Origin of the sequence: Pseudomonas purpurea, from assembly GCF_039908635.1 — a bacterium.
GTDB lineage: Bacteria > Pseudomonadota > Gammaproteobacteria > Pseudomonadales > Pseudomonadaceae > Aquipseudomonas > Aquipseudomonas purpurea.
The window spans coordinates 1378966-1608353 of record NZ_CP150918.1 but is presented as its reverse complement, the minus strand read 5'-3'; the positions used below and the strand labels follow the sequence as shown (position 1 = coordinate 1608353).

At 59.6% G+C, this 229388-nt stretch carries 208 protein-coding genes, 4 tRNA genes and 18 pseudogenes (2 of these 230 only partly in view); 99 read left to right on the top strand and 131 right to left on the bottom strand.

Annotated features, from left to right (window positions below; translation table 11 throughout):
• From AABM54_RS07250 to AABM54_RS07240, 3 genes and pseudogenes are all read left to right on the top strand, one after another.
• On the top strand, positions 1-1133 hold the 3' portion of the coding sequence (locus AABM54_RS07250) for a toxin-antitoxin system YwqK family antitoxin (protein ID WP_347904596.1). Its footprint begins 196 nt before the window's first position; 1133 of the gene's 1329 nt are visible here — the last part of the coding sequence; its start codon lies off the left edge, out of view; its stop codon occupies positions 1131-1133.
• A gap of 277 nt (positions 1134-1410) precedes the next feature.
• A pseudogene (locus AABM54_RS07245) lies at positions 1411-2157 on the top strand (TonB-dependent receptor plug domain-containing protein); the annotation flags it as partial.
• Between the two features lie 577 nt (positions 2158-2734).
• On the top strand, positions 2735-4342 hold the full coding sequence (locus tag AABM54_RS07240) for a TonB-dependent receptor (RefSeq protein ID WP_347904595.1): 1608 nt from the start codon (positions 2735-2737) through the stop codon (positions 4340-4342).
• A 141-nt stretch (positions 4343-4483) separates the two neighbouring features.
• Here AABM54_RS07240 and AABM54_RS07235 read toward each other — a convergent pair whose 3' ends face one another.
• The 6 genes and pseudogenes from AABM54_RS07235 to dapA all read right to left on the bottom strand — a co-directional run bounded on the left by AABM54_RS07235 (position 4484) and on the right by dapA (position 9283).
• Entirely contained in the window at positions 4484-5455 is a 972-nt protein-coding gene (locus tag AABM54_RS07235) for a type VI immunity family protein (protein WP_347904594.1), read from the bottom strand.
• Positions 5456-5592: 137 nt separating this feature from the next.
• A tRNA-Ser gene (locus AABM54_RS07230) sits at positions 5593-5682 on the bottom strand.
• A gap of 83 nt (positions 5683-5765) precedes the next feature.
• Positions 5766-6480, bottom strand: a pseudogene (gene purC / locus AABM54_RS07225) (phosphoribosylaminoimidazolesuccinocarboxamide synthase).
• Between the two features lie 28 nt (positions 6481-6508).
• Positions 6509-7267, bottom strand: a complete 759-nt coding sequence (locus AABM54_RS07220) for an MBL fold metallo-hydrolase (protein ID WP_347904593.1) — start codon at positions 7265-7267, stop codon at positions 6509-6511.
• A gap of 4 nt (positions 7268-7271) precedes the next feature.
• Positions 7272-8387 carry an outer membrane protein assembly factor BamC gene (gene bamC / locus AABM54_RS07215; RefSeq protein ID WP_347904592.1) on the bottom strand — a complete coding sequence of 372 codons (1116 nt, stop codon included), beginning with the start codon at positions 8385-8387 and terminating at the stop codon, positions 7272-7274.
• A 17-nt stretch (positions 8388-8404) separates the two neighbouring features.
• Positions 8405-9283 (bottom strand): 4-hydroxy-tetrahydrodipicolinate synthase, encoded by an 879-nt coding sequence (gene dapA, locus AABM54_RS07210; RefSeq protein WP_347904591.1) that lies wholly within the window; start codon positions 9281-9283, stop codon positions 8405-8407.
• A 326-nt stretch (positions 9284-9609) separates the two neighbouring features.
• On the opposite strand from dapA, the gene AABM54_RS07205 reads away from it, so the two are divergent.
• On the top strand, positions 9610-10170 hold the full coding sequence (locus AABM54_RS07205) for a glycine cleavage system protein R (protein ID WP_095080353.1): 561 nt from the start codon (positions 9610-9612) through the stop codon (positions 10168-10170).
• Between the two features lie 10 nt (positions 10171-10180).
• Positions 10181-10654, top strand: a complete 474-nt coding sequence (locus AABM54_RS07200) for a peroxiredoxin (protein WP_347904590.1) — start codon at positions 10181-10183, stop codon at positions 10652-10654.
• 128 nt (positions 10655-10782) lie between these two features.
• Here the strand turns inward: AABM54_RS07200 and AABM54_RS07195 are convergent, their stop codons facing one another.
• Positions 10783-11853 (bottom strand): AI-2E family transporter, encoded by a 1071-nt coding sequence (locus AABM54_RS07195; protein ID WP_347904589.1) that lies wholly within the window; start codon positions 11851-11853, stop codon positions 10783-10785.
• A 31-nt stretch (positions 11854-11884) separates the two neighbouring features.
• Positions 11885-12124: a sulfurtransferase TusA family protein gene (locus tag AABM54_RS07190; RefSeq protein ID WP_347904588.1), complete on the bottom strand. Its 240-nt coding sequence runs from the start codon at positions 12122-12124 to the stop codon at positions 11885-11887.
• 97 nt (positions 12125-12221) lie between these two features.
• On the opposite strand from AABM54_RS07190, the gene AABM54_RS07185 reads away from it, so the two are divergent.
• Positions 12222-13655, top strand: a complete 1434-nt coding sequence (locus AABM54_RS07185) for a M48 family metalloprotease (protein ID WP_347904587.1) — start codon at positions 12222-12224, stop codon at positions 13653-13655.
• Between the two features lie 63 nt (positions 13656-13718).
• Here the strand turns inward: AABM54_RS07185 and AABM54_RS07180 are convergent, their stop codons facing one another.
• The 4 genes from AABM54_RS07180 to rpoE all read right to left on the bottom strand — a co-directional run bounded on the left by AABM54_RS07180 (position 13719) and on the right by rpoE (position 17564).
• Positions 13719-15146: a DegQ family serine endoprotease gene (locus AABM54_RS07180; protein ID WP_347904586.1), complete on the bottom strand. Its 1428-nt coding sequence runs from the start codon at positions 15144-15146 to the stop codon at positions 13719-13721.
• Positions 15147-15395: 249 nt separating this feature from the next.
• On the bottom strand, positions 15396-16355 hold the full coding sequence (locus tag AABM54_RS07175) for a MucB/RseB C-terminal domain-containing protein (RefSeq protein ID WP_347904585.1): 960 nt from the start codon (positions 16353-16355) through the stop codon (positions 15396-15398).
• An 8-nt stretch (positions 16356-16363) separates the two neighbouring features.
• Positions 16364-16951, bottom strand: a complete 588-nt coding sequence (locus tag AABM54_RS07170; RefSeq protein ID WP_347904584.1) for an RseA family anti-sigma factor — start codon at positions 16949-16951, stop codon at positions 16364-16366.
• 31 nt (positions 16952-16982) lie between these two features.
• A complete protein-coding gene (rpoE, locus tag AABM54_RS07165) occupies positions 16983-17564 on the bottom strand; it encodes an RNA polymerase sigma factor RpoE (protein ID WP_347904583.1) in 582 nt (193 codons plus the stop codon).
• A 570-nt stretch (positions 17565-18134) separates the two neighbouring features.
• On the opposite strand from rpoE, the gene nadB reads away from it, so the two are divergent.
• Positions 18135-19751 carry an L-aspartate oxidase gene (nadB, locus tag AABM54_RS07160; protein ID WP_347904582.1) on the top strand — a complete coding sequence of 539 codons (1617 nt, stop codon included), beginning with the start codon at positions 18135-18137 and terminating at the stop codon, positions 19749-19751.
• Here nadB and AABM54_RS07155 read toward each other — a convergent pair.
• Together AABM54_RS07155 and AABM54_RS07150 are read right to left on the bottom strand one after the other, a co-directional pair.
• On the bottom strand, positions 19720-20172 hold the full coding sequence (locus AABM54_RS07155; protein WP_347904581.1) for a protein YgfX: 453 nt from the start codon (positions 20170-20172) through the stop codon (positions 19720-19722). The two genes, nadB and AABM54_RS07155, sit on opposite strands and share 32 nt — an antisense overlap.
• Positions 20156-20410: a succinate dehydrogenase assembly factor 2 gene (locus AABM54_RS07150; RefSeq protein WP_347904580.1), complete on the bottom strand. Its 255-nt coding sequence runs from the start codon at positions 20408-20410 to the stop codon at positions 20156-20158. The genes AABM54_RS07155 and AABM54_RS07150 overlap by 17 nt, the downstream gene beginning before the upstream one ends.
• A gap of 149 nt (positions 20411-20559) precedes the next feature.
• Here AABM54_RS07150 and AABM54_RS07145 point away from each other — a divergent pair, with 149 nt between their 5' ends.
• Together AABM54_RS07145 and AABM54_RS07140 are read left to right on the top strand one after the other, a co-directional pair.
• Positions 20560-21501 carry a folate-binding protein YgfZ gene (locus tag AABM54_RS07145; protein WP_347904579.1) on the top strand — a complete coding sequence of 314 codons (942 nt, stop codon included), beginning with the start codon at positions 20560-20562 and terminating at the stop codon, positions 21499-21501.
• A 35-nt stretch (positions 21502-21536) separates the two neighbouring features.
• Entirely contained in the window at positions 21537-22358 is an 822-nt protein-coding gene (locus tag AABM54_RS07140; protein ID WP_347904578.1) for an HDOD domain-containing protein, read from the top strand.
• A 156-nt stretch (positions 22359-22514) separates the two neighbouring features.
• Here AABM54_RS07140 and AABM54_RS07135 read toward each other — a convergent pair whose 3' ends face one another.
• Entirely contained in the window at positions 22515-23903 is a 1389-nt protein-coding gene (locus AABM54_RS07135; RefSeq protein WP_347904577.1) for a sensor histidine kinase N-terminal domain-containing protein, read from the bottom strand.
• Positions 23896-24567 (bottom strand): response regulator, encoded by a 672-nt coding sequence (locus AABM54_RS07130; RefSeq protein WP_347904576.1) that lies wholly within the window; start codon positions 24565-24567, stop codon positions 23896-23898. The genes AABM54_RS07135 and AABM54_RS07130 overlap by 8 nt, the downstream gene beginning before the upstream one ends.
• Positions 24568-24801: 234 nt before the next feature.
• Here AABM54_RS07130 and AABM54_RS07125 point away from each other — a divergent pair, with 234 nt between their 5' ends.
• From AABM54_RS07125 to AABM54_RS07105, 5 genes are read left to right on the top strand one after another with little or no spacing between them, the layout of a single operon-like run.
• On the top strand, positions 24802-26094 hold the full coding sequence (locus AABM54_RS07125) for an OprD family porin (protein ID WP_347904575.1): 1293 nt from the start codon (positions 24802-24804) through the stop codon (positions 26092-26094).
• A gap of 55 nt (positions 26095-26149) precedes the next feature.
• A complete protein-coding gene (locus tag AABM54_RS07120) occupies positions 26150-27127 on the top strand; it encodes a tripartite tricarboxylate transporter substrate binding protein (RefSeq protein ID WP_347904574.1) in 978 nt (325 codons plus the stop codon).
• A gap of 58 nt (positions 27128-27185) precedes the next feature.
• Positions 27186-27644: a tripartite tricarboxylate transporter TctB family protein gene (locus tag AABM54_RS07115; protein ID WP_347904573.1), complete on the top strand. Its 459-nt coding sequence runs from the start codon at positions 27186-27188 to the stop codon at positions 27642-27644.
• 1 nt (position 27645) lies between these two features.
• On the top strand, positions 27646-29160 hold the full coding sequence (locus tag AABM54_RS07110) for a tripartite tricarboxylate transporter permease (RefSeq protein WP_347904572.1): 1515 nt from the start codon (positions 27646-27648) through the stop codon (positions 29158-29160).
• On the top strand, positions 29153-30190 hold the full coding sequence (locus tag AABM54_RS07105) for an AbrB family transcriptional regulator (protein WP_347904571.1): 1038 nt from the start codon (positions 29153-29155) through the stop codon (positions 30188-30190). The genes AABM54_RS07110 and AABM54_RS07105 overlap by 8 nt, the downstream gene beginning before the upstream one ends.
• A gap of 113 nt (positions 30191-30303) precedes the next feature.
• Here AABM54_RS07105 and ung read toward each other — a convergent pair whose 3' ends face one another.
• Positions 30304-30996, bottom strand: coding sequence for a uracil-DNA glycosylase (ung, locus tag AABM54_RS07100; RefSeq protein ID WP_347904570.1), 693 nt, complete (start codon positions 30994-30996; stop codon positions 30304-30306).
• A 131-nt stretch (positions 30997-31127) separates the two neighbouring features.
• Between ung and AABM54_RS07095 the strand changes: the two genes are divergently transcribed.
• Positions 31128-32240 carry an enoyl-CoA hydratase/isomerase family protein gene (locus AABM54_RS07095; RefSeq protein ID WP_347904569.1) on the top strand — a complete coding sequence of 371 codons (1113 nt, stop codon included), beginning with the start codon at positions 31128-31130 and terminating at the stop codon, positions 32238-32240.
• 53 nt (positions 32241-32293) lie between these two features.
• Here the strand turns inward: AABM54_RS07095 and AABM54_RS07090 are convergent, their stop codons facing one another.
• Positions 32294-32725: a hypothetical protein gene (locus AABM54_RS07090; RefSeq protein WP_347904568.1), complete on the bottom strand. Its 432-nt coding sequence runs from the start codon at positions 32723-32725 to the stop codon at positions 32294-32296.
• A gap of 251 nt (positions 32726-32976) precedes the next feature.
• Positions 32977-33288, bottom strand: coding sequence for a hypothetical protein (locus AABM54_RS07085; protein WP_347904567.1), 312 nt, complete (start codon positions 33286-33288; stop codon positions 32977-32979).
• A 187-nt stretch (positions 33289-33475) separates the two neighbouring features.
• On the opposite strand from AABM54_RS07085, the gene AABM54_RS07080 reads away from it, so the two are divergent.
• The 7 genes and pseudogenes from AABM54_RS07080 to AABM54_RS07050 form a co-directional block, all read left to right on the top strand.
• Positions 33476-34963: a diguanylate cyclase gene (locus AABM54_RS07080; RefSeq protein WP_347904566.1), complete on the top strand. Its 1488-nt coding sequence runs from the start codon at positions 33476-33478 to the stop codon at positions 34961-34963.
• Positions 34956-35174 (top strand): cysteine-rich CWC family protein, encoded by a 219-nt coding sequence (locus AABM54_RS07075; protein WP_347904565.1) that lies wholly within the window; start codon positions 34956-34958, stop codon positions 35172-35174. Before AABM54_RS07080 ends, AABM54_RS07075 begins: the two co-directional genes overlap by 8 nt.
• Before the next feature lie 33 nt (positions 35175-35207).
• Positions 35208-35900 carry a pseudouridine synthase gene (locus tag AABM54_RS07070; RefSeq protein ID WP_347904564.1) on the top strand — a complete coding sequence of 231 codons (693 nt, stop codon included), beginning with the start codon at positions 35208-35210 and terminating at the stop codon, positions 35898-35900.
• 309 nt (positions 35901-36209) lie between these two features.
• Positions 36210-37094 (top strand): alpha/beta hydrolase, encoded by an 885-nt coding sequence (locus AABM54_RS07065; protein WP_347904563.1) that lies wholly within the window; start codon positions 36210-36212, stop codon positions 37092-37094.
• A gap of 198 nt (positions 37095-37292) precedes the next feature.
• Positions 37293-37366 (top strand) — tRNA-Gly (locus AABM54_RS07060).
• Positions 37367-37720: 354 nt separating this feature from the next.
• Complete coding sequence (locus AABM54_RS07055) at positions 37721-38929, top strand: acyltransferase (RefSeq protein WP_347904562.1); 1209 nt, start codon at positions 37721-37723, stop codon at positions 38927-38929.
• 211 nt (positions 38930-39140) lie between these two features.
• A pseudogene (locus tag AABM54_RS07050) lies at positions 39141-39269 on the top strand (type II toxin-antitoxin system HicB family antitoxin); the annotation flags it as partial.
• 23 nt (positions 39270-39292) lie between these two features.
• Here the strand turns inward: AABM54_RS07050 and tam are convergent.
• Positions 39293-40063, bottom strand: a complete 771-nt coding sequence (gene tam, locus AABM54_RS07045) for a trans-aconitate 2-methyltransferase (protein ID WP_347904561.1) — start codon at positions 40061-40063, stop codon at positions 39293-39295.
• 539 nt (positions 40064-40602) lie between these two features.
• Between tam and AABM54_RS07040 the strand changes: the two genes are divergently transcribed.
• Together AABM54_RS07040 and AABM54_RS07035 are read left to right on the top strand one after the other, a co-directional pair.
• A complete protein-coding gene (locus tag AABM54_RS07040; RefSeq protein WP_347904560.1) occupies positions 40603-41106 on the top strand; it encodes an inclusion body family protein in 504 nt (167 codons plus the stop codon).
• 122 nt (positions 41107-41228) lie between these two features.
• Positions 41229-41768: an AidA/PixA family protein gene (locus tag AABM54_RS07035; RefSeq protein ID WP_347904559.1), complete on the top strand. Its 540-nt coding sequence runs from the start codon at positions 41229-41231 to the stop codon at positions 41766-41768.
• Positions 41769-42117: 349 nt separating this feature from the next.
• Here the strand turns inward: AABM54_RS07035 and AABM54_RS07030 are convergent, their stop codons facing one another.
• The 7 genes from AABM54_RS07030 to AABM54_RS07000 form a co-directional block, all read right to left on the bottom strand.
• Complete coding sequence (locus tag AABM54_RS07030) at positions 42118-43203, bottom strand: type I restriction endonuclease (protein ID WP_347904558.1); 1086 nt, start codon at positions 43201-43203, stop codon at positions 42118-42120.
• A 408-nt stretch (positions 43204-43611) separates the two neighbouring features.
• Positions 43612-44115, bottom strand: a complete 504-nt coding sequence (locus AABM54_RS07025) for a DUF4142 domain-containing protein (RefSeq protein ID WP_347904557.1) — start codon at positions 44113-44115, stop codon at positions 43612-43614.
• Between the two features lie 113 nt (positions 44116-44228).
• A complete protein-coding gene (locus tag AABM54_RS07020; protein WP_347904556.1) occupies positions 44229-44867 on the bottom strand; it encodes a LysE family translocator in 639 nt (212 codons plus the stop codon).
• A gap of 76 nt (positions 44868-44943) precedes the next feature.
• Entirely contained in the window at positions 44944-45678 is a 735-nt protein-coding gene (locus tag AABM54_RS07015; protein WP_347904555.1) for a hypothetical protein, read from the bottom strand.
• A 42-nt stretch (positions 45679-45720) separates the two neighbouring features.
• A complete protein-coding gene (locus tag AABM54_RS07010; RefSeq protein ID WP_347904554.1) occupies positions 45721-46446 on the bottom strand; it encodes a hypothetical protein in 726 nt (241 codons plus the stop codon).
• A 38-nt stretch (positions 46447-46484) separates the two neighbouring features.
• Positions 46485-47219: a hypothetical protein gene (locus AABM54_RS07005; RefSeq protein ID WP_347904553.1), complete on the bottom strand. Its 735-nt coding sequence runs from the start codon at positions 47217-47219 to the stop codon at positions 46485-46487.
• Positions 47220-47257: 38 nt separating this feature from the next.
• Positions 47258-48169: a LysR family transcriptional regulator gene (locus AABM54_RS07000; RefSeq protein WP_347904552.1), complete on the bottom strand. Its 912-nt coding sequence runs from the start codon at positions 48167-48169 to the stop codon at positions 47258-47260.
• A gap of 77 nt (positions 48170-48246) precedes the next feature.
• Between AABM54_RS07000 and AABM54_RS06995 the strand changes: the two genes are divergently transcribed.
• The 3 genes and pseudogenes from AABM54_RS06995 (at position 48247) to AABM54_RS06985 (ending at position 50701) form a co-directional block, all read left to right on the top strand.
• Entirely contained in the window at positions 48247-48747 is a 501-nt protein-coding gene (locus AABM54_RS06995; protein WP_347904551.1) for a DMT family transporter, read from the top strand.
• A gap of 290 nt (positions 48748-49037) precedes the next feature.
• Positions 49038-49517: pseudogene (locus AABM54_RS06990) on the top strand (aminotransferase class I/II-fold pyridoxal phosphate-dependent enzyme); the annotation flags it as partial.
• A gap of 17 nt (positions 49518-49534) precedes the next feature.
• Positions 49535-50701, top strand: coding sequence for an MFS transporter (locus AABM54_RS06985; protein ID WP_347904550.1), 1167 nt, complete (start codon positions 49535-49537; stop codon positions 50699-50701).
• Here the strand turns inward: AABM54_RS06985 and yiaY are convergent.
• Positions 50698-51846 (bottom strand): L-threonine dehydrogenase, encoded by a 1149-nt coding sequence (gene yiaY / locus AABM54_RS06980; RefSeq protein WP_347904549.1) that lies wholly within the window; start codon positions 51844-51846, stop codon positions 50698-50700. The genes AABM54_RS06985 and yiaY overlap by 4 nt on opposite strands.
• Positions 51847-52001: 155 nt before the next feature.
• Here yiaY and AABM54_RS06975 point away from each other — a divergent pair, with 155 nt between their 5' ends.
• The gene (locus AABM54_RS06975) at positions 52002-53021 is read left to right on the top strand and encodes a DUF4917 family protein (RefSeq protein ID WP_347904548.1); all 1020 of its coding nucleotides are present in this window, start codon (positions 52002-52004) and stop codon (positions 53019-53021) included.
• Positions 53022-53195: 174 nt separating this feature from the next.
• Here the strand turns inward: AABM54_RS06975 and AABM54_RS06970 are convergent, their stop codons facing one another.
• Positions 53196-53738 carry an XRE family transcriptional regulator gene (locus tag AABM54_RS06970; RefSeq protein ID WP_347904547.1) on the bottom strand — a complete coding sequence of 181 codons (543 nt, stop codon included), beginning with the start codon at positions 53736-53738 and terminating at the stop codon, positions 53196-53198.
• Between the two features lie 159 nt (positions 53739-53897).
• Here AABM54_RS06970 and AABM54_RS06965 point away from each other — a divergent pair, with 159 nt between their 5' ends.
• Positions 53898-54680: an aldolase gene (locus tag AABM54_RS06965; RefSeq protein WP_347904546.1), complete on the top strand. Its 783-nt coding sequence runs from the start codon at positions 53898-53900 to the stop codon at positions 54678-54680.
• Between the two features lie 30 nt (positions 54681-54710).
• Positions 54711-55598 (top strand): dihydrodipicolinate synthase family protein, encoded by an 888-nt coding sequence (locus AABM54_RS06960; RefSeq protein WP_347904545.1) that lies wholly within the window; start codon positions 54711-54713, stop codon positions 55596-55598.
• A 147-nt stretch (positions 55599-55745) separates the two neighbouring features.
• Here AABM54_RS06960 and AABM54_RS06955 read toward each other — a convergent pair whose 3' ends face one another.
• The gene (locus AABM54_RS06955) at positions 55746-56090 is read right to left on the bottom strand and encodes a YegP family protein (RefSeq protein WP_347904544.1); all 345 of its coding nucleotides are present in this window, start codon (positions 56088-56090) and stop codon (positions 55746-55748) included.
• Positions 56091-56260: 170 nt separating this feature from the next.
• On the opposite strand from AABM54_RS06955, the gene AABM54_RS06950 reads away from it, so the two are divergent.
• From AABM54_RS06950 to AABM54_RS06940, 3 genes and pseudogenes are all read left to right on the top strand, one after another.
• Complete coding sequence (locus tag AABM54_RS06950; protein ID WP_347904543.1) at positions 56261-56800, top strand: RNA polymerase sigma factor; 540 nt, start codon at positions 56261-56263, stop codon at positions 56798-56800.
• Positions 56797-57768 (top strand): FecR domain-containing protein, encoded by a 972-nt coding sequence (locus tag AABM54_RS06945; RefSeq protein ID WP_347904542.1) that lies wholly within the window; start codon positions 56797-56799, stop codon positions 57766-57768. The genes AABM54_RS06950 and AABM54_RS06945 overlap by 4 nt, the downstream gene beginning before the upstream one ends.
• A 118-nt stretch (positions 57769-57886) precedes the next feature.
• Positions 57887-60449 (top strand): annotated as a pseudogene (locus tag AABM54_RS06940) (TonB-dependent hemoglobin/transferrin/lactoferrin family receptor).
• Positions 60450-60520: 71 nt separating this feature from the next.
• Here the strand turns inward: AABM54_RS06940 and AABM54_RS06935 are convergent.
• A complete protein-coding gene (locus tag AABM54_RS06935; protein ID WP_347904541.1) occupies positions 60521-60826 on the bottom strand; it encodes a ribbon-helix-helix domain-containing protein in 306 nt (101 codons plus the stop codon).
• Between the two features lie 14 nt (positions 60827-60840).
• Positions 60841-61422, bottom strand: coding sequence for a DJ-1/PfpI family protein (locus AABM54_RS06930; RefSeq protein WP_347904540.1), 582 nt, complete (start codon positions 61420-61422; stop codon positions 60841-60843).
• Positions 61423-61799: 377 nt separating this feature from the next.
• Here AABM54_RS06930 and AABM54_RS06925 point away from each other — a divergent pair, with 377 nt between their 5' ends.
• On the top strand, positions 61800-62690 hold the full coding sequence (locus AABM54_RS06925; protein WP_347904539.1) for a DMT family transporter: 891 nt from the start codon (positions 61800-61802) through the stop codon (positions 62688-62690).
• 98 nt (positions 62691-62788) lie between these two features.
• Here AABM54_RS06925 and AABM54_RS06920 read toward each other — a convergent pair whose 3' ends face one another.
• Both AABM54_RS06920 and AABM54_RS06915 read right to left on the bottom strand, forming a co-directional pair.
• A complete protein-coding gene (locus AABM54_RS06920; protein WP_347904538.1) occupies positions 62789-64003 on the bottom strand; it encodes an SAM-dependent methyltransferase in 1215 nt (404 codons plus the stop codon).
• Positions 64004-64264: 261 nt separating this feature from the next.
• Positions 64265-64882: a hypothetical protein gene (locus AABM54_RS06915; protein WP_347904537.1), complete on the bottom strand. Its 618-nt coding sequence runs from the start codon at positions 64880-64882 to the stop codon at positions 64265-64267.
• A gap of 273 nt (positions 64883-65155) precedes the next feature.
• Between AABM54_RS06915 and bglX the strand changes: the two genes are divergently transcribed.
• Entirely contained in the window at positions 65156-67447 is a 2292-nt protein-coding gene (bglX, locus tag AABM54_RS06910; protein ID WP_347904536.1) for a beta-glucosidase BglX, read from the top strand.
• Positions 67448-67588: 141 nt separating this feature from the next.
• Here bglX and AABM54_RS06905 read toward each other — a convergent pair whose 3' ends face one another.
• The 5 genes from AABM54_RS06905 to AABM54_RS06885 form a co-directional block, all read right to left on the bottom strand.
• On the bottom strand, positions 67589-68746 hold the full coding sequence (locus AABM54_RS06905; protein WP_347904535.1) for a phosphatidylserine/phosphatidylglycerophosphate/cardiolipin synthase family protein: 1158 nt from the start codon (positions 68744-68746) through the stop codon (positions 67589-67591).
• Between the two features lies 1 nt (position 68747).
• The gene (locus AABM54_RS06900) at positions 68748-69338 is read right to left on the bottom strand and encodes a YceI family protein (RefSeq protein WP_347904534.1); all 591 of its coding nucleotides are present in this window, start codon (positions 69336-69338) and stop codon (positions 68748-68750) included.
• Positions 69339-69418: 80 nt separating this feature from the next.
• Positions 69419-69733, bottom strand: a complete 315-nt coding sequence (locus AABM54_RS06895) for an amidase (protein ID WP_347904533.1) — start codon at positions 69731-69733, stop codon at positions 69419-69421.
• The gene (locus tag AABM54_RS06890; protein ID WP_347904532.1) at positions 69730-70824 is read right to left on the bottom strand and encodes a serine hydrolase; all 1095 of its coding nucleotides are present in this window, start codon (positions 70822-70824) and stop codon (positions 69730-69732) included. The genes AABM54_RS06895 and AABM54_RS06890 overlap by 4 nt, the downstream gene beginning before the upstream one ends.
• 86 nt (positions 70825-70910) lie before the next feature.
• Positions 70911-71798 (bottom strand): acyl-CoA dehydrogenase, encoded by an 888-nt coding sequence (locus AABM54_RS06885; protein WP_347904531.1) that lies wholly within the window; start codon positions 71796-71798, stop codon positions 70911-70913.
• 140 nt (positions 71799-71938) lie between these two features.
• On the opposite strand from AABM54_RS06885, the pseudogene olsB reads away from it, so the two are divergent.
• Both olsB and AABM54_RS06875 read left to right on the top strand, forming a co-directional pair.
• Positions 71939-72695: pseudogene (gene olsB, locus AABM54_RS06880) on the top strand (L-ornithine N(alpha)-acyltransferase).
• Positions 72695-73486: a lysophospholipid acyltransferase family protein gene (locus tag AABM54_RS06875; protein WP_347904530.1), complete on the top strand. Its 792-nt coding sequence runs from the start codon at positions 72695-72697 to the stop codon at positions 73484-73486. The pseudogene olsB and the gene AABM54_RS06875 overlap by 1 nt, the downstream one beginning before the upstream one ends.
• Before the next feature lie 120 nt (positions 73487-73606).
• Here the strand turns inward: AABM54_RS06875 and AABM54_RS06870 are convergent, their stop codons facing one another.
• Positions 73607-74191, bottom strand: coding sequence for an ACP phosphodiesterase (locus tag AABM54_RS06870; protein WP_347904529.1), 585 nt, complete (start codon positions 74189-74191; stop codon positions 73607-73609).
• 154 nt (positions 74192-74345) lie between these two features.
• On the opposite strand from AABM54_RS06870, the gene AABM54_RS06865 reads away from it, so the two are divergent.
• From AABM54_RS06865 to AABM54_RS06845, 5 genes are all read left to right on the top strand, one after another.
• A complete protein-coding gene (locus tag AABM54_RS06865; RefSeq protein ID WP_347904528.1) occupies positions 74346-74651 on the top strand; it encodes a helix-turn-helix transcriptional regulator in 306 nt (101 codons plus the stop codon).
• 23 nt (positions 74652-74674) lie between these two features.
• Positions 74675-75841: an MFS transporter gene (locus AABM54_RS06860; RefSeq protein WP_347904527.1), complete on the top strand. Its 1167-nt coding sequence runs from the start codon at positions 74675-74677 to the stop codon at positions 75839-75841.
• 22 nt (positions 75842-75863) lie between these two features.
• A complete protein-coding gene (locus AABM54_RS06855; RefSeq protein WP_347904526.1) occupies positions 75864-76913 on the top strand; it encodes an alkene reductase in 1050 nt (349 codons plus the stop codon).
• A gap of 286 nt (positions 76914-77199) precedes the next feature.
• On the top strand, positions 77200-77832 hold the full coding sequence (locus AABM54_RS06850; protein ID WP_347904525.1) for a hypothetical protein: 633 nt from the start codon (positions 77200-77202) through the stop codon (positions 77830-77832).
• Between the two features lie 99 nt (positions 77833-77931).
• The gene (locus tag AABM54_RS06845) at positions 77932-78579 is read left to right on the top strand and encodes a hypothetical protein (protein WP_347904524.1); all 648 of its coding nucleotides are present in this window, start codon (positions 77932-77934) and stop codon (positions 78577-78579) included.
• Positions 78580-78777: 198 nt separating this feature from the next.
• Here the strand turns inward: AABM54_RS06845 and emhR are convergent.
• A pseudogene (emhR, locus tag AABM54_RS06840) lies at positions 78778-79417 on the bottom strand (efflux system transcriptional repressor EmhR).
• Positions 79418-79683: 266 nt separating this feature from the next.
• Here emhR and emhA point away from each other — a divergent pair.
• The 3 genes and pseudogenes from emhA to adeC all read left to right on the top strand — a co-directional run bounded on the left by emhA (position 79684) and on the right by adeC (position 85463).
• A complete protein-coding gene (gene emhA / locus AABM54_RS06835) occupies positions 79684-80841 on the top strand; it encodes an efflux RND transporter periplasmic adaptor subunit EmhA (protein ID WP_347904523.1) in 1158 nt (385 codons plus the stop codon).
• Between the two features lie 2 nt (positions 80842-80843).
• Positions 80844-84008, top strand: a complete 3165-nt coding sequence (gene emhB / locus AABM54_RS06830) for an efflux RND transporter permease subunit EmhB (RefSeq protein ID WP_347904522.1) — start codon at positions 80844-80846, stop codon at positions 84006-84008.
• Positions 84005-85463: pseudogene (adeC, locus tag AABM54_RS06825) on the top strand (AdeC/AdeK/OprM family multidrug efflux complex outer membrane factor). The gene emhB and the pseudogene adeC overlap by 4 nt, the downstream one beginning before the upstream one ends.
• A 69-nt stretch (positions 85464-85532) precedes the next feature.
• On the opposite strand, the gene AABM54_RS06820 reads toward adeC, so the two are convergent.
• The 4 genes from AABM54_RS06820 to AABM54_RS06805 form a co-directional block, all read right to left on the bottom strand.
• Entirely contained in the window at positions 85533-87500 is a 1968-nt protein-coding gene (locus AABM54_RS06820; protein ID WP_347904521.1) for a DUF692 family multinuclear iron-containing protein, read from the bottom strand.
• A 15-nt stretch (positions 87501-87515) separates the two neighbouring features.
• Positions 87516-88676: an HEXXH motif-containing putative peptide modification protein gene (locus AABM54_RS06815; RefSeq protein ID WP_347904520.1), complete on the bottom strand. Its 1161-nt coding sequence runs from the start codon at positions 88674-88676 to the stop codon at positions 87516-87518.
• A 15-nt stretch (positions 88677-88691) separates the two neighbouring features.
• Positions 88692-89168, bottom strand: a complete 477-nt coding sequence (locus AABM54_RS06810; RefSeq protein ID WP_347904519.1) for a GNAT family N-acetyltransferase — start codon at positions 89166-89168, stop codon at positions 88692-88694.
• Positions 89169-89281: 113 nt separating this feature from the next.
• Positions 89282-89554: an Os1348 family RiPP precursor gene (locus AABM54_RS06805; RefSeq protein WP_347904518.1), complete on the bottom strand. Its 273-nt coding sequence runs from the start codon at positions 89552-89554 to the stop codon at positions 89282-89284.
• A 667-nt stretch (positions 89555-90221) separates the two neighbouring features.
• Here AABM54_RS06805 and AABM54_RS06800 point away from each other — a divergent pair.
• Positions 90222-91122, top strand: a pseudogene (locus tag AABM54_RS06800) (polysaccharide deacetylase family protein).
• A 36-nt stretch (positions 91123-91158) separates the two neighbouring features.
• Here the strand turns inward: AABM54_RS06800 and AABM54_RS06795 are convergent.
• Both AABM54_RS06795 and AABM54_RS06790 read right to left on the bottom strand, forming a co-directional pair.
• Positions 91159-92506 (bottom strand): annotated as a pseudogene (locus tag AABM54_RS06795) (MFS transporter).
• Positions 92507-92816: 310 nt separating this feature from the next.
• Positions 92817-92933 (bottom strand): annotated as a pseudogene (locus tag AABM54_RS06790) (IclR family transcriptional regulator); the annotation flags it as partial.
• A 698-nt stretch (positions 92934-93631) separates the two neighbouring features.
• Here AABM54_RS06790 and AABM54_RS06785 point away from each other — a divergent pair.
• The gene (locus AABM54_RS06785; protein WP_347904517.1) at positions 93632-93832 is read left to right on the top strand and encodes a hypothetical protein; all 201 of its coding nucleotides are present in this window, start codon (positions 93632-93634) and stop codon (positions 93830-93832) included.
• A 375-nt stretch (positions 93833-94207) separates the two neighbouring features.
• Positions 94208-95683: an inorganic phosphate transporter gene (locus tag AABM54_RS06780; protein WP_347904516.1), complete on the top strand. Its 1476-nt coding sequence runs from the start codon at positions 94208-94210 to the stop codon at positions 95681-95683.
• 327 nt (positions 95684-96010) lie between these two features.
• Here AABM54_RS06780 and ccoM read toward each other — a convergent pair whose 3' ends face one another.
• The 3 genes from ccoM to AABM54_RS06765 form a co-directional block, all read right to left on the bottom strand.
• Positions 96011-96127: a cytochrome c oxidase subunit CcoM gene (gene ccoM, locus AABM54_RS06775; RefSeq protein WP_015634423.1), complete on the bottom strand. Its 117-nt coding sequence runs from the start codon at positions 96125-96127 to the stop codon at positions 96011-96013.
• A gap of 144 nt (positions 96128-96271) precedes the next feature.
• A complete protein-coding gene (locus AABM54_RS06770; protein WP_347906313.1) occupies positions 96272-96490 on the bottom strand; it encodes a hypothetical protein in 219 nt (72 codons plus the stop codon).
• A gap of 110 nt (positions 96491-96600) precedes the next feature.
• Positions 96601-96942, bottom strand: coding sequence for an aspartate-semialdehyde dehydrogenase (locus AABM54_RS06765; RefSeq protein WP_347904515.1), 342 nt, complete (start codon positions 96940-96942; stop codon positions 96601-96603).
• A 218-nt stretch (positions 96943-97160) separates the two neighbouring features.
• Here AABM54_RS06765 and rapA point away from each other — a divergent pair.
• Positions 97161-100009, top strand: a pseudogene (gene rapA, locus AABM54_RS06760) (RNA polymerase-associated protein RapA).
• Positions 100010-100182: 173 nt separating this feature from the next.
• Here rapA and AABM54_RS06755 read toward each other — a convergent pair.
• Positions 100183-101532 (bottom strand): MFS transporter, encoded by a 1350-nt coding sequence (locus tag AABM54_RS06755; protein ID WP_347904514.1) that lies wholly within the window; start codon positions 101530-101532, stop codon positions 100183-100185.
• Positions 101533-101817: 285 nt separating this feature from the next.
• Between AABM54_RS06755 and AABM54_RS06750 the strand changes: the two genes are divergently transcribed.
• Complete coding sequence (locus AABM54_RS06750) at positions 101818-104103, top strand: bifunctional diguanylate cyclase/phosphodiesterase (protein WP_347904513.1); 2286 nt, start codon at positions 101818-101820, stop codon at positions 104101-104103.
• 14 nt (positions 104104-104117) lie between these two features.
• Here AABM54_RS06750 and AABM54_RS06745 read toward each other — a convergent pair.
• Positions 104118-104291: pseudogene (locus AABM54_RS06745) on the bottom strand (NAD(P)-binding domain-containing protein); the annotation flags it as partial.
• A gap of 192 nt (positions 104292-104483) precedes the next feature.
• Here AABM54_RS06745 and AABM54_RS06740 point away from each other — a divergent pair.
• On the top strand, positions 104484-106664 hold the full coding sequence (locus tag AABM54_RS06740) for a hypothetical protein (RefSeq protein WP_347904512.1): 2181 nt from the start codon (positions 104484-104486) through the stop codon (positions 106662-106664).
• A gap of 317 nt (positions 106665-106981) precedes the next feature.
• On the opposite strand, the gene AABM54_RS06735 is transcribed toward AABM54_RS06740, so the two are convergent.
• On the bottom strand, positions 106982-107287 hold the full coding sequence (locus AABM54_RS06735; RefSeq protein WP_347904511.1) for a DUF2288 domain-containing protein: 306 nt from the start codon (positions 107285-107287) through the stop codon (positions 106982-106984).
• A 336-nt stretch (positions 107288-107623) separates the two neighbouring features.
• On the opposite strand from AABM54_RS06735, the gene AABM54_RS06730 reads away from it, so the two are divergent.
• The 9 genes from AABM54_RS06730 to AABM54_RS06690 all read left to right on the top strand — a co-directional run bounded on the left by AABM54_RS06730 (position 107624) and on the right by AABM54_RS06690 (position 115385).
• Positions 107624-108751 carry a branched-chain amino acid ABC transporter substrate-binding protein gene (locus AABM54_RS06730; protein ID WP_347904510.1) on the top strand — a complete coding sequence of 376 codons (1128 nt, stop codon included), beginning with the start codon at positions 107624-107626 and terminating at the stop codon, positions 108749-108751.
• Positions 108752-108981: 230 nt separating this feature from the next.
• Positions 108982-109905 (top strand): high-affinity branched-chain amino acid ABC transporter permease LivH, encoded by a 924-nt coding sequence (gene livH, locus AABM54_RS06725; protein ID WP_347904509.1) that lies wholly within the window; start codon positions 108982-108984, stop codon positions 109903-109905.
• The gene (locus tag AABM54_RS06720) at positions 109902-111158 is read left to right on the top strand and encodes a high-affinity branched-chain amino acid ABC transporter permease LivM (RefSeq protein ID WP_347904508.1); all 1257 of its coding nucleotides are present in this window, start codon (positions 109902-109904) and stop codon (positions 111156-111158) included. Before livH ends, AABM54_RS06720 begins: the two co-directional genes overlap by 4 nt.
• A complete protein-coding gene (gene livG, locus AABM54_RS06715) occupies positions 111155-111922 on the top strand; it encodes a high-affinity branched-chain amino acid ABC transporter ATP-binding protein LivG (protein ID WP_347904507.1) in 768 nt (255 codons plus the stop codon). Before AABM54_RS06720 ends, livG begins: the two co-directional genes overlap by 4 nt.
• Positions 111923-112624 carry an ABC transporter ATP-binding protein gene (locus AABM54_RS06710; RefSeq protein WP_347904506.1) on the top strand — a complete coding sequence of 234 codons (702 nt, stop codon included), beginning with the start codon at positions 111923-111925 and terminating at the stop codon, positions 112622-112624.
• Positions 112625-112890: 266 nt separating this feature from the next.
• Entirely contained in the window at positions 112891-113193 is a 303-nt protein-coding gene (locus tag AABM54_RS06705; RefSeq protein ID WP_347904505.1) for a DUF2282 domain-containing protein, read from the top strand.
• Positions 113194-113218: 25 nt separating this feature from the next.
• Complete coding sequence (locus AABM54_RS06700; RefSeq protein WP_347906146.1) at positions 113219-114109, top strand: DUF692 domain-containing protein; 891 nt, start codon at positions 113219-113221, stop codon at positions 114107-114109.
• Positions 114106-114879 (top strand): DNA-binding domain-containing protein, encoded by a 774-nt coding sequence (locus AABM54_RS06695; RefSeq protein WP_347904504.1) that lies wholly within the window; start codon positions 114106-114108, stop codon positions 114877-114879. Before AABM54_RS06700 ends, AABM54_RS06695 begins: the two co-directional genes overlap by 4 nt.
• The gene (locus AABM54_RS06690; RefSeq protein WP_347904503.1) at positions 114876-115385 is read left to right on the top strand and encodes a DoxX family protein; all 510 of its coding nucleotides are present in this window, start codon (positions 114876-114878) and stop codon (positions 115383-115385) included. The genes AABM54_RS06695 and AABM54_RS06690 overlap by 4 nt, the downstream gene beginning before the upstream one ends.
• 3 nt (positions 115386-115388) lie before the next feature.
• On the opposite strand, the gene AABM54_RS06685 is transcribed toward AABM54_RS06690, so the two are convergent.
• Complete coding sequence (locus AABM54_RS06685) at positions 115389-116297, bottom strand: LysR family transcriptional regulator (protein WP_347904502.1); 909 nt, start codon at positions 116295-116297, stop codon at positions 115389-115391.
• A 104-nt stretch (positions 116298-116401) separates the two neighbouring features.
• On the opposite strand from AABM54_RS06685, the gene AABM54_RS06680 reads away from it, so the two are divergent.
• Positions 116402-117001, top strand: coding sequence for a short chain dehydrogenase (locus AABM54_RS06680; protein WP_347904501.1), 600 nt, complete (start codon positions 116402-116404; stop codon positions 116999-117001).
• Positions 117002-117028: 27 nt separating this feature from the next.
• On the opposite strand, the gene AABM54_RS06675 is transcribed toward AABM54_RS06680, so the two are convergent.
• Positions 117029-117343: a hypothetical protein gene (locus AABM54_RS06675; RefSeq protein ID WP_347904500.1), complete on the bottom strand. Its 315-nt coding sequence runs from the start codon at positions 117341-117343 to the stop codon at positions 117029-117031.
• 199 nt (positions 117344-117542) lie between these two features.
• On the opposite strand from AABM54_RS06675, the gene AABM54_RS06670 reads away from it, so the two are divergent.
• Positions 117543-118199, top strand: coding sequence for a hypothetical protein (locus tag AABM54_RS06670; RefSeq protein WP_347906145.1), 657 nt, complete (start codon positions 117543-117545; stop codon positions 118197-118199).
• A 111-nt stretch (positions 118200-118310) separates the two neighbouring features.
• Positions 118311-119924, top strand: a complete 1614-nt coding sequence (locus AABM54_RS06665) for an NAD(P)/FAD-dependent oxidoreductase (RefSeq protein WP_347904499.1) — start codon at positions 118311-118313, stop codon at positions 119922-119924.
• 89 nt (positions 119925-120013) lie between these two features.
• Here AABM54_RS06665 and AABM54_RS06660 read toward each other — a convergent pair whose 3' ends face one another.
• Entirely contained in the window at positions 120014-121108 is a 1095-nt protein-coding gene (locus tag AABM54_RS06660; protein ID WP_347904498.1) for a PLP-dependent cysteine synthase family protein, read from the bottom strand.
• A gap of 320 nt (positions 121109-121428) precedes the next feature.
• On the opposite strand from AABM54_RS06660, the gene nhaA reads away from it, so the two are divergent.
• From nhaA to AABM54_RS06645, 3 genes are all read left to right on the top strand, one after another.
• Complete coding sequence (gene nhaA / locus AABM54_RS06655) at positions 121429-122616, top strand: Na+/H+ antiporter NhaA (protein ID WP_347904497.1); 1188 nt, start codon at positions 121429-121431, stop codon at positions 122614-122616.
• Between the two features lie 120 nt (positions 122617-122736).
• A complete protein-coding gene (locus AABM54_RS06650; protein WP_347904496.1) occupies positions 122737-123936 on the top strand; it encodes an S-type pyocin domain-containing protein in 1200 nt (399 codons plus the stop codon).
• 17 nt (positions 123937-123953) lie between these two features.
• Positions 123954-124205, top strand: coding sequence for a pyocin S6 family toxin immunity protein (locus AABM54_RS06645; protein WP_347904495.1), 252 nt, complete (start codon positions 123954-123956; stop codon positions 124203-124205).
• 159 nt (positions 124206-124364) lie between these two features.
• On the opposite strand, the gene AABM54_RS06640 is transcribed toward AABM54_RS06645, so the two are convergent.
• A complete protein-coding gene (locus AABM54_RS06640) occupies positions 124365-124829 on the bottom strand; it encodes a glycine zipper 2TM domain-containing protein (protein WP_347904494.1) in 465 nt (154 codons plus the stop codon).
• A gap of 164 nt (positions 124830-124993) precedes the next feature.
• Between AABM54_RS06640 and AABM54_RS06635 the strand changes: the two genes are divergently transcribed.
• A complete protein-coding gene (locus tag AABM54_RS06635; protein WP_347904493.1) occupies positions 124994-125230 on the top strand; it encodes a hypothetical protein in 237 nt (78 codons plus the stop codon).
• Positions 125231-125235: 5 nt separating this feature from the next.
• On the opposite strand, the gene pdxH is transcribed toward AABM54_RS06635, so the two are convergent.
• The 5 genes from pdxH to dinG form a co-directional block, all read right to left on the bottom strand.
• Positions 125236-125883, bottom strand: a complete 648-nt coding sequence (pdxH, locus tag AABM54_RS06630) for a pyridoxamine 5'-phosphate oxidase (protein ID WP_347904492.1) — start codon at positions 125881-125883, stop codon at positions 125236-125238.
• 40 nt (positions 125884-125923) lie between these two features.
• Positions 125924-127171: an OmpA family protein gene (locus AABM54_RS06625; RefSeq protein ID WP_347904491.1), complete on the bottom strand. Its 1248-nt coding sequence runs from the start codon at positions 127169-127171 to the stop codon at positions 125924-125926.
• Positions 127172-127311: 140 nt separating this feature from the next.
• Entirely contained in the window at positions 127312-128457 is a 1146-nt protein-coding gene (locus AABM54_RS06620; protein ID WP_347904490.1) for a serine hydrolase domain-containing protein, read from the bottom strand.
• Between the two features lie 185 nt (positions 128458-128642).
• Entirely contained in the window at positions 128643-131048 is a 2406-nt protein-coding gene (locus AABM54_RS06615; RefSeq protein ID WP_347904489.1) for a beta-agarase, read from the bottom strand.
• 82 nt (positions 131049-131130) lie between these two features.
• On the bottom strand, positions 131131-133275 hold the full coding sequence (gene dinG / locus AABM54_RS06610) for an ATP-dependent DNA helicase DinG (protein WP_347904488.1): 2145 nt from the start codon (positions 133273-133275) through the stop codon (positions 131131-131133).
• 99 nt (positions 133276-133374) lie between these two features.
• Here dinG and AABM54_RS06605 point away from each other — a divergent pair, with 99 nt between their 5' ends.
• Positions 133375-133839 (top strand): CopD family protein, encoded by a 465-nt coding sequence (locus tag AABM54_RS06605; protein WP_347904487.1) that lies wholly within the window; start codon positions 133375-133377, stop codon positions 133837-133839.
• A gap of 47 nt (positions 133840-133886) precedes the next feature.
• Here the strand turns inward: AABM54_RS06605 and AABM54_RS06600 are convergent, their stop codons facing one another.
• The 4 genes from AABM54_RS06600 to AABM54_RS06585 all read right to left on the bottom strand — a co-directional run bounded on the left by AABM54_RS06600 (position 133887) and on the right by AABM54_RS06585 (position 136570).
• Entirely contained in the window at positions 133887-134645 is a 759-nt protein-coding gene (locus AABM54_RS06600; protein WP_347904486.1) for a collagen-like protein, read from the bottom strand.
• Complete coding sequence (locus AABM54_RS06595) at positions 134638-134916, bottom strand: DUF1145 domain-containing protein (RefSeq protein ID WP_347904485.1); 279 nt, start codon at positions 134914-134916, stop codon at positions 134638-134640. Before AABM54_RS06595 ends, AABM54_RS06600 begins: the two co-directional genes overlap by 8 nt.
• Before the next feature lie 140 nt (positions 134917-135056).
• Positions 135057-135782, bottom strand: coding sequence for an OmpA family protein (locus AABM54_RS06590; protein WP_347904484.1), 726 nt, complete (start codon positions 135780-135782; stop codon positions 135057-135059).
• A gap of 92 nt (positions 135783-135874) precedes the next feature.
• On the bottom strand, positions 135875-136570 hold the full coding sequence (locus AABM54_RS06585; protein WP_347904483.1) for an OmpA family protein: 696 nt from the start codon (positions 136568-136570) through the stop codon (positions 135875-135877).
• Positions 136571-136760: 190 nt separating this feature from the next.
• On the opposite strand from AABM54_RS06585, the gene AABM54_RS06580 reads away from it, so the two are divergent.
• Genes AABM54_RS06580 through AABM54_RS06565 form a run of 4 tightly spaced genes read left to right on the top strand, consistent with a single transcriptional unit; the run spans position 136761 to position 138487 of the window.
• A complete protein-coding gene (locus AABM54_RS06580) occupies positions 136761-137258 on the top strand; it encodes a DUF6231 family protein (RefSeq protein WP_347904482.1) in 498 nt (165 codons plus the stop codon).
• A gap of 4 nt (positions 137259-137262) precedes the next feature.
• On the top strand, positions 137263-137739 hold the full coding sequence (locus AABM54_RS06575) for a YchJ family protein (RefSeq protein WP_347904481.1): 477 nt from the start codon (positions 137263-137265) through the stop codon (positions 137737-137739).
• A gap of 47 nt (positions 137740-137786) precedes the next feature.
• Positions 137787-138272 (top strand): LEA type 2 family protein, encoded by a 486-nt coding sequence (locus AABM54_RS06570; RefSeq protein WP_347904480.1) that lies wholly within the window; start codon positions 137787-137789, stop codon positions 138270-138272.
• A 5-nt stretch (positions 138273-138277) separates the two neighbouring features.
• Entirely contained in the window at positions 138278-138487 is a 210-nt protein-coding gene (locus AABM54_RS06565) for an SEC-C metal-binding domain-containing protein (RefSeq protein ID WP_064676164.1), read from the top strand.
• 203 nt (positions 138488-138690) lie between these two features.
• Here AABM54_RS06565 and AABM54_RS06560 read toward each other — a convergent pair whose 3' ends face one another.
• Positions 138691-139248 (bottom strand): cysteine hydrolase family protein, encoded by a 558-nt coding sequence (locus AABM54_RS06560; protein WP_347904479.1) that lies wholly within the window; start codon positions 139246-139248, stop codon positions 138691-138693.
• 268 nt (positions 139249-139516) lie between these two features.
• Here AABM54_RS06560 and AABM54_RS06555 point away from each other — a divergent pair.
• The 6 genes and pseudogenes from AABM54_RS06555 to AABM54_RS06530 all read left to right on the top strand — a co-directional run bounded on the left by AABM54_RS06555 (position 139517) and on the right by AABM54_RS06530 (position 146492).
• Positions 139517-141968: pseudogene (locus tag AABM54_RS06555) on the top strand (penicillin acylase family protein).
• A 324-nt stretch (positions 141969-142292) separates the two neighbouring features.
• Positions 142293-143075: a transporter substrate-binding domain-containing protein gene (locus AABM54_RS06550; RefSeq protein WP_347904478.1), complete on the top strand. Its 783-nt coding sequence runs from the start codon at positions 142293-142295 to the stop codon at positions 143073-143075.
• A gap of 58 nt (positions 143076-143133) precedes the next feature.
• Positions 143134-143862, top strand: coding sequence for an ABC transporter permease (locus tag AABM54_RS06545; RefSeq protein ID WP_347904477.1), 729 nt, complete (start codon positions 143134-143136; stop codon positions 143860-143862).
• A complete protein-coding gene (locus AABM54_RS06540; RefSeq protein ID WP_347904476.1) occupies positions 143859-144569 on the top strand; it encodes an ABC transporter permease in 711 nt (236 codons plus the stop codon). Before AABM54_RS06545 ends, AABM54_RS06540 begins: the two co-directional genes overlap by 4 nt.
• 26 nt (positions 144570-144595) lie before the next feature.
• Positions 144596-145714, top strand: coding sequence for a succinylglutamate desuccinylase/aspartoacylase family protein (locus AABM54_RS06535; protein ID WP_347904475.1), 1119 nt, complete (start codon positions 144596-144598; stop codon positions 145712-145714).
• Positions 145715-145727: 13 nt separating this feature from the next.
• Positions 145728-146492, top strand: a complete 765-nt coding sequence (locus AABM54_RS06530; protein ID WP_347904474.1) for an ATP-binding cassette domain-containing protein — start codon at positions 145728-145730, stop codon at positions 146490-146492.
• 26 nt (positions 146493-146518) lie between these two features.
• On the opposite strand, the gene AABM54_RS06525 is transcribed toward AABM54_RS06530, so the two are convergent.
• The gene (locus tag AABM54_RS06525; RefSeq protein WP_347904473.1) at positions 146519-146728 is read right to left on the bottom strand and encodes a hypothetical protein; all 210 of its coding nucleotides are present in this window, start codon (positions 146726-146728) and stop codon (positions 146519-146521) included.
• Positions 146729-146835: 107 nt separating this feature from the next.
• On the bottom strand, positions 146836-147402 hold the full coding sequence (gene dcd / locus AABM54_RS06520) for a dCTP deaminase (RefSeq protein ID WP_347904472.1): 567 nt from the start codon (positions 147400-147402) through the stop codon (positions 146836-146838).
• A gap of 353 nt (positions 147403-147755) precedes the next feature.
• Here dcd and AABM54_RS06515 point away from each other — a divergent pair, with 353 nt between their 5' ends.
• Positions 147756-147965: a cold-shock protein gene (locus AABM54_RS06515; protein WP_002554837.1), complete on the top strand. Its 210-nt coding sequence runs from the start codon at positions 147756-147758 to the stop codon at positions 147963-147965.
• A 140-nt stretch (positions 147966-148105) separates the two neighbouring features.
• Here the strand turns inward: AABM54_RS06515 and AABM54_RS06510 are convergent, their stop codons facing one another.
• Positions 148106-149113: a DUF481 domain-containing protein gene (locus AABM54_RS06510; RefSeq protein ID WP_347906144.1), complete on the bottom strand. Its 1008-nt coding sequence runs from the start codon at positions 149111-149113 to the stop codon at positions 148106-148108.
• Positions 149114-149280: 167 nt separating this feature from the next.
• Here AABM54_RS06510 and AABM54_RS06505 point away from each other — a divergent pair, with 167 nt between their 5' ends.
• The 4 genes from AABM54_RS06505 to AABM54_RS06490 all read left to right on the top strand — a co-directional run bounded on the left by AABM54_RS06505 (position 149281) and on the right by AABM54_RS06490 (position 154050).
• Positions 149281-149631 carry an MGMT family protein gene (locus tag AABM54_RS06505; RefSeq protein WP_347906143.1) on the top strand — a complete coding sequence of 117 codons (351 nt, stop codon included), beginning with the start codon at positions 149281-149283 and terminating at the stop codon, positions 149629-149631.
• A gap of 43 nt (positions 149632-149674) precedes the next feature.
• Positions 149675-151231: an AmpG family muropeptide MFS transporter gene (locus AABM54_RS06500; protein WP_347904471.1), complete on the top strand. Its 1557-nt coding sequence runs from the start codon at positions 149675-149677 to the stop codon at positions 151229-151231.
• Positions 151232-151363: 132 nt separating this feature from the next.
• Positions 151364-153079 carry a proline--tRNA ligase gene (locus tag AABM54_RS06495; RefSeq protein ID WP_347904470.1) on the top strand — a complete coding sequence of 572 codons (1716 nt, stop codon included), beginning with the start codon at positions 151364-151366 and terminating at the stop codon, positions 153077-153079.
• Positions 153080-153096: 17 nt separating this feature from the next.
• The gene (locus AABM54_RS06490) at positions 153097-154050 is read left to right on the top strand and encodes a hypothetical protein (RefSeq protein WP_347904469.1); all 954 of its coding nucleotides are present in this window, start codon (positions 153097-153099) and stop codon (positions 154048-154050) included.
• Positions 154051-154112: 62 nt separating this feature from the next.
• On the opposite strand, the gene dinB is transcribed toward AABM54_RS06490, so the two are convergent.
• Positions 154113-155174, bottom strand: coding sequence for a DNA polymerase IV (gene dinB / locus AABM54_RS06485; protein WP_347904468.1), 1062 nt, complete (start codon positions 155172-155174; stop codon positions 154113-154115).
• Between the two features lie 299 nt (positions 155175-155473).
• On the opposite strand from dinB, the gene AABM54_RS06480 reads away from it, so the two are divergent.
• The 5 genes and pseudogenes from AABM54_RS06480 to AABM54_RS06460 all read left to right on the top strand — a co-directional run bounded on the left by AABM54_RS06480 (position 155474) and on the right by AABM54_RS06460 (position 161369).
• Positions 155474-155550: transfer RNA gene (locus AABM54_RS06480), tRNA-Met, on the top strand.
• A 213-nt stretch (positions 155551-155763) separates the two neighbouring features.
• Positions 155764-155840 (top strand) — tRNA-Met (locus tag AABM54_RS06475).
• A gap of 277 nt (positions 155841-156117) precedes the next feature.
• Positions 156118-158761, top strand: a pseudogene (gene mprF / locus AABM54_RS06470) (bifunctional lysylphosphatidylglycerol flippase/synthetase MprF).
• Positions 158761-160056, top strand: a complete 1296-nt coding sequence (locus tag AABM54_RS06465; protein WP_347904467.1) for an AcvB/VirJ family lysyl-phosphatidylglycerol hydrolase — start codon at positions 158761-158763, stop codon at positions 160054-160056. Before mprF ends, AABM54_RS06465 begins: the two are co-directional and overlap by 1 nt.
• Positions 160057-161042: 986 nt before the next feature.
• Entirely contained in the window at positions 161043-161369 is a 327-nt protein-coding gene (locus AABM54_RS06460; protein WP_347904466.1) for a DUF3077 domain-containing protein, read from the top strand.
• A gap of 59 nt (positions 161370-161428) precedes the next feature.
• On the opposite strand, the gene AABM54_RS06455 is transcribed toward AABM54_RS06460, so the two are convergent.
• Entirely contained in the window at positions 161429-163333 is a 1905-nt protein-coding gene (locus tag AABM54_RS06455) for a potassium transporter Kup (protein WP_347904465.1), read from the bottom strand.
• A 382-nt stretch (positions 163334-163715) separates the two neighbouring features.
• On the opposite strand from AABM54_RS06455, the pseudogene rimO reads away from it, so the two are divergent.
• The 5 genes and pseudogenes from rimO to tsaA all read left to right on the top strand — a co-directional run bounded on the left by rimO (position 163716) and on the right by tsaA (position 167824).
• Positions 163716-165054: pseudogene (rimO, locus tag AABM54_RS06450) on the top strand (30S ribosomal protein S12 methylthiotransferase RimO).
• Positions 165055-165170: 116 nt separating this feature from the next.
• Positions 165171-165644 (top strand): GNAT family N-acetyltransferase, encoded by a 474-nt coding sequence (locus AABM54_RS06445; RefSeq protein WP_347904464.1) that lies wholly within the window; start codon positions 165171-165173, stop codon positions 165642-165644.
• An 82-nt stretch (positions 165645-165726) separates the two neighbouring features.
• A complete protein-coding gene (locus AABM54_RS06440) occupies positions 165727-166437 on the top strand; it encodes an rRNA pseudouridine synthase (protein ID WP_347904463.1) in 711 nt (236 codons plus the stop codon).
• Positions 166438-166504: 67 nt separating this feature from the next.
• Positions 166505-166972, top strand: a complete 468-nt coding sequence (locus tag AABM54_RS06435) for a DUF1456 family protein (RefSeq protein WP_347904462.1) — start codon at positions 166505-166507, stop codon at positions 166970-166972.
• Between the two features lie 153 nt (positions 166973-167125).
• Positions 167126-167824, top strand: a complete 699-nt coding sequence (gene tsaA, locus AABM54_RS06430) for a tRNA (N6-threonylcarbamoyladenosine(37)-N6)-methyltransferase TrmO (protein WP_347906142.1) — start codon at positions 167126-167128, stop codon at positions 167822-167824.
• A 162-nt stretch (positions 167825-167986) separates the two neighbouring features.
• Here the strand turns inward: tsaA and fpr are convergent, their stop codons facing one another.
• Positions 167987-168766: a ferredoxin-NADP reductase gene (gene fpr, locus AABM54_RS06425; RefSeq protein WP_003172178.1), complete on the bottom strand. Its 780-nt coding sequence runs from the start codon at positions 168764-168766 to the stop codon at positions 167987-167989.
• Positions 168767-168901: 135 nt separating this feature from the next.
• Here fpr and AABM54_RS06420 point away from each other — a divergent pair, with 135 nt between their 5' ends.
• On the top strand, positions 168902-169828 hold the full coding sequence (locus AABM54_RS06420; protein WP_347904461.1) for a LysR family transcriptional regulator: 927 nt from the start codon (positions 168902-168904) through the stop codon (positions 169826-169828).
• Positions 169829-169832: 4 nt separating this feature from the next.
• Here the strand turns inward: AABM54_RS06420 and AABM54_RS06415 are convergent, their stop codons facing one another.
• The 3 genes from AABM54_RS06415 to AABM54_RS06405 all read right to left on the bottom strand — a co-directional run bounded on the left by AABM54_RS06415 (position 169833) and on the right by AABM54_RS06405 (position 171902).
• The gene (locus tag AABM54_RS06415; protein WP_347904460.1) at positions 169833-170195 is read right to left on the bottom strand and encodes a diacylglycerol kinase; all 363 of its coding nucleotides are present in this window, start codon (positions 170193-170195) and stop codon (positions 169833-169835) included.
• 75 nt (positions 170196-170270) lie between these two features.
• Entirely contained in the window at positions 170271-170921 is a 651-nt protein-coding gene (gene erdR, locus AABM54_RS06410) for a response regulator transcription factor ErdR (protein WP_347904459.1), read from the bottom strand.
• 222 nt (positions 170922-171143) lie between these two features.
• Positions 171144-171902 (bottom strand): tRNA-uridine aminocarboxypropyltransferase, encoded by a 759-nt coding sequence (locus AABM54_RS06405; RefSeq protein ID WP_347904458.1) that lies wholly within the window; start codon positions 171900-171902, stop codon positions 171144-171146.
• A gap of 189 nt (positions 171903-172091) precedes the next feature.
• Between AABM54_RS06405 and AABM54_RS06400 the strand changes: the two genes are divergently transcribed.
• Entirely contained in the window at positions 172092-172517 is a 426-nt protein-coding gene (locus tag AABM54_RS06400; RefSeq protein ID WP_347904457.1) for a PA3611 family quorum-sensing-regulated virulence factor, read from the top strand.
• Here the strand turns inward: AABM54_RS06400 and AABM54_RS06395 are convergent, their stop codons facing one another.
• On the bottom strand, positions 172518-172712 hold the full coding sequence (locus tag AABM54_RS06395) for a hypothetical protein (RefSeq protein ID WP_347904456.1): 195 nt from the start codon (positions 172710-172712) through the stop codon (positions 172518-172520). It abuts the gene before it with no gap.
• Between the two features lie 503 nt (positions 172713-173215).
• Here AABM54_RS06395 and AABM54_RS06390 point away from each other — a divergent pair.
• The gene (locus AABM54_RS06390) at positions 173216-174334 is read left to right on the top strand and encodes a TIGR00730 family Rossman fold protein (protein ID WP_347904455.1); all 1119 of its coding nucleotides are present in this window, start codon (positions 173216-173218) and stop codon (positions 174332-174334) included.
• 40 nt (positions 174335-174374) lie between these two features.
• Here AABM54_RS06390 and recX read toward each other — a convergent pair whose 3' ends face one another.
• The 24 genes and pseudogenes from recX to AABM54_RS06270 all read right to left on the bottom strand — a co-directional run bounded on the left by recX (position 174375) and on the right by AABM54_RS06270 (position 192700).
• On the bottom strand, positions 174375-174842 hold the full coding sequence (gene recX / locus AABM54_RS06385) for a recombination regulator RecX (protein ID WP_347904454.1): 468 nt from the start codon (positions 174840-174842) through the stop codon (positions 174375-174377).
• 8 nt (positions 174843-174850) lie between these two features.
• A complete protein-coding gene (gene recA / locus AABM54_RS06380; RefSeq protein ID WP_347904453.1) occupies positions 174851-175903 on the bottom strand; it encodes a recombinase RecA in 1053 nt (350 codons plus the stop codon).
• A gap of 83 nt (positions 175904-175986) precedes the next feature.
• Positions 175987-176487 (bottom strand): nicotinamide-nucleotide amidohydrolase family protein, encoded by a 501-nt coding sequence (locus tag AABM54_RS06375; RefSeq protein WP_347904452.1) that lies wholly within the window; start codon positions 176485-176487, stop codon positions 175987-175989.
• A gap of 81 nt (positions 176488-176568) precedes the next feature.
• Positions 176569-177105 (bottom strand): lysis system i-spanin subunit Rz, encoded by a 537-nt coding sequence (locus AABM54_RS06370; RefSeq protein WP_347904451.1) that lies wholly within the window; start codon positions 177103-177105, stop codon positions 176569-176571.
• Positions 177087-177650 (bottom strand): glycoside hydrolase family 19 protein, encoded by a 564-nt coding sequence (locus tag AABM54_RS06365; protein ID WP_347904450.1) that lies wholly within the window; start codon positions 177648-177650, stop codon positions 177087-177089. The genes AABM54_RS06370 and AABM54_RS06365 overlap by 19 nt, the downstream gene beginning before the upstream one ends.
• A gap of 85 nt (positions 177651-177735) precedes the next feature.
• Positions 177736-177993 carry a tail fiber assembly protein gene (locus AABM54_RS06360; RefSeq protein ID WP_347904449.1) on the bottom strand — a complete coding sequence of 86 codons (258 nt, stop codon included), beginning with the start codon at positions 177991-177993 and terminating at the stop codon, positions 177736-177738.
• 102 nt (positions 177994-178095) lie between these two features.
• Positions 178096-178599, bottom strand: a complete 504-nt coding sequence (locus tag AABM54_RS06355; protein ID WP_347904448.1) for a tail fiber assembly protein — start codon at positions 178597-178599, stop codon at positions 178096-178098.
• A gap of 1478 nt (positions 178600-180077) precedes the next feature.
• Positions 180078-180443: a hypothetical protein gene (locus tag AABM54_RS06350; protein WP_347904447.1), complete on the bottom strand. Its 366-nt coding sequence runs from the start codon at positions 180441-180443 to the stop codon at positions 180078-180080.
• Positions 180444-180554: 111 nt separating this feature from the next.
• Positions 180555-180704 (bottom strand): annotated as a pseudogene (locus AABM54_RS06345) (phage tail protein); the annotation flags it as partial.
• An 11-nt stretch (positions 180705-180715) separates the two neighbouring features.
• Positions 180716-181315 (bottom strand): putative phage tail protein, encoded by a 600-nt coding sequence (locus AABM54_RS06340; RefSeq protein ID WP_347904446.1) that lies wholly within the window; start codon positions 181313-181315, stop codon positions 180716-180718.
• A complete protein-coding gene (locus AABM54_RS06335; RefSeq protein ID WP_347904445.1) occupies positions 181303-182343 on the bottom strand; it encodes a baseplate J/gp47 family protein in 1041 nt (346 codons plus the stop codon). The genes AABM54_RS06340 and AABM54_RS06335 overlap by 13 nt, the downstream gene beginning before the upstream one ends.
• Positions 182333-182731 carry a phage GP46 family protein gene (locus AABM54_RS06330; RefSeq protein WP_347904444.1) on the bottom strand — a complete coding sequence of 133 codons (399 nt, stop codon included), beginning with the start codon at positions 182729-182731 and terminating at the stop codon, positions 182333-182335. Before AABM54_RS06330 ends, AABM54_RS06335 begins: the two co-directional genes overlap by 11 nt.
• Positions 182731-183240 carry a phage baseplate assembly protein V gene (locus AABM54_RS06325; RefSeq protein ID WP_347904443.1) on the bottom strand — a complete coding sequence of 170 codons (510 nt, stop codon included), beginning with the start codon at positions 183238-183240 and terminating at the stop codon, positions 182731-182733. The genes AABM54_RS06330 and AABM54_RS06325 overlap by 1 nt, the downstream gene beginning before the upstream one ends.
• Positions 183241-183366: 126 nt before the next feature.
• Positions 183367-184410 carry a phage baseplate assembly protein gene (locus tag AABM54_RS06320; protein WP_347904442.1) on the bottom strand — a complete coding sequence of 348 codons (1044 nt, stop codon included), beginning with the start codon at positions 184408-184410 and terminating at the stop codon, positions 183367-183369.
• 3 nt (positions 184411-184413) lie between these two features.
• A complete protein-coding gene (locus tag AABM54_RS06315; protein WP_347904441.1) occupies positions 184414-185652 on the bottom strand; it encodes a DNA circularization N-terminal domain-containing protein in 1239 nt (412 codons plus the stop codon).
• Entirely contained in the window at positions 185639-187279 is a 1641-nt protein-coding gene (locus AABM54_RS06310) for a phage tail protein (RefSeq protein ID WP_347904440.1), read from the bottom strand. The genes AABM54_RS06315 and AABM54_RS06310 overlap by 14 nt, the downstream gene beginning before the upstream one ends.
• Before the next feature lie 130 nt (positions 187280-187409).
• Positions 187410-187706, bottom strand: coding sequence for a phage tail assembly protein (locus AABM54_RS06305; protein ID WP_347904439.1), 297 nt, complete (start codon positions 187704-187706; stop codon positions 187410-187412).
• Positions 187703-188050 (bottom strand): phage tail tube protein, encoded by a 348-nt coding sequence (locus AABM54_RS06300; protein WP_347904438.1) that lies wholly within the window; start codon positions 188048-188050, stop codon positions 187703-187705. Before AABM54_RS06300 ends, AABM54_RS06305 begins: the two co-directional genes overlap by 4 nt.
• Positions 188051-188126: 76 nt before the next feature.
• Positions 188127-189623, bottom strand: a complete 1497-nt coding sequence (locus tag AABM54_RS06295; protein ID WP_347904437.1) for a phage tail sheath subtilisin-like domain-containing protein — start codon at positions 189621-189623, stop codon at positions 188127-188129.
• On the bottom strand, positions 189623-189805 hold the full coding sequence (locus AABM54_RS06290) for a DUF2635 domain-containing protein (RefSeq protein WP_347904436.1): 183 nt from the start codon (positions 189803-189805) through the stop codon (positions 189623-189625). The genes AABM54_RS06295 and AABM54_RS06290 overlap by 1 nt, the downstream gene beginning before the upstream one ends.
• Positions 189802-190386 carry a hypothetical protein gene (locus tag AABM54_RS06285; RefSeq protein WP_347904435.1) on the bottom strand — a complete coding sequence of 195 codons (585 nt, stop codon included), beginning with the start codon at positions 190384-190386 and terminating at the stop codon, positions 189802-189804. The genes AABM54_RS06290 and AABM54_RS06285 overlap by 4 nt, the downstream gene beginning before the upstream one ends.
• Positions 190387-190523: 137 nt before the next feature.
• On the bottom strand, positions 190524-190871 hold the full coding sequence (locus AABM54_RS06280; protein WP_347904434.1) for a phage holin family protein: 348 nt from the start codon (positions 190869-190871) through the stop codon (positions 190524-190526).
• Positions 190872-191031: 160 nt separating this feature from the next.
• Positions 191032-191439: a phage tail protein gene (locus AABM54_RS06275; protein ID WP_347904433.1), complete on the bottom strand. Its 408-nt coding sequence runs from the start codon at positions 191437-191439 to the stop codon at positions 191032-191034.
• Between the two features lie 526 nt (positions 191440-191965).
• Entirely contained in the window at positions 191966-192700 is a 735-nt protein-coding gene (locus tag AABM54_RS06270; protein ID WP_347906141.1) for a S24 family peptidase, read from the bottom strand.
• Positions 192701-192907: 207 nt separating this feature from the next.
• Between AABM54_RS06270 and mutS the strand changes: the two genes are divergently transcribed.
• Together mutS and fdxA are read left to right on the top strand one after the other, a co-directional pair.
• Entirely contained in the window at positions 192908-195475 is a 2568-nt protein-coding gene (gene mutS / locus AABM54_RS06265) for a DNA mismatch repair protein MutS (RefSeq protein WP_347906140.1), read from the top strand.
• Positions 195476-195617: 142 nt separating this feature from the next.
• Positions 195618-195941, top strand: a complete 324-nt coding sequence (gene fdxA / locus AABM54_RS06260) for a ferredoxin FdxA (protein ID WP_166592664.1) — start codon at positions 195618-195620, stop codon at positions 195939-195941.
• 510 nt (positions 195942-196451) lie between these two features.
• Here the strand turns inward: fdxA and rpoS are convergent.
• The 8 genes from rpoS to AABM54_RS06220 form a co-directional block, all read right to left on the bottom strand.
• A complete protein-coding gene (rpoS, locus tag AABM54_RS06255; protein ID WP_347904432.1) occupies positions 196452-197459 on the bottom strand; it encodes an RNA polymerase sigma factor RpoS in 1008 nt (335 codons plus the stop codon).
• Between the two features lie 106 nt (positions 197460-197565).
• On the bottom strand, positions 197566-198411 hold the full coding sequence (locus AABM54_RS06250) for a peptidoglycan DD-metalloendopeptidase family protein (RefSeq protein ID WP_347904431.1): 846 nt from the start codon (positions 198409-198411) through the stop codon (positions 197566-197568).
• Positions 198412-198622: 211 nt separating this feature from the next.
• Positions 198623-199258: a protein-L-isoaspartate(D-aspartate) O-methyltransferase gene (locus AABM54_RS06245; RefSeq protein WP_347906139.1), complete on the bottom strand. Its 636-nt coding sequence runs from the start codon at positions 199256-199258 to the stop codon at positions 198623-198625.
• A gap of 41 nt (positions 199259-199299) precedes the next feature.
• Positions 199300-200049: a 5'/3'-nucleotidase SurE gene (gene surE / locus AABM54_RS06240; protein WP_347904430.1), complete on the bottom strand. Its 750-nt coding sequence runs from the start codon at positions 200047-200049 to the stop codon at positions 199300-199302.
• Complete coding sequence (gene truD / locus AABM54_RS06235; protein ID WP_347904429.1) at positions 200037-201095, bottom strand: tRNA pseudouridine(13) synthase TruD; 1059 nt, start codon at positions 201093-201095, stop codon at positions 200037-200039. Before truD ends, surE begins: the two co-directional genes overlap by 13 nt.
• Positions 201092-201565 carry a 2-C-methyl-D-erythritol 2,4-cyclodiphosphate synthase gene (gene ispF, locus AABM54_RS06230; protein WP_347904428.1) on the bottom strand — a complete coding sequence of 158 codons (474 nt, stop codon included), beginning with the start codon at positions 201563-201565 and terminating at the stop codon, positions 201092-201094. Before ispF ends, truD begins: the two co-directional genes overlap by 4 nt.
• 52 nt (positions 201566-201617) lie before the next feature.
• Positions 201618-202463, bottom strand: a complete 846-nt coding sequence (gene fghA, locus AABM54_RS06225) for an S-formylglutathione hydrolase (RefSeq protein ID WP_347904427.1) — start codon at positions 202461-202463, stop codon at positions 201618-201620.
• Between the two features lie 90 nt (positions 202464-202553).
• Positions 202554-203666, bottom strand: coding sequence for an S-(hydroxymethyl)glutathione dehydrogenase/class III alcohol dehydrogenase (locus AABM54_RS06220; RefSeq protein ID WP_347904426.1), 1113 nt, complete (start codon positions 203664-203666; stop codon positions 202554-202556).
• A gap of 108 nt (positions 203667-203774) precedes the next feature.
• Here AABM54_RS06220 and AABM54_RS06215 point away from each other — a divergent pair, with 108 nt between their 5' ends.
• A complete protein-coding gene (locus tag AABM54_RS06215; RefSeq protein WP_347904425.1) occupies positions 203775-204671 on the top strand; it encodes a LysR substrate-binding domain-containing protein in 897 nt (298 codons plus the stop codon).
• Positions 204672-204837: 166 nt separating this feature from the next.
• On the opposite strand, the gene ispD is transcribed toward AABM54_RS06215, so the two are convergent.
• The 22 genes and pseudogenes from ispD to tsf all read right to left on the bottom strand — a co-directional run.
• Positions 204838-205545, bottom strand: a complete 708-nt coding sequence (gene ispD / locus AABM54_RS06210) for a 2-C-methyl-D-erythritol 4-phosphate cytidylyltransferase (protein ID WP_347904424.1) — start codon at positions 205543-205545, stop codon at positions 204838-204840.
• On the bottom strand, positions 205542-205820 hold the full coding sequence (ftsB, locus tag AABM54_RS06205; protein ID WP_347904423.1) for a cell division protein FtsB: 279 nt from the start codon (positions 205818-205820) through the stop codon (positions 205542-205544). The genes ispD and ftsB overlap by 4 nt, the downstream gene beginning before the upstream one ends.
• Positions 205821-205989: 169 nt before the next feature.
• Positions 205990-207280 (bottom strand): annotated as a pseudogene (eno, locus tag AABM54_RS06200) (phosphopyruvate hydratase).
• 163 nt (positions 207281-207443) lie between these two features.
• A complete protein-coding gene (kdsA, locus tag AABM54_RS06195; RefSeq protein ID WP_123428480.1) occupies positions 207444-208289 on the bottom strand; it encodes a 3-deoxy-8-phosphooctulonate synthase in 846 nt (281 codons plus the stop codon).
• A gap of 5 nt (positions 208290-208294) precedes the next feature.
• Complete coding sequence (locus AABM54_RS06190) at positions 208295-209926, bottom strand: CTP synthase (protein ID WP_347904422.1); 1632 nt, start codon at positions 209924-209926, stop codon at positions 208295-208297.
• A gap of 274 nt (positions 209927-210200) precedes the next feature.
• Entirely contained in the window at positions 210201-211529 is a 1329-nt protein-coding gene (gene tilS / locus AABM54_RS06185; protein ID WP_347904421.1) for a tRNA lysidine(34) synthetase TilS, read from the bottom strand.
• Positions 211530-211662: 133 nt separating this feature from the next.
• Positions 211663-212610 (bottom strand): acetyl-CoA carboxylase carboxyltransferase subunit alpha, encoded by a 948-nt coding sequence (locus AABM54_RS06180; RefSeq protein WP_347904420.1) that lies wholly within the window; start codon positions 212608-212610, stop codon positions 211663-211665.
• 155 nt (positions 212611-212765) lie between these two features.
• The gene (dnaE, locus tag AABM54_RS06175; RefSeq protein WP_347904419.1) at positions 212766-216287 is read right to left on the bottom strand and encodes a DNA polymerase III subunit alpha; all 3522 of its coding nucleotides are present in this window, start codon (positions 216285-216287) and stop codon (positions 212766-212768) included.
• 115 nt (positions 216288-216402) lie between these two features.
• Positions 216403-217029, bottom strand: a complete 627-nt coding sequence (gene rnhB / locus AABM54_RS06170) for a ribonuclease HII (RefSeq protein WP_347906138.1) — start codon at positions 217027-217029, stop codon at positions 216403-216405.
• A gap of 11 nt (positions 217030-217040) precedes the next feature.
• Entirely contained in the window at positions 217041-218171 is a 1131-nt protein-coding gene (lpxB, locus tag AABM54_RS06165; protein ID WP_347904418.1) for a lipid-A-disaccharide synthase, read from the bottom strand.
• Positions 218172-218173: 2 nt separating this feature from the next.
• Complete coding sequence (lpxA, locus tag AABM54_RS06160; RefSeq protein ID WP_347904417.1) at positions 218174-218950, bottom strand: acyl-ACP--UDP-N-acetylglucosamine O-acyltransferase; 777 nt, start codon at positions 218948-218950, stop codon at positions 218174-218176.
• A complete protein-coding gene (fabZ, locus tag AABM54_RS06155; RefSeq protein WP_008028982.1) occupies positions 218947-219387 on the bottom strand; it encodes a 3-hydroxyacyl-ACP dehydratase FabZ in 441 nt (146 codons plus the stop codon). The genes lpxA and fabZ overlap by 4 nt, the downstream gene beginning before the upstream one ends.
• 108 nt (positions 219388-219495) lie before the next feature.
• A complete protein-coding gene (lpxD, locus tag AABM54_RS06150; RefSeq protein WP_347904416.1) occupies positions 219496-220551 on the bottom strand; it encodes a UDP-3-O-(3-hydroxymyristoyl)glucosamine N-acyltransferase in 1056 nt (351 codons plus the stop codon).
• Positions 220552-220554: 3 nt separating this feature from the next.
• Positions 220555-221058 (bottom strand): OmpH family outer membrane protein, encoded by a 504-nt coding sequence (locus AABM54_RS06145; protein ID WP_019692093.1) that lies wholly within the window; start codon positions 221056-221058, stop codon positions 220555-220557.
• 45 nt (positions 221059-221103) lie between these two features.
• Entirely contained in the window at positions 221104-223476 is a 2373-nt protein-coding gene (gene bamA, locus AABM54_RS06140; protein WP_347904415.1) for an outer membrane protein assembly factor BamA, read from the bottom strand.
• Positions 223477-223550: 74 nt separating this feature from the next.
• Positions 223551-224903, bottom strand: a complete 1353-nt coding sequence (gene rseP / locus AABM54_RS06135) for a sigma E protease regulator RseP (RefSeq protein ID WP_347904414.1) — start codon at positions 224901-224903, stop codon at positions 223551-223553.
• 54 nt (positions 224904-224957) lie between these two features.
• A complete protein-coding gene (ispC, locus tag AABM54_RS06130; RefSeq protein ID WP_347904413.1) occupies positions 224958-226148 on the bottom strand; it encodes a 1-deoxy-D-xylulose-5-phosphate reductoisomerase in 1191 nt (396 codons plus the stop codon).
• Entirely contained in the window at positions 226145-226951 is an 807-nt protein-coding gene (locus AABM54_RS06125) for a phosphatidate cytidylyltransferase (RefSeq protein WP_347904412.1), read from the bottom strand. Before AABM54_RS06125 ends, ispC begins: the two co-directional genes overlap by 4 nt.
• Complete coding sequence (uppS, locus tag AABM54_RS06120) at positions 226951-227706, bottom strand: polyprenyl diphosphate synthase (RefSeq protein WP_347904411.1); 756 nt, start codon at positions 227704-227706, stop codon at positions 226951-226953. The genes AABM54_RS06125 and uppS overlap by 1 nt, the downstream gene beginning before the upstream one ends.
• A gap of 13 nt (positions 227707-227719) precedes the next feature.
• Positions 227720-228277: a ribosome recycling factor gene (gene frr / locus AABM54_RS06115; protein WP_028622555.1), complete on the bottom strand. Its 558-nt coding sequence runs from the start codon at positions 228275-228277 to the stop codon at positions 227720-227722.
• Positions 228274-229017, bottom strand: a complete 744-nt coding sequence (pyrH, locus tag AABM54_RS06110) for a UMP kinase (RefSeq protein WP_003172271.1) — start codon at positions 229015-229017, stop codon at positions 228274-228276. The genes frr and pyrH overlap by 4 nt, the downstream gene beginning before the upstream one ends.
• A gap of 210 nt (positions 229018-229227) precedes the next feature.
• On the bottom strand, positions 229228-229388 hold the 3' end of the coding sequence (gene tsf, locus AABM54_RS06105) for a translation elongation factor Ts (protein ID WP_347904410.1). It continues 703 nt past the right edge of the window; only the last 161 of its 864 coding nucleotides appear in the window; the start codon falls outside the window, past its right edge; it ends in the stop codon at positions 229228-229230.

Here is a 229388-nt window from a genome sequence, read left to right as displayed (position 1 = left end):
ATCAGGCCTACCTGACGCCAGAGGCCATCGAAGTCCCGGTTGAAGCGTTCTCGGAAGCACCGCAGAAACTCCGGCAAACCATCGACGAGCGAAGAACCTTCGTGTTGACGCTGTCGGACTGCAACGGCCACCCACCCGTGATCACCCACGTGGAACTGTGCACCCCGCAAGCGTGCCCTGAGTTCCTCGCCCAACCGGTGGACGGAAAACTCTACCTGAGCGAAAACTACCTGCCGGTCGACGCCGACGAGGGCGAAAACGTACTGAATGTACCGATGCCCTACGACAAGGCCCACAAGGCCTGGAAGGTCAAGATCTACAACCTGCGCAGCGGTAAATTGCGCCTGGAAGGCTACGTCGACAACGAAGACTATGCCAAAGGCAAACTGGTCTATCCGTACAAAGTCCTGCGCAACAACGGCAAGGTCGGCTACAGCAGCGAACTCGACGCCGATGGCCTGACCGATGGCAAAAGCATCGACTACCACGAGAACGGCAAGGTCCAGAAAACCCTGGTCTACCGCAAAGGCAAGATGGTCGACGGCGAATACGCTTCCTACGACGAAAACGGCAAAGTCACCGAACGCGTCAGCTACCGCAATGGCGTGATGGACGGGCCTTACCGTATGTACTATCCGAGCGGAAAACTGCAGCACAGCAGCACGTTCGTTGCAGGCAAAGCCGAGGGCGCATCGACCTCCTGGTTTGAGAACGGTGCGGTACAGACCGAACGCCATAACGTGAACAGCAGCCCTGACGGTTGGGTAGTCACCTACTACGCCAATGGAAAAGTAGAAGCGAAAACCTTGTTCGAAAAAGAGACTCAGCGCAGCGACTTGCTCTGGAACGAACAAGGCGTACAAGTCAGTCAGTCGCAGTGGGACGAACAACACCGCGAGCAAGGCGAGTTCAAGCTGTGGCACGACAACGGCCAGCTCAAGGACCTCCGGGTCTACAAGGACGGCAAGCTTCAGGGCGCCGCGCGTTCCTGGTTTGAAAACGGCCAGATGCAATCTTCAACCGACTACGTCGACGGCCGCGAACAGGGCTGGATGCGCTTCTGGAAGGAAGATGGCAGCCTGAGCAGCGAATGCCAGTATCAGGCCGGTATCCAGCAAGGAAAATGCACGTAAGACCCGGCTGATTCACCCCCGGGAAACGACGCCACACGTCGTTTCCCGGGTGCACGTCCCCCGCCCTAGAGCGCGCTCATCTCCCGGTTTTAGACATCCCTGCGTCACGTGACCCTGTCAGCGCACCCTCCCCAGGCGCGTCAAGTGTGGTCCATGTGCTTGTAAGTACTCAGAAAACCTTTCCTCTTTTTTTGAAAAGCCTTTGTCGGTTTCTTCGTTTCATTCGGGCTAGCTCTTGAAACCAATTGATAAGCATTCGTAAAAGGAGTATTTCAGGATGCCGAAGACGCCGTCACCCTGCCCATCCACCCTATGCCTGGCGCTGCGTAACAGTCTGCTTTGTGGCGCGCTGGTGTCGCTTCCGTGGGCGTTACCGGGCGTGGCGCACGCCGCACCCGGTATTCAGGTGGTTCGTCAGTACGACATCCCCTCTGGCACGCTGGACCAAGCGCTCAACCAGTTCGCCAACGTTGCCGGGCTGTTGCTGGCCGTGGACGCCCGACTCACTGCCAGTAAGCCGTCGCCGGGTTTGCAGGGCCAGTATTCGCCAGCCAAGGCCTTGCGCCAGTTGTTGATGGGCAGCGGTCTGGTTGCCCATATCGACGACGAGGGCCAGGTGCACATCGAAAAACAACCTCAGAACCCCGGCACTCTGGAACTCAATGCCACCAACGTCGTCGGCGAAGCAGAGTCCGATGCGCTCAAAGACTTCAACGCCCCGCGATCCACCGTGAGCCGAAACCTCGAACAGCTGGAGCGTTTTCGTGGACGCTCCAACGCGGACATGCTGGCCGGTATTGCCGGTGTACACACGTCCGACGGGCGCAATGGCGGCGGTATGGAGGTCAACATCCGGGGTATCCAGGGCCAGGGCCGGGTGCCGATCAAAGTCGACGGCAGCCAACAATCGCTGGATGTCTATCGCGGTTACGCGGGCACCGCGCAGCGCGCCTATGTTGACCCGGACCTGATCAGCAGTGTCACGGTAAACAAGGGACCGAGCCTGGGCGCGGCGGCGGCCGGGGCCATCGGCGGCTCGGTAGAGATGCAGACGCTGACGGTCCAGGACATCCTCAAACCCGGTGAAACCAGCGGTTTTCGCGTACGCGGGTCGCTGTCCGACAACAGCACCAGCGATATCCCGGACCAGTATCAGGTCCACCCGCGCACTGACCGCAATGACCTGCTCAATCCTCACGATTGGTCGCGCAGCCTGGCCTACGCCCACAAGGGCGAGCGTTTCGACGTGGTGGCCGCTTACGCCGAGCGCAGCAGCAACAACTACTTTGCCGGAGATCATGGCCGCGAGCGCTACGACACCTCGGCCATCAGCGGCGGCGGCCTGGTGGATGCCAATACCGTGGCGCGCAACTATTACGAAGGCGAGGAAGTGCTGAACTCCGGCACCCATAACACCTCATACCTGCTCAAAGGTACGCTTTACCGCGACAACGGCCTGGAGCTAGGGCTGGGTTATCGCTACCTGGATTCAAGTTTCGGCGAAATCATGCCTTCGCAGATCGGCCGCACCGGGCCGAGCGTCACCTGGCCCCTGGGTGATTTCAAGAAAGACATCGACCGCTACGACCAGGGCCTGGTGGATGGAGGCCAGCCCCGAGTACTACCAGCGTTGCTCAGCCGTGCCCGCAGCAGTGCCGGATGGCAACAACATGTGGGATGCGTCCGGTTGCTTCGTACGCGAAATTCTCGATCCGGTGGAGGACTACACCAACGCCAACCGGATGATTCAGTTCAAACCCGGCAATATCAAACTGCATACCCTCACCAGCGACTTCAAATGGCGCCCCGAAGACGACACGCTGGCACGCTATGTCGACCTGAACGGCCACCTGTGGGCCACTTTCGCCCGCAGCATCATGTACAACAACACCGGTTTCCATGCGCCTCAACGCGGCCAGGGCTACCAGGACGAGCAAAGCGAAAAGTACCGCTCCGCGCTCAAGTCGGACCTGAGTAACCTCAAGGTCGGAGCCGACCTGACCAACATCAACCGCTTCGACACCCGTGGCGGCGATTTCACCCTGACCTATGGCACGTCCTACCTGTACGAAACCATCGATCCGACCCGTGCGCCCTATCAGGACGATCGGCAAAACAATCGTGTGGAGCGCGACGCCAACCGTCACGAGTACAGCCTGAGCACCTCGCTGGACTACCAGCCCATCCAGGACCTGACGTTCACCCTCGGCGGGCGCTACAGCGGCTACCGCATTCGCGACCGCAATCGACAAGCCATCATCGAATCACGCCCGGATTCATTGCCGGCTTATCCCTGGACACCCTGGACCCGCGAGTTCACAGGTTTTGCACCGAACACCGAACTGTCCGGCCACGGCTTCGCACCGGCCTACAGCGTCAGCTACACCTTCAGCGAACACCTGATGAGCTACGCGTCCTACACCCAGGGTTTGCGCATGCCGTCACTGTTCGAAACCACCATGGGCAACTGGACCGCCATCCCCAACAACGACTTGCGGCCTGAACGAATGAAAACCTTCGAAGTGGGGACCGCGCTCAAGGGCAACAACTTGCTGTTCAGCAATGACCAGGGTGCAATCAAACTGGCGTACTTTCGCAACACCATCGACAACATGATCACGCGCAATTATCGCTACAACAAAAATGCGCCCGCCGGTTTTGGTGGTGAGTTGAACATCCGCAACGTCGACAGCTTCACCACCCAGGGCTTTGAACTGACCAGCAGCTACGACAGCCAGTGGGTGTTCGCCGACGTGTCTTATGTTTACAACACCAAGGCTGAAACCTGCGACAGCGCCTTCGCCCAGGCTCTGCGCGATGGCGGCAAGGCACAAACTCCCGATTGCACGCCTGGCGGCTTCCAGGGTTCCTACACCAACACCCAGAACCCGCCGCGCTATACCGTCAACATGGTGCTGGGCGCCAAGGCGTTCGAGCAAAAACTGGCCACCGGCATACGCATGCTCTACAACAGCGGCCCGATGTACGTGCTGGACAAATCCTGGCAGGTCGGCGCAACCACCCCGCAGCAGCATTATCTGTCCACGCGGATCTACGACTACTTCGCCGACTACCAGATCAACGATGAACTGAAGGTCAGCTTCAATATTTACAACCTGACCGACCAGTACTACCTGGACCCGATGTCGCAAAGCATGATGCCGGCACCGGGCAGGACATCGAGCCTCTCGGCCTCGCTGAAGTTCTGAAGCACCGCCGTTTGCCGATCGGCAGGCGCAGTGCTTGCCCCACGAAAAAGCCCCCGTCATCACACCTGATCACGGGGGCTTGTCGTTAGTGCCTGTCGCGTTGTTCACCAGCGCCCCGGAGCACGCCGGACGGGCCTTGCATCAACAGGGTGCCTCGGTCTCGGCACCCTCTTCGTCAAAGCGTGCGTACCAGCGCCGGGAACTGTCTTTTCCGAAACTCGCCCCATAAGGCGAATGGCCGTGAAGTTGAACAGGACTCGAACTGCGTAGCGGTTTCACTCCCTTGCTGACCGTCACGTAGGCGGCGGGAAGTCCATCAGCAAGTGCCCCGAGTTGCGGGTAGTCACCTGCACGGATAATCAGCCCCTTGTCGTACCTGACCACGTCGATATCACTCCGGGAGCCCTGCAATTGGCGCACGGCGGTTTCACCGCCCAGACGCTCGACGAAGGTATCCGAGAGGATGGTGTACCAGTTTGCACCTTTGATCTGGTCAACCAAATGCATGGAGAGCCTGTGCGGCATGGAGTCGACCTCCAGCCCTGAAAACTGTTGAGCCAGCTCACACTCGATATGCGTGTAGGGATCGAAATAAAACGGCAGGATTGTCGACAGCCCACCATAGCCATGGTCCGCGCAGACCTGATTGCACAGGTAAACCAGCCAGTCACGATAACGAGCCATACCCTCTGCTGCCTCGAGAAACGTCCAGGGCAACACAAGCTTGATAAACGAACGCGTCGAGTCACCGTGCAGCTCTTGTGAGCTCAGGACGGCAAGACCGTAGGTCTCGGCCTCCTTGTCGTCAATTGCACTGGAGATCTGCCACTCATACTGATTATGGGGGCCGGTCTTCAGGATCTTGTCACGGCTCTTCTTGAAACTGTCGGGCGTCAGCTTGCTGTGTCTTTCCCCCCATTGTGCCTTGAGCTCTGAGCCGAACTCGCTGTAGAAGCGATCAAAGCACTCCATGACTTTTTGCTTGATTTGGGTCGTGTACCCTTCTTTGAAGTACAGGGTCGCAATCAAACCCAACTTCACTACCGGGGTCCCGTCCGGCAATTCAAAGGCCAGATCCGGGGCACGCTCTACGAGTTGTTCCAATCCCTTCATAACGACTCTTCCTTAACGCGCGATCCCACCAACACCGCCCGAAATACTGAGAGAAAGCGACACGCAAAGCCTTCTTCACATTTCCCGCCCATGCAAAAAGCCCCGAGGCGGTTAAGCGCTCGGGGCTTTTCTATGTATGGCGGAGAGATAGGGATTCGAACCCTAGGTACTGTCGCCAGTACAACGGATTTCGAATCCGTCCCATTCGGCCACTCTGGCATCTCTCCAACGGCGCGCATCATAACAGCACATTCACAGGAAGCAAACCCTCAAGTGAAATTTTTTCCGTGCTATCAGATGCTTGCGTCGATTACAGCGGTACGCCGAGGCGGTTGGCGACTTCTTCGTAGGCTTCGATGACGTCACCGAGGCCCTGACGGAAGCGGTCCTTGTCCATTTTCTTGCCGGTAGCCTTGTCCCACAGACGGCAGCCGTCCGGGCTGAATTCGTCGCCCAGGACGATGGTGCCATCGTGGAACACGCCGAATTCAAGCTTGAAGTCGACCAGCAGCAGGGCCGGCGTCGTCGAACAGCTTGCTCAACACTTCGTTGACCTTGAGCGACAGTTCTTTCATGCGAACCAGTTGCTCAGCGGTGCCCCAACCGAATGCCACGACGTGGGATTCGTTGATGAACGGGTCGCCCTTGGCGTCGTCCTTGAGGAACAGTTCGAAGGTGTAAGGGTTGAGTTTCATGCCTTCTTCAACGCCCAGGCGCTTGACCAGGCTGCCGGCGGCGTAGTTACGCACGACGCACTCGACCGGGATCATGTCGAGCTTCTTCACCAGGCACTCGTTGTCGCCCAGCAGCTTGTCGAATTGAGTCGGCACGCCGGCTGCTTCGAGTTTCTGCATGATGAAGGCGTTGAACTTGTTGTTCACCATGCCTTTGCGGTCGAGCTGCTCGATGCGCTTGCCGTCGAACGCCGAGGTGTCGTTGCGAAACAGCAGGATCAAGCGGTCAGCGTCATCGGTCTTGTAAACCGACTTGGCTTTGCCGCGGTAGAGTTCTTCACGTTTTTCCATGATGGGCTCCGCTTGCTAAGTAGATGGGCTAGGCGATATCTCGCCAGTCGAGCCCTGAATCTTGATCGGCCAGTTGCAGCCAGTCCGGGTCGCACCCGAGGGTGTCGACAAAACATTGCCGGGCCAGCTGCGGCAGGTTGTTCTTGCTGCTCAGGTGGGCCAGTACCAGGTGTTGCAGGTCTTGCCAGCCCAACTCGGCCACCAGGCTTGCGGCCTGATGGTTGTTCAAATGTCCCAGTTCACCGCCCACCCGCTGTTTGAGAAAGGATGGGTAGTGGCCTCTGGCGAGCCTGTCACGGCAATGGTTGGCCTCGATCATCAACGCATCGAGGTTGCGATACCCCTCCAGCACCGTGGCGCAATACGAGCCCAGGTCCGTCAGCAGGCCGAAGCGCCGCCGACCATCGCTGAAGACGTACTGCGTCGGTTCCTGCGCATCATGGGCCACCGCGATGACGCTGATGCTCAGGCTGCCGATCTGCAATTGCTCACCGCCAGCCAGAAGGCCTGCCGGCTCAACCGGTTTGCGCATCCCGCGCAGGGTGCCGCGACTCAGGTAGACAGGAAGATTGTAGCGCCGAGACAGCAAACCCACGCCATGCACGTGGTCGGCATGCTCGTGGGTCACCAGTATCGCGCTCAGTTGCGTCGGGCTGACACCCAGGCGCAACAGGCGTTTTTCGGTTTCACGCAGGGAGAAACCACAATCAACCAGTACAACCGTGTCGTCGCTGGCTATCAGCGTGCCGTTCCCTTGGCTACCGCTGCCGAGAACGGCAAAACGCATCGAATCAGCCCAGGTTGTCCTGAATCACGCCCAACACTTTGCGGGCCACATCGGCCGGTGCAACGGTGTTGATGTTTTTCTCGACGGTGACCTGGACGTTTTCACCCACCTTGCTCAGGCGAACCTGATAACGCTCGGCACGGGCTTCAACTTCTTCCTTCGCAGGCTTGCTGCCGAACAACTTGCCCAGGAAACCCGGCTCGTCGTTTTTCTTCTCGGCTTTTTCCGCGAGGTTGATGTAGTACAGGCCCAGGCTGCGGTTGATGTCTTCAACGCGCCACTCACCCTGCTCCAGCGCACGGCCGACACTCGACCACGCACGGTCCAGGTCGGAACCGACGTTGAGCACCGGGTTGCCGCTGCCGTCTTCGCTCAGGCTGACGCGGTTCGGGGTGTCGAAATCACGGGAGGCCAGCATGGAGACAGAACCGCCCTTCTCCGAAGTACGGCTCATGCTCGCGAGCATGTCATCGACCAGTGCAGCGTCCAGGCCAGTGTTGACCGAACGGTTGGTGAAGGCGACGTCGGCAGTGCTGCCGGCAGGACGCTCGGCGCTGACCACGTAGACTTCACTGGTATTGCGCTGCACGCCTGGCTCGATGCGCACCCGTACGCGGGTCTCGCTATCGGACGCCACGCCAGCAGAAGTCAGACGCTTGGCGACTGCCGCCGACAACTCGTCAGGACGCTGCCAGGACGTTGTGAACTCGCCGGTTTGCGGGCGCTGTTCATCCAGACGGAAACCGTTGTCCTGGAAGAACTGCACGGCCACGGGCCAGACTTCGGCCGGAGGGTGCTGCGCCATGACCCAGCGCGAGTCGCCGCTCTTTTGCAGGCTGTAGTCACTGGCATCGGCCAGCGCCGACAGTGGCTGCGGACGCGGCACTTCGTATTCACCCTTGACGGTGTCGTCTGCCACGTTACGCGGGATCGGCAACAACGGGTCCAGACGCTTGGAGGTGCTGACGTCCGGCGGCAGTTGCATCGGTGCAGTCTGTTGCGCTTCCAGGTAATCGCTACCACGGTCACGGAAATAACCTTCCGGGCCCCAGACCCATCCGCAGCCACTGGTGCTGGAGATAATCAAGGCAAGTGCGGAAAGTCCGGCCATTCGCTTCATGCGTTGTACTTCCTCAATTAAACCAATACGCCGGACTGGCGCAGGGCCTGTCGCAGCGGTTCGTGACAGGCTTCGCTGAGCCAGGTGAGCGGCAGACGGATACCGTCCGGCATCAAGCCCATTTCATGCAGGGCCCATTTCACGGGGATAGGGTTGGATTCGATAAACAGGGTTTTATTGAGCGGCATCAGCTTTTCGTGGATCGCCCGGGCAGTCACGGCGTCGCCCTTCAGGGCTGCGGTGCACAGATCGCTCATCTCACGCGGCGCCACGTTGGCGGTCACCGAAATGTTGCCTTTACCGCCCAGCAGGATCAGCTCGACAGCGGTGGCGTCGTCACCGGAAATCACCAGGAAGTCCTTGCTGACACCGTCCAGGATCGCCTTGGCGCGCGAAAGATCGCCCGTGGCTTCCTTGATGCCGATGATGTTTTTCACGGTCGACAGGCGGATCACCGTCTCGGCCTGCATGTCACAGGCTGTGCGGCCAGGCACGTTGTAAAGGATCTGCGGGATGTCGACGGCTTCGGCGATGGTCTTGAAGTGCTGGTACAGGCCTTCTTGCGTCGGCTTGTTGTAATACGGGGTCACCAGCAGGCACGCATCGGCGCCAGCGGTTTTCGCATTGGTGGTCAGCTCGATGGCTTCGCGCGTCGAATTGGCGCCCGTGCCGGCGATCACCGGGATGCGCCCTGCGACCTGCTTGACCACGCGACGAATCACCTCGATGTGTTCGTTCACGTCCAGGGTGGCCGATTCACCTGTGGTGCCGACGGCCACGATAGCGTGGGTGCCGTTTTGCAGGTGAAAGTCCACGAGTTTGCTCAGGCTGTCCCAGTCGAGACGCCCCTGAGCATCCATGGGTGTGACCAGTGCCACCATACTGCCCGCAATCATGCAACCGCTCCTGCCGGAAAAAGAGAGCGGTAATGGTACTGGCGCCAAGATGCTTGTACAAGCGAAGTACTGCGTGCGCGCCATTCCCCTGAGCGCTGGTTTTCGCTACCCTTCAGACTTTGATCGGTAACTGACCAGCTATCAGGCCGGGTTCAAGCCTTCATTTTCGGCATCATAAGCCCCGATCCCGCATTGCCAGCCGCGTTCTCGCTACACTGCAGAGCGCTACAACTGTCTGGCTCGGGTTTTCTGAATGCGTCTGCGCAGGCTCGCCCCCAGCAAAAAGCCGGTACAGTACCGACCGCTCATCGCTTTAGGAATGCTGCATGTCCACCCCCACAGTTCGCGAACAATTCCTTGTCATCAGTGCCCTCGGCGCCAACCCCATGGAGCTGACTAACGTCCTGTGCCGCGCCAGCCACGAAAATCGCTGCGCCGTCGTGACTTCCCGCCTGACTCGCCATGGCGAGTGCAGCGCGTTGATCCTGGAGATCTCCGGCAGCTGGGACGCCCTCGCCCGCCTGGAGGCCGGCTTGCCAAGCCTGGCCAAGAAGCACGCCTTCACCGTCAACGTGGTGCGCAGCGCGGCGCTGGAAAACCGCCCGCAAGCCCTGCCGTACGTGGCTTATGTCAGCTCGGCCTACCGCTCCGACATCGTTAACGAACTCTGCCAGTTCTTTATCGATCACAACGTCGAACTGGAAAACCTGACCTGTGACACCTATCAGGCCCCGCAGACCGGCGGCACCATGCTCAACGCCACGTTCACCGTGACCCTGCCGGCCGGCGTGCAAATCAGCTGGCTGCGCGATCAGTTCCTGGACTTCGCCGACGCGCTGAACCTGGATGCGCTGATCGAACCGTGGCGCCCACAGAACCCAATGTAAGGAAGCTCCCATGGCCGTTGCTATCGACCAACCCGTCGCCGACTTCGAAGCGCCTGCCACCAGCGGGCAGACTGTCAGCCTGGCAGCCCTGAAAGGCCGGCAAGTGGTGATTTACTTCTATCCGAAGGACAGCACGCCGGGTTGCACCACAGAAGGCCAGGGCTTTCGCGATCAGTACGCGCAGTTCCAGGCGGCCAATACCGACGTGTTCGGCGTGTCCCGCGACAGCCTGAAGTCCCACGAGAACTTCAAGTGCAAACAAGCGTTCCCGTTCGAGCTGATCAGCGACAAGGACGAGGCCATCTGCCAATTGTTCGATGTCATCAAGCTGAAAAAGCTCTATGGCAAGGAATACCTGGGCGTGGATCGCAGCACTTTCCTGATCGACAAGGACGGCGTGCTGCGTCAGGAATGGCGCGGCGTGAAGGTGCCCGGCCATGTGGATGCGGTTCTGGCGGCAGCTCAGGCACTGAACAAAGCCTGATGTTATTGCGGCGTTTTCATTGACGCCTTCGCGAGCAAGCCCGCTCCCACAGGCATTTTCGCTGAACCTGTGGGGCGGGCTTACTCGCGAATGGGTCCTGCCCCCCGCCGATTATTCTGGATCTACCCCTACAGCAGCGGCGCGACAATCGGCTCCTTGCGCGGCCAGGCATCCAGCACGGCCTTGAACAGGGTCGCCAACGGTATTGCGAAGAACACCCCCCAAAAGCCCCACAGCCCGCCGAACAGTAGCACCGCGCAGATGATCGCCACTGGATGCAGGTTCACCGCTTCGGAGAACAGCAGCGGCACCAGTACGTTGCCATCCAGGGTCTGAATGATCCCGTACACCGCCATCAAATAGATGAACTGATCGCTCCAGCCCCACTGGAACAACGCAATCAGCAGCACCGGCACGGTCACCACCACCGCCCCGACATAGGGCACCACCACCGACACGCCGACCAGCAGCGCCAGCAATGCCGCATAGTTGAGCCCCAGTGCGACGAAAGCGATATAGGTCACGCCGCCGCAAATGAACATCTCCATGACCTTGCCGCGAATGTAATTGGCGATCTGCCGATTCATCTCCTGGGCGACCCGTGTAATCAGCGCGCGCTCACGGGGCAAGTAGCCACGCACCCACTGACCGATCATCACCCGGTCCTTGAGAAAGAAAAACACCAGGATCGGCACCAACACCAGATAGATCATGATGTTCACCACCAGCGGCAGGCTGGAGAGTGAAAAGGTCAGCGCCCACTGTCCGAATTTGCCGATTTCGCCGCGCGCGACTTCAATCGCCTGCAACACCTGCTCATCAGACACCAGATGCGGATAACGCTCCGGCAACAGCAACAACAGCGATTGCCACTTGCCGAGCATCCCCGGCAGCTCGTTGAACAACGTAATCAATTGATGCCAGAGCAACGGCACAACCACCACGATGAACACCAGCAACAGGCCCATGAACAGCGCGAACACCAGCCCGACCGCCACGCCGCCGGGCACGCGCAAACGCTCCAGCGTCACGACCAGACCTTGCATCAGGTAAGCCAGCACCATCCCCGCCAGCACGGGCGCAAGCATGCCGCCCAGGGTGAGCACTGCCGTGAAGGCCAGAATCAACAGCACCGCCAGCACCACCGCCTCTTCATCGGAGAAGTAACGCTGGATCCAGTCGCGCAACACTTTAAACATCAATGTTCCTTAAAAAAAGAGCTCCCACGGCTCAGGCCTTTTTCAGCCAGTAGCGATAAACACCGGCGTCATCTTCTTCGCGAAGCAGCGTATGACCGGCCAAACGGGCAAAGGTGCGGAAATCGCGCTGGGAACCGGCGTCAGTGGCGGTCACTTTGAGCACCGCACCGCTGGCCAGGCGATTGAGTTCCAGCTTGGCCTTGAGCAGTGGCAGCGGGCAATTCAAACCGCTGGCGTCCAGTTCGGCGTCATGCTCTACAGCGTCGGTCATTGCTTCACTCCGTTCAGGTGATTGAGACACCTAGAATATCTGGTCGCAAGGCAAGTGTCCGGCTACAGTAAGGTCTTTGTCTTCTAAGGCTTTGTGCATGACTTTTCTGCGCCCTACCCTGCTGACGCTCGCTTGCCTGCTCGCCTCACCAGGCTTCGCCGACGACTTGCCGTCACTCGGTGATGCCAGTTCAGCCATCGTCTCGCCACAGCAGGAATACCAATTGGGCCGCGCCTGGCTCGCGATGCTGCGCAGCCAGGTGTCACAACTCAACGATCCCCAGCTCAAGGATTACGTCGAATCCAGCGTCTATAAACTGGTGGAGACCAGCCAGGTCACCGACCGGCGCCTGGAATTCATCCTGATCAACAGCCCGCAACTCAACGCCTTCGCCGCCCCTGGCGGGATTGTCGGGGTCAACGGCGGCTTGTTTCTGAACGCCCAGACAGAAGGCGAATACGCCTCGGTACTGGCTCACGAACTGGCTCACCTGTCGCAACGCCACTTCGCCCGGGGCGTTGAAGCCCAGCAGCGCATGCAGGTGCCGATGATGGCTGCCCTGCTGGCCGGTATCGTCATCGCCGCGGCCGGTGCCGGGGACGCGGGCATCGCAACCATTGCCGGTACGCAGGCGGCCGCCATCCAGGAACAACGGCGCTTCTCACGGCAGAACGAGCAGGAAGCCGACCGTATCGGCATCCTCAACCTGGAAAAGGCCGGTTACGACCCGCGCTCGATGCCCACCATGTTTGAACGGTTGATGCGCCAGTATCGCTTCGACGCCAAGCCACCGGAATTCCTGTTGACTCACCCGGTTACCGAATCCCGGATTGCCGACACCCGCAACCGCGCCGAACAGGCGAAACCGGGCGGCATAGAGGACAGCATGCGCTATCAGTTGATCCGCGCGCGGGTTCAACTGATCTACGAAGAAACCCCAGGCCTGGGCGCCAAGCGCTTTCGCGCCCAACTCGATGAAAACCCGAAAAACGATGTGGCGCGTTATGGCCTGGCGATTGCCCAGATCAAGGGCGGCCAATTGAATGAGGCACGTGAGAACCTCAAGCAACTGCTGGCCAAGTCTCCCAACGAAATCATCTACAACCTGGCGCAGGTCGACCTGGACATCACCAACAATCGCCTGCCCGATGCGCAGTCTCGCGTTGACCGGATGCTCACGCAGTACCCAGGCAACTATCCGCTGAATCAGGTCCGTGTTGATTTGCTGCTCAAGCAGAACCGTCCGGCTGACGCCGAGAAAGCGCTTGAAGCGCTGCTCAAGACGCGCCCTGACGATCCGGACGTCTGGTACATGGTGGCAGAAACCCGCGGCCTGTCCGGCAACATCATCGGCCTGCACCAGGCTCGCGCCGAATACTTCGCACTGGTCGGCGACTACCGTCAGGCCATCCAGCAACTGGACTTCGCCAAACGCCGTGCGGGCAGCAACTTCCCGCTGTCGTCACGCATCGACGCCCGACAAAGAGAGCTCATGGAACAAGAGCGCATGGTCAAGGACATGATGGGCTGAGGTTTTTTCCCGCCAAAAAAAACGCCTCTTTCGAGGCGTTTTTCTATTCAGCGTATTACCGGTTTACTCAGCCAGCTTGAACGTGATGAAACTCGCACGCCCCTGACGCAGAACCCGCATCGAGACGGAACGGTTCTTCGGCAGCGCCTTGGCGATGTCCATGAACTCCTTGGTCGAGTCGATGGCCTGATTGTTCAGGTGAGTGATGACGTCACCCGGACGCAGGCCGATCAGGGCAGCAGGACCGTCCTGAACTTCCTTGATGACCACGCCACCTTTGAGGTCGAAGGTTTTCTTCTGCTCATCGGTCAACTCGACCACTGCCACGCCCAAGCGATTACTGCTGCGCTCAACACCGGATTTTGGCAGCGCATCCAGCTCTTTGCCTTCTTCCGGGATAGCGCCGACCGTCAACTCGACATGCTTGCGCTTACCGTCACGAATCACTTCAAGATCTGCCTTGGCACCCGACTTCAGCGCGCCAACCAGGTGCGGCAAATCGGCAGACATGACAATCGGCTGACCGTTCATGCTCAGAATCACGTCACCCACCAGCAAGCCACCCTTGGCTGCCGGGCCGCCATCCTGGATCTGTGCAACCAGCGCACCGGCCGGTTTTTCCAGACCGAAGGACTCGGCGAGATCCTTGTTCACTTCCTGGATCACCACACCCAGCCAGCCACGACTGACCTTGCCACCGCTTTTGAGCTGATTGGAGACGTCCATGGCAACGTCGATTGGAATGGCGAACGACACGCCCATAAAGCCGCCGGAACGGGTGTAGATCTGCGAGTTGATCCCGACCACTTCACCGGCCAGGTTGAACAGCGGACCACCCGAGTTACCCGGATTGATCGGCACGTCGGTCTGGATGAACGGCACATAGTTGTCGTTCGGCAGGCTACGACCAACGGCGCTGACGATCCCCTGGGTCACGGTATGGTCAAAGCCAAATGGCGAACCGATTGCCACCACCCACTGCCCGGCTTTCAGATCCTGGGATTTGCCCAGCTTGAGCACCGGCAGATCCTTGCCCTCGACCTTGAGCAACGCCACATCGGAGCGCGGATCAGTACCGATCAACTTGGCTTTCAACTCACTGCGATCGGCAAGACGCACGATGATTTCATCGGCATCGGCGATCACATGGTTGTTGGTCAGGATGTAACCATCTGGCGAGATGATGAAACCCGAGCCCAGCGACTGTGCTTCACGCTGACGATCGCCGCGCGGCGGACGCCCTTGTGGCGGCATCCCGCGCTCGAAAAACTCGCGCAACATCGGAGGCAGGCCTTCCAGGTCCGGCATCTGATCGGAGACCTTGCGGTCCGGAAGTTTCTGCGTGGTACTGATGTTCACCACGGCAGGCGAGGCCTGCTCGACCAATTGCGTAAAGTCAGGCAAATCGGCCGCCTGGGCTGCGACCGTCTGACCGAGCACTAGCACGGCGGCAATGATGGATAAATAGGACTTCAAACGTGGTATCGACATACGGCTCCCGTTACGACGAGCATGGTTAAGCGATAGGAAACAACAAATACCGGACAACGATCCACGGTACTTTTGTTCCGGGAACAACAAAACAAGGCCAGAGCCGTGAGGCTCTGACCTATAGAAAAATTAAAGGAATTCTGCAAACTGAAATGCTCACCAAACATTTCGGCGTCTCAATTGTGCGATGGACATTGCTGACCCCCTTACACAACTAACCTGCCGATGGATGAGCATCACCGCGTCGACTCACTGCTTGGCCGTCGTGTTGCCGGAACGCATGGACAGCGCAATTCGCTCAGCGGTGCCAATCGGAATCTCGCCCACCACCGTGACCATCATCTCGCCTTCAGGGGTCGTCAGACGACGGGAAACCGCAACCGTCGGGCCCAACTGAGTACGGGTGTCGGTCACCGTCGCGCCATTGAGAGGCTCGAGGAACACCGAAAAACGCGCCAGACCGTCGTCATACATCAGGCTGCTGACCTGCGTTTTGGTTTCGGGATCCTTGTGCGCGGAACTGCTGGCCAACTCGAAGCCGGGCGGCAACCAGTCCGAATGCCAGACCTGAGCCGTTTTCACCGCAGCTGCCTTGTCTGCGTCCAGCGCAACCACCTTACAGTCAGGGCTGGCCTGAAGATCGGCATCCGAAGGAACGTCGGCAGTATCAAACTGAGTAAACTGGAAACGCTCCAGCAACTGGCCTTTTTCGTTGAGCAGCAATGACTTCAATGGCAAACCGGTCTGGCTATCCAGATGCAGCTCAAAGCCATAACGGTGTTGATCACGTGGCGTTAACGACACAATAACGGCCGGACGCCCGGCCACACGCGACTTGCCAATGACGGCAAGCTCATACCAATTCTTGAGCTTTTGTGGATCAAGCGCACGAGCAGAGGAGTTTGGCGTATCACCCAACCCCGCAACCAGGGTGCCGCTGACGCATTGAGTATGCCCATCAATGCGTACGACTTCCTGAGCCGACCCGTCAAGCTGGAGCAAACGCTCACGGACCTTGCCATCCTGGACACGATGCCAGATGTTGTGGGTAGAGAAACTACCGTTGCGCTCGTAGACGAAAGTGCCTTGAAAGCTTTGCTGTTGCTCAGCCTGCCCTAGACGGTTCAACCAGTCCTGGGCTTCATCGGCGTAGGCTGGAACAGCAAACCAGCCACCGAGCAGAAGCGAAAGTAGAGGTATGGCGCGCATGATCCTCCTTAACGGTTTTCCAGACTGGCTGCACGAGCGTAAGGCAACGCGCTTTCAGTGCCTTTGAGCGCAGCTTGTTGAGCATGTTGGCGCAAGTAGCTTGGCAGACGCTGATCGTGCCAACCTGGCTGACCTTGCAGTACGCCATTGGCCATTGGGCCTGTGGCTTGCGAACTCTCATTGTAGCCGGCCAAAACCGCAGGGCCTTTAACTTGTGGAACGGCCAGGCCAGGCTGGGTGGATTGCTGTGCCAGTTCGACACCGGCAATCTCGTCCTGGTTGTACAGACGCACACCGGCCAACACCGCAACAGTCACCGAAGCAGCCACCGCCAGACGACCCAGGCTGCGCCATGGACCGCGGGAAACTTTTGCCGGCACGGCTTCGTCAGCCAGCGCAGCCGAAACGGCCGCAGCGATGTCCAGACGAGGCAGCAACAAATCCTTGTGCATAACAGCCCGTGCGACTTGGTAACGGGCCCAGGTCTCGCGAGTTTCTACATCGTCGAAGGCATTCAATACCCGACGCAATTCCAGTTCGTCCGCTTCGTTATCCATCACTGCGGACAGCGATTCCTGCAGGGCTTCACGACTCATGGCGGTTCCTCTCTTGGCTGTCGCCGCTGTCTCAGCTTTCCTGCAACAACGGCTGCAGGGCTTTATCGATGGCTTCCCGAGCGCGGAAAATCCGGGAGCGCACGGTACCCACCGGACACTGCATGACGCTCGCAATGTCCTCGTAACTCAGACCATCGAATTCACGTAAAGTTAACGCCGTACGCAAATCTTCTGGCAGTTGCTGAATGGTTCGATGGACGGTGCCTTCGATCTCATCCCGCAGCAATGCTCGCTCCGGCGATTCAAGATCCTTGAGGCCATGATCGCCATCATAGAACTCTGCATCTTCGGTACTGACATCGCTATCCGGCGGCCGACGGCCGCGTGAAACCAGATAGTTTTTCGCCGTGTTGATGGCGATGCGGTATAGCCACGTATAAAACGCACTGTCTCCGCGAAAATTACCAAGTGCACGGTAAGCCTTGATAAAGGCTTCCTGTGCAACATCCTGGGCTTCATGGGTGTCGTGCACGAAACGCACGATCAACCCGAGAATTTTGTGCTGGTATTTCAGCACGAGCAGATCAAATGCACGCTTGTCGCCGCGCTGAACACGCTCGACCAGCTGCTGATCCTCTTCCTGGGTTAGCATGAACACTCCTCGATAAGCGCGGAGGAGGCTTGCATAACCAATCGATCAAGCTTGCAAACATAGACTCGGGCTTTTCGCAAAAGTTCTCCCCCCTCCAGGCAAGTTTCCTGCGGCTCTGATTTGGCACGCACGAAAAACGCAGCGCGGGCGTGGCCGGCTGCGCGAATAATCTTGTCGTCGAACCCACCCGCAAAGACCGAATCACAAGCCTTGCATAAAGACCGACGCGTCCCCTTCTATCAGGCAACCTTCTATTGAACGTGGGCGCTTGGCAAAAGTTCCCAATCTTTATAGTCGGGCAAGAGCGACAATGTGCAACCGTGAAGAGAAAAAGCGTGTTTCATCCGCGATACGGGTGCCTTGTCGGCGATTTAACCGGTAAATCGCCCGGCACGACCCTAAAGCCCGGTCGTCACTTTTACGTCACAGTCATTTCACATCGCCATGAAGGCCCGGCTATTGTGCCGATCCACCCCTCTATATACTAGTGCGCTGTGTGGCTGCCTTGACTCGCCAATCCAGGTGTCTTGCGCCAACCCCGACCCGGGTCGCTTTGAGCGGAATCCTGAAATGAGCCAACAGTTTCAACACGATGTTCTGGTGATTGGCAGCGGTGCTGCCGGCTTGAGTCTTGCGCTGACCCTACCCGGTCACCTGCGCATTGCTGTCCTGAGCAAAGGCGACCTCGCCAACGGTTCGACATTCTGGGCCCAGGGCGGTGTCGCAGCCGTACTGGATGACACCGACACCGTTGAGTCTCACGTCGACGATACGCTCAATGCCGGTGGCGGCCTGTGCCACGAAGATGCCGTGCGCTTTACCGTCGAGCACAGCAAAGAAGCCATTCAATGGCTGATCGACCAGGGCGTGCCGTTCACCCGCGATGAACAGTCCGGCACCGAAGACGGTGGTTTCGAGTTTCACCTGACCCGCGAGGGCGGTCATAGCCATCGACGCATCATCCACGCCGCGGACGCGACTGGCGCAGCGATTTTCAAGACACTGCTCGCCCAGGCCCGCCAACGCTCGAACATCGAGCTGCTGGAACAACGCGTCGCTGTCGATCTGATCACCGAAAAACGCCTGGGCCTGGACGGCGATCGTTGCCTCGGCGCCTATGTGCTCAATCGCGGCACGGGCGAAGTCGACACCTATGGCGCACGCTTCGTGATTCTAGCCTCCGGCGGCGCGGCAAAAGTCTATCTGTACACCAGCAACCCAGATAGCGCCTGCGGCGATGGCATCGCCATGGCCTGGCGATCCGGTTGCCGGGTGGCGAACCTGGAGTTCAACCAGTTCCACCCCACGTGCCTGTACCACCCGCTGGCCAAGAGTTTCTTGATCACCGAAGCCCTGCGTGGCGAAGGGGCACACTTGAAACTGCCCAATGGCGAACGCTTCATGCAGCGCTTCGATCCACGCGCCGAACTGGCGCCACGGGACATCGTGGCGCGGGCCATCGACCATGAAATGAAACGCCTGGGCATCGACTGTGTGTACCTGGACATCAGCCACAAGCCCGAGTCCTTCATCAAGACGCACTTCCCGACGGTGTACGAGCGCTGCCTGGAATTTTCCATCGACATCACCAAACAACCCATTCCGGTAGTGCCCGCCGCGCACTACACCTGCGGCGGCGTGATGGTCGACCAACAGGGCCGCACCGACGTTCCGGGCCTGTATGCCATTGGCGAAACCAGTTTCACCGGCCTGCACGGCGCCAACCGCATGGCCAGCAACTCGCTGCTGGAGTGTTTCGTCTACGCCCGTTCGGCGGCGGCAGACATTCTGGAGCAACTGCCCCAGATCGCCATCCCCATCGCCCTGCCCGCCTGGGACGCCAGCCAGGTTACCGACTCTGACGAGGACGTGATCATTGCGCACAACTGGGACGAGCTTCGGCGATTCATGTGGGACTACGTGGGCATCGTGCGCACCAACAAGCGCCTGCAACGGGCACAGCATCGCGTTCGCCTGTTGCTGGACGAAATCGACGAGTTCTACAGCAACTATAAAGTCAGCCGGGATTTGATCGAATTGCGCAACCTGGCTCAGGTCGCCGAGCTGATGATCCGCTCGGCAATGGAGCGCAAGGAAAGCCGCGGCCTGCATTACACCCTCGATTACCCGAACATGCTGCCAGAGGCGCTGGACACTATTCTGGTGCCGCCCACCTATGACGACTGAACGTGAGGCGAACCCGCAGGCGTCGGTGCACATCCGCCGCCTGCGCATCACGCGGGACGCAGAGGGCCCGCACTCGCCGCTCACCGTGCAGACGAAAACGCAACACGACGACCAACGGTAGCGCTAGGCTGTCGGGGCGCAGTTGCACCGGCTGCCAGCCTGACTGTCGATTCCATAGCTGCCAGCCATCGGCGTCGCGTCGCAGACCACTGAACGACGCAGGATGGGTCAGCAGAATTTGTCGCGGCAGAACCCAAAAGCCATGGAGCAGGCAGAGCGCCGCGCCGAACAGGCTTGCCCAGAAGGGAATATCAAGAAGGTAAAGCGAACCCAGCGCGAACAGCTGAGCGAGGAGATACGCCGCCAGCAGTTGCCGTGAGGCCTGCCAGCGGCATTCAAACGCGTTACTTGGGCTGAACACGGTCCAGAATCATGCGAACCATGCGCTGCAGCTCAGGGTCTTGCGATTCGGCACGCTCCATGAACCAGCCGAACATGTCCTGATCTTCGCATTCAAGCAGCTTGACGTAGCAAGCGCGGTCAACCTCGTTGAGGTGCGGATAGACCTCTTTCACAAATGGCACCAGCAACACGTCAAGCTCAAGCATGCCGCGGCGGCTGTGCCAGTAGAGGCGGTTCAGTTCAACATCTTCGACCATGGAGCGCTCCTCAAATAGAGCGCAAGTATACAGTCCCCGTCCGTGTCGGCCAGTCGGCTTTGGTCGGGCACCACCCATCCTTTGTGAACTACCCATTTCAAGGGCGCACCCTTATGATGTCCTCCAGACTATTTACCCTGCGATGACCCATGGCTGATTCCGCTTTTTTCTGCACCCTGTCCCACGAAGGCGTTCTCGCCGTCCGCGGCGCTGACGCCAGCAAGTTCCTTCAGGGGCAATTGACCTGCAACCTCAATTACCTGAGCGACACCCAGGCCAGCCTCGGCGCCCGCTGCACGCAGAAGGGCCGCATGCAGTCGAGCTTTCGCATCCTGCTTGAAGGGGACGGCGTTCTGTTGGCGATGGCCAGCGAACTGTTGGAGCCGCAACTGGCGGACCTGAAAAAATACGCGGTGTTCTCCAAGTCCAAGCTGACCGATGAAAGCGCTGCATGGGTGCGTTTCGGCCTGTCGGAGGCTGACGCTGCCCTGTCAGCCCTTGGCCTCGACCTGCCTCAAGACACCGATTCGGTTGCACGCAACAGCGCTTTGATCGCCATTCGCGTATCGCCCGGTCGCACCGAGCTGTGGGTGCCAGCCGATCAGGCATCAACCGTGAAAGACGTACTGGCGGCGCAGTTGAACGCAGCCGAGCTGAATCAATGGCTGTTGGGCCAGGTTCGCGCCGGTATCGGCCAGGTCATGCCGGGCACCCGTGAGCTGTTTATTCCGCAAATGCTCAACCTGCAAGCCGTGGGCGGCGTGAGTTTCAAGAAAGGTTGCTACACCGGTCAGGAAATCGTCGCGCGCATGCAATACCTGGGCAAGCTCAAGCGCCGGCTGTATCGCCTGCAACTGGACACCAGCGAGTTACCCGAACCCGGCACACTGCTGTTTTCGCCGACACACGGCAGTTCGATTGGCGAAGTCGTGATCGCCGCTCGCGCCGAACAACACATTGAACTGCTTGCCGTGCTGCAAGCCGAAGCCGCAGAGAGTGGCGATGTACACCTCGGCGAACTCGAAGGCCCTGGCCTGCAACTGCTCGATCTGCCTTATCAACTGGATCGCGATCGCGAGATCCAGCGTTAATTGCAGTACTTTCTTGCAACACCTAGAGAACAGAAATGAGCGAGCTGTCGGATAAGGTCCAACAGGATTTGGTTGAGGCCATCGATAACGATGACCTGGTTCTGCCAACATTACCGGAAGTGGCCCTGCAAATTCGCCGGGCCGCCGAAGACCCTGAAATCAGTGTCGCTACCCTGAGCAAAGTCATCGGCCGAGACACCGCGCTGTCGGCGCGGCTGATCAAAGTGGTCAACAGCCCGCTGCTGCGCGCCACCCAGGAAGTCACGGACCTGCACACGGCGATCACCCGGCTGGGCGTCAACTACAGCAGCAACCTGGCCATCGGCCTGGTCATGGAGCAGATTTTCCATGCCCGCTCCGAAGTGGTGGAACAGAAAATGCGCGATGTCTGGCGCAAAAGCCTGGAAATCGCCGGGATCAGCTACGCCCTGTGCCGCAGTCATACCCAACTCAAGCCGGATCAGGCCGCGCTGGGCGGACTGGTGCATCAGATTGGCGTGCTGCCGATCCTGACGTACGCCGAAGACCACTACGAGCTGTTGTCGGACCCCGTCAGCCTCAACCATGTGATCGAGCACATTCACCCGTTGCTGGGCGACAAACTGCTGAGCGTCTGGGAGTTTCCGGAAATGCTGGTGAAGCTGCCGGGGCAGTATCTGGACTTCAAACGTCAATCCGAGCGGGTCGATTATGTCGATCTGGTGCAAATCGCCACCCTGCACTGCTACAAGGACACCGACCATCCGCTGGCCCAGATCGATATCTCCAGCCTGCCGGCGTTCAAGCAGCTGAAGATTGACCCGAACAACCTGTCGTTGTGCGCCGACCTGGAAGACGCCCGGTCGATGTTTTACTGATTGTGAACACTACTGTGGCGAGGGCGCTTGCTCCCGCTCGGCTGCGCAGCAGTCGTAAATCCGGACAATGCGGTTTAACTGAAACACTGTGGCGCATGGTTTTGGAGCTGCTTCGCAGCCCAGCGGGAGCAAGCGCCCTCGCCACAGGTCCTATGTTCACTCTCCAGCGATAAAACTCACCCGCACCTTCAACCCAGCCTGCGCGCCATCGTGCAGGCTGATCTGCGCCAGATGGGCGCGGCAGATTTCACCCACAATCGCCAACCCCAGGCCTGAGCCGGCCACTTGCTGGTTTCGGCGATAAAAGCGCTCGAACACCCGGTCACGCTCCTCCAGCGGAATACCGGGACCGTCGTCTTCGACTTCCAGCACTGCCGGTGCGTTGACCCGCAGAATCACGTTCCCTCCCGAAGGCGTATGCGCCAACGCGTTGTCCACCAGATTGCTCAGCAACTCGTTCAGTAGCGTCGGCTCGCCGCGCAACCACACCGGTTCATCAGCCTCCAGCGCCAGCGCCACGCCACGCGCATGGGCCAACGGTGCCATGGCCATGCCCAGCTCGCGGGCCAACTGGCTGAGATCAAGCAACTGCGCGCCCCCTTCGGCAATCGCCCGCGCACCGTTTTCGACACGCGCCAGTGACAGCAACTGATTGGCCAGATGGGTCAGGCGATCGGTGCTCTGGGCCGAACTTTCCAGAGTCGTGCGCCAGGTTTGCGGTTCACTGGAGCGCAGCCCCAGCTCAAGTCGCGCCTTCAAGGCCGCCAGCGGCGTGCGCAGCTCATGCGCGGCATCGGCAATAAACTGCGCCTGACGCTCGAACTGCACACGCAAACGCTCGGTGAAGTGGTTCAGCGCCCGCACCAGTGGCCACAACTCGCGCTGCACTTCGACCAGCGGCAGCGCCCGCAGGTCATCCGACTGGCGCTCTTCCACTGCCGTGCGCAATCGCTCCAGCGGGCGCAGCGCCGCACTCACCGCAAACCACACCAGCAATAACGCACCGACGGCCAGCATGCCCAGTCGCAACAACGTATCGGCCATCAGACTGCGGGCCATGCTGACCCGCGCCTCATCGGTTTCGGCCACGCGGATTTCCGCCATGCCGTTCATGTTCGGCTCGATCACCGGTTTGAGCAGGCTGACCACCCGTACCGCCTGGCCTTGATAGGTGGCATTGTAAAAACGCGCCAGCGCCGGGTAATCGTCGGTGCGCGGCGTTCCCGGCGGTGGCCCGGGCAGGTTCTCGTAGCCGGAAATCAGCTTCTGGTGGATGTCGTTGACCTGATAGTAGATCCGCCCGGCACTGTCGTAAGCGAAGGTATCGAGGGCCACGTAAGGCACGTCGGCGCTGAGGCTGCCGTCGCGCTGGTACAGGCCGGCCGCAATGGTTCGCGCCGAGGCCAGCAAGGTCCGGTCATACGCGGTGTCCGCGGCTTCGCGACCGTTCCAGTAAGCGCTCAGACCGCTGGCGATCATCAGCACCACCAGCAACAGCGCGAGGTTCCACAGTAACCGCCAACGCAGGCTGCTGGGCTTATGCATCGCGGGTTTCCAGCAGGTAACCGAGCCCCCGGAACGTCACGATCGCCACCGCGTGGCCGTCGAGTTTCTTGCGCAAGCGGTGGACGTATATTTCGATGGCATCGGGGCTGGCCTCTTCATCCAGACCAAACACCTGGGAGGCCAATTGTTCCTTGCTCATCACCCGACCCGGCCGGGCGATCAAGGCTTCAAGCACCGCCTGCTCACGGGAAGTCAGGGTCAGCAGCTCATCGTCCAAGGTGAAGCGCCGGGTGTCCAGGTCATACACCAACACGCCGCAACGCTGCTGACGCTCACCGCCCAATACGCTGCGGCGCAGCAGTGCCTTGACCCGCGCTTCCAGTTCCGTCAGTTCAAAGGGCTTGGCCAGGTAATCGTCGGCACCGAGGTTGAGCCCATGCACCCGGTCCTTGACGTCACTGCGAGCAGTGAGCATCAACACCGGGAGATTTTTCCCACGGCTGCGCAAGCGCGCCAGCACCTCAAAACCATCCATGCGCGGCAGGCCGACGTCGAGGATCGCCACCGCGTACTCCTCGCTGCTCAAGGCCAGGTCGGCGGCCACGCCATCGTGCAGCACATCGACGGTCAAACCAGTGCTCTTGAGCGCCTGGGCGACACTTTCGGCCAGTGGCAGATGGTCTTCAACGAGAAGAACACGCATGGATCCTTACCTCATTTTTGGATGGTCGACGCCATTCTTTGGCGCGGAGTTTACAGCCGCTTTTGCCGCTGTGAAGCCCGAAAACCGTGAAAGTCCGCTGAAAGGTTCGCGAAAGGTTAGGCCGCTAGAGTCCAGCCACGGTCAGTTTCGACTGCCGTCACCATTGAAGAGTAGCGACCCGAAAAACGCCTCGAAGCGTTTTCGCCAATAAGAACAATAACGGAGTACTTCACGATGCTGTCCACACAGCTTCAGGCTTGCCCGCCTGCGCGTTTTTCCCGTCTCGGTTACACCGCCCTTGCCAGTGCCGCCGCCCTCGCCGGTTTTTCACCGGTCAGCCAGGCTGCCTTCTTCGAAGACAGTACGGCCACCCTCGAAACCCGCAACATGTATTTCAATCGCGACTTTCGCAGCGGCACCAGTGCCCAGCAATCCAAACGTGACGAATGGGCCCAGGGCTTCATGCTCAACGTTCAGTCCGGCTACACCGACGGCACCGTGGGGTTTGGCGTCGACGCGCTGGGCATGCTCGGGATCAAGCTCGACTCCAGCCCCGACCGTACCGGCACCGGCCTGTTGCCTACCCACGACAACGGTCGCGCAGCCGACGAGTACTCCAAGCTCGGCCTGACCGGCAAAGTAAAAATCTCCGCCACCGAACTTAAAATCGGCAGCCTGATTCCCGAACTGCCGATCCTCAAGCCCAACGACGGGCGCATCCTGCCGCAGACTTTCGAAGGTGGCCTGCTGACCTCCAGGGAAATCAAAAACCTGACCTTCACCGGCGGGCGCCTGGAAAAAGCCAAGGACCGCGACAGCACCGACTTCGAAGACATCGCCCTGAACAACAAGAACAGCCGTTTCGCCGGCACCGTGGCCGGCAAGCATTTCGACTTCGGCGGCGTCGACTACAAGTTCACCGACAAGATCACCGGCAGCTACCACTTCGCCCAACTCGCCGATGTCTACAACCAGCACTTCCTCGGCGTTGTCGCCTCGCAACCGTTCGGCCCGGGCACCTTCGCCACCGACCTGCGCCTGGCCATCAGCAATGACGAGGGCCAGGCCCGCGGTGGCAACATCGACAACACCTCCCTCAATGGTTTGGTGAGCTACGCCTTGAACGGGCATAAACTCAGCGCCGGTTACCAGCACATGTCGGGGGACAGTGCGTTCCCTTATGTCGACGGTGCCGACCCGTACCTGGTCAACTTCGTGCAGATCAACGACTTTGCCGGCGCCGAAGAACGCTCCTGGCAGGCCCGTTACGACTACGACTTCGCCAAACTGGGGATTCCCGGCCTGAGCTTCATGAGCCGCTACATCAGCGGCGACAATATCAAGCTGAAAAACGGCGACACGGGTAAAGAATGGGAACGCAACACCGAGATCAAGTACGTCGTGCAAAGTGGCGCACTCAAGGACGTTGCCGTGCGCCTGCGCAATGCCACCTACCGCTCCAACTACTCTGCCCGCGACGCTGATGAAGTGCGTTTGCTGGTGAGCTATAGCGTTGCCCTTTGGTAACGGATTCAACCCAACGACAGCTCCTACACAACAACAACTCCTGTGGAGACGAAAAATGGACTTATCACTGCGTAAAGTTGCTTTAGCCGCCAGTTGCCTGCTGTTCGCCAGCCAACTCCTTGCCGAACCCAAACGCCCGGAATGCATCGCCCCGGCCTCCCCTGGCGGTGGTTTCGACCTGACCTGCAAACTGGCGCAAAGCGCGCTGATCAACGAAAAACTGCTGACCAAACCGATGCGCGTCACGTACATGCCCGGTGGCGTTGGCGCCGTGGCCTACAACGCGGTGGTGGCCCAGCGCCCTGCCGACGCCGGCACGCTGGTGGCATGGTCCAGCGGCTCGTTGCTGAACCTGGCCCAGGGCAAGTTCGGGCGCTTCGATGAAAACGCCGTGCGCTGGCTGGCTGCGGTTGGAACAAGCTATGGCGCCATCGCGGTGAAAAGCGATTCGCCCTACAAGAACCTCGACGACCTGGTTCAGGCGCTGAAGAAAGATCCGAGCAAAGTGGTGATCGGCTCAGGTGGCACGGTCGGCAGCCAGGACTGGATGCAAACCGCGCTGATCGCCAAGGCTGCCGGGATCAACCCGCGTGACCTGCGTTATGTCGCCCTCGAAGGGGGCGGCGAAATCGCCACCGCGCTGCTCGGCGGCCACATCCAGGTCGGCAGCACTGACATTTCCGACTCCATGCCACACATCCAGAGCGGTGACATGCGTCTGTTGGCGGTGTTCGCCAACGAGCGCCTGGACGAGCCGGAAATGAAGGACATTCCAACCGCCAAAGAGCAAGGCTACGACATCGTCTGGCCGGTGGTGCGCGGTTTCTACCTCGGGCCAAAGGTCAGTGACGAAGACTACGCCTGGTGGAAAAACGCTTTCGACAAACTGCTGGCTTCCGAAGATTTCGCCAAGCTGCGCGATCAGCGTGAACTGTTCCCGTTCGCCATGACCGGGCCCGAGCTGGACACCTACGTGAAGAAGCAAGTCGCCGACTACAAGATGCTGGCCAAGGAATTTGGCCTGATTCAGTAATCGCCTCTGTCTCGCGGCCACGCCCTTGCGCATCAGGGGCGTGGCCCAGGAGTTTGTCATGCTCTTACAACGCATTTTTGCCTCCACGCTGTTGGTGGTCTGCATCGGCCTGGCAATGATGGCCTGGCCGTATCAAGCACCTTTTTCCTATGAGCCCGTCGGCCCAAGAGCCTTCCCGTTGTTGTTACTGGCCCTGATGGGCATCGCCCTGCTGTACATGGCGTTTCGCCCGACACCCATCGTCCACAGTGAAGATGAGCCGCCGCTGGATCGCGAGACCCTGACCAAGATCGGCATCTGCGTCGCTCTGCTGGTGGTATTCGCGGGTACTTTTGAACCCCTGGGTTTCATTGTCTCCAGCATCCTGATCGGCGTGCCAATGGCCCGCCTGTATGGCGGTCGCTGGCTGTCCAGCCTGGTGATCATCAGCTTGATGAGCCTTGGCCTGTACATGCTGTTCGACCGCGTGATGGACGTGCCACTGCCATTGGGCCTGCTCGACGTTCTGGAGAACTGATATGGATACCCTTAGCTATCTTGGCCAGGGCTTCGGTGTCGCACTGACGCCGTACAACTTGGTCACCGCATTGAGCGGCACCCTGATCGGCACCGTGGTCGGCCTGTTGCCAGGCCTTGGCCCGATCAACGGCGTGGCGCTGTTGATCCCTATCGCATTCGCCCTCGGCCTGCCACCGGAATCCGCACTGATCCTGCTGGCCGCGGTTTACCTGGGTTGCGAATATGGCGGCCGGATCAGCTCGATCCTGTTGAACATCCCCGGCGAAGCGTCCACCGTCATGACCACCCTCGACGGCTACCCGATGGCCCGCAAAGGCCTGGCCGGTGTGGCGTTGTCGCTGTCGGCCTGGAGCTCGTTCATCGGTGCGTTCATCGCTATTTGCGGCATGGTGTTGTTCGCCCCGCTGCTGGCGAAATGGGCAATTGCCTTCGGACCTGCCGAGTACTTCGTGCTGATGGTGTTTGCCATCGTCTGCCTGGGCGGCATGGCCGGTGACCGACCGCTGAAAACCTTCATCTCGGCGCTGATCGGTTTGTTTCTGGCCTGTGTCGGCATCGACGCCAACAGCGGTGTCTATCGCTTCACCGGCGACAACATCCACCTCACCGATGGCATTCAGTTCGTGGTGCTGGTACTGGGCCTGTTCTCCATCAGCGAAATCCTGTTGCTGCTGGAAAAGACCCACCATGGCCAGGAAGCCGTGAAAGCCACCGGGCGAATGATGTTCAACTTCAAGGAGGCGGCCTCGGTATTCGTGGTCAACCTTCGTTGCGGTGTACTGGGTTTCATCATGGGCGTATTGCCAGGCGCCGGCGCGACGCTGGCGAGTGCCGTGGCGTACATGACCGAAAAACGCATTGCCGGTGCCAACGGTACGTTTGGCCAAGGTGACAAGCGCGGTCTCGCGGCACCGGAAACCGCCATCGGTGCCGCAGCTTGCGGTGCAATGGTGCCGATGTTGACCCTCGGTGTACCGGGTTCGGGTACCACGGCGGTGATGATCGGTGCGCTATCGCTGTACAACATCACGCCGGGGCCACTGTTGTTCCAGCAGCAGCCCGACATCGTCTGGGGCCTGATTGCCTCGTTGTTCATCGCCAACTTCATGCTGGTGATCCTCAACATCCCGATGATCCGCATCTTCACCCGCATCCTCGCCGTGCCGAACTGGGCGCTGGTGCCGGTGATCGCGATCATTACCGCGATTGGCGTTTACGCGGTGCATGCCACCACCTTCGACCTGTTCCTGATGATCGGTATCGGTATCTTCGGTTACATCCTGCGCAAGCTGGATTTCCCGTTATCGCCAGTGCTGCTGGGCTTCATCCTCGGCGGTCTGATGGAGCAGAACCTGCGTCGTGCGTTGTCGATTTCCAACGGTGCGCTGGAGATCCTCTGGTCGAGCCCGATCACCTTCGGTTGCTGGATCCTGACCGCGATCATGCTGCTGGTGCCCCTGCTGCGCATCTGGCGCAAACGCTCCGTGGCACGACGCACCGTCACCGATGTCTGATCGGCCCTTCAACACCTGGTGGGGAACCCCGCTGGTCGGTCTGCTGGGCGGTTACCTCGCCAGCCAGATCGGCTGGCCGCTGCCGTGGATGGTCGGCTCGTTGCTGGCGATCATCCTGGTGCGCTGCCTGACTCCCTGGCAATTGGCGGAAATCCCCGGTGGGCGCAAGTGTGGCCAGTGGATCGTCGGCATCGGCATTGGCCTGCATTTCACCCCGGTGGTGATCGAGCAGGTCATGAGCCACTTCGGGTTGATCTTCTTCGGCGCGCTGGTCACCAGCCTGTCGGCGGTGGTCGGGGTCTGGCTGCTGCGGCGTACCGGTGAAGACCGCGCCACCGCGTTTTTCTCCAGCATGCCGGGCGGCTCCGGCGAAATGGTCAACCTCGGCGCCCGCAATGGCGCTATGCTCAGCCGCGTCGCGGCGGGGCAAAGCCTGCGTGTACTGGTGGTGGTGCTGTGCGTACCGGCCGCCTTCAAATACTTGCTCGGCGAAGGCACTCCGTTACTGCACCCGGTCAATGTCGATTGGCGTTGGCTGGCGGTGTTGTTCCCGGCGGGCGCCCTGCTCGCCTGGATCTGGCAACGCTTGCGCCAACCCAACCCCTGGTTGTTCGGACCATTGCTGGTGAGTGCGGCGGTGAGCATTGGCTGGGACTTGCACATCGGCTTGCCCGATGGCGGCAGTCAGATCGGCCAGTGGTTGATCGGCAGCGGTTTGGGTTGTCACTTCAATCGGCAGTTCTTTCGTCGCGCACCGTCGTTCATGGGCCGGACGCTGATCGGTACGGTGTTGACCATGTTCATCGCGACGCTAGCGGCGCTGGGCTTGAGTGCGCTGACCCACCTGGACCTGCGCTCATTGACGTTGGGCATGATGCCTGGCGGGATTGCGGAAATGAGTTTGACCGCTGAAACCTTGCAGTTGTCAGTGCCATTGGTGACAGCGATGCAGGTGATGCGGTTGTTGTTTGTGCTGTTTCTGGCGGAGCCGTTGTTCCGACATTGGAACCGGTTGCCGGATTCCGTCTGATAGACCGCGGTGCCTTCTTCGCGAGCAAGCTCGCTCCCACAGGGGATTTGTGACCACCGCAAATCCAATGTGGGAGCGAGCCTGCTCGCGAAAGGGCCAGTCAGGCTACCCCATCAAACCGGTGGCAAGCGCCACTCGATGGGTGTCTCGCCATTCTGCTCAAGGAATTTGTTGGTGCGGCTGAAATGCCCGCACCCAAGGAACCCGCGATACGCAGACAGCGGCGACGGATGCACCGAGGTCAGCACCAGGTGCTTGGTGGCGTCGATCAGTTTCTGCTTGCTCTGGGCATGGGCGCCCCACAGCAAAAACACCAAGTGGGGTTGATGTTCACTGACCAACTCGATGATCCGGTCAGTGAAGAACTGCCAGCCCTTGCCCGCGTGAGCGTTGGCATTCGCCCGTTCCACAGTCATGGTGGTGTTGAGCATCAGCACGCCCTGATCGGCCCAGCTTTGCAGGTAACCGTGATTCGGGATGTCGATGTTCAGGTCGCGCTTCAACTCTTTATAGATGTTCACCAGCGACGGTGGTGCCGGTACCCCCGGTTGCACCGAAAAGCACAAACCGTGGGCCTGGCCCGGGCCGTGATACGGGTCCTGGCCGAGGATCACCACTTTGACCTTGTCCAGCGGTGTGGAGTTGAGCGCGTTGAAGATCATCGGGCCCGGCGGATAGATCTCCTTGCCTGCGGCGTTTTCCTGCCGCAGAAACTCACGTAACTCTGCCATGTAAGGCTGGTCGAATTCGGCACGCAGTGCTTCCTTCCAGCTCGGTTCGAGTTTGATACGGTCGTCAGCAGTCATGGTTACACCCGAAAATTCAATGGGGCGAACCCTAGGAAAGCCCACCGCGCTTGTCAATTGATCTGACGCAGATCCGGCATTTTCCCACGCAGCGATCATACTGAACGCTCAAATTCCCGATCGAGGTCACGATGAATCTGCACTTCGAAGAACTCACCGGCACCGACGGCGCCCGCATCGGTATCGCCAGCCTGGATGCCGAAAAATCCCTGAACGCGCTGTCGCTGCCAATGATCAACGCCCTGAGCGATCAACTGGACGCCTGGGCCAAAGAACCCCAGATCGTCTGTGTGCTGCTGCGCGGCAACGGTGCCAAGGCGTTTTGTGCCGGCGGCGAAGTCCGCAGCCTGGTGGAAGCCTGTCGCGCTCATCCCGGCGAAGTGCCGCCCTTGGCCGCTCACTTCTTTGCGGCGGAGTATCGCCTGGACTTTCGCCTGCACACCTACCCCAAACCGCTGATCTGCTGGGGCCACGGTTATGTGCTCGGCGGCGGCATGGGGCTGCTGCAAGGCGCGAGCATTAGTATCGTCACCCCGAGCAGTCGCCTGGCCATGCCCGAGATCAGCATCGGCTTGTACCCGGATGTCGGCGCCAGTTGGTTCCTGTCGCGCCTGCCCGGCAAGCTTGGGGTATTCCTGGGTTTGACCGGGGCCCACATCAATGGCCGTGATGCGCTGGACCTGGACCTCGCCGACCGCTTCCTGCTCGATGAGCAACAGGAACAACTGATCGAAGGCCTGTTGCAACTGAACTGGCAGGAACAAACGGCGATGCAGCTCAACAGCCTGCTCAAGGCCTTGCAACAGGAAGCCGTCGGGCAGATGCCGGTCGCGCAGTGGTTGCCGCGACGCCAGCAGATCGATGAGTTGCTGGATGTCAGCGATGTGCGGTGCGCCTGGCGCGCCATCAGCCTGTTGCGCGAACACAGCGATCTGCTGCTGGCCCGCGCGGCGAAAACCCTGAGTGAAGGTTGCCCTTTGACCGCCCACCTGGTGTGGGAGCAAATCGTCCGCGCGCGGCATCTCTCACTGGCCGAAGTTTTTCAGATGGAATACACCCTGAGCCTGAACTGCTGCCGATACCCGGAGTTCAGCGAAGGCGTTCGGGCACGCTTGATCGACAAGGACCAGAAGCCGCACTGGCATTGGCCAGACATCAACACCGTGCCCGAAACGGTGGTCGAGGCGCACTTTCATAAAGCCTGGGAGGGGCGCCACCCACTGGCTGACTTGTCCGACTACTGAAATCACAGGCAAAAAAAAGCGGCGCTGAATGCGCCGCTTGTTCGTTCAATGGCCTAGCGGTTGCGCCCCCCTCTGTCACCGTGATCGCCATGGCCGTGGTCCCGGTCGCCACGATGGTCGCGACCGCCATCGTTACCGTGGTCGCGGTTACCGTTATGACCGCCGTAGTAATCACCACGACCGCCATACTGTTGCTGACCCCAGCCGCGATTCGGGTAGTAACGCGGCGACGGTTGATAGTACCGGGGCGCAGGCTGGTAGTAACGCGGCGCGGGTTGGTAATAGCGCGGCGCCGAGTAGTAACGCGCGGGCGGCGAATAGTAGCCGCGTGGGGAAGAATAATAGCCCCCCCCACCTGAGTAGTAAGCCGGTGCAGGGCTGGAATAGATCTCGGAACTGTAGTAGCTCGAACCTCCCTCGTAATAAGGTACGCACGCAGAAAGAGTCAAACCCAGGGACGCAGCAAGAAGAAGTCGGCGATACATGGCGGCCTCCTGGACCGCGAAAGAGCCACGCCCGCGACGCGGGCAGGCGGCAGTCAAAAAATGATCTGACTGACGAAACATCTGACATCAAATTCGGAATCTGGTGCGTTCAAGCAACACTTTGATACAACTACAGGCAACGCTTCTCGACTACGTCGATGACGGGCATGAAAAAGCGGCGCGGCTTCATCAGCCAGCGCCGCCGGATCAAGTACTCCAGGCGTGTCTCGCGTCCTCTTGTCTCCCGCCCTTCAATGGTGCCCGCGACGGTAGCCGCCGTAGTAATGCGGCCCATAAGCACCATAGTGATCAGGGGGGTGACCGTAATAGCGAGGTCCGTAGAAACCACCATAGTAGTAAGGGGTGTAGTAATAGTTACCGTAGTAATACGGTGCTGGCACCGTGTACACCTCCGAGCGGTAATAGCCCGGCTCGGCATAATAGGGAACACACGCGCCAAGGCTCAAACCAAGCGAAATACCGAGCACAATTCGACGGTACATGGCGGCCTCCTGAACCGCAGAAAGCACGCACCAGCGGCGCTGGTCGGCGGCAATCGGCAAGAACGCCGACTGTCATTAATTAAGACTGCCAAACCGGCACCAAGTGTCTGCCCGGTTGAAACTTCAGATCAGCGGCCCCCACCTGCAAGCCTCAGGCTTCCACAGCGCAGCGCCCTGAAAATGAACCCACGCCTTGCCCACGGTGCCACTAGAATGCTTGCATCGTGTCCCCGCCAACGGAATTGTTATGCCGCTACGCTCTGCGCTGTTTTCGCAACGCTCGTTGGTACTCACACTGGTCGCACTATTGAGCGCAGGTTTTCTCGCCACCTCCCTGCTCAGCTACTACGCGTCGCGCACTTCGATTCGCGACAACATCGTCAATACCGAACTGCCACTGACCTCGGACACCGTTTACTCCGAGATTCAGAAAGACCTGGTTCGGCCCATCCTGATTTCCTCGATGATGTCGCGCGACACCTTCCTGCGTGACTGGGTAGTGGCCGGCGAACGTGATCCCGAGCAGATCACCCGCTACCTCAACGAGGTCATGACTCATTACGGCGCCTACACGGCGTTCTTCGTCTCCAACAACAACCTGACGTACTACCAGGCCAAAGGCGTGCTGAAAACCATCAACGCCGACGAGCCACGCGACGCCTGGTACTTTCGCGTTCGCAACATGGCCACGCCCTACGAAATCAATGTCGACGTGGACATGGCCAACCACGACAGCCTGACCGTGTTCATCAACTACAAGGTCTACGACTACCAGAATAAATTCATCGGTGCGGCCGGCGTCGGGCTGACGGTCGATGCGGTGATAAAACTGATCGACACCTACCAGCAGCGCTACCAACGCAGCGTGTACTTCGTCGACACCCACGGCAAGATTGTCCTGACCGGCGCGGACGGTGGCCCGCAAGGCGCACGTAGCGGCCAGTCCCTCAGTGACCTGGAAAGCCTCAAAGACCTGCCGGCCTTGCTGCCCACCCCTCACAGCGGCAGCTTTGAGTATTCAACCCGGGGCCAGGGGCATTTCCTCAATGTGCGGTTCATTCCCGAACTGAACTGGTATTTGTTCGTCGACAAACGTGAAGACAGTGCGTTGGGCGAGATCCGCCAGTCGCTGTACCTCAACCTGCTGATCTGTCTGATCGTCACGCTGGTGGTGCTGACCTTGCTCAACCAGATCGTCAAACGCTTACAGCGCAAAATCGAAGCCCAGGCCACCCTCGACAGCCTCACGGGCCTGCCCAATCGCCGTGGTTTTGACCTGCTCGCCGCACAAGCCATGCAGGAAGCCCAGCGCGAGCCCAAGCCCCTGACGACGCTGCTGCTGGACCTCGATCACTTCAAGCGATTGAACGACACCCACGGCCATCTTGCCGGCGATGCCGTGCTGGCCGGTTTCGCCCGGGACCTGGAAAGCTGCCTGCGCCAGTCCGATATCGTTTGCCGCTGGGGTGGCGAGGAGTTCATCGTGCTGCTCAAGGACACCGATGGCGGCAATGGTTTGAAGATCGCCGAGAAAATCCGCCACCTGATCGAGCAACGGCGTTATACCTATGGCGAACGGATGTTGCAGATCACCGTCAGTATCGGCCTGACCACCCTGCAAACCGACGACACGCTGCACAACCTGCTGTCGCGCGCCGACCAGGCGATGTACCGTGCCAAGCAAAGCGGCCGTAACCGAACCTGCGTGGAATTGCCTCACTCCAGTTATGAATAAACCTGACCTCTGCCCAGCCTGCGGCGCCCGCAACGACTGCAGCCTGGCCAACCCGAAAACCGCCGCCCAGGCCTGCTGGTGCTATGGCGTCAGCATCGACCCCGCCGTGCTCAAGGCGCTGCCTGCCGAGTTGCGCGACCTGACCTGCCTGTGCCCTCGCTGCGCGCAAGTCGAGGCGCAGTTGCAAGCAGCCCATTCACCTATCCAGTAAGATGCGCGGCCCTTTTGTGATCTGCCGATAGCCATGCGCGTTGACCGTTTCCTCAGCAACCTGCCCCGTTTCAACCGTCAACAGGTCCGCCTGCTGCTGGTGGAACGCCGCATCAGGATCGACGGCCAAGCAGTCAGCGACCCGCGTGCCGAGGTACGCGAGTTCAGCTGCGTCGAGTTCGATGACGAAGTGCTGCAAGCCGGAAAACCGGCGCGCTACTTCATGCTGCACAAACCACCGGGCTGCGTCAGTGCGACCCGCGACCCTGAGCACCCGACCGTACTGGACCTGATCCACGAACCCGACACAACGGACCTGCACATCGCCGGCCGCCTGGACTTCAACACCACCGGGCTGATGCTGATCACCAATGACGGTGCCTGGTCGAGACGCCTGACCCAGCCGCAGACCAAGTTGCCCAAGGTCTACTACGTCGAGACCGAACAGGACATTGGCGAGCACTACATTCACACCTTCGCCCAAGGCCTGTACTTCGCCTTCGAAGACCTCACCACGCAACCTGCCGGATTGGAGCTACTCGGGCCAAAACAGGCACGGTTGAGCATCGTTGAAGGTCGCTATCACCAGGTCAAACGAATGTTCGGCCACTTCGATAACAAAGTCCTGCGCCTGCACCGCGAGCGGATGGGTCCACTGGCACTGGATGCAACGCTGGCGCCGGGCGAATACCGCGCGCTCACGGCAGCAGAAATCCAGCTGATCTGAGACCGCTACCGCTGGGCAGGCATGCGAAAAGATTTCGTAAACGGCACTTGCGGGATCGGGATCTGCCTGCTTGAATCAAGCCGTCGGCCGAAATGTGACCGATGAGTCACGATATACATCAAAGCAACTTTTTGTCGGCAGAGAGCCTTAAGACTCCACCTCCCCGACAAAATGCCCGCCTATAACAATACCCGTCGACCAGCCTTCACAGGATCGACATGGGCTACAAAATTCCAGGCGTATGCCTACCTGTCACAAAGCTCGTGCAATCTCATTGCGCGCCTACCCGCTTGCCAGGAGTCTTATGACATGAGGCCAGAAATCGCTGTGCTGGATATACAGGGGCAGTACCGGGTTTACACGGAGTTCTATCGCGCAGACGCCGCAGAGAAGACCATTATTCTGGTCAACGGCTCAATGGCCACCACCGCGTCGTTTGCGCAGACCGTGAAAAACCTGCACCCGCAGTTCAACGTAGTTCTGTACGACCAACCCTACGCGGGCAAGTCAAAAGCCCACAATCGCCATGAAAAAATGCTCACCAAGGAAGTCGAAGGGCAGATCCTGCTGGAGCTCATCGACCACTTCGCGGCGGAACACGTGCTGTCGTTCTCATGGGGCGGTGCAGCGGCACTGGTCGCCCTGTCACACCGGCCACGGCGGATCGAAAAAGCGGTCATCAGCTCGTTTTCACCAGTGATCAACGAACCGATGCGCGACTACCTGGAACGCGGGGTCGACTACCTGGGCAGCCTGGATCGCGACCGTGTCGGCCATCTGGTCAACAACACCATCGGCAAGCACCTGCCGTCTCTGTTCAAGCGCTTCAATTACCGTCACGTCAGCAGCCTGGCCGAGCATGAATACGGGCAGATGCACTTCCACATCAGCGAGGTCCTCAACAGTGACCGCCAGTGCTACCTGAAGGCGGCACGAAAGATTGATGTGCCCGTGCTGTTCATGAACGGTGAATGGGACGAATACACCGCAGCCTCCGACGCCAGGCTGTTCGCCAATCACGTGCAGCACAGCAGCTTCAGTACCTTGCAAGCCGCAGGGCACTTTCTCGACATGGAGCACAAAGCGGCCTGCCGAGACAGTCGTCATGCACTGATGGGCTTCCTGAAACCGGCACGACACGACAACCGACCGCGTCATCATCTCACTCAGGAACACCATGCTCTGGCCATTTGAAACAGCATCATCGCAAGCACGCCCCGCACGCACACTCTGTAACCGCGTGGCGTGCCTGCGATAGATCGCAGCACGGCCAGACCTGTCGAGCCCCCTCAAAACCCTGCCTCATACCCCGTAAAATCTTCGTAAATGCAGATCCGGCAAAGAAAAACTTCAAATCCCGGGCAACTTCTGGTACAAAGTCAGCCGCTCTGAGCGGGTGTCGTATAATGGCATTACTCCAGCTTCCCAAGCTGATAACGAGGGTTCGATTCCCTTCACCCGCTCCACATTATTTCAGTCTCACGTCATGCTGCCGTTGACGGAGATGCAAGACAAAAAACCGGTCCCCAGTGACCGGTTTTTTTATGGCCCGCTCTTTTGGGTCACGCCTGGACTCACGCGCCTGTCAGAACCTTCCTTGCAGTTCCCGCACTATTGCCGGGCGCGGAATCGCGCGGATATAGTGCGCAACGCCTGTCGCGCTCCGACGCACAGGCTGCCCGCTAGCAAACACTTGTCTACAACGCCCCTGGCGCTTGATGCAGGCGAGTGACCGCAGACAGCACCGGCTCGCGACAGGGAAGACGCTCGCTGCGACTTCGCGCCGCCCCTCACAACGAATAATAAATAAAGAGCGTTCGATGAGTAGCAAGAAGAACCTGGAAATCGAATACCTGCGAGGTGCCGCGATCGGCCTGACCATCCTCGCCCACATCACGTTTTTGCTGCCCTTCTACAAGGAGTTCTTCTCCAAGGTGTTTGACCTCTACACCATGGGCTCGGGGGTAGACCTGTTCTTTTGCATCTCCGGTTATGTGGTCAGCAAAAGTTACCTCGACTACTTCGACAAACATCGACAGCAAGGCACTTATGGCCTCGCCACGTTCACCTTCTGGCTACGCCGCGCCTATCGCCTGCTGCCCACCGCGTGGCTCTGGGTGCTGATCCCGCTGGGCTTTTCGATTTTCTACAACCAGTCCAATGCCTTTGAATCGTGGTTCTACAACCTGCGCAGCTTCACCGCTGTCGCAACGTTCAGCGGCAACCTGGCCAATCAGTACGGTCTGCTGCTGGGGCCTAACTCGGTGTATTGGAGCCTGGCCCTGGAAGAGCAGTTCTACTTCATCTTCCCGCTGTTTCTACTGCTGATTACCTCACCGCGCTGGCGCATCATCGCCCTGCTGCTGTTGATCGCTGCGCAGTTCGGCCTGGACCGCAACATGTTCGCCCCGGCACCGGCGGCCATGCTGTTCTCGTTCCGACTGGACGCGATGATGTGGGGCATCCTGCTCTGCCTGTTTACCCGCAGCAGCCTCTACCAACACATGGAACCGACGGTGCTGGGCAAAAGTTGGCTCAAGCGCCTGGGTGTGACGCTGTTTCTGCTGTACATGCTGGGCGCCATCTCGGCGCAGATGATTGCAACGCCGATTGCCTTTGGCCTGGTTGCGATTGTGGCGTTGATCCTGGTATGGCTGGCCAGCTACCAGAAAGGCTACATCTTCAGCCCTCCGGCGCTGGCGCCACTGCTCGGCTGGCTGGGTTCGCGCTCCTACGCGCTCTATGTGATTCACATGTTCGCCTATCACTTGAGCACGGAAATCTGGACCCGGGTCGCCACCGAACGGGGCCTCGCGCTGAGCCAGGGCTTCACCACCGAATTGCTGGTGACGGCAGCCGTGATCATGATCGTGTGCGCCGAGTTGAACTTCCGCTTCGTCGAAGAACCCTTACGCCGCCGCGGGGCCGAAATCGCCCGCCGCAAACTCGCCGCGCTGGAGCCTCAGGTCCCCGTGCAATCGGCCCCACCAGCAGGACAGATCCATGTGCCGGAAACGGCGAAGCCTTGACGTCTACGCATAATGAACAAACAGAAACCGGCCCTGATGGCTAATGCCGGTCAATTAACGTCACTTTTACGAGGAGTGTTTCAGGCTGTTTGCCAGGCTCAAGAACCACCCCTCACCCTCTCCCCAGAGGGGCGAGGGAACTGACGGTAAAGACCGGGTACATCCTTTACGTTTGAGGCCGGGGACATGGTTTACAGGTATCAATCATGGTCAGGAGGTACTGACCCTACCCGGTTATCTGCTGACGCGAATCGACGAATACGTCCTGCATCACCCGGAAGAGAAAAGCCGCTCCGGTTTTCTGGCCTCGGCGGCGTTGAAAGTACTGCAACAAGGCTGACCGTGTGTCGACGGCGCAACGCGTTAACGGGTCGCGACAATAAACAAGCGTGGAAACGGCAGCAGCACCGAGCCATCGGCCAGTACTGGAAAGTGCGGCTCAAGCGCCGCCAGGTACTGTTTGAGGTACTGCGCCTGTTCAGCCTCGTCGAGGGGCTCGAGAAACTGTCGCAAGCCGCTGCCCTTGAACCACTCGACCACCGCAGATGCACCACCTGCCAGCGGATGGTGGTACGTGGTGCGCCACACATCGACTCGCGAACTGCACGAACACAGCATCGAGTAGTACGTATTGGCGTCGTCCAGCGTCGTCCGTTGCCCGGCGACCCCCGCCAGTTTGCTAGCCCAGGGGCCATTGGCGGCGACCTCGCGCATCAACCGGTGGGCCGGTTCATCAAGGTTGTCGGGCATTTGAATCGCCAGGCTGCCGCCAGGCGTGAGCCTGGCCACCAGCGATGGCAACAGCGTGGCGTGGTCGGGAAGCCACTGAAACACCGCGTTGGCAAGGATGACGTCGAACGGTCCTGATTCATTCCAGGCCGCGATGTCGGCCGTGTCGAAACGCACACCGGGTAAACGCTTGCGCGCAGCCTCGAGCATGTCGGGCGAGCTGTCCAGCCCACGCACCGTGGCGTTGGCAAACCGCTGCACCAGCAGCTCGGTCGAGTTGCCGGGGCCGCAGCCGATGTCGATCACCGAACGGGCGTCGATGTCGGGAATGGCGGCCAGCAAGTCACGCGCCGGACGCGTGCGCTCATTCTCAAAAGCTACATACTGCTTGGCGGACCAGCTCATCGCTTACTCCTGTCTGAGATCAGGGCTTGAGCAACGCGCTAGACTGCGCGTTTGCGCTCATGGGCCGCCAGTAAGCGATGCCTGCGCCCTCTTCGTCAAGGCGCACTCGCTGGCTGAAACCACCAGGCCCACGGACATCTGCACTGCCCTCGCCCTCCCAAAAACATGCCCCCTTTTCCCGCCCTGCTCCTGCGTGGCGTATGGACCGTTGTATCAGATGGCATCTGTCTGCGGGCTGAACCTGATCGCTCTTGATGAGCCATTTTCTTATCGCCAAATCGTTGGAACTCATATCCAAATCGACCACTCGTCGAACGAACGACCCACGTTTTTGACAGCCTAGAAGTCGCATCTATAGTGCAAACGCGGCCTGTTGGAAGGAACCCGGACCGTCACTTTGCAGTGCAGGGAGCAAGGCCAACTCGCACCTTGTGATCGGTGGGTTCCGCTATGTAGTGCGTTTACAACGGCCGTAAGGCAAACACGCGTTGTCGTGTCTGGTTAGCGCCGGGCACCCACTATGAACAAGGAGCTTTACTATGTCTCGAGTCACGGATGTGCTTGTTTCGATCGACACCGAAACCATTCTGAAAAACTACCCGAACATCAGCAAAAACCCTTCGGCGCCGACGATGATCGACGTCAACCACGTGTACATGGTGACTAATCAGAACAACGTGGTCAGTGGCCAGGCCGGTGGTGAGCTCAATCTGCGAGCCCAGGTCGGCGACCTGATTCGCTGGCGCGAAACCAGCCTGTCGCAGAGCTTCGAAACGGCGGTGATTTTCTACAAGTTCATCGGCAATCAGGGCAACGACCTGATCTCCACCCCCACCCCGCGCAAAGCGACCGCCTGTGTGGCCGTGCCAAACACCAGCAATCCGTCGGTGCCTAGCTGCCAGAAAGTCGATAACCATTACTGGTCATCGGAAACCCTTTCCACCGGCAGTGTGACTTACCACTTCAACTTCCTGATCGTGGACCGCGATTGCAAGATTGTAGGTTGCTGCTCGTGGGATCCGTTCATCACCATCCGTAACTGATCCGGACGGCCCCTTGGCGACAAGGGGCTTGCCGAACCCGTTGCTGCACTGGCTGGAAATGGAAGCCTTGCGTGAGCCGGAGCAGTGGCGGCCATTCGCCTACATCCTGAAAGGAGGCCGTGATGTCCACAGACACAACCACACTCCCCGCCGACACCACTGAGCAGATCGCCAACCTGCTGCTGATTGTCGATGCCGAAACCCTGCTCTCCCATTACCCGAACCCGAGCCTCGACCCACAGCAACCGACCTCGGTGGATGACGGTTTCATCTTATTCTTTGGCGGTGCCCATGGCACATCGCCCAACGCACACCCCAATCGCCTGGCCCTGCTCGCCGGCAGCGCAAAAACCTTCCACCTGCGCACCCGCACCGTGGGGTTGCGCGCCGAACACAGCGTGGTGGTCTATGCCATGAGCGTCGGCAAGGCTGGCGTGCTCTCGCCTCCCGAACTGGTTGTGCACGAAGGCCTGACCCTGCCCGCACTCGACCCTGAGAACCTGGCTCAACCTATCAGCCAAAACGCCACTGACCACTTCTGGCGCTGCAAACAACTGACCGCTGGGGTCGAGAAATGCACCCTAAGCTTCATGCTGGTCAGTACCGATTGCCAGGCCCTGGGGTATTTCAGCTGGACGGCCGAGGTGAAGCTGTCGGGTTGAATGGATTTCAATAAAAAACCGGCATAGGTTGCTAATGCCGGTCAGTTAAGAAAACTCAACGTCTGAATGCTCTGTTCTGATCCGAAATCTACCCCACCCCAACCCTCTCCCCAAAGGGGCGAGGGGAAAGGGAGCAGATCTCCATGTTTTTCAAAACCTGAGTTCGACTCGGACTTTCAGGTCGATGTCACTCAAATGAACACCGCCGTCAGTTCCCTCGCCCCTTTGGGGAGAGGGTTAGGGGGTGTTCTCGAGCCTGGTAAACAACCTGGAGCATTCCTCGTAAAAGTGACGTTAACTGACAGGCATTAGGCATAGGTTGCCGGTTTTCTTTTTTGCTCAATCGTTGCTAGTCGTAGAATCCAACCGTTTTCCTCAAACGATCCGAGTATTCATAAATATCGTCGACCGAATTGATTGGATGGCGTGTTTCGTTCTTTTCTTCGTCAAAAATCCCGATGTACTTCTGAGAACGATTGAAGTGCAGGCGGCAAATAGGTTTGCGGTTGTTATCGTCGAGCAAGATGCCGAAGTAGCTCTGTGTATCGCGCTGGACAATACGTTTGGCATCAACCACGGAGCGAACCAGCGCACGAACAATGTGATACCCCTCCAACTCTTCCTCGGTGGTCACTATCTTGTCGTCCGACTCATTCCGGTCCTCGGTATCGGAACCGCTGCTTCCGGAAACTGGCGGCGAAAGCAGCGATGTCGGTGCGACCCCATTCATAGCGGATTTCAAACGATCATTGATTTGGTCATTAAGAAACTGCCCGACTGCTTTGCGGGTCAGCTCCTGAAACTGCTCACGCACTTTTTGTGTAAGGGCCCCCTCATACACCCGAGAGGCGAACACTTTGACGAAGTCATCCTCCGGGTTGCTGACTTGCGAGGCGATGATCTTCTTGATCTGGCTAACGTACTTCAGTTCACCCGCTGCGTTGATGATCGACTCGACGTCGAATGCAGACTTGGTCAACTTGGTCAGCTCCGGGACCGAGTACTCGTCAATGCTCAGCAGGTCCAACTCAAGGAACGGCTTTTCATCCATTTTGTTGGGGGCATCCAGGTCAGTGAAAAACTTGTAGACCTGGCCATTGGTGAGGATGGAAATCCTGGCACTGGTGACATGAAAGTAGCGGAACAGTTGCGACGCGTGATTGATATGCAGCGGCTCGCCAATCTTTTTGCACTCGATGAGAATCTGAACCTCACCTTCCTTCATGATCGCGTAGTCGATCTTCTCGCCCTTCTTCGTCCCTACATCGCAGACAAACTCTGGGGTCACCTCTGTCGGGTCGAATACGTCATATCCCAGTACCGTGCTGATGAACGGCATGACAAAGGCATTTTTTGTCGCTTCTTCTGTCTGGATAGCACCGCCCTGAAGACGAACCTTGGCAGCAAGACTGGCCAATTTTTCGAAGAATTCCATGAGTAACCTCTGTTTCGATCCGTGAATGAGCATGCTGGCAAATTGATCGCCATTGATACTAGACACAAACCAGCACAAAGAAAGATTGCGACGGTCACGAGGATCAAGAAGAAGAAAGTTCCCACGCCGCGGAGGGTAATACGAAGACTCCCCCATGAACGAAAGCGGATACATGCCGCCCTGAGGTTAAGGCCGGCAGTCATTCTTTGGAGTCCCAAGAAGCAGCATTTTCACCCCGCTGCAAACAACTGGAAGCCTGCGCAAGCAATACAGCACCCTGGGGGACGGCGAGGTGCTTTCACTTGAGGGTGCCGCCACGGGCGAGCAGAAAAAACTGGACCTGATCAATGTTGATGACGACCTGAAAGCAACGCCGCGAACGTGTGCCAATTCGCGGCGCGTCAATCGTCAGCGGCTGGCCTGCAACGCCCTGGCCATTTGCAGGTGGTGTTCCAGTTTCGGCAAGGTCTCTTCGGCAAAGGCCTTGAGTTCCGGGACGTCAGTGGTTTGCGCTTCCTGCTGGAGCTGCTCGATGGCTTCCTCGGTGGTTTTCACCTGGCTGGCGGCATACGCCTGATCAAAACCGTCACCCGGCGGCACCGCAGGCATCAGGCGTTTGGCCTGGTTCACGACTTCTTCTCGCCCTGCGATGGGCAGGTCGAGTTTTTTGGCGATTTTGGCCAGATGCTGATTGGCGGTGGTGCGGTCGTTGATGACGACGATGGTGTAGTCCTTGATTTCCTTTGAGGCGGTCTGCTGATGGGCCAGGCGACTGGCTTCAATCTCGGCAACGCCCTTGGCCGACACGTCGTTGATGAAGTCGACCGGTGCCTGGGCGAAGGCACTGCTGGCGCCAAGGCCCAGTATCAAGGCAAGGCGGGTGGTGCGTATCCGGGTGGCCATCGGGTTCATGGTCGCGCCCTCCTGTTCATGGTTCGATCATTGGCGAGCGGTGCCCGCCCTGCTTCAGAAAGCATCAAGCCGCAAAGGTTTAAAAAACGACCCTTTGAATGACGAACGGAGACTCAGGCTTTGGGGGCCAACAACCCCGGCAGCGCATGCACCAACGCGTTGATAGCGAAGCCGATGAACATGATTCCGCAGAGCCTCGTGATCGCCAGTTCGTGACGCTGATACAGGGTCCGCACCTGCCGCGCACCGACGACGCCGATCAGAATGGCGTAAGCGACGACGCCCCCGACGAAGCTGAGACCGATCAGCCACGGCAACATCGACCAGTGAAGCAACTCGGCCCGGCTGGAAAGCAACGCGGTGAAGGTCGCCACGGCCACCGGGTAAGCCTTGGGGTTGGTCAGGCCGAACATGATCCCGTGCCAGAACGGTTGCCGCGCCGGCCCCTGTACGGTTTCACCCTGGCCGCGTCGCGTACGGATGGCACGCACGCCGAGCCAGAACAGGTAAAGCCCGCTGAGGACGCCCAGCACATCAAACGCGCTGCTGCCGATTTCACGGGCACCGACGATGGCGATCAATGCGGTGCTGCACCAGACCACATCGCCCAACAGGTGCCCGCACAAAAAACCGGCCCCGGCGCGTCGCCCATGCGCCGCGCCGATCCCGAACACCGCCAGCACGCCAGGCCCTGGGGTGATGCCATAGATAAAACCCGAGGCGAGAACCGCCAGCAGCAATGAAGACGTCATGTGTATTTTCCTGTTCGAACCCGGCCCCACACCCGAGGCGCGGGCCCGAGTTTATCGCAACCTTCTTTCGCTCGCCTCAGTACCCCGTGAGGGCTTCCGGCAACACGTACTGCTGGCCGTCGTAGTGCACGGTGGTCAGGGAGATAGTCGGTTTGCCGGTTTTATCCATGCACTCATTGCCAACCTTGAAGTTGCGGGTGGCCACCGTGCTCGACCGGATGATCAGGTCGGCAAAACCGTGGCTGGAGGTTTTGCCGATATCGAGGGTGCGGGTGGTCTGTTCACCCTGCCCCGTGCAGTTGCCGTCGTATTCACCGTTGGCCTTGTAGACCACCAGCCCTTGAAGCACCGGGCGCAAGGTGGCGCCTTCCTTGAGGTACAGCGTCAGGTCTGCTTTCGAATACGGGTTGGCGCTGGAGTTATGACCGAAGCTGGCGCGGACCCCGAAGGCGCGTTGCGCAGCCGTCAGTTTGTAGCGAGCGGTGTCGACCGAAAACCCTTCGAAGGCAACCGCATCCGAGTTGAACGCGTCATCCTTGCGATAAGAGGCGAGCACCTTCGCGTTCGCCGAATCGACCACCGCCAGGTCCAGATCATACATTCCCGAATCCCCTCTCGGATCGCTCGGATCGGCAGTGAATACGACTTTGGCGGTGATGGTCTGTCCGGCGTGGGCCGGCCAATCCTTGCACACGGAGTACCCCATGATGCCATCGCTCAACGGCGGCTTTTCACACTCGGCATAGGCGTGTGTCGCGACCAGCAAAGCGCTCGCCGCCACGCAGTTGAGCCATTGGGTTTTAAAGGTCATGCCCTGTTCCTTGTACGTCGATCAAAGGGGTTGAAGGGTGGTTCAAAAGCCCTTGAGGTCCTTGGGGATGAAGTACTGCTTGCCGTCGTAGCGCAAGGTCGTCAGCGACTCGACCGGTTTATCGACGCGCACCTCGCAGGCTTCACCGACCCGCACATCATGCGTGTGCGTGCGGCGGGTCTTGACGATGAGGTCGGCATAACCGTGGCTGCGGGTGTTCGCCAGTTCAACGGTACGCTGAAGGCTGTCGCCCTTGCCGACGCAATCGGTGTCGGTTTCGCCGCGGTACAACTCGACGTTCAAGCGTTGCAGCACCGGGCGAATCACGCTGCCTTCCTTGAGGTACAAGGTCAGTTCGGTTTTGCGAAACGGGGAGTTTCCGGACTCGTTGGCGGCCATCGCGCGCAGCCCGAACGCACGGTTTCCGGGGCTCAGGTTGTAGCGGGCGGTATCAATCGTCAGGTTGCGAAAGGCGATGCTGTCCGCCGGGTACGCCCGATCCTGGATGTAGGCCGCCAGAGACCTGGTTCTCGCGCCATCGGTCACCGTCAGGTAGAGGTCGTAATCGCCCACGTCGTTGCCCGAGTGGGCGTCGGCCGGCCTGAACGTGGTGGTGGCGACGATGTTCATGTCGGCAAATGCCGGCCACGCCTTGCACACGACGGTCGAAACCTCTCCGACCACGGACGGTTCGCAGTCCGCCAGGGCCGGCAAGGTCAAGGCCATCAGACCTAGGGCGGCCAACCGGCCGAGGGTTTTGGGAGTCACGTTCATTCCTTTGCACAAGCAGGTCAGTGATGCCGGGGTTACAAACCTTTGAAGCCTGACGGCAGGACGTAACGCTTGCCGTCATAACGCAGGGTGGTCAGTTCGGGTTTCGCGGTGGTGGACTCGATCTGGCATTCATCGCCTTCGCCCGCGCCGTGAGTGCTCAGGGTGACGGTTCTGATAATCAGGTCGGCATAACCGTGGCGGCTGTCTTTGCCGATGCTCACCGTGCGAGTGATCTCATAACGGTCGCCGGCACAGGAACCGTCCCATTCACCGCCGTAGACGTACGTTTCGAGTTTTTCCATGACCGGGCGCAGACGCTTGCCCTCCCGGACAAACAAGCTCAGCGTGACCCCGTCGCCAGGGTTGAGGCGCGAGGAACCTTTGTACGACGCCCGCACGCCAAACGCCCGGACTTGCGGTGCGAGGGTGTAGCGCGCGGTATCGATTGAAACGTCGTCGAGGCGGATGGCGTCGGAGCTGAACGCGTCAGCCTGGCGAAAGGACGCGAGCACCTTCGCACTCGCCGAATCGACCACCGCCAGGTTCAAGTCATACATCCCTACGTAGCTGTCCGGGTATTTCGGATCGACCGTAAACCCCGAGCTCGCAGTGATCGTCTGCCCGTCAAACGCCGGCCAATCCTTGCACACCGAATACCCCGTCACGCCTTCCGGCAGCTGCGGTTTTTCACACTCGGCGCGCACACCGGTGGCCACCAGCAAAGCGCTCGTTGCCAGAAAACCGAGCCATCGGGTATTCAAGGTCATTCCCTGTTCCTTATGGGTTGAATATCAGTCAGAAGATTTCAGGCGCGCACTATCGCTTGCTCGATCTGCGCTTTCAACCAGTTCAAGGCAGGGTCACCGCCACGACGCTGATGCCAGGCCAGAACGAAGTCAAAGGAGGGGATGTGAAACGGCGGCGCCAGCACACTCAGTTGCTGCGCGTCGATACCGTGCAAGGCACGCGAGGCCACGGTGAGAATCAGGTCGGTGCCGCTGATGAACTGCGGGGCGACGCTCCAGTGCGGCAGGCTGACGGCAATGTGTCGACGCTCGCCAATGGCGGTCAGCGCCCGCTCGATTTCCGGCGTGCCGCTGCCGCGCATTTCCAGCAACACGTGGGGCCGGGCCAGGTAACCCGGCACATCGAGCACGCCCTCGACGGGCAAACTGTGGCGATCGACCAGGCAGGCAAAATGCTCTTCAAACAGCGGCGTGCTGCGCAAGTCGTGGGGCAGTTCGGGGAACACACCGGCCGCGAGGTCAATGTCGCCATTCACCAGGCCTTCCAGCATCCCTTCGCGGCTGGCGTGGCTGATTTGCAGGGCAATGCCCGGCGCGTCCCGGCGCAAGGTGCGAATCAGCCCCGGCAGGACGATGGCTGCGCCGTAGTCGGACATGGCCAGGCGAAACGTGCGTTGCGTAGAGGCCGGATCGAAGCGCTCGCTGGCGAACAAGGCCCGCACCTGCGCCAGGGCTTCGGCCAGCGGCGCAACCAGTTCCAGCGCTCGCGGGGTCGGCACCAGCCCTGCCCCGGCGCGCACCAGCAAGCGATCACCGAGCAGGTCGCGCAAGCGCCCCAGTGCGTGACTGACCGCCGGTTGGCTCAAGTGCAGACGCTCGGCGGCACGGGTTACGTGTTGCTCGCTGAGCAGTGCGTCGAGGATCACCAACAGGTTGAGATCGATACGCCGAAGATCATTCATCTGGTGCATGTTCTGGATGGCGAATGGGAATTTAAATCTGCGCGACGAATACCTTAGAGTCCAGCAAAACCTGTCGGAGAACGAACATGAATACAGTGCACTGGGCCGGTCTGTTGCTGCTGGCCGCCATCGCCGGGGCCGTGGTGCCCTTTCAAAGCGCCATCAACGCCAACCTCGGCCGGGGCCTCGGGCACCCGTTGTGGGCGACCCTCGCGTCTTTGCTGGTGAGCATCGTGGTGTTGCTGCCGGTGATCGTCATGCTGCGTTTGCCGTTGCCGTCGCTGGCGTTCATCAGCAAGGCACCGCTGTGGATGTGGGCCGGTGGCGCGTTCGGGGTGTGCTTCATATCCCTGGCGCTGATGTTGCTGCCCAGGCTCGGCGCGTCGGGGTTCATCGCCCTGGCACTGGCGGGGCAGGTCATGGCGTCGCTGGTGCTGGATCACTTTGGGTTGTTTGGGTTGGTGGAGCGGCAGATGACGCTGCCACGGGTGTTGGGCGCGGTGTTGTTGATTGGCGCGGTGGTGTTGATTCGGTTCAGTGATTCACCGGCTAAAGCGGTGATTGTGGCTTCTTTAAAAACGGGTTGAGGGTGCGCAGTTTCTGCGTCCCCCCAGAGCAGCAATGCCGCGGCAATCAGCGCCGCGACACCGATAACGCGTCATGCCCTTGGCCAGGCCCACAGCCTCACTAGCCATCGCCCTACACATAAATCTCTTGAAACACCCAACCCTGCCGGAATTGGCCAATTCAATATCCTCTCTGCGTTCTGTAAGGTCTGGAAACACAGATGGATCGCTACATCACTCAAGGAGAGACACGCTCACATGGACCAGGTAGCGCACACCAAAAACACCTTCACCAACTATCAAAACTGATCTCACTGGCCAAGTCGTTTGGTGCAAGTGGTGGACTGGTGATGCTCGGCAGTGAGCGGCAGAAGAAGCTTATTCAGCGTTATGGCGGTCCGAGCAACTGGTCGCAAAGCCTGAACAGTGCGGCCATCGGTGCAGGCCGGGCGTCGATCAAGTTACACCGCACACCGGAATTCGCCGCGTTGCAGGAAAAACTTCAGGTTAATATCCAGCTCTTTGACAGTCTGATTCGAACCGGACAGCACGGCAGCAACATGGCGATTCGACTGATCCGCTGCGGTGAAGCCGCGCTGGCCAACCGCATTGCGATTGAATTGGCCGATCTCGGTTTTTTCGCCTCGGCAGTCTTTTTTCCGGTGGTCGCTCAAGGTCAGGCCGCCATCAGAATTACGCTGCGTGCCGACATGGAGCCCAGGGTGATTCATAACTTTTGTGACCTCATCATCGAGCTGTTGCGCACCCACGGCCGGGACGTCGGCAACTGAAACCCAGGGATGATTCCATGAAGAGCAGCACCACCCTCCTCGTCACGTGCAGCACAGTTTTTCTCGCCCAATTGGGCATGAGCATTTATCTGCCGGCGCTGCCGGAAATTGCCCGGCATTTGTCCGCCGAGGCTTCGCAGGTTTCCTGGGGGTTGGCGGTGTACCTGATCGGCATGGCGCTGCCGATGTTGTTCTGGGGCAGCCTGGGTCAGCGACTTGGGCGTAAGCCGGTGTTGCTCGCGGCGCTCGGCATTTATGGCCTGGGCAACCTGGCCTTGCCCTTGGGCCAGACGCTGGAATCATTCCTGTTTTTTCGGCTGCTTCAGGGCATTGGGGCCAGCGGGATTTCGGTGATGGCCCGGGTGCTGATTCGCGACAGTTTTCGCGGTGACCTGCTGGCCAAGGCGTTGTCGTGGATTTCGATTTCCTTTGTGGTGGCGCTGGGGATTGGCCAGTACCTGGGGTCGATTATCCAGGTCGCGTTCGGCTGGCCCGCGATCTTCTATTTGTTGGGTGCCGTGAGCCTGGTAATGGTGGTGATTGTGGCGCGGGTCGCGTTCCCGGTGCTGACCGACGAGAGCAGCCCATCCTCCAGTTGGTCGAGCTACGGGCGCATCCTGCACCATCGCGCCTTTTTACTCCCGGCCCTCGCCGGTGGCCTCGGCTATGGGGTGATCGTCGCGTTCAACACCGCCGCACCGCTGATTCTGCAAGGGCCATTCAACTGGACGGCGGTTGAATACGGGCTGCTGGGTTGGCCAATCAGCGCGGCGTACTTTCTAGGGGCGTTGGGGGTTAATCGCTTCGTGCTGCGCACCGGTCAGCATTGGCTGATGACGCTGGGCGTGGCGCTGGTGTTGGCCGGCAGTGCGGTGATGTTGCTGGGGAGTGTGGCGGGGACATCGGTGGCGTTGCTGTTCTGGCTGCCCTACTGTTTTGCAGTGCTTGGCCAGTCGTTGAACTACCCCATCAGCCTGTCGCTGGCCAACAACGGTTCACCGGTCGGTGGCGCCTACGCCATGGCGCTGAGCGGTTTTATTCATCAATTGATGGCGGCCGTTATCGGCGGCATCGCCAGCCTGATCGCCAGTCAGCAAGCCTGGCCACTGTCGTTGCTGTGTACCTTGCTGGCCCTCGGCGCGATGCTCTGTGTGAGGCTCGCGCCGGCCCGCAGAACCGCTTAGAACGCGCTGCGGAAAATCTCCTCGATCTGGCGCTGATCCGCCGCCCGTGGATTGGTCAGGCCGCACGCGTCTTTCAAGGCGTTGGCGGCCAGCACCGGAATGTCTTGCAACTTGGCCCCCAGGTCACGCAGGCCGGCCGGAATCTCGACGTCCCTGGCCAGGCTGCGGATCGCCTCGATGGCGGCTTGAGCCCCTTCTTCCGGGCTGAAGCCCCGAATGTCGGCGTCCAGCGCTCGTGCCACGTCGGTCAGGCGATCGGCGCAGACGCTCGCATTGAAACTTTGTACGTGAGGCAGCAACACCGCGTTGCATACGCCGTGCGGCAAGTCGTAGAACCCGCCCAACTGGTGCGCCATCGCATGCACGAACCCCAGGGAGGCGTTGTTGAACGCCATGCCCGCGAGGAACTGCGCGTAGGCCATGTTTTCCCGCGCGATGATGTCATTGCCGTCATGCACCGCCAGGCGCAAGTTGCAGCTGATCAACTCGATGGCCTTGAGTGCGCAGGCGTCCGTGATCGGCGTGGCGGCGGTAGACACATAGGCTTCGATGGCATGGGTCAGCGCGTCCATGCCAGTGGCGGCGGTCAGGCCCGTGGGCATGGCAACCATCAGCGCCGGGTCATTGACCGACAACAGCGGCGTGACGTTGCGATCGACGATGGCCATTTTCACGTGGCGCGCTTCGTCGGTGATGATGCAGAACCGGGTCATCTCGCTGGCAGTGCCGGCGGTGGTGTTGATGGAGACCAGCGGCAGCTGCGGCTTGGTCGACTGATCGACACCTTCGTAGTCACGGATATGCCCGCCGTTGGTGGCGCACAGGGCAATGCCCTTGGCGCAGTCGTGGGGCGAGCCGCCGCCCAGCGACACCACGAAATCGCATTGGCTGTTGGCGAGCAGTTCCAGGCCGCTCTCGACGTTGGCGATGCTCGGGTTCGGCTTGGCGCCATCGAAGACCACCGAGTCGATGTCCTGCATCGCCAGTTTTTCAGCAATCAATGTCGCCACGCCAGCCTTGGCCAACCCTGCGTCTGTCACGATCAGCGCTTTGCGAAACCCATAGTTGCGAATAGCGATCATGGCTTCGTCGAGGCAACCGCTGCCCATGATGTTGACGGCGGGAATGAAAAAAGTGCTGGTCATGACGAATCCTCTTCGATGGGCCGAACCGACAACCCCGATTCAGCGGATATGCAAAGGATCGACCGATCAGTCACGACGCATGTTGATCTGGCTCAACACCCCGTCGTGATAAAGTCTGCGCCCTGCCCCACTTCTGCCGTGAGACGACGAACGCAATGACCGATTTCCAGGAATTTGATGCCCGACTTGAAGACTGGAACGCTCTGCGCGCAACCGTCCCGTTCAGCGCCTTGCTGGTGGGCAATGGTGCCAGCCGCGCCGTGTGGGACGATTTCGGTTACGACTCGCTGTTCGAGAATGCCCGCACAGTCGAAGAGAAACCTCTGAGCCAATCCGAGCTGAGCGTGTTTGACGCGATGCAGACCCGCAGTTTCGAGCAGGTGTTGAGCGCGCTGAAAACCACCAGCCGCGTCAACAAGGCCCTGGCCGTCAGCTCGGCCGCACCACGCAATCGCTACTACGCGATCAAGGAAGCGCTGATCAACACTGTGCATGCGGTGCATATTCCGTGGCGCCTGGTGCAGGCGTCGAGCCTGGCGGCGATCCATCAGGAATTACGCACCTACTCAACGGTGTTCACCACCAATTACGACCTGCTGAACTACTGGGCGATCCAGCACAACCCCGACGCCATCGACGACCTGTTTCAGGGCAGCGAGCCGCGCTTTGAACTGAGTGCCAGCGCCACCGATAAAACCCGGATGCTGTACCTGCACGGCGGCTTGCACCTGGTGCGTAACCAGGACGGTACGGCGCGTAAACTGATGTCGACCGAGGGCACATTGCTCGGCAGTTTTGCGATCAACAACACGATCAAGACCCTGGACGATGTGCCGTTGTTCGTCAGCGAAGGCCCTTGCGAAGACAAGCTGAAGACCATTCGCAGCTCGGACTATCTGTCGTTCTGCTACCAGCAACTGCTCGACCAGAACGATGCGCTGTGCCTCTTCGGCCACAGCCTGGGCAAGCAGGACCAGCACATCATCGATGCGCTGCGCCAGGCGAAACCCAAGACCGTGGCGATCTCGATTTACCCGCGCAGCGCAGCGTTCATCCAGAGCCAGAAGCGGCATTACGCGAAGGTGTTTGAAGGGACCGGGGTGGCGCTGAGGTTTTTTGATTCCAAAACCCATGCGCTGGGTAGCCCGACACTTTCTGTCCCGGTCGAACGCTGACACCTGTGGCGAGGGAGCTTGCTCCCGCTGGGGTGCAAAGCAGCCCTGAAATCAGCAACCCGGTTCCGGCAGACACACCGCGCATTCTGGTTTTACGGCCGCTACGCGACCGAGCGGGAGCAAGCTCCCTCGCCACAAAAGTCGTACTCTCAAGCCGGGAGTTGCACTGCCAGCTCATTCTTCGGCGCTGTGCACCACCACCAGCAATTGCGCCTGCACCTCGCCCACCGAACGAATGCGGTGCGGTTTCTGGGCATTGAAGTGCAGCGCGTCCCCGCGATTCAAAATCACCCGTTCGCTCATGAAGTCGACTTCAACCTGACCTTCGTGGACGAACAGAAACTCTTCGCCCAAATGCTCCTTGAAGGTCTTGTCGCTGAACTCCCGGGGCGGATAGATGATGAACGGCAACAGGCTACGCTCGCTGACCTGATGGGCCAGCACGGCGTAACCCGGCGTCTGGTCATTGGCCGCCAGCGACTGGCGCTCGTCACTGCGCACCAGGCTGTAGCTGTCGAGGCTGACGTTGTCCTCGGAGAACAATTCCTCGACCTTGACGTTCAACGCCTTGGCCAGTTTCAGCGCGGCCGCAATCGACGGGGTGTTCAACCCGCGTTCGACTTTCGACAGATAACTCTTGGTCATGCCGGATTTCTCGGCCAGGGCTTCCAGGGTCACACCCAGTTTTTTTCGCAGTAATTTCAAACGGATAGACATGTGCAGCGATTAATCCATCAAGGAGACAACAATTGGCCCTTGCCAATGACACAAAGTGTCATATAGCATCATTAGTGTCATTTGCTCTCGCCCCACGACCTACCAAGCAGCGGGAGAAGCAAACCAGACGTCCATTGATTGCTGCGAAGGACACCCGATATGGCCAAGACATTAGCACTACCCAAAGACCAACTCATCAAGCAGGCGCTTTCGCAGATGCAAAGCACGCTGGCGGATAATACGTGGACCGACCGGCAAAAGCTGGCGCTGACGTGCCGCATCCTGTTCGAGAACGGCCACGACTCCGGCCTGGCCGGGCAAATCACGGCCCGCGGGCCGCAACCTGGCACCTACTACACCCAGCAACTGGGCCTGGGTTTCGATGAAATCACCGCGAGTAACCTGCTGCTGGTCAACGAAGACCTCGAAGTGCTGGAAGGTCACGGCATGCCGAACCCGGCCAACCGTTTCCATAGCTGGGTATACCGCGCCCGCCCGGACGTGAACTGCATTATCCACACCCACCCGACCCACGTGGCGGCGCTGTCGATGCTGGAAGTGCCGCTGGAAATCTCCCACATGGACCTCTGCCCGCTCTACGAAGATTGCGCGTTCCTGGAAGCCTGGCCGGGTGTGCCGGTCGGTAATGAAGAAGGCGAAATCATCGCCGGGGCCCTGGGCGACAAGCGTGCGATTCTGCTTTCCCACCACGGTCAGTTGTCGAGCGGGCGGACCATCGAGGAAGCCTGCGTCATCGCGCAATTGATCGAGCGTGCCGCCAAGTTGCAGTTGCTGGCCATGTCGGCCGGTGAGGTCAAACCGATTCTGCCGGCGTTGGGCCGCGAAGCCCATGACTGGATTTCCAAGCCCAAGCGCCACGGCGCCGCGTTCAACTACTACGCTCGGCAGAACCTGCGTCAACACGCCGATTGCCTGAACTGAACCCACTCATTTGCTCAATGGAGAGACAGCATGTCTAACCCATCTATTCACGGCATCATCGGCTACACCATCACCCCGTTCAGTGCCAACGGCGAGGCGCTGGACCTCGACGCACTGGGCCGCTCCATCGACCGCCTGATCGACAGCGGCGTACACGCCATCGCCCCGCTGGGCAGCACTGGCGAAGGGGCCTATTTGAGCGATGCAGAGTGGGACGCGGTCAGCGAGTTCAGCATCCAGCACGTGGCCAAGCGCGTGCCGACCATCGTCAGCGTGTCCGACCTGACCACCGCCAAAGCCGTGCGTCGCGCACGTTTCGCCGAAGCTCACGGCGCAGACGTGGTGATGGTACTGCCAGCGTCCTACTGGAAGCTCAGCGAAGCGGAAATCCTGGCTCACTACCGCGCCATCGGCGAAAGCGTCGGTGTGCCGATCATGCTCTACAACAACCCGGCCACCAGCGGCACCGACATGTCGGTGGAGCTGATCCTGCGGATTTTCAACGCCGTGGAAAACGTGACCATGGTCAAGGAAAGCACCGGCGACATCCAGCGCATGCACAAGCTGCAACTGCTGGGCGACGCTCAGGTGCCGTTCTACAACGGTTGCAACCCGTTGGCCCTGGAAGCCTTCGCGGCCGGCGCCAAAGGTTGGTGCACCGCCGCGCCGAACCTGATTCCGCAGCTCAACGGCGACCTGTATCAAGCCGTGCTGGCCAACGATCTGGGCAAGGCGCGGGAGCTGTTCTACCGCCAATTGCCGCTGCTGGACTTCATCCTCAAGGGCGGTTTGCCGGCGACCATCAAGGCCGGCCTGCGCATGACCGGGCTGGAAGCGGGTGACCCACGCCTGCCCGTGTTCCCACTGGGTGAAGCCGGGTGCAATCAACTGCAAGCGTTGCTGAAAACCTTGCGCTGATCTTTGCACCCGTGGGAGCGAGCCTGCTCCGGGCGGCGTTCCGACGATGTCGGCCCATCAGTCAGTCAACATCAATGTTGAATGTTATGGCCTCATCGCGAGCACGCTCGCTCCCACAGGGATTGGCATCGGGTTTGGAGGGTGTCTTCACAGCACCGGCAAGGTCTTGTCCTTGATCACCGTGGTCGGGCCGTTGGTCTTGACGCTGGCGATGCCTTTGTCCCGTGCCGCCTCGGAAGAATACGACTCGCTGCTGCCGATGATTTGATGATTGGCCGCCTTGAGGTTGAAGTACGGATGACCATCCTTGGTGGTCTTCTTGTCGTAGCGTTCATCCAGCGGGCTGTTGGTCTGAACGGACGCGATGCCGCCGTCGGCGGCCGCGCGTGTGGTGTACAGCTCGCTGGTGAGAATGGTTTCGGCGTTGGCCGCTTTCAGGACAAAGCGGAACTGGCCATTGCTGCTCTTACTCAACTCATACCATCCGGACATGCGTCTACTCCTGTCGATTGATCGGGCGTGAAGGATGCCCAGTGAGTAAAGACCGTCTGCGGTGTTTATCCACTTCCTCGATAAAGTGTTTATTTGCCAGGAGACAAATAGCAATAATTCTCGATATCATTCGCGACTTTTCTGCGCCCGCTTCGTCAAGAAGGATATCCATGTCTCTCCTCAAGCCCGACCCACTGTCGGCGGACTCGTTTCGCGGGTTCTATGCAGACATTCTGCATTACCTGCGCAAGCGCACGGACAACGCCAGTGATGCGGCAGACATGACCCAGGACGTCTTCACCCAATGGCTCGATTACCGCGACCGGGCCAAGGTCGAACAGCCGCGCGCCTTTTTGTTCCAGATGGCGCGCAACGTGTTGCGTGATCACTGGCGCCGGCAAAAAGTCCGCCATGGGGTTCACGACGAGCAAGCCCAAAGCGACGCGGAACCTGCCTGTGACGGAAAAAACGACCCCATGGCCGCCGCTCAACACCTGCAACGCCTCGAACAGTTGAAAGAAGTCCTTGCCGAACTCTCGCCCCGACGCCGCGAAGCCCTTATGCTGCACCGCTTCGAAGGCTTGAGCCAGGCGCAGATTGCTGCGCGCATGGGGATTTCCATCAGCATGGTGGAAAAACACATTGCCTTTGCCCTGTTGCATTGCAAGCAGCGCCTACAACGAGAAAACGGCATGGAGCAGCCAGAATGACCCGCCATCCCGGCATCGAGCGCGACAACGACATCGACAGCAGCAGCGTCGATGCCCAGGCCGCCAGCTGGTTCGCCCGCAACCGCAACGACCACCACCGCGATACCCGTAAAGCGTTCGGTCGCTGGATGACCGAGCCTGCGCACGCCAAGGCCTATGCCGAGTTCGAACAGTTGTGGGCCGACCTCGCCGAGTTGCAGCAACTCGACAAACCGGTGCCGCTGCCTGTGCGAAAAAAACCGTCCTGGCGCCCGACCCTGGCGATTGCCGCAGCACTGGTGTGCGCCGTGTTGACGCTCAACCTCGGTACGCCCCATGCCGCTTATGAACAGCAGGTCGCGGCGCAGGCCAAAGGCTCGCGCACCTTCAGCCTGCCCGACGGCACCACCTTGTACGTCAACGCCAACACCCGGCTGCGCATCGACTTCAACAACCATCAACGCAACATTTACCTCGAACTGGGCCAGGTCTACCTGGAGGTCGCCCCGGACAAGGAACGCCCGCTGTGGGTGCACGCCGGTGAAGCCAATGTGCGAGTGGTCGGCACCGGGTTCGATGTGCGTCGGGGTCAAAAGCAACTGGTGGTCAGCGTCGCTCACGGTCAGGTCGCGTTCACTCCAGACAACAAAACCGCGACGTCGACCTTGCTCGGCGCGCAGCAACAGGCCAGTTACGACTACCTCAAGGGCACGCTGCAACAGCAAACCCTGGGCGAAGGCGCAGTGGCGGACTGGCGCAGCGGCCACCTGGCGTTTCGCAACCGTGAACTGGCCAGCCTGGTCGACGAATTGAACCTCTACCGCGCCAAACCGGTGCTGCTGGCCGACGGTCCGCTGGGGCGTTTCAAGGTCTCGGGCAATCTCGATGTGAACGACCCGGACGCGCTGATCAAAGCGTTGCCAGCACTGATCCCGGTAAAAACCGTGACGCTGGCCGACGGGCAACTGCGGATCGAAGCCCGCCGCTAAACACCCACATGCGAATATTTTTCATTTGCATGTGAGGTTTTTTTTCTCTGCCGCGTCTTCCTCCCGTCTGCGTTGTTCACGTACGCCTTTTTGGCCTTTGGCCGCCCTGGGGGATTTAATGTTTCGCGCGTCTCATCATTTCCAGCACCTCTGCATCCGACCGACCCTGATCGCCACCTGCCTGGCGTTCAGCCTCAACGCCCATGCCGAATCGATCAGCCTGCACCTGCCCGCCCAACCGCTGGCCAGCTCGCTGAGCCAGATCGCCCAGCAGGCGAAGATCCAGTTGCTGTTCGATGAAGAATTGCTGCGCAACATCAAGGCCCCGGCCATCGACGGCAACTTCAGCCCTGAAACGGCGATCCGCCAGTTGCTGGACAAGAGCAATTTCAGCCTGATCAAAATCGACCAGACCTACGTCGTACGCCCACAGGAAGACAGCACCACCAGCAGCGGCGGCGCCCTGCAACTCGACGCCCAAAGCGTGATCGGCACCGGCACCGAAGTCGATTCCAGCACCGTCGGCCGCTCGACGCTGAGCCAGGGCCGACATCGACCGTCACCAGCCGAACAACATCCCCAGCCTGCTGGCGACCCTGCCCGGCGTGTCCATGGGCGGCTCGATGAAACCCGGTGGCCAGACCATCAACATCTGGGGCCTGGGCGACGCGGAAGACGTGCCGCTGACCGTCGACGGCGCGACCAAAAGCGGTTTCGAGCGCTATCAGCAAGGCACGATCTTCATCGAGCCGGAGCTGATCAAAAGCATCGAAGTCGAAAAAGGCCCGCACTCGGCCTCCAGCGGTAACGGCGGTTTCGGCGGCACCGTGCACATGGAAACCAAAGACGCGCCGGACATGCTCAAGGACGGTCGCAACACCGGGGCGATGGTCAAATATGGCTACTCCAGCAACGACCATCAGCAGGTCTACAGCTCGGCGTTGTACGGGCGCACCGACGATGGCCGCGCCGATGCATTGGTGTACCTGACCAAGCGCGATGGCGACGACATGAAACTGGCTGCGAAAATCGACGACCCGGACCATGAATACCCGGTCAATCCGCAGCGCCTGCCCAACAGTGCCCAGGACCTGGACGGCCAACTGTTCAAGCTCAACTTTCACCTCAACGATGAGCACAGCGTCGGTGTCTCTTACTCGCGCTCGCAAAGCGAACGCTGGACGCCGTTTTCGTCCGCCAGCTTCCCGACACCACCCAATCAGTACGCCATCGACCGTTATGGCTACAAAAACGCGCTGAAGCGTTTCCTCGCCAACCGTCAGACGACCGACACCACCTGGTCGAGCAAATACCTGTACCAGCCGCTGGACAACCCGTTGGTGGACTTCAAGATCAGCTACTCGGAGTCCAACACCGATCAGACCGACGAGCGCGGCGAAACGGCGTTTTACCAGACCGCCACCGGCGGCCGCAAAATGGACACGGCCTACAAGGACCGTATCCTCGAACTGCGCAACATCAGCCTGTTTGCCACCGGCCCGCTGGAGCACGCGGTAACCACCGGCGTGCAGATCCGCAAGCACCAGCGTGAAACCGAAATGTGGATGCCGGGCAAGACCTACGACACCCCCAAGTACAACTACGGCCACTTCCAGCCAAGCTTCATGCCGCAGGGCAAGGTCGACGCCAACGCCTTCTATATTCAGGACGCCATCACCCTGGGTGACTTCACCCTGACCCCGTCCCTGCGCTACGACCACGTACGCAACCGTGGCGAGGCCAACGAGGCGCCGTATTACAACAACCCCAAACCGAGCTTCGGTCACGACTACAGCGACCAGACCTACGCCGGTTGGTCGCCGCGTCTGTCAGCGTTCTGGAAAGTGACACCGAATGTCGCGCTGTTCGCCGACTACAGCAAAACCTGGCGTGCGCCGGTCATCGACGAGCAGTACGAAGTCCAGGGCCTGGGCAGCCGCACCGCCACCAGCACCGACCTGGACCCCGAGCGCATCACCGCGTTGCGGGCCGGTAACATCACCAGTTTCGCCAACGTCTTCACCGACCGTGACAGTGTGCAGATCCGCACCACGCTGTTCCGTAACAAGATCGACGACGAAATCTTCAAGGCCACCGGCGTTGGCTGCCAGAACCAGGCCATCAAGGGCGGCACCATCGCCTCGGACTGCAAGGGCATGGGGCCGATGGGCAACTACCGCAACATCGGTTCGCTGACCATCAAGGGCTTCGAGGTCGAGAGCTTCTACGACTCGACCTACCTGTTCGGCTCGCTGTCCTACTCGTGGATCAGCGGCAAGCACGAAGGTGCCTACACCAATCCATGGGGGCCGGACGTCTGGGCGCGGGACATTCCGCCCGCGAAATGGATTGCCGTACTGGGCGTGAAAATCCCGACGTGGGATGCCCAGGTCGGCTGGCAGGGCGAGTTCGTACGCAAGACCGATCGCCTGCCGAGCGACCACTATGGCTCGGGTAAAAACACCGTCGGCGACGTGTTCTACGACCAGTACCCCAACGACAGCTACAACACCCAGGGCCTGTTCGCCAACTGGAAGCCGCAGCAGCCGTACCTCAAGGGCACCGAGGTCAACCTGACGGTCGATAACCTGTTCAACAGTGAATTCCGCCCGGCCCTCAGCGGCGACCGCGCCTACACTCAGGGCCGAAATGCCAAGGTCAGCGTGACACGGTTCTTCTGATCCGGTCCGCCCCCCTCGTCGGAACGCCTGCTCCGGGCGGCGCTCCGACGAAGGGGTCGATGCGCACGTCCCTACTTTGCCGCAGCCCGCACCACCGACAATTGCGGTTCAATCACCCGCCGCTGACTCAGGTAACGGGTGCAACTGACCCGCAGGAACGAGGCGAAATTCACCACTTCCCCGCGATAGTCCATCACCTCTTCATAGAGCTTGGCCACCAGTTGATTGGTGGTCATGCCGTCGACTTCGGCGATTTCGCTGAGGATGTCCCAGAACTGATTTTCCAGGCGCAAGGTCGTCACCACCCCGCAAATGCGCAGCGAGCGCGAGCGTGACTCGTACAGAATCGGGTCGGCTTTGACGTAGAGTTCGCACATGGGCAGGCCTGCGTTTACAAAGTGATTTTGGTACCCAGCAAACCGAGAAAACCGGCCAGCCAATGCGGGTGCGCGGGCCACGCCGGCGCGGTCGCCAGATTGCCCTGAACGTGACCTTGCGTCACCGGAATATCGATGAACGTGCCACCGGCCAGACGCACTTCCGGCGCACAGGCCGGGTAAGCGCTGCATTCGCGCCCCTCAAGAATCCCCGCCGCCGCCAGCAACTGCGCGCCATGGCAGACGGCCGCAATCGGCTTGCCGGCCTTGTCGAAGGCTTGCACAAGTTGCAGGACGTTTTCGTTCAACCGCAGGTACTCCGGCGCACGACCGCCCGGCACCAGCAGCGCGTCATAATCTGCGGCATCGACCTTGGCGAAATCGAAATTCAGGGCGAACAGGTGACCGGGTTTTTCACTGTAGGTCTGGTCGCCTTCGAAGTCATGGATGGCGGTACGTACCGTTTGCCCGGCAGTTTTGCCCGGGCACACCGCGTGCACCGTGTGGCCGACCATCAGCAGTGCCTGAAACGGCACCATCACTTCGTAGTCTTCGACGTAATCGCCAACCAGCATCAGAATCTTTTTCGCGGCCATGGGGATGACTCCTCTGAGAAATACGTGGGCAAGCAAGAGTATTCAAGGTAGTCCGAATCCGGATGGCCGGGTAATAACCGCCTACTACGTAGAGCCGAGCACGATTTGTGGCCCGGAGGTATTTCTGTGGCGAGGGAGCTTGCTCCCGCTGGGTCGCGTAGCGGCCCCAAAACCATGCACTGCTTTTCTTCAGACAAACTGCGTCAAGCTGCTTACGACTGCTTCGCAGCCGAGCGGGAGCAAGCTCCCTCGCCACGGGGTTGGTGGTGTACTTCATAACTGTACGTGTAACTCTGTGTCTAGCTGTAGCAGCGCTGCGCCCAAAGTTTATGGCTAGATGAAAACACTCCCGCCACCCTGAATTCTGGTTGCCGTTTATGTCCTCGCGCGAAAACACCGGCATGGCCCTCGGCCTGATCGGCGTCGTCATTTTCAGCCTGACCCTGCCCTTCACACGGATCGTCGTGCAGGAAATCCACCCGTTGCTCAACGGCCTCGGCCGCGCCTTGTTCGCGGCGATTCCGGCAGCGATGTTGCTGCTCTGGCGCCGGGAGAAATGGCCGACCTGGAAACAAATCAAAGGCCTGACGCTGGTGATCGCCGGGGTCATTCTCGGTTTCCCGGTGCTCTCGGCCTGGGCCATGCAAACCCTCCCCGCGTCCCATGGCGCGCTGGTCAACGGTTTGCAGCCGCTGTGCGTCGCGCTGTATGCCGCGTGGTTGTCCCATGAGCGACCGTCGAAAGCCTTCTGGGCCTGCGCCGCGTTGGGCAGTGCGTTGGTGCTGGGGTACGCGCTGATCAGCGGTGCCGGCAGCATTCAGGTCGGTGACTTGCTGATGCTCGGGGCGATTGCCGTGGGCGGCCTGGGGTACGCCGAAGGTGGCCGGTTGGCCAGGGAGATGGGCGGCTGGCAGGTGATTTGCTGGGCGCTGGTGCTGTCGACGCCATTGTTGATCGGCCCGGTGATCTACCTGGCGCTGCAGCACCAAGGCGAGATTTCGGCGAAAACCTGGTGGGCCTTCGGCTACGTGTCGTTGTTTTCGCAGTTCATCGGTTTCTTCGCCTGGTACGCCGGGTTGGCCATGGGTGGCATCGCCCGGGTGAGTCAGATCCAGTTGCTGCAAATCTTCTTCACCATCGCGTTCTCGGCGTTGTTCTTCGGTGAACACATCGAGCCGATCACCTGGCTGTTCGCCGCCGGGGTGATCGTCACGGTGATGCTCGGGCGCAAGACGGCGGTCAAGCCGACGCGTGTTGCCACGGCATAAACCTTGTACGGGCTTGCCTGCGATGGCGTCATCGAAATCGCCATCGCGAGCAAGCTCGGCTCCTACAGGGCAGCATCAACCGACAGCCCGCGACAGGATCAGAGGTAACCGTCAGCCCGCAACAGGGTTTCCAGGCAATGTTCACTGATGTGGTAGAAATCCTTCAGTTCCTGAATCTTCACCAGCAACTGGGCCGGGTCCACCGGCTCGGCGCGTTTGACCGCCAGAATCATCTTGTTCTTGTTGGTGTGGTCCAGGGAGATGAACTCGAACACCTTGGTGTCATAACCGCAAGCTTCAAGGAACAGCGCCCGCAAACTGTCGGTGACCATTTCAGCCTGCTGGCCGAGGTGCAAACCGTATTGCAGCATCGGTTTGAGCAACGCCGGGCTCTGGATTTGCAGGCGGATCTGCTTGTGGCAGCACGGCGAGCACATGATGATCGCAGCGCCGGAACGAATGCCGGTGTGGATCGCATAGTCAGTGGCGATGTCACAGGCGTGCAGGGCGATCATCACGTCCAGCTCGCTCGGTGCCACGCTGCGCACATCCCCGCATTTGAACACCAGCCCTGGATGCTCCAGCCGCGCAGCCGCGGTGTTGCACAGGGTGACCATGTCTTCACGCAGTTCGACGCCGGTGACCATGCCCTCAGCCTTCAAGGTGTTGCGCAGGTAATCGTGAATGGCGAAGGTCAGGTAACCCTTGCCCGAACCGAAGTCCGCCACCCGCACCGGTTTATCCAGCGCCAGCGGTGAAGACGTCAGCGCATGGCTGAAGACTTCAATGAACTTGTTGATCTGCTTCCACTTGCGCGACATCGCCGGGATCAGCTCATGCTGCTTGTTGGTCACGCCCAGGTCGGCGAGGAACGGCCGGGTCAGGTCCAGGAAGCGGTTCTTCTCGCGGTTGTGCTCGGCGGACGGCACTTCACGCAGTTGCTGTGGCTTGCTCTTGAACAGCGAACTCTTGCCCTTCTTGCTGTACTCAAGTTGCGCTTCATCAGTCAGCGACAGCAGGTGGGCGTTCTTGAACTGCTGCGGCAACAGCGCGGCAATCGTCGCCACGCCGTCTTCAAGCGGGAAATTCTTGGTGATGTCGCGCGTCTTGTAACGGTAGACGAAGGACAGGCACGCCTGCTCCTTGACCGTCAGTTGCTTGATGATGATGCGCTGCAAATCCGCTTCGGCACCGACGTACTTGGCCAGCACCAGTTTGATGAAGGCGTTCTCGGCCAGGCTGCCTTGCAGCAGGTCGATGAACTGCGCGTGATGATCCGGCGTGAGGCTGGCGGGAGTTGCGGTAACGGACATGTAAAAAACGCCTCGGGCGATGCGGATCGGGGAATGGCGGGTATTTTAGGGGGGATGGGGCGTCGGGACACGCAGTTATTTACGAACGGTGCACATCCTGTGGCGAGGGAGCTTGCTCCCGTTCGGTTGCGAAGCAGCCGCAAGGCAGGCAACCGCGATTACCTGATGGACCATGTTTGCTGGTTTTAGGGTCGCTTCGTGCCCCAGCGGGAGCAAGCTCCCTCGCCACTAGAGTTCCCGGCTCTAAATCCCAGGATCGAGTCAGCCCAACACCACCAACCGGTTCGGCAACTCATTGCGCACATGGGTCACCGGCACATGCACCTTGAGCAGCTCGCCACAGGCCTCGATGCACGTCACAAAGCCCTGCAACGTCTGGCCCTGCTTCACCTGCTGGGTGAAGTGGGCAACGATCGGAACCCAGCAGGTGTTGTCCACGCGTCGGGATATGCCTTCATCTGCCAGGATCTCCACGTAGCGCTCGGCTTCACAGACAAAAATCAGCAGGCCGGTTCCGCCCACGGTGTGGTGCAGGTTCTGCTCCAGAAACTGCCGACGCGCCAGGTTCGAAGCGCGCCAATGGCGCACCGAGCGTGGAATCAGGTGCGTGGTGACGCTCGGGATACGCAATACCAGGCACAGCACGATGAAGCTGATCCATTGCACCAGCAGCAACAGGTGCAGGCTCATCCAGCCGGTGGCGATATGCACCAAGCCCGGTACCACCAGCGCCAGCAGGCTGGCCCACAGCAGCGGGATGTAGGCGTAGTCGTCAGCCCGCGCGGCCAGCACCGTGACCAGCTCGGCGTCGGTATCGCGCTCGACCCGTGCAATGGCCTCGGCGACCTTGCGTTGTTCGTGTTCTGCCAGTAACGCCATGATCAGGAATGCTCATTCATTATTGTTATCGTCTGCTGCCTTTGAAAACACGCGCCCCAAGTCCTTGGCCCTCGCAGGTGTATGCCCCTTGAGCGTTTGGGGCATAATCTGCCCCCGCCACTGGATTGCATCGAACCAATCGGCTAAAAGATGCCAGCGCGAAAAACGTTCAGAAGTTTGCTGCATTTATACGAACAACAACAGACGCTCCCTAATTTTTGGCTGACCGGCGCGTAACCACGGCGTCCGTTAAGGCTTTTGAGATCACTATTCATGAAGAAGCTGTGTTTGCTGGGCCTTGCCATGGGTCTGGCCAGTCACTCTGTATTGGCCGCCGCCACGCCCGCACCGATTGAGAACAAGGACGCTTTCGTCAGCAACCTGATGAAGCAGATGACCCTCGATGAAAAGATCGGCCAGTTGCGCCTGATCAGCATCGGCCCGGAAATGCCTCGCGAAATGATCCGCAAGGAAATCGCCGCCGGTCGGATCGGTGGCACGTTCAACTCCATCACCCGTCCGGAAAACCGTCCGATGCAGGACGCGGCCATGCGCAGCCGGTTGAAGATCCCGATGTTCTTCGCCTATGACGTGATCCACGGCCACCGGACCATTTTCCCGATTCCCCTGGCCCTGGCTTCGAGCTGGGACATGGACGCCATTGGCCTGAGCGGGCGCATTGCCGCCAAGGAAGCCGCGTCTGACAGCCTCGACCTCACCTTCGCGCCGATGGTCGACATCTCCCGCGACCCACGCTGGGGCCGCACCTCCGAAGGTTTTGGCGAAGACACCTACCTGGTTTCGCGTATCGCCAAAGTGATGGTCAAGGCCTACCAGGGCCCTGGCGCGATTGCAGCCGAGAACATCATGGCCAGCGTCAAGCACTTCGCCCTGTATGGCGCTGTCGAGGGTGGACGCGACTACAACACCGTCGACATGAGCCCGGTAAAAATGTACCAGGACTACCTGCCTCCGTACCGCGCCGCCATTGATGCCGGTGCCGGCGGGGTGATGGTTGCGCTGAACTCGATCAACGGCATACCGGCCACTGCCAACCTCTGGTTGATGCAAGACCTGTTGCGCAAGGAATGGGGGTTCAAGGGCCTGGCTGTCAGTGATCACGGTGCGATTTTCGAGCTGATCAAGCACGGTGTCGCCCGCGACGGTCGCGAAGCCGCGAAACTGGCCATCAAGGCTGGCATCGACATGAGCATGAACGACACCCTGTACGGCCAGGAACTGCCGGGGCTATTGAAGTCCGGTGAGATCCAGCAAAGCGATATCGACAACGCCGTGCGTGAAGTGCTCGGCGCCAAGTACGACATGGGCCTGTTCAAGGACCCGTACGTGCGGATCGGCAAAGCCGAGGATGATCCGGCCGACACCTACGCCGACAGCCGTTTGCACCGCACCGAAGCCCGTGACGTTGCCCGTCGCAGCCTGGTGTTGCTGAAGAACCAGGGTGAAACCCTGCCGCTGAAGAAGTCCGCGAAAATCGCCCTGGTCGGCCCGCTGGCCAAGGCGCCGATCGACATGATGGGCAGTTGGGCCGCGGCCGGTAAACCGGCGCAGTCGGTCACGCTGTTCGACGGCATGACCAACGCCCTGGGCGCGCAGTCCACGCTGATCTACGCCCGTGGCGCCAACATCACCTCGGACCCGAAGATTCTCGGCTACCTAAACTTCCTCAACTTCGATGCCCCGGAAGTGGTGGATGACCCGCGCCCTGCGCAAACCCTGATCGATGAAGCGGTGAAAGCTGCGCAGCAGGCCGATGTGGTCGTGGCGGCCGTCGGCGAGTCGCGGGGCATGTCCCACGAATCGTCGAGCCGTACCGACCTGAACATCCCGGCCAACCAGCGCGAACTGATCAAGGCCCTCAAGGCCACCGGCAAACCGTTGGTGCTGGTGCTGATGAACGGCCGTCCGCTGTCGATTCTCGAAGAGAACGAACAGGCTGACGCGATCCTCGAAACCTGGTTCAGCGGCACCGAAGGCGGCAACGCGATTGCCGACGTGCTGTTCGGCGACTACAACCCGTCGGGCAAACTGCCAATCACCTTCCCGCGTTCGGTCGGGCAGATTCCGACCTACTACAACCACCTGAGTATCGGCCGGCCATTCACGCCGGGCAAACCGGGCAACTACACATCGCAGTACTTCGATGACACCACCGGTCCCCTGTATCCGTTCGGCTACGGCCTGAGTTACACCACGTTCAGCCTGTCGGACATGGCGCTGTCGTCGACCACGCTGAACAAGAGCGGCAAACTCGACGCCAGCGTGACGGTTAAAAACACCGGCAAGCGTGACGGCGAAACCGTGGTGCAGTTGTACGTCCAGGACGTCACCGGCTCGATGATTCGCCCACTCAAGGAACTGAAGAATTTCCAGAAAGTGATGCTCAAGGCTGGCGAACAGAAAGTCATCCACTTCACCCTTGAAGAGGACGACCTGAAGTTCTACAACACCCAGCTCAAGTACGCAGCAGAGCCCGGCAAGTTCAACGTGCAGATCGGCCTGGACTCCCAGGACGTGACGCAGCAGAGTTTTGAGTTGCTCTAAACCCTGAAGTTACATGAAGTACCTGTGGGAGCGAGCTTGCTCGCGATGGCGATATAACAGTCAACACAGAGGTTGAATGTTATGGCCTCATCGCGAGCAAGCTCGCTCCCACATTGTTTTTTGGTGCTTAGAGAATGGTGTTCAGCCCCGCCGATCCAGCACATTCACCACCACCCGATCCACCCATCCCCACACCCGCTGCTTGACCCGCCGCCACAACGGCCGACGTTGCCATTCTTCCAGGCTGACGAGCTGGCTCAAGGCAAAATCATGCTCGAAACTCGCCGCCACCGCCCGCGTCAGCGCAGGGTCGAGGGCTTCCAGGTTGGCCTCGAGATTGAAGCGCAAATTCCAGTGATCGAAATTGCACGAGCCGATGCTCACCCAGTCATCGACCAGGACCATTTTCAGGTGCAGGAAACACGGCTGGTACTCAAAGATTTTCACCCCGGCCTTGAGCAGGCGTGGGTAATAACGGTGCCCGGCGTAACGCACCGACGGATGATCGGTACGCGGCCCGGTCAACAACAGGCGCACGTCGATGCCTCGCAGGGCGGCCTTACGCAATGAGCGGCGGACTTTCCAGGTCGGCAGAAAGTACGGCGTAGCCAGCCAGATCCGCCGCTGGCCGCTGTTGATCGCCCGAAACAACGATTGCAGGATGTCCCGGTGCTGACGGGCGTCGGCATAGGCCACCCGGCCCATGCCCTCGCCCATCGTTGGCACTCGTGGCAGGCGCGGCAAGCCGAAGTTCGCGAAGGGTTTCCAGGCGCGGCGATGGCGGTTGGCGATCCATTGGCGGTCGAACAGCAACTGCCAGTCGAGCACCAGCGGGCCGACGATTTCCACCATTACTTCGTGCCACTCACTGGTGTCCTGGCCGGGCGTCCAGAACTCGTCCGTCACTCCCGTGCCACCGACGACCGCCAGTTCCTGATCGACCAACAGCAATTTGCGGTGATCGCGATAAAGGTTGCGCACCCAGCGCCGCCAGCTCAGGCGATTGTAGAAGCGCAGCTCGACACCCGCCGCCATCAACCGCTGCCGCAGGCTCAGGGTAAACGCCAGGCTGCCGTAATCATCGAACAGGCAACGCACCCGCACCCCGCGCTCGGCCGCCTGCACCAGCGCCTGAACCATGGCTTCGGCGCAGGCCCCCGCTTCCACCAGGTACAGCTCCAGCTCAACCTGTTCTTGTGCCCGCGCAATCGCCACCAGCATGCGTGGGAAGAATTGCGGACCGTCGATCATCAGCTCGAAGCGGTTGCCTTCACGCCACGCAAACACCGCCCCGGCCATCTCAGCGCGCCGTGAAAATCAGTACCGCACCCACCGGTACCGACAGGCTGATGGCCGAGACTGCGGCCAGCGTGCGCAGCGTTTCCACCCCAGGCGCCAGGTCGAAATCCTTGGCGTTGAGCACCAGCGGTTCCAGGGTCACCACTTGAAAACGCCGGTCATCCAGCCGCGTCGCCAGCAACTCGGCGCTGTAATCGTGTTGCTTGCCGTGAAGGCTGACGGTGAGCGGCAAACGCAGTTCCAACTGAGCGCCGGACGCCAGGTCGTTGATTGGCCGCAGATCGATCTGCGCACTGATCAATGCCTCAGGGAAAGTCTTGATCTCGAACAGCGCTTTGCGCATGCGCTCATCGCGTAGCGGAATGCCGCTGTTGATCGACTCCAGCTCGATTTGCACCTGCGCCAGGCCCTTGGCGTCGACCTTGCCGTGCAGCACCAGGAAGCGCTGAACCTCGGCGACATGGGCGTTTTTGGTGGTGACGAAGGACAGGCGCGAAGACTCGCCGTCCAGATACCAATCGGCGTGGGCCGGCACGGCACCACAGGCCAGCAGCAGGAAGGCGAAGGCTTTGGAACGAAACGGGCTGAACATACACACTCATGGACAAATAAACCTGAGCCGAACCTTAGCCTGAGTCAGAGCCGTTGCAAACCTTCGATTGATCGGGCGTATCAGGGCAGCAAACGACAGCCCTGCCGTTCGCCGAGCCACGCCGCCGTACTGCTGCGGCCCAGCGCGGTGACGGTCACTCGTTGGCCTGACGCCTCATCGACAAAATGACTGATGGGCAAATACTGCTTCACGTAGCCCCGGCAATAGTCCGCCGGGCTGCGCGCCACATACCGGCACGAACAATATTCCTTGGCGGTGTAGGCACCGAGGATATCGGGAAAGGCCCTCAACTCGACTCGTTTCAGCCAGATCCAGCCCAGCAGCACCACCATCAGCACCAGCAACAGCTGTCGCAGGGCGTTACGCACGTTCATGGCTGCACCTTCGAAGCGAACGCCGACATCGCGCGCCTGAGCAATTCGTTGTGCTGATAGGTGCCGTCGCGGTCGTCGCCATAGCGCACGATGACCAGTTTTTCGCTGGGGATCACATACAGCGCCTGCCCCCAATGCCCGAGCGCGGCAAAAGTGTCGTCGGGGGCATCCGGCCAAGGTTTTGGCGCACCGTCGACTGCCCGGTTGAGCCACCAATGGCCACCCGGTACGGCGTCATCCTGATGGGCCTGATAGCGGGCGAATGGCTGGCGGTTGAACGCCACCCAGTCACGGGGCAGCAACTGCCGCTCGCCCCAGCGACCGTCGCGCTGCATCAGCAAACCGATGCGCGCCAGGTCACGGGCGGTCAAATAAGCATAGGACGAGGCGACAAACGTCCCGTTGGCGTCGGTTTCCCACACGGCATGGCGAACGCCCAAGGGGTCGAACAGCGCTGTCCAGGGGTAATCGGGATAGCGTTGCGCGCCGACGATATTTTTCAACGCCGCCGCCAGCAGGTTGCTGTCGCCGCTGGAATAACGAAACGCCCGGCCCGGCGCGCTGAACTCGCCCTGCGCGGCAGTGAACCCGGCCATGTCGCGACGGCCACGGGTGTAAAGCATGGCCACCACCGAAGAATTCAACGGCGCGTACTCATAGTCCTCCTGCCAGTCCAACCCCGAGGCCCAGTGCAGCAGGTCGGCCAGGGTGACGGCCGGGTGTTTTTCCAGCGCCGAATAGAACTTCATCGCCGGGTCCTGAAGGGAGAACAAGCCTTCGCCATAAGCCACGCCGAGTACTGTGGCCATCAGGCTCTTGCTGATGGACCAGGTCAGGTGCGGCGTATCGGCTGTGGTCGGTCCGGCGTAGCGTTCGTAAATCAGTTGCCCGTCGCGGATCACCAGCAAGGCGTCGGTGCGGATGCCTTTGCGGGTGGCGTCGTCGCGTGACGTGAAGGCGTAGTCTTCCAACGCCTCACGTGCCGGGCTGCTGATGGGTGGGCCCGGCGTCCATTGCTCGGCGGGCCAGTTTTCTGCCGGAACAGGAAGGCTGATCAGCAACATGAACAGCAGAGGCAGGTGTTTGAACACGGCAGATGCTCATAGGGATTACCCCTGCGAGCCTAGTCGAGATAAATGACAGTCGAAAGTTGCGTCGCTGCTCGCGAAGAGCCCCTTCAGTTCAGCGAAGATCCCGCCAACGCCTTGGCCAACCGCTTGGCGCGCGCCCCTGCCGCCAGCTCCAGCACTGCCTGATCGCGTGCCCACAGTGCCGCCCACTGCGGCGGGCCATCGGCAAAGGTCTGGTTGAGTTCGGCCTTGAGCGCGTCAAACTGCGCAAACAAACCACCCAGCAGCACATGGCCGGCGCCATGGTTCGGTGGTTGGCGGCTGACCTCCGCGCACCCGGCCAGCAACCCCAGAAGCTTGAGTTGCAGGTTTTGCGGCCAGTCGCTGTCCTGGCCGATGCCGTACAACCAGGCCGTCATGGCACTGAGCACATAGATGTCTTCAAGGGTACGGAACGGTTTGACGTACGCGTCCCAGCCGTCCCCGGCCAGCAGCTCGCACTGGGCGTTGTCGAGCAACAAGCGACCGTGGCTGATGTCCGGCATCAACGGGATCGCCGGCAGTTTTTCCACCCGCACACCCGGCTCACCGGCATACACCACCGCCAACTGCAATCGGGGTGACTGGCCCTCCTCCTCGCTGCGCGCCGCGATCAACAGCCAGTCCGCCGCATCGCCTGCGGTGACGAAGTCCTTGCGCCCGCTCACACGCAACGCGGCGAGGCGAGTTTGCATGTCTGCCGGGCGCAGGCTGCGCTGTTCGGTCGCACACAATGCCCCCAGGCTGAGCGGCGCACTGGGCCATAACATGCGCAATGCCGCCTGGTAGCCCACCAGAAAGGCCAGGCCCGGCGTTGTCATCATTCGCCCGCCACGCACCGCCAGTTCGAACGGCGTGACCGCACCCAGCGTCTGCAGCAATGTGGCGTAACCCTCCGCCAGGTCAGGGTTTTCAGGCAGATGCGGGTCGCGATTCAACAGGGCTTGCCATGGCATAAACGGGTCCTCAAGGGCTGTCACACAAGCATCACCAAAGCTTCATGGCGATGACACCGGGCCTACATAGCCTGACTTTGCACAACAAAGTCGATCGACTGCAACCCACGACGGGTAAGCAGCCCGTACGGAGATTCGCCATGACTCAGATCGCCCGCATCAGCGAAACCGGCAATGAACGCCGCCTGCAAGCCGAACGCCTGATCGGCGCCAGAGCCCTGCAGGAAGCCCAGGCCCTGCGCTTCAACGTGTTCAGTGGCGAGTTCAACGCCAAACTGAAGGGCGCGGAGCTGGGCCTGGACATGGACGACTATGATGTTCACTGCGCCCATATCGGCGTACGCGATCTGAACACCGGACGTCTGGTTGCCACGACTCGCTTGCTCGACCACCAGGCCGCCAGCAGCCTGGGGCGTTTTTACAGTGAAGAAGAATTCAGCCTGCACGGGCTGGTGCACCTCAAAGGCCCGATCCTGGAAATCGGCCGTACCTGCGTCGACCCGGCCCTACCGCAACGGCGGCACCATTGCCGTGCTCTGGGGCGAACTGGCCGAAGTCCTGAATCAGGGCGGCTACAGCTACTTGATGGGTTGCGCGAGCATCCCGATGCAGGACGGCGGGATTCAGGCCCAGGCGATCATGCAGCGTCTGCGCGAACGCTACCTGTGCACCGAACACCTGCGCGCCGAGCCGAAGAAACCGCTGCCCTCCCTCGACGTACCGTCCAACGTGATCGCTGAAATGCCGCCGCTGCTCAAGGCTTACATGCGCCTGGGCGCGAAGATCTGCGGCGAACCGTGCTGGGACGAAGACTTTCAGGTTGCCGACGTGTTCATCCTGCTCAAGCGCGACGAACTCTGCCCGCGTTACGCCAGGCACTTCAAGGCGGCGGTGTAATGAGCCGGCTGCGGGTGTACGCGCGGATCGCGCGAGTGCTGGTGGTGGTGGCGCTGGGCTTGAGCATGGCCTGCGTGTTCGGGCTGTTCGAACGCATGGGGATCGCCCATTCGATGGTGCGGCGTCAGCGCTGGTCGCGTTTTTTCATGGCGCGCCTGGGCAACGCCTTGCCGTTTCGCGTGACGGTTCACGGAGAACTGCCCACCCAACCGATGCTCTGGATCAGCAACCACGTGTCCTGGACCGACATCCCGCTGCTGGGCATGCTCACGCCGCTGTCGTTCCTGTCCAAGGCCGAAGTGCGGACCTGGCCGGTAGCAGGCTGGTTGGCGGCCAAGGCCGGCAGCTTGTTCATCCGTCGCGGTTCGGGTGATAGCCAGTTGATCCGTAAACAAATGAGCCGTCACCTTGAACAAGACCATCCACTGCTGATGTTTCCCGAAGGCACAACCACTGATGGCCGCGCCCTGCGCACCTTTCACGGCCGCTTGCTGTCCGCTGCCATCGACGCGGAGGTGGCGTTGCAACCGGTGGCGATCCGTTACCTGCGCGACGGTCAGATCGACTCGCTGGCACCGTTCATTGGGGACGACGACTTGCTCTCGCACCTGATGCGCCTGTTTGCCAACGATCAGGGCGACGTGGAAGTTCACCTGCTTAAGCCGATTGCCAGCCACGGCCAGGAACGTGCGGCACTGGCGTTTGCGGCGCAACAGGCGGTGCAGAAGGCGTTGTTTGGGACAACCCCGGAAACACAGCAACGCCCTTTGCGTCCTGCGATTGCGGCCTGACGAAAATCCCCTGAAGGAACAAAAATCCCCTGTGGGAGCGAGCTTGCTCGCGATAGCGGTGTGTCAGTCAACATCATCGTTGAATGTTAAAACGCAATCGCGAGCAAGCTCGCTCCCACATTAGATTTGCGCAGTCAGATAGTCATGCGCAAACCGTTGCAGCTCTGGATAGAACAACCGGAAATCATCACTCAACGGTTCATACAACCGTCGCAATTCCTCCATCGCGGCGGCCAGTTCTTCTGGCCGCGACAGGCGCCGTGAGATGCCTCGCAATACCTGGTCCAGCACCGCAAATTCCCGATAGGAACCCAGCCAGTCATTCGCGGCCATGTGCGGGGCGATCTGCGCCAGTCGCCCTGGCAATTGCGGCTCGGCGGCCAGCACCCGGTAGACATCCGAGGTGAACAGCACAAGCGGCCGGTCGGCGTAAAGCGTCCAGTCCCGCGCCAGGCAGTGATCGAAAAACACGTCGAGCACGATCCCGGCATAACGCCGGCGGGTGATGGAAAACCGCGATAGCGCGGTGTCCACCAGAGGATGGCGGTCGGTAAACACATCAATGCTGCGATGCAGCGCAATAGCTGCTTCGATCTCCGGCGCGTACTGCCCTTGCAGCCGTCCCTTGACGAAATCGCCATACAAACTGCCGAGCAATTGACCGGGACGCTGGCCACCGAGGTGAAGATGTGCGAGATAGTTCATGCCGCGTAGCTTAGCACTGCGCACCACGTATCGTTATAACTCGATATACCGATTTAAGCTGGCATCAGATCAAAATCATATTGGTGTATCGCGAAATACCGATTTAAAGTTCGCCTCATCGCGATATAACGTTTTACCCAACACGAGCACTGCCATGTCCACCATTGACCTCGACGAAATAATAAAAGCCCTGGCACACCCAGTACGGCGAGACATCCTCAACTGGCTGAAAGACCCCGCGACCCAATTTCCCGATCAAGAGCACAGCACCGACTACGGCGTCTGCTGCGGACAAATCGATCAACGCTGCGGCCTGTCGCAGTCGACCGTTTCCGCACACCTGGCAACCCTGCACCGCGCGGGCCTGATCCGCAGCCAGAAAGTCGGTCAATGGCACTTCTACAAACGCAACGAGGACACCATTCAGGCGTTCCTCGACACCTTAGGTAAAGAGCTCTGACGAGCTCAAAAAGGATTTCAACCATGCCCCTCTCGCTCCTCATCCTGGCCTTGAGCGCCTTCGCCATCGGCACCACCGAGTTCGTCATCATGGGCTTGCTGCCCGATGTGGCGGCCGACCTCGGTGTATCGATTCCCGGCGCCGGCTGGCTGGTGACCGGTTACGCCCTGGGCGTGGCCATCGGTGCGCCGTTCATGGCACTGGCCACCGCCAGGCTGCCTCGCAAGGCTGCACTGGTCGCATTGATGGGGATTTTCATCGTCGGCAACCTGCTCTGTGCAATGGCCAGTGACTACAACGTATTGATGTTCGCCCGTGTCGTCACCGCCCTGTGCCACGGCGCGTTCTTCGGTATCGGTTCGGTGGTGGCGGCCAGCCTGGTGCCGGCCAACAAACGGGCTTCGGCGGTGGCGTTGATGTTCACCGGGTTGACCCTGGCCAACGTCCTCGGCGTGCCGCTGGGCACTGCGCTGGGTCAGGAAGCCGGCTGGCGTTCGACCTTCTGGGCCGTGACCGTGATTGGCGTGATCGCGCTGATCGGCCTGATCCGTTTCCTGCCGGCCAAACGCGATGAAGAGAAACTCGACATGCGCGCCGAACTGGCGGCCCTCACAGGTGCCGGTATCTGGCTGTCGCTGAGTATGACGGTGCTGTTCTCGGCGTCGATGTTCACCCTCTTCACTTACGTCGCGCCGCTGCTGGGCGACGTCACCGGCGTCTCGCCAAAAGGCGTGACCTGGACGCTGTTGCTGATCGGCCTCGGTCTGACCGTGGGCAACATCATCGGCGGCAAACTGGCGGACAAACGCCTGGCCGCGACCTTGATTGGCGTGTTCATTTCCATGGCCGTGGTCTCGACCGTCCTGAGCTGGACCAGCGTCGCGGTGATTCCAACCGAAATCACCCTGTTCCTCTGGGCCGCCGCCTCCTTCGCCGCCGTACCGGCGTTGCAAGTCAACGTGGTGGCGTTCGGCAAGGCCGCGCCCAACCTGGTGTCGACCCTGAACATTGGCGCTTTCAACCTGGGCAACGCCTTGGGTGCCTGGGTCGGCGGCAGCGTCATCGCCCACGGTTTCGGCCTGACCAGCGTGCCCCTCGCGGCAGCGGCGCTGGCGGTCATGGCGCTGCTGGTGACCCTGATTACTTTCCGTCAGAGCGGCAATGCCGAGCTGGCCCCTGCTACGAACTGATCACTAACGAGGGTTGTATCTCATGACGACTATTTTCGATCCGATCACACTGGGCGACCTTACGCTTGCAAACCGCATCATCATGGCGCCACTCACCCGCTGCCGCGCCGATGAAGGCCGTGTGCCGAACGCCCTGATGGCCGAGTACTACGTACAGCGTGCCTCCGCAGGCCTGATTCTCAGCGAAGCCACGTCGGTCACGCCGATGGGCGTTGGCTACCCCGACACCCCCGGCATCTGGTCCAACGATCAGGTGCGTGGCTGGAGCAACGTGACCAAAGCCATCCACGGTGCGGGCGGTAAAATCTTCCTGCAACTGTGGCACGTCGGCCGGGTGTCCCACCCGTCCTACCTGAACGGCGAAGCCCCGGTTGCGCCGAGTGCCATCCAGCCAAAAGGCCATGTCAGCCTGGTTCGCCCACTGGCCGACTACCCGACGCCGCGCGCCCTGGAAACCGCTGAAATCGCCGACATCGTCGACGCTTACCGCGTTGGCGCGGAAAACGCCAAAGCCGCCGGTTTCGACGGCGTGGAAATTCACGGCGCCAACGGTTACCTGCTCGACCAGTTCCTGCAAAGCAGCACCAACCAGCGTACGGACAACTACGGTGGCTCCCTTGAAAACCGCGCTCGCCTGTTGCTGGAAGTGACCGACGCCGCAATCGAAGTCTGGGGCGCGGGTCGCGTCGGTGTGCACCTGGCACCGCGTGCCGACTCCCATGACATGGGCGACGACAACCTGGCCGAAACCTTCACCTACGTCGCTCGCGAACTGGGCAAACGTGGCATCGCTTTCATCTGCTCCCGTGAAAAAGACGCGGGCGACAGCCTGGGCCCACGCCTGAAAGAAGCCTTCGGCGGCCCGTACATCGCCAACGAACGCTTCACCAAAGACAGCGCCAACGCCTGGCTGGCCAGCGGCAAGGCTGATGCTGTCGCCTTCGGCGTGCCGTTCATTGCCAACCCGGACCTGCCAGCGCGTTTGCAGGCCGATGCGCCGTTGAACGAAGCGCGTCCGGAACTGTTCTACGGCAAAGGGCCGGTCGGTTATATCGACTACCCAGCCATGTAAGTTTCAACAACTCAAATAAAAAAGCCCCGACTCGAAAGAGTCGGGGCTTTTTTTATTGCCAGCAACTACCCATTTGCAAAACCACCTACAAACACACACTACAGGCTCAAACAAGAAACACATCCACCACACAATTAAAATATTCAGAAAACAATATCCAGCCCCAAGAACTTGCTAGACAACCCGCTGCCAATCATTATCCATTCAACCGACAGATGCTATCTGCCTCAAGTAGAAAAGCATTAAAAGCGCCCATATCAATCCACCGCAAACAGAGACAAAAGCCATGAACAATGAAAAAAACAACACCTTCGCCAGCACCCTGCCTTTCATAAATCTTTCGTGGGCCCTGCTCGGGGAGTTCGCCAAGATTCCGGAGATCCAATCGCTCATCGACGCAACAAAAGAGTCTGCCAAAAAGCGTTCACAACAAGAACAAATAAAAGCCGAACGTGAAGCATATAAAGACACGCTATGGGGAGAAGTAAACTCATACAAAAATGAGACAAAATTATTAATCTTTATCCACAACAACACGCCTGAAACCCTCAAGCTATTCAACACAAACTTCAACATCAAAGACATATCAGACTGCGACATCCCCCCCTACGAAATCGCCACATTGGACGAAAGCAGTTATTTTGACCACCGTAAACTCGGAGTGGTCAACCCCGGTAACAAAACGTTCATCGAGAATTTCTTCAACTATGGCGCCGGCAACAAACAGTGTCGTTTTGAAACACGCATGATGGTGAAATCCTCGTTCGGCTTTCTTGAGCCCACCCGCACGCCGGTTTGGGAGCACCGGGCAAAATCCATAGGCCGGGACACACTGGTTTGTTCATCTCGACTAAGAGCGTATAAATCCGAAGCGCCTTACAGCTACTGCCTCGACGTCCATATTGGAGAAGAGTCGTAGTTCATCCAGTCACAGCGCCTACCTTTATACACCCAGTAAAGCCTTGACAACATCCAACTTTCAAAATCACTCATCACGCCTAATACAAATGGAAGTACCATGTTTGCACATCACTTGAAAGAACTTCTAAAATCCATCCCTCTCGACACTGTTACCGACACCGTGGACAAGGTGCTGCGCGAATCAGACGACCAAGTGAATCGAGCCCGGCAAAACTGGCTAGAGCACAGCATCACGTTCAGTGACTCAGGGTATCTACCGTGGTATACAGCGAACCCGGAGCAGTTCAAAGAGGGTTTATTTCTTGACCAAAACAACGAAGATGAAAACATCATTAACGTAATCTACTGCATCACCAACAACACCCACCAACAGTTAAAACTCGCCAGCACCAACACCAACTTAAAAGCTGCTCCCTCACACGTAAAACTCCTCCCGGCTTATCAAACCACCTATTTTTGCGAAAGAACGCTAACCAACTTCAAAGGTATTGATTCCATCCGCCCAAACAATAGAGTTCATGCGGACCGATTCTTTATTTACGTCAACCACGTCGGCGACTGCGTTTTTCTGATCGAAACAGATTTCAAACTTAAAACCAAATCCGGCTATCACACATCTGATATCAAAGCCTGGAACCATAAGATCGCGTCGGTCGGGCACACACCTGTCGAGTGCACCTCTACGCTGGAACACTCATTGGAGGAGGCCCCCTATAGCTACCTGCTCAACATCCAGATCGGCTAAGCGCTCCGCACGTGGGGTCGGCACCTCAAAACAGGTCGCTCACACTCGTTCACAGACTCGCAACAAATCCCCTACAAAATACGTAGCTCGCCAGCTTTCAACCGAATCAGCATCCGTATATAAAAGCAGCCCATGACGAAAAGGCGAGCAAAGGAATGAACCTCTACTCGCCTAAAGTGTTGACACAACCGGATCCAATTACGCATTTTGTCGAAGGCTTGGGCTGAAGCGCAGCATGTCCAGCCCGGTATCGACCCAACGCTCGGCTTCGGCGTGCAGCAAGAAGCTGTCAGGCGCCAGCAGCCATTGATACAGAATGCCGTCGATGTAGGCATGAATGCTGATCGCCGCACGGGGCCGCGTCGAGTGTTTCCGGGAGCTGGCCCCGTTTCATCGCATTGCGCAACGCCAGTTCGATACGCACATTGCAATCCAGGCTGACCGTACGGCGCTGCTGGCGCAGGTCACACATTTCATCAGTGAATTCGCACTTGTGAAACAGAATCTCATTGATGCGTCGGGTCTTCGGGTCCAGGGCAACTTGATGAAACAAATGAATCAGCAGTTTGCGCATGCATCCCAGCGGATCGACTTCCTCTTCACTTTCGCTCGCCCTGGCCATCTCATCCAGCGGTTCATGCAGGCTGTCGAGCATGGCCTGGACCAGATCCGCCTTGTTGCTGAAATGCCAGTAAATGGCGCCACGAGTGACGCCCGCCAGGGTGGCAATATCCGCCAGCGTTGTGCGCGCTACGCCCCGCTCATAAAAGGCTTTCTCTGCCGCTTCGAGTATCTGGCTTCGGGTTTCTTGAGCTTCCTCTTTGGTACGACGGACCATGGCAGTAAAACCTCAATCAGGAATGCTTCAGCGACGTTTGACGATCATCTGAACAAATGTGGGACGAGCGCTCTGGGGGCTCATTCCCTGCCTACAATTCTTACCTTGAAACGGCTTTTGTAACGGTATGAGTACGCAGCCAAGGTATTTACAAACAACCATGAACGTAAGTATATTCCTTAGCAAGCTACTTATCCACCCGGCTCCATTTTTTTACTTTTCCACTTTTCGAGTGCGCATTTTGCGCGCCTGACCCGAGGATCTTCATGCAATTAAAGCCAGCTGTTACCGCTCTGGTCACTGCCGTCGCCCTGGCATCGCTGCTCAGCGGATGTAAAAAGGAAGAGGCGGCCCCGGTCGCCCCAGCACCTCAGGTCGGCGTCGTTACCCTGCAACCTCAAGCCTTTACCCTGACGTCCGAGCTCCCAGGCCGTACGACGGCTTACCGCATCGCGGAAGTTCGCCCACAGGTCAACGGCATTATTCTCAAGCGCCTCTTCAAGGAAGGCGGCGAAGTCAAGGAAGGTCAGCAGCTGTATCAGATCGATCCGTCGGTCTATGACGCCACCTTGAAAAGCGCTCAGGCCAACCTGCAATCGACCAAATCGGTTTCCGATCGCTACCAGCAACTGGTCAACGAGCAAGCCGTCAGCCGTCAGGAATACGACACTGCTGTCGCCAACCGCCTGCAATCGGAAGCGGCGCTGCAAAGCGCACAGATCAACGTGCGCTACACCAAGGTGTTTGCACCGCTGACCGGCCGCATCGGTCGCTCCAACGTCACCGAAGGCGCACTGGTCAACAATGGCCAGACCGACGCCATGGCCGTGATCCAGCAACTGGACCCGATCTACGTCGACGTGACGCAGTCCTCGGTCGAGCTGCTGGAACTGCGCCGCGAACTGGAAAGCGGTCGCCTGCAAAAGGCTGGCGAAAACGCAGCCATGGTCAAGCTGACCCTCGAAGACGGCAGCCAGTACAAGCAACATGGCAAACTGGAGTTCTCGGAAGTCTCGGTGGATGAAACTACCGGCTCCGTGACCTTGCGTGCCGTGTTCCCGAACCCGGATCACACCCTGCTGCCAGGCATGTTCGTGCATGCACAGCTGCAAGCCGGCGTGAACGACTCGGCGATTCTGGCGCCACAACAAGGCGTGACCCGCGACCTCAAAGGCACGCCAACCGCACTGGTGGTCGGGCCGGACAACAAGGTCGAGCTGCGTCAACTCAAAGCCAGCCGCACCGTTGGCAGCCAATGGCTGGTCGAAGACGGCCTGAAGGCTGGCGACCGCCTGATCACTGAAGGACTGCAATTCGTCCGACCTGGCGTTGAAGTCAAGGCCAGCGAAGCGACTAACGTTGCAGCGAAGAACCCGGCCCCGGCACAGGCAGCAGCTAAAGCCTCCGGCGGCAAAGGGGAGTAACCATGTCGAAATTTTTTATCGACCGTCCGATTTTCGCCTGGGTAATTGCCCTGGTGATCATGTTGGTCGGGGCTCTATCGATCCTCAAACTGCCGATCAACCAATACCCGAGCATCGCCCCTCCGGCGATCGCCATCTCCGTGACCTACCCAGGCGCGTCCGCACAAACCGTGCAGGACACCGTGGTGCAGGTCATCGAGCAGCAGCTCAACGGTATCGACAACCTGCGTTATGTGTCCTCGGAAAGTAACTCCGACGGCAGCATGACCATCACCGCGACCTTCGAGCAAGGTACCAACTCCGACACCGCACAGGTTCAGGTCCAAAACAAACTGAACCTGGCCACCCCGCTGCTGCCGCAAGAAGTGCAGCAACAGGGCATCCGCGTCACCAAGGCCGTGAAGAACTTCCTGCTGGTGATCGGCGTGGTTTCGCGCGACGGCAGCATGACCAAGGACGACCTGTCCAACTACATCGTGTCCAACATGCAGGACCCGATCTCGCGGACCGCGGGTGTGGGTGACTTCCAGGTGTTCGGTGCCCAGTATGCGATGCGTATCTGGCTCGACCCGGCCAGGTTGAACAACTACAACCTGACCCCGGTAGACGTCAAAACGGCCATCGCCGCCCAGAACGTCCAGGTCTCATCCGGCCAGCTCGGCGGCCTGCCCGCCGCTCCCGGCCAGCAACTGAACGCCACCATCATTGGCAAGACCCGTCTGCAAACGGCCGAGCAGTTCAAGGAAATCCTGCTCAAGGTCAACAAGGACGGCTCGCAGGTTCGCCTGGCCGACGTCGCCGATGTGGGCCTTGGTGGTGAAAACTACAGCATCAGCGCCCAGTTCAACGGCAGCCCGGCATCCGGTCTGGCAGTAAAACTGGCCAACGGTGCCAACGCCCTCGACACCGCCAAGGCACTGCGCAAAACCATCGACGACCTCAAGCCGTTCTTCCCGGAAGGCATGGAAGTGGTGTTCCCGTACGACACCACGCCAGTGGTGACCGAGTCGATCAAGGGCGTGGTTGAAACCCTGGTCGAAGCGATCGTGCTGGTGTTCCTGGTGATGTTCCTGTTCCTGCAAAACTTCCGCGCCACCGTCATCACCACGATGACCGTGCCCGTGGTTCTGCTGGGTACGTTCGGGATCCTCGCGGCCTTCGGTTTCAGCATCAACACCCTGACCATGTTCGGCATGGTGCTGGCCATCGGCTTGCTGGTGGACGACGCCATCGTCGTGGTGGAAAACGTCGAGCGGGTGATGAGCGAGGAAGGCCTGTCGCCCAAGGAAGCCACCAAAAAATCCATGGGCCAGATCCAGGGCGCACTGGTCGGTATCGCGCTGGTACTGTCGGCGGTACTGCTGCCGATGGCGTTCTTCAGCGGCTCGACCGGTGTGATCTACAAGCAGTTCTCGATCACCATCGTCTCGGCCATGGCCCTGTCGGTGCTGGTTGCCCTGATCTTCACCCCGGCGCTGTGCGCCACCATGCTCAAGGCCATTCCCAAGGGCGAGCACGGCGTACCGAAACGCGGCTTCTTCGGCTGGTTCAACCGTAACTTCGACCGGGGTGTACGCAGCTACGAGCGCGGCGTGGGCAACATGCTCAAGTACAAGGCTCCGTACCTGCTGGCTTACCTGATCATCGTGGTCGGCATGATCTGGCTGTTCACCCGTATCCCGACAGCGTTCCTTCCGGAAGAAGACCAGGGCGTTCTGTTCGCTCAGGTCCAGACGCCGGCCGGTTCCAGTGCCGAACGCACCCAGGTGGTGGTCGACGAGATGCGTGAATTCCTGCTGCGTCCCGGCAAGGATGGCGGTGAAGGCGATGCCGTGAACTCGGTGTTTACCGTGACCGGTTTCAACTTCGCCGGTCGTGGCCAGAGTTCGGGCATGGCGTTCATCATGCTCAAGCCGTGGGATCAGCGTAACGCCGACAACAGCGTGTTCAAGGTGGCGGCCCGTGCCCAACAGCACTTCTTCACCTTCCGTGACGCCATGGTGTTTGCTTTCGCACCACCGGCGGTACTGGAGCTGGGTAACGCCACCGGTTTCGACGTGTTCCTGCAAGACCGTGCCGGTATCGGTCACGACAAGCTGATGGCTGCGCGTAACCAGTTCCTCGGCATGGCAGCCCAGAGCAAGGTGCTGTCGCAGGTGCGTCCGAACGGCCTGAACGACGAACCGCAATACCAGCTCGAAATCGATGACGAGAAGGCCAGCGCCCTGGGCGTGACACTGACCGACATCAACAGCACCCTGTCGATTGCCTTGGGCAGTAGCTACGTCAACGACTTCATTGACCGTGGTCGGGTGAAAAAGGTTTACGTACAAGGTCTGCCCGGCGCTCGCATGAGCCCTGAAGACCTGAAGAAGTGGTACGTGCGCAACAGTGCCGGAACCATGGTGCCGTTCTCCTCCTTCGCCAAGGGGCAATGGATCTACGGCTCGCCGAAACTGGCCCGTTACAACGGCGTCGAAGCGATGGAAATCCTCGGGGCTCCAGCACCGGGCTACTCCACCGGTGAAGCCATGGCCGAAGTCGAAGCCATTGCCAAGAAACTGCCGGCCGGTGTCGGTATTTCCTGGACTGGCCTGTCCTATGAGGAACGTTTGTCCGGCTCGCAAGCGCCGGCCTTGTACGCGCTGTCGCTGCTGATGGTGTTCCTCTGCCTCGCGGCGCTGTACGAAAGCTGGTCGATTCCGATCGCGGTGATGTTGGTTGTACCGCTGGGGATCATCGGTGCCCTGCTCGCCACCAGCCTGCGCGGTTTGTCCAACGACGTGTACTTCCAGGTAGGCCTGTTGACGACCATCGGCCTGGCGGCGAAAAACGCCATTCTGATCGTCGAATTCGCCAAGGAACTGCATGAACAGGGACGCAGCCTGAGGGACGCGGCCATCGAAGCCTGCCGGATGCGTCTGCGCCCGATCATCATGACCTCGCTGGCGTTCGTCCTCGGCGTAGTACCACTGGCCATCTCCACCGGTGCAGGCTCGGGCAGCCAGCACGCCATCGGTACCGGGGTGATCGGCGGGATGCTGACGGCCACGATTCTGGCAATTTTCTGGGTGCCGCTATTCTTTGTCACCGTGTCGTCGATGGGTCAACGCAAGAACGTGGATCAGGATGACGCAACTGAAACCCTTAAAGAGGCTGGCCAATGAGCAAGTCGCTACTCTCCCTAGCCATCGCCGCGTTCGTGCTCGGTGGCTGCTCGCTGATACCGGAGTATCAGCAGCCTGAAGCACCCGTTGCCGGGCAATACCCGCAAGGACCGGCCTACTCGCCGGCCCAGGCGGCGAGCCAGGCCGCTGCCGAACAAGGCTGGAAGCAGTTTTTCCATGACCCGGCACTGCAACAACTGATTCAGACCGCGCTGGAAAACAACCGTGACCTGCGCGTCGCAGCCCTGAACATCGACGCCTATGCGGCCCAGTACCGCATTTCGCGCGCCGACCTGTTCCCGGCCGTATCGGCCAACGGCAGCGGCAGTCGCCAGCGTATTTCGCAGCGGGCCTCGCCGACAGGCGAGTCCGGCATCACCAGTTCCTACTCGGCAACCCTGGGCGTCAGCGCATACGAACTCGACCTCTTTGGTCGCGTTCGCAGCCTGAACGAGCAAGCGCTGCAATCGTACTTCGCCACTGAAGAAGCACGCCGCAGCACCCAGATCAGCCTGGTGGCCAGCGTGGCCAATGCCTACCTGACCTGGCAGGGCCGACAAGGAACTGCTGAAGCTGACCCAGGACACTCTCGCGGCCTTCGAGGAGAGCTACAAGCTCACTGCGCGCAGCAACGAAGTGGGCGTGGCCTCGGCGCTGGACCTGAGCCAGTCGCGCACCTCCGTGGAAAGCGCCCGGGTACAACTGGCGCGTTATACCCGCCAGGTCGCCCAGGATGAAAACAGCCTGACCCTGCTGCTTGGCACCGGCCTGCCAGCCAACCTGGCCAGCCAGCCGTTGTCCGATGACCTGCTCAGCGAAGTACCGGCCGGTCTGCCTTCGGACCTGCTGCAACGTCGCCCGGACATCCTTGAGGCAGAGCACAAGCTCAAGTCCGCCAACGCCAACATTGGCGCGGCGCGTGCGGCGTTCTTCCCGAGCATCAGCCTGACCGCCAATGCCGGCTCCCTCAGCACGGACCTGTCCGGTCTGTTCAAGGGCGGTTCGGGGACCTGGTTGTTCCAGCCGCAAATCAACCTGCCGATCTTCAATGCCGGTTCCCTGCGTGCCAGCCTGGATTACTCGAAAATCCAGAAAGACATCACCGTCGCGCAGTATGAGAAGTCGATTCAGACCGCTTTCCAGGAAGTCTCCGACGGCCTCGCCGCACGCCAGACCTTCAACCAACAGTTGCAGGCCCAGCGTGACTTCGTTAGCGCGAACCAGGACTACTACCGTCTGGCCGAGCGTCGCTATCGCATTGGCGTCGACAGCAACCTGACCTTCCTCGACGCCCAACGTCAGTTGTTCAGCGCGCAACAAGCGTTGATCACTGACCGCCTGTCCCAGCTGACCAGCGAGGTCAACCTGTACAAGGCCCTGGGTGGCGGCTGGAACGCACAGACCGCGAAGAACGAACCTGTGAAAGAAGAAGCACCGAAGCTGAAGATGTTCTGATCAGCGCGTAAAAACGAAGCCCACCTTTGGTGGGCTTTTTGTTGCCTCGGGAAAACCCGCACACCGCTATCAACCTCCCACCCCATTGACCAAAAACACCGGCTCCTCCAGGTAGTTGAGGCCCAGGCGGTTTTCGAACACTTCGTCGCGCAAGGCCGCCGTGGTGAAGCTGCCGAGGCCCAGGGCAGTGGCCACCAGCGAAAAAGTCTGACTCACATGCCCGGCATCCATCAACGCCACCCGCAGCGCCCGGCTGAACTCGTACTTCCAGGCCATTCGTTCGACCCGCGCCGTGGACACAAACACCGCCGCCGCCCCTTTGATCCATGCCTGCTCGCCACAGGCCTCACAGATCCAGGTGTGCGGGTCTTCCCGGGCAAGCAGCTCAAGCCCATGGCGGCGTACCGAATAGTGGTAAACACCGCGTTCCAGACCTTGCACATTCATCAACACCGCATAGACCTCGGTGCCGTGCAGCGAGCCTCCGGCCGCCGAGGTCTTCTTCAGGAAATAATCCCCCATGCGGTTCTGTTCCATGACGGTCGCGCCCCAGGTGTAGTAAAGCAACGCCGACAACTGCTGCGAACTCAACGGCTGCTCACTGAAAGTTCGCGACGTGCGGCGATTGCACAACGAATCGAGCAACGTCGATTGAGCCATCGCGCTGGAAGCCAGCAACAGCGGGTTTTCCAGGGCCACGAACGGATGGGAGAAATAATCCTTGAACGCCGACGGCTGACGTCGCGCCGTGGCCTTTTGCTCCAGCTCCGTTTCCAGGTCACTGACGCTGATGTAAGGCGTGTGCGACCCGGTCCGGGTACTCAGGTAAAACGCCAGTGCCGCATCCCAATGAGCCCAAAGGTTGACCGGGGGGGTACACGCCTCGCCGGTGGCAGCGTCCGATGGATGGGGCAGCAGGACACCGTGGTGGACCAGTTCCCGCAGGAACGCCAGGTTGTCATCCTGTTCGGGGCTCTGCAAAACCCCCGGCAGCAACAAGGCACTGCCCAGCGTCTGGGGCGTCAGGAAGTGGCGCAGCAACGGCAACAGCGCCACGCAAAATTCCAGGCTCAGGTCATGCTGTTGATCACGGATAAAAAACGAGGCCGAGCCAACACTGATCCAGGTGCTTTCCCTGAGCTTCAACAGTGTCTGTGCGCCCTGCTCGGTCGGCGTTGGCCGTACCTGCCGGTCAGCACCCTGCCAGAACAAGGCGTGAGGCCGCAGGGATTTGATCGCCCTGATCAACGCCAACAGCGTTGCGTCCTCGCTCTTGCGAGAAATATCCCACTCCAGGGTGATGGCTTTCACCGGCGATGAGTCGCACAACTGACGCAGGATGTCCCAATCCCGCTGCGGGTCTGCAGTGTGAATTTCAATCAATCGATCCAACGGCAATGAACGCAAATAGTCGTTCAGGTCGTACCCCTGAGTCCTGGCGGTCGTGATCGCACTGTCGAGGTCCAGCAGAAAACCCGAACCGCTGCGCTCCACCACCCGTGAGATGAACTCGCCTTCGGACTGCTCCTGGGCATCGTGCAATGAAAACAGGCGCGGTGCGTTCTCCAGCACCAGCAAGGTCGCACTGAACTCACGCAGTTCGAGGGCATTGGCCACCACCGTGTCAGCCACCTCCTGGGCCAGGGTCGGCAAAATGAAGTGCTGGGTGTCGCCACCGTGAAACCGCGACCAGGAAATATGCTCGGCCAGCCAGGGCGAACGGGTTTTGTCACACAGGCGCCGCGTCATGTTCAGGAACTCGCGGTCCATCGCAATCCCCACGCTGCCCAGGGACAAACTGGACGAATGCAGCAAACTCGGGACCTGAGCGCCGAGTTCAAGCAGGCGCGGCTCCAGAATGCAGTGGGTCGGCTGGAACTCGACGTAATCGAAGTGCGGCAACCCCTCCGCCAGAATCCGCTCGACCGTCGGGTCGAGCCCCTCCTGCGAAAGGACAGCCTGAGGGCTATGGGCGGGTAAATGGTATTCCAACCCGACGCCCGCCTCGGGAAACTGCGCAGCATCAAACATCGTCATGCCCGCCTCCCAGGCTCAAGCGGTCAAACCCAGCAAGCGCTCCGGCCCAGTCGCCCTCCCCGATATCGCCAACAGCCCGGCGTACTGGCTTTCCAGAACCCTGACCTCCTTGATCAGGTTTTCCAGAAGCTGGCGCCCCTGAGGCGTGAAATCCGTGCTGCCCTCAAAGTCCGGCAACGCCTTGATCAAGCCTTGCAGGATGAACACCAGACGGTTTTGCGCCCGTTGCAGTTCGCGGGACGAGCGCGAGCGAACCCGCCCCAGGTACTTGACCAAGGCGACATACACGAAAAACGCATGGAAATAGCCATACACATCACGTTTCTGCCCCGACCACGGCAAAGTGCAGATCGCCTCACGCGAGGCGTCTTCGTTAATCACCGGGCACACTTCGACAATGTGATAGAGCAGTTGATGAGTGGCCTCATGCACCAGTGACTCTTCCATATCGAGTATCGAATCATCCCGGCTCGATAACAGAATGATCCCGGTGAAGCGCGAAGCCGAACAGCTGCGAAATGAACCATCGGGCAAATAACACACCGACTTGACCAGCCGTCTGAACTGCTCATGGCAGGCCGGCCAGCTATGTTCTATTCGCAACAAGGCAATATTCATGACATCGCAAAAGAAATTCACGGAATAACCGTTTCGCTCCAACTGTTTGCGGGTGGCCTCATCTTTCGGAAACTCATAACTGGGAGGCGCGGCTATCGCCAACAGCGGGTCGACATTGAACCGATACACCGGCGGGCAATACTCATTCAGCCGCGCCGTGTCTGGAGTTTTCACACGCGCCAACATCTCTGGAAACTCGACGAGCATTTTTTCCAGCTCTTTAGTATTCGTAGCCTTGTTCGTTATCACCTGGTTCGCATGATGGGACGCCAACAGGTTCCATATTTGAAATACCGGATCATTGATAATCAAACGCTGTTCACGAGTCGGCGGCACAATAAGGTTAAAGGCCTGTTCAAAGAACTCCGCCAAATGCGGGGCGTCTTTAAACATTTGAAAAAGTTCGGTGTACAGCGCAGCAAAGCACGTGTAGCGATTTCGACTGACTCGCTCCAGCAATGCTTCAAATCGTGAGGGCTCCGAATCCGGCAGAAAGGTCGTGCCCTGAAACAACTCGTCGACGGTAAGCTCACGCTGACCACTGCTCCCGATATCCATGTTCTCAACCTTCCCTTAGGTTGGCGGCAACGGCTTCGCCATCGTCAGACTGGCGACCCCATAACCTGATTGTTCATAAAGACGACGAGCCGCACCGTTGCGACCAAAGACATGCAACCGTACTTCCTCGCACCCTGACTGCCGCGCCCATGACTCGACGGCCAGCAAGGACTGTTTGGCATACCCCTGGCGACGCGCCTCGGGGTCAATGTAAATATCCAGAATGAAGGCGATCTTCCTGGCAGCAACGTGTCGCTGCGCGACCCACAACTCACCCACACGGTGCGTTTGATCCTTGATCACCCAGAGTTGATTGTTTTCGGTCAATCGCCCTTGCGGCAGTAATTGTTCAAAGACATTCCGGGCCTTTTGCGAGGCCTCCTCCTGCGCCCATTCGCCCGCCGTCACCATGCCGTCGCCATACTCGGCAACGGCTCTTGGGGCGAACGCAACAAAGTCCGCGTTATCCATTGGAGCCAAGGTGACAGACATCCGTCATTCACTCCGTGATCGACCACTGTGCGTCATGGCACTGAACCGGGCCATTCGACGCACCGCAGAAATCAACCCGCCTTCCGTGGTACGCCAAACGGCATCACCGACCCTTAGTCCATACGTGCCTGTTGCTGCTGGTTCTGTGTATCAAACACCGCGCGAATACCCAGGTTGCTTCGAATACCGGAAGAAGCCGCCGTCAGTTTTGCAGCATCGAGACCTTTAACCGCCGCAATCTCGTCAGTGCTTAAATGCACACCAATACCTTTAGCAGTGCCGGCCGGATCTTTATGAAGGTCGCTGGCAAATTTCTCATCCAGCACCGCACGTCCGAGAACCGAAGCCAAGCGTTCCTGATTGACTCTATTACCATTAGCACTCATCGCACTTCTCCTTGTTATTTCGGCATGACGAAAACAAAACCCCTGACGTGACATGAAGCGTTCCTTGCCCGCCCTGAGAGTGTTGAATATAGCAACGCCTCTTTGCTTTTCCAGCCATAGCAAAGGCTTCCCTTAAACCGTTTCACGATAATCGATAATGCCGATTCTTAAATTAAATCCATAATAATTGATAGACCTTTCACAACCGTTAAACCTGAAAGAGAGCTCGTGCACCAACGTAATAAACACTTCCTGCAAACAATAAACAATTAATTGTAAACGTCATAAATAGAACACCCATCAGGCACACCTGCATCGCCCCCGATAACTTCGCGTTTTAATTGGAAATGCGCCTGTACCGGCGATTGAATCGATACCTGATCAGTGTTGGTTAATCCCCTGTCACTCCGTTCATCGCATTGAATACCCCGACCGATCCGCCGCACCTGCAAAGGCCAATAGCAAGAGGTTTGACGAAAATCCCCTGATCATCCGTTACCCGATCAGCCGGTGCCGATCCGACGAATAACCCGCTGCTCCCTGAACCGTTTACCGGCGCAACGTTCCTATGGACATATCCCCGGGAGCAATGGACGTGCGGTGTGGTCAATGACCACGCGCCGCACGCCTGCGCCCATCCTGAGCAGTCGTGGGCCACGTCAAACAGATGAAACTGATCGCCGCTTTTTTATTGGCCCTCACGCTGACGGTCAGCCTTAGTGGCTGTATCGGCCCGCCGATTCCCCTGACGCCGCACACTGTCAATCTGCTGCGCTCATCGCCGCCGATCCGCTTTCTGCTGACCTTCGACGACGGGCCGAGCGCGTCCGGGTATGCCAATCCAACGCGGGCAATTCTTGCTGTGCTGGCCAGCAACCCGATGCAACCGGGCATCAAGGCGGTGTTCTTCGTGCAGACCCAAGCGCCGCGGGGCCGGCGGCAGCGAACGAGGCCGCAAAACCATGCAGCGCGAAAACGCGGCGGGCCATCTGCTGGGCTTCCACACCGCCACGCCGTGGCACACCAACCACCGCTCGCTGTCCCCCGAAGAACTTGAACGGTCACTCACCCAAGGCAGCGCAGACATTGCCTCGATCACCGGCAGTGCACCGGTATTGGTGCGCCCACCCTTCTGGAACTACGACAAACGCACCTTCGCGGCGTATCAGCAACATGGCTTGCACGTATTGCTGACCGACCTGAGCGCCAATGACGGCAAGGTGTGGGGAATCACGGCCAGCCCCCGCCGGCGTTCCAACCTGGTGCGGCAACTGTCCGAAGTACGCGAACGTATCGTCGCAGGAGAACTGCCGACAGTGGATAACGTGATTCCCATCGTCGTGACCTTTCACGACCTCAATCGCTACACCGCCCGGCACATGCAGGAATACCTGCAAATCCTGCTCGACAGCGCACGCGAGACAGGCCTGACCACCGCCGCCAAACCGTTTTACGACGATCAATCAGCCCTGCTGACCGCCGCCATGGCCCGCACTGTTCGCGATGCCTCCCAACCGGTCCGGTTGCCTGGCGTGTGGAACTGGATCTGGGACAGCGACTCGCATTGAGGCCCCTGAAATCGCCAGGCAATCTGAAGCCTGGCTTCAGGTCGCATCCGCATGACTGACCATGCCCTTGATCAGCACGGCCGTGGTGGCCAGGGCCGCCGGAATCACCAGTGCTGTGAGCACCTGCTCGAAGTTCCAGCCAAGACCCAGCAACGTGGCGCCCATCCACGCGCCGAGAATTGCGCCGAAACGGCCCATCCCCAACATCCACGAAACCCCGGTGGCGCGGGCCTGGGTCGGGTAAAAACGCGCCGCCAGGGAGGGCATCGCCGATTGCGCACCGTTGACGCACATCCCGGCGACCAGCACCAGGGTCGCCAACAACGTCATGTTCCCCAGGCTCTGCCCCACCGCGTAGGCAAACACCCCGGCCAACAGATAGAAAATGCCGATCACTTTGTGCGGATTGAACCGATCCATCGCCCAGCCCACGGCGACCGCACTCAACACCCCTCCGAACTGGAACAGCGCGCCAATGAACGCGGCCTGCTCCATGCTCGCGCCACTGTCACGCATCAGCGTCGGCAACCAACTGGTCAGCAGGTACACGATCACCAGGCCCATGAAGTAAGTGAGCCACAACAACAGTGTGCCGGTGCTGTAGGTCCCGCAGAAGATCACTGCGAACACATTACGGGCCTTGACGGTTTTCTGCTCCGGCACACTGAAGCTCGACGCCCGGGCGACCGTGATCGGGTCAATCGGCGCTAACACCTGACGCACCTTGTCCGTGCCCCGATTGCGCACCACCAGATACCGCGCCGACTCCGGCAGCCAAAACAACAACACCACCGCGAGGATCAACGGCAGAACCCCGCCGATCAGCAACAGGCTGTGCCAGCCGAACGCCGGGATCAGCGTGGCCGAAATGAAACCACCACCGGCCATGCCCAGGTTGAAGCCGCAAAACATGCTGGTCACCAACAGCGACTTGTGGCGCTCCGGGGTGTATTCGGACAGCAACGTGGTGGCGTTCGGCATGCCGGCGCCCAGGCCCAGGCCGGTGAGGAAACGCAGCACCAGTAATTGGTCGACATTGGTGCTGTACGCCGAAGCCAGGCTGAACGCACCGAACAACAGCACGGCGCCCACCAGTACGACTTTTCGCCCGAAGCGGTCGGCCAACGGCCCTGAACCCAGAGCACCGAACACCATGCCGATCAGCGCGGCACTCATCACCGGGCCCAGGCTGGCGCGTTCTATGCCCCAGTCCAGGGACAAGGGCCGGCGCGATGAACCCCATGGCCGCCGTGTCCAGACCATCAAGGAAAACAATCAGAAAACACAGGATCACCACTCGCCATTGGTAGCGTGACAGTGGTTGGTCATTGATGAAGGACTGCACATCAAGGCAATTCCCCACAGCGGATTGAGGCTGGTTCATTTTTTTATTCCATGCAATAAACGCAGACAAACAGAGGCTGGCAAGTACCCGCCATGTCATAAAAGAGATCGTGCCCGGATCAGTTGGTCCAGGGTCCGCAACGCCGTCACACGGGACAGCTGCAGGTGCAGAGCATCGGCATGGGGACTGGTCTCTTCATGATGACTGGGGGTACCAGCCGAACGCTGTCAGATCATGAGCAGCTCGGCTAACGCTGCCGCGACATTAATGAGGCAAGGGAAACAGCGTCAATTCCATAAATGCAACTTTGTGCGATTATCGAATGGCTTACGCAAATAACTGGGTACTCAAGGTCACGGCTGGCACTCAGCACGACGGGCAAAAAACGCTTTTCCAGCTCGCCCCGACGGACTCGTCCGGCGTGGATGCTGACATTCAGGGCCGCCAGCACTTGGCCGGACGCGTCAGGCCCTTTCCCACAGAGATCGGCGGTTGTTACAAGCGGCTGCGCAATGGCTGCACACGCGACCGACCGTGAGGATTGAGCGATTATCGAACCGTCGACCGGTATTCGCATTCAATTGACCATCGCCCTACAGTGCCCCGCACTAGCCTTGGGCCGTTAACCGGTTTCCCTTTCGACCCGTTTGGTATTTTTCCTTCATTATCAGGAACAGCAAGTTTGCTTACTCTTCCTTTTATTCGCGCCTTGTCCATTTAATGTGTGTGCCTTAGTGGCATCGCAAAGACCGACAGAAACGGTCTGCGTGAAGAGTGTCAGCGCGGGAAAAATTTGGGTGTAACAAAACGATCACACAACGTGAACCACATTTAACTTCTTCGAGATAGTCTTATTCGGATCGGCCGCTATAATGCACCTCAGTGAGGGTCACGTTTTTCATGACTATCGGATCCAATCACTCAGGCAGCACGACGGTCCATCGATGCTTCCTGTGGCAAGCGCCTGGCGCCCATTTCATGACGCTTTAGATGCGCTCGCCAAACTATAACTGATGCTACGTCGACTGCTCTTCTCTGGTGCCGTGGCCACCTGCAACAAGGACGCTGTATACCGCAACACGGGCAAGTGTCTTGTCGGCGCGGTGAACACGCTTGTTGCAGTGTGTATCACCAGAATTTATCTCAACTCAATTAGGTAGCACTGTGACGAAAGACGAACTGCGCGCGGAACTTGAGCGCCAGGAACAACGTTACAAGGATGTTTACGGCGGGGAAGTCACCACCTACGCCGCTCAGCCCGAACCGGAACGCAAACCGTGGCGTAAACGCGCCAGCATTCTCGATCAGGCTTTTACCCAGGAACTGCAAAAGATGGAAAAGGAACTCAAAGCCGAAGAGCCATGATCGCCGCGGCTTGAGTTCCAAGGGCCGGTATCCTGTTGGCAACACGCTGACTGGATCACTGCTCCATATCGCGCCCGCCATGAGCGGGCGGCTGCCACCTCAACCCGAACGGATGAGGCATCTGGCTTATGACTGGCCCTGCTTTCAGATATTTCGCACGCCGGTTTCAGGCCTCCGCTGACACCGCCAGGTACGCGCCCTACGGGCAGACCTCCAGCAAAATCAATGAGTTGTAAAACCAAGCGCCATCCTGGGGCTTTGGGTGTTACTCCAAACTAAATCGTTGAAGAATGTTACCGATGAGCAGCTAGTGCATCGATTACCAGTCTTTTCTGGCATAATCGCGCCCCCTTATGACCGGGTCAGAAAACCTTCATGATCGATTTATTCAGCGGACTGGATGCTTGGGTGCTTGTGAGCCTCTTGCTCGCCCTGGCCTTTGTCCTCGCCTTCGAGTTCATCAACGGCTTTCATGACACCGCTAACGCGGTTGCCACTGTTATCTACACCAAAGCCATGCCGCCTCATCTGGCCGTGTTCTTTTCCGGTGTGTTCAACTTCCTCGGCGTGTTGCTGGGCGGCGTTGGCGTGGCGTATGCCATCGTCCACCTGCTGCCGGTAGAGCTGCTGATCAACGTGAACACCGGCCACGGGTTGGCCATGGTGTTCTCGCTGCTCGCCGCGGCAATCACCTGGAACCTGGGCACTTGGTACTTCGGTATCCCGGCGTCGAGCTCGCACACCCTGATCGGTTCGATCCTCGGTGTAGGCCTGGCGAATGCCCTGATCAACGATATTCCGTTGGCCGATGGTGTGAACTGGCAGAAAGCGATCGATATCGGTGCCTCCCTGGTGTTCTCGCCAATGGCCGGTTTCCTCGTGGCAGCGTTGGTGTTGATTGGCCTTAAATGGTGGCGTCCACTGTCCAAGATGCACAAGACCCCGGACCAGCGCCGCAAGCTTGATGACAAAAAGCACCCGCCGTTCTGGAACCGTCTGGTTCTGGTGATCTCGGCGATGGCGGTGAGCTTTGTTCACGGCTCCAACGATGGCCAGAAAGGCATCGGCCTGATCATGCTGGTGTTGATTGGTATTGTGCCGGCGCAGTTCGTGCTCGACCTGAACAGCACCACCTATCAGATCGAACGTACTCGCGATGCGACCTTGCACCTGAGCCAGTTCTATCAGCGCAATAACGAGACCCTGGGCGAGTTCCTTGCCTTGGGTAAAAGTGTCGAAGACGACTTGCCGGAGAAATTCCGCTGCAATCCGCAACAGACCGAGCCGACCATAAAGGCACTGTTGGGCACTCTCAAAGGCGTATCGGACTACCATTCGCTGTCGTCGGACAACCGCATCGAAGTGCGTCGTTACCTGCTCTGCCTGGACGACACCGCGAAGAAAGTCGGCAAGTTGCCTGGCCTCGCGCCGCGTGAAAAGGCGGACCTGGACAAGCTGCGCAAAGACCTGACCGCCACCACTGAATACGCGCCGTTCTGGGTGATTCTGGCAGTTGCCCTGGCCTTGGGCCTGGGCACCATGGTGGGCTGGAAACGTGTGGTGCTGACCATCGGCGAGAAGATCGGCAAGCAGGGCATGACCTACGCTCAGGGCATGTCGGCGCAGATCACCACCGCGTGCATGATCGGCCTGGCGAACATCTTCAGCCTGCCGGTGTCGACCACCCACGTCCTGTCTTCGGGCGTGGCCGGGACCATGGTCGCCAACAAAAGCGGCCTGCAAGGCGGCACCGTGAAAACCATCCTGCTGGCCTGGGTCCTGACCCTGCCGGCAACCGTGGGCCTGTCGGCCGGCCTGTTCTGGCTGGCGTCCAAGGCACTCGCGAGCTGATACACCGCTGCAGCAAAAAAGGCGCGTTCCGTAAGGTTCGCGCCTTTTTTATTGCTTGCTTCCAGGCACCAAAAACCCACTGTGGGAGCCTGCTCGCGAAGGCTATTTAACATTCAAGCTTGAAGGCGACTGGCCCACCGCTATCGCGAGCAAGCTCGCTCCCACAGGAGGGCGGTGTGTACGAAAAAAACAGGTCGGCTATCCGGCCGCTATCGCGAGCAAGCTCGGCTCCTACGGTTAATCGGTCGCCGCAGGAAAAGCGCGCACAAAAAAAAGGGCGACCGAAGTCGCCCAAAATGCCTTGCGTGCTCGTGTTTCTGAAAAGACCTAAGGTTTTTTACGCTTATTCGCGTCTTTCCAGATGAAGAATCCAAATCCTGCGAAAAACAGAACCATGAGGCCGACTGTCAGCACTCCGGCGATCACCACATTATCGAAAAACATGACTGGCCTCCTGCGTTCGCCTTGTTGCGATGGGGCTAAGTTACCCAATTGGACGCAGGAGAAAATTGACCGGGATCAATGCCGCCCGAGACTGGGCGTAAGGGAGGGAAAATAACTGACCTGTATCAACGGACGCAGGGGGGTTCAACGCTTTTTCGGTTTGTTTTTCGGTTTTTTCCTGGCTTTTCCAAGCGGCATGGCCTGCTCGAAAGCCTGGCGCACTTCGTTGAGGCGCTTTTCATTGAGGTCGTGCACGCGCTTGGCGCGCTCGGTGTTGAGGTCGATCAGCTTGTCGTCTTGGCTCATGGCATGAAGTACGTCGTCGTGGGGCGAATACAGGCGTGGCAAGTCGGCATCAGCCACCCTGCCCGCTCAGGGTTTGCCCATCATAATGCGGTCAGGGATCGATGCTGACCAGTGCGGGTATCGACGTGACCCGGCGAACGGTTGCCAAATGTGAGGCACGGGCCCATCTAAACCTCGACATCCACCCACAGGCCCTGGCGTGGCTGTGCTTCCATCAACGGCACCACCGGCACGGTGTTGTCCGCATTCAGTTCATCGCCGGGCACCGCCAGGTGTTCTTCCGGGTCGTCTTCGGCTTCACGACGGCGCTTGTCGCGCTCTTGCTGGCGGCGCTGTTCTTCACGCAGCAGCAGGGCCGACTCTTCGGCATCGCGTTTTTGCAGGTCGATCGTGCTTTCATTGGAGCTGGCTTCTACCGGCACCACCGGGGGAATATCCGGGCGTTGGCGGATCGGATCCTGCTGGGATGTGATCGGCACGGCGCTCAAAGGGAGCATCGGTGGCAGCATAGTGTGGGTCTCCTGTCAGCAGGCTGTCGGCTGAGGGGGTGACGACTTGAGCCACCGGTCGCAAACTTGTGACCCGGTTGACACTCTCAAGTGGCCTCGGCCCCGATGAGCTCACCGTTGGGCTAACGTCAAACCTGTAGATTTTATGAGAGTCCTTTGGCTCTGAAGGCCTCATTCCGTTAAGATAGTCGGCTTTTTCAAGGCGGGAGTCAGGCAGCATGGCGCAGCAGTATCAACCGGGGCAACGCTGGATTAGTGACAGCGAAGCCGAGCTGGGTTTAGGCACCGTTCTGGCACAGGACGGTCGCTTGCTGACCGTGCTCTATCCGGCCACTGGCGACACTCGCCAGTATGCGCTACGGAATGCGCCCCTCACGCGAGTGAGGTTTTCGCCGGGTGACATGATCACTCACTTCGAAGGCTGGAAAATGACCGTGCGCGAAGTCGACGACGTCGACGGCCTGCTGGTCTACCACGGGCTCAACGCGCAGAACGAAGCGGTGACCTTGCCCGAGACCCAACTCTCGAACTTCATCCAGTTCCGTCTGGCCAGCGACCGTTTGTTCGCCGGGCAGATCGACCCATTGGCCTGGTTCTCCCTGCGTTACCACACCCTGGAACACACCAGCCGCCAGTTGCAGTCCTCGCTTTGGGGCCTGGGTGGCGTGCGTGCACAGCCAATCGCGCACCAATTGCACATTGCCCGTGAAGTCGCTGACCGTATCGCGCCACGGGTTCTGCTGGCGGACGAAGTGGGGCCCTGGGTAAAACCATCGAAGCCGGCCTGGTGATCCATCGCCAACTGCTGTCGGGCCGCGCCAACCGCGTACTGATCCTGGTCCCGGAAAACCTCCAGCACCAGTGGCTGGTGGAGATGCGTCGTCGCTTCAACCTGCAGGTCGCGCTGTTCGACGAAGAACGCTTCATCGAAAGCGATGCCACCAACCCGTTCGAAGACACCCAGCTCGCGCTGGTCGCCCTGGAATGGCTGGTAGAAGACGAAAAGGCCCAGGACGCGCTGTTTGCGGCCGGTTGGGACTTGATGGTGGTCGATGAAGCGCACCACCTGGTGTGGCACGAAGATCAGGTCAGCCCCGAGTACTCGCTGGTCGAGCAACTCGCAGAAACCATTCCTGGCGTCCTGCTGCTGACCGCAACACCTGAGCAATTGGGCCAGGACAGCCACTTCGCGCGCCTGCGCCTGCTCGATCCAAACCGTTTCCATGACCTGAAAGCCTTCCGCGCCGAGAGCGAAAACTATCGCCCGGTGGCCGAAGCCGTTCAGGAGCTGATGGACCAGGGTCGCCTGTCCCCGGCCGCCCACAAAACCATCCAGGGTTTCCTCGGTGACGAAGGCGAAACGCTGCTGAGCGCCGTCAACGCTGGCGACGCCGAAGCCAGCGCCCGCCTGGTGCGTGAACTGCTGGACCGCCACGGCACTGGCCGCGTGCTGTTCCGCAACACCCGCGCGGCGGTGCAAGGCTTCCCGGAGCGCAAACTGCACCCCTACCCGCTGCCGTGCCCTGACGAATACCTGGAGTTACCGCTGGGCGAACACGCCGAGCTGTACCCGGAAGTCAGCTTCCAGGCGCAACCGGATATAGATGAAGAACAACGCTGGTGGCGTTTCGACCCTCGCGTCGAGTGGCTGATCGACCAGTTGAAAATGCTCAAGCGCACCAAGGTGCTGGTGATCTGCGCCCACGCCGAAACCGCCATGGACCTGGAAGACGCCCTGCGCGTGCGCTCCGGGATTCCGGCCACGGTGTTCCACGAAGGCATGAACATCCTTGAGCGTGACCGCGCGGCCGCCTACTTCGCGGACGAAGAGTTTGGCGCCCAAGTGCTGATCTGCTCGGAAATCGGCAGTGAAGGTCGCAACTTCCAGTTCTCCCACCACTTGGTGCTGTTCGACCTGCCGTCGCACCCGGACCTGCTGGAACAGCGTATCGGTCGTCTGGACCGGATCGGCCAGAAGCACATCATCGAACTGCATGTGCCGTACCTGGAAACCAGCCCGCAAGAGCGCTTGTTCCAGTGGTATCACGAAGCACTGAACGCGTTCCTCAACACCTGCCCGACCGGCAACGCCTTGCAGCACCAGTTCGGCCCACGCCTGCTGCCGTTGCTGGAAAACGCCGACGACGGCGAGTGGCAAGCGCTGATCGACGAAGCCCGTACCGCCCGCGAAGGCCTGGAAGCCGAGCTGCACAGCGGTCGCGACCGCCTGCTGGAGCTCAATTCCGGTGGCGCTGGCGAAGGTGATGCGCTGGTCGAGGCGATCCTTGAGCAAGACGATCAGTTCGCCCTGCCGATCTACATGGAAACCCTGTTCGATGCGTTCGGCATCGACAGCGAAGACCATTCGGAAAACGCCCTGATCCTCAAGCCGAGCGAAAAAATGCTCGACGCCAGCTTCCCGCTGGGCGACGACGAAGGCGTGACCATCACGTACGACCGCAACCAGGCGCTGTCTCGCGAAGACATGCAGTTCATCACCTGGGAACACCCGATGGTTCAGGGTGGCATGGACCTGGTGCTGTCCGGTTCGATGGGTAACACCGCCGTCGCGCTGATCAAGAACAAGGCCCTCAAGCCAGGCACCGTGTTGCTGGAACTGCTCTACGTCAGCGAAGTGGTTGCCCCGCGTTCGCTGCAACTGGGCCGTTACCTGCCACCGGCCGCCCTGCGCTGCCTGCTGGACACCAACGGTAACGACCTGTCGAGCCGGGTGTCGTTCGAAACCCTCAACGATCAGCTCGAAAGCGTGCCACGCGCCAGCGCCAACAAGTTTGTGCAGGCCCAGCGTGATCAACTGACACCGCGTATCAACGCCGGTGAACAGAAGATCACCCCGCGCCACGCCGAACGCGTGGCCGAAGCGCAACGCCGCCTCGCCGCCGATACCGACGAAGAACTGGCACGCCTGACCGCCCTGCAAGCGGTCAACCCGACCGTGCGCGACAGCGAACTGGTTGCCCTGCGCCAGCAGCGCGAGCAAGGCCTGGCTATGCTCGACAAAGCGGCACTGCGACTGGAAGCGATCCGGGTGTTGGTGGCGGGTTAATCCCCCCTCTACCTCCGTTAAAACAAAAGGCCCGCAGCGATGCGGGCCTTTTTTGTTTAGCTGGTTTTTATGGCGTTCACGATTACCCCATCGCGAGCAAGCTCGCTCCCACAATGATCGCCAGTGAATGCTAGATCAGTGTTCGACCACAATCCCCCTGCTCGCGATGGCGATCATGTAGTCGCTGTAGCAATCCCCGGTTCAACCACGGTTATCAATCCTTCCTTCATCCGCTTGGCATCGCGGACAAAACACCGCGAAGCCTGGAACAGAAACACCATGGTCAACAACAGCGCCACCGGGATCAGGTACATCGCATCGTGCAGACCTACCGCTTTAAAAGCCTCGGTCATCTGTTCGGCACCCGCGGCATACATCGCCGTGTGGGCAAAGTGGTCTGATAACGCGCCGACCACCACTGGCCCCAAACCACCGCCCAGCAAGTACAGGCCGGCAAAGAACAACGCCATCGCCGTGGCCCGCAAACGCGGCTCGATCACGTCCTGAATCGCCGTGTAGACGCACGTATAGAAATTGTACGCAAACAACCAACCGACACTGAAAGCCGCGACGAACACACCGATTTCGACACGCCCGGCGTGCAAGGCCCACGCCGTACACAGGGTCGAAATGAGCAGACTGGCCCCCGCAAACAACAGCCGACCGTTGGCAAAGCGCTGATGGAGTTTGTCGGCAATCCAGCCGCCGGCCGTCAAGCCGATCAACCCGGTCACGCCCACGATCACCCCCGTCGCCACGGCGGCGTCCTGCAAGGGCAGCAGGAAGTAACGCTGCAACATCGGCACCATGAAGGAGTTACAGGCATACGACGCGAAGTTGAAGCACAGCCCCGCCAGCACCAGCCAGAGGAATGTCGGGATCGCCAACACCCGGCGAACCGGCCGGTCGACCGGTTCCTGGGAGATCTGCACGGCTTCCGCCGCGCCGCGCTTGGGCTCCTTGATGAAAAACATGAACACCGCCAGCAACAGCCCCGGCACTGCGGCGATGAAGAACGGCGCACGCCAACTGTCGAACGCCTTGACCATCGCCCCGATGGTGAAGAACGCCAGCAGCAGCCCCAGCGGCAGACCCAGCATAAAAATGCCCATGGCCCGCGCCCGTCGATGGGCCGGGAACAGATCGCCGATCAGCGAATTGGCCGCGGGTGCATAGCTCGCCTCACCAATGCCCACCCCCATGCGCACCAGCAGGAACCCCCAGAAGCTGCCGACCAGCCCGTTGACCGCCGTCAGCCCGCTCCATGTCGCCAGCCCCCAGCCCATCAGTTTGCTGCGCGAACCGGTGTCCGCCATACGTCCCAGCGGTAAACCGGCAATCGCGTAAACGAGGGTGAATGCGGTGCCGATGATGCCGATCTGGAAATCGCTCAGGTGCCATTCCATGCGGATCGGCTCCATGATGATCGCGGGAATGGTGCGGTCGAAGAAGTTGAACAGGTTGGCCAGGAACAGCAGGAACAGAATGCGCCAGGCATTCGCCGCTTGGGTCGAGTTCTGCATGGGTCCGTCTCTTTTATTGTTATATGGGCTTCACTGCCGCAGCATCCGAGCCCGGAATCAGCAATTTAGTCAGCGCCACCCCAACTGTCTGTAACGATTCGTAAGTCGGGCACCTGCCTGTCGAAGGGCTGCGCGCGCCTTATTTCAAAAGGCTCTAGTGCTCATTTCGAAATCATCGGCATCAAGGTGCCAGCACTCCTTGCGGTCTGTGAACGGCCTCTATACTCATGCCATTCGCCAGCGTTCATGGCGCGGGCGCAGGATGACTCAGAAACGGGGCATGCTATGGAGTGGCTTGGTTTGCACTTTATTACCGAGCTGCCGGATAGCGGGCAGATCGTACTCAACTGCACTCATAACCCCTTTCTGGTGCTGCTGGCATACATGGTGGCCTGTGTGGCCAGTTTCGCCACCCTGGACATGGCCGAGCGCGTCAGCCATGTCGAGAACCCCTCGGCGCAACGGCGCTGGCGCTGGGTCGGAGCCTGTTGCCTGGCCGGCGGCATCTGGGCGATGCACTTCATTGGCATGCTGGCCTTCCAGGCACCGGTCGAAATTCACTACGACCTCCTCGTCACCCTGCTTTCTCTGCTGATTGCACTGATTGCCTCGTTTCTGGCGATGGACACCCTCAGCCACCCGCAATTGCGCCTGGGCCGTTACGTGCTGGCCTCGATCTGGATGGGCCTGGGCATTGCCACCATGCACTACGTGGGCATGGCCGCGATGCGCAGTCACGCGGTGGCGTACTACCAGCCGTCGCTGTTCGTTTTATCGATTGTGATTGCCATCGTCGCCAGCTTCACCGCATTGCTGCTGTCCAACCACCTGCGCAATGGCAGTGGGATGTTCCACCAGTTGCTCAAATACACCGCCAGCCTGGTGCTGGGGGCTGGCATCGTCTGCATGCACTTCACGGGTATGTGGTCACTGCACCTGGTGCTGCCCACCGGGGCCCTGCCACAACTTCCCCCCACCGAAAACAACCCCATGCAACTGGGCCTGACCGTCGCGGTCATTACGCTGCTGATTATCGGCAGCAGCATCAGTGCCGCGCTGGCCGACAAGAAGTTGCAAAACAAGGAGCACGACCTGCGACGGGTCAACGCCCTGCTCAGCCAACTGGACCAGGCCCGGATGTCGCTGCAACAGGTGGCTCATTACGATGCCCTGACCAACCTGATCAACCGCCGTGGCTTCAACCAGATCTTCGCCGAAAAGCTCATGGAAAAAACCACCCAGGGCGGCATGCTCGCGGTGATGTTTCTGGACATCGACCACTTCAAGCGCATCAACGACAGCCTCGGCCATGATGCCGGCGATGAACTGCTCAAAGTCCTGGCGACACACATCAAGCAGTCGACCCGCGGTCACGATGATGTGGTCGCACGCTTCGGCGGTGACGAGTTCTGCATCCTCATCGGCCTGCATGACCGCGACGAAGCGCGGCACATGGCGCAACGCATCATGCAGAAGATGAAAGAACCTATCGAGCTGGCCGGACGACGAATGGTGATGACCACCAGCATCGGCATCAGCATTTTCCCTGACGACGGCAAGACCTGCGAAGAGTTGCTCAAGAACGCAGACCTGGCGCTGTATCAGTCCAAGGGCAATGGCCGCAATGGCCTGCACTTTTTCAGCTCCAACCTGAAAACCCGCGCCACCCTTGAATTGCAGCTTGAGGAAGAGTTACGCAACGCCTTACGCGATAACGCCGGGTTGATGCTCTATTACCAGCCGATCTACGACCTCAAAACCGGCCAGGTCACCAAGCTTGAAGCCTTGATTCGCTGGCAACACCCGGTGCATGGCCTGCTGGCGCCCGACCGTTTTATCGCGATTGCCGAAGCCAACGGCTTGATCGCAGAACTCGACAACTGGGTGCTGCGCAAGGCCTGCCAGGACTTGAGCGAACTGTCGCGCCACGGCTGCGAAGCGCTGAAAATCGCGGTGAACTGCTCGCCGCTCAACCTGGCCCGTGAAGAGCTGGCCGATGAAATCGAAAGTGCCTTGCGCAGCGCGGGCGTCGCGCCGCAACGCCTGGAACTGGAAGTCACCGAAAACGCGCTGATGGGCAACATCGCCAACACCCTGGTGCTGCTGCGCCAGATCCGCGCCCTCGGCGTTTCACTGTCGATCGACGATTTCGGCACCGGCTATTCTTCTCTGGCCTACCTCAAGCGCTTGCCGCTCAACACCCTGAAAATCGACCGCTCGTTCATCCTCGATATTCCCAAGTCGACCCAGGACATGGAGATCGTCCAGGCCATTATCGTCATGGCTCATACCCTGCACTTGCAGGTGGTCACCGAAGGCGTCGAAACCGTCGAACAGTACGAGTTCCTCAACCGCTACGGCTGCGATTTCGTTCAGGGCTACTTGCTCAGCCGCCCGGTGCCACTGGCGGAACTGCGCCCGGTGCTGGACGAAATCAACCAGCGTAAACACGCCCACACTCTCAATCCGCCAAGCCTGGCCCGCGGTACAGATGGACTAACGTCGGAAGATCTTTTGCCAGAAAACCCTGGCTACCATGCAGGCGCATCAACGGTGCAGCCAATCCGCTGATCGACGCGCTGCCACAGTTCGGCAGGTGTGGCCCGTTGTCGCGCCCCGGCCTCGACCAACGGCGCGCATGTGGCCGGGTTGCGGTTCCGCACCGTCAGCTGATAGCCCGCCGCCAGCGGGCGTCGGCACATCGCCAGCCCCATCAGCCCAATGTCGGCAAACGCCAGAGAAGGCAACGTTGCCATCATCTTGCCTGCGTTCGATTAAAGATCGCCGGATGTTGGCCGATTCATCATGACTAGGAAAGGATTCCCCCTAGCGAAACTAAGGTTTAACCCTATCGCTGGGGCCAATATCGCACTGTAAAGTCGCGAGACCCCACCCGTGATGGCTCGATGACATCCTTTTGTCGAGCCCACCAGTCCAGGCCATGGCGCACAATGACTTCTAAAAACAACCCTGCCAACGCAGTATCCGATCTGACGCCCACCGTTCTTTCGGAAAGACCCTCGAAGCCATTGACCAGCTCGCGCCCGCTTGCGACCCAGCAATACCTGTACTTCACCGAGACCAATACCGACCGCATCCTCGACAACCTCGATGGCCTGCGTGACATGGTGTTCCCGCGTCCGCCGCACCTGGAAGACGACAGCGAAATCCGTCGCGACCAGGAGTTTCCGTCGGTTTGCCTGATCGGCCTGGGGCGCTGCGGTTCGAACATTGCGCTGGATGTTGCCGAACTGGTCTACAACGCGCGCAAGTTCTACCTCAACGAATTCAACAACGAAGACAAACCTTACGCCGACAAGGGCTACAGCCCGGCGCAGTGGATCCGCACCAACCTGCGCCTGGGGCCGAACAAGGCCACCAAACCGGTGTTTCTGGTAGAGCCGCTGGTGATGCTCGGCGACCTGGACAAGGACATCGCCGGGCGTATCCGCTTCTCGCGCAAGGGCGAAAAAAGCGGCTTTCTGCGCGACTACAGCAAAATGAAGATCATGGACCTCTCGGAAGTCCACGCCGGTGGCGCCGGTAACGCGCCGATCCTCGGCCAGTACCTGGCCAAGATCATCCTGAACAAGGACACCCAGCGGTTCTCCAGCCCGGACTGGAAAATGATCCACTCGTACCTGATCGACAGTTGCGGCATCAAGGCCAACCAGTCGCGCCTGTACTTCTCGATCTTCAGTGCCGGCGGTGGTACGGGTTCGGGCATGGCCTCGGAATTCGGCCTGGCGCAACAGTACTCGTACATGAACAAGACATTCGACACCAAACCGGTGGACGAACACGACAGCAAGGCTGGCCACTCCTTCGTCTTCGAACCGATCTTCACCAGCGGCATTTGCGTACTGCCGAACATTTCCGATCACCGCAGCGAAATGTCCGAAGCCCTGCACATCAACGCCGGTCGCCTGCTGTGCAAATACCTGTCGGAAGAATGGGACTTCTCATACAACTTCGACAATGAAGACAGCAGCGAAGCCAGCGTCATGGGCCGTATCCGCCCATGGAACGCCATGATGCTGATCTCCAACGACATCATGCGTTATGCCGAAGAGAGCGATGACGGCAACATCCAGAACATTGACGTCAATGCCATGGAAAAACACGCCAACCAATACATCTCGCAGCAGATCTTCAACATTCTGACCGCGCAGGCGGTGACCACCGACTACGACCAGAACTACTTCCGTCGTGCGGGCATCGACATCGGCGAAACCATTCGCCTGGACGCCAACGACCTATTCATGAGTCTCGCCGGCCCGGTGGCGATTGCCTACGCCGAATCCGTAGTGCCTGAACAACCGGCGCCGACCAGCGACAAATTCAAGGTGTTCGATAAAGAGCCACAGCGCCTGAACATCGACGACCTGTTCTTCCGCTCCATCGACTTGCCGCACTTCAACAAGGTCACCCAGGCCATTGAAGGCATCAGCCTGTTGCCGATCGAGTCCAAGCGCTATCGCGCATCGCTGGAACAGTACAAGAACTCGGGCTACGACGCCGCCGCACTGCACGACCTGCACTTCTTCAAGAACTGCTCGTCGGTGGTCTCGATCGTGTCCCTGCCCAAGGACTACAAGCTGTCCTACATGGACCTGAACCGGCTGAAGACTCACCTCAACAGCCTGTTCCCCAACACCACGCTCAAGCGCTATGCGCTGGTGATCGGTGCGTCGGCCAACCTGTCGCTGACCACCCTGATCGCCAAGAGCCCATGCCTGTCGGACGATTTCCTGACGTTGATCGTGGCCTTCATCAAGCGTTGCTTTGCGAAAAACCCGTACCGCTTCGACGAGACCCTGGACAACTCGATCCTGGACTTCATCATCCATGAGGAATTCGACGAAGGCCTGATCGATGACCTGCTCAACGAGTTCGAAAACCCGGCCAAGATCCTCGACACCAACTGGTACGCGATCAAGCCGATGTACGAGAAGAAGTACCGCGAGCTGATCAACGACAAGGACAAGTTCGTGTCGATCAACGACATCCGCCTGTCCCGCGATTGCGTGAAGAAGGCCATCAAGTACCTGCGCGAGATCTACCGTCACCGCATCGGCAAGACCAAGGTTATTTCCCTCAATAACCACACCGGCAAATCTTTCTCGGTCTGACCCAGGACCGAGTCGCTTCATTCGCGAGCAAGCCCGCTCCCACAGTGTCCGTGTGAACACAGATATCGTGTACACAACAAAACCTGCGGGAGCGGGCTTGCCCGCGATGGGGCCCTGAAAGCCACTGACGGCATCAGACTTTCCAACATCCAGAAACAATTAAGCAGCCGTTCGGCTGCTTACTAAACTGTTCCCGTTACGTTTACGTCACCTTCCCCCCGGCCGGCCTGTGGCGTTTCTCTACGGCAACCTGCCATCACGCTACTCGGCTACACACTTTTGCACGGGAGCAGCAAGCACCACGTTGGTGCGGTCGCTCAAACCGACGCCCTTTCCTGGATCAGAATCCACGGTGAAACCACCACCGCCCAGAGCTGTGGATCGCGCTCTACCAGATCCAGCGCCCGCGTTTCAGACACCTTGCCCAGCTTCTCGGCAGCCAGCCAGGCTGCCACTTTCTCGCCCTCATCCTGGGCAACGGCTTCGGCCGCCTCGATCAAATCCAGGCCGGCGTCGACCCACAATAGGGCACCCTTGGCAAAGAACGGTTCCAGCTCCTTCCAGGTAATAGATGCGGTTTCACCAAGCAGCTTGGCATAGAGGGTGCTAGGTTCTTGAGTCATGGGCCTGTCCAGAAATGAAATCGACGCAATCATAACGTCGGTGGTCGGGCAGAAAAACCCGGATGCAAAAGTGTGATTGATCGAGAACTGCAGGAAAGCCAAGGATAGCCGCCGAATCGGGCTGAACCCACGCCGCAATTCTGTCTTTTTCTTTCAATAAGGCGACACCCTCAGGTTTTGCCCGTAGGCGCCAGCTTTCCAAGCGAACAATTGGCGCTCTACACTGTACCGGTACAGTTGCCGGGGGCATTTCCGGGGGATATCCAAGATATCGATCCGGTTCTGTGGCCTTGGCTTCTAGAACTATAAAAATTACAACAGCAAGAGTGGAGCACTATGAATAAGGCTACTAAGCAGATTTCCAAACTGTTTGCCGCTATGGTTCTGGCCGGAGTTGCCAGCCATTCGTTCGCAGCTGACACCATCAAGATCGGCATCACCGGCCCTAAAACCGGCCCTGTAGCCCAATACGGCGACATGCAGTTCAGTGGCGCAAAAATGGCCATCGAACAAATCAACGCCAAGGGCGGCGTCAACGGCAAGAAGCTCGAAGCCGTTGAATACGACGATGCGTGCGACCCGAAACAAGCCGTTGCAGTAGCCAACAAAGTCGTCAACGACGGCGTCAAGTTTGTAGTCGGTCACCTGTGCTCCAGCTCCACTCAACCGGCGTCCGACATCTACGAAGACGAAGGCGTGGTCATGATCACCCCGGCTGCCACCAGCCCGGACATCACCAACCGTGGTTACAAGATGGTCTTCCGTACCATCGGTCTGGACAGCGCCCAGGGCCCTGCCGCCGGTAACTACATTGCCGACCACGTGAAACCGAAAATCGTTGCGGTATTGCACGACAAGCAGCAATACGGCGAAGGCATCGCCACTGCCGTGAAGAAAACCCTCGAAGGCAAAGGCGTCAAGGTTGCCGTGTTCGAAGGCATCAACGCCGGCGACAAAGATTTCTCCTCGATGATCTCCAAGCTCAAGCAAGCCAACGTCGACTTCGTCTACTACGGCGGCTACCACCCGGAGCTGGGCCTGATCCTGCGTCAATCCCAGGAAAAAGGCCTGAAAGCCAAGTTCATGGGGCCGGAAGGCGTGGGCAACGACTCGATCTCGCAGATCGCCAAGGACGCTTCCGAAGGCCTGCTGGTGACCCTGCCGAAGTCCTTCGACCAGGACCCGGCGAACGTTGCCCTGGCTGACGCGTTCAAAGCCAAGAAAGAAGACCCGAGCGGCCCGTTCGTGTTCCCTTCCTACTCCGCCGTTGAAGTCATCGCCGGTGGTATCACTGCCGCCAAGAGCGAAGACGCAGCCAAAGTGGCCGAAGCCATCCACACCGGGACCTTCAAGACCCCGACTGGCGACCTGAGCTTCGACGCCAAGGGCGACCTCAAAGACTTCAAATTTGTGGTCTACGAGTGGCACTTCGGCAAACCTAAAACCGAAGTTTCGCCTCAGTAAGGCGTGCCCTGACTGACTGCCAATAAAGCCCGCGGCGTGCCGTGGGCTTTGTTTTACGAGGTAATGGGCCGCACTTGCGTGATCCGCAGTCTGCCCACCTGAAAATCTCAAAACCGTCATCAGCGGTTCGCTGGCAAACCTCATGTCCGAAGTGGATGCAGATCCATGGGGCCTGAGCGGGAAAATGACTCCACCAGTGAAATGCGTATCAGGTTTTTAGGAGCGCTGTAATGCCTGACATCTATCACTTCTTCCAACAGCTGGTTAACGGCCTGACCGTTGGCAGCACGTATGCCTTGATCGCCATCGGCTATACGATGGTCTACGGCATCATTGGAATGATCAACTTCGCCCACGGCGAGGTGTACATGATTGGTTCCTACGTGGCGTTCATCGCCATTGCGGGCCTGTCCATGATGGGACTCGACAGTGTCCCGCTATTGATGACCGCTGCTTTCATCGCGACCATCGTCGTTACCAGTGCCTACGGCTACAGCATCGAACGGATCGCCTACCGCCCCTTGCGCGGCAGCAACCGTCTGATCCCGCTGATTTCCGCCATCGGCATGTCGATCTTCCTGCAGAACACCGTTCTGCTGGCGCAAGACTCCAAGGACAAATCCATCCCCAACCTGATCCCCGGCAACTTCTCCATCGGGCCAGGTGGCGCACATGAAGTGCTGATTTCCTACATGCAAATCGTGGTGTTCGTGGTGACCCTGGTCGCCATGCTCGGCCTGACGCTGTTCATCTCCCGTTCTCGCCTGGGCCGCGCCTGCCGCGCCTGCGCCGAAGACATCAAGATGGCCAACCTGTTGGGCATCAACACCAACAACATCATCGCCCTGACCTTCGTCATTGGTGCGGCGCTGGCGGCCATTGCGGCCGTGCTGCTGAGCATGCAATACGGCGTGATCAACCCGAACGCCGGCTTCCTCGTCGGTCTCAAGGCTTTTACCGCTGCGGTACTGGGCGGCATTGGCAGCATTCCGGGCGCCATGCTCGGCGGGCTGGTCCTGGGGGTAGCTGAAGCATTTGGCGCCGATATCTTCGGCGACCAGTACAAGGATGTCGTGGCGTTCGGTCTATTGGTTCTAGTGTTGTTGTTCCGGCCTACCGGCCTGTTGGGCCGTCCGGAGGTTGAAAAAGTATGACTAGGAATCTTAAACAGGCGCTGTTCAGCGCGCTATTGGTTTGGGCTGTGGCGTATCCGGTACTCGGTCTGAAACTGACTATTGTCGGCATCAACCTCGAAGTTCACGGCACCAGCAATGCAACACTGATCACCATCGCCGTGTGCTCGGTGCTGATGTTCCTGCGGGTATTGTTCGACCACCAGATCAGCGCAGCCTGGAAATCCTCGCCAAGCATGCCGGTGATGCCGGCCAAGGCCAGTAACTTCCTGACGCTGCCATCCACTCAGCGCTGGATCATTATCGCGTTGATCGCTGGCGCGCTGATCTGGCCGTTCTTCGGCTCCCGCGGGGCGGTGGACATCGCCACCCTGGTGCTGATCTACGTGATGCTCGGCCTGGGCCTGAACATCGTGGTCGGCCTGGCCGGTCTGCTCGACCTCGGGTACGTCGGTTTCTACGCCGTAGGCGCCTACAGCTACGCGCTGCTGTCGCACTACTACGGCCTGAGCTTCTGGATCTGCCTGCCGATCGCCGGGATGATGGCCGCCACTTTCGGCTTTCTCCTGGGCTTCCCGGTATTGCGGCTGCGCGGTGACTACCTGGCCATCGTGACGCTGGGCTTCGGTGAAATCATCCGTCTGTTCCTGCGTAACCTGACCGGTCTCACCGGTGGTCCGAACGGTATCAGCAACATCGAGAAACCGACGTTCTTCGGCCTGACCTTCGAACGTAAAGCCGCGGAAGGCCTGCAAACCTTCCACGAGTACTTCGGCCTCGAATACAACTCGATCAACAAGGTGATTTTCCTTTACCTGGTTGCGCTGTTGCTGGCGCTGTTTGCCCTGTTCGTCATCAACCGCTTGCTGCGCATGCCACTGGGGCGTGCCTGGGAAGCGCTGCGTGAAGACGAAATCGCGTGCCGCGCGCTGGGCCTGAACCCAACGATCATCAAGCTTTCGGCCTTCACCCTGGGTGCCTGCTTCGCCGGTTTCGCCGGCAGCTTCTTCGCCGCGCGCCAAGGGCTGGTGACACCGGAGTCCTTCACCTTTATCGAGTCCGCCACCATCCTCGCCATCGTGGTCCTGGGCGGCATGGGCTCGCAATTGGGTGTGGTGCTCGCCGCCACCGTGATGATCCTGTTGCCAGAACTGATGCGTGAGTTCAGCGAGTACCGCATGTTGATGTTCGGCGCCATGATGGTGCTGATGATGATCTGGCGCCCTCAAGGCCTGCTGCCCATGCAACGTCCTCACATGGAGCTGCGAAAATGAGCCGTGAGATCCTGAAAGTAAGCGGCCTGAGCATGCGCTTCGGCGGCCTGTTGGCGGTCAACGGCGTGGCCCTGACCGTAAAGGAAAAGCAGGTGGTGTCGATGATCGGCCCGAACGGCGCCGGCAAGACCACCGTGTTCAACTGCCTGACCGGTTTCTACCAGCCCACCGCCGGCACCATCCTGCTGGACGGCGAGCCGATCCAGGGCCTGCCCGGCCATAAGATTGCCCGCAAGGGCGTGGTGCGGACCTTCCAGAACGTGCGTTTGTTCAAGGACATGACGGCGGTCGAGAACCTCTTGATCGCCCAGCACCGTCACCTGAACACCAACTTCCTGGCCGGTCTGTTCAAGACCCCGGCGTTCCGCAAAAGCGAACGCGAAGCCATGGAGTACGCCGAGTACTGGCTGGACAAGGTCAACCTCAGGGAGTTCGCCAACCGCCCTGCCGGGACGTTGGCCTACGGTCAGCAACGACGCCTGGAAATCGCCCGCTGCATGATGACCCGTCCGCGGATCCTCATGCTCGACGAACCGGCCGCCGGCCTGAACCCGCGAGAAACCGATGACCTCAAGGCGCTGATCAGCGTCCTGCGTGAAGAACACAACGCCACCGTGCTGCTGATCGAACACGACATGAAACTGGTCATGAGCATTTCCGACCACATCGTCGTGATCAACCAGGGCACACCACTGGCCGACGGCACGCCGGAGCAGATCCGCGACAATCCTGAAGTGATCAAAGCCTACCTGGGGGAAGCGTAAATGCTGCAATTCGAAAACGTTTCCACCTTCTACGGCAAGATCCAGGCCCTGCACAGCGTCAACGTCGAAGTCCGCCAGGGCGAGATCGTTACGCTGATCGGTGCCAACGGCGCCGGCAAGTCGACCCTGCTGATGACCCTTTGCGGTTCACCGCAAGCCCATAGCGGCAGCATCCGCTACATGGGCGAGGAACTGGTCGGCCAGGACTCGGCGCGGATCATGCGTAAAAGCATCGCAGTGGTACCGGAAGGTCGTCGGGTGTTCGCTCGCCTGACCGTCGAGGAGAACCTCGCCATGGGCGGGTTCTTCACCGACAAGGGCGACTACCAGGAGCAGATGGACAAGGTCCTGCACCTGTTTCCCCGGCTCAAGGAGCGCTTCAGCCAACGGGGCGGCACCATGTCCGGTGGCGAGCAGCAAATGCTCGCCATCGGCCGGGCGCTGATGAGCAAACCCAAGCTGCTGCTGCTCGACGAGCCGTCGCTGGGCCTGGCGCCGATCATCATCCAGCAGATCTTCGACATCATCGAACAACTGCGCAAGGATGGGGTCACGGTGTTCCTGGTAGAACAGAACGCCAACCAGGCCTTGAAAATCGCCGACCGCGCCTACGTGCTGGAGAACGGCCGGGTGGTGATGCAAGGCACGGGTGAAGCCCTGCTGACCGATCCCAAAGTGCGCGAAGCCTACCTGGGCGGTTAAGCACTGCTGCAAAGAAGAAAACGGCCCTCGGGCCGTTTTTTTTCGCCTGGTGCTTTTCTTGTAGGAGCACGGCTTGCCGACGATAGCGACCTCCCGAACGCCATCGCTGGCAAGCCCGGCGCCTACAGAAACGGGAGTTGGCTTGCCAAGCCCTACAGTTATTTCGATTTTTTTCATCTGCGCTGTAACGAATCCGCATGACCTTTCTCTAGAGGGGTAAGCAAGCACAAACGCTTCCTTATCACGCTCACTTTTGGAGAAACATCATGACTGCTACCACTCGCACCCTGTCCGCCGCCGCTATCGCCCTGGCCCTCGGTTCTGCCTTGAGCATCGCCGCTCTGCCAACCACCGCCCACGCCGCCGACGACATGGAAAAATGCTTTGGCGTTGCCATGAAAGGTAAAAACGATTGCGCCGCAGGCGCGGGCACCACCTGCGCCGGCACCTCGAAAATGGACCACCAGGCCAACGCCTGGAAACTCGTACCAAAAGGCACTTGCGAAACCACCGCCAGCCCAACCTCGCCGACCGGCTTCGGCCAACTGGCCGCCTACAAAGCCAAGTAATCGCCCCCCTGCCTGAGCAACGATGATGCTGACCTCCCCCGCCCTACCTACCCAGCACGCTGCCCAGGCAGGCGCGAACCGGCTCCCGCCCCGTGCGGGACTGGGCCTGAAGACCGAGCACTTTCGCGAAGTGCTCGGTTCACACCCGGACATCGGTTTCTTCGAAGTCCACGCTGAAAACTACATGGTGGCGGGGGGGCCGTTTCACCATTACCTGGGATTGATCCGCGAACAGTACCCGCTGTCGCTCCACGGCGTCGGTCTGTCCATTGGCGCCGAAGGGCCGCTCAACACAGCGCATCTGGCGCGACTGGCGCAATTGATCGAGCGCTATCAACCCCAGTCCTTTTCCGAACACCTGGCATGGTCCAGTCATGGCCCGGTGTTTCTCAATGACCTGCTCCCGTTGGCGTACGACGAACCCACACTCAATCGCGTCTGCGCGCACATCGATCAGGTTCAGAACAGCCTCAAACGTCCGATGCTGCTGGAGAACCCGGCGACCTACCTGCAATTTCAGCGCTCAAGCATCGACGAAACCGCTTTCATCACCGAAGTCATTCGCCGCACCGGTTGCGGCCTGCTGCTGGACGTCAACAACGTCTACGTTTCCTGCATCAATCACCAGCGCGATCCACTGGCCTACATCGATGCCCTACCGTTGTATGCCGTCGGTGAGATCCATCTGGCAGGTTTTGCCGAAGACACCGACAGCCTCGGTGATCGACTGCTGATCGACGACCACGGCGCGCCCATCGATAACGCCGTGTGGGCGCTGTATCGGCAAGTGCTCGAACGTGTGGGGCCGATGGCTACGCTGATCGAACGGGACAACCAACTCCCGGCGTTCAGCGTGTTACAGGCCGAAGCGGGTCAGGCCGATGAATGGCTCAGGTCTGCCGGAGCTCGCCCATGAGCCTTCAATCCGAATTCAGTAAGGCCCTGCTCACCCCGGAACCGGTTTGCCCAAGCGGGTTGTTCAGCGCCAACGGCGCCGACCCGGCCAGTCGCTTCGCGGTTTATCGCAACAACGTGCAAAGCTCGCTGATCAACGCCCTGATCGACGGATACCCGGTGCTCGTGCAGTTGGTCGGGGACGCGTTCTTTCGGGGCATGGCCCAGTGTTACGTACGGCAATGCCCGCCAGGCAACCCGTTGATGAGCGACTACGGCAACGACCTGGCCGATTTCATCGAAGGTTTTTTGCCAGCCGCGACGGTGCCATATCTGGCGGATGTAGCGCGGTTGGAACGCCTGCGAGTCAAGGCCTATCACGCGGCAGATGCCGAGGCCGTCGAGCCCGGGCAGATTGCAGCAGCCATCGGTGACCCGGAAGCCCTCGCCCGCTTACGCATGGATCTGCATCCCTCAACCTTCACCCTGAACTCGCCATACGCCGTGGTTGCCCTGTGGGCAGCCCATCAAGCTGAAACCCCGCCCCAGGACCTTGCGCCGTATCACCCGCAAACCGCGCTGGTGCTGCGCAACGGTCTGGAGGTCGAGGTTTTCGCCATCGATACAGGCTCGATGACCTTCATCCGCAGCCTGCAAGACAACCGCCCGCTGGGACTTGCCGTGGCCGATGCACAGGACGCCGCCCCGGCGTTCAACCTCAGCCAATGCCTGGCGCTCTTAATTGGCCACAACGCCATCACCCGCTTACACCCAGACAAGGTATCGCCATGAACACCCGCACCGAACACCCTGACGCTGCTGCACGCCTGATCGAACGGATCATCGAACTGTTCGAAAAAATCCCTCACTGCCTGATCGCATTCATCGCGCGGTTTTCCATCGCGGCGGTGTTCTGGAAGTCCGGCCAGACCAAGGTCGAGGGCCTGGCAATCGACCTGATCGACGGTACGTTCCAGCTCGGTGTACCGAGGCTTGCAGACTCGACCATTCCCTTGTTCAAGAGCGAATACCCTGTGCCGCTGCTGTCGCCGGAACTGGCGGCGCACATGGCGGCATTCGCCGAACACTTCTTTCCGATCCTGATCCTGGTCGGCTTCGCTACCCGCTTCTCGGCGCTGGCCCTGCTGGGCATGACCCTGATCATTCAAACCTTCGTCTACCCGGACGCCTACCCGACCCACGGCACCTGGGCAGCCGTGCTGCTGTACCTGATGGCCAGAGGCCCGGGTGTGCTGTCGATCGACCACCTGATCGCCAAGCGCTTTCGCGCCGTGTAACCCCTACAACCGGTCCAGCGCCTCACCGCTGCGCTTGAACCAGCCCATCAGGTAGTCGGCCAGCACTTGCGTGCGCTTGGGCAAACCGCCCTGATACGGATGCACCAGGTACATCGGCATGCTGCGCGTCTGGTAGTCGCGCAGCAGCCAGCGCAAACGCCCGTCCGCCAGTTCGGCCTGCAACAAGTACGACGGCAAACGGGCGATACCGGCCCCGGCCAGCGCAGCCTTTTTCAGCAGGTTGTAGTGATTGCTGGCGAACGGCCCCGAAACCCGCACCCGCAACAATTCATGTTGCTGGTGATACAGCCATTCTTCGCGACCGCTGTAATGGCTGTTGAGCAGGCAACGATGCTCGGCCAGTGCGGCCGGGGTGTGCGGCTCACCGTGTTGCTCGAGATAGGCCGGGCTCGCGCAGGTCATCTCATGCCAGGCCAGCAACGGTTTGGCCACCAGCCGTTCGTCATTGGCGACCTCGGAGCGGATCGCCAGGTCAAAGCCATCACGGGACAAATCGCGGTAGCTGTTATTGAGGTCCAGTTCAATCTGCACCTCGGGATACTGCCGCGAGAACTCCAGCAACGCGCCATCGAAGAAGGTCTCCCCCAGCGATACCGGCACCGTTATTCGCACCGGCCCGGCCATGTCGTCCTTCAAACGGGCCAGCGCCTGACGCGCGCGCTCGACCTGGATCACCAGTGCCTGGGCCTGAGGCAATAACGCGGCGCCGGCTGCCGTCAGGCTCAAGCGACGGGTGGTGCGCTGCAACAGCACCACCGCGAAGTTCGCCTCCAACTGGCTGATGCGCTTGGACAACTGCCCCTTGCTGCACCCCAATTGCTGGGCCGCCAAGGTGAAGCTCCCCGCCTCGATCAAAACCGCGAACGCCGCCAGATCATCCATTTCGCTCATGGACTGTTTCCATTTGAAAACCAAAGGTTGCCTATTAGCGCGCTTATCGGCAGGAAAAACCACTCTAGACTGAAACCTCGTCCACCCCTTTGAGGAACAGCACGATGAAAATTCTATTGATTGGCGCCAGCGGCACCGTCGGCTCGGCCATTGACCGCGAACTGTCCGAGCGCCACGAGATCATCCGTATCGGCCGTAACAGCGGTGATTTCCAGGTGGATATCAGCGACAGCGCATCGATCCGCAGGTTGTTCGAACAGACCGGCACGTTCGATGCGCTGGTCTGCGCTGCGGGCAACGTAACCTTCGCGCCGCTGGCCGACATGACTGAAGAAAGCTTTGCGCTGGGCCTGCAAGACAAACTCATGGGCCAGGTCAACCTGCTGCTGATCGGCCGCGAATTCGCCAACGACGGTGCCTCGTTCACCTTCACCTCCGGCGTGCTCAGCCACGATCCGATTCGCAGCGGCGCCTCGGCGGCACTGGTCAACGGCGCCCTGGACAGCTTCGTCCGCGCCGCCGCCATCGAACTGCCGCGCGGTCTGCGGGTCAACTCGGTCAGCCCGAACGTGCTGGTCGAAGCCATGGGCAGCTACGCCCCGTACTTCCGGGGTTACAAACCGGTTCCCGGTGCCGATGTGGCACTGGCCTACGCCAAAAGTGTGGAAGGCTTGCAGACCGGCCAGACGTTTCACGTCGGTTAAGACCGTCCGGTGAAATGTCAGGATCGGTCACTCAATCAACGTCGGCAGTAAGTCCTTGGGCACGGAAACCCTGAACTGCGCCCCAAGGACGGACTGCACGATCGCTGTGGTAATCGGCCGCCCATTGATCGACAAGGTCAATGGCTGCCCCAAGGATTCACGCGTCACCTCTTGCAAACGCTCAGTCGCTTCAGGGCTGAGTGTGACGTTCAACTCCATCGCATAGGGGTTGGGCTTACTGGTGTCCTTCAACAGCACTTCCATCCTGATGAAGTCCGTGGCGGACGAAAAATCAATCTCGGCAGCCTGAGCCGAGGCGGCTCCTGATATCAGCAGCAACATCCAGATTTTCCTGGACATGAACACCTCTCGTCCTTCGTAAAAACCTTCGCAGGTTAGCCGATGCACACCGCTCTGCCCGAACAGAAATCATGCACAGAATGTTGCAGGCCAACCCTTCAACCTGCCTTCAAGCAGACACCGGCCTTGTGATGAACGGTCAGGCTGAGTAACGTGGCGGCACTTGTCTGGAGACCCAATGATGCGTGCCGCCCGTTCCTTGTTGTTTGTTGCCCTGCTTCCCGTGTTTGCCGGTTGCCAGCTGATTCAGGGCCAAGTCGAAAAACCGTCCACTGCGGGCCTGACCCGCTTGCAGGGTGAATTGACCACCGCCGACGGCAAGCTGCTGTTCCAGCCCTGCCAGTCGTCGCAACGTTATGTGGTCAATGACCTCGGCGGCACCAGCATCCGGCAGGAAGCCGCGACCCTGGCCGACCAGCAAGGCAACCTGTTCGCGGATGTGCGCGGGCGTGTCGGGGCCGACGGTCAACTGAACCTGCAACAGCTCTACCGCGTCGAGCGCTCGGGCGCGGCATGCGATGACCCCAACTTCAAACGGTTGATCCTGCGGGCCGGCGGCAATGCCCCGGACTGGAACGTCAAAGTCAGTGGCAAAGGCATGGTGATCGAACGTAGCGGCCAGCCTGCATTGGCCCTCCCGTACCTGGAAGAACAACTGGGCGACGGTCGTTTCAACCTCAGCAGCGAAGCCAATAACCAAAAAGTCGAGCTGTGGGTCGCGCCCCAACGTTGCGTCGACAGTGCCAGCGGCAGCGTGCAACAAATGAGCGCCGAGCTGCGGGTCAACGGCCAGGTGCAACGCGGTTGTGCGTATTTTGGTGGCTCACGGGACGACTGATGCGACGAGCTGCTGTTTTAGCCTGACGGGAGCAAGCCTTTGAGGCTTATAATCGCCGGTTTGTGAAACGCCTTTGGCGCATTTGTGCGCCCCTGCGAACCGGATCCCGTCATGTTACGAATCACCGAACTCAAGTTGCCGATCGACCATCCCGAAGAAGACCTGCGCCCTGCCATCGTGCAGCGCCTGGGCATCGCCAGCGATGACCTGCTCGATTTCACCTTGTTCAAGCGCAGCTACGATGCGCGCAAAAAGTCTTCCGAACTGTGCTTCATCTACACCATCGACCTCAGCGTGCGCGACGAAGCGGAGCTGCTGCTCAAGTTCGCCGATGACCGTAACGTCAACACAGCGCCAGATGTCTCCTACAAAGTCGTCGGCCAGGCCCCACAGGACCTGAGCGAACGGCCGATCGTGGTCGGTTTCGGCCCCTGCGGGATTTTCGCCGGGCTGCTGCTGGCACAGATGGGCTTCAAGCCGATCATCCTCGAACGCGGTACCGAAGTCCGCCAGCGCACCAAGGACACTTGGGGCCTGTGGCGCAAAAGCGTGCTCAACCCCGAGTCCAACGTGCAATTCGGTGAAGGCGGCGCGGGGACCTTCTCCGACGGCAAGCTCTATAGCCAGATCAAGGACCCGAAACACCACGGCCGCAAAGTGCTGCACGAGTTCGTCAAGGCCGGTGCGCCGGAAGAAATCCTCTACGTCAGCAAACCACACATCGGTACGTTCCGTCTGACGGGCGTCGTGGAAAACATGCGTGAGCAGATTCGTGCGCTGGGCGGTGAAGTACGCTTCCAGCAGCGCGTGACTGACGTGCTGATCGAAGACGGCCAACTGACCGGTATCGAACTCGCCAGCGGCGAACAGATCCATTCAAAACACGTGGTTCTGGCCCTCGGCCACAGTGCCCGGGACACGTTCCGCATGCTTCACGGCCGTGGCGTGTTCATGGAGGCCAAGCCGTTCTCGGTGGGTTTCCGTATCGAACACCCGCAATCGCTGATCGACAGCGCACGCCTGGGCAAATACGCCGGTCACCCGAAACTCGGTGCCGCCGACTACAAACTGGTGCACCACGCCAAGAACGGCCGTTCGGTCTACAGCTTCTGCATGTGCCCGGGCGGCACCGTGGTGGCCGCGACCTCCGAGCCGAACCGCGTCGTGACCAACGGCATGAGTCAGTACTCGCGTAACGAGCGCAACGCCAACTCCGGCATCGTTGTAGGAATCACCCCGGAAGTCGATTACCCGGGCGGCCCACTGGCCGGGATCGAGTTGCAGGAGCGTCTGGAGTCCCACGCGTTCGTCCTGGGTGGCAGCAACTACGAAGCGCCGGCGCAACTGGTCGGCGACTTTATCGCGGGCAAGCCGTCCACTGCGCTGGGCACGGTCGAGCCGTCCTACAAGCCGGGCGTAGCGTTGGGTGATTTGGCGCTGGCCTTGCCGGCATTCGCCATCGAAGCCATTCGCGAAGCCTTGCCAGCCTTCGAGAAGCAGATTCGCGGTTACTCGCTGCACGACGCGGTACTGACCGGGATCGAGACCCGCACCTCGTCGCCACTGCGCATTACCCGCAACGAGTCGATGCAGAGCATGAACGTCAAAGGTCTGTTCCCGGCCGGTGAAGGTGCCGGTTACGCTGGCGGGATTCTGTCGGCAGGCGTGGACGGGATTCGCATCGCCGAAGCGGTGGTACGCGACATTCTCGGCCTGGAAGCCTGATAGGCAATCCCTGAACAAAAAAAACCTGTGGGAGATTCTATGTTGCAGGGCAACCCTGCAACATAGAATCTCCCACATTGGTTTCAGTGTCAGATATTGGCGCGCAGCACGCTGGCCGGTAGCGGCTCGCCGCGCTCGACACTGGCCGCAACGGCCGTGATCAAACCCTCCAGCTCATACCCCTGCGCCTTCAGCCAATCCTGATCGTAGTAGGTCGTCGCATAGCGTTCGCCACCGTCACACAGGATTGCCACAATCGAACCACTCTCCCCCGCTGCCACCATTTGCTGGGCTGCCATCAAGGCGCCGATCAGGTTGGTCCCGCTGGAGCCGCCCACTCGCCGCCCCAAACGCTGCGCCAAGTAATGCATGGCCGCCAGCGACAAGGCATCCGGCACCTTGACCATCGCATCAATCACCTTGGGCAGGAACGACGCCTCGACCCGTGGCCGCCCAATGCCCTCGATCCGTGAGCCGCATTCCAGGCGCAATGTTGCGTCGCCGGTCTGGTAGTAATCGAAGAACACCGAACGCTCGGCATCGGCGCACAGCACGCGGGTGCAATGCTGGCGATAGCGCACGTAACGCCCCAGCGTTGCAGTGGTGCCACCCGTGCCAGGGCTGGAAATCAGCCAGCTCGGCTCCGGGTGACGCTCGAAACGCATCTGCTGGAAAATCGATTCGGCGATGTTGTTGTTCGCGCGCCAGTCGGTGGCGCGTTCGGCGTAGGTGAACTGGTCGATGAAATGCCCGTCATGCTCACGCGCCAGCCGTTCGGATTCGGCGTAGATCTGCGTCGGGTCCTGCACCAGATGGCTTTTGCCGCCGTAAAACTCGATCTGCGCGATCTTTTCCCGGGAGGTCGTGGCCGGCATCACTGCAATAAACGGCAGGCCCAGCAAGCGGGCGAAATATGCCTCGGAAATCGCCGTCGAACCGCTGGACGCCTCGATCACCGGCGCGCCGGGCTTGAGCCAGCCGTTGCACAACGCATACAGGAACAGCGAGCGCGCCAGGCGATGCTTGAGGCTGCCGGTGGGGTGGCTGGATTCGTCCTTGAAATACAACTCGATGCCCGGCAACCCCGGCAGCGGCAAAGGGATCAGGTGTGTATCGGCGCTACGCTGGAAGTCGGCTTCAATAATCCGGATGGCTTCGCGGGCCCACTGACGGTTGTCGCTCATGGTCTTTTCTCGTTGGATCGTGCGCCACGCGTGGCACAGGATGATGGTGTGCACCCAGCTTAGGCGATGCGGGCGCAGGGAAAACCTGGCGGTGACAACAGGTCACACTTCGCCCGGTAAAGGCGAGCCGACAAGCTTAGGAAAAATCCCACGAAAGGCACAGGTACAGCTGAACCTCAATTCACCGATCAACTGCTAGGCTCTGCTCAACAGCCTTGGTTGTAACGGTATATAACAAAAAAGAATATAACTTTTGTTTTAACAACTAACCGTACGGGTTAGGGTGGTCCACCTTTTGAATCGATAGATGGAGAGCGACCTTGCCTCTGCGTAGCACTTTCACGCGTTTCTTTCAGTTGGAAGCTGCCAGCGGTCTGTTATTGATTGCTGCCGCTGCCCTTGCCCTGATCATCAACAACTCACCGCTGTCCTGGCTCTACAACGGCCTGCTGGACACTCCCGTGGTCGCCCAGATCGGCGCCCTGAAAATCGCCAAACCCCTGTTGCTATGGATCAACGACGGCTTGATGGCGATGTTTTTCCTGCTGATCGGCCTTGAGGTCAAACGCGAAATCCTTGACGGCCAACTGTCCAAACCCTCACAGATCGTACTGCCCGGCGCGGCGGCCATCGGCGGCATGGTCGTGCCGGCGCTGATCTACTGGTTCCTCAACAAGGACAACCCGCCTGCCCTGAGCGGCTGGGCCATCCCGATGGCCACCGACATCGCCTTCGCCCTCGGCGTGCTCGCCTTGCTGGGCAAGCGTGTGCCGGTGTCGCTCAAGCTGTTTTTGATGACCCTGGCAATCATCGATGACCTGGGTGCAATCATCGTCATCGCGATCTTCTACTCAGGTGCGCTGTCGACGCTGTCGCTGATGCTGGCCGCGGCCTGCATCGTGGCATTGGTGGCAATGAACCGGCTCGGTGTGGTCAAGCTTGGGCCGTACATGATCATCGGTCTGATTCTGTGGGTCTGCGTGCTCAAGAGCGGTGTCCACGCCACGCTGGCCGGCGTGACCCTGGCCTTCTGCATCCCGCTGCGCACGAAAAACGCCGAGCCTTCGCCATTGCTGACCCTGGAACACGCGCTGCATCCCTGGGTAGCATTTGGCATCCTGCCGCTGTTTGCCTTCGCCAACGCCGGCCTGTCGCTGAGTGGCGTCACCGTAGAAAGCTTCACCCACCACGTGCCCATGGGCATCGCCGTCGGCCTGCTGCTGGGTAAAACCCTCGGCGTGTTCGGCCTGACCTGGCTGGCGGTCAAAATCGGCATCGCCGCCCTGCCCGCTGGCGCCAATTGGGGCCAGGTACTGGGTGTGGCGATCCTTTGCGGTATCGGGTTCACCATGAGCCTGTTTGTCGGTTCCCTGGCCTTTGTGCCTGGCGCCAGCGAATACGCCGGGATGGATCGCATGGGCATTCTGACCGGCTCGATTCTGGCCGCGCTGATTGGTTACACCGTGACCGCCATGGCCAGTCGCAAGAACACTGCGTTGGCCTCCTGAGCGACAGAGAAACCGCCTAGGTACATTCAAGACCCGTCCTACATCCACGATTAGCCACGTTCGATAACGTCGCGCAGCCCCTCCGGGGGCTGCCGATTGACGAACAGAGCAGGCTAATCAGTGGCTGGCAACAAGGACGTTCCCAAGGTTCCCAACCCGCCGTCAGGCGATGGGCACCACATCACCCATCGGTACATGACGGCCAGCGAGCTGGCCGAGCGTGCCGACAGGCAAAAATCCTACGACGACATGCTCGCAAGGCAGGCTGCCTTCGAAAGGCATCGCCAGGTGTTCGCTAAAAACAGCCCTGCGCCTCGGGCTGGCTGTGTATTCGCCAAATCCTGCAAGCTGCCAGACGCCATCATCGATTACTCGAATCCTTCCGGTGCCATCCCCACGGATGCGCTGAAAGACTACGGCGATCTGCTTCTTTTGGGTGCCCGTGAAGCCGATGAATCCGGCCTGGTACAACTGAAGACCATCAGTGGAAGTGCGATACCTGTCGGCATTGGCGGCCTGGCCCTTGGAGGGGCGGCCCTGGGCACCGTAACGCTGCCCTCTGCCAGCGTCGTTGTCGGCGTAGCTGCCGGAGCACTGGGCTGGTTGGTCACACTGTTCTGGTCATCCTCGCTGGGCGACAGCTCGCTCTACACCCAAGAGCAGCTTCGCGACCTCAAACAGGCCCGCACCCGTGTTCGCCTGCACGTCGAGCAACAAAGCGACGGCAGCCTCAAGGGTTACGGCTTCTACACCGGCAAAAATCGTGACTGGGAGATGGTGGATGTCGTTCAGTTCACATCACGTGGCAGTCAACAGGTGGCTGATCTCGGGGATGGCATCGAGCTGATCTGGACACCGGCCGAGGACGGCTCCGACGTCCTCGGCATTCCCGCGCTGGAGGCCGCACCACAAGCACCGCATATCTGGGTCTACCCGCCGACGAAAGCGGCTGACAGCATCATCGTCGACCCGATTTATCCACCTGAGTACAAGGATTTCATTCTTGTGTTTCCGGCGGATTCCGGGGTGCTGCCGGTTTATATTGTGGTTAGCATGCCTGGGGATCACAAATACTACGATGATCCCGAGTTACTCCCCGCATTTCCCGATGCCTCAAGGGTGAAGTCAAAAGCTTCAGTTCAAGGAGGAGGTAAAAAAAGAGCTCGGTGGGTAGACCGCAAAGGACGGATATACGAATGGGACTCGAAGAGTGGAGCCGTCGAAAAGTACGATAAATTAGGAAAACATCTAGGAGAGTTCAACCACTTAACAGGCGAACAAACAAAAATAGCAAAACCGGGTAGAACCACCCCGAAGTGAACCAAGAGAAGATAACCATGCGCTACCTATCAATCACAGGATTTTATCCTGACGAGCAGCAGGATGACTCCTTGCAGTTTGAGCTGCATGTTAAAGATTACGGGTTAAACCAGAAGCTGGCTCAATTGACCGAGTCAAAATCTCTTGATGAAATCGAGCCTGGAGAACTCGAACTAACAAGTAGCCAAATATTGCAGATCGCCAGATTGCTCAATATCGAGTTCCCGGATGGGCTGGAGTACTTTATTGGAACTCGAGCAGCACAATGAAAAACCAAGCTCCTAAGCTCCAGCTGTCGCGAAAATACTGACTAGGACAATCTACATTTCAGTCTGGCCACATCAGCTCAACTGCAATATTTAGCTGACTAAATTGAAAAAAACCCCGACCAGCTCACCTGATCGGGGTTTTGTTTACCGCAAAAAAACTCAGTGCGAAACGCGGCTGGTGCCACCGACGGTGGAGATGCGAACGCGCTCGCCCACACGGAACACTTCGTTTTCCTGAACTTGCTGGACGTAGGCGCGGATGCCGCCGTCGTCTTCGCGAACGGTGATTTCCACACCCTGGGTACGGGTCAGGCCTTCTTCGGCAGCCGAACCGATCAGCCCGCCGGCCACCGCGCCTATCACTGCGGTAACGATACTGCCGCGACCGCCGCCAATGGCGGAACCGCCGACACCACCCACCACCGCGCCGGCTGCACCGCCGATCGGGGTTTTGGTGCCTTCGATTTTCACTGGGCGCAGGGATTCGATAGTGCCCATACGAATCTGCTGCACGCGACGTGCTTCGTCACGGGAGTAAGAGTCGCCGGTCAGGCTGGATTGGCAGCCACTGAGCAACGCCGCCATCGTGGTGAAAGAAGCAATCAACAGAACAGACTTACGCATAGGATCAACTCCAAAGGACAGGTATTCATTAAACTCCGCAGCTTGACGCCTGTCACGGCACCGCCCGGATAAAATTGGTTTCATTCAGGCGCAGTACAGTCGCACATGAACATTCATCACACCGTAGCGCCACATTCAAACGCCTGCGCAGCCCAAGGATTCCCATGGATTACTTCATCATTGTCGTCACCACCGTTGCCGGACTGTACTTCCACGGATGGCTGTACGTGCGGATCAAACGCTGGATGGACCGCGACCTGGCGTTGGCCCTGGCTGGCAATGACGAACATAAAAAAGCCTTCATGCTGCAACAGTTGGAGCGTGCCCGGCAGCAAAAAATCAAGCGCCGGGACCTCGCTCACTGGCTGGAGGCAGCTGCTGCCACCTACCCGGCCCGCTGATCGGTTTAAGGTGCCAGGCGCTCACGACTCCAGTCAGCGCCCTGCAAACGGTAGTTCAAACGGTCATGCAAACGGCTCGCACGACCTTGCCAGAACTCGATGCGCTCCGGCAGCAAGCGATAACCGCCCCAGTGTTCCGGGCAATCGGGCTGGTTGTCGCTGAAACGCTGCTCGGTGACCTTGAGCAAACCTTCCAGCTCAGCCCGATCGGCAATCACCTGGCTCTGCGGTGAGGCCCAGGCCCCCAGTCGACTGCCCAGCGGTCGAACCTGGAAATAAGCGTCCGACTCCTGTGGCGTCACCTTCACTACCCGTCCTTCAATCCGCACCTGGCGCTCCAGGGTCGGCCAGAAGAAGGTCATGGCCGCAAACGGCCGGGCCGCCAGTTGCTGGCCCTTGGCGCTTTCGTAGTTGGTGAAGAAGGTGAAGCCCTGCTCGTCGAGCCCCTTGAGCAACAGGATTCGGCAATGCGGGCGACCGTCCTCATCAACCGTGGCCAGGGTCATGGCATTGGCCTCGACCGGCGGTTGCTCGGTTTTCACCGCGTCAGCGAACCACTGATGAAACAGCGCGAATGGCTCGACCGGGGCCTGAGCCTCGGTCAAACCATCGCGGGTGTAGTCGCGACGCATATCAGCCAACGACTGGGTCATGGCGTTTTCCTTATGCTTGATCCGTCAGTTCCGTGCCTGATTACTGACCGCTGGCGGTCTTGCCCGCTGAATCGGCTTTGGCCACAACCGGTTTCTTGGCCGGGGCTGCGGTTTTGGCGGTGGCTTTTTTGGCTGGCGCGGCTTTCTTCGCCGGAGCCGCTTTTTTCGCCGTCGTGGATTTCTTCGCCGGGGTCGCCTTCTTCTCGGCCAGTACGGCTGTGGCAGGCTTGACGTCCTGCACCGCGACCATTTCTGCCGCTGGTGGTGTCGGCTGGCTGTACTTGCTCAGCAACGCCAGCATCGTGGTGCGCTGGGTCAGCATGATTTCCACACGACGGTTCAAGGCGCGGCCCTGGTTGCTGTCGTTCGCGGCACGTGGCATCAGGTCACCCATGCCCCGCAACATCAGGCGATCACGCTTCAAGCCACCGAGGCTGAAGATCGACGCGACGGAAGTCGCACGTTCCTTGCTCAGCGCCTGAGTTGCAGGCGCGGTACCCGTGGCGTCGCCGTGACCGAGTACCAACACAGAGGTTTTGGTGTCGGTTTCAACCAGCTTGGCGATCCGGGTGAATGGGCCCAGGGTCGATGGCAGCAACATGGCCGGGCGTTTCGGGTTAAAGGAGTCATCCACCGGCACGACCACCACCAGCACGTTCTCGCGACGCTCTACCTGCAAGCGGCTGTCCTTGACGGCGACCCGCAGACGCGGCTCGTAGTCGTCCAGCCAGGCTTGGGTGATCTTCGGATCAGGCATCGGCACGCTTTGGACCTGAGCCTTGGCCTCAGCCTTTGATTCGCTGCCAAACGGCCACCACCACTTGCTCTCGGCATCGGCTTTGGCCGCCGCGGCGGCAGGGGTTGCAGCAACGGCCGCAACAGGCGCTACGGCTTTGGTGTCAGTGACCGGCGCTTTTGCCGGGGTCTCTTTGGAAGAGAACGGCCACCAGCTGCTGCCTGTGTCCTGAGCCTTGGCAACCGGGACCGGGGTGGCTGCCGGAGCAGCAGGTGCCGGTGTCGGCGCTACTGCAGCGGTGGCTGGTTTGCCTTTGCTGGCCGCCGTGTTGGCAGGCGCAGGAGCTGGCGCATTGGCGGTTTTGGCTTGCGTCTTGGCGTCTGGCTTGGCATCCGGTTTAACGTCAGGCTTGGCGGCGGTTTTGTCCGCAACCTTGTCGGAACCTGAACCGAATGACCACCAATGGCCACCGTCAGCATCATTTTGTGGGGTCTGTGCGCAACCGGTAATGCTGAGACACAGTGCCAAGGCTAGAGATTTGTTCGGTGACATGGGATATCCACAAAATGAGATAAGAAGCTGTGGGTCGCTGCGACCCGTATAAACAGACGCTTTGAAACTTTAAAAGCCACAGGGTTCCGTGCTGTGACGCAGGGCATGTTTTATCAAAAAAATGCCATTGAGCAACCCTTTTACAGGCAATCCGCCAAAACCCGCACAAGCTTCTGCGCGCGCGGGTCCATCAACACGTACGGCCCTAGAGTATTGGTTACAAAACCGAAAGCCACATCGTATTCCGGATCAGCAAAACCAACGGAGCCACCCGCCCCCGGATGCCCGAACGCCCGAGGGCCGAGGCCGAAGGTCGCGTTGGATACGTCCGGTTGATCGAGCATGCAACCCAGGCCAAATCGGGTCCGGGTCAGCAATGTCTTGTCTTCGCCCAGGCTGTGTTCGCGAGTCAATTCCTGGAGCATTTCACTTTCCAGCAGGCTGCCATCCAGCAGACCGCTGTAGAACCCGGCCAGGCTGCGTGCATTGCCATGGCCATTTGCTGCCGGTTGCTGCATGCGCCGCCATTGCGGTTTGTTGGTGCTAGTCATGATAGACGGCGGATTGGTGAATGCCCGTGTGGTCATCGCCGTCGGCTCACGCAGGGTCACTTGCAACAGGCGCTGCGCCGCCGCATCCCCGACATTGCCCTTGCCGCGTGCAATGTGCGCCACCCGATCAAACTCTTCATCCGCCAGCCCGACATGGAAATCCAGCCCCAGCGGTCGTGCTACGCGGGCCACGATGGATTCGCCCGGCCCGCGGCCATCGGCACGGCGCAACAGCTCCCCGATCAGCCAGCCATAGGTGATCGCCGCATAACCATGGCCTTCACCTGGCGTCCACCACGGGGTTTCAGCGGCCAGCGCGTCAACCATGGTCTGCCAGTCGTAAAGGGCTTCGGGGGGGAGTAACTCACGCAACGCCGGCAGACCGGCCTGATGGCAAAGCAACTGACGCAGGGTGATGGCCCCTTTGCCCGCCGCTGCGAACTCCGGCCAATAGCGAGCCACTGGCGCATCCAGCGCCAGTTTGCCCTCGGCCACCAGTTGCAGGGCGGTCACCGCGGTAAAGGTCTTGGTGCAGGAGAACAGATTGGCGATGGTGTCGCTGTGCCAGGCTTCGCGGCCGTCCTTGTCGGCCGTGCCGGCCCAGAGGTCGAGGACGGTTTCGCCACCGACCTGGATGCACAACGCAGCGCCGCGTTCCTGGGTATCCTCGAAAAGCGCCGCGAACGCTTCGCGCACAGCTTCGAACTTAAGCTCGTAATAACCCTGAATCTGCACCCGCAACTCCCCCCGGATAAACGCTCTACAAAGTGGCCCGCATTGTTCCAGCCCTTGAGGGATTTGGGAACAGGGGCAGGCTGGGCGGTCGATTGCCCATGGATCGGATCAGCAATTCAGGCTGTCTTTGCGCACGCCTTCGCGATCCGACTTGCCCGCGAAAAACGATGACAAGGTCTCAGGCCTTAATGACCATTGCCAGAATGCCCACCCGCGTGACCAGCGCCCTGCCCCGCACCTTTGCCGGCTGCGTCCTTTCTGCCGTTCTCGGCTTCGTGACTGGTTTTATCTGCCAGGGCCTTGGCCTTCTCGGCTTCTTTACCGAGCTGATCCACCGCCAGCAAGTTGCTCTTGCGCACGCTGTCGACAAACCCCTGGAACGGCAGATCGGTGATCCCCACCAGCCCGAAGTGACCGTTCTCGCCATCCAGCAGACGACCGGTCACCGGTTGGTCGAGGTACTGGAACCAGTGCACGCCGACGATCGACGGTTCGCTCACCGCTTGCTTGAGGAAGGCGGCATAAGCCGGGCCGCGATCTTCTTCCTTCGCCAGTTCGGTCACACCGCCCCAGAACGGGCCACGGTCACGCGAGCCGAAGTTGAACTCGGTAATCAGCACTGGTTTGTCCAGCGACTTCAAGACGCTGAAGTCGTAACCGTCCTGCGGCTTGAGGGTGTACATGTTGAAGCTCAACACGTCGCAATACTGGGCGCAGGAGGCAACCGCTTCCGGCGTGCTGACGGCAAACCGACCACCGAGCAGCAGGTGATTCGGCGCGTGCCACTTCAACGAGTCGGAGATGGTCTTGAAGTACGTGTCGGCGAAGACCTTCTGGAAGTATTTGAAATCCGCTTCGATTTCCGGGTGTTCGGCGCTCGGCAACGGCGGCACGAAGCCCGGGTCTTCCATCAACTCCCAGGCCGGCAGGTCGATGCCCCAGGCTTTCGACAGGCCGGCCTGGTTGCGGTACTTGTCGCGCAGTTGCTTGAGGAACGCCCGTTTGGCCGGAACGTCGGTGGTCATTCTCAAGGTGCCGTAAGCCAGCGCGTAACGGGCTTTCGGGTCATCGCCGGGACCGGCCCAGGCCAGTTCGTTATCGGCGAAATAGCCCACCAGCCATGGGTCATCACGATGATCGCGAGCGGCAATGGCCACGGCACGCTCGGTGGCCATGGCAAAGCGTGGATCGAACGGATCGGGCATGCCACCCCACCAGTCAGTACCGGTGCTGATGCTGGCGTAGTCGCCGACAATCGACAGCGGCAAGGTGTACGGCACGCGATTGCTCAGGCCCAGCGCCGGGGCGCTCCAGTTGCCGAGGGTGTTGAAACCCCAGGCTTGCAGACGGTCGAGGGTGTGACCAACCCAACGTTTTTCGTCAAAGGTCGGCGCTGCGCACGGGGCCGCCTCGGCGGTTTTTTCGGCTTGGGTTTCCTTGGCGTCAACCTTGGCCGTTGCGGCTTGGGTTTCGCTGCCCGGCACACACGGTTGGCCGTAGGCGCGTTGCAGGTTGGCCCCATAGAAGTCAAACCAGCGGCCGGCATTGAAGGCCCGCCCCTGATCGGCGCCGTTGCCGCTGCGGTTGTCGCCGTCACCGTAATAGCTGGCCAGTGGCTCGCCGTCTTTGGGCAGTGCGTCGAACATCCATTCGCGCCCTGCGACATACGTCTGGCTGGTGTTCGGGGCAATGGTGTTGACGCCCAGCGAATAGAACGGATGACCTTGCGGGGTCACCAGGTACCAGCGACCGTCGCGTTTTTCGGTGCGGAAGAAACCACTTGCCTTGAACGCCGGGCCTTTGTTCCAGCCACCGTAGGTGTCCAGAGACATCTGCTCACGGGCGGCCAGCCAGGTTTTGAGTTGCTGCTGCTCTTTGCCGCCAGCGGACTTGAGCTGTTCATCGCTGGCGACTTTTTCCGGCCAGCGGGCACGGGTCGACTGGCCATAAGTGTCCACCAGGGACGAGTAGGCAGCCTTGATCACCGCCTCACCGTCCTGGACGCCAAAGCGCTCAAGCAGGATGCTCTGGGCGACTTTCGGCTGATCCATCGACAGCGTGACCGACACCACTTGGCCACGGTCCAGTTCACCGGCGCTGCTGGCGAGCAGCACGCGCTGACCTTCAAACGTTATCGGCATCGGCGGGCCGGCTTTCATGCCCTGGCTCAACGGCGAACTCGCAGTCAACGGCACCAGCAAGGTTTGCGCGGGGCCGGCCGGGAGGTCGATGCGGCTGACCAGCGTCTTGCCGTCGTTGCTCTGGATTTTCACGTAGAGAGTCACAGCCCAGTTCATTGCGCTCTGGACCCGCAGGCTCATGACGCCCGACTGCGACCAGTCCCAGGCACCGGTTTGCGGGGTCAGGCGCAGGCTCGGTTGCGCCACGGGGTTGAACGTCACCCGACGCAGCACTTCGCCTTCAGCCGTTTGCTCGGCATTGGATTGCGGCAGGCTGGCATCCTGGGTCACGACCTGGACCACATCGGCGGGCCGTACAAAGTTGAACAGCGTCTGTTGTCCAGCAGGCGCAGCCAGCAGCGGCGCGGCGAACATCAGAGCAAAAACGGCGGGTAACGAACGGCGAATCATATGAACCAGGTTCTCCCTAGGGCCAGAGTGAAATCAGTGACAGGGGATAGACAACGCGGTGGGCAAAACTGCCCACCGTGTCTCAAGATATTTCCCGGCGGAACGGCGGCAATGCATTGAGGATAGCTTTGCCGTAGCGTTGCGTGACCAGACGTCGGTCGAGCAAGGTGATGGTCCCGCGGTCTTCTTCGGTGCGCAGCAAGCGGCCACAGGCCTGGACCAGTTTGAGCGAGGCATCGGGCACCGCGATTTCCATGAACGGGTTGCCGCCACGGGCTTCGATCCATTCGGCCAATGCCGCTTCCACCGGATCGTCAGGCACCGAGAATGGAATCTTGGCGATGACCACGTGCTCGCAATACGCGCCCGGCAAGTCGACCCCTTCGGCGAAACTCGCCAGGCCGAACAGCACGCTGGAATCTCCGCCATCGACCCGCGCCTTGTGCTTGTTCAGGGTTTCCTGTTTCGACAAGTTGCCTTGAATGAACACTTGCTTGCGCCAATCGCGGTCGAGGCCATCGAAGACGTCCTGCATTTGTTTGCGCGAAGAGAACAGCACCAGGGTGCCGCGCGAACCTTCGACCAGTGCCGGCAGGTCGCGGATGATCGCGGCCGTGTGGGCCGGCGCGTCCCGTGGGTCGGCACGCAGGTCCGGCACCCGCAGCACACCGGCGTCGGCATGATGGAACGGGCTCGGGACGACGGCGGTGACGGCTTTTTTCGGCAGACCGGCACGCATGCGGAAACGATCGAACGTGCCGAGGGCCGTCAGGGTCGCCGAGGTGACCAATGCGCCATAGGCCACGTTCCACAGGTTGCGCCGCAGCATTTCCGCCGCAAGGATCGGGCTGGCGTTGACCTCGATATCAAACAGCGAGCCGCTTTCGGCCAGCGTCAACCAACGCGCCATGGGCGGGTTGTCTTCCGGGTCTTCGGCGGTGAACGCAGTCCACAGCTCCCAGTTGCCCGAGGCACGGGCCAGCAGGCTGCCGAACAGCGGATACCACTCTTCGGCCTGGTTGCTGGCGATGCCGATATTGACCTCGCCGTCCATGCCTTCCTTGAGCAGATCGGTAAGCCGGGTGAACAGGTCGTTCAGGCGCGAAAAGCCTTTCTTGAGTTCGATGCCCATCTCGCGCATGTGCTCGGGAATGACGCCGCCCTCGAAACGGTGACGTGGGCGCTCGCGGCCTTCGACGTCTTCGCCGGGCTTGAAGTCGGCGACCTGCTCGCAGGCGCTGAACATGAACTGCTGCTGGGTCTTGATCTCGCGCGCCAGCTCCGGCACCTGCTCGATCAACTTGCCCAGGTCGCCCGGCAGCGGGTGCTGGGCCAACAGTTTGGTGAGGTTCTTGGCAGTCTGCTCCAGCCAGTCGGCCGTGGAGCGCAGACGCGTGTAGTGGGCGAAATGGCCGATGGCCTTGTCGGGCAGGTGATGGCCTTCGTCGAACACGTACAGCGTGTCACGCGGGTCCGGCAAAACAGCGCCGCCGCCCAGTGCCAGGTCGGCCAGCACCATGTCGTGGTTGGTGACGATCACGTCAACCTTGCCCATGCCTTCGCGGGCCTTATAAAAGGCGCACTGGCCGAAGTTCGGGCAATGGCGGTTGGTGCACTGGCTGTGATCGGTGGTCAGGCGCGCCCAGTCGACATCTTCCAGGGCGGTGGACCAGCTGTCGCGGTCGCCGTCCCATTTATTGCCGGCAAGCTTTTCGATCATGCTGGTGAACAGCTTCTGGCTGGCTTCATCGACCTCGATCTTGAAGCCTTCTTCTTCGAACAACTGGGCGGTAGCGGTTTGTGCGTGGCCTTCCTGCAACAGCATGTCGAGTTTCGACAGGCACAGGTAGCGGCCACGGCCCTTGGCCAGCGCGAAGCTGAAATTCAGCCCGCTGTTGCGCATCAGGTCCGGCAGGTCCTTGTAGACGATCTGTTCCTGCAGGGCGACGGTCGCCGTGGCGATCACCAGGCGTTTACCGGCGGCCTTGGCGGTCGGGATCGCGGCCAGGCTGTAGGCCACGGTTTTCCCGGTACCGGTGCCGGCTTCCACCGCGACGACCGCGGGGTCGCCACTGCGCCGGCCTTCATCGTCGGTGTCGATGTCACCCAGGACTTTCGCCACTTCGGCGATCATCAGGCGCTGGCCGTAACGCGGCTTGAGGCTCTTGGCTTCGAGAAAACGCGAGTAGGCGCCCTGGATCGTGGTTTTGAGTTCGGTGCTGATCATGGATTGTCGGGCGCAAAAAACGCTGGATAAATTTTCAGTGGTTCGGATCGAACGCTATCATACCCCGCTAATTAATCCCGCGCAGAACGGAGTACCCCAATGACACCTTTCGCCCTCATTTATACCCTTCACGTGCTGGCGGCCCTGATCTGGGTCGGCGGCATGTTTTTCGCCTGGATGGTCCTGCGCCCCGCCGCCATGAAGGCACTTGAAGGCCCGGCACGCCTGAAGCTGTGGGTAGAAGTGTTTCAGCGTTTTTTTGTCTGGGTCTGGGTGGCGGTGGTGATGTTGCCGCTCAGCGGCGTCGGCCTGATTCACCTGCGCTTCAGCGGCTTTGAAACCGCGCCGCGCTACGTGCAGATCATGATGGGGTTGTATGTGGTGATGACGGCGCTGTTCATCCGCATTCAGGCATTGCAGTTGCCGGAGCTGCGCAAAGCGGTGCTGGCCGAAGACTGGCCAAGCGGAGCGGCGACGCTGGGTAACATTCGTCGGCTGGTCGGGATCAATCTATTGCTGGGGTTGTTGGTGGTGGCCATCGCGTCGGCCCGGCCGATGTTCTGAGTCGAGCGTTCCCGGGCTCGGCCGGGAACGCTCACGCTCAACGCCTGTTACAGGCGCTGCACCGTCACCGAACCTGGCGCACCAGCGGGCCCTGGCTGGCCTTCAGTGCCAGCACGGCCACTTTTGCCGCCATCGGCGCGGTAGACGAAGCAGCCCTTGGACTTGCCGCCCGCGCCCGGTTTGCCACCGGCTCCGGCCACGCCGCCCGCGCCGCCATCGACCAGCACTTTGATCTGCTCACTCGGGAAATCACGCGGCAACTCCACCCGCACCAGCGCACCGGGAGCACCGGCATGGCCGTCGCCTCCGTTGTCACCATCGGCGCCACGACCGGCCTCGCCCCAGGTACACCCCGGCGCCTGACCGTTGGCCCCGTCCAGGCCGACATACCCTGGGGCTCCCGCGCCGCCGCGCGCATCCACCGACAGCTCGGACGCATTCAGCGAACTGATCCGCAGGTTGAGGTTACGGGCCGAACGCGCTGCCTTGAGGTAAGTCCCCGGCGCACCGCGAGAGGTGATCTGACTGCCGCTGGCCAGTTCGGCATGGCCGACTTTCAGTTGCAGGCTTTGCTCACCAGGCACGATGGCGATCCGCGCCTCGTGGCCCAGGCGCAATTGGCCGACGGAAACGTCCGTCACGGTGGAGGGGATCAGCAACGTGCCGTAATCCGCCACTTCCAGCCGCTCCAGTTGCAAGGTGCTGGTGGTATTGGGCAGGCGCATCAGCGAATTGGGTTGCACCGTAACAACCTCGGCAGACGCCAGGGGGCTGATCAACGCGGCGAGCAGGCAAAGTTTACGCATGGGGGGTCTCCGAAATGGCCGGAGCCGCAATGGTATTGAGGTGGAACATGCCGACCAGCAAAATCTGTAACCGGTCACGCCACGGGTGCGCCCGGCCCTTGAGGCTGCCGTTGAACAGCAGCAACTCCAGCACATGGGTCAACAGCAACAAACTACCGGCCAGATTGACCAGCAGATGAAATGGATTGATCAGCGGATTGAACAGATTGACCAGCACTACCAGCCAGAACATCAGGGTCAAACACTTCCCCAGCCCCCAAAACACCTTCATACGCTCCCCCGTTGAGAATTATTCTTTGCGCGCACAGTACCGACTTGTACAAGGCCTGCGCCAGAGGCCAACGAAAATTCTTCTTGAAACAGTAGTTTAGCGGCCGGTTCGACGAGGATCGCCGGTCAGACCGCCCTTGCTCAGCGTCCGATCACCAACTCCACCCGACGGTTCTTCGCCCGCCCTTCTTCGGTGGCGTTGTCGGCCACGGGCTGGCTTTCGCCCATGCCCTGGCTGGTGAGCTTGTTCGGCGCCAGGCCATGATTCAGCAAGAACGCGGCCACGCTGCTCGCGCGACGTTCGGAGAGTTTCTGGTTGTAGGCATCCGAACCTTTGCTGTCGGTGTGGCCGATGACCTTGATGCTGACCACATCGGCGTTACTCAACTTGCCCATCAACGCCATCAGTTGTTCTTTGGCGGCCGGGGTCAGTTCGGAAGAGTCGAAGGCAAATAGCACGGCGCCCTGATCACTCAGGGTAATGGTCTCGGTGCTCGGTGCGACAGGTTCTGCCGGCTTGACCGTCGCCGGGTACTGCGGCAGCGGACAGCCTCGGTCGTCCACCGGGGTATTGGCCGGTGTGTCAGGGCAGTGGTCGCGGCGGTCGAACACACCGTCACCGTCTTCATCACCATCCTGGGCGTAACAGATCAAGCCACCGGTCAAGATACCCAGTGCAGCACCACCGGCCGCCCATCCACCGCTTTCTATGGCGCCCAGGCCACCACCGACCAGCCCGCCGATCACGCTGCAGATCGGCCAGGTACGTTGATTGAGTGGGGCAGTGCCATCGCTGTGGGTAGCGCAGCCTGTCAGAAGACTGCCAAGCAGCAGAACCGGTAAGGCGGCTTGTGAGAGAACTCTCATCGTGAATGCTCCTGTGTTACCGGCCCATACCGGTCACACAGGAGTAAAGACCCGCATCCGCGACTGCACAAGCCGCGGATTGCGGGGAACTTTCAACGCTCGATTTTGATTTCTGTACGGCGGTTCATGGCCCGACCGTCTGCGGTTTTGTTGTCGGCCACAGGCTGGCTTTCACCGGCACCCTTGACGGAAACGAAGCTGGCGCGCGGCACGCCTTCGTGGATCAGGTAATCCACCACCGAATGGGCGCGTCGTTCCGACAGTTTCTGGTTGTAGGTATCACGGCCCACACTGTCGGTATGCCCGGTCACGCTCAGTCGGGCGCTCGGTGCTTCTTTTTTCAGGCGAGTGGCGATGGTCTCAAGCTTGGCTTCATCCGCAGCGGTCAGTTTCGAGGAGTTGAACTGGAAGTGCACATCACGAATGACGATGGTCTCCTCTTTGACCACCACGACTTCCTCCACAACCGGAACCGGTGGTGGTGGCGGGCAACCGTTGACGTCAACCTGCACGCCTTTAGGTGTATGCGGGCACTTGTCGCGGCTGTCCGGCACGCCATCGCCGTCTTCGTCACCGTCGCCATGTACCCAGCAATATGCTGCCGCCATGCCGCCAACGAACAACGCGCCACCACCCGCCCACGACGCGCTTTCCGTCGCGCCCAGACCGGCGCCAACCACACCGCCCAGCGCCGCGCACGTCGGCCAGTCGGTTTTCTGCAAACCTGCACAACCAGTCAACACGCTGGTTAGCAGAATCAGGGGTAATGCTGTCCGAACGATGCTCATATTTGTTTCTCCTGAGGGATCGGCTTAGAACCGATTCAGGGAGTAAAGACCCAGGTTTTAATCTCCGCCAGCAATAGGCCATCCCGGTTTTGTCCCGTGTTCACGGTGCTTGCCGGTATTTCACGTAAACCCGCTCTAGGCCCAACCGTTCGGGCAGGCTAGTCTTTGCGGTTCTGATTGAGGATCTTCGATGACCGCAGGCATTTCTTCGCGCACACCCCAGCAAGCCCTCGCCGCGTTGCTTGATCGCTACGCGCCGCAGCGTTTGCTGCTGATTGGCGCCAGCGACTTCCCGGCTCTGGCCGCGTTCCGCCAGGCACACCCACACACCCGCGTTGACGTGGCGGCGCCCGGCCCGCTGCCGGCTGAACTCGCGGCGCAACGGTTTGACCTGGCGCTGGTGGTCGACTGCCTCGAGCACTTGCCCAAACGCGAAGGCTTGAACCTGCTGGGCGGGATTCGTAACCTCAACGCCAGCCGCATCGCGGTGCTGGCCGACCTGCACGCCTGCGGCTGGCTGGAGACGGACTTCTTCTCCCTGGCCCTGCAAGCCAGCGAGCGCTTCCAGCGCGAAGAACAGGTGCTGACGCTATTTACCTACGATCTGCTTGACTACAAACAAGTGCCCGACTGGCTGAATGCGCGATTCTGGGCCAATCCGGAAAACTTCGGAAAATACTGGTGGTAACCCGATGAGTACATCCATTTGCCCGTGCGGCAGCGGCACCCCACTCGACGCCTGCTGTGGCCATTACCATGCCGGTCACCCGGCGCCGTGCGCCGAGGCATTGATGCGCTCGCGCTACAGCGCTTACGTGCTGGGGCTGGTCGACTATCTGGTGGCCACCACCCTGCCCGCCCAGCAGTCGGGACTGGATCGCCAGTCCATCAGCGACTGGAGCGCGCAAAGTACCTGGCTGGGCCTTGAGGTCGAAAGCTCCGAAGTGTTTGGCGGTCAGCCGGAGCACGCTTTCGTGACCTTCACGGCGCGCTGGCACGACAGCACCGGCGAGCACAGCCATCGCGAGTGTTCGTCGTTCGTGCAGAACGCCGGCCACTGGTATTTCATCGACCCGACCGTGGCACTCAAGGCCGGACGCAACGACGCCTGCCCCTGTGCCAGCGGGCAGAAATTCAAGAAGTGCTGTTCGAGTTACGTCACCCGCTAACGTGACGTTCAGCCCCGGCTGGACTGAGCATCCAAAGGGAGTTACTCATGCTCGGCCAATGGCGTGCACTGCGCACTATCAGCCTGCTCATAGTTCTGGGACTCGCAGGCTGCGCGTCCTGGTTCAGCGACGACGCCCTGGAGCCGCAGGTGCATTTGGTCAAGGTTGAAGTGGTTCGCGCCAAGCTGCTGGAGCAAAAATTCGTGCTGCACTTTCGCGTCGACAACCCCAACGACAGCGACCTGACGGTCCGGGGTATCGAGTACCGGGTCCACCTGGGTGACCTGTTGCTGGCCGATGGCGAGTACGAACGCTGGGTTACGGTCGCCCCCCACAGCAGCGGCCGCTATAAGGTGCCGATCCGCACCAACCTCTGGCCCCAGGTGCGCGACCTGGTGAAATTACTGAAGAAACCGGATCAAACGATTCCCTATCGTCTGGAAGGTGAGCTGGAAACCGGATTATTCATCGCCCATTACGTGCACCTGGCGCGTAATGGCGTGATAATCCCCGCCGATTTAATTCCGGAGTAACCCCAATGACCCAGCAACCTCATGTCCATGGCCCTGACTGCAACCACGATCATGACCATCACGAGCACCATGATCACGACCATGGCCATGTCCACGGCCCGAACTGCGGCCACGCTCACCAGGAGCCGGTGCGCAATGCCTTGAAAGACGTCGGCCGCAACGATCCTTGCCCATGCGGCAACGGCAAGAAATTCAAGAAGTGCCACGGCGCTTGATGCTTCGGGCGAACATCGTTTTCGCCGGTTGAATCGCCATCGCGAGCAAGTGGAAAGCCGCACGACGTGTTCCCACAGCCGATCTGCGCCGTACACAGCTTTTGTGTCCACCGTAGACCCCTTGCTCGCGATGACGGCGGCACATCCAATAGAACTATCTCAGGCAGGCCACCATCGCGAGCAAGCTCGCTCCCACAGGGATTTCAGTCGACCTGCAGAATTTTCGCCGTGCTGATGACGGTTGCGTACTCATCCTGCAAATTGCCCAATGACATCGCATGCACCTCCTGCGCTGAATGGGCCTTGCCGAAAAAATCAGCCTTGTCGAAGGTAAAGCACGCATCCTCGACCACCCACGTTGCAAACCCCAGATTCCCCGCTGTGCGCGCCGTAGACTCCACCGAGTTGTGGGTCGCCACGCCGACAATGATCAACTGATCGATCCCCGCCTCACGCAAACTCGCCTCCAGCCCCGTCGAACAGAACGCATCCGGTACGTGTTTCTGGACCACAGACTCGCCCGGCAACGGCAGGCAACGCTCCTGAAACTCCACACCCGGCTGTTGCGGCCAGAACACCGAGTCTGGTGAGCGCGACAGGTGCTGTACATGAATCACCGGGCGCCCTGTACTGCGCCAATGTGCCAGCAGGTCGGCGATGCGCTCTTCGGCCTGCGGGTTGTTGCGCGGCCCGAGCCTTTGGTGGTGAATGCCTTTTTGTTGATCGATCAGGATCAGCGCCGCGTTAGCCTTGAGTTCCATGGCGTGTTTGTCTCATTCAGGGGGGCATTGGGTTTTCAGCACTTCAGCATCTCCTCTTCCTACAGGCAAGTCATCGATACCTCTGCGCACGCTCCGCATTCGGCTCTGGATCTGACGCGCAGAATCACGGGCTGCATTCCTTTGCTGCACGCGGGAACAATCATTTATCGGACAAACCTTGAAATAAGCTCTGCCCCCGCTTGCGCGCCCCCCTCCTGCTCACTAACGTAGCGCCTTTACTGACGCTACCCCCCGCAGGAGCTTTGCCATGGCCTCGCCAGCCCTTACACCTTTTATTCCCCGGTTCGGCGTTGCCGCAGCAGTGGCCAGTGTTCTCGCCCTCAGCGGCTGCCAGACCTGGAACGCTCAAGACAGCCTGCCGCCAACCTCCGGTGTGCAGCCCCTCAAGGGCCTGGCGCAGAACGTTTCGGTTCGCCGCAATGCCATGGGCATGCCGCTGATCGAGAGCAACAGCTTCCACGACGCGCTGTTCACCCTCGGCTACGTCCATGCCAGCGACCGCATCACGCAGATGGTTACCCTGCGCCTGCTGGCCCAGGGCCGACTGGCCGAAATGTCTGGCCCGGACCTGCTCGACGCAGATCGTTACATGCGCGCCGTCAACCTGAAGAAAAGCGCCGGCGAGCTCTACAAAGCCTCGTCGCCACGCCTCAAGCGCTTCTTCGAAGTCTATGCCCGCGGGGTCAACGCCTACCTGTTCCGCTACCGCGACAAGCTGCCGCCAGACCTCGCCGCCACCGGCTACAAACCCGAATACTGGAAACCGGAAGACTCGGCGCTGATCTTCTGCCTGCTGAATTTCAGCCAGTCGGCGAACCTGCCAGAAGAGATTTCCTCGTTGATGCTGGCGCAAACCGTGAGCGCCGACAAACTCGCCTGGCTGACGCCTTCTTACCCGGATGAACAGCTGCCGCTGGCAGAAGCGCAAAAGCTGCAGGGCCTCACGCTCAGCGGTGCCGTACCGGGCCTGACGCAAATCACCAACGCCACCGATCAACTGTCGCGACTCAACCTGCTGGGTGCCACCTCGTCGACCAACTGGGCCATCGCCCCGCAGCGCAGCCGCAGCGGCAAAAGCCTGTTGGCCAGCACCAGCCAGATGCCGATCGGCGTGCCGTCGCTGTGGAGTTACGTGCAGATCCGTGCACCGAAATACCAGGCGGCCGGTGTCTCGATCGCCGGGCTGCCGATGGTCCTGAGCGGCTTCAACGGCAAAGTGGCGTGGAGCATGACCGCCGTTCTGGGCGACAACCAGGACCTGTTCCTGGAAAAAATCAAACGCCAGGGCAATGGCCTGACCTATGAGGTCGGCGGCAAATGGCAACCGGCAATCGTTCGTAACGAAACCTACTTCGTCAAAGGCCAGCGGCCGATTCGCGAAGCCGTGTACGAAACCCGCCACGGCCCGTTGCTCAACAGCGCCCAAGGCCCTGGCACTGGCCAACGGTTTCGGTCTGGCCTTGCAGCAACCGGGCTTCAGCGATGACAAGAGCCTGGACGCATTCTTTGACCTGTCGCGTGCGCAGAATGTCGAGAAAGCCTCCGACGCCAGCCGCGAGATCCGCGCCATCGCCCTGAACATGGTGTTCGCCGACGCCAGCAACATCGGCTGGCAAGTCACCGGGCGTTTCCCCAATCGCCGTGAAGGCGAAGGCTTGTTGCCATCGCCGGGCTGGGAAGGCCGTTACGATTGGGACGGTTACGCCGACCCGATGCTCCACCCGTACGACCAGGACCCGGCGCAGGGCTGGCTCGGCACCGCCAACCAGCGGGTCATCCCCCATGGTTATGGCATGCAACTGTCCAACTCCTGGGCGGCACCGGAGCGTGGCGAGCGGATGGCCGAACTGGCCGGCGCCGGCAAGCACGATAGCCGCAGCCTGATCGCCATGCAGTACGACCAGACCACGACGTTCGCCGCCAAACTAAAGAAAATGTTCGAGGCCCCGGGCATGTCCCAGCCGCTGAAAAAAGCCATCGACGCCCTGCCCGCTGCGGATGCGGCCAAGGCACGCGAGGCGTTCAGCCGTTTGATGGCGTTCGACGGCAAGCTCAGCCCGACCTCGGCTGACGCGGCGATCTACGGGTTGTTCCTGCAAGAAAGCATGAAACAGATGTTCCTCGACGAACTGGGCCCCGAGTCCAGCCCGGCCTGGAAAGCCTTCCTCGCCAACGGCACGTTGTCGTACCCGGCTCAGGCCGACCACTTGCTGGGGCGTGAAGACAGTCCGTTCTGGGATGACGTGCGCACCCCGCAGAAGGAAGACAAACCGGCCATTCTCGCCCGCAGCCTGGCAGCCGCCATCGCCGCTGGCGAAAGCCAGATGGGCACCGATCACAAGGCCTGGCAGTGGGGCAAACTGCACCACTACGAATGGAAGAACAGCAGCGGCCAGACTGTTCGCGGGCCGATGGCCGCGGGCGGCGATCACACCACGCTGAACACCGCCGCCTACACCTGGGGCAAGGACTTCAGCACCACATTGGTGCCTGCCATGCGCTTTATTGTCGACTTCGGCCAGGCCGAACCGCTGATGGGCCAGAACGGTACCGGCCAATCGGGTAATCCGGCCAGCCCGAACTACCTCAACGGCATCGAGCCATGGCTCAAAGGCCAGTACCAGAGCCTGCCGATGCAGCCGCAGAACTTCGACAAGGTCTACGGCAAGACGCGTCTGACCCTGGTGCCAGGCAAGTAACACCTCCGTTACGCCTCATCAGCTGCATTACCGCCGCAAACCTGCCACTGCGCTCGCTCTCAAGGAGCGCGGTGGCTGATTTGGGGAATCGTCCAGCCTCCCGTCGAATCACGCCCTCTCACTCCGACTTGCTCCGCGCTGGTGCAACAAACTCAAAGCGCCCATTTTCGGGCACGAATCGCCCCAAGACGCTTCTTGTATCATCTTTTAAAACGCCTGTTCGGGACTCTGGTTCGGAAATTGCTACTTTCATTAAGTCTTACGCTTTCCAGTAACAATACTTCTGCGCCACAAGCGCTCATATTGGTTCTTAGGGATTGAATAATGAAAAAAGCATTGCTGACCCTTTCTGCACTGGCGTTGTGCATGGCCGCAGGTGTAGCCACGGCCAAGGAATACAAAGAACTGCGATTTGGCGTTGACCCTTCCTACGCACCCTTCGAGTCCAAAGCCGCCGACGGCAGCCTGGTAGGCTTCGATATCGACCTGGGCAATGCCATCTGCGCCGAGCTGAAGGTCAAGTGCAAGTGGGTCGAAAGCGATTTCGACGGCATGATTCCGGGCCTCAAGGCCAATAAATTCGACGGCGTGATCTCATCCATGACCGTCACCCCGGCCCGCGAGAAGGTCATCGACTTCTCCAGCGAGCTGTTCTCCGGCCCAACGTCGCTGGTGTTCAAGAAAGGTTCCGGCCTGAGCACTGACCTGGCGTCGCTCAAAGGTAAAAAAGTCGGCTACGAGCAAGGCACCATCCAGGAAGCCTACGCCAAGGCCATTCTGGACAAGGCCGGCGTGACCACCCAGGCCTACGCCAACCAGGACCAGGTTTACGCAGACCTGACCTCCGGTCGCCTGGACGCCTCGATCCAGGACATGCTGCAAGCCGAACTGGGCTTTTTGAAGTCGCCACAAGGCGCTGATTACGAAGTCAGCAAGCCGGTTGACGATCCGTTGCTGCCGGCCAAAACGGCTGTCGGTATCTCGAAAGGTAACAAAGAGCTCAAGGCCCTTCTGGATAAAGGTATCAAAGCGTTACACGACGATGGCACCTACGCCACCATTCAAAAGAAACACTTCGGTGATCTGAATCTGTACAGCGGTAAGTAACGCCCGGCGCCCATCCTCGTGATGGGCGCTTTTTTTACGCTATCAGGTCGCTGATTTTATGTTCGAAGATCTCTTACAAAACCTGGGGCTCTCCGCTTTCAGCTTGAAGGGCTTTGGCCCGCTGCTGATGCAAGGCACCTGGATGACCATCAAATTGTCGGTGTTGTCGCTCTTGGTGGCCGTATTGCTCGGCCTGCTCGGCGCCAGTGCCAAACTCTCCAGCGCCAGACTGCTGCGGGTGCCGGCCCAGTTCTACACCACGCTGATTCGTGGCGTACCTGACCTGGTGTTGATGCTGCTGATTTTCTACAGCCTGCAAACCTGGCTGACGTCCTTCACCAATTTCATGGAATGGGACTACATCGAAATCAACCCGTTCAGCGCCGGGGTCATCACCCTGGGCTTCATCTATGGCGCGTACTTCACCGAAACGTTCCGCGGAGCGATCCTTGCCGTGCCACGGGGCCAGGTCGAAGCCGCCACGGCCTACGGCCTCAAGCGCGGCCAGCGGTTTCGCTTCGTGGTGTTCCCGCAAATGATGCGTTTTGCCCTGCCGGGCATCGGTAACAACTGGATGGTGATGCTCAAGGCCACCGCGCTGGTGTCGATCATCGGCCTGGCCGATCTGGTCAAGGCTGCGCAGGACGCCGGTAAAAGCACCTATCAACTGTTCTACTTCCTGGTGCTGGCCGCGCTGATCTACCTGCTGATCACCAGTGCTTCAAACTTTGTCCTGCGCAGGCTTGAACGCCGTTATGCCGCCGGTGCCCGGGAGGCCGTACGATGATTGAGTTACTGCAGGAATACTGGAAACCCTTCCTTTACAGCGACGGCTACCACATCACCGGCCTGGCGATGACCATGTGGCTGCTCAGCGCCTCGATCTTCATCGGCTTTCTGGTGTCGATCCCGCTGTCCATCGCCCGGGTTTCGCCCAAGCTTTACGTGCGTTGGCCAGTGCAGTTCTACACCTACCTGTTTCGCGGCACGCCGCTGTATATCCAGCTACTGATCTGCTACACCGGGATCTACAGCCTGGCAGCCGTTCGTGCGCAACCGGTGCTCGATGCGTTCTTTCGCGATGCGATGAACTGCACCATTCTGGCCTTTGCCCTGAACACCTGCGCCTACACCACGGAGATTTTCGCCGGGGCGATCCGCAGCATGGCCCACGGTGAAGTCGAAGCGGCAAAAGCCTACGGCCTCACAGGCTGGAAGCTCTATGCCTACGTGATCATGCCGTCAGCCCTGCGTCGTTCGCTGCCCTACTACAGCAACGAAGTGATCCTGATGCTGCACTCGACCACCGTGGCGTTCACCGCGACCATCCCCGACATCCTGAAAGTCGCACGGGACGCCAACTCGGCAACCTTCCTGACCTTCCAGTCGTTCGGCATTGCTGCGTTGATTTACCTGACGGTCACCTTCGCGCTGGTTGGCCTGTTCCGCCTCGCTGAACGCCGATGGCTGGCGTTCCTCGGACCGACTCACTAGGACTTTTCTGCTTCAGGAAACAAAGCATGCGCCACCAGATCCATGAGCTGCTTGCCCCGCTGCCGGGCACAGCACGACAGATTCACAGCTTTCACTTCGGCCCCAGCCAGGCCAAAGGCAAGGTCTACATCCAGTCCTCGCTGCACGCCGATGAATTGCCCGGCATGCTGGTGGCCTGGCACCTCAAGTTGCGGCTGGCCGAGCTGGAAGCCACCGGCCGCCTGCTCAGGGAAGTCGTGCTGGTACCGGTCGCCAACCCTATCGGCCTCGAACAGGTCGTGATGGACGTGCCACTTGGCCGCTATGAGCTGGAAAGCGGCCAGAACTTCAATCGCTGGTTCGTCGACCTGAGCGAAGAAGTCGGCAACCACATCGAAGGGCTGCTCAGCGATGACCCGCAGCACAACCTTGAGCTGATCCGTGGCAGCCTGCGCGCTGCGCTGGCACGCCAGACCGCCAGCACCCAACTGCAATCCCAGCGCCTGATCCTGCAACAGCTGGCCTGCGACGCCGACATGGTGCTGGACCTGCATTGCGATTTCGAGGCGGTGGCGCACCTGTACACCACACCTGAAGCCTGGCCACAGGTCGAACCGCTGGCGCGTTACCTCGGCGCCGAAGCCAGCTTGCTGGCGACCGACTCGGGCGGCCAGTCGTTCGACGAGTGCTTCACGCTGGTCTGGTGGCAATTGCAGCAACGCTTCGGTGAGCGTTTCGAGATTCCACCGGGCAGTTTCTCGGTGACCATCGAGTTGCGCGGCCAGGGCGATGTCAACCATCCACTGGCAAGCCTCGACTGCCAGGCCTTGATCGACTACCTGGCTCACGCCGGCGTCATCGAAGGCCGGGCCCCGGCCTTGCCCGAGCTGCCTTACCCCGCCACACCGCTGGCCGCCGTCGAGCCGGTGGCAACACCCGTCGGCGGGTTGCTGGTGTACTGCGTATTGCCGGGGGAATACCTGGAAGCGGGACAACTGATCGCCGAAATCATTGACCCGATCAACGACCGTGTCACGCCGGTCCATTGCACCAATGCCGGGCTGCTGTACGCCCGTTCGACACGCCGCATGGCCACCGCGGGCATGGTTATCGCCCATGTCGCGGGCACCGAAGCCTATCGCACCGGCTATCTACTTTCGCCTTGAGGATGCATGCCCCATGTACAAATTGACCATCGAAGGCCTGCATAAATGCTATGGCAATCATGAAGTGCTCAAGGGTGTTTCGCTCAAAGCCAAGACCGGCGACGTGATCAGCCTGATCGGCGCCAGCGGTTCAGGCAAAAGTACCTTTTTGCGCTGCATCAACTTTCTGGAGCAACCCAACGACGGCGCCATGAGCCTGGACGGCAAAGAGATCCGCATGATCAAGGACCACCACGGCATGCGGGTGGCCGACGACGCTGAACTGCAGCGCATCCGTACCCGGCTGGCAATGGTGTTCCAGCACTTCAACCTGTGGAGCCACATGACGGTGCTGGAAAACATCACCATGGCCCCGCGCCGGGTACTGGGATGCAGCAAAAAGGACGCCGAAGACCGGGCGCGACGCTATCTGGACAAAGTCGGACTGGCGGCACGGGTCGCCGATCAATACCCGGCGTTTCTCTCGGGCGGCCAGCAACAGCGTGTGGCCATTGCTCGCGCACTGGCGATGGAGCCGGAAGTCATGCTGTTCGACGAACCGACCTCGGCGCTGGACCCGGAACTGGTCGGTGAAGTGCTCAAGGTGATTCAGGGGCTGGCCGAGGAAGGACGGACCATGATCATGGTCACCCACGAAATGAGCTTCGCCCGCAAAGTCTCCAATCAGGTGCTGTTCCTGCACCAGGGCCTGGTGGAGGAAGAAGGGGCGCCTGAAGACGTGCTGGGCAATCCCAAGAGCGAACGGTTGCAACAGTTCCTCAGCGGCAACCTGAAGTAACCCTCGCTCCTACCGGATACGGGAAATCAGGCAATCGGCGCAGGTGGCGGCTCATCCGGCAAGGTGGGTTCGCCGGGCTCGGCAGGCTGCTCGTTCGGGGTATCGGGGTCAGGTTGACCGGGGATCCCGCCCGCCAGAATGACAGACGGATACGCCAGCAATGACCAGGCCAGCATGCCCACTTGATTGGGCTCAAGCCTTGCCAGTTCGGCACTTATTCGCGGATCGATCTTCATGAAACACTCCTGGGCGATGGCCCGACCCGCCTTGCGCGAATCGGAGCAGTACACTCAATAGAGTGTACGCTCGTCCAGGAATTCCAACGCTTCGTCAGACGGCTGACTCAGGTACGCGGCAGGGTCACGCCGCGCTGGCCCTGATACTTGCCGCCACGGTCCTTGTAGGACACTTCGCACTCTTCATCCGACTCGAAGAACAGCATCTGAGCGACGCCTTCGTTGGCGTAGATCTTGGCCGGCAGCGTGGTGGTGTTGGAGAACTCCAGCGTCACATGACCTTCCCACTCGGGTTCCAGCGGCGTGACGTTAACGATGATCCCGCAGCGGGCGTAGGTGCTTTTGCCCAGGCAGATCGTCAGCACGTTACGCGGAATGCGGAAGAACTCGACGGTACGGGCCAGCGCGAAGGAGTTCGGCGGAATGATGCACACATCGCTTTTAACGTCGACGAAGCTTTTTTCATCGAAGTTTTTCGGATCGACGGTTGCCGAGTTGATGTTGGTGAACACCTTGAATTCATCGGCGCAACGCACGTCATAGCCATAGCTCGACACACCGAAGGAAATCAGCCGGTCGGTGCCTTCGCCACGCATCTGGCGCTCTACGAAGGGCTCGATCATGCCGTGCTCTTGCGCCATGCGGCGAATCCACTTGTCCGATTTGATGCTCATGGCGGGTGTCCTGAATAGCGAGGTGGAAAAAATCTGTCCGGCATCTTACCGGGGCGCGCCGCCGGTTCAAAGTCCACGGCACAATTCTCGTCCGCCCCTCACGATTTCCGGGGCTTTGCCGCTATAGACCTCACCGTCAGTCATGAAAACAGAGAAACCTTCGCAAAGACCATTGGCACGTTCCTGAAAAAGGGTTAAGGTGGCGCCACTGTGCTGCTTGTGTCACTGAGAATCTCTACACGATATGTTGAATTTCGATCCAACCATCTACAAGAATTTTTCCTGCTCTTTGCACTCAGTCTCGGCCAGGGTTCTTCCTGAGTCGCAGTTATCTTTGTTCAAGGAGTTACACCATGTCTAATCGCCAAACCGGTACCGTTAAGTGGTTCAACGATGAAAAAGGCTTCGGCTTCATCACTCCACAATCCGGTGACGACCTGTTCGTTCACTTCAAAGCTATCCAATCCGACGGCTTCAAAAGCCTGAAAGAAGGCCAACAGGTTTCTTTCATCGCTACCCGCGGTCAGAAAGGCATGCAAGCTGAGGAAGTTCAAGTTATCTAACTTGTACTGATCCAGTAAAAAACCCCGCCCTTAAAAGCGGGGTTTTTTTATGCCCGTGTGTTTTTACCCCACTGCCGGGCAACGCCTGAACATCGCGAGGGGCAGCACACCCGCCCGCGATCAAATCAAGGGCTACAGACTTACCAGGTCACACCAAACCCTGCGGTATAACGGGTCTTGCTCAGGTCACTGTCTTCAGTGCCGCTGATGATATCCCTCTCGGCCTTGAGATTAAGCGAAGCCCATTCGGTGACCTTGTAACGCAAGCCCACCTCGGCATCGACAGCATAATCCGCCACACCCGACAACGGCTTGCCAAACTCGCCGTTACTGAACAGCTCTACGGTCTTGCCGATGAGGTAACGGTTGTAGTCCCACTTCATCGCCAGGGAATAGAAGTTGTCCTTGCCGCCATCCTTGTACTCATAGTCAGTTCGGTTCAGCAACGAACCGAGGGAAAACGCGCCCAGCTCATCATCCCAGAACTGATAACCGGGACCGGTGCCTACGGTACGCTGACGGGAAAGCTCCTCGACCTTGTCACGCTTATAGGTCAAGCGCCCCTGCCAGAACCATTTGTCGGTAATGAAACGATCGAGCGCATATTCCGCACGCCAGTTGTCAGTGGTCACCACATCGTCCTGGAACTCGCGGTTGTACTCACCCTCTGCCGTGTGCCGCCACTTGCCATGGCGCGCCGAGGTTTTGAAATCGATGTCGTAGTCATCGGTGTCCTTTTCCGCCCGCTTGTAGTCCAGCGCAACATCGACATTGCCTTTCCACACCAGATCTTCAAGTACAGGCTTGGGCTTGAGAATTTGCTGAATGCTCGCCAACTCCACGGTCTTCGGCGCCTCGCCGTTAGCCAGGGTGACCTTGCCGTCATCGGCGGCATGCAGTGACTTGGCCTTCTCACCCGTGTAGGCATCCTGCTTGACCAACAACTCCTGATCGCTCTCCAGCGTTTTGACCTCTTTCCAGTCGATCGGAATGGCGCCCGCATACGCGGTCTGAATCAACAGTTTTCCGCCGTCGAAAACCTTGATTTTGCCACTCAGGCGATCACCATTTTTCAACCAGACGGTATCGGCAAACACAGAGGTGGAGGCACTGACGACAGCGAGGCACAGCAGGGTTCTGGACAACATAAGCAAGGGCAAGGCTCAATTTCGCGGAAAAAAGGCGGCATTATCCCTATGGGAAACGCCTTAGCAAGGACTGACCCATGGTTTTGTGTTGAGTTCATTTCTCATTCACTCGCGCAGGGTTTACCTTATAGATGGCTACACACACTCTTTCAGGAAGCGCCGACGTGATGGACCCGCCCCACGAACCGCAAAGCCCGGCAGAGATGCGCCGCACCGCGCTTTATCTGACCCTGGCCCAAGTGCCGGAAGGCAAAGTGGTGAGTTACGGCCAGCTCGCCGAACTCGCCGGCCTGGGCCGAGCGGCGCGCTGGGTCGGGCGCACCCTGAGCCAACTGCCCGGCGACACCACACTCCCCTGGCACCGGGTGCTCGGGGCGGGCGGGCGAATCAGCCTGCCAGCGGGCAGCGCCTCGGGTGACGAACAACGGGCGCGATTGCGAATGGAAGGCATCAGTATCCTGAACAATCGTGTTGATATTCAGCGCCATGGCTGGCGTCCGGTAGAGCACAGCGGTTAGAGTGCGCGCTTTGTTTTCGCAATTTTGAGGCAGACTCCAGCCCATGCCCCGTAAAACCTGGCGCGCCGCGCTCGCCGCCTATGCCAGCCCCTCGACGCTCGTGCTGCTACTGCTGGGTTTCGCCGCAGGCCTGCCTTACATGCTGGTGTTTTCAACGCTGTCGGTCTGGTTGCGCGAGGCCGGCGTGGCGCGTGAAACCATCGGCTATGCAAGCCTGATCGGCCTGGCCTATGCCTTTAAGTGGGTGTGGTCACCGCTGCTCGACCAATGGCGCCTGCCATTGCTCGGCAAGCTTGGTCGACGCCGCTCCTGGCTGGTCCTGTCACAGATACTGGTGATCCTCGGCCTGATCGGCATGGGCTTCTGCGACCCACAAAAACACCTGTCCTGGCTGATCGCGATTGCGGTCGTGGTGGCCTTCGCCTCGGCCACTCAGGACATTGCGGTCGATGCCTATCGCCTGGAAATTGCCGACGACACACGTCAGGCCGCACTGGCCGCCAGCTACATGTCCGGCTATCGGGTCGCTGCGCTTCTGGCGACGGCTGGCGCACTGTTCTTTGCCGAAGGTTTCGGCTCCACCGGGTTCAACTACAAGCATTCGGCCTGGACCGGCACTTACGTCCTGTTCGGACTGTTGATGGTCCCGGCATTGCTGACCAGTCTGTTCATGCGCGAACCACCGGTCCCGCTGCGCACACAGCTCTCGGCCGGTCGCTACAGTTTTGTGCATCAACTGGCGTCGGTATTCGTCTTGATCACGTTGCTGGTTTCCGTCCCCGCAATGTTTACCCAGCTCTACAACACCGACTTCGCCAGCGTGCTGTTCGAAGGCCAGAGCGTGCTCGACCTGCTGCTTGAAGACCGCGCCTTCCTGCGCGCCATCCTCTACATCACCCTGACCGCCTTCTGCCTGTCGACCATCGGCCGGCGCGGCCTGGCACCTGTGCTGACACCAGTCAACGACTTCATTCTGCGTTACCGCTGGCAGGCCTTCCTGCTGCTCGGGCTGATCGCCACTTATCGGATGTCCGATACGGTCATGGGTGTGATGGCCAACGTGTTCTACATCGACCTGGGTTTCACCAAAGATCAAATCGCCGGCGTCAGCAAGATCTTCGGCCTGATCATGACCCTGGTCGGCGCCGGCATGGGCGGCCTGCTGATCGTGCGCTTCGGCATTCTGCCGATTCTGCTGATAGGCGGCATAGCATCAGCGGGCACCAACCTGTTGTTCGTAATGCTCGCCGACATGGGCGCCAACCTTGAGATGTTGATTGTTACCATCTCGCTGGACAACTTCAGTTCCGGCATGGCCACCTCGGCGTTTGTCGCCTACCTGTCGAGCCTGACCAACCTCAAGTTCTCCGCCACCCAATACGCCCTGCTCAGTTCGATCATGCTGCTGTTGCCGCGCCTGATTGGCGGCTACTCAGGGGTCATGGTGGAGAAATTCGGCTATCACGACTTTTTCATCATCACCGCACTGCTCGGCGTACCGACCCTGCTGCTGATCGCCCTGCACTGGTTCCAGGAAAGTCGTCGCGAAGGTCCGACGCCCACGCCAGAGCCCGTAGCGACACAGGTCGCAGAAAAATAGCCGCAAACATCGGAGGATGCGGGAGCTTTCCCGCCCTCCCCCTCGCAGCCGGCCGCAAACCTGTACGCCAGCGGATCTCGCCCGTACAATGCTCCGTCATTTCTCGTCATCAGCAACCGACAACGGCCTACCATGCGCACCAGTCAATATTTGCTCGCCACACAGAAAGAAACGCCATCCGATGCGGTCGTGATCAGCCATCAGCTGATGCTGCGCGCCGGCATGATTCGTAAACTTGCTTCGGGCCTGTACACCTGGCTGCCGATGGGCCTGCGGGTCATGCGCAAGGTTGAAGCCGTCGTTCGCGAAGAAATGAACGCCGCCGGCTCTCTCGAAGTGTTGATGCCGAGCACCCAACCGGCTGAGCTGTGGCAGGAATCCGGTCGCTGGGAAGAGTACGGTCCCGAGTTGCTGCGCTTCAAGGATCGCCATGGTCGCGACTTCTGCGCCGGCCCGACTCACGAAGAAGTGATCACCGACCTGATGCGCAACGAATTGAGCAGCTACAAACAGCTGCCGATCAACCTGTACCAGATCCAGACCAAATTCCGCGATGAAATCCGCCCGCGCTTCGGCTTGATGCGCGGTCGCGAGTTCATCATGAAGGACGCCTACTCCTTCCACGCCGATCAGCCATCGTTGCAGGTCACCTATGACCGCATGCACCAGGCGTATTGCAACGTGTTCACCCGCCTGGGCCTGAAATTCCGCCCTGTTGAAGCCGACAACGGCTCCATCGGCGGTGCCGGCTCTCACGAGTTCCACGTGCTGGCCGAGTCCGGCGAAGACGATATCGTCTTCAGCAACGGCTCCGACTACGCGGCAAACATCGAAAAAGCCGAAGCCGTGCCGCGTGAAACCTCGCGCGCCGCACCGACCGAAGCACTGCGCCTGATCGACACCCCGAACGCCAAAACCATCGCTCAACTGGTGGAAGGCTTCAACCTGCCGATCGAAAAAACCATCAAGACCCTGGTGGTGCACGCTGAAGAAGCGGGCAAGTTGATCGCGCTGGTCATTCGTGGCGACCACGAACTCAACGAAATCAAAGCCGCCAACCAGCCAGGCGTTGCCAGCCCGCTGGTCATGGCTTCCGATGCCGAACTGCGCGACGCCATTGGCGCCGGCGCCGGTTCCCTTGGCCCGTTGAACCTGCCACTGCCGATCATCATCGACCGTTCGGTCGAGCTGATGAGCGACTTCGGCATCGGTGCCAACATCGATGACAAACACTACTTCGGCGTCAACTGGGAGCGCGATCTGCCGGTTCCGACCGTGGCCGACCTGCGTAACGTCGTTTCTGGCGACCCGAGCCCGGACGGCAAAGGCACCCTGGAAATCAAGCGCGGCATCGAAGTCGGGCATATCTTCCAGCTGGGCAACAAATACAGCAAAGCGATGAAGTGCGAAGTGCTGGGCGAAAACGGCAAGCCAGTCACCCTGGAAATGGGCTGCTACGGCATCGGCGTGTCCCGCGTGGTGGCTGCGGCCATCGAGCAGAACAACGACGACAAAGGCATCATCTGGAGCGACACCCTCGCACCATTCCAGATTGCCCTGGTACCGCTGCGCTACGATAACGAGCAAGTTCGCGAAGCCACCGACACGCTGTACGCAGAACTGACTGCGGCCGGCTTCGAAGTGCTGCTGGACGACCGCGACAAGAAAACCAGCCCGGGCATCAAGTTCGCGGACATGGAGCTGATCGGTATTCCTCACCGGATCGTGGTCAGTGACCGCGGCCTCGCCGAAGGCAATCTGGAATACAAGAGCCGTACCGAAGCCGAAGCGCAAGCGCTGCCGGTTGCTGACGTACTGCCTTTCCTCCAGGCCCGTATCCGCCGCTGACACCAGATAGAGACGTCATGTTCAAGCGAAACACCTTAAACCTCGGAGGCGCCGCCTTGTGCGGCACCCTGCTGCTGAGCGGCTGCGCCAATCACATGTCGCAACGCAGCGAACACGAGGAGCGTATCGAGCGCAAATTGCTCGATCACAGCCTGCAGATCGATGTTGGTGACCCTAAGGTGCTTGAGCTGCCTCAACGCCGGGTGCGGATCCATGAGCAGAAGACCTTTGAAGTCACCGAGTTCGAAGTGACACGCCGCTATGACCGCTACACGCCCTACCAACCCTGGCGGGAACTCTATGAGATCCCGCTGGGCGCAGTAGCCGTGGTGGCCGGTGTCGGCGCGAACGTGGTCAACATCTTCGCCCTTGGCAACCTGCCGGACAGCGTGACTCATGACTGGATCAACTACGGCTTTGCCGGGCTGAACCCGTTCATGAACGTGCAATCCCATGGCCGCGCCCAGCAAAACCTCGCGGGTATCGATGAAGTCCAGCGCGACAAGCGCATGGACTATTCAAGCCTGCCGTGGAGCGAGCGCCCGGTGCAGGTCAAGGCAGGCAAAAACAGCTTCGACCTGACCACCGACCGCAATGGCGTGCTGCGCTTGAACCTGCTGGACAGCCCGTTCGCCGATCAGGACCTTAACCATATCGGCAAACTGCAGATCAGTGTCGAAGATGCTCAGGACGACGTGCACACCGACTCGACCCTGGCCATCAGCAGCACATTGCGCGGCAAGCTGCTCGAAGCCCACGGCCTGATTTACGATGACCTGGAAGATGACGAAGTGAGCCAGTGGGTTCACCGGGTCAAACGCCTGTCAGAGCTGGGCCTGGAAGAAGAAGCCAGCGAACTGGAACAAAGCCTGATCGAACTGACCCGCAACGACCCCGAGCTGCAAAGCGAGTTCCTGAAGTCCTTGACCAAGGATGCCGGGCGACTGGTGGCGGATCCGGGACCGAATTAAAAGCAATAGCTTCGCGGGCGACCCGACTTGCCCGCGAAGAGGTCCTGACATTCACTGCAAAACTACCGCCCGAACAGATCCAACTGTTCAAACCCGCCACGCAGATCCTGCAAGCGCACACCAATCCCCAATAGCCGCACCGGCTTCCCGCCCCGATTGAACGCCTGGGTCAACAGCAGTTGAAAGCTGCCCAGATCCCGCCCTGCCCCGGCCTGCTCCAGCGTGGTCTGGGTAAAGTCATGAAACTTCACTTTGACGAACGGCTTGCCCGGCCGATAGCTGCTGTCGATACGCGCAATACGCTCGTTGAGGGTGCGCAGCAACTCCGGGAGTTTATCCAGGCAGCTGACCAGATCAGGCAGGTCCGCGTCATAGGTGTTTTCTACGCTGACCGATTGTCGACGGCTGTCGTTATGCACCTGGCGATCATCAATCCCACGCGCAAGGCTCCAAAGCCGCTCGCCAAAACTGCCGAATTCGCGCACCAGCGCCAACTTGTTCCAATCGCGCAATTGCAGGCAATCGGCAATACCGAGCTTGGCCAGCTTGTTCGCGGTGACCTTGCCAACCCCGTGCAGCTTGCTGACCGGCAGTTGGGAAACGAAATCCTCGACCTGATCCGGGGTAATGACAAACAAACCGTTGGGCTTCTTCCAGTCACTGGCGATCTTTGCCAGGAACTTGTTGGGCGCGACACCGGCCGACACCGTGATGTGCAACTGATTGGATACCCGGCGCCGGATATCCTGGGCGATGCGCGTGGCACTGCCGCCAAAATGCGCACAGTCAGACACGTCCAGATAGGCCTCATCCAGCGACAACGGCTCGATCAACTCGGTGTAATCGCGAAAGATCGCCTGAATTTCCTTCGACGCTTCTCTATAAGCCTCCATCCGAGGCTTGACGATCACCAGGTCCGGGCACAGCTTCAAGGCGTGGTGCGACGACATCGCCGAACGCACCCCGTAGGCCCGCGCCTCATAGTTACAGGTGGCGATCACCCCACGCCGATCCGCCGACCCGCCCACCGCCAACGGTTTACTGGCCAGCGTCGGGTCGTCACGCATCTCGATGGCGGCATAAAAACAGTCACAGTCGACGTGGATGATTTTGCGCTGAGTCATAAATAGACGGTGTTCATTGATAAAAATCGGGCTGAAACCAAATGTTTTGGCAGTATCTCACTGACAACTGTATATAGCACCAGTGTTCTGATTCTTCTCTCAGATGCGTAGGAAAGGTCTATCTGGATTTGTTTTTTCAATCGAAACAAGACCATCAATAGAGCTGAAAGCCTTGCCCTGCCTGCCTTCAAGCCCGCTTAGCACTCATTACCAGAGCGCTAAGCACTTGAAGATGAAGAGTTTTTTATAAATTAACATTTGACAGGGTGGCGATCCTCTGTAGAATGCCGACACACAGACGCGGGATGGAGCAGTCTGGTAGCTCGTCGGGCTCATAACCCGAAGGTCGTCGGTTCAAATCCGGCTCCCGCAACCAAACATCAAAAAAGGCTACTCGAAAGAGTGGCCTTTTTTGTGCGTGCCGATTTTTACTCTGCACGCCTCGCTCTTCGAAAAAACAAAAGTCGTTCCATACTCAGTACATGGGATGCCTGTTACGTCCGCTTGAGGCTAATTCACGCTTATTTGACCTTATTGGACATTAACGGTTGACACCCCGGCGTTCCGCTGTAGAATGCCGCCACACAGACGCGGGATGGAGCAGTCTGGTAGCTCGTCGGGCTCATAACCCGAAGGTCGTCGGTTCAAATCCGGCTCCCGCAACCAAACATCAAAAAAGGCTGCTCGAAAGAGCGGCCTTTTTTGTATCTGTAGAAAAGTCCTTTCGCAACAATGATCTGGCAATCTGCTGCAACCCCCCACTCTCCTCCAGGTCCATCAGATCAGGCTATGCTGAGTCGCAGACAACACCCGCTACAGCAGATCGCGAGCAATCACCGATACACGGTGAGACGCGTTAATATTTGTGATTATTTTTTTCTACAGGGATTGGTAACTTGGCTGGATACCTCCATCCTGTCGCGCACAATCCAAGAGGTGATTGATGCGCGCCAACTCGTCTGACTCACAAGACACCGTCACAGCGACCCAACCGATACCCGCCACTCGTTTGCACTGGCTGGAGCTGCTAAGCAAATATCGCCAGCCCATCGGTCTTGCCGTCACGCTGCTGTTGTTCGCCATTGCATTGATTGCCTGTCGCCACCTGTTAAGCGAACTCGATCTTTACGCGCTGCACGACTCGATCCTCGAGGTACCCAAACCCGCACTGCTGGGCGCACTGGGTGCAACCATCGCAGGCTTTATCGTTTTGCTGGGCTATGAATGGTCGGCCAGCCGCTACGCGGGGGTGACACTGCCTCCGCGAACGATGATCCTGGGCGGCTTCACGGCATTCGCCATCGGCAACGCCATCGGATTGTCGCTGCTCTCCGGTGGCTCGGTGCGTTACCGCTTATATGCACGCCATGGCCTGGGCGCTTCAGAAGTCGCTCACATGACGCTGTTTGCCAGTCTGTCGCTGGGTTGCGCGCTGCCACCGCTGGCGGCACTGGCGACCCTCAGCAACTTGCCGGGCGCCTCGAACGCGCTGCATCTGTCCCAGACGCTGCTGGCCACCATCGCCATCGGTGTACTGTTGTTGTGCACCGTGCTGGCCATCGGCATTTATCGTCGACGCCTGCCTGAACAGCCTTACCCAGACAACCTGTTGGTACGAGCCGGACGCCGGACCCTGCGCCTGCCCGGTCGCCGCCTGACCGTCCTGCAATTGGTGATTACCGCGCTGGATGTGGCCGCCGCCGCGACCGTGCTTTATCTGCTACTGCCCGAGGCTCCACCCTTCGGCGCATTCCTGCTGGTTTACCTGCTGGCGTTGGCCGCCGGCGTGCTCAGCCATGTGCCGGGCGGAGTCGGCGTGTTCGAGGCCATTCTGCTGGCCGCGTTTGCCGACAAGCTCGGCGCCGCGCCACTGGCTGCCGCGTTGCTGCTCTACCGCCTGATCTACGTGGTCCTGCCGCTGCTGGTTGCCTGCATTCTGCTGCTGATCAATGAGGCACAACGGCTGTTCCAGTCGCGCCAATCGCTAAGAGCCGCGTCGGGCCCTGGCGGCGCCAGTGCTGGCCATCCTGGTGTTCCTGTCCGGCGTGGTCCTGCTGTTTTCCGGCGCGACGCCTGAGATCGACACTCGCCTGGAACACATCGGCTTCCTGATTCCCCATCGCCTGATCGACGCTTCGCACTTCGGCGCCAGCCTGATCGGCGTGCTCTGCCTGTTGCTGGCCCAGGGCCTGCGCCGCCGTTTGTCGGCCGCGTGGATGCTGACCACCATTCTGCTGCTGACGGGCGCCCTGCTCTCGCTGCTCAAAGGCTTCGACTGGGAAGAAGCCTGCCTGATGATCCTGACCGCCAGCCTGCTGGCCGTCTTCCGGCGCTCCTTTTATCGCCCGAGCCGCCTGACCGAAGTGCCGTTCTCGCCGCTCTACCTGGTGGCCAGCCTGTGTGTACTCGGGGCTTCGATCTGGTTGCTGCTGTTTGCCTATCAGGACGTGCCTTACAGCCATCAACTGTGGTGGCAGTTCACCCTCGATGCCGATGCCCCGCGTGGCTTGCGTTCGCTGCTGGGCGCCGCTGTGCTGTTGGTCGTGGTGTCGCTGACCTGGCTGCTGCGCACCGCTCGCCCGGTGATCCACCTGCCTACGACCGAAGAACTGGAAAGAGCCACCAAGATCCTCATGGCTTCGGCGCAACCGGACGGAGGCCTCGCCCTGACCGGTGACAAGGCGCTGCTGTTTCACCCTGACGACGAAGCGTTCTTGATGTATGCCCGTCGTGGGCGCAGCCTTGTGGCCCTGTACGACCCGATCGGCCCGACCCAGCAACGAGCAGAAATGATCTGGCAGTTCCGCGACCTGTGCGACATCCATCACGCCCGCCCGGTGTTCTACCAGGTGCGCGCCGAGAACCTGCCGTACTACATGGACATCGGCCTGACCGCGATCAAGCTCGGCGAAGAAGCGCGAGTCGACCTGCAACGTTTCGATCTCGACGCCAAGGGCAAGGAGATGAAAGACCTGCGCTACACCTGGAACCGCGGCACCCGCGATGGCCTGTCCCTGGAGATCTTTGATCCGGGCCAGGCGCCGATGGAAGAGCTGAAGGTCATTTCCGATGCCTGGCTGACCGGCAAGAACGTCCGGGAAAAGGGCTTCTCCCTCGGCCGCTTCAGCGATGACTACCTCAAGCACTTCCGTATCGCGATCATCCATTTCGAAGGGCGCCCGGTTGCGTTTGCCAATCTGCTCGAGACTTACGGCCATGACCTGGCCAGCCTCGACCTGATGCGCGCGCACCCGGACGCACCCAAGCTGACCATGGAGTTCATGATGGTCGGCCTGATTCAGCATTATAAAAATCATGGATATGCACGTTTCAGCCTGGGCATGGTCCCACTGTCGGGCCTGCAACCCCGTCGTGGTGCGCCACTGACCCAGCGCCTCGGCTCGATGGTGTTCCGCCGTGGCGAGCAGCTCTATAACTTCCAGGGCCTGCGCCGCTTCAAAGACAAATTCCAGCCTGACTGGGAACCTCGTTACATGGCCGTGCCCGCAGGACTTGATCCGCTGGTGGCACTGGCCGATACCGCCGCCCTGATTGCGGGCGGCTTGACTGGATTGGTGAAACGCTGATGATTCAACGCTCCTGGCGGTATGTATTGGCCACTCTGGTAGGGCTGGCCTTGATTCTCGGTGGTGGCTACTGGTACTGGAACCGTCCAGCACCGGAACCGACCCTTGAACTGCTGACACCGGCCGACGGTGCAGCGATGACCCGGGTCATCCCGGGCACCAAGCCCCGCGCCCAGGTGCTGGTGGCCGTGAACGAAGAACAGAAGCTCAGCGACAAGCAGCTCATGACCCTGAGCCGGGGCGGCGCCGCGCAGATTGTCCAGGTGATCCTGCCCAAGGACTGCATGCAACAGGGCCGCGCACTGCAATCGGCGCTCAAGCAGCTTCAGGGCCCGGCCACGCTGGTCAGCGGCATCGGTCCTGGCGCGGTCCTGGCCTGGCGCTGGCTGGCCGAGCAGAAGGACGACAAGGCTCAGGCCGTCTCGGTCGACCTGGCGCTGGAAAAACCCGGCTGCACGCACCTGCTGCCCAAAAGCGCTGCCCACGGGCACTGGCTCGTGGCCTGGAACGACAACCCGGACGACACCAGCGCCGGCTTCGTGCGTGACCAACCCAACGCAGAAACCAGCATCAGTGACTACGACATCAACCTGCCGCAAGTGCTGAACAACGAACTGCGCAAGATCCTCGTCGGCACCGACAAGGGCAACGGCGGCCTGAACATTCCAGTGGTCGAAGTCCCGGCCGGCCAGGCCAAAGACACGGTCACCCTGTTCCTTTCCGGTGACGGCGGCTGGCGCGACCTGGACCGCGACGTGGCGGGCGAGATGGCCAAGATCGGCTATCCGGTGGTCGGCATCGACACCCTGCGCTACTACTGGCAGCACAAAAGCCCCGAGCAAAGCGCCATCGACCTGACCGAACTGATGCAGCACTACCGGCAGAAGTGGGGCACCAAGCGCTTCATCCTGACCGGTTACTCGTTCGGTGCCGACGTCTTGCCGGCAATCTACAACCGCATGCCGGAAAACGAACAGCAACGGGTCGACGCAATCATCCTGCTGGCCTTTGCCCGCACTGGCAGCTTCGAAATCGAAGTCGACGGCTGGCTCGGCAACGCGGGTAAAGAAGCTGCCACCGGCCCGGAAATGGCCAAGCTGCCGGCCGATAAGGTGCTGTGCATCTATGGCGCAGAAGAAGTCGCCGAGAGTGGATGCACCGACAAGACCGCTGTTGGCGAAGCCATGAAGCTGCCAGGCGGCCACCACTTCGACGAGAACTACCCGGCTCTGGCCCAACGCTTGGTGGACGCCATCAAGCAGCGCCAGAACAAGGATAAGGTCGCCGAACAGTGACCTGAGCCAAGCTCAAAAAAAGCCCCCGTTACCGCAAGGTAACGGGGGCTTTTTCATTCAAGCGAACGCTGCAGATCCCTTGTGGGAGCGAGCTTGCTCGCGAAGACGGACTGACATCCACCATTGATGTCGACTGACACACCGCTTTCGCGAGCAAGCTCGCTCCCACATTGGATATCCATTGCCTTGGGGTTATGCATTCGCCCAAAGAAAAGGTTCTTCACGGAATCCCGGGAAACATAGAAACAAGAGCGCCGATTTGTTTGATGATGTTCGTGCGAGCAAACGCATCTAACAAACCGGTGTTTTTATGCGCGACATTAATTCTTACTTCCTTTTGGGGAGGGATTTTCTGTCGTTACACTCAAGCCTGTTGGCGATGTCCTACAGATCGATCTGACTTCCCACCTCACCCGATTCCCTTCCTGTGGTGGGCACCAAAAACCCTGCTCAACCACTCAGGAGTATTGCGAGCGGATCGTTCGTGATTTACCCATGTTATGAGCACTGTCCTCAGTCCCAGGACAAAGGACAGTCGCTAACCCAGGTCAAATGAAACGTCAACGCACTATCGCTGGAAAAACAACTGCGCAAGCCCCCCAACGACTCGTAAATCGCTCGCCGCGTTTACTTTCGTTTACTTAAGGTATCGCAATATCGGATGACGCCCGCAGACCTTGTAGGCACACTCCGAATCTTGCGTTTGGGCACTTTGATGCCTTGTTGCGCTTTTCGTCGACGGGATACTCTCCGGACGTCGCTGACCATTCAGCGATCGGGCTTGGAAACCCGTCGAACCGTAGCGCAACAGCACCCCATCATGACTGCAGAGGTTTTTACGACTGCAATCCTGTGTTATGGCGGCTGTGCGTGGGACGCCTTTGGGCGTGCCGGTTCCTAGGTTCCCGGTTTTCCAACCTGCGTACAGCCGCCACCCATTCGCTTGGAAACGAAAGTGTCGGCTCCTCGAACCCAGGAGCAAGACCATGACCAAAACAGATAAGTCCGCACCTTCAGACCTGAAAACCATCGGCTTCACCCCACTCATCTACTGCTCTGACCAAGCGTTATTCAACGTCCGCGCCGGCGTCCCCATCGTCGAAGCATTGTCACAGGCCTCCGATCTGCTGTTCCTTGCCAGATCATTTGCTCAGGATGCCGCCTTCGCAAAAGGCACCGACCGCCACGCCTGGGCCGCGCATTATCTGACGGCAATGAGCAAGGCAGTGATTGATGATGTGGTAAAGGTCCTGACCCCGCGACCCGCCCGGACAAAGACCAAATCTGAAGATCCACGGCCTGAAAGCAACTAAAGGCACAGAAACGAAAAAGCCCCCGTTACCAAACTGGCAACGGGGGCTTTTTGTGGGGCTTACATTTCGACCTGAGTACCCAACTCAATCACCCGGTTCACCGGCAGCTTGAAGAACCGCAGGTTGCCGTTGGCATTCTTGAGCATGAACGCAAACAGCGCCTCGCGCCAACGGGCCATGCCTTCGAGCTTGGAGGCGATGACCGTCTCGCGGCTGAGGAAGTACGTGGTGCGCATCGGGCTGAAATCCAACTCATCGAGGTGGCACAGCTTCAAGGCCTGAGGCACATCCGGCTCATCGGTAAACCCGAAGTGCAGAATCACCCGGAAGAACCCTTCACCATAGGAATCGACCTCAAACCGGCGCTGCGTCGGCACTCGCGGAATGTCCTCATAGACCACCGTCAGCAGCACCACCTGCTCGTGCAACACCTGGTTGTGCAGCAGGTTGTGCAACAACGCGTGAGGGACTGCGTCCGGTCGCGCCGTGAGGAACACCGCCGTGCCTTGGACCCGATGAGGCGGCTGCACGCGAATACTGCTGATGAAGATCGGCAGCGGCAGTCCTCCCTCATCCAGACGGTCCACCAGCAGCTCTTTACCGCGTTTCCAGGTGGTCATCAGGACAAACAGCACAATCCCCGCCAATACCGGAAAGGCACCGCCCTGGACGATTTTCGGCACGTTGGCGGCAAAGAACAGCCCGTCCACCAGCAGGAAGCCAATCAGGATCGGCACCGTCAGGATCGGCGACCATTTCCACAGCAACAACATCACCGCCGACACCAGGATACTGGTGATCAACATGGTCCCGGTCACGGCCACACCATAAGCCGAGGCCAGGGCGCCAGAGGACTCGAAACCGATTACCAGCAGAATAACCCCGACCATCAACGCCCAGTTCACCGCACCGATGTAGATCTGGCCTTGTTCAGCACTCGACGTGTGCTGGATATACATTCGTGGAATGTAACCCAGTTGAATCGCCTGACGGGTCAGGGAGAACGCACCGGAAATAACCGCCTGCGAGGCAATCACCGTGGCCAGGGTGGCCAGCACCACCAGCGGCACCAGGGCCCAGCTTGGCGCCAGCAAATAGAACGGGTTGCGCGCCGCTTCCGGGTTTTCCAGCAGCAAGGCGCCCTGCCCGAAATAATTGAGTACCAGCGCCGGCAGCACCAGGGCAAACCAGGCACGGGCAATCGGCTTGCGCCCAAAATGGCCCATGTCCGCATACAACGCTTCAGCACCGGTGAGTGCCAGCACTACGGCCCCGAGGATGGCCACGCCCATACCCGGATGAACGACGAAAAAGCGCACACCCCACACCGGGTTCAGCGCCTGGAGTACTTCCGGATGTTGCGCAATACCATGAATGCCCAGCACCCCCAGCACGACAAACCACAACACCATCACCGGACCGAACAACTTGCCGATGCGGTCTGTGCCGTGTTTCTGGATCAGGAACAAAGCCACCAGCACGATCAGCGCCAATGGCACCACCCAGCGTTCCAGCCCGTCGAACGCCAGCTCCAGGCCTTCCACGGCCGACAGCACGGAGATCGCCGGTGTAATCATGCTGTCGCCATAGAACAGCGCGGCGCCGATCAACCCCAGTATCACCAGCACGGTGCGCAACCGCGGATACGGCGACGCGGCGCGTCGGGCCAGCGCCGTCAGCGCCATGATCCCGCCCTCGCCCTGGTTGTCAGCCCGAAGAATGAACAGCACGTACTTGATCGAGACGACCCAGATCAGTGACCAGAAAATCAGCGCCAGAATCCCGAACACGCCGTCGTGATTGACCGGCACCCCATAATGTCCGGAAAACACCTCTTTAAGCGTATAGAGCGGGCTGGTGCCGATATCGCCATAAACCACCCCGACCGCCGCCACCAACATTCCCAAGGGTTTTGTAACCCCGGAATGCTCTGAGCCTGCCACCTGACTACTTGCCTGACCCATCAACCACTCCTGCCACCAAGACCGGGGCTTCATATAAAAAGCACGACGCCGAGCAAACGCCTAGGCTTTGAAAACCTGCGCCAACTGCCGTGCAGCATGCGCTGTTTTACTTATTGATACAGACGAATTCTTGACTACAAAAATACGCCTGGGTGTAACGGCGCGAAGCATAGCGCAGCACTCGTCGTATTTCCCTGCATAAAGCTGGTCAAGTGAACGGAGCGCCGCTAGAATTGCGCACTTTTTGATCAGAGGCGCACTAAACGTCCTGTCTCGCGAATCACGGCTGCTTTTTGACGGCGTATTCACGAGACCGAACGTAAGCGCCCGCCTGTCGCCCCGCCGTTTTCGGCCGGAGGCACTCCCTATACCGAGGTTAGACATGTCCACCACTCCTGCGCCAGCCAATCCGAAGGTTGGCTTCGTATCCCTGGGTTGCCCCAAAGCACTGGTCGACTCCGAGCGCATCCTTACCCAGCTGCGCATGGAAGGCTATGACGTGGTGTCCACCTACCAGGACGCCGATGTCGTGGTGGTCAACACCTGCGGCTTCATCGACTCGGCCAAGGCCGAATCCCTGGAAGTGATCGGCGAAGCCATCAAGGAAAACGGCAAGGTCATCGTGACCGGCTGCATGGGCGTCGAAGAAGGCACCATCCGCAACGTACACCCAAGCGTGCTGGCCGTGACCGGCCCCGCAGCAGTACGAGCAAGTGGTCAACGCCGTTCACGAGGTCGTGCCGCCACGCAAGGATCACAACCCGCTGATCGACCTGGTGCCGCCGCAAGGTATCAAGCTGACCCCGCGCCACTACGCCTACCTGAAGATTTCCGAAGGCTGCAACCACAGCTGCAGCTTCTGCATCATCCCGTCGATGCGCGGCAAACTGGTCAGCCGCCCAGTGGGCGATGTCCTCGACGAAGCCCAGCGTCTGGTCAAGTCCGGCGTCAAAGAGCTGCTGGTGATTTCCCAGGACACCAGCGCCTACGGCGTTGACGTCAAGTACCGCACCGGTTTCTGGAACGGCGCGCCGGTGAAAACCCGGATGACCGAACTCTGCGAAGCCCTGAGCAGCCTCGGCGTCTGGGTTCGCCTGCACTACGTCTACCCGTACCCGCACGTCGACGAACTGATCCCGTTGATGGCCGCCGGGAAAATCCTGCCGTACCTGGACATCCCGTTCCAGCACGCCAGCCCGAAAGTCCTCAAGTCGATGAAACGCCCGGCCTTCGAAGACAAGACCCTGGCGCGCATCAAGAACTGGCGCGAGATCTGCCCCGACCTGATCATCCGTTCGACCTTCATCGTCGGCTTCCCCGGCGAAACCGAAGAAGACTTCCAGTACCTGCTGAACTGGCTGACCGAAGCCCAGCTCGACCGCGTTGGCTGCTTCCAGTACTCGCCGGTCGAAGGCGCACCCGCCAATGACCTGGACCTGGACGTGGTGCCGGACGACGTCAAGCAGGACCGTTGGGAGCGCTTCATGGCGCACCAGCAGGCCATCAGCTCGGCGCGCCTGCAACTGCGCATCGGCCGTGACATCGAAGTGCTGATCGACGAAGTCGACGAGCAAGGCGCGGTCGGTCGCTGCTTCTTCGATGCCCCGGAAATCGACGGTAACGTATTCATCGACGGCGCGGGCGACCTCAAGCCAGGTGACAAGGTCTGGTGCCGCGTGACCGACGCCGACGAGTACGACCTGTGGGCTGAAAAGATCTAAGCTGTAAAAAAATTGAAAAGCCCCGCTCTCTTCACGAGATGCGGGGCTTTTTTAGGTCTATCGTTTTGTGCAATCGCAGGTTCCAGCGTCACTCATCGCACAAGGGGCAAACGGCCATGGGCCAACACTCGGTCATCCACACACCGAAACAGAGCGACTACGAAGAACTCACCCGCCTCTGGGAAGCCTCGGTGCGCGCCACCCATGACTTTCTGCCGGACAGCTACATCGAGCAATTGAGAGAATTGGTCAGGACCCGCTACCTGGATGCGGTGATGCTGATCTGCACCAAGGATCACCGCCAGTGCATCACCGGGTTCGCCGGCATCGCGGCGGGCAAGATCGAGATGCTGTTCATCGACCCGGACCATCGCGGCGAAGGCCTGGGCAAACAACTGCTGCACTACGCCATCGAGCACTTCAGCGCCGATCAACTGGACGTCAACGAACAAAACCCCCAGGCCCTGGGTTTTTACTTCAAGCAAGGCTTCGAAGTGGTCGGCCGCTCCGAGCATGACGGCATGGGCCAGCCTTATCCGCTGCTGCACATGCGTGCCAAACAGCCCCAACGGCTGGTTCGGCGCGGCTAAAAGCCACACAACGCAAATGGACTCGCGATTAACCGGCGCGAGGCAGGTACAATGCCCACCCCTTTTTGTTACGGCCCCTGTCATGACTGACCCGATTCGTCTCTCCAAACGCCTCATCGAACTGGTCGGCTGCTCCCGTCGGGAGGCCGAGCTGTTCATCGAAGGCGGCTGGGTCACCGTGGACGGCGAAGTCATCGATGAGCCGCAGTTCAAGGTCGACACCCAAAAGGTCGAACTCGACCCCGAAGCCAAGGCCACTGCGCCGGAGCCAGTCACCATCCTGCTGCACGCGCCCGCTGGCATCGACGCAGACGCCGCGCTGCTGACCCTCGGCGCCGAGACCCTGAGCGAAGAACATCGCTTCAGCAAACGCCCGCTCAAGGGCCACTTCCTGCGCCTGACCGCCAGCGCCGACCTGCAAGCCAACGCCAGCGGTCTGCTGGTGTTCACCCAGGACTGGAAGATCCTGCGCAAGCTCACCGCCGATGCCAGCAAGATCGAGCAAGAGTATGTGGTGGAAGTCGAAGGCGACATGGTCGCCCACGGCCTCAACCGCCTGAACCACGGCCTGACCTACAAGGGCAAGGAACTGCCATCGGTCAAAGCCAGCTGGCAGAACGAGAACCGCCTGCGCTTCGCGATGAAAAACCCGCAACCGGGGATCATCGCCCTGCTCTGCCAGGCCGTCGGCCTCAAGGTCATCGCCATCCGCCGCATCCGTATCGGCGGCGTGTCCATCGGCAAAGTGCCGGTCGGCCAATGGCGCTACCTGTCCGCCAAAGAGAAATTCTGAGGCTGCTCCACTTTTTCGGCGGTGCAGTTCCCTGCACCGCCCACAGCACAATGATCAGGACTGACACATGATTCATAACGACGTACTGCGCAGCGTGCGCTACATGCTCGACATCAGCGACAAAAAAGTCATCGAAATCATCAAGCTCGGCGGCATGGACGTGAGCCTGGAAGACCTGGTGACGTACCTCGACAAGAAAGAGGAAGACGAAGAAGGCTTCGTACGCTGCCCGGACGTGGTCATGGCCCACTTCCTCGATGGCCTGGTGATCTTCAAGCGCGGCAAGGACGACAGCCGTCCGCCACAGCCGATCGAAGTGCCGGTGACCAACAACATCATCCTGAAGAAACTGCGCGTGGCCTTCGAACTGAAGGAAGACGACATGCACGCCATTCTCAAGGCCGCCGAGTTCCCGGTGTCCAAGCCTGAGCTGAGCGCCCTGTTTCGCAAGTTCGGCCACACCAACTATCGTCCGTGCGGCGACCAGTTGCTGCGCAACTTCCTCAAGGGCCTGACCCTGCGCGTTCGCGCCTGATCCCTCAAGCGGCGGTGAGCGATCATGCTTGCCGCCCGCTTCACTCCTGGCCCTGCCAGTGAGCTCAGCGACGATAGCGGACTGACAGCCACCACCGATCCAGTGTTCGCTCGGGTTATCATGCCCACCCACATCCCGCTTCGACCCCAGACCATGACCTACAGCGTTTCCCCTATCGGCTTCGTGCGCTCCTGTTTCAAGGAAAAGTTCGCCATACCGCGCCAACCGCAACTGGCGCCGGCCGCACGCGGCACCCTGGAGCTGGTGGCGCCGTTCGATCAGGGCGATGCGGTGCAAGGCCTGGAACAGGTGAGCCATGTCTGGCTGCTGTTCCTGTTTCATCAGGCACTGGAAGACAAGCCACGGCTCAAGGTCCGCCCGCCGCGCCTGGGCGGCAACAAGTCCATGGGCGTTTTCGCCACCCGCGCGACCCATCGCCCCAATGGCATCGGCCAATCGGTGGTCAAGCTGGACAAGGTTGAAGCCAATCGCTTGTGGATCTCCGGCATCGACCTGCTGGACGGCACGCCGATTCTCGACATCAAACCCTACGTGCCTTACGCCGATATCATCCCTGAAGCGTCCAATGCGATCGCCAGCGGCGCGCCGCTGCTGATTCCGGTGCGATGGGCAGATACCGCACTGCAACAGGCCCACGCGCACGCTCAGCGCCTTGAAGAGCCCTTGGTCGAACTGATCGAGCAATGCCTGGCCCAGGACCCGCGCCCGGCGTACCAGACACCGACACCTGAACGCGAATACGGCGCCCAGTTCTGGGACCTCGACGTGCGCTGGCATTACCCCGAAGCCGGACTGATCCGCGTGCTCGAGGTCATCCCGGCCAACGCCTGACCCCCGGAAACGAAAAAGCCCGCGCTGCCTTCTCAGGCAACGCGGGCTTTTGCTTTTATGTGGGAGCGAGCTTACTCGCGATAGCAGTTTGACATTCAGCATCTGTGTTGGCTGTCAGTCCGTCATCGCGAGCAAGCTCGCTCCCACATTTCTCAGCGAAGCTTACTTCTCGACGAACGCTCGCTCGATCAGGTAGTCACCCGGCTCACGCATGCGCGGCGATACTTTCAGGCCGAAGCTGTTGAGCACTTCGCTGGTCTCGTCGAGCATGCTCGGGCTACCGCAGAGCATGGCGCGGTCGTCTTCAGGATTGATCGGCGGCAGGCCGATGTCGCTGAACAGCTTGCCGCTGCGCATCAGGTCGGTCAGACGGCCTTCGTTTTCGAACGGCTCGCGGGTCACGGTCGGGTAGTAGATCAACTTCTCACGCAGCGCTTCGCCGAAGAACTCGTTCTGCGGCAGGTGCTCGGTGATGAATTCGCGGTAAGCGACTTCGTTGACGTAACGCACGCCGTGGCACAGGATCACTTTTTCGAAACGCTCGTAGGTTTCCGGGTCCTGGATGACGCTCATGAAGGGCGCCAGACCTGTACCGGTGCTGAGCAGATAAAGGTGTTTGCCAGGCTTCAGGTCGTCCAGCACCAGGGTGCCGGTCGGTTTCTTGCTGATGATGATCTCGTCGCCTTCCTTCAGGTGCTGCAACTGCGACGTCAGCGGACCATCGGGAACCTTGATGCTGAAGAACTCCAGATGCTCTTCCCAGTTCGGGCTGGCAATCGAGTAAGCGCGCATAAGCGGGCGGCCGTTTGGCTGTTGCAGGCCGATCATCACGAACTGACCGTTCTCGAAGCGCAAGCCCGGATCGCGGGTGCACTTGAAGCTGAACAGAGTGTCGTTCCAGTGATGAACACTGAGGACACGCTCGTGGTTCATGTTGCTCATGTACGGGGAACTCCTGGAAATTTATTTGCGCATGCTCTGCGCCAAATGAGCTGAGCGCAATTGCATAGCATTCTAATGGCGGCGACAATATCTGTTAAATGGATTATTAAGATAAGGGTTATCGGTTATATAGATATGCGATTTACTCTACGTCAACTTCAAGTCTTCGTCGCTGTCGCTCAGCAAGAGAGCGTATCCCGTGCTGCGGGCCTGCTCAACCTCTCGCAATCGGCCGCCAGCACCTCTATTACCGAGCTTGAGCGCCAGTCCAGTTGCCAGCTGTTCGACCGTGCCGGCAAACGGCTGAGCCTCAACGCCCTGGGCAAACAGCTGTTGCCACAGGCGGTGGCCCTGCTGGATCAGGCCAAGGAAATCGAAGACTTGCTCAATGGCAAGTCCGGTTTCGGCTCGCTGGCGGTCGGCGCCACGCTGACCATCGGCAATTACCTGGCGACCTTGCTGATCGGTAGCTTCATGCAGGTCCACCCCGAGAGCCAGGTCAAACTCCATGTGCAGAACACCGCGCATATCGTGCAACAGGTTGCGCACTATGAAATTGATCTGGGTCTAATCGAAGGCGACTGCAGCCACCCGGACATCGAAGTGCAAACCTGGGTCGAGGACGAGCTGGTGGTGTTCTGTGCGCCCCAGCATCCGTTGGCCAAACGTGGCACCGCGACCATGGATGAACTGACCCACGAAGCGTGGATCCTGCGTGAACAGGGTTCCGGCACGCGCCTGACCTTCGATCAAGCCATGCGCCATCACCGCAGCGCGCTGAATATCCGGCTCGAACTGGAACACACCGAAGCGATCAAGCGCGCGGTGGAGTCAGGTTTGGGGATTGGGTGTATTTCGCGGCTGGCACTGCGCGATGCATTCCGACGCGGCAGCCTGGTAGCGGTGGAAACGCCGGACCTGGACCTGGCGCGGCAGTTCTATTTCATCTGGCACAAACAGAAATATCAGACGTCGGCCATGCGCGAATTCCTCGACCTGTGCCGCGCTTTCACCGCCGGGGTTCAGCGCAGCGACGAGATCGTCCTGCCGACCATCGCCTGAAGCGTCAGATCAGAATCACCGCCCACACCAGCGCGATCATGCTCAGGGCCACGAACTGAGCGGCGCTGCCCATGTCCTTGGCGTTTTTCGACAGCGGGTGCCGCTCGAGGGAGATCCGGTCGATGGCCGCTTCCACGGCAGAGTTCAGCAGCTCGACGATCAACGCCAGCAGACAAACAGCAATCAGCACAGCCCGCTCGACGCGGCTGACGTTCAGCAGGAACGTCACCGGAATCAAAATGACATTGAGCAGGACCAGTTGACGAAAAGCGGCTTCACCGGTGAAGGCTGCACGCAGACCGTCGAGGGAGTAACCACCTGCATTAAGAATGCGCTTGAGACCGGTTTGACCTTTGAAAGGCGACATAGAGTAGGCAACTGAACCAAAAGGAGTGGGAAAACTAGACCAACAAAAGTCAAAAAAGCGTGAATACGCAAGTCATCAATGGCTCGAAATTGACTCAAGTTGTTGCAACAGCAAAGCAGCCTGAGTGCGGGTCCGCACGCCCAGCTTGCGAAAAATCGCAGTGACGTGGGCCTTGATCGTCGCTTCCGAAACGCTCAGTTCATAGGCAATCTGCTTGTTCAGCAAACCTTCGCAGACCATGGTCAATACGCGAAACTGCTGTGGCGTCAGGCTCGCCAGGCCTTCGCTGGCAGCCTTGGCTTCGTCCGAAACGCTGACCGATTCGAACGCCTGTGGCGGCCAGAAGACATCACCCTCCAGCACCGCTCGCACGGCTTTCTGGATCACTTCCAATGAACTGGACTTGGGAATGAAACCGCTGGCGCCGAACTCACGGGAACGCACCATGATCGACGCTTCTTCCTGAGCCGACACCATCACCACCGGAATTTGCGGGTATTGACCGCGCAACAGCACCAAGCCGGAGAAACCATAGGCACCGGGCATGTTCAGGTCCAGCAGCACCAGATCCCAGTCAGCCTTCTCGGTCAGGCGGGTTTCGAGCTCGGCAATGCTCGCCACTTCCACCAGGCGTACCTCGGGGCCAAGGCCCAGGGTCACGGCCTGATGCAGCGCGCTACGAAAAAGTGGATGGTCATCGGCAATCAGGATTTCGTATGTGGCCATTTTTCAAATGATCCTGTTTTTCATGGCTGGCTTGATGCATTCAAGCCTCACCCAAACAACGCGAGGTGCAGCCACAAAGCTGCACCAACAGGGCACGTTCAACGCCAAGAACCCATAAAACCGGCGTTTCAATCATCGGCCGCACCCTAATCGGCGCCAAGGATGCCCAGCGAAGCCGGGGTGGTCAAGCCGCACGCCAATGGTTGTCAGTATGGGCGACGCTCAGCAGATGGCAGGCGCTGCCTGCCGGACAAAGGGCAGCAACTCGGTATGAGCAGGCGTCGAGACATCCAGTTCCAGTTGATGCTTGGCATCCAGGTAATGCTGACTGAAGACATCAAAGTAAGCGCCGAGCGCCGATGCAGCGTCCTGATCCCCGGCCAGATCGAGGCACAGGGCCGCCACCTCCGCCGTGCACAGGTGCTCGCTGCGGGTCGAGCGGCGCAAACGGTAACGTGAGAGTTTTTCGGGCAGCAGGCTCAGGATCGGGAACCCGTCGAAATAAGGGCTCTTGCGGAATATCTTCCGCGCTTCGGTCCAGGTGGCATCCAGCAGAATAAACAGCGGACGCTTTTCGCAGGCCGAGTCGACCGTGTGCGTCACTCGCTCCTGGGCCACGTACTCACCGGGGAAGACCAGATAAGGCTGCCATTGCGGGTCCGAGAGCAGTTTGAGCAGCTCGGGATCAACCTCGGTGCGTGACCAGATAAAGGCAAAGTTGTCGGTGACCACATCCGCGATCAGCCAGCCGGTATTGCTCGGTTTGAACACTTCCTTCCTGGTCATGATCAGGCACACCCCGGCCCGCGCCTGAACCTGTGGACGCCAGTCGCACAGGCAATGGCTCTCGATCACACGGCACGAATGGCAACGAGGCGCCCTTGAACCACGGGCCAAAAAAGGCTTGGTGCTCTCTTCTTCTCGCTCATCGCGCAGGCGGGCGACGGCGTTCATCGCAAAGCACGGAATTGCATGGCTCATGGCTGGCAACGCCGGCAGGGAAGGCAAATCGACACGAAACACACTCGAAAGGGTAAAAAGTCGCGGCAGTTTATCAGAGCAGCCCGCACAAACCTGTACCGTCCAAACCCTCTCCCCTATAATCCGCCGCCACTGAACGCACAGCCTCGTGGCTGGTCGAAGCACCAGTCACTGACCCAGGAGAGTTTCATGCTGCGCCTTATCGTTCCAACCGCCACCCTTCTGCTGGCCCTGCCGTTCAGCGCGCAGGCCGCCTCGCTGAAAGATATGAACCTGAGCAAGATGCTGGAGAAGGTTGCTGCGGAAAGTAACGTCGGTCTGCCTCGGGAAATCAGTGAGAACATTCTCGACCAAGGCTATACCGTCGAAGGCAAGGAACTGGTTGACCACCTCAGCGTGCAATCAAGCTATGCCGAGCAGATGCGTGCCAATCCAAAAGCGGTTTACCTGCAACTGGGTGCCAGCGTTTGCCGTAACCCGAACTACCGCAAACTGATGGCTCAAGGCGCGATCATGCGTTACGAGTTCACCGAGAACAAAACCAACCGCCCAGTGGCATCGGCCAAGTTCCAGGAATCGGATTGCCCGGCGCAACCTGCACAAAAGAAGAAGTAATCACTGCGAGCCGGCGCGCCGTTGCTCATCATCGGCGCGCAGTTCCGCCACCAGCGCCTGCAAATAAGGCGAGCGCTGTTCTTTGCCTTCCAGGCGCCGACGGCATTCATCTTCCAGGCTTACGTGATGGTGCTCGGCCGCCGATTGCAATAATCGATACAGCTGCGTATCGATCTCCAGAATCACCAGGGTCATACCCGCCTCCGTGCACGTGATCGCCAGTCGTTGCGCGATGATTCCCCCACAACCCGTCAGCCTTGCAGCGTGCCCCGAACGCAAGGCTGACGGGTTGTGTCTGTCACTAAGTAAATCAGAGCCCCGGCCATCCGGCACAGGTTCTGACGGGCGGTGAACACCGTTGGCAAACCCGCAATAAGTGATTGCCAGTGAAGACTTTCGAGGACCATGATCAAGTCAGCGCAACTCACCGCGAGCGTCTAGATTCAGTGTATTCATGTTCAACGTTCAAGGCAGAAAAGGGGCTGCCCATTCAGAGTCTTGCAGTGCGAACGTTTCTTTCATCCAAGGGATAAACAGAACCCGTCTGGATGACTCGACCGCCACTCAGCACTTCACGGCCATGTCGAGTCGGGTGTGGTGCCCAGCCCTCTTTGCGGGCTGACAGCGACACAAGCAGTGTCGCGGCTCGGGCGAATTTCTCGTTCGGGCCGAAGGTTCTGTGTAGAAGGAGAAGTTGAATGCCTTACCAACCGAATGACCTACTTGTACGTCATTTTCAAAGCAACGGCGTCGATCTCACCAGCAAGATCGAAGAACAACTCAACCTGGTTTCACCCAATAGCCCGAACATTCCGATTTATCGCGACATGATGTTGACTGTCTTGCGCATGGCACAAGAAGACCACAACCGCTGGAATGCCAAGATCACCCTGCAAGCCTTGCGTGAACTGGAGCACGCCTTCCGCGTGTTGGAACAGTTCAAGGGACGACGCAAGGTTACCGTGTTCGGCTCCGCACGTACGCCAGTCGAACACCCGCTGTACGCCTTGGCCCGGGAACTGGGCGAAAAACTCGCTCAATCGAACCTGATGGTCATCACCGGTGCCGGTGGTGGAATCATGGCAGCCGCCCATGAAGGGGCTGGCCGGGATCACAGCCTTGGGTTCAACATCACCCTGCCCTTCGAACAACATGCCAACCCGACCGTCGACGGCACGGACAACCTGCTGCCGTTTCACTTTTTCTTTACCCGCAAACTGTTCTTCGTCAAGGAAGCCGATGCGCTGGTCCTTTGCCCTGGCGGCTTTGGCACGCTGGACGAAGCCTTGGAAGTACTGACCCTGATCCAGACCGGCAAAAGCCCGCTGGTGCCGGTGGTCCTGCTGGATACCCCGGGCGGCAATTTCTGGCAAGGAGCCCTGGACTTCATCAAGAACCAACTGGAGGCCAACCGTTACATCCTGCCCAGCGACATGAAGCTGATGCGCTTGGTGAACAACACCGAAGAAGCCGTCCAGGAGATCAATCAGTTCTACCTGAACTTCCATTCCAGTCGCTGGCTCAAGCATCAGTTTGTGATCCGCATGAACCACACGCTCAATGATCGGGCGCTCGAACACATGCAGTCAGCATTCGCCGACCTGTGCTTGAGCGATCATTTCCATCAGCACGCCTACACAGGCGAGGAACATGACGAGGCACAGTTCAGCCACCTGACTCGACTGACATTTACCTTCAATGCTCGTGATCACGGACGCCTAAGGGAGTTGGTCGACTACATCAACCTGCCGGAAAACTGGGCCCTGGCACAGGCCAAGACACAACAGCGGGCCCGAGAGCCGATCAAAGTCACGTAAACAAAAACGGCCCGGCTATCGAAATAGCGGGCCGTTTCAGTCAATCGTCCATCCCCCGGCCGCTGAACAAGCGGCCGATCATTTCCATGGAATATCCCCGATAGGCGAGGAAGCGGCCTTGCTTGGCGCGCTCACGGGCGTCTATCGGTAAATGCCCGGCAAACTTGCGCCGCCAGGTGTCTTCCAGTTGTTCTTGCCAACTGATACCGCTTTCGCGCAAAGCGAGCTCGATATCGGCACGCTGCAAGCCACGCTGACTCAACTCTTCACGAATACGCAAAGGACCGTAGCCGGAACGGGCACGGTAGGAAACAAAGCTTTCAAGGTAGCGGGCTTCGGACAGCAAGCCTTCTTCCGTCAGACGATCGAGCGCTGTGCCGATCATTTCATCAGGAGCGCCGCGCTGACGCAGTTTGCGCGTCAGCTCGACTCGACCGTGCTCGCGTCGCGCGAGCAGGTCCATTGCGGTTCGCCGCACCGCGACGAGGGTATCGAGTACGGCGGTCATCGGATCGATCAGATATCAGCGTCAGCCAGGTCATCTGCGGTTTCTTTAACCGGAGATGCTTTGACGTCTGCAGTCGGCGTCAGCAGCTTGTCGCGAATCTGCTTCTCAAGGGTCGCCGCGATGTCTGGGTTCTCCGCCAGGTACTTGGCCGAGTTGGCTTTGCCCTGACCGATCTTGCTGCCGTTGTAGGCATACCATGCGCCGGACTTCTCAACGAAACCGTGCAGAACACCCAGGTCGATCATCTCACCGTTGAGGTAGATGCCCTTGCCGTAAAGAATCTGGAACTCAGCTTGACGGAACGGCGAGGCAACCTTGTTCTTCACAACCTTGACACGGGTTTCACTCCCCACAACCTCGTCACCTTCTTTCACCGCGCCGGTACGGCGGATATCCAGACGAACCGAAGCGTAGAACTTCAGCGCGTTACCACCGGTGGTGGTTTCCGGGCTGCCGAACATCACGCCGATTTTCATCCGGATCTGGTTGATGAAGATCACCAGGCAGTTGGCGTTCTTGATGTTACCGGTGATTTTACGCAGCGCCTGGGACATCAGACGGGCTTGCAGGCCCACGTGCATGTCACCCATTTCGCCTTCGATTTCAGCTTTCGGCACCAGGGCGGCCACGGAGTCGACGATGATCACGTCAACGGCGTTGGAACGCACCAGCATGTCGGTGATTTCCAGGGCTTGTTCGCCGGTGTCTGGTTGGGAAACCAGCAGGTCGTCAACGTTGACGCCCAGTTTGCCGGCGTATTCCGGGTCCAGGGCGTGTTCGGCATCGACGAACGCGCAGGTCGCGCCGGCTTTTTGGGCCTGGGCGATCACGGACAGCGTCAGTGTGGTTTTACCGGAGGATTCAGGACCGTAGATTTCAACGATACGACCTTTTGGCAGACCGCCAATGCCGAGCGCGATGTCCAGACCCAGAGAGCCAGTGGAAATAGCCGGGATCGCCTGACGGTCCTGATCGCCCATACGCATTACGGCACCCTTGCCGAATTGACGTTCGATCTGACCCAGGGCCGCAGCCAAGGCTTTCTTCTTGTTGTCGTCCATTAAAGTCCTCACGTAATCAATAAGGCCTGACGGCCAACACCTGTATAAGTAGCCAGTATTATTCCACAGCGTTTCGGGATCGCCTACCCCTGATTTGAGATTTCTCCGGCCGCATGCTGCAGCAGCCCCTCTAGCGCGGCCTTCACCGTTTGTCGGCGGACGTCATCGCGGTTGCCGGAGAAGTGCCGGCACTCGGCATGCACCGCCTCGCCGACACCCCAGGCCAGCCAGACGGTGCCCACCGGTTTGCTCGGCGAGCCGCCGTCCGGCCCGGCAATGCCGCTGACTGCCACGGCAAAACGCGCGTGGCTCTTGTGCTGGGCGCCGCGCACCATGGCCTCGACCACTTCGCGACTGACCGCCCCCACCTGAGTGAACAACTCGGCCGGTACATTCAGTTGCAGGGTCTTTTGACGATTGGAATAGGTGACATAACCGGCCTCGAACCAGGCCGAACTGCCGGCAACCCGGGTAATCGCCTCGGCGATCCCGCCGCCCGTGCAGGACTCCGCGGTGCTGACGTGGGCATTGAGCACTTGCAGGCGCCGACCAAGTTCAGCGGCAAGCTGGGTGATTTCGTTCACGACTTTCTCCTGATCGGGCTGACACAAGGCCTACCCTACAGGAGCAGAAGGCGCTTGCAAGGCGCAGTTTCAATCAAAATATCAGCGCGCCAATGCCCTGATATAGGCCTGACAGGCCTGCAAGGCAATCAGTCCCCGGTCGCCTGCATCGGTGATACCGATAATTCGTTGAGCATGCGCTGGCTCAAGTCGGGCGCGTGCGGCTGCATGAACCACGCCGCCGGTGGTGGCGGTGGCTGGCACACCACAACCGGCGCCGGCATCACGGCTGTCGAGGATGACTGACAGGCGCAAATCAGCAGTGGCAAGACGGTCGCGCAAACGACCTTGATCCTGTTGTGCATCGCTCAAGGCCTTTGAATAAGTGTGATCGCTGGCCTGGAGCCGTTGCTCAAGCGCCAGTCGCTTGCCCTGTTCGGTGCGCTGTTGGGCCGCCGCCGCCAGGGTCAGTTGGCTCAGCGTTTCAGCCTGGGCTTTGGCGAGTTCCGCCAGTTGCCGACCGTAACGCCATTCCTGAATATGCCAGGACAGCGCCGCTGCGCCGCTCGCCACAATGGCCAGCAGCACAACAACGCCAATTACCCGGTAAGACGTCGGGATCAGGCCGAAGGCAGGCATAGCACCGCCCTCGCCCGCGCCCAGAGCTGCAAACGCTCTTGCAGCCCATTCAATCCGCCGTTGATGCGGCGGGTGATGATGTTGAACTGGTCGCGATCGGCCAGTTCATTCAACCCGTTCAGCTCCCAGAACCAGGCCGCCGATTCGGCCGCCCATTGCGGCTGCTCCAGCAACTGCGGCAATGTCAGCAAACGCTCATCGCCGAACAGCCCCAGGCTGCATCGACGATAGTTGTCGCGCCCGGTAATCTGAATCAGCCCACGCCCCCGGTAGCGCTGACCGTCACCGTCGGCTTCAGGCGTGTTGCCCAAACGAATGGCCAGCGTACCGGTGTCGTACTTGCTCAGGTACTGATCACCACCCAACTCACGCACATACCGCAACTGCCCCGACTCATGACCGATTTGCGCAAGGAAAGCGGCAATGCGTTTGGGACTGTTGATCTGATGGCGAGCCATGGCGGTGTTCAGGGCAGAAATGAAAACGCCCGCTTGGGTGCGGGCGTTGGGCATGATTTCAAGGAGTTTTGGCTCAGTTAATGGCATAGCGTGTGATCCTGTTTTTCTGTTCAATACTTTTCGCCACAAAGCCAAAGCGCTTATACCGTCGCAACGCTACCTGGCGCCGTAGTCATTCGATTAAAAATGGGTAATCCGGTTGCTGCTCGATTCTGGACAAATTGACCGCATAGCGCTTCCAGGCCAGCGAGGTTGCCAGCTCAACCTCAGAGGCTTCGCCAAACTCGTTGGCATACTGCACCGAGGAAATTCGCAAAACCGCTGTTTGCAGATAACCGTCACGCGTTGCCTGCGTCTGTGCTTTTTTGTCTGCCAATTGCGCGACCGTATCGAGATACCCGATCACCATGCCTGTAAAAGTAATATTCACCCGGCTTTGATTTAGACAACCCGTTAAAAGACAGTCGATTAAACTTCATATAACCCGGAGCCCCCGTATCACCGCAACATGAATCAACCGCAATGGTTACGTTCAGCGAAGATTCAAAAAGCCTGCAACTTTTCGAGCCAGTGTCTGTGGCAACGGTTGCGGATCAACTCCCACATCAACCAGTTCTGAAAGGGCCGGAGGGGACAAAGGCCACTCAATAGTGAGCGGATAACCGGGCTGAATGTCTATTTTGCTCAGTGCTAGTTTATATGCCGCAAACGCCTTGAACATCGAGGTGTCAGCCTCATTCAAGAGCCCTGCAATGTAGGCGTCACTCATGCCCAGCGTTTTTTCATTGGCCGTGAGCATGAGTTCATCACGTTTTAATGATGCGGCAGCCTTGAGTTCAAAAGTCGTCATGGGCGCAGGAACGTCAGGAGAAAACGTCCACTTGCCTTTGTCACTGACAGCCACCCATTTTTCGAAGACCTCTTGCCCCGTAACATCTACCCACACCAAATCGGGATGAAACATTTCAGTAATATCGCCTTCGACTTCCAAAAGCTCCGCAACAGCACCACTTTCTATTCGAGTGTATTTATTCATTTAAGAGAACTCATAAATAGTGACGCGACCAGGTTGACCAGACTGTCCCGGAGCCGAGGGTTTTGACGAATCAATTTGAGTCCCATTTCCACCCGATTTAGTTCCACATCCATCAACACCTCCAACACCGCTCGCCAAATGCCCCCCTAGTTGAATGGCAGGAACACTTCCGGCACCTGGGGAATTAATCAAGTTACCTCCAAATGGCGCACCTCCGTAGGAGTTTCCCGTGGTTATGAATGCTGCATTGCTGGAAGGCGAAGCGCCCCGCCCACCACTACCCCCGGTTGCCGATAGCGCAGTACCAAAACTGGAGGTGCCTCCAGCCCCGCCTGTTGCCCCTGCGACACCTCCTACCCCTGCCGCTCCAACAGTGACAAGCACACCGGCAAAACCTCCCTTCAAATAGGACCTGACATAAGCCCCACCCCCACCCCCACCAGAAACGGCAAGTTGAGTAGCATCAGTAGCAGGGCATGAGCCACCGCCTCCTCCGCCACCCACTACTTCGACGACAACCGAAGTGGTGTTGGGCGAAGGGATGTAGATGTCAGACTGCTGGAAGTTCCTCACTCCAATCAATCTTCCCCCGCCAACTGCTGGTTGAACCATCAAGCTGTTGATTGCTGTAACCAGTTGAGCATTACTGCCCTCTGCAGGCGTCAAACCTGCAGCTGTAATAACCCCCAAAATCTCCTGCGTAACAGCATTCCCCCAACTCGCCGGAACCAGCGACCCCGGCGTCCCGACTACGGGATTTTCATCGACAAACTTCCCATTCACCAGCCCTACGCCTGGCAAACTTTTTGGATAGTCCACTGTCCTGCTCCTGATTAGTTATCTATTGATTGATGGACGAATGAATCCACTGCAATGCACTGGGCATTTCAGTCAACACACTATTTGAAAGTTAAAAACTCAAGACTTGATTATTTCGCCCGCCAGAATTGGCGATTCTGCGTGCAGAGACCAACAACGGAATCAGGAGAGAGAAGGTTCTACTGGCGCTACAACTTTCCTGGCTCGTGCTTTTCTGACCGGAGCGGCCGCAACAGCAACCGGCAAAACCAGTGAAGGCCGCTGTACAGTCACAGGAAACTTTGGAGAGGTGGGCCAGGCTCGCAAGTCACGGCGATAAGTCTGCAAGGTGTCGTATTGTGTTGCTGACAACGTGGTTTTATCTCCGGCTTCCAACTCATCACGATGCCTGGCGACAGGCCCATCTGTTTCCAGCAACTGCGAGTCCCGCCATGTGCGCTCCAGGGCAGTCGCATTCTCCACTGCACGAGACGGAAGTTCTTGCAGAGCCGGTCGTCCATCAGGGCCTGCAATAACAATACAGTTACGCTGTGCCCCGGCCATTAGCTCGTCTCGATGTTCAACCGATATTTCAATCGCGTCTTCCGGCAGCACCGTATTTACTCTCGAGTCAAAATAACTCCTGGAGGAACTACTCCAATATATTTTCATGATTCGCCTCACCGCCCCAACGCAATAAAATTAGCACCCAAATGTTCACTGGATCCTCTGGAAACAAACGCCCCCAAGCCATATGGGGAAGCAGCAACACAACCAATCTTACCCGAGTCAACCGTGTAACCGTTACACACTATAACCGTGATAAAATTGCTGTTAAAACTCACGGGGAGCGTCGTATACACATCCGCCAGCGAGTTACCAACTTCTCCCCACTGAATAACAAAACTGCCCAACCACGATGGAAACGCCAGGTATCCAACACGTCCACTTGAACTATTAAACAGCGTAAAACCAGCCTTCATCTTCTTGGGGGTCACAGCGACCGTATCATCCGTCCCGGTATTGACTTGCTCCTGAGTAGCCACTTTCAAAGTACCGACAGACGACTCGCTGGCAGCACCCGGTACTCTGTCACTTACAAGTTTTGTAATGGCTTATTTTAACTGACTGCTGTCACCTTCTGATGGCACCAAAGAGGCCGCTTTAATAACGTTGGTGATTTCTTCGGTAACCCCATTGCCCCACGCCGCCGGAATCAACGACCCCGGCGTCCCGGCTACGGGATTCTCATCAACAAACGCTCCATTCACCAGCCCGGCGCTGGGTACACTTTTTGGATAATCCATTTTTCTATTCCCTAGTCATAATTGATGTGCACCCGGGTATGAGCCGGTGCACTTCGATGAATCAAACATTCCAGCGCCGAGCCCGGATTCATGCCAAAACGCTCTCCCCAATAACTGGCACCAAAGCGCCGGCCCAGTAGCAGGCGGCCACCGGTGTTGAGGGTCCACATGAATTGCGCCTGCCAGGTGCCGAAGTGCGCCGAACCGAAACGCGCACGGCCCATACGCGGGGCTTCGAGTTCGGTGATGCTGGCGTTCGGGTAGCCTTGGGTGCGGGCGATTTCCACGTAGTAACTGACGGCCTGACTGCCGACCGCGAGTAGCCTGCGACGTACCGCGAGGCGGCGATCATCGAACAGCGGCGTCAACCCCAGGCACGGGTCGGGCAGGTTCATCACCCGCTCCCAGTCCGGCACCAGTTCACTGACGCCGGCCGGGTCCATTTCGTTGAGCAGGTCGGCGGCGCGGGCGTCCAGCCGTGCCAGTTCCTGGGACACGTCTTCAAGCACCTGTTCCAGCTCCGGCACGCGTTCCGGGTCCCACGCCGGGCCGCTGGGCAGCAGGCTGCGCAGTTGGGCCTGGTACTGCGCGGCGGTTCTTATGCCTGCCATACGCAGCCCCCGAACGTGAGCAACTGATTGCTCGCGGCAGAGACGTCGGCGACCGGCGCGACCAGTGTGTGGTCGTGCTCGCCGGTGGCGCTGCTGATGGCCTCGCGGATGTGGCTCAACAACAGGGTTTCGCCCAGCCCCGCTTCGCGGTTGTGCAAGTCACGCAACTGCGCTTCGACCGCGGCGCGCACAGCGCTGGTGTCGGGCGTCAGACGCAAGCGATACGTCACCGGCACCTGCATCGGCGCCAGCACATGCAACTGCGCGGTGACCGGCCGCAACGGCTCGATATGGGCGTGGACGACGGCCAGTTGCGCCGTGTCCGGAACCGGTTGCGGGTCGTCGTCACGCATCACGAACAGCCCCACCGTGCCTGGCCCCAGGTAACTGCCACGGCACCAGGCACGCGTGATGCCCGGACACTCCAGCGCCCAGGTTTCGTAGTCTTGCGCCGAGCCGCCGTGAGGGATGATGCGGTACGAGCGAATCACCCGCGAGCGCAGCGATTCAAGACTTTCACGGGCGATACCGCCCGTCAGCCCTGGCGCCAGCACGGTGTAGGGGCCAACGATGCCCTGGATCGGTTGCGCCGAGATCAATGTCATCCCGGCGTCGGTATTGCCGAGGGCACCGGCGTCCAGCGCGGCAATGGTGGTGCTGTTGAGACCGTTGCCGGTGGTGCGGGCGGCGGTCACTTTGTAGCGGCGACCGTCATTCGATTGCAGCAGCGTGTCGACGTCCAGCACCGCACCGGCGCTCGCCATGAAGCTCACGGTGCCGCTGGCGGGTTGGGCCGCTTTACGCGGCTGGTTGAGGCGAAGTGCGGCGATGCGTTCCAGGGTGGACTCATCGGCCTTGTCCGGCAGAATCTGCTCGGCGATCCAGTCCAGATAGCCATACAGGCCATAGGCTGCACCACCCAAGGTTCGGGCCAGTACTTGCGCATCGGACTGGCGCAGCGAGTCGCTGGCCAGGTCGCTTTGGGTGCGTTTGATCAGCACCGGCAGCGAAGGCGTTTCAAACGGCATAGGTCACCTGCCAACTGTTATCGGGGTTGATGTCCAGACGCTCGCCATCGGCCAGGATCAGCACCGTACGCAGGTTCAGACGCTGGGCGTCGAGGCGTTCGCTGATGACCTCGATGGCGCTGCAATGGCCATCGTCGATCAGCCATTGCAGGGCTTCACGGGCATAGAATTCGGCGTCCATCTGGGTCTGTCGGGTCAACTTGACCCGTCGAAGCAGCCACAACCGCGAACCGATGCGGTCATCGGCCACTGAGGGGAAACTGTCGCCCCACCAACCGAATCGCTCCTCGTCATCGAGCAGGTCATCGTCGGCAGCGCGGCGCCAGGTAAAGAGGCTGATCAGCACCGAACGGGTCAGTGCTGTTTTGAGGTCATGACTGATGAACATCACTGACCTCCTGCGGGGGCGCCGGTCTGGCCACTGCCTGACTGAACGCCCGTGTGTACGTGTTCGATCTGGCTGATACCGCCCGCGACCTGATCGCCCTGAGAGATGATCTTGCCGGTCTGGGTCAGTGTCGGCGTATCGATGTTCACGGCGGTGCTGGCGCGGATGTTCAGCGTGGTGGTTTCGATGTCGATGATGCGCCCACGCTTGAAGTGGACCTTGTCACCTTCATCGGTGTAGATCGCCACCTCACCGGGCGCCAGCGCCTTGAGGCGATAGCGGCGGTCGGCGACCACCAGCACCACCGCGTGGGAGCGGTCGCCACCGAGGAAGGTCGCGATACCTTCGGCGCCAGCCAGCGGACTGCTGGTGAAACCGTAGGGTTCGAAGTGCTCCATGTCATCGTTCACTTCGCCGGCGGTCAGGCGCATTTGCAGCGATTGCAGCTTGCTGGCCGAGTTGGCGAACACGACGGTGCCGCGCGCCAAGAGGCGTGTCAGTAGGCTCATAGGGTTTTCCTTGAATGGCGAGGGCGCTTTTTTGTGGGCGCTGGCTTGCCTGCGAATGGGACGACGCGGTGTGTCAGGCAAGACGCTTTCGCGAGCAAGCCCGCTCCCACAGGTTCAGCGTCAACCTCAAGACTTCTTGGGCGGGACCGGATTGGCATCGAACGTATGCGGCGGCGCCACTTGCAAGGTGGTGATCGAGCCTTGTTCGGACAGCGAGTAAGTGACCTTGGAGATCAACAGGTCGCCGTCAAACCCCAGCACGTTGTCGATCACCCGCACCAACGTGTTGTGCTGCCACAAGTCGCCGTTGGACTGTCGCCAGCCCTGTACGCGATAAGTGGTGGTCTGCGCTTTGCCGGTGCGGATGGCGCTTTCCCAGTCGGCACGTTGCTGGGCCAGTTCGCTGGTCAGTTGGGCGCTTTCGCTGATCACCGTGACCCGTTTGCGTGTGCCGCCGGGGTCGGTGGCCGTCCCCGAGACTTCGCTCACGGCCGTGCCGCTTTTCTGGTCGTTGCCCTTGTGCTGGCCGATCACCCGGTATTCGGAGAACACCCGGCTGAAGTCCATCGGCGCATTGGCCGACAGAATATTCTTGCCCAGCTCCAGCGCATCGCTGGCCCGTCCGCCGCTGCCGGGTTTGGCCAGCAGCACGCGGCCTTCGGCATCGTCGGTGGAGAACACCCGGTACAAGGTCAACAAGCGGTCGATGGACTGAAATACCGTTTCGCCCGGCACGATGCTGTGTTTACTCAGCTTCGCCATTTGCGGGATTTCGCTGACCACGCCCACGCCGTAGGACGCCGCCAGGGACTGAACAATGCTCAACAGGCTTTGTTCCTGCCATTGGCTCGGGCGGTTGATAGCCGCGCAATCCACCAGGTCCTGAGTCAGCGAACTGCCCTCGATGGACAGGCTGATCTGCTTGCCGTCGTAACTGACCGGCGCCTTGTAGACATGCCCGGTGAGCACCAGGTCGCAGCCGATCCGCACCTGACAGCGCGAGCCGGCCTTGATCGGCACCGCCAGTGTCTGCCCCGGCCACTGCCAGGTGATGTTGAGTGTGAAGGTGCGGAACTGACGCTCCAGGTCCGCACTGATTTCGACGCTTTTCCAGCCGCCATAATCCAGACCGTCCACGGTCAGGGTGACGGTGTTTTCCAGTTCGGTCATGACTTACTCCCCAGCGACTTTCAAATCGGCCGGAGGCAGAAAGCCAGGATGGACCGCACTGTTGCGCTGAATCACTTCGCCGACCCGCGTGGCATCGCCAAAGCGCTGATACGCGACCACCAGTGCCGGCAGGCTCTGCTTGGGCGACAAGGTGATCAAGCGCACACCCGATGACGACACCGCCGTCAGATGGCCGTACAACTGCTGACGCAGGGCGTTGAGCGCTTGATAGTGCACGGCGTCCGCCTTGAGGGCGGCTTGCCACATCGCATCATTGAGCGCATCGCGCAGGGTCAGCACATCGTCGGCCACCGGGACGTCCAGGCGCTTGACCGGTTGCACCGCTTGCTGCGCAACCGACGGTGTCGAGTTCAGTTTGACCACCGGTGTGGCCACCGGCATTTGCGCCACTTTGTAGCCAAGCTTCACCAGCACTGCGTCCTGCACCAGATTGGCCATGGCCTGTGCGGCCGCCACGGTGTCCTTGCCGGTGGTGAGTTTGGGCGTGTCGATTTTCTTCACCGCTTCGACCTGTTGCGAAGCATTGGCGAGCACACCGCGATAGCCTTCCCGGGCAAAGTCCTTGAGCTCCTTGATGTCGCCCAGCAAGCCCTTGAACTCGGCGCTCACTTCACGGGGCAGTTCCTTGACGGCCCTGACCAGCAAACTGAGTTCCTTGTAGGTTTCGATCACTTCCTTGAACTCATGCTCGATGACCTCATACACATCCTTGAGGCAATCACGCAGTTCCTTGACGGCAATCCGTGCCGCCTTGATCAGGCTGATCGCATCCTCGAAACGCCGCACCGCCGAGCCCAGCAGGCTGTCAGCCGAGAGCAGCAATTGTTCGCGGGAATTGACCGCTGCCGTGGGAAACGGCACAGGCTGGTCGGGATAAAACTTCAGCGCGAAGGTCACCATACCGCCGTCCTGGCGGGTCTGGGTCATCTCGCATTCGCCGACCTTGACCTGCATCCGCCCCAGCCACGGGTGAACCAGTTCACCCGCGCCCTCCTCCAGCGCCTTGAGCAACTGGTCACGCTGCTCCAGGCAATCGGCACCGACGATAAACGCCGTCAGGTCATGGATCTTCGCCTGCCGCCCCAGCCCTTCGAAGAACGGCTCGTCACGCTGCGGGTACTCGTGCAACTGGCCTTTCTGGCCGACCGGGGTTTTCGCCTGGTCGACCCAAAAACCGACGCCGCGAAACGACGCCGGCAACAAACGATCACGCCAGTTCATTGGAACCTCCCAGGGAAAGTGAGCGATAGCCGACACGCGGCGTGAGGGTCAGGCCCGGCTGGTTGGTTTGCGGCTGATCGGTGCGCATGCCCGCCGGGGCGTTTTCGAAGCGCACCGTCAAACCGCCTTCCAGTTGTGTGCGGTTGTTGGCGGCGCTTTGTTGCACCAGCGCGCTGGAGCTTTGTGGCAAGCCCGTGGTCAACGCGGGTTGATCAGTGCTGGCACCAAACAGTGCCGGCGCGAACTCACCTTTGACTTCGGCGTTGGTTTTGTGCTGCGCCTCGGTCAATCCTTCGACCTTGCCGGTGATCTTGGCGATGAAGCCGCCGAAATCGCCGCCGAGCATTTCCTTGATCGGCGCCATGATCGCTTGCAGCTTGTCCCACCATTGGGAGAACCATTCGGTGATCGGTTCCCACTGCTCGATGATCTGCCCCAGGGGCGACCACATGAACACCCCGCTCAACACGCCGAAACCCGCCAGTGCCACGGTTTTGATGCCTTCCCAGATCACTGCGAACACTTCGCTGATCGCTCCCCAGTTGGCGATGATCAGCCCCAGCGGTGTCCAGTTGAACAGGTTGCGCAAGAGGTCCATGACCGGCACGGTCAGCGCCTTGAGCAAGTCCCAGATGGCTGCGAACAATCCGGTGATCGGCCCCCAGTTCGCGATGATCAGATTCATCGGCATCCAGGAAAACAACTCCCGCAGGAAGCCCACGATCGGCGTCGCCACGATTTTGATCCCTTCCCAGAGCGCCGCGAAAAAGCGGCTGATCGGCGCCCAGTTGGCAATGACCAGACCCAGCGGCGTCCAGTTGAACATCACTTTGAGCGCATCGAACAGCAGCGAAGCCGCCGCTTTGATAACGTCCCAGAACGCCGCGAGCACCTGACTGACCGCCCCCCAATGGTTGATGATCATCCCCAGCGGCGTGAAGGCGAACATCGTCTTGAAGAACTCCGCCATCGGTATGACAACCGGCGCAATCTCTTGCCAGAGCCCGGCGAAAAACGCCGAGACCGGCTTCCAGTTCGCCACGATCAAACCGGCGGCTACGGCGATCCCCATGGCGACCAGCACGATGGGGCTGGTCTTGGCCAGCGTGTTCATCACGTCAATGGCTTGTGAAGCACCGCTCACCGCCGTTTGAATCGCGGAGAACGCGATAGCGCCCGCCGCTATCCCTTGAACCAGCGCCGGGTTGTCGTCCAGCAACGCCCCGACGCCCGTGAGCAACGGCTCCAGCCCGACCACCAGCGCACCCACCGCCGGCAACAACGCTGCATCGACTGCACCCGAAATCTTGTCCATCGACGCGCTGAACACGTTCATGTTTTGCGCCGCACTGCTGGGCACGCTCGGCACATCGACATTTTTGGCCGACTCGCTGACATCAACCAATTTGCCCTCGAACGCCGCGGCCGACTTGATGCCGTCCACGAAGGGCGTGATCACTCTGCCGCCCTTGAACAAACCGCTGATGTCCAGTTTGCCCAGGCCGGTTGCCTCAAGGTGGGTCTTGAAGCCATCGACTTTCGCCCGAAGGCTTTCGAGCTTGGGAAACAGCTTGTCGATACCCGTCAGCAAGAACGCTTTTTTGTCATTGCTATCTGTCTCTGCCATCACTGCACCTGCTGCATCGCATTGATCCGTTGCGCGTGCTCCAGTGATTCGCGGAGCACGTCCAGTGGCCTGGCCATCATCTGTTCGGGGTCAACCTTCCAGAACCAGGCCAGGTCATAGGCGACCGCGATCAGGTCGGTGATGGCGCCGACGCCGCACTCATGAAAAAACTCGCGACAGCCCAGCTCAGCGCGTTGAGGTCAGCCAGGTCCAACTGGTTGACCGACGACGGTGGAATACCGGCGCAGACCGCGATGTATTTGGCCGCGACATCCATGTCCAGGCTCACTTCTTCGCTCTTGTCGATCTTGTACGGCAGCGCCTTGATTGCCCGAACCTCCTGCACCGTCGGACGGCGCAGGTTGAGTTCGGTCAGCGGCTCGCCGTGGGCCTCGATGGCCACTTGCAGCTTCACGGCTTGACTCATTGCCAGGTCCCCTTGATGCCTTCGAAGATCAACGCGATGGAGGCGTCGTCACCCTTGGAGATCGGTGCGTCGACCAGGTAGGCACCGGCCAGCACAAAGACTTTGCCGTTGCTGAACTCGCAGGTGACAGTCATGTCGGTGCCGGCGATCAGTTGCTTGAGCGGGAAGTCCGGGGTGTGCAGCGCCGTCACCTTGAACGACGGGGTGATGTCGGTTTCCTTGTAGAAGCCTGGTACGACGGTTTCACGTTTGGTGGACATCAGCGGTGCTTCGCAGCCACCGTTGATGGTCAGTTGAGCGCCGTCCACTTTGACGTAGCAGGTGCCCGCAATCAGTTGACCCATGGTGTTTCTCCCTTCAATAAAAAAGCCCACGCGGGGTGGGCTGAATTCACACAGTCTTTACAGTCAAACGCGGCAATCAAGCCGCGTTGTCGTACTGCAAACGGAACTGGTTGAGCAGTGCGAACACGCGCAGACCATTGATGTAATCAGGTGGGAACAGTACGTTCACACGGCTCGGATCCTGACTGTCACGTTCCACGACCAGGTGTTCGGCGAACAGCTCGGCGTTCTCCACATGACCTTCGAGTTCGAGCTTGACGTACTGGGCAATCAGCTCACCGCGAAGGGTGCTCGGGGTGACGATTGGCTGGCCGGCGCCAAACCGGGTGCCGTCGGCGGCCAGTTTGTGGCGACCGTATTTGCTGGTGATCACGCTTTGCAGGCGACGCACGATGAACGCCGACTGGTGCATGGTTTCGCTGTCCAGGTAAGAATTGTCAACCTGGCCGTACGCGTTCTTCTGGTAGGTGGTGATCGAGCGCTGAATGCGCACGTAACCGCCTTCGTAGTAAGCGGTCGCGATGCCGTAGCTGAGCAGCGACTGGCGCTCGGTCAGGGTGAAACGCTCACTGGCCGGCGCCGGATCGACACCCGGCAGGCTGCCGCTTTGGGTCGGACGGCTGGCGTCGGCAGAGATGAACACCGCGGTGCGGGCAGCCAGTGCGGCGGCCTGAACCCAGAACGGTTGCGGTACGCCTTGTTCCAGCGCCTGAATGGTCATGTGCTGGTCGTTGCGGGTTTGACCGGCCGCCACCAGGGTGCCGACGGTGCCGCGCTTGGCGGTGTAGACGTGACCGAACAATTGCTTGGCCCACGACCAACGACCGGCGCTGTCATCCATGACGGCTTGCCAGGTGTTGAGGGTCGCGACATCGGTCCACGGCATGCAGATGAACTCGAATGGCTCATCGCCCAGTGCCGCAACCGCAGCAACCTGATCCGGTACACCCGCGCCACCGGTCATCGCGGTGATGGCAGTGGTCAGGCCGGCCGGGGTGTCTTCGCCGTTGCTCTTGCCTAGGCGGTTGAAGTGCAGGCTGATGTCGTTACCGCTGTCGCCGGTCCATTTGGCGCTCAGGGTCACCACGCCTTCGACCACAACAGCGGCCACCGGCAGGTCTGCCGCGGCGTTGACTTTCAGGGCCAGGGCGCTGGCGGCTTGAGCCGCCGTGGCGCCCTTGACGATGGCCGCCTGGACCCGAACACCACCGACGTACAGATTCAGCACGCCGCTTTCAGTCGCAGTACCCGTCAGGGTCAATACGCCTTTGGCGATGCTGCCCACGGTGTTGTGCACCGGCAGGCACCAGATCTCGCCGACCGGGTCGGTCTTGCGGAAAGTCTCGTACATCGAGGCCAGCATCGAGCCTTGGCCGCCGATGCTTTTGGCCAGTGCGACGCTGGAGACCAGCACCAGTTTGCCGACGTCGGCACTGGTCACGTTGTCGTTGACCTGAGCGACGATCAAGCGACGCAGGGTCGACGACCCGCTATTGGCTGCCGAATTGTCCATCTCGGCGTAGAACAGCGGAACACGAATGTCCGCGGGGATATTGCTGAAACCGATCGCCATTAGTTGGCTCCCTGTGGTGTTGCCGCTTGCGCGGCGGTAAGTGTGATATCGCCATCGGCCAGACGTCGGCGCCACCAGGCGCTGTCCGTCACTTCACGGCCTTCGAGGGGCAGCAGATCGCCCGCTTCCGGGTCCGGTACAACCCGGCCGGTGGCCGGTTGCACAGTGATGCGTTTGCTCATTGCTTTACGTCTCCTGAGAAAGTCATTTCCAGGCGCCCATCGGGGCCCGGGCGTTTCAGATTGGGGTCCGCGGGGTCGATCGCATCGACCCGCACCGTCACCCCACTAAAGGACGGCAAGCCGTCCAGTTCGCGCTCATGCCAGGTTTCCGCCGGTTCGCCGGGCCGACTGCGGCCCAACTGAAATTCGGCGAAAAAACGCAGGCGATAGAGCACGCGAGTCTTGTTGATGCCCACCAACTCACCGCCGTCGTACTCGATCGGCTGGTAATCACGCTCAGGCTTGAACCCCACCAGCGCCCGCCACAATCCGGCACGCAACACGTGCAGTTGATCCAGCGCCTGCTGGGCATCCGTGGTGTCGAGCACCAACGTCACTTCAAAACGATCACGCACGGTTTGCCGTGGGGCGTTTTGCGTGGTGTTGCGACTGGCAAGGTCGGCGATGACCACCACGTAAGCGGCCGGGGTTGGCAGCGGCGTGTTGGCTTGTAGCGATTCAAGGTCAATCCCGGCCGCCACTCGATTGGCCAGGCTGGGGCAGTACTCACGAATCTGCGTGACGATGGGTGTGATCTTCATGGGCGTTCACCGGGCGAAAAAAAACCCGCTTGGGCGCGGGTTTGAAGGAATAAGGTATTGCCATCGAAAGCCCGCATCCTTGCGGGCCGGGGCCGTTATCCAGGCTCCTGTTTGCCAATCCGTTGGTCTGATACGGGTTAGTGATCCTGGCCGGGGTCGCGCGGCGGCACGTCACAAACACCCAGGCGCTTGGCTGCCCAGCGTTCGTACAAACCGATGGCCACGTCCGCTCCCGCCATCGCCGTGAGGCAACCGAAGGCGCCGGCGGTCCAGATCGACACGCCGGCGGCGTAAAGCAGCATGATGGTCGACACCCCGCACACCACGCAGGCCCCGGAACGCAGGGCCAGACGCCGCAGCAATGACCAACCTCGAGCGCCCTCCTTGTCGGCGCGCCACATTTCGCCGGACACCCCGCCGACCAGCGCTAAGGCGATGACCAGCCAGATCGGCATGTCCAGCAACGCTTGTTGCTCGTTTGTCATGTCACGCCTCCAGGAGTGATTGATGAATGATCGGTTGTGTGTCTTTCAAGCCATGCCTCTTGAGGTGCCTGACGGTAGGTAGGCATTACTGAAAAGCCCGGCGCTTGCCGGGCTTTTCAGTAATGCGGCCCAGCATTCTGGACTTACCTGTCGGGACTGATTACCAAGGCGCTACCGGCCAACTGATCGTCACCGGATAACCTGGTTGTTTACTAACTTCACTCACTGCAATGACGTAGAGCTTGTACGCCAGCAACAACGCTTCATCAGCAGGGGTAGCAACGCCAACATCAGCTTTGAATTGCAGAGGATTGAGCACCGACCAACGATCTGCTTCGCCTAACAGCCCCTCCACCCGCATCATTGCAGCTTTACGCAACACTTCTTGCGAGGGCGTTGTAAACGTCCAGACACCGTTCATGAACGAAGCTTGCCAGTGCACATCAACTTCTGGGTTGCCTGTCACATCAACCCATTCATACCAAGATGGAACAGAGGAGGGAATATCTTGATCGGTTACTAACACCTGGGTGACCAGACCTGTTTCTACACGTGCATATCGGTACATTTCATGCTCCTTTTTTGATTACAGCAGATGCCTTATCCACTTCTGCATCCCTGATCGCGCCAGCAAAGCCGCTTCACGCGCTCCCCCGGCATTGCGATGGTAGGTAGGCATTCCAAAAAGCCCGGCGCTTGCCGGGCTTTTCAGTAATGCGGTCCTGCTGATCTTTCGGCGCTACTGGCGCGGTACGGATCCATTCAAATTGTCTTTCCGACCGCGGTCCCTGCCCGCCGGATAACTGCTTCTGGTGCTTTACGCTGCACACCCGGGTCAGTTGCCAACCCTCTGAACCGTTGAGGCCGGTTCATCGCTGCCTTTGCTGTGGAACTAAAGAGCGTCGTAGCCAGCCGCTGTCTGGCGGCTTGGGAGCAATAATATGCACGCATGCATATGCAGTCAATGCGCAAATGCAATTATTTATGCGCGACAAATGCACAGACGCATGAAGCGCCCGCAAACAAAGGGTTCGGTACTTTTCTTCAGACGAAAAAAAACCCGCCACGGCGGGTTTTATCTGACAGCGATGAGGTTAACGGGCGTACATACCCCACCAGAAGACGTGACCGAGGATCACGATTTGCTCTTCCTGGATTTCCTGGAAGGTGTAGTCCTCATCCGGGTGCTCGTCGCGATTGAAGCTGCGCAGGCGAATCCCGGTCGGCAGGCGATAAAGCTGCTTCACCCGCAATTGCCCATTATGGTTGATGGCATAGAGGTCACCGTCGATGATGTCGCCAATCCCGCACTTGCCGGCATTGACCCCCACCGTGGCGCCGTCGCGCAGCACCGGTAACATGCTGTTGCCGCGCACCGTCACACACTTGGCCTGATCGAACTGCACACCGTTATGCCGCAAGCTGCGCTTGCCGAAGCGCAAGCTCGAACGCTCGCTCTCTTCGATGACGAATCTTCCTGATCCAGCAGCCAATTCAACCTCGCGAAGAAAGGGGACCGACACCTCGTCGTCGTCGACAGGTGTATCGTCGTCCCACAAACTTATGTCCTTGAGTTCCGAGTGCGACTCTTGGCGCTCGGGCCGGGTGATAGGCACCACATCGGCGCGCCCGCGCAACTGGTCGGTGCTCACACGGAAGTATTCGGCGATCTTCGAGATGTGTTTATCCGAAGGATCGACGATCTTCCCGCTGAGAATCCGCGAGAGGGTGGATTGAGGCACGCCGGTTCGCCGGTGAAGCTCCGTAGGGGAGATTCCGTGCTGGTCGAGCAGTGCTCTTAAGACGGTAGAAACATTGCGTTTTTGCATAATGCGCATAGTGCTTGTTCTTTGCGCGGAAGACAAATGCTGATTTGCATACCAAATGCATACAAAGGTGCAACACCCGCTAGCCTTTGATCCCTGCGAAGGGTCGCCAGCCCATGGTAACCTTGCGCCCATCGCGAAAAAGCCGGCCTTGCGCCCCTTTTGCCCACCACTTTGACGAATTCGCCCGACTACCTGATGAATAAAGCTATTTCCGATCTGTCCTCGCACACGCCAATGATGCAACAGTACTGGCGCCTGAAGAACCAGCACCCCGACCAGTTGATGTTCTACCGCATGGGTGACTTCTACGAGATCTTCTACGAAGACGCGAAGAAAGCCGCCAAATTGCTGGACATCACCCTGACCGCCCGTGGGCAGTCGGCAGGCCAGGCGATTCCAATGTGCGGGATTCCTTATCACGCCGCCGAAGGTTACCTGGCGAAGCTGGTCAAGCTCGGCGAGTCGGTAGTGATCTGCGAGCAGGTCGGCGACCCGGCCACCAGCAAAGGCCCGGTGGACCGTCAGGTGGTCCGCATCATCACGCCCGGCACCGTCAGCGATGAGGCCCTGTTGGACGAGCGCCGCGACAACCTGATCGCCGCCGTGCTGGGGGATGAGCGTCTGTTCGGCCTGGCCGTGCTGGACATCACCAGCGGCAACTTCACCGTGCTGGAAATCAAGGGCTGGGAAAACCTGCTGGCGGAGCTGGAGCGGGTCAACCCGGTCGAGCTGATGATCCCGGATGACTGGCCAAAAGACCTGCCGGCCGAGAAGCGTCGTGGTGTTCGTCGCCGTGCGCCGTGGGATTTCGAGCGTGATTCGGCGCTGAAAAGCCTGTGCCAGCAATTCTCTACCCAGGACCTTAAAGGCTTTGGCTGCGAAAACCTGACCCTGGCCATCGGCGCTGCCGGTTGCCTGCTCAGCTACGCCAAGGAAACCCAGCGCACCGCCCTGCCGCACTTGCGCAGCCTGCGTCATGAACGCCTGGACGACACCGTCGTACTGGACGGTGCGAGCCGCCGCAACCTGGAGCTGGACACCAACCTGGCGGGCGGGCGCGACAACACCCTGCAATCGGTGGTCGACCGCTGCCAGACCGCCATGGGCAGCCGTTTGCTGACCCGTTGGTTGAACCGTCCGCTGCGAGACCTGAGCGTGCTGTTGGCGCGTCAGACCTCCATTACTTGCCTGCTCGACGGCTATCGCTTTGAAAAGCTGCAACCGCAGCTCAAGGAAATCGGCGATATCGAGCGGATTCTGGCGCGAATCGGCTTGCGCAACGCCCGCCCGCGCGATCTGGCTCGCCTGCGCGACGCCTTGGGCGCCCTGCCAGCGCTACAAGTCGCGATGACCGAACTCGAGGCCCCGCACCTCAACCTGCTGGCCACGACCACCAGCACTTACCCTGAACTGGCGGCGCTGCTGGAAAAAGCCATCATCGACAACCCGCCTGCGGTGATTCGCGACGGTGGCGTGCTGAAGACCGGTTACGACGTTGAACTCGATGAATTGCAATCGCTGAGCGAAAACGCCGGACAGTTCCTGATCGACCTCGAAGCCCGCGAGAAAGCCCGCACCGGTCTGTCGCACCTGAAAGTCGGCTACAACCGCATTCACGGCTACTTCATCGAACTGCCGAGCAAGCAGGCCGAGCAGGCACCGGCCGATTACATTCGCCGTCAAACCCTCAAGGGCGCCGAGCGTTTCATCACCCCGGAACTCAAGGCCTTCGAAGACAAGGCCCTGTCGGCCAAGAGCCGTGCGCTGGCCCGCGAGAAAATGCTTTACGAAGCCTTGCTTGAGGACCTGATCAGCCAATTGCCACCGCTGCAAGACACCGCAGCCGCGCTGGCCGAACTGGATGTGCTGAGCAACCTCGCCGAGCGCGCACTGAACCTGGACCTGAACTGCCCACGGTTCGTCAGCGAACCGTGCATGCGCATCACCCAGGGTCGTCACCCGGTGGTTGAACAAGTGCTGAGCACGCCGTTCGTGGCCAACGACCTGAGCCTGGACGACAACACCCGGATGCTGGTGATCACCGGTCCGAACATGGGCGGTAAATCCACTTACATGCGGCAAACGGCATTGATCGTGCTGCTGGCGCACATTGGCAGCTTCGTACCGGCGGCCAGTTGCGAACTGTCGCTGGTGGACCGGATCTTCACCCGGATCGGTTCCAGTGACGACCTGGCGGGCGGGCGTTCGACCTTCATGGTTGAAATGAGCGAAACCGCCAACATCCTGCATAACGCCACTGAACGCAGCCTGGTGCTGATGGACGAAGTCGGTCGCGGCACCAGCACCTTCGACGGTCTGTCGCTGGCCTGGGCGGCGGCTGAACGTCTGGCCCACCTGCGCGCCTACACGCTGTTTGCCACGCACTACTTCGAGCTCACCGTACTGCCGGAAAACCAGCCACTGGTGGCCAACGTGCACCTCAACGCCACCGAGCACAACGAACGCATTGTCTTCCTGCACCACGTACTGCCGGGGCCGGCCAGCCAGAGCTACGGCTTGGCGGTGGCGCAACTGGCCGGTGTGCCGAGCGAAGTGATTGTGCGGGCTCGCGAGCACCTGAGCCGCCTGGAAACCACCAGCCTGCCCCACGAAGTACCGCGCCCGGTTACCGGCAAGGTGGCTGTTCCGCAGCAAAGTGATATGTTCGCCAGCCTGCCTCATCCAGTACTGGAAGAGTTGGCAAAGCTTGACCTGGATGACTTGACTCCGCGTAGAGCACTCGAAATGCTCTATACACTAAAGACACGGATCTAACGCACTTGCCTGCAAGCTGTTAGAATCTCGCGCGGTTTGGGATGCTGCGGGCCTTTAGCCTGGCCTGCAGACTATCGCTCCCAAACCTTGCGACCCCACCGTGAAGGGGCGCAGCAAGCCGCGCCTGAGGAGAGAACTAGAAATGACCTTCGTCGTCACCGACAACTGCATCAAGTGCAAGTACACCGACTGCGTAGAAGTCTGTCCGGTGGACTGCTTTTACGAAGGCCCGAACTTCCTGGTGATTCACCCGGATGAGTGCATCGACTGCGCACTGTGCGAGCCAGAATGCCCTGCTGTGGCCATTTTCTCCGAAGACGAAGTCCCGGATGAGATGCAGGAATTCATTCAGTTGAACGTTGAGCTGGCCGAGATCTGGCCCAACATCACCGAGAAGAAAGACTCTCTGCCTGATGCAGCCGAGTTTGATGGCGTCAAAGGCAAGATCAAAGACCTCATACGCTGATTACCGCGTGTGATCAAAAAAGGCCCCTTGTGGGCCTTTTTGCTTTTGCGGATCGGGTCTTTCACTTTTTCGCAGGCAAAAAAAAGGGGCGGTTTGACCCGCCCACATTTTTCCCTAGTCCCTGTGTTCCTTTTCATCATCCTGATGAATCACTTCCTTGCGATGCTCCCTGACCATCATCCTTGACGGGTGTGCCTATCCGTTGGCACAGGGTTGATATTAGAGAGTTCCGCGCCGGGAGCAACGCCCTCAATCGGCACCGCACGGCCGAAACACGCGGTTCATGTTTAAAATTTATCTATATAAATCAATAAGTTGAAATCATTCTCAGGCATAGGCTAGCCACTTTCAACCACCAAAAACCCCGAATACTTACGAAAGAGTAAGCCAAGGCTTACGTGAGCCTGCGACGGAACTCTAGTAGCGTCATTGCGAGCACCTCACTTTTGTGCAGGCCATAAAAAACCCCGAATCTCTCGGGGTTTTTTACTGTCGGTTGAGCATGCTCCGTTACTGGAACAGCGACTCGCTGGACAGGCCGTTCTTCTCCAGGATCTCGCGAAGACGTTTCAGGCCTTCAACCTGGATTTGCCGAACCCTTTCACGGGTCAGACCGATCTCCAGGCCTACGTCTTCGAGCGTACTGCTTTCGTGACCACGCAACCCGAAGCGGCGTATCACCACCTCGCGCTGCTTGTCCGTCAGCTCCGAGAGCCACTGATCGATGCTCTGCGACAGGTCGTCGTCCTGCAGCAGCTCACACGGATCGGTAGGGCGATCGTCAGTCAGGGTGTCCAGCAGGGTTTTATCCGAATCCGGACCCAGCGAGACGTCGACCGAAGAAACCCGCTCATTCAAGCCAAGCATGCGCTTGACCTCACCGACCGGTTTTTCCAGCAGGCTGGCGATTTCTTCGGGTGAAGGTTCATGATCGAGCTTTTGCGTCAGCTCGCGGGCGGCCCGCAGGTAGACATTCAGCTCCTTGACCACATGAATCGGCAACCGGATGGTCCGGGTCTGGTTCATGATCGCGCGTTCGATGGTCTGACGGATCCACCAGGTCGCGTAAGTCGAAAAGCGGAAGCCACGCTCCGGATCGAACTTCTCCACCGCCCGGATCAGCCCGAGGTTGCCCTCTTCGATCAGGTCGAGCAGCGATAGCCCACGATTGACATAGCGTCGGGCGATTTTCACCACCAGCCGCAGGTTGCTTTCAATCATGCGCTTGCGCCCGGCCGGACAGCCACTTTGCGACAGGCGCGCAAAATGAACTTCTTCTTCCGGTGAGAGCAATGGGGAAAAGCCGATTTCATTGAGGTACAGCTGGGTCGCATCGAGCGCCCGTGTGTAATCAATGTATTTGTGTTGCTTGAGTGAAGCGGAGTGCTTGGATTTGGCGCGAACGGAAGGTGGTGCGGCCCCTTCATTATTCGACATCGAATCCATAGCGATGTCGGTCTCCATCAGGAGAACCTCATCGTCGATGTCAAACTCCGGCACTTCTTTACTGAGAGCCATTGTTATAGTCCTTTGGTGAGTTCGACCTCAAGCTCAAGCGGCGCCTTGATCCTTGGCAACGCTGGAGCCTGTTCCCTCTACGTGATGGAACAGGCTGGCAAACAAATCAACGACGTGGCAGGAATTGCAGCGGATCTACAGGTTTACCTTGTCGGCGAATCTCAAAGTGCAGTTTCACCCGGTCTGTACCCGTTGAACCCATCTCGGCAATTGTCTGTCCGACTTTGACCTGCTGCCCCTCCCGAACCAACAACCTGCGGTTATGACCGTAGGCACTGACGTAGGTATCGCTGTGTTTGATGATGACTAATTCGCCGTAGCCCCTTAAGCCACTCCCGGCGTATACCACCGTCCCATCAGACGCAGCTAAAACAGGCTGTCCCAAATCCCCGGCGATATCAATGCCTTTATTCAAACTACCGTTTGAAGAGAATTTTCCAATTAAAATCCCGTTCGAAGGCCATCCCCAGCCAGTCGGGGCGGGGCCCGCAGGCGGTAGCGGGGCCAGCGGAGTCTTGCTGGCGACGGTCGGTGTTGCCGCTGCGGTAGTCCCGACCGGACGCCGGATGATCGTGGTTTTGCTCGACGACGAAGCGCTCGCACCCGACTGGGTGACCACAGTGTTCGACGATGAACCGGTGCGCCCGTCAAAGCGAATCGTCTGACCTGGATGGATGGTGTAAGGCGTAGGAATGTTGTTCCTCGCGGCCAACGCCTTGTAGTCCCAACCGTAGCGGAAGGCGATGGAGAACATCGTATCGCCAGGACGCACCACGTACTGACCCGTGGTCACCGCCGGACGCTGGGCAGCCGCATTGTTGCGGTCGACGACACGCACGTTGCTCGAAGGTGTACTGGAACACCCGACCAGCAAGGAACTCAAGACAAGGCCAGTCACCAGGCGCTTAAAGCTTGTGATACCGATACGCTGCGCAATGACTGTGAGACTCACCCGCCGCTCCCTTTGTGGTGGCTGATAATAAAAAATTGCCTGGTTCAGGCATGAAGTGTCGCAAGTATAACTGGCCATCGAGGCTTTACCGCCCGCAACGCATATTTGCTCTACGCACACGTTTGCCTGGTGGCGATTAACCGCGTTTAACGAACAATCCCGCTGTAAGACCAGACCGATCAAACAGAATTCAGCGCGTTTAAACAAATGCTCAGGCCAGGGGGCCATTGAGCAAAGGAACGAAACGTACCGCACACAGAACACGCCGCGAGAAGCCTTGTTCCTCGCGAATGATCAGCATCAATTGTTGAACTTCTCCCGCGCCCACCGGGATCACCAACCGGCCACCCGGCGCCAGTTGATCGAGCAAGGCCTGAGGCACATCGGTCGCCACAGCGGTGACAATAATGCCGTTGTACGGCGCCAGCGCCGGCCAGCCTTCCCAGCCATCACCCCAACGGAACACCACGTTACGCAGGTTCAGCTCCACGAGGCGTTCCTTGGCCCGATCCTGCAAGACCTTGATCCGCTCAACGGAAAACACCCGTTCTACCAGTTGCGACAGTACCGCTGTCTGGTAGCCCGAACCGGTGCCGATCTCCAGGACTTTGTCCAGCGGCCCGGCCTCCAGCAGCAGCTCGCTCATGCGCGCCACCATATAAGGCTGGGAAATGGTCTGGTTGTGGCCGATCGGCAACGCCGTGTCTTCGTAAGCCCGGTGCGCCAACGCCTCATCGACAAACAGATGACGTGGGGTTCGCCGAATGACTTCCAGCACCTGCGGGTTGGACAGACCTTCGTCATACAGGCGCTGAATCAGGCGCTCGCGTGTGCGTTGCGAGGTCATCCCGATGCCACGGCGCAGCATATCGTCTTGCTCACGAGCCATCAGCGCAGCCCCTCGAGCCAGCCATCAAGACTTTGGAAGGCATCGTTGAAGGTGCGATCCAGTTGCAGCGGCGTAATCGAAACATAGCCCTGCATCACCGCGTGAAAATCGGTGCCGGGGCCGCCATCTTCTGCATCGCCCGCCGCCGCGATCCAGTAACCGACCCTGCCACGCGGGTCGACCACCTTCACCGGCGCAGCCGCACGGGCGCGATGCCCCAACCGGGTGAGCTGGATACCACGAATGTGATCGAGGGGCAGATTGGGGATGTTCACGTTCAGCACCGTACGCGGTGGCAAATCGAGCCGGGAATGAGCTTCCACCAGTTTGCGCGCAAAGTAGGCCGCTGTCGGCAGGTTTTCAACTTGTCGCGACACCAGCGAGAACGCAAAGGAGGGACGCTCCAGGAAGCGCCCTTCGAGCGCCGCCGCGACCGTCCCCGAATACAACACGTCATCGCCCAGGTTCGCCCCCAGGTTGATCCCGGAAACCACCATGTCTGGCTGCTGTTCAAGCAGGCCGTGGAGGCCCAGGTGAACGCAGTCGGTCGGCGTGCCATTCAGGCTGATAAAGCCATTGGCCAACGTTTGCGGATGCAGCGGACGGTCGAGCGTCAGCGAGCTGCTGGCGCCGCTTTTGTCCTGCTCCGGGGCAATAACCACACACTCGGCATAGTCCGCCAGCGCAGCATGAAGCGCGGCAAGACCGGGTGCAGTTACCCCGTCGTCGTTAGAAATCAGAATACGCATGGGCTGTCCGTCTGCCCCACCGGCACCAGATCAACGAGCTCGCGCACCAAAACGGTGGCGAAGCATCCGGCCGGCAGGACGAATTCCAGTTGCAGAATGTCCAGCGAAGGATAATGCCACGTCAACCCGCCAATGGGCAGCCGCAGGATGCGACGTTCGTGGCTCATTCCGGCATTGATCAACCAATCGCGCAGGTCGGCTTCGTCAGCGGCGATGCGTTGTTCCAGATCGTGAGTGACCCCGCTGGCCGGCGATTCGCCTTCGCCCCATTGCGGCCCGGTCGGGTGCAGGTCGAGGATCGCCAGGCGCGGGTCGCTGCATTCCGCCTCACCGGCCGGGAAGAAGCTGCGGCTGTCGGTGAAGGCCAGCAAGTCACCGACCTGGGCACGCTGCCAACTGCCGTCGGCCACTCGGGCCGCGAGCACTCGGTTGAATAGAAAGCTGCGGGCTGTAGAAAGCAGGCGCGAGCGCACATTGCGCTGTTCCGGCAGGGCTTTGCGCGCCGCCCAGTCACGGGCATCCACCACGTTGCCGCCGTTGTGACCGAAACGCTGGGCACCAAAATAGTTCGGGATGCCCTGTTTGGCGATCAGTTGCAGGCGCTCTTCAATAGCGGCCTTGTCACCGGAAAACTGGGTCAGGCGCAGGGTAAAACCGTTGGCCGAGTGAGCGCCGCGTTGCAGCTTGCGCTTATGGCGCGAGGTCTTGAGGATTTTCAGCGTGTCGTTTTCCGCTGCCGACAGGTCCGGGTCGGCCTTGCCCGGCAACTGCACGCTGAACCACTGACGAGTCAGGGCCTGGCGATCCTTCAAACCGGCATAGCTGACGGTGCGCAGCGGTACACCCGCCGCCTTGGCAATTCGCCGGGCCGCTTCTTCGGTGTTCAAACCGCGTTTTTCCACCCAGATCCACAGGTGTTCACCGTCACCGGTCAACGGGATGTCGAGGACTTCATCGACCTGGAAATCTTCGGCGATAGCTTTCAGTACCGCTGTGCCGAGGGCTTCGCCATAAGCGCGCGGGCCAAGCAATTGCAGTTCATTCATGCGCGCAGCAACAAGGCAACGGAATGCACGGCGATGCCTTCTTCGCGACCGACAAAGCCAAGCTTTTCGGTGGTGGTAGCTTTCACGTTCACTTGATCCAACTCAACTTGAAGATCCGCGGCAATCAGCGCGCGCATCGATTCGATATGCGGGGCCATCTTCGGCGCCTGGGCCACGATGGTGTTGTCGACGTTACCGACTTTCCAGCCTTTGGCGTGGATCAGTGCGACGACGTGACGCAGCAGCACACGGCTGTCAGCGCCCTTGAATTGCGGGTCGGTGTCCGGAAAATGTTTGCCGATGTCACCCAGCGCCGCCGCGCCGAGCAAGGCATCGCTCAAGGCGTGCAGCACGACGTCACCGTCGGAGTGGGCGAGCAGCCCGAAGCTGTGTGCGATGCGCACGCCGCCCAGAGTGATGAAATCGCCTTCAGCGAAACGGTGCACATCATAGCCGTGGCCAATACGCATAAAAAAACGCCCCGATTTAGTCAGGGCGTGATTCTACCTGCTTTGTCAGGCATTAGGCGCCTAGAGCGTGCGCGTGATGCCGCAAGTGATCATCGATGAAGCTGGCGATGAAGAAATAGCTGTGGTCGTAACCCGGTTGCAGGCGCAGGGTCAGCGGGTGACCGGCCAGTTTGGCGGCTTGTTGCAACGCTTCAGGCTTGAGTTGAGTGGCCAGGAAGTCATCCCGGTCGCCCTGATCCACCAGCAACGGCAGCTTTTCACGGGCATAGCTGATCAGCACACTGGCATCCCATTCACGCCACTTCGAACGCTCTTCGCCCAGGTAACGGGTGAATGCCTTCTGACCCCACGGGCAGTCCATCGGGTTGTTGATCGGCGCAAACGCCGACACCGACTGATACCGCCCGGGGTTACGCAACGCACAGACCAACGCGCCGTGGCCCCCCATGGAATGACCACTGATGCCGCGTTTATCCGATGCCGGGAAATGCGCTTCAACCAGCGCAGGCAATTCCTGCACTACGTAGTCATGCATCCGATAATGCTTGGCCCACGGTTCCTGCGTGGCATTCAGATAGAACCCGGCACCCAGGCCGAAATCCCATGCGCCATCCGGGTCGCCCGGCACCTCGGTGCCGCGTGGGCTGGTGTCCGGAGCAACAATGATCAGCCCCAGTTCGGCAGCCATGCGCATGGCGCCAGCCTTGTGCATGAAGTTCTCGTCGGTGCAGGTCAAACCGGACAACCAGTACAGCACCGGCAGCTTGCCGCCCTGCTCCGCTTGCGGCGGCAGGTACACGGCAAACACCATGTCGCAACCCAGCACGTCAGAGCGATGGCGGTAGCGTTTGTGCCAGCCACCAAAGCTTTTCTGACAGGAGATATTTTCCAGACTCATATGAACTCCTGGCTGCAAGCGGCAAGCTATAAGCGGCAAGCAGAAGCGTTCTTCTCTTGCAGCTTGAAGCTTGCCGCTTGCCGCTACTCCTCAGAAATGGATGACAGAACGAATGCTTTTGCCTTCATGCATCAGGTCGAAAGCCTTGTTGATGTCTTCCAGGCCCATGGTGTGGGTAATAAAGGTATCCAACGGGATTTCACCGGTCTGGGCCATTTCCACATAGCTTGGCAATTCGGTACGACCGCGCACGCCGCCGAACGCCGAACCGCGCCAGACGCGACCGGTGACCAGTTGGAACGGACGGGTGGAAATCTCTTGGCCAGCACCTGCAACGCCGATGATCACCGACTCGCCCCACCCTTTGTGGCAGCACTCCAGCGCTGCGCGCATCAGTTGCACATTGCCGATGCACTCGAAGGAAAAGTCGACGCCGCCATCGGTCATGTCGACGATGACTTCCTGGATCGGACGGTCAAAATCTTTCGGGTTCACACAATCGGTCGCGCCCAACTGCCTGGCGATCTCGAACTTGGCCGGGTTGATATCGATGGCAATGATGCGTGCCGCCTTGGCTTTCACCGCGCCGATCACTGCCGACAGGCCAATGCCGCCCAGACCGAAGATCGCCACGGTATCGCCCGGCTTGACCTTGGCGGTGTTGATCACCGCGCCGATCCCGGTGGTGACGCCGCAGCCCAGCAGGCAGACTTTTTCCAGCGGCGCTTCTTTCGGGATCTTCGCCACGGAAATTTCCGGCAGCACGGTGTACTCCGAGAAGGTCGAGGTGCCCATGTAGTGGAAAATCGGCTGGCCTTTGTAGGAGAAACGCGTGGTGCCATCCGGCATCAGGCCCTTGCCCTGGGTCGCACGAATGGCCTGGCAGAGGTTGGTCTTGCCCGACTTACAGAATTTGCACTGCCCACATTCCGGGGTGTACAGGGGGATCACATGATCACCCACCACAACCGAGGTCACACCTTCGCCGATGGCTTCGACGATCGCGCCCCCTTCGTGACCGAGAATCGTGGGAAAGATGCCTTCCGGATCTGCGCCCGACAGGGTGAAGGCGTCGGTATGGCACACACCGGAGGCGACGACGCGCAACAGGACTTCACCCGCCTTGGGCATGGCAACGTCAACTTCAACGATCTCAAGGGGTTTCTTGGCCTCGAAGGCAACGGCAGCGCGTGACTTGATCATCCTGACTCTCTCCAGCGATTAAAAACGAGACAGCGAGTGTAAAACACCGCCGGACGATGAATAATCCAACCAAAAGCAAAACATTATTGCCATATAGGGATAATCATCGTGTCCGAGAATCGCTGGGAAGGTATCGACGAGTTCGTCGCCGTGGCCGAATGCAGCCAATTCACGGCGGCCGCCGAGCGCCTTGGGGTTTCGTCCTCGCACATCAGTCGACAAATCGTACGCCTGGAAGAACGATTACAGACCCGGTTGCTCTATCGCAGTACGCGCCGCGTCACGCTGACCGAGGCCGGGCAAACTTTTTTGCAACACTGCCAGCGCTTGCAGGATGGTCGCGAAGAAGCCTTGCGCGCCGTCGGCGACCTGACCAGTGAACCTAAAGGGATGCTGCGCATGACCTGCGCGGTGGCTTATGGCGAGCGATTTATCGTGCCGTTGGTCACCAGCTTCATGGGGCTTTACCCGCAATTGCGCGTGGACATCGAACTGAGCAACCGCCCACTCGACCTGGTGCATGAGGGCCTGGACCTGGCGATACGCCTCGGGCGATTGCAAGACTCACGGCTGGTGGCCACGCGCCTGGCGCCACGGCGCATGTACTTGTGTGCGTCACCGTCGTATCTGGAACGGTATGGGCGCCCGCACAGTTTGTCGGAGCTGAGTCGACACAACTGTTTGATCGGCAGTTCGGACATCTGGCAACTGGAACAGGATGGGCGGGAATTTTCCCAAAGGGTACAAGGCAATTGGCGCTGCAACAGTGGGCAAGCGGTGCTGGATGCGGCACTACAGGGCGTCGGGTTGTGTCAGTTGCCGGACTATTACGTGCTGGAGCATCTGAACAACGGCACGCTGGTGTCGTTGCTCGACGCTCATCAACCACCGAACACCGCCGTCTGGGCGCTGTATCCGCAGCAACGGCATCTGTCGCCGAAGGTGCGCAAGTTGGTGGACTATCTGAAGGAAGGCTTGACCAAGCGGCCAGAGTATCGGGGTTAGGGCCTGCGGGTATTCATCAGCGACTTATGCATTGCCTGAACCATCGCAATCGCGAGCAAGCTCGCTCCCACAGGAGTTCATTGGCGAACAGTTAAAAGGTGGGCAACGCAAAACAAGTGTGGGAGCGAGCTTGCTCGCGATAGCGGTTCAAGAACAAACGAGCAATTCAGCGGCGATTCGCCCAACGCAGGCGTAGCCATTCAAGATCTTCAGGCCGGGTAACCTTGAGATTATCGGCACGCCCTTCAATCAAGCGTGGCGCCAAACCCGACCACTCCATGGCCGAAGCTTCGTCAGTAATGACCGCGTCGGCCACCAGGCTGTCGGCCAATGCCCGATGCAACGCGCCAAGGCGGAACATCTGCGGCGTATAGGCTTGCCAGATCAGGCTGCGATCAACGGTTTCAAGAACCCGGCCATGTTTGTCGACACGCTTCAAGGTGTCGCGAGCAGGAACTGCGAGCAACCCACCGACAGGATCGTCAGCCAGTTCCGACAGCAACTTGTCGAGATCATCACGAGTCAGGTTCGGTCGCGCCGCATCATGGACCAACACCCAGTCATCATCGCCAGCGCCTTGCGCATGCAAATGCAGTAAAGCATTGAGCACCGACCCGGAACGCTCCGCACCGCCCTCGACCCGCTGAATACGGGCGTCGGAAGCACAGGCCAGGTTCGGCCAGTAGGGATCATCAACGGCAAGACTGACCACCAACCCTTTCAGGGAAGGATGATCGAGGAAACAGCCAAGGCTGTGTTCAAGAATAGTGCGCCCGCCCAGTTGCAAGTATTGCTTGGGACGGTCCGCGGCCATACGGGCACCGACGCCCGCGGCAGGAATCACGGCCCAGAAGGCCGGTAATGGCTGGGTCATTGGGCCAACTGGTAGAGGGTCTCGCCCTCCTTGACCATGCCCAACTCATGGCGGGCCCGTTCTTCAACGGTCTCCATGCCCTTTTTCAGCTCCATGACTTCGGCGTCCAGAACCCGGTTACGCTCCAGCAGCGCCTCGTTTTCAGCGTGCTGATCCGCAATCTGCTGAGTCAGGTCGGCCACCTGCGCCAGGCTGCCATTACCTACCCACAGGCGGTATTGCAGGCCGGCCAGCAGCAAGAGCAAGACGAGGAACAACCAATTGGGACTGCGCATCGAATATCAGGTATCCAGTGAAAAAAGACAGCCATGCCAAAACTTTGAAGCATCTGACAGCACGAAGCCTGGAAGAACCAGGCTCGTACTCTAAGGCATCAGATTAGCGTCGATAGACCGTTACAGCGATGTTATCGACACAATCCGGTGTCTTTTTAACATCCCAAGCTTAGCCGCGGAATTCGCTGCGACCGTTGTACTTGGCTTTTGCGCCCAATTGCTCTTCGATACGCAGCAGTTGGTTGTACTTGGAAACGCGGTCGGAACGGCACAGCGAACCGGTTTTGATCTGGCCAGCCGAGGTGCCCACGGCCAGGTCGGCAATGGTCGAATCTTCGGTTTCGCCCGAGCGGTGCGAGATAACGGCAGTGTAACCAGCGGCCCTTGGCCATCTGGATGGCTTCCAGGGTTTCGGTCAGGGTGCCGATCTGGTTGAACTTGATCAGGATCGAGTTGGCAATCTTCTTGTCGATGCCTTCTTTCAGGATCTTGGTGTTGGTCACGAACAGGTCGTCGCCCACCAACTGAGTCTTCTCGCCGATCTTGTCGGTAAGAATTTTCCAGCCAGCCCAGTCGGACTCGTCCAGGCCATCTTCAATGGAGATGATCGGGTAACGTTCGGTCAGGCCTTTGAGGTAGTCGGCAAAACCTTCGGCGGTGAACACCTGGCCTTCGCCGGACAGGTTGTACTTGCCGTCTTCGTAGAATTCGCTGGCCGCGCAGTCCAGAGCCAGGGTCACGTCAGTGCCCAGGGTGTAGCCAGCGTTGGCCACGGCTTCGGAGATCACTTTCAGTGCATCTTCGTTGGACGCCAGGTTCGGGGCGAAACCACCTTCGTCACCCACCGCAGTGCTCAGGCCACGAGCCTTCAATACTGCTTTGAGGTGATGGAAAATCTCGGTGCCCATGCGCAGGCCTTCCGAGAAAGTCTTGGCGCCAACCGGCTGAACCATGAATTCCTGGATGTCGACGTTGTTATCGGCGTGCTCGCCACCGTTGATGATGTTCATCATCGGAACCGGCATCGAGTAAACACCCGGCGTGCCGTTCAGGTTGGCGATGTGTGCGTACAGCGGCAGGTCCTGGTCGTGGGCAGCGGCCTTGGCAGCGGCCAGGGACACGGCGAGGATCGCGTTGGCGCCCAGGCTGCCCTTGTTCTCGGTACCGTCCAGCTCGATCATGATGCGGTCGAGGGCTTTCTGGTCAACCGGGTCTTTACCCAACAGCGCAGTGCGAATCGGACCGTTGATGTTGGCAACAGCCTTCAAAACACCTTTGCCCAGATAACGGCTCTTGTCGCCATCACGCAGCTCGAGTGCTTCACGCGAGCCAGTGGAAGCACCGGACGGCGCGCAAGCACTGCCGATGATGCCGTTGTCGAGAAGCACGTCCGCTTCCACGGTGGGATTGCCACGGGAGTCGAGAACTTCACGACCTTTGATGTCGACGATTTTTGCCATTGTTGTAAACACTCCAAAGTTGACTAGAACGCCGCAGGAGCACGACTTGTCGGCGATGGGTCCCTCAAGGACACCGTCGCCGGCAAGCCGTGCTCCCACAAGAGCAGTGCGGCCGTGCGGCCAGAGCGATAAATCGAGCGGTACTTTACCGGAGAATCGAGGATTACGCGGTTTCTACCGTCGGAAAACTCTTAACCAGTTCGTCCAGAGCCTTGAGCTGAGCCAGGAACGGCTCCAGCTTGTCCAGACGCAAGGCGCAAGGGCCGTCACATTTGGCGTTGTCCGGGTCCGGGTGGGCTTCCAGGAACAGACCCGCCAGCGACTGGCTCATGCCCGCCTTGGCCAGATCGGTGACCTGGGCACGGCGGCCGCCAGCGGAGTCGGAGCGACCACCGGGCATTTGCAGTGCGTGGGTTACGTCGAAGAACACCGGGTATTCGAACTGCTTCATGATGCCGAAGCCGAGCATGTCAACCACCAGGTTGTTGTAGCCGAAGCTTGAACCACGCTCACAGAGGATCAACTGATCGTTACCCGCTTCTTCGCATTTGCTCAGGATGTGTTTCATTTCCTGAGGCGCGAGGAATTGGGCTTTCTTGATGTTGATCACCGCACCGGTCTTGGCCATCGCCACGACCAGATCGGTCTGGCGCGACAGGAAGGCCGGCAGCTGGATGATGTCGCAGACTTCAGCAACGACCGCCGCCTGTTCAGGCTCGTGGACGTCCGTGATGATCGGCACGCCGAAAGCTTGCTTGATGTCCTGGAAAATCCGCATGCCTTCTTCGAGGCCCGGGCCACGGTAAGAGGTCACGGAAGAGCGGTTAGCCTTGTCGAAACTGGCCTTGAACACGTAAGGGATACCGAGTTTCTCGGTCACCTTTACGTACTCTTCACAGACCTGCATCGCCATGTCGCGGCTTTCCAGCACGTTCATGCCACCGAACAGCACCATCGGTTTGTCGTTGGCGATTTCGATGTTGCCTACGCGGATGATCTTTTGAGCCATCAGGTTCAAGCCTTCTTCTGGTGTTGAGCCAAAGCTGCTTTGACGAAACCGCTGAACAACGGGTGACCGTCGCGCGGGGTCGAGGTGAACTCAGGGTGGAACTGGCAAGCGACGAACCATGGATGATCCGGTGCTTCAACCACTTCAACCAGCGCGCCATCACCCGAACGACCGGAGATTTTCAGGCCCGCGTCGATCAGTTGCGGCAGCAGCTTGTTGTTCACTTCGTAACGGTGACGGTGACGCTCGACGATAACGTCCTTGGCGTAGCAATCGTGCACCAGGGAACCGGCCTCCAGCAGGCAATCCTGTGCGCCAAGGCGCATGGTGCCGCCCAGATCGGACGATTCGGTACGGGTTTCGACGGCGCCGGTGGCATCTTCCCACTCGGTGATCAGACCCACGACCGGGTGACCGCTGGCGCGATCGAACTCGGTGGAGTTGGCGTCTTTCCAGCCCAGCACGTTACGAGCGAACTCGATGACGGCCACTTGCATGCCCAGGCAGATACCCAGGTACGGAACCTTGTTTTCGCGAGCGTATTGAACGGCAGTGATCTTGCCTTCCACGCCACGCAGACCGAAGCCGCCTGGAACCAGGATCGCATCCACGCCTTCAAGCAGCGCGGTGCCCTGGTTTTCGATGTCTTCGGAGTCGATGTAACGCAGGTTGACCTTGGTACGGTTGCTGATGCCCGCGTGACTCATCGCTTCGATCAGCGATTTGTAAGCGTCCAGCAGCTCCATGTACTTGCCGACCATCGCGATGGTGACTTCGTGTTCCGGGTTCAGCTTGGCATCGACCACCGCTTCCCACTCGGACAGATCGGCACCGCCGCATTGCAGGCCGAAACGCTCCACGACGAAATCATCCAGGCCCTGGGAGTGCAGAATGCCCGGGATCTTGTAGATGGTGTCGGCGTCTTCCAGCGCGATAACCGCACGTTCTTCAACGTTGGTGAACTGCGCGATCTTGCGACGCGAGGAAATGTCGATCGGGTGATCGGAGCGGCATACCAGCACGTCTGGCTGCAGGCCGATGGAACGCAATTCCTTGACCGAGTGCTGGGTAGGCTTGGTTTTGGTCTCGCCGGCGGTGGCGATGTACGGCACCAGCGTCAGGTGCATCAGCATCGCGCGCTTGGCGCCGACTTCGAAACGCAATTGACGGATGGCTTCGAGGAACGGTTGGGACTCGATGTCACCCACGGTGCCACCGATCTCGACCATGGCCACGTCGGCATCGCCGGCACCCTTGATGATGCGGCGCTTGATTTCGTCGGTGATGTGCGGGATCACCTGGATGGTTGCGCCCAGGTAGTCACCACGGCGCTCTTTGCGCAGGACGTGTTCGTAGACACGGCCAGTGGTGAAGTTGTTGTTCTGGGTCATGGTCGTGCGGATGAACCGCTCGTAGTGGCCCAGGTCCAGGTCAGTCTCGGCGCCGTCGTGGGTGACGAACACTTCACCGTGCTGGAACGGGCTCATGGTGCCCGGGTCAACGTTGATGTACGGGTCCAGCTTGAGCATGGTGACCTTAAGTCCCCGCGCCTCCAGGATGGCCGCCAATGAAGCCGATGCAATGCCTTTCCCCAATGAAGAAACAACACCGCCCGTGACGAATATGTAGCGCGTCATGAAAAACCCTAGAAGTCTGCGTTAAAGCGGTCCGAGCCGCCGGGGAAAGCGAAGGAAGGCCGAAGCCCCCGATCACCTGCATTAGTCACAGTGCATCTTTCAAAAAAACCGCCGCGTTGGGACAGACCGGAAGTGAAAACACCGGTACGTTGCTCGCTACACATTTTTTGGAATCGCCCAGCAAAGACTGCTTGGTAATCGGCAACTCCTGCAATTCAGTCGAATCCACAGAAGTTGTATCAAGAAGGGAGCGTAGTCTACCGGAAAGCCCCTTTCAGCTCAAACCTTGATCTTGGTTTGCTGGCTGCCAGTGCAAACGCCAGTCGCCATGGGCACTTCCCGCAAGCCCCGGGAGGTTGGCAACCGCCAACAACTGCCCGTCGCGGTAGAGCAGCGGCAATCTGCCACGGGCAAACAGCGGCAGGCCGCTTTCGTTGAGCAGGCGCTTGAGATCACGATGGCCGCGACCGGGCAACGACATGACCTCGCCACCCTGCCGGTAGCGAACACTCAGTACGCCTTCCGGGGGCTGGCCGCTGAAGGCCAGGTGACCGTTATCCGGTAAATGCAGCGCCTGGACCGGGGCCGTCCAGCACTGATCCAGCACCGGCGCATGCAGCCAGTTGGCAGACAGCCACCAGATCCGTCCACCGGCACGATGCAACTCGCCGTCTGCCAGACGCCAGATCGGCCGCGCATCGCTGGCGGCATCGCGCACACTGTTCCAACCCGACCAGTGGTCGCTGTCCGGCAGCCGCGTCAACGGCGCAAGCCAATGGCTGAGGACATTGCGCTGACGAGCGGTGGAGAGTTTTTCAAGCGCTGCCATGTCCAGAGAGGGCACACCCAGCCAATCAAACTCGCTGACGGTCGCTGCATGAACCCGATCCATCTCGGCCAGCTCATCCAGCAATTCCTGCGCCTCGCTCAAGTGCGCGGCGCTTCGAGCGATGGTGGCCACGGCCTGCGGCCAACGCTGCGTGAGCGCCGGGAAAATCTGCTGGCGAAGGTAATTACGGGAAAACTGCTGATCGGCGTTCGAAGGGTCTTCCACCCAGCTCAATTGATGCGCAGCGGCATAGGCTTCCAGTTCGCGCCGCGCCACACAAAGCAGCGGCCGCAGCAAATGCCCGCCACCCAGCGGACGCTCCAGCGGCATGGCTGACAACCCTCTCACCCCCGCCCCGCGCAGCAGGCGAAACAGCAAGGTTTCCGCCTGATCGTCGCGGTGCTGGGCGGTCAGCAGCAGCTCACCAGGATGAGTCGCCGCGACAAAAGCGCCATAGCGCGCATCACGGGCCGCACGCTCAAGGCTGGCGCCGGGTTGAACCTGGACGCGAACCACCTCTAACGGCACACCCAGCGCATCACACACCGACTGACAATGCGCCGGCCACGCATCAGCCGCAGCCTGAAGGCCGTGATGCACATGAATGGCTTTGAGTTTGGGCAGGGGTTGGTTTTTAGCAAGCTGCGCTAGAAGGTGCAGCAGGACAGTGGAATCGAGGCCACCGGAAAAGGCGACGCGCCAGGTCGGCGCGGTGCGCCAGGGAGCCAGACTCAGCAGCAGCCTGGCAGGCAGGTCAATCCTGGATGAACTCATAATGTTCACTTGGCCCAAATCAAATGTGGGAGCGAGCTTGCTCGCGATGGCGGTGTAACAGCCAACCTATTGGTTGAATGTTAAATCGCCATCGCGAGCAAGCTCGCTCCCACATGGGTAGAGCGAGGTCAGATCAGAGACCGTAGCTCATCAGACGCTCGTAACGGCGAGCCAGCAACGCATCGTTGTCGAACTTCTTCAGCATCGCCAGTTGCGAGCTCAGCTCGGCACGGATCGAAGCCGCAGCAGCCGCCGGATTGCGGTGTGCGCCGCCCAGTGGTTCGCTGATCACTTTGTCGACGATACCCAGGCCTTTCAGGCGCTCGGCGGTGATGCCCATCGCTTCAGCGGCATCCGGGGCTTTTTCGGCGGTTTTCCACAGAATCGAAGCACAACCTTCCGGCGAGATCACCGCGTAGGTCGAATACTGCAGCATGTTCAACTGATCGCACACACCGATCGCCAGCGCACCACCGGAACCACCCTCACCGATCACGGTGGCGATGATTGGGGTTTTCAGGCGCGCCATGACCCGCAGGTTCCAGGCAATCGCTTCGCTCTGGTTACGCTCTTCAGCGTCGATACCCGGGTATGCACCCGGGGTGTCGATGAAGGTCAGGATCGGCATTTTGAAACGCTCGGCCATTTCCATCAGGCGGCAAGCCTTGCGGTAGCCTTCCGGACGCGGCATGCCGAAGTTGCGGCGAACCTTCTCGCGCACCTCGCGACCTTTCTGGTGACCGATGATCATCACCGGCTGGTCGTCCAGACGGGCAACACCGCCAACGATGGCTGCGTCGTCGGAGAAGTGGCGATCACCGTGCAACTCATCGAACTCGGTGAAGATGTGTTCGATGTAGTCCAGGGTGTACGGGCGACGCGGGTGACGCGCCAGGCGTGCGATCTGCCAACTGGTCAGCTTGCCGAAGATGTCTTCGGTGAGCGTGCTGCTCTTGTCTTGCAGGCGGGAGATTTCATCGCCGATATTCAGCGAATTGTCATTACCGACCAAGCGCAACTCTTCGATCTTGGCTTGCAGGTCGGCGATCGGCTGTTCGAAATCAAGAAAATTCGGGTTCATAGGCGTCCGTCTTGGGTCGACGTCCAAGAGAGCTTGGGCCGGCCGGTTGTCTATTCGCGCCCTACCTTAAGGGAGAGGCGCGTTGAGGTCGAGATTAAAAATTCGGATCGAGATCAGGGCACACTCTTGATAACAAGAAAACACGTACCTGACCGTCAACGGTATTGGAGGAAGACGTTGTCTCGCCCGAACTGGTCACGCAGGGCTTGAATCAAGGCATCCGCCGGATCGATTCGCCAGGTCTCGCCAAACTGCAACAAGGCCTTGGCATCGGGGCTGGTGTATTCCATGGTAATCGGGCACGCGCCCCGGTGGCGCTTGAACAACTCGCCCAGCCAGCGTAGCTGATCGCCTTTGAGGTCTTGGGTCTGGACCTTCAAGCGCAGGCTTTCGGCCAGGTTGGTGCGCGCATCTTCCATGCTCATCACCCGCTTGACCCGCAAGCGCAGGCCGCCGGAGAAGTCGTCATTGCTGACCTCGCCTTCGACCACCACCATGGCATCGGTCTGCAACAGCGACTGCGCCGAATGGAAGGCCTCAGCAAACAACGACGCCTCGATGCGGCCCGAGCGGTCGTCGAGGGTGATGAAGCCCATCTTGTCGCCCTTTTTGTTCTTCATGACCCGCAGCGCGATGATCATGCCCGCAACCGTCTGGGTATCGCGCGCCGGCTTCAGGTCGATGATGCGTTGGCGGGCGAAACGGCGGATCTCACCTTCGTACTCGTCAATCGGGTGACCGGTGAGGTACAGGCCCAGGGTATCTTTCTCCCCTTTCAGCCGTTCCTTGAGGGTCAGCTCCTTGGCCTTGCGGTGATTGGCGTAGACATCGGCGTCTGCTTCAACGAACAGGCCACCAAACAGGTCGGCGTGACCGCTGTCGTGCGTACGGGCGGTCTGCTCGGCCGCCTTGATCGCTTCTTCCATGGCCGTCAGCAAGACCGCCCGATTGAGGTCGATATTGGCCTGATAAGCCTTCGGCTCATCGTGGAAATACGGGCCAAGGCGATCCAGAGCGCCACTGCGGATCAAGCCGTCGAGGGTTCGTTTGTTGATGCGCTTGAGGTCGACCCGGGCGCAAAAATCGAACAGGTCCTTGAACGGCCCGTCCTGGCGCGCCTCGGTAATCGCCTCGACCGGCCCCTCGCCAACCCCCTTGATCGCGCCCAGCCCGTAAATAATGCGGCCTTCGTCATTCACCGTGAACTTGAACTCGGAGGTATTCACATCCGGCGCGTCGAGACGCAGCTTCATGGTGCGAATTTCTTCGATCAAGGTCACAACCTTGTCGGTGTTGTGCATATCCGCCGACAGCACCGCGGCCATGAACGGCGCCGGGTAATGAGCTTTCAGCCACGCGGTCTGGTACGACACCAGACCGTAGGCGGCGGAGTGAGACTTGTTGAAGCCATAACCGGCGAACTTCTCTACCAGGTCGAAGATGTTACCCGCAAGATCGGCATCGATATTGTTGGTGGCGCAACCTTCAATGAAACCGCCGCGCTGCTTGGCCATTTCTTCGGGTTTCTTCTTGCCCATGGCTCGCCGCAGCATGTCCGCACCACCGAGGGTGTAACCGGCCATGACCTGGGCAATCTGCATCACCTGTTCCTGATACAGGATGATGCCGTACGTCGGCGCCAGTACCGGCTTGAGGCCTTCGTACTGGTAATCCGAGTGCGGGTACGCCAGTTCGGCGCGACCGTGCTTACGGTTGATGAAGTCGTCCACCATGCCCGATTGCAGCGGGCCTGGGCGGAACAGTGCTACCAGGGCGATCAAGTCTTCCAGGCAGTCGGGCTTGAGCTTTTTGATCAGCTCTTTCATACCTCGCGACTCAAGCTGGAACACCGCGGTGGTTTCAGCTTTTTGCAGCAGCGTGTACGTCGGCTTGTCGTCCAGCGGGATAAACGCGATATCCAGCGGCGGTTCGTCGACCTTGGCGCGGTCGCGGTTAATGGTTTTCAGCGCCCAGTCGATGATCGTCAGGGTCCGCAGCCCCAGGAAGTCGAACTTCACCAGACCGGCCGCCTCGACGTCGTCCTTGTCGAACTGGGTAACGAGACCGCCGCCCTCTTCGTCGCAATAGATCGGCGAGAAGTCGGTCAGCTTGGTCGGCGCAATAACCACACCACCGGCGTGCTTGCCGACGTTACGCACCACGCCTTCAAGCTTGCGGGCCATTTCCCAGATTTCCGCGGCTTCTTCATCGACCTTGATAAAGTCACGCAGGATTTCTTCCTGTTCGTAGGCTTTTTCCAGGGTCATGCCGACTTCGAACGGAATCATCTTCGACAGACGATCCGCCAGCCCGTAGGACTTGCCCTGCACCCGCGCCACGTCGCGGACCACAGCCTTGGCGGCCATGGAACCGAAGGTGATGATCTGGCTTACCGCGTTGCGACCGTACTTCTCGGCCACGTAGTCGATCACGCGGTCGCGACCGTCCATGCAGAAGTCGACGTCGAAGTCGGGCATGGAAACCCGTTCCGGGTTAAGGAAACGTTCGAACAGCAGGTCATATTCCAGCGGGTCGAGGTCGGTGATCTTCTGCACATAGGCCACCAGCGACCCGGCACCCGACCCACGGCCCGGGCCTACCGGTACGCCGTTGCTCTTGGCCCACTGGATAAAGTCCATAACGATCAGGAAGTAACCGGGAAACCCCATCTGGATGATGATATCCAGCTCGAAATTCAACCGGTCGACGTAAACCTGACGCTTGGCTTCGTAGTCTTCGGTGGTGTCCTTGGGCAGCAGCACGCTCAAGCGCTCTTCGAGGCCATCGAAGGACACCTTGCGGAAATACTCGTCGATGGTCATGCCATCGGGAATCGGGAAGTTGGGCAGGAAGTGCGTGCCCAGCTTCACTTCGATGTTGCAACGCTTGGCGATCTCGACGGTGTTTTCCAGCGCCTCAGGCAAGTCGCTGAACAACTCGGCCATTTCCTCGGCACTTTTGAGGTACTGCTGGTCGCTGTAATTCTTGGAGCGACGCGGGTCGTCGAGCGCCCGGCCTTCGCCGATGCACACGCGGGTTTCGTGAGCCTCGAAGTCCTGCTGCTTGATGAAGCGCACATCGTTGGTCGCCACCAGCGGCGCGCCGATTTTTTCGGCCAGGGCCACGGCGCCGTGCAGTTGCTCTTCGTCGTTGGGGCGGTTGGTGCGCTGCACTTCCAGATAGAAACGATCCGGGAACACCGCCATCCATTCGCGCGCCAGGATTTCGGCTTCGTCTGGGTTGCCGCTGAGCATGGCGATACCGATCTCGCCCTCTTTGGCCGCCGACAGCATGATCAAGCCTTCGTTGGCCTCGGCCACCCACTCGCGCTCAATGATGATCTGGCCGTTACGCTGACCGTCAATGAAGCCTCGGGAGATCAACTCGGTGAGGTTGCGATAACCCACGGCGTTCATCGCCAGGAAGCTGATGCGGCTCAGCGGGTTATCCGGATCTTTGTTCGACAGCCACAGGTCGGCGCCACAGATCGGCTTGATCCCGGCGCCCATGGCGTTTTTGTAGAACTTGACCAGGGAACACATGTTGTTCTGGTCGGTGACCGCCACGGCAGGCATGTTCATGCCGACCAGGGTCTTGACCAGCGGTTTGATCCGCACCAGACCATCGACCAGGGAGTATTCAGTGTGCAGGCGTAGGTGAACGAATGAAGCCGGCATAGTGATCCTGCTAATAACGTGGAGACAACAAGGCCCGGAAATCCGGCACTTTAAAGCGGCTGCGCTTTAAAGTGCCGGATTGTACCGGGCCTTGGTAAAAACATCAGCCTTGCGACTAACGCTCGATCAAACCCTCACGCGCCTCGTAAGCCAGCCGCACAGGGGCGAAGGAGCGTCGGTGAATGGGTGTCGGCCCCAAACGGGCCAAGGCTTCCAGATGAACGGGAGTCGGGTAGCCTTTGTGGCCGCCGATGCCGTACCCCGGATAAATCAGTTCGAAAGCAGCCATTTCGCGATCCCGGCTGACTTTCGCCAGAATCGAGGCGGCGGCAATCGCCGGCACCTTGCTATCGCCCTTGACCACCGCTTCGGCAGGCATTGCCAGTTGCGGGCATCGGTTGCCATCGATCATCGCCAGTTTCGGCATGATGTGCAGGCCTGCGACCGCGCGCTGCATGGCCAGCATGGTGGCGTGCAGGATATTCAGCTCGTCGATTTCTTCAACTTCGGCACGCGCGATACACCAGCTCAGGGCTTTCTCGCGGATTTCGTCGTAGAGCTTTTCGCGGCGTGCTTCGGTGAGCTTCTTCGAATCGTTGAGACCGAGAATCGGTCGGCTCGGATCGAGGATCACTGCCGCCGTTACGACCGCACCGCACAACGGACCACGACCGACTTCATCGACACCCGCCACAAGGTCTTCGGCGTCTGCGACGAGGGTGAAATCCAGGCCCATTTGCATCTTTACATTACTCATTGAGGTTTGCCGATCAAGTTAAGGACGGCGTCTGCGGCCTGATTCGAAGCATCAAGGCGCAAGGTGCGGTGAATCTGATCAAACCCGGCAGTCTGCTCTTCGCCACCCTCGATCAACGGCAACAGGGTCTGCGCCAGCGCCTCGGGCGTTGCATCGTCCTGCAGCAACTCGGGTACCAGCAAACGCTGGGCCAGCAAGTTCGGCAACGAGATGTAGGGGCTTTTGACCATGCGCTTGAGAATCCAGAACGTCAGCGGCGCCAGGCGATAAGCAACCACCATCGGCCGCTTGTGCAACAAGGCCTCCAGCGTCGCTGTGCCGGAGGCAATCAGCACCGCATCACAGGCGGCCAGCGCTTGATGTGACCGACCATCGAGCAGTGTCACCGGCAAATCACGCCCCACCAGCAACGCTTCGATCTGCTCGCGACGCTCCGGGCTGGCACACGGCATGACAAACCGCACACCCGGACACAGCGCACGTAAACGCTCGGCCGTATCAAGGAACAAGCCACCCAGGCGTCCGACTTCACCGCCTCGGCTGCCCGGCATCAACGCGACCAACGGGCCAGCGGTCAATCCCAGCTCAGCGCGAGCGGCAGCACGATCAGCCTCCAAGGGAATGGCATCGGCCAGCGAATGGCCGACGAACCGCACGGGCACGCCTTTCTCTTCGTAGAATTTGGCTTCAAACGGGAACAACGTCAGCATCAAATCGCAGCCTTCGCGGATCTTCAGCACGCGCTTCTGCCGCCAGGCCCAGACTGAAGGGCTGACGTAGTGCACGGTCTTGATGCCGGCCTGACGCAGTTTGAGTTCGATATTGAGGGTGAAGTCCGGCGCATCGATGCCGATGAACACGTCCGGCTTTTCCGCGATCAGGGTCGCGATCAGCTTCTTGCGTCGAGCAAGCAACTCACGCAAACGCCCCAGGACTTCAACCAGCCCCATGACCGCCAGGCGTTCCATTGGAAAGTATGAGGTCAGGCCTTCGGCCTGCATCAGCGGACCGCCAACACCGATGAACTCAACGTCTCGGTGCTGAACCTTCAGCGCACGCATCAAACCTGCACCCAGAATATCGCCGGAGGCTTCGCCCGCCACCAGCGCAATACGCAGATTGGCCATGGTTAACGGGTGATGCCGCGAGTCGATGACTGGATCGAGTCGCGGAAGACCGCGACTTCGGGAAACTGTGCCGAAGGCTCGGCCAGCTCGGCAAGCGCCTGCTCAACGGTCAGGCCCTGGCGATAAACCACTTTGTAGGCACGGCGCAACGCGTGGATGGCGTCTTCGCTGAAACCACGACGGCGCATGCCTTCGAAGTTCATGCTACGGGCTTCTGCCGGGTTGCCGAACACCGTGACGTAGGCCGGAACATCCTTGCCAATGGCCGTACCCATGCCGGAAAAGCTGTGGGTGCCGATATGGCAATACTGGTGAACCAGGGTAAAACCGGACAGGATCGCCCAGTCTTCAACATGCACATGGCCCGCCAGTGCGGTGTTGTTGACCAGAATGCAGTGGTTGCCGATCACGCTGTCATGGCCGATATGGGCATAAGCCATGATCAGGTTGTGGTCGCCCAGGGTCGTTTCGGAACGGTCCTGGACGGTGCCACGGTGAATCGTCACGCCTTCACGGATGATGTTGTGGTCACCGATCACCAGGCGGGTCTCTTCACCCTTGTACTTCAGATCGGGCGTGTCCTCACCTACCGATGAAAACTGGTAGATGCGGTTGTGCTTGCCAATCCGGGTCGGGCCCTTAAGTATCACGTGCGGCCCGATCACTGTTCCCTCGCCGATTTCCACACCTGCGCCGACGATCGACCAAGGGCCGACCTCGACGTCGTTGGCCAGAATGGCCGTCGGATCGATGATTGCGCGAGGGTCAATCAAACTCATACTTTTTGTTCCGCACAGATGATCTCGGCCGAGCATACCGGCTTGCCATCCACCGACGCCTGGCATTCAAACTTCCAGATCTTGCGCTTGCAGCTGATGAACGTGGCTTCAAGGATCAATTGGTCGCCAGGCTTGACCGGCTGACGGAAACGCAGCTTGTCGGAGCCGACGAAGTAGTAAAGGGTGCCATCGGCAGGTTTCACGTCCAGCATCTTGAAACCCAGGATGCCTGCGGCCTGCGCCATCGCCTCGATGATCAGCACGCCCGGCATGATCGGGTGCGCCGGAAAGTGACCATTGAAGAACGGTTCGTTGATGCTGACATTCTTGTAGGCACGAATGCGCTTGCCTTCAACATCCAGATCCACCACCCGGTCCACCAGCAGGAACGGGTAACGGTGAGGCAGGTATTCGCGAATCTCGTTGATGTCCATCATTTCGGGGGGAAGCCTATGTAAAGATTGGGAGCGCGCGGCAAACGCGCACTCCGCTAGCAAATCAAGGAGGCAGTCTAGCGGCTGAGCACACTTGATATGGAAATGGTATCAGCCTTCAGATGAAGCATTGGCGTCAGGGGTCACGTCCCCTACACGCTTCTCCAGCTGTCGCAAACGCCGCGCGATGTCATCGAGCTGACGGATGCGAGCCGCGCTTTTGCGCCATTCGGCCGCTGGCTGCATGGCTGTACCAGATGAGTAGGAGCCCGGCTCGGTAATCGAGTGAGTCACCATCGTCATCCCGGTCAGGAAAACGTTGTCGCAAATATCAATGTGTCCTACCAGCCCTACACCACCAGCGAGCATGCAATGCTTGCCGATTTTGGTACTGCCGGAAATCCCCACGCAAGCGGCCATGGCGGTGTGGTCGCCGACCTGCACGTTGTGGGCAATTTGAATCTGGTTGTCGAGCTTCACGCCATTACCGATCACGGTATCGGCCAGCGCACCGCGATCAATAGCGGTGTTAACGCCAATTTCGACATCGTCGCCGATCAACACGCCGCCGACCTGGGCAATTTTCTGCCAGATGCCCTTCTCGTTGGCAAAGCCGAAGCCTTCACCGCCCAGCACCGCACCCGACTGAATCACCACTCGCTTGCCGACCCGCACGTCGTGATACAGCGTCACACGCGGAGCCAGCCAGCCACCTTCGCCGATTTCGCTACGTGCGCCGATGAAGCAATGAGCGCCAATCGTCACGCCCGCGGCGATCCGTGCAGCACTTTCGATCACGGCAAACGCACCAATACTCGCCGCTGGGTCAACCACCGCATCCTCAGCCACAACGGCTGTCGGATGAACCCCGGCAGCAGCCTTGGGCTTCGGATCAAACAGATGGGAAACCCGCGCATACGCGGCATACGGGTCAGGCACAACCAGCGCATCACCGGCAAACCCTTCGGCATCGGCGGCCTTCAGCAACACAGCTGCGGCTTGGCTTTCGGCCAGGTATTTACGGTATTGGGGATTTGCCAGAAAGCTCAACTGAGCTGGGCCAGCCTCCTGCAAGGTGGCTAGCCCAGTAATTTCTTTCTCCGCAGAGCCACGCAACGTGGCCCCGAGGAACTCGGCCAACTGGCCGAGTTTTATAGTCGCTGTCATGGATTACTTCAGTTGGTTCATGCGCTCGATAACCTGGCGGGTGATGTCGTACTGAGGTTTGACGTCAATCACTGCACCACGCTCGAAGACCAGGTCAAAAGCACCTTTTTTGATGACTTCTTCCACAGCGCTATCCAGTTTTGGCTTGAGCTGCTTCAGCATTTCACGGTCAGCAACGGCTTTGGCTTCGTTCAGCTCTTTAGACTGGAACTGGAAGTCACGGGCCTTTTGCTTGAATTCCAGCTCAAGGCGTTCGCGCTCGCCCTGGGCCATTTTATCGCCACCGCTGACCAGACGATCCTGGATGCCTTTGGCACTGCTTTCCAGAGTCTTGAGCTTGGTCAGTTGCGGACCGAACTTCTTCTCGGCGTCCACGGCGTACTTCTTCGCCGCATCCGACTCCAGCAGAGCCATTTGGTAGTTCAGTACCGCAATTTTCATTTCGGCAAATGCCGGGGTCGCTACCAGGACAGTCGCCAGGAGAACCAATTGAGTCAACTTACGCACGATGCACTCCTACAAAATCCATTGTCGTTATCTTGGGTCAGGCTCTTAGAAAGTCTGACCGAGGGAGAATTGGAACACCTGAGTCTCAGCGTTATCCGGTTCCTTGATCGGCATCGCCAACGCAAAGCTCAATGGCCCCAGTGCAGTAACCCACGTCACACCGACACCGACCGAGCTGGCCAGACCGGAGAGATCGATATTGTTGCACTCAATTTTCTTGCCAGTAGCCGATACCTTGTTCGAAGAGCAATTGCTGTCGAACACGTTACCAACGTCCCAGAAGACCGAGGTCCGCAACGAACGCTGATCCTTGACGAAGGGCAGCGGGAACAGAATTTCTACACCACCTTGAACCAGCACGTTACCACCGAACGGCAGAGGGTCCTGGTCCGGGTCTTTGCTTGTACCAGGATTCTTGCCGGTACTTGGCGTACTGCGAGGACCCAGGGTACTGTCCTTGAAGCCACGAACCGAGTTGAAACCGCCTGCGTAGTAGTTCTCGTAGAACGGTAGACCATCTGTCGAACCGTAGCCATCGCCATAACCGAGTTCGGTATGCAGACGCATGGTGTAGTTGTCAGTCAACGGCTGGAACAACTGACCGCGATAGTCGAGTTTGAAGAACGACAGGTCGCTGCCTGGCGTGGTGGCTTCCAGGGTCAGGCTCTGGGAATGGCCACGTGTCGCCAATACACCCTTGTTCAGGGTCGACTCGGACCAACCGGCCGATGCCTTGAAGTTCAGGTAGTTGTCGCCTTCCTTTTTCACGAAATCAAAAATTTCGTCAACGGTGTACTTACCGGTATTGATTTTGTCTTGCTGCGCGGTCAGACCGAAGGTCAGACGCGAGGTTTCGCTGATCGGATAGCCGACGCTGACGCCAGCACCCAGGCTGTCTACCGCATAGTTGGCCACATCGACATCGAGGTCTTTGTAGTCAGTGGTGCGATAGAACGCGTTGTAACCCAGGCTCACGCCATCAGCAGTCCAGTAGGGGTCGACATAACCGAAGTTATAGCGGCTCTGGTATTCGCTACGGGTCAGGCCGATGCTGACCTTGTTACCTGTACCCAGGAAGTTGTTCTGGGTGATCGAACCGCCCAGGATCAAACCGGCGCTCTGAGCAAAACCAACGCTGGCGGTGATCGAACCGGAAGCTTGCTCTTCAACACTGTAGTTCACGTCTACCTGGTCGTCGGTGCCCGGTACAGCCGGCGTCTCGACGTTGACTTCCTTGAAGAAGCCCAGGCGCTCCAGACGGGTCTTGGACTGGTCGATCAGGTAGGTCGAAGCCCAGCCACCTTCCATCTGGCGCATTTCACGGCGCAGTACTTCGTCTTCCGACTTGGTGTTGCCGCGGAAGTTGATGCGGTTTACATAAGCACGCTTGCCCGGATCAACCACAAAGGTGATATCGACAGTGTGATCATCGTCGTGTGGCTGCGGTACGCCGTTGACGTTGGCGAAGGTATAACCCTCGTTACCCAGACGACGCGTGATCAGTTCGGAGGTGGTGGTCATCAGCTTGCGCGAGAACACCTGGCCTTTCTGAACCAGCAACAGAGCCTTGACCTGGTCTTCAGGGACTTTCAGGTCGCCGCTCAGCTTGACGTCACGAACGCTGTACTTTTCGCCTTCGTTAACGTTGACGGTGACGTAGACGTGTTTCTTGTCCGGGGTGATGGACACCTGGGTCGAGGCGATATCCATGTTGATATAGCCACGGTCCAGGTAGTAGGAACGCAGGCGTTCCAGGTCACCGGAGAGTTTTTCACGAGCGTACTTGTCATCGTTCTTGAAGAACGACAACCAGTTGGTGGTCTTGAGTTCGAACAGGTCGATCAGGTCTTCGTCGGCGAAAACGGTGTTACCCACCACGTTGATGTGCTGGATAGCAGCAACGGTGCCTTCGTTGATATTGACCTTCAAGGCAACGCGGTTACGCGGCTGCGGCACCACTTCGGTGTCGACGGTCGCCGAGTAGCGGCCCTGAGCGACGTATTGACGCTGCAGTTCGTTACGCACGCCTTCAAGGGTCGCACGCTGGAAGATCTCGCCTTCGGCCAGACCGGACTGTTTGAGACCTTTCATCAAGTCATCAGTGGAGATCGCCTTATTGCCATCGATCTCGATACTGGCGACCGATGGGCGCTCGACTACCGTGATGACCAGGACATTTCCATCGCGGCCCAGCTGGATATCTTGAAAGAAACCGGTTTTGAACAGCGCACGAGTGGATTCCACCAGGCGACGATCATCCGCCTGTTCACCGACGTTCAACGGCAAGGCACCAAAGACGCTACCCGCGGAGACCCGCTGGAGGCCATTGACGCGAATATCGGAGATAGTGAAGGACTCGGCGTGAACTTCGGCGATCATCAATACGGTGAGAACCGCAGTTAGCAGCAGACGTTTCATGAAGTCCTTTCTTATTCCAACTGGCAATAAACAAACTGCCGCAAAATGCGGCAGATTCGCAATTCAGCGAAGCGTTACAGTCGACCCAGATCGTTGACCAGAGCAAGCAACATCACCCCGACCACCAAACTGATACCGATCTGTATCCCCCAACCCTGCACCCGATCCGACAAGGGACGACCACGCGCCCACTCGATCAGATAAAACAACAAATGCCCCCCATCCAGTACAGGGATGGGCAACAAATTGAGAACTCCCAGGCTAATACTCAGATAAGCAAGGAAATTCAAGAAATCAGCGACACCCGACTGGGCAGAAGCGCCCGCCACTTTAGCAATGGTTATCGGTCCACTCAAGTTTTTTACCGAGAGCTCGCCGAACAACATTTTCTTTAGCGAATCAAGGGTCAGCACACTCATGGTCCAGGTGCGACGCGCGCCCTCGCCAATCGCCGCGACAGGGCCGAAGCTGACCTCGCGAATCATCTCTGGCGGCCAGTCGACAACCTTGACGCCAGCCCCCAGATAACCGCTCGCTGCTTTCGCACCACCGCGCGCCGCCAAGGTAACAGGGACGTCGATTTGAGCACCGTCGCGCTCGACATGCAGCACAATTTTGGTATCAGGACGTACACGGACCCAGTCGACCACTTGCTGCCAATCGTTGAGCACCTGACCGTCCAGCGCCAGCAAGCGATCGCCGGTTTTCAGCCCGGCAGCCTGAGCCGGGCCTTTCGGATCGAGTTCAGCCAGCACCGGCGGCAACGCCGGACGCCACGGACGAATACCCAGCGAGCGAATCGGGTCTGGCTCATTGGCACCCTTGAGCCAATGATCGAGCGTCAGCTCACGCGGCGAATCGGCACTGGAACCCTGCTCACGAACCAGCAACTGCAACGCACCGCTTTCCCCCAGTCGACGAACCAACTGCAGATTGACTGCGGCCCACCCGGAAGTCGGCTCGCCATCAATCGCAATAATTTCCTGCCCAGGGCTCAAACCCGCCTTGGCGGCAATACTGCCCGCCTCGACCGCCCCGATGACCGGGCGCACCTGCTCGCTGCCGAGCATGGCCAGCGCCCAGAAAAACACAAAAGCCAACAAGAAGTTGGCAATGGGACCGGCCGCCACGATGGCGATCCGCTGACGAACGGTTTTACGATTGAACGATTGATCGAGCTGGTCAGCCGGTACTTCGCCTTCGCGCTCATCGAGCATTTTGACGTAGCCACCCAGGGGAATGGCCGCAATCACGAATTCCGTGCCACGCTTGTCGTGCCAGCGCAACAACGGCATGCCGAAGCCTACGGAGAAGCGCAGAACCTTCACGCCACAGCGGCGGGCGACCCAAAAATGGCCGAATTCATGGAAGGTGACCAGCACACCCAATGCCACCAGGGTGCCGACAATCATATAGAGCGCGCTCATCTGCTTTCTCCGCAATCCTATTCAGTACTGCCGCATGCTTGCGCCCGGCTGCACCTATCGTCCGTGACGACTCAACCATTGCCCGGCCAGGCTTCGTGCCTTGGCGTCCGCCGTAAACACTGCATCGAGATCATCAACCGCAACCACAGGCTCGAGATTCAAGACTTCCTCAATGATACTCGCGATCTCCAAGTAACGGACACGCCCATCAAGAAACGCAGCGACCGCCACTTCATTGGCCGCATTCAGCATGGCTGGCGCGCTGTTACCCGACTCTGCAGCCTGACGAGCCAGGCGCAGGCAAGGGAAACGATCTTCATCGGGCGCCTGGAAATCCAGTCGTGCGATGGCAAACAGGTCCAACGGCGCCACACCGGAGTCGATCCGCTCAGGCCACGCCAGCGCATTGGAAATCGGCGTGCGCATGTCCGGGTTACCCAACTGCGCCAGCACCGAGCCGTCAACATAGTCGACCAGCGAATGAATGACGCTTTGCGGGTGAATCACCACTTCAATCTGGGATGGCTTGGCATCGAACAACCAGCAGGCCTCGATCAACTCCAGGCCTTTGTTCATCATGCTGGCCGAATCGACTGAAATCTTGCGCCCCATCGACCAGTTAGGGTGGGCACAGGCCTGATCAGGCGTCACATGCGCCAGTTCGGACAACGGCGTCTGCCGGAACGGACCGCCAGAAGCTGTCAGTAAAATCCGCCGCACACCCACAGCACTGAGGCCACGGGCAAAGTCCTGCGGCATGCACTGGAAAATTGCGTTGTGCTCACTGTCGATCGGCAAGAGCACCGAACCGCTTTTGCGCACTGCCTGCATGAACAAGGCGCCGGACATGACCAATGCTTCTTTGTTGGCCAGAAGGATCTTCTTGCCCGCCTCGACCGCTGCCAGCGTTGGACGCAGCCCCGCCGCACCGACAATCGCCGCCATGACCGCATCGACCTCAGGGTCGGAGGCAACCTGACACAACCCCGCCTCACCCACGAGTACTCGCGTAGACAGGCCGGCGGCACGCAAATCGTCCTGCAACCCACGAGCCGCAACCAACTCAGGCACAACCGCGAAGCGCGGCGTATGACGAATACACAGTGCCAACAACTCAGCCAATCGGGTAAAGCCGCTCAGGGCGAACACCTGATAACGCTGCGGATGACGAGCAATGACATCCAGCGTGCTCAGGCCGATCGAGCCTGTAGCCCCCAGGACAGTAATCTGTTGTGGGCGACTCACGGCATCATCACCCACAGCAACACTGCGAACACTGGAATGGCCGCCGTCAGACTGTCGATACGATCCAGGATACCGCCATGCCCCGGCAACAGGTTACTGCTGTCCTTGATCCCCGATTGGCGCTTGAACATGCTTTCAGTCAAGTCGCCGACCACTGAGATCAGCACAACAATCGCCGCTCCAATCAGCCCCATCAGGATCTGGGCAACGCTCCAGTCGCGAACCAAACCGACAACGGCGGTAATCAGCAGACTCAATGCCAGACCGCCGTACACACCCTCCCAACTCTTGCCAGGACTGACCAGCGGCGCCAGCTTGCGCTTACCGAAAGCCCGGCCGGAGAAGTACGCACCGATGTCCGCTCCCCAGACCAACACCATGACCGCCATGATCAACCAGTTACCCAGCGGGTACTGCTTGATCAGGACCAGCCCCTGCCAGGCAGGCAGCAGAATCAGCAGACCGATGACCAGTTTGCAGGCCGCGCTGGCCCAATGCTCGCTGGTTTTGGGATAAGTCAGCACCAGGAAGGTCGCCGCCGCCCACCACAGAACAGCAGCACCCAACACCCAGGGTGCAAGCCCCGGCAGCAGATGCATGACAAACAGCATGGCCGCGACAACCACCGCATAAGCCACGCGCAATGGCTGGGCAGTAAAGCCTGCAAGACGCGCCCACTCCCACGCACCGAGCGTCACGACCAGCCCGATGAACAGCGCAAACCCGGAACCTTCGAGCAGGAAGAACCCGCACAAGGCGATAGGCAGCAGAATGAGTGCAGTGATGATTCGTTGCTTAAGCATTAAACCCGGGCCCCAGCCTCGACCTGCTCGCTCGTTTTACCGAAGCGTCGCTGGCGAGAAGCGAAATCGGCCAGCGCGGTGCGCATGGCGTCGTGTTTGAAGTCCGGCCAGAACAGGTCGGAGAAATACAACTCGGCGTATGCCAACTGCCACAAGAGGAAGTTGCTGATGCGATGTTCGCCACCCGTGCGGATACACAGATCAGGCAACGGCAGATCGCCGGTCGCCAGACAGGTTTGTAACAACTCGGGAGTGATGTCCTCAGGACGCAGGTGCCCGGCCTGAACCTCGCGCGCCAGACGCTGCGCAGCCTGGGCGATATCCCACTGACCACCGTAGTTGGCGGCAATTTGCAGAATGAAGCGATTCGCCCCCGCCGTCATGGCTTCAGCTTCGCGCATGGCGGCCTGAAGCTCGGGATGAAAGCGGGAACGGTCGCCGATAATCCGCAAGCTGATGTTGTTGTCATTGAGGCGCTTGGCCTCACGACGCAACGCCTTGAAGAACAAGTCCATCAAGGCGCTGACCTCATCGGCCGGGCGCTGCCAGTTTTCACTGGAGAAGGCAAACAGGGTCAATACCTCGACCTTGGCCTCGGCACACACCTCAATCACTGCACGAACTGCATCCACACCCGCTTTATGCCCGGCAACACCTGGCATAAAGCGTTTTTTCGCCCAGCGATTATTACCATCCATGATGATCGCGACATGGCGCGGCACCGCGGACGGCGCAGTCTGCTTGGTCTTATCCATGAAAACGCGACCCTTATACGGCCATCAGATCCGCTTCTTTCTGCTTGGTCGCCGCGTCGATATCAGCCTCAGCCTTGTCGGTGAGTTTCTGGATATCGGCAGCAGCACGACGCTCTTCGTCTTCGCTGATTTCCTTGTCCTTGACCAGTTTCTTCAGGTCGCCCAGTGCATCGCGACGGATGTTGCGCACGGCAACACGAGCATCTTCTGCGGCACTGCGAGCCTGTTTGGTGAAGCCCTTGCGGGTTTCCTCGGTCAGGGCAGGCATGGAGATCAACAGCAACTCGCCCAGGTTGGTCGGGTTGAGGTTCAAGCCGGCGCTCTGGATCGCCTTGTCGACTGCCGCGAGCATGTTGCGCTCGAACGCCACGACCTGGAGGGTCCGAGAATCTTTCACGGTAACGTTGGCGACGCCGCTCAACGGGGTATCAGCACCGTAGTAAGGCACCATCACGCTACCCAGAATGCTCGGGTGAGCCTTGCCGGTACGAATCTGGCCAAACGCGTGGGACAGAGACTCCAGGGATTTTTGCATGCGCTCTTGAGCGTCTTTTTTGATTTCGTTGATCATTGTTGGCCTTCCTCGATCAGGGTTCCTTCAGCGCCGCCATGTACGATGTTCAGCAGGGCGCCGGGCTTGTTCATGTTGAAGACGCGCAATGGCATCTTGTGGTCGCGACACAGGCAGATTGCCGTCAGATCCATTACGCCCAGCTTGCGATCCAGCACTTCATCGTAGGTCAGATGATCGAACTTCTCGGCATGCGGGTCTTTAAATGGGTCAGCAGTGTACACGCCATCCACCTTGGTCGCCTTGAGCACTACATCAGCGTCGATCTCGATCGCACGCAGGCAGGCAGCCGAGTCCGTGGTGAAGAATGGGTTGCCGGTGCCGGCAGCGAAGATGACCACTTCCTTGGCGTTCAGATGACGCATGGCTTTGCGGCGATCATAGTGATCGGTCACGCCCACCATGGAAATTGCCGACATCACGATGGCCGAGATATTGGCGCGCTCCAGCGCGTCACGCATGGCCAGGGCATTCATCACAGTGGCCAGCATGCCCATGTGGTCGCCCGTAACACGGTCCATGCCGGCAGCGCTCAGCGCTGCGCCGCGGAACAGGTTACCACCCCCGATCACCAGACCCACCTGAACACCGATGCCGACCAGTTGGCCAACTTCCAGCGCCATGCGATCCAGCACCTTGGGATCGATCCCGAACTCTTCGGAGCCCATCAGGGCCTCGCCGCTAAGCTTGAGTAGAATGCGTTTATAGCGAGCCTGATAACCACTGCCCTGCTGAGCCATTGCGAATCTCTCCTGCGGCGTATTTTAAAAAATTCTTTGCGGGCTGTTTTCAGCCTGCGTTCACTCTAGCTTGACGCTATCACAGCGCCATCAGAACACGGCTTTGTAAGCCAGTTCCGACAGGAAACCAAATAAATCGGCCTCCCCATCTGAAAAGAGGCTGCGCGCGTGAGCGGGCAGCCTCTTCAGGGCGACAGTTAAAAAACCGTCTTACGACTTGGCAGCAGCCAGCTGGGCAGCAACTTCTTCAGCGAAGTTGTCTACCGGCTTCTCGATGCCTTCGCCTACTTTGAAGTAGGTGAAGGAAACGATTTCAGCACCGGCCTTCTTGGCCAGCTCGCCGACCTTGATTTCAGGGTTCTTGACGAACG

Bases quoted from the DNA above. Each gene is read 5' to 3' on its own strand.
- AABM54_RS07240 (WP_347904595.1), top strand. From the start codon at position 2,735: ATGGAGGCCAGCCCCGAGTACTACCAGCGTTGCTCAGCCGTGCCCGCA.
- AABM54_RS07235 (WP_347904594.1), bottom strand. From the start codon at position 5,455: ATGAAGGGATTGGAACAACTCGTAGAGCGTGCCCCGGATCTGGCCTTT.
- AABM54_RS07220 (WP_347904593.1), bottom strand. From the start codon at position 7,267: ATGCGTTTTGCCGTTCTCGGCAGCGGTAGCCAAGGGAACGGCACGCTG.
- bamC (WP_347904592.1), bottom strand. From the start codon at position 8,387: ATGAAGCGAATGGCCGGACTTTCCGCACTTGCCTTGATTATCTCCAGC.
- dapA (WP_347904591.1), bottom strand. From the start codon at position 9,283: ATGATTGCGGGCAGTATGGTGGCACTGGTCACACCCATGGATGCTCAG.
- AABM54_RS07205 (WP_095080353.1), top strand. From the start codon at position 9,610: ATGTCCACCCCCACAGTTCGCGAACAATTCCTTGTCATCAGTGCCCTC.
- AABM54_RS07200 (WP_347904590.1), top strand. From the start codon at position 10,181: ATGGCCGTTGCTATCGACCAACCCGTCGCCGACTTCGAAGCGCCTGCC.
- AABM54_RS07195 (WP_347904589.1), bottom strand. From the start codon at position 11,853: ATGTTTAAAGTGTTGCGCGACTGGATCCAGCGTTACTTCTCCGATGAA.
- AABM54_RS07190 (WP_347904588.1), bottom strand. From the start codon at position 12,124: ATGACCGACGCTGTAGAGCATGACGCCGAACTGGACGCCAGCGGTTTG.
- AABM54_RS07185 (WP_347904587.1), top strand. From the start codon at position 12,222: ATGACTTTTCTGCGCCCTACCCTGCTGACGCTCGCTTGCCTGCTCGCC.
- AABM54_RS07180 (WP_347904586.1), bottom strand. From the start codon at position 15,146: ATGTCGATACCACGTTTGAAGTCCTATTTATCCATCATTGCCGCCGTG.
- AABM54_RS07175 (WP_347904585.1), bottom strand. From the start codon at position 16,355: ATGCGCGCCATACCTCTACTTTCGCTTCTGCTCGGTGGCTGGTTTGCT.
- AABM54_RS07170 (WP_347904584.1), bottom strand. From the start codon at position 16,951: ATGAGTCGTGAAGCCCTGCAGGAATCGCTGTCCGCAGTGATGGATAAC.
- rpoE (WP_347904583.1), bottom strand. From the start codon at position 17,564: ATGCTAACCCAGGAAGAGGATCAGCAGCTGGTCGAGCGTGTTCAGCGC.
- nadB (WP_347904582.1), top strand. From the start codon at position 18,135: ATGAGCCAACAGTTTCAACACGATGTTCTGGTGATTGGCAGCGGTGCT.
- AABM54_RS07150 (WP_347904580.1), bottom strand. From the start codon at position 20,410: ATGGTCGAAGATGTTGAACTGAACCGCCTCTACTGGCACAGCCGCCGC.
- AABM54_RS07145 (WP_347904579.1), top strand. From the start codon at position 20,560: ATGGCTGATTCCGCTTTTTTCTGCACCCTGTCCCACGAAGGCGTTCTC.
- AABM54_RS07140 (WP_347904578.1), top strand. From the start codon at position 21,537: ATGAGCGAGCTGTCGGATAAGGTCCAACAGGATTTGGTTGAGGCCATC.
- AABM54_RS07135 (WP_347904577.1), bottom strand. From the start codon at position 23,903: ATGCATAAGCCCAGCAGCCTGCGTTGGCGGTTACTGTGGAACCTCGCG.
- AABM54_RS07130 (WP_347904576.1), bottom strand. From the start codon at position 24,567: ATGCGTGTTCTTCTCGTTGAAGACCATCTGCCACTGGCCGAAAGTGTC.
- AABM54_RS07125 (WP_347904575.1), top strand. From the start codon at position 24,802: ATGCTGTCCACACAGCTTCAGGCTTGCCCGCCTGCGCGTTTTTCCCGT.
- AABM54_RS07120 (WP_347904574.1), top strand. From the start codon at position 26,150: ATGGACTTATCACTGCGTAAAGTTGCTTTAGCCGCCAGTTGCCTGCTG.
- AABM54_RS07115 (WP_347904573.1), top strand. From the start codon at position 27,186: ATGCTCTTACAACGCATTTTTGCCTCCACGCTGTTGGTGGTCTGCATC.
- AABM54_RS07110 (WP_347904572.1), top strand. From the start codon at position 27,646: ATGGATACCCTTAGCTATCTTGGCCAGGGCTTCGGTGTCGCACTGACG.
- AABM54_RS07105 (WP_347904571.1), top strand. From the start codon at position 29,153: ATGTCTGATCGGCCCTTCAACACCTGGTGGGGAACCCCGCTGGTCGGT.
- ung (WP_347904570.1), bottom strand. From the start codon at position 30,996: ATGACTGCTGACGACCGTATCAAACTCGAACCGAGCTGGAAGGAAGCA.
- AABM54_RS07095 (WP_347904569.1), top strand. From the start codon at position 31,128: ATGAATCTGCACTTCGAAGAACTCACCGGCACCGACGGCGCCCGCATC.
- AABM54_RS07090 (WP_347904568.1), bottom strand. From the start codon at position 32,725: ATGTATCGCCGACTTCTTCTTGCTGCGTCCCTGGGTTTGACTCTTTCT.
- AABM54_RS07080 (WP_347904566.1), top strand. From the start codon at position 33,476: ATGCCGCTACGCTCTGCGCTGTTTTCGCAACGCTCGTTGGTACTCACA.
- AABM54_RS07075 (WP_347904565.1), top strand. From the start codon at position 34,956: ATGAATAAACCTGACCTCTGCCCAGCCTGCGGCGCCCGCAACGACTGC.
- AABM54_RS07070 (WP_347904564.1), top strand. From the start codon at position 35,208: ATGCGCGTTGACCGTTTCCTCAGCAACCTGCCCCGTTTCAACCGTCAA.
- AABM54_RS07065 (WP_347904563.1), top strand. From the start codon at position 36,210: ATGAGGCCAGAAATCGCTGTGCTGGATATACAGGGGCAGTACCGGGTT.
- AABM54_RS07055 (WP_347904562.1), top strand. From the start codon at position 37,721: ATGAGTAGCAAGAAGAACCTGGAAATCGAATACCTGCGAGGTGCCGCG.
- tam (WP_347904561.1), bottom strand. From the start codon at position 40,063: ATGAGCTGGTCCGCCAAGCAGTATGTAGCTTTTGAGAATGAGCGCACG.
- AABM54_RS07040 (WP_347904560.1), top strand. From the start codon at position 40,603: ATGTCTCGAGTCACGGATGTGCTTGTTTCGATCGACACCGAAACCATT.
- AABM54_RS07035 (WP_347904559.1), top strand. From the start codon at position 41,229: ATGTCCACAGACACAACCACACTCCCCGCCGACACCACTGAGCAGATC.
- AABM54_RS07030 (WP_347904558.1), bottom strand. From the start codon at position 43,203: ATGGAATTCTTCGAAAAATTGGCCAGTCTTGCTGCCAAGGTTCGTCTT.
- AABM54_RS07025 (WP_347904557.1), bottom strand. From the start codon at position 44,115: ATGAACCCGATGGCCACCCGGATACGCACCACCCGCCTTGCCTTGATA.
- AABM54_RS07020 (WP_347904556.1), bottom strand. From the start codon at position 44,867: ATGACGTCTTCATTGCTGCTGGCGGTTCTCGCCTCGGGTTTTATCTAT.
- AABM54_RS07015 (WP_347904555.1), bottom strand. From the start codon at position 45,678: ATGACCTTTAAAACCCAATGGCTCAACTGCGTGGCGGCGAGCGCTTTG.
- AABM54_RS07005 (WP_347904553.1), bottom strand. From the start codon at position 47,219: ATGACCTTGAATACCCGATGGCTCGGTTTTCTGGCAACGAGCGCTTTG.
- AABM54_RS07000 (WP_347904552.1), bottom strand. From the start codon at position 48,169: ATGCACCAGATGAATGATCTTCGGCGTATCGATCTCAACCTGTTGGTG.
- AABM54_RS06995 (WP_347904551.1), top strand. From the start codon at position 48,247: ATGAATACAGTGCACTGGGCCGGTCTGTTGCTGCTGGCCGCCATCGCC.
- AABM54_RS06985 (WP_347904550.1), top strand. From the start codon at position 49,535: ATGAAGAGCAGCACCACCCTCCTCGTCACGTGCAGCACAGTTTTTCTC.
- yiaY (WP_347904549.1), bottom strand. From the start codon at position 51,846: ATGACCAGCACTTTTTTCATTCCCGCCGTCAACATCATGGGCAGCGGT.
- AABM54_RS06975 (WP_347904548.1), top strand. From the start codon at position 52,002: ATGACCGATTTCCAGGAATTTGATGCCCGACTTGAAGACTGGAACGCT.
- AABM54_RS06970 (WP_347904547.1), bottom strand. From the start codon at position 53,738: ATGTCTATCCGTTTGAAATTACTGCGAAAAAAACTGGGTGTGACCCTG.
- AABM54_RS06965 (WP_347904546.1), top strand. From the start codon at position 53,898: ATGGCCAAGACATTAGCACTACCCAAAGACCAACTCATCAAGCAGGCG.
- AABM54_RS06960 (WP_347904545.1), top strand. From the start codon at position 54,711: ATGTCTAACCCATCTATTCACGGCATCATCGGCTACACCATCACCCCG.
- AABM54_RS06955 (WP_347904544.1), bottom strand. From the start codon at position 56,090: ATGTCCGGATGGTATGAGTTGAGTAAGAGCAGCAATGGCCAGTTCCGC.
- AABM54_RS06950 (WP_347904543.1), top strand. From the start codon at position 56,261: ATGTCTCTCCTCAAGCCCGACCCACTGTCGGCGGACTCGTTTCGCGGG.
- AABM54_RS06945 (WP_347904542.1), top strand. From the start codon at position 56,797: ATGACCCGCCATCCCGGCATCGAGCGCGACAACGACATCGACAGCAGC.
- AABM54_RS06935 (WP_347904541.1), bottom strand. From the start codon at position 60,826: ATGTGCGAACTCTACGTCAAAGCCGACCCGATTCTGTACGAGTCACGC.
- AABM54_RS06930 (WP_347904540.1), bottom strand. From the start codon at position 61,422: ATGGCCGCGAAAAAGATTCTGATGCTGGTTGGCGATTACGTCGAAGAC.
- AABM54_RS06925 (WP_347904539.1), top strand. From the start codon at position 61,800: ATGTCCTCGCGCGAAAACACCGGCATGGCCCTCGGCCTGATCGGCGTC.
- AABM54_RS06920 (WP_347904538.1), bottom strand. From the start codon at position 64,003: ATGTCCGTTACCGCAACTCCCGCCAGCCTCACGCCGGATCATCACGCG.
- AABM54_RS06915 (WP_347904537.1), bottom strand. From the start codon at position 64,882: ATGGCGTTACTGGCAGAACACGAACAACGCAAGGTCGCCGAGGCCATT.
- bglX (WP_347904536.1), top strand. From the start codon at position 65,156: ATGAAGAAGCTGTGTTTGCTGGGCCTTGCCATGGGTCTGGCCAGTCAC.
- AABM54_RS06905 (WP_347904535.1), bottom strand. From the start codon at position 68,746: ATGGCCGGGGCGGTGTTTGCGTGGCGTGAAGGCAACCGCTTCGAGCTG.
- AABM54_RS06900 (WP_347904534.1), bottom strand. From the start codon at position 69,338: ATGTTCAGCCCGTTTCGTTCCAAAGCCTTCGCCTTCCTGCTGCTGGCC.
- AABM54_RS06895 (WP_347904533.1), bottom strand. From the start codon at position 69,733: ATGAACGTGCGTAACGCCCTGCGACAGCTGTTGCTGGTGCTGATGGTG.
- AABM54_RS06885 (WP_347904531.1), bottom strand. From the start codon at position 71,798: ATGCCATGGCAAGCCCTGTTGAATCGCGACCCGCATCTGCCTGAAAAC.
- AABM54_RS06875 (WP_347904530.1), top strand. From the start codon at position 72,695: ATGAGCCGGCTGCGGGTGTACGCGCGGATCGCGCGAGTGCTGGTGGTG.
- AABM54_RS06870 (WP_347904529.1), bottom strand. From the start codon at position 74,191: ATGAACTATCTCGCACATCTTCACCTCGGTGGCCAGCGTCCCGGTCAA.
- AABM54_RS06865 (WP_347904528.1), top strand. From the start codon at position 74,346: ATGTCCACCATTGACCTCGACGAAATAATAAAAGCCCTGGCACACCCA.
- AABM54_RS06860 (WP_347904527.1), top strand. From the start codon at position 74,675: ATGCCCCTCTCGCTCCTCATCCTGGCCTTGAGCGCCTTCGCCATCGGC.
- AABM54_RS06855 (WP_347904526.1), top strand. From the start codon at position 75,864: ATGACGACTATTTTCGATCCGATCACACTGGGCGACCTTACGCTTGCA.
- AABM54_RS06850 (WP_347904525.1), top strand. From the start codon at position 77,200: ATGAACAATGAAAAAAACAACACCTTCGCCAGCACCCTGCCTTTCATA.
- AABM54_RS06845 (WP_347904524.1), top strand. From the start codon at position 77,932: ATGTTTGCACATCACTTGAAAGAACTTCTAAAATCCATCCCTCTCGAC.
- emhA (WP_347904523.1), top strand. From the start codon at position 79,684: ATGCAATTAAAGCCAGCTGTTACCGCTCTGGTCACTGCCGTCGCCCTG.
- emhB (WP_347904522.1), top strand. From the start codon at position 80,844: ATGTCGAAATTTTTTATCGACCGTCCGATTTTCGCCTGGGTAATTGCC.
- AABM54_RS06820 (WP_347904521.1), bottom strand. From the start codon at position 87,500: ATGACGATGTTTGATGCTGCGCAGTTTCCCGAGGCGGGCGTCGGGTTG.
- AABM54_RS06815 (WP_347904520.1), bottom strand. From the start codon at position 88,676: ATGGATATCGGGAGCAGTGGTCAGCGTGAGCTTACCGTCGACGAGTTG.
- AABM54_RS06810 (WP_347904519.1), bottom strand. From the start codon at position 89,168: ATGTCTGTCACCTTGGCTCCAATGGATAACGCGGACTTTGTTGCGTTC.
- AABM54_RS06805 (WP_347904518.1), bottom strand. From the start codon at position 89,554: ATGAGTGCTAATGGTAATAGAGTCAATCAGGAACGCTTGGCTTCGGTT.
- AABM54_RS06780 (WP_347904516.1), top strand. From the start codon at position 94,208: ATGATCGATTTATTCAGCGGACTGGATGCTTGGGTGCTTGTGAGCCTC.
- ccoM (WP_015634423.1), bottom strand. From the start codon at position 96,127: ATGTTTTTCGATAATGTGGTGATCGCCGGAGTGCTGACAGTCGGCCTC.
- AABM54_RS06765 (WP_347904515.1), bottom strand. From the start codon at position 96,942: ATGCTGCCACCGATGCTCCCTTTGAGCGCCGTGCCGATCACATCCCAG.
- AABM54_RS06755 (WP_347904514.1), bottom strand. From the start codon at position 101,532: ATGCAGAACTCGACCCAAGCGGCGAATGCCTGGCGCATTCTGTTCCTG.
- AABM54_RS06750 (WP_347904513.1), top strand. From the start codon at position 101,818: ATGGAGTGGCTTGGTTTGCACTTTATTACCGAGCTGCCGGATAGCGGG.
- AABM54_RS06740 (WP_347904512.1), top strand. From the start codon at position 104,484: ATGACTTCTAAAAACAACCCTGCCAACGCAGTATCCGATCTGACGCCC.
- AABM54_RS06735 (WP_347904511.1), bottom strand. From the start codon at position 107,287: ATGACTCAAGAACCTAGCACCCTCTATGCCAAGCTGCTTGGTGAAACC.
- AABM54_RS06730 (WP_347904510.1), top strand. From the start codon at position 107,624: ATGAATAAGGCTACTAAGCAGATTTCCAAACTGTTTGCCGCTATGGTT.
- livH (WP_347904509.1), top strand. From the start codon at position 108,982: ATGCCTGACATCTATCACTTCTTCCAACAGCTGGTTAACGGCCTGACC.
- AABM54_RS06720 (WP_347904508.1), top strand. From the start codon at position 109,902: ATGACTAGGAATCTTAAACAGGCGCTGTTCAGCGCGCTATTGGTTTGG.
- livG (WP_347904507.1), top strand. From the start codon at position 111,155: ATGAGCCGTGAGATCCTGAAAGTAAGCGGCCTGAGCATGCGCTTCGGC.
- AABM54_RS06710 (WP_347904506.1), top strand. From the start codon at position 111,923: ATGCTGCAATTCGAAAACGTTTCCACCTTCTACGGCAAGATCCAGGCC.
- AABM54_RS06705 (WP_347904505.1), top strand. From the start codon at position 112,891: ATGACTGCTACCACTCGCACCCTGTCCGCCGCCGCTATCGCCCTGGCC.
- AABM54_RS06700 (WP_347906146.1), top strand. From the start codon at position 113,219: ATGCTGACCTCCCCCGCCCTACCTACCCAGCACGCTGCCCAGGCAGGC.
- AABM54_RS06695 (WP_347904504.1), top strand. From the start codon at position 114,106: ATGAGCCTTCAATCCGAATTCAGTAAGGCCCTGCTCACCCCGGAACCG.
- AABM54_RS06690 (WP_347904503.1), top strand. From the start codon at position 114,876: ATGAACACCCGCACCGAACACCCTGACGCTGCTGCACGCCTGATCGAA.
- AABM54_RS06685 (WP_347904502.1), bottom strand. From the start codon at position 116,297: ATGAGCGAAATGGATGATCTGGCGGCGTTCGCGGTTTTGATCGAGGCG.
- AABM54_RS06680 (WP_347904501.1), top strand. From the start codon at position 116,402: ATGAAAATTCTATTGATTGGCGCCAGCGGCACCGTCGGCTCGGCCATT.
- AABM54_RS06675 (WP_347904500.1), bottom strand. From the start codon at position 117,343: ATGTTGCTGCTGATATCAGGAGCCGCCTCGGCTCAGGCTGCCGAGATT.
- AABM54_RS06670 (WP_347906145.1), top strand. From the start codon at position 117,543: ATGCGTGCCGCCCGTTCCTTGTTGTTTGTTGCCCTGCTTCCCGTGTTT.
- AABM54_RS06665 (WP_347904499.1), top strand. From the start codon at position 118,311: ATGTTACGAATCACCGAACTCAAGTTGCCGATCGACCATCCCGAAGAA.
- AABM54_RS06660 (WP_347904498.1), bottom strand. From the start codon at position 121,108: ATGAGCGACAACCGTCAGTGGGCCCGCGAAGCCATCCGGATTATTGAA.
- AABM54_RS06645 (WP_347904495.1), top strand. From the start codon at position 123,954: ATGCGCTACCTATCAATCACAGGATTTTATCCTGACGAGCAGCAGGAT.
- AABM54_RS06640 (WP_347904494.1), bottom strand. From the start codon at position 124,829: ATGCGTAAGTCTGTTCTGTTGATTGCTTCTTTCACCACGATGGCGGCG.
- AABM54_RS06635 (WP_347904493.1), top strand. From the start codon at position 124,994: ATGGATTACTTCATCATTGTCGTCACCACCGTTGCCGGACTGTACTTC.
- pdxH (WP_347904492.1), bottom strand. From the start codon at position 125,883: ATGACCCAGTCGTTGGCTGATATGCGTCGCGACTACACCCGCGATGGT.
- AABM54_RS06625 (WP_347904491.1), bottom strand. From the start codon at position 127,171: ATGTCACCGAACAAATCTCTAGCCTTGGCACTGTGTCTCAGCATTACC.
- AABM54_RS06615 (WP_347904489.1), bottom strand. From the start codon at position 131,048: ATGATTCGCCGTTCGTTACCCGCCGTTTTTGCTCTGATGTTCGCCGCG.
- dinG (WP_347904488.1), bottom strand. From the start codon at position 133,275: ATGATCAGCACCGAACTCAAAACCACGATCCAGGGCGCCTACTCGCGT.
- AABM54_RS06605 (WP_347904487.1), top strand. From the start codon at position 133,375: ATGACACCTTTCGCCCTCATTTATACCCTTCACGTGCTGGCGGCCCTG.
- AABM54_RS06600 (WP_347904486.1), bottom strand. From the start codon at position 134,645: ATGCGTAAACTTTGCCTGCTCGCCGCGTTGATCAGCCCCCTGGCGTCT.
- AABM54_RS06595 (WP_347904485.1), bottom strand. From the start codon at position 134,916: ATGAAGGTGTTTTGGGGGCTGGGGAAGTGTTTGACCCTGATGTTCTGG.
- AABM54_RS06590 (WP_347904484.1), bottom strand. From the start codon at position 135,782: ATGAGAGTTCTCTCACAAGCCGCCTTACCGGTTCTGCTGCTTGGCAGT.
- AABM54_RS06585 (WP_347904483.1), bottom strand. From the start codon at position 136,570: ATGAGCATCGTTCGGACAGCATTACCCCTGATTCTGCTAACCAGCGTG.
- AABM54_RS06580 (WP_347904482.1), top strand. From the start codon at position 136,761: ATGACCGCAGGCATTTCTTCGCGCACACCCCAGCAAGCCCTCGCCGCG.
- AABM54_RS06575 (WP_347904481.1), top strand. From the start codon at position 137,263: ATGAGTACATCCATTTGCCCGTGCGGCAGCGGCACCCCACTCGACGCC.
- AABM54_RS06570 (WP_347904480.1), top strand. From the start codon at position 137,787: ATGCTCGGCCAATGGCGTGCACTGCGCACTATCAGCCTGCTCATAGTT.
- AABM54_RS06565 (WP_064676164.1), top strand. From the start codon at position 138,278: ATGACCCAGCAACCTCATGTCCATGGCCCTGACTGCAACCACGATCAT.
- AABM54_RS06560 (WP_347904479.1), bottom strand. From the start codon at position 139,248: ATGGAACTCAAGGCTAACGCGGCGCTGATCCTGATCGATCAACAAAAA.
- AABM54_RS06550 (WP_347904478.1), top strand. From the start codon at position 142,293: ATGAAAAAAGCATTGCTGACCCTTTCTGCACTGGCGTTGTGCATGGCC.
- AABM54_RS06545 (WP_347904477.1), top strand. From the start codon at position 143,134: ATGTTCGAAGATCTCTTACAAAACCTGGGGCTCTCCGCTTTCAGCTTG.
- AABM54_RS06540 (WP_347904476.1), top strand. From the start codon at position 143,859: ATGATTGAGTTACTGCAGGAATACTGGAAACCCTTCCTTTACAGCGAC.
- AABM54_RS06535 (WP_347904475.1), top strand. From the start codon at position 144,596: ATGCGCCACCAGATCCATGAGCTGCTTGCCCCGCTGCCGGGCACAGCA.
- AABM54_RS06530 (WP_347904474.1), top strand. From the start codon at position 145,728: ATGTACAAATTGACCATCGAAGGCCTGCATAAATGCTATGGCAATCAT.
- AABM54_RS06525 (WP_347904473.1), bottom strand. From the start codon at position 146,728: ATGAAGATCGATCCGCGAATAAGTGCCGAACTGGCAAGGCTTGAGCCC.
- dcd (WP_347904472.1), bottom strand. From the start codon at position 147,402: ATGAGCATCAAATCGGACAAGTGGATTCGCCGCATGGCGCAAGAGCAC.
- AABM54_RS06515 (WP_002554837.1), top strand. From the start codon at position 147,756: ATGTCTAATCGCCAAACCGGTACCGTTAAGTGGTTCAACGATGAAAAA.
- AABM54_RS06510 (WP_347906144.1), bottom strand. From the start codon at position 149,113: ATGTTGTCCAGAACCCTGCTGTGCCTCGCTGTCGTCAGTGCCTCCACC.
- AABM54_RS06505 (WP_347906143.1), top strand. From the start codon at position 149,281: ATGGACCCGCCCCACGAACCGCAAAGCCCGGCAGAGATGCGCCGCACC.
- AABM54_RS06500 (WP_347904471.1), top strand. From the start codon at position 149,675: ATGCCCCGTAAAACCTGGCGCGCCGCGCTCGCCGCCTATGCCAGCCCC.
- AABM54_RS06495 (WP_347904470.1), top strand. From the start codon at position 151,364: ATGCGCACCAGTCAATATTTGCTCGCCACACAGAAAGAAACGCCATCC.
- AABM54_RS06490 (WP_347904469.1), top strand. From the start codon at position 153,097: ATGTTCAAGCGAAACACCTTAAACCTCGGAGGCGCCGCCTTGTGCGGC.
- dinB (WP_347904468.1), bottom strand. From the start codon at position 155,174: ATGACTCAGCGCAAAATCATCCACGTCGACTGTGACTGTTTTTATGCC.
- AABM54_RS06465 (WP_347904467.1), top strand. From the start codon at position 158,761: ATGATTCAACGCTCCTGGCGGTATGTATTGGCCACTCTGGTAGGGCTG.
- AABM54_RS06460 (WP_347904466.1), top strand. From the start codon at position 161,043: ATGACCAAAACAGATAAGTCCGCACCTTCAGACCTGAAAACCATCGGC.
- AABM54_RS06455 (WP_347904465.1), bottom strand. From the start codon at position 163,333: ATGGGTCAGGCAAGTAGTCAGGTGGCAGGCTCAGAGCATTCCGGGGTT.
- AABM54_RS06445 (WP_347904464.1), top strand. From the start codon at position 165,171: ATGGGCCAACACTCGGTCATCCACACACCGAAACAGAGCGACTACGAA.
- AABM54_RS06440 (WP_347904463.1), top strand. From the start codon at position 165,727: ATGACTGACCCGATTCGTCTCTCCAAACGCCTCATCGAACTGGTCGGC.
- AABM54_RS06435 (WP_347904462.1), top strand. From the start codon at position 166,505: ATGATTCATAACGACGTACTGCGCAGCGTGCGCTACATGCTCGACATC.
- tsaA (WP_347906142.1), top strand. From the start codon at position 167,126: ATGACCTACAGCGTTTCCCCTATCGGCTTCGTGCGCTCCTGTTTCAAG.
- fpr (WP_003172178.1), bottom strand. From the start codon at position 168,766: ATGAGCAACATGAACCACGAGCGTGTCCTCAGTGTTCATCACTGGAAC.
- AABM54_RS06420 (WP_347904461.1), top strand. From the start codon at position 168,902: ATGCGATTTACTCTACGTCAACTTCAAGTCTTCGTCGCTGTCGCTCAG.
- AABM54_RS06415 (WP_347904460.1), bottom strand. From the start codon at position 170,195: ATGTCGCCTTTCAAAGGTCAAACCGGTCTCAAGCGCATTCTTAATGCA.
- erdR (WP_347904459.1), bottom strand. From the start codon at position 170,921: ATGGCCACATACGAAATCCTGATTGCCGATGACCATCCACTTTTTCGT.
- AABM54_RS06405 (WP_347904458.1), bottom strand. From the start codon at position 171,902: ATGAGCCATGCAATTCCGTGCTTTGCGATGAACGCCGTCGCCCGCCTG.
- AABM54_RS06400 (WP_347904457.1), top strand. From the start codon at position 172,092: ATGCTGCGCCTTATCGTTCCAACCGCCACCCTTCTGCTGGCCCTGCCG.
- AABM54_RS06395 (WP_347904456.1), bottom strand. From the start codon at position 172,712: ATGACCCTGGTGATTCTGGAGATCGATACGCAGCTGTATCGATTATTG.
- AABM54_RS06390 (WP_347904455.1), top strand. From the start codon at position 173,216: ATGCCTTACCAACCGAATGACCTACTTGTACGTCATTTTCAAAGCAAC.
- recX (WP_347904454.1), bottom strand. From the start codon at position 174,842: ATGACCGCCGTACTCGATACCCTCGTCGCGGTGCGGCGAACCGCAATG.
- recA (WP_347904453.1), bottom strand. From the start codon at position 175,903: ATGGACGACAACAAGAAGAAAGCCTTGGCTGCGGCCCTGGGTCAGATC.
- AABM54_RS06370 (WP_347904451.1), bottom strand. From the start codon at position 177,105: ATGCCTGCCTTCGGCCTGATCCCGACGTCTTACCGGGTAATTGGCGTT.
- AABM54_RS06365 (WP_347904450.1), bottom strand. From the start codon at position 177,650: ATGCCATTAACTGAGCCAAAACTCCTTGAAATCATGCCCAACGCCCGC.
- AABM54_RS06355 (WP_347904448.1), bottom strand. From the start codon at position 178,599: ATGAATAAATACACTCGAATAGAAAGTGGTGCTGTTGCGGAGCTTTTG.
- AABM54_RS06340 (WP_347904446.1), bottom strand. From the start codon at position 181,315: ATGGCAGGCATAAGAACCGCCGCGCAGTACCAGGCCCAACTGCGCAGC.
- AABM54_RS06335 (WP_347904445.1), bottom strand. From the start codon at position 182,343: ATGCCGTTTGAAACGCCTTCGCTGCCGGTGCTGATCAAACGCACCCAA.
- AABM54_RS06330 (WP_347904444.1), bottom strand. From the start codon at position 182,731: ATGTTCATCAGTCATGACCTCAAAACAGCACTGACCCGTTCGGTGCTG.
- AABM54_RS06325 (WP_347904443.1), bottom strand. From the start codon at position 183,240: ATGAGCCTACTGACACGCCTCTTGGCGCGCGGCACCGTCGTGTTCGCC.
- AABM54_RS06320 (WP_347904442.1), bottom strand. From the start codon at position 184,410: ATGACCGAACTGGAAAACACCGTCACCCTGACCGTGGACGGTCTGGAT.
- AABM54_RS06315 (WP_347904441.1), bottom strand. From the start codon at position 185,652: ATGAACTGGCGTGATCGTTTGTTGCCGGCGTCGTTTCGCGGCGTCGGT.
- AABM54_RS06310 (WP_347904440.1), bottom strand. From the start codon at position 187,279: ATGGCAGAGACAGATAGCAATGACAAAAAAGCGTTCTTGCTGACGGGT.
- AABM54_RS06305 (WP_347904439.1), bottom strand. From the start codon at position 187,706: ATGAGTCAAGCCGTGAAGCTGCAAGTGGCCATCGAGGCCCACGGCGAG.
- AABM54_RS06300 (WP_347904438.1), bottom strand. From the start codon at position 188,050: ATGGGTCAACTGATTGCGGGCACCTGCTACGTCAAAGTGGACGGCGCT.
- AABM54_RS06295 (WP_347904437.1), bottom strand. From the start codon at position 189,623: ATGGCGATCGGTTTCAGCAATATCCCCGCGGACATTCGTGTTCCGCTG.
- AABM54_RS06290 (WP_347904436.1), bottom strand. From the start codon at position 189,805: ATGAGCAAACGCATCACTGTGCAACCGGCCACCGGCCGGGTTGTACCG.
- AABM54_RS06285 (WP_347904435.1), bottom strand. From the start codon at position 190,386: ATGAAGATCACACCCATCGTCACGCAGATTCGTGAGTACTGCCCCAGC.
- AABM54_RS06280 (WP_347904434.1), bottom strand. From the start codon at position 190,871: ATGACAAACGAGCAACAAGCGTTGCTGGACATGCCGATCTGGCTGGTC.
- AABM54_RS06275 (WP_347904433.1), bottom strand. From the start codon at position 191,439: ATGTACCGATATGCACGTGTAGAAACAGGTCTGGTCACCCAGGTGTTA.
- AABM54_RS06270 (WP_347906141.1), bottom strand. From the start codon at position 192,700: ATGCAAAAACGCAATGTTTCTACCGTCTTAAGAGCACTGCTCGACCAG.
- fdxA (WP_166592664.1), top strand. From the start codon at position 195,618: ATGACCTTCGTCGTCACCGACAACTGCATCAAGTGCAAGTACACCGAC.
- rpoS (WP_347904432.1), bottom strand. From the start codon at position 197,459: ATGGCTCTCAGTAAAGAAGTGCCGGAGTTTGACATCGACGATGAGGTT.
- AABM54_RS06245 (WP_347906139.1), bottom strand. From the start codon at position 199,258: ATGACCTCGCAACGCACACGCGAGCGCCTGATTCAGCGCCTGTATGAC.
- surE (WP_347904430.1), bottom strand. From the start codon at position 200,049: ATGCGTATTCTGATTTCTAACGACGACGGGGTAACTGCACCCGGTCTT.
- truD (WP_347904429.1), bottom strand. From the start codon at position 201,095: ATGAATGAACTGCAATTGCTTGGCCCGCGCGCTTATGGCGAAGCCCTC.
- ispF (WP_347904428.1), bottom strand. From the start codon at position 201,565: ATGCGTATTGGCCACGGCTATGATGTGCACCGTTTCGCTGAAGGCGAT.
- fghA (WP_347904427.1), bottom strand. From the start codon at position 202,463: ATGAGTCTGGAAAATATCTCCTGTCAGAAAAGCTTTGGTGGCTGGCAC.
- AABM54_RS06220 (WP_347904426.1), bottom strand. From the start codon at position 203,666: ATGATCAAGTCACGCGCTGCCGTTGCCTTCGAGGCCAAGAAACCCCTT.
- ispD (WP_347904424.1), bottom strand. From the start codon at position 205,545: ATGACCCAGCCATTACCGGCCTTCTGGGCCGTGATTCCTGCCGCGGGC.
- ftsB (WP_347904423.1), bottom strand. From the start codon at position 205,820: ATGCGCAGTCCCAATTGGTTGTTCCTCGTCTTGCTCTTGCTGCTGGCC.
- kdsA (WP_123428480.1), bottom strand. From the start codon at position 208,289: ATGGCTCAAAAGATCATCCGCGTAGGCAACATCGAAATCGCCAACGAC.
- AABM54_RS06190 (WP_347904422.1), bottom strand. From the start codon at position 209,926: ATGACGCGCTACATATTCGTCACGGGCGGTGTTGTTTCTTCATTGGGG.
- tilS (WP_347904421.1), bottom strand. From the start codon at position 211,529: ATGAGTTCATCCAGGATTGACCTGCCTGCCAGGCTGCTGCTGAGTCTG.
- AABM54_RS06180 (WP_347904420.1), bottom strand. From the start codon at position 212,610: ATGAACCCGAATTTTCTTGATTTCGAACAGCCGATCGCCGACCTGCAA.
- dnaE (WP_347904419.1), bottom strand. From the start codon at position 216,287: ATGCCGGCTTCATTCGTTCACCTACGCCTGCACACTGAATACTCCCTG.
- rnhB (WP_347906138.1), bottom strand. From the start codon at position 217,029: ATGCAAATGGGCCTGGATTTCACCCTCGTCGCAGACGCCGAAGACCTT.
- lpxB (WP_347904418.1), bottom strand. From the start codon at position 218,171: ATGGCCAATCTGCGTATTGCGCTGGTGGCGGGCGAAGCCTCCGGCGAT.
- lpxA (WP_347904417.1), bottom strand. From the start codon at position 218,950: ATGAGTTTGATTGACCCTCGCGCAATCATCGATCCGACGGCCATTCTG.
- fabZ (WP_008028982.1), bottom strand. From the start codon at position 219,387: ATGATGGACATCAACGAGATTCGCGAATACCTGCCTCACCGTTACCCG.
- lpxD (WP_347904416.1), bottom strand. From the start codon at position 220,551: ATGACAGCGACTATAAAACTCGGCCAGTTGGCCGAGTTCCTCGGGGCC.
- bamA (WP_347904415.1), bottom strand. From the start codon at position 223,476: ATGAAACGTCTGCTGCTAACTGCGGTTCTCACCGTATTGATGATCGCC.
- rseP (WP_347904414.1), bottom strand. From the start codon at position 224,903: ATGAGCGCGCTCTATATGATTGTCGGCACCCTGGTGGCATTGGGTGTG.
- AABM54_RS06125 (WP_347904412.1), bottom strand. From the start codon at position 226,951: ATGCTTAAGCAACGAATCATCACTGCACTCATTCTGCTGCCTATCGCC.
- uppS (WP_347904411.1), bottom strand. From the start codon at position 227,706: ATGGATAAGACCAAGCAGACTGCGCCGTCCGCGGTGCCGCGCCATGTC.
- frr (WP_028622555.1), bottom strand. From the start codon at position 228,277: ATGATCAACGAAATCAAAAAAGACGCTCAAGAGCGCATGCAAAAATCC.
- pyrH (WP_003172271.1), bottom strand. From the start codon at position 229,017: ATGGCTCAGCAGGGCAGTGGTTATCAGGCTCGCTATAAACGCATTCTA.